190 protein-coding genes, 5 tRNA genes and 6 pseudogenes (2 of these 201 only partly in view) are annotated in these 230,686 nt (G+C 72.7%); 133 read left to right on the top strand and 68 right to left on the bottom strand.

The features are described 5' to 3' along the window. The 6 genes from GL259_RS14730 to GL259_RS14705 all read left to right on the top strand — a co-directional run. Positions 1-445: the 3' portion of a tyrosinase family oxidase copper chaperone gene (locus tag GL259_RS14730; protein ID WP_159532904.1), read on the top strand. Its footprint begins 50 nt before the window's first position; 445 of the gene's 495 nt are visible here — the last part of the coding sequence; its start codon lies beyond the left edge, outside the window; its stop codon occupies positions 443-445. Further along, positions 429-1,295 (top strand): tyrosinase family protein, encoded by an 867-nt coding sequence (locus GL259_RS14725; RefSeq protein ID WP_159532902.1) that lies wholly within the window; start codon positions 429-431, stop codon positions 1,293-1,295. The genes GL259_RS14730 and GL259_RS14725 overlap by 17 nt, the downstream gene beginning before the upstream one ends. Before the next feature lie 484 nt (positions 1,296-1,779). Continuing rightward, positions 1,780-2,049: a hypothetical protein gene (locus GL259_RS14720; RefSeq protein WP_159532900.1), complete on the top strand. Its 270-nt coding sequence runs from the start codon at positions 1,780-1,782 to the stop codon at positions 2,047-2,049. A gap of 108 nt (positions 2,050-2,157) precedes the next feature. Continuing rightward, positions 2,158-2,439: a hypothetical protein gene (locus GL259_RS14715; RefSeq protein WP_159532898.1), complete on the top strand. Its 282-nt coding sequence runs from the start codon at positions 2,158-2,160 to the stop codon at positions 2,437-2,439. Between the two features lie 210 nt (positions 2,440-2,649). Beyond that, positions 2,650-2,916, top strand: coding sequence for a hypothetical protein (locus GL259_RS14710; protein WP_159532896.1), 267 nt, complete (start codon positions 2,650-2,652; stop codon positions 2,914-2,916). Between the two features lie 109 nt (positions 2,917-3,025). Beyond that, entirely contained in the window at positions 3,026-3,304 is a 279-nt protein-coding gene (locus GL259_RS14705) for a hypothetical protein (protein ID WP_159532894.1), read from the top strand. Positions 3,305-3,428: 124 nt separating this feature from the next. On the opposite strand, the gene GL259_RS14700 is transcribed toward GL259_RS14705, so the two are convergent. Then, a complete protein-coding gene (locus GL259_RS14700; protein ID WP_159532891.1) occupies positions 3,429-4,400 on the bottom strand; it encodes an alpha/beta hydrolase in 972 nt (323 codons plus the stop codon). A gap of 242 nt (positions 4,401-4,642) precedes the next feature. Here GL259_RS14700 and GL259_RS37660 point away from each other — a divergent pair. After that, positions 4,643-4,764, top strand: a pseudogene (locus GL259_RS37660) (IS5/IS1182 family transposase); the annotation flags it as partial. Between the two features lie 142 nt (positions 4,765-4,906). On the opposite strand, the gene GL259_RS14695 reads toward GL259_RS37660, so the two are convergent. Together GL259_RS14695 and GL259_RS38710 are read right to left on the bottom strand one after the other, a co-directional pair. Further along, positions 4,907-5,686 (bottom strand): hypothetical protein, encoded by a 780-nt coding sequence (locus tag GL259_RS14695; RefSeq protein ID WP_159532889.1) that lies wholly within the window; start codon positions 5,684-5,686, stop codon positions 4,907-4,909. Between the two features lie 285 nt (positions 5,687-5,971). Further along, a pseudogene (locus GL259_RS38710) lies at positions 5,972-6,235 on the bottom strand (prevent-host-death protein); the annotation flags it as partial. 432 nt (positions 6,236-6,667) lie between these two features. Between GL259_RS38710 and GL259_RS14685 the strand changes: the two are divergent. Next, positions 6,668-7,018 carry a hypothetical protein gene (locus GL259_RS14685; protein WP_159532887.1) on the top strand — a complete coding sequence of 117 codons (351 nt, stop codon included), beginning with the start codon at positions 6,668-6,670 and terminating at the stop codon, positions 7,016-7,018. A 79-nt stretch (positions 7,019-7,097) separates the two neighbouring features. Here GL259_RS14685 and GL259_RS14680 read toward each other — a convergent pair whose 3' ends face one another. Beyond that, complete coding sequence (locus GL259_RS14680; protein WP_159532885.1) at positions 7,098-7,856, bottom strand: GntR family transcriptional regulator; 759 nt, start codon at positions 7,854-7,856, stop codon at positions 7,098-7,100. 78 nt (positions 7,857-7,934) lie between these two features. Here GL259_RS14680 and GL259_RS14675 point away from each other — a divergent pair, with 78 nt between their 5' ends. From GL259_RS14675 to GL259_RS14650, 6 genes and pseudogenes are all read left to right on the top strand, one after another. Further along, positions 7,935-8,213, top strand: a complete 279-nt coding sequence (locus GL259_RS14675; protein ID WP_159538645.1) for a hypothetical protein — start codon at positions 7,935-7,937, stop codon at positions 8,211-8,213. 523 nt (positions 8,214-8,736) lie between these two features. Then, a complete protein-coding gene (locus GL259_RS14670; protein WP_159532883.1) occupies positions 8,737-8,961 on the top strand; it encodes a hypothetical protein in 225 nt (74 codons plus the stop codon). A gap of 7 nt (positions 8,962-8,968) precedes the next feature. Then, positions 8,969-9,700, top strand: a complete 732-nt coding sequence (locus GL259_RS14665) for a GntR family transcriptional regulator (protein WP_159532881.1) — start codon at positions 8,969-8,971, stop codon at positions 9,698-9,700. Then, positions 9,697-9,999: a hypothetical protein gene (locus tag GL259_RS14660; RefSeq protein WP_159532879.1), complete on the top strand. Its 303-nt coding sequence runs from the start codon at positions 9,697-9,699 to the stop codon at positions 9,997-9,999. The genes GL259_RS14665 and GL259_RS14660 overlap by 4 nt, the downstream gene beginning before the upstream one ends. A gap of 1,056 nt (positions 10,000-11,055) precedes the next feature. Continuing rightward, positions 11,056-11,409, top strand: a complete 354-nt coding sequence (locus GL259_RS14655; RefSeq protein WP_159532877.1) for a hypothetical protein — start codon at positions 11,056-11,058, stop codon at positions 11,407-11,409. 384 nt (positions 11,410-11,793) lie between these two features. Next, positions 11,794-11,889 (top strand): annotated as a pseudogene (locus GL259_RS14650) (IS5/IS1182 family transposase); the annotation flags it as partial. A gap of 521 nt (positions 11,890-12,410) precedes the next feature. Here GL259_RS14650 and GL259_RS14645 read toward each other — a convergent pair. Next, positions 12,411-12,560, bottom strand: coding sequence for a hypothetical protein (locus tag GL259_RS14645; RefSeq protein WP_159532875.1), 150 nt, complete (start codon positions 12,558-12,560; stop codon positions 12,411-12,413). A gap of 180 nt (positions 12,561-12,740) precedes the next feature. Here GL259_RS14645 and GL259_RS14640 point away from each other — a divergent pair, with 180 nt between their 5' ends. Beyond that, positions 12,741-13,742: a hypothetical protein gene (locus GL259_RS14640; RefSeq protein ID WP_159532873.1), complete on the top strand. Its 1,002-nt coding sequence runs from the start codon at positions 12,741-12,743 to the stop codon at positions 13,740-13,742. A gap of 297 nt (positions 13,743-14,039) precedes the next feature. On the opposite strand, the gene GL259_RS14635 is transcribed toward GL259_RS14640, so the two are convergent. Then, a complete protein-coding gene (locus tag GL259_RS14635; RefSeq protein WP_159532871.1) occupies positions 14,040-14,615 on the bottom strand; it encodes a hypothetical protein in 576 nt (191 codons plus the stop codon). Between the two features lie 748 nt (positions 14,616-15,363). On the opposite strand from GL259_RS14635, the gene GL259_RS14630 reads away from it, so the two are divergent. Beyond that, a complete protein-coding gene (locus GL259_RS14630; RefSeq protein WP_159532869.1) occupies positions 15,364-17,397 on the top strand; it encodes a hypothetical protein in 2,034 nt (677 codons plus the stop codon). Between the two features lie 255 nt (positions 17,398-17,652). Here GL259_RS14630 and GL259_RS14625 read toward each other — a convergent pair whose 3' ends face one another. Then, positions 17,653-18,117, bottom strand: coding sequence for an NUDIX domain-containing protein (locus GL259_RS14625; protein ID WP_166461495.1), 465 nt, complete (start codon positions 18,115-18,117; stop codon positions 17,653-17,655). Positions 18,118-18,135: 18 nt separating this feature from the next. On the opposite strand from GL259_RS14625, the gene GL259_RS14620 reads away from it, so the two are divergent. From GL259_RS14620 to GL259_RS14570, 11 genes and pseudogenes are all read left to right on the top strand, one after another. After that, the gene (locus GL259_RS14620; RefSeq protein WP_159532867.1) at positions 18,136-18,915 is read left to right on the top strand and encodes a GntR family transcriptional regulator; all 780 of its coding nucleotides are present in this window, start codon (positions 18,136-18,138) and stop codon (positions 18,913-18,915) included. Between the two features lie 139 nt (positions 18,916-19,054). Continuing rightward, positions 19,055-19,411, top strand: a complete 357-nt coding sequence (locus tag GL259_RS14615) for a hypothetical protein (RefSeq protein WP_159532865.1) — start codon at positions 19,055-19,057, stop codon at positions 19,409-19,411. 3 nt (positions 19,412-19,414) lie between these two features. Continuing rightward, positions 19,415-20,770 carry an FtsK/SpoIIIE domain-containing protein gene (locus tag GL259_RS14610; protein WP_159532863.1) on the top strand — a complete coding sequence of 452 codons (1,356 nt, stop codon included), beginning with the start codon at positions 19,415-19,417 and terminating at the stop codon, positions 20,768-20,770. 83 nt (positions 20,771-20,853) lie between these two features. After that, entirely contained in the window at positions 20,854-21,531 is a 678-nt protein-coding gene (locus GL259_RS14605) for a DUF2637 domain-containing protein (RefSeq protein ID WP_159532861.1), read from the top strand. An 18-nt stretch (positions 21,532-21,549) separates the two neighbouring features. Further along, on the top strand, positions 21,550-21,744 hold the full coding sequence (locus GL259_RS14600; protein WP_159532859.1) for a hypothetical protein: 195 nt from the start codon (positions 21,550-21,552) through the stop codon (positions 21,742-21,744). Between the two features lies 1 nt (position 21,745). Continuing rightward, entirely contained in the window at positions 21,746-21,937 is a 192-nt protein-coding gene (locus GL259_RS14595) for a mobile element transfer protein (protein WP_159532857.1), read from the top strand. Between the two features lie 12 nt (positions 21,938-21,949). After that, complete coding sequence (locus tag GL259_RS14590) at positions 21,950-22,105, top strand: hypothetical protein (protein ID WP_159532855.1); 156 nt, start codon at positions 21,950-21,952, stop codon at positions 22,103-22,105. A gap of 12 nt (positions 22,106-22,117) precedes the next feature. Further along, complete coding sequence (locus GL259_RS14585; RefSeq protein WP_159532853.1) at positions 22,118-22,438, top strand: SpdD-like protein; 321 nt, start codon at positions 22,118-22,120, stop codon at positions 22,436-22,438. An 89-nt stretch (positions 22,439-22,527) separates the two neighbouring features. Beyond that, positions 22,528-23,915, top strand: a pseudogene (gene repSA, locus GL259_RS14580) (replication initiator protein RepSA). Further along, on the top strand, positions 23,912-24,109 hold the full coding sequence (locus GL259_RS14575; RefSeq protein ID WP_159532851.1) for a helix-turn-helix domain-containing protein: 198 nt from the start codon (positions 23,912-23,914) through the stop codon (positions 24,107-24,109). The pseudogene repSA and the gene GL259_RS14575 overlap by 4 nt, the downstream one beginning before the upstream one ends. Next, entirely contained in the window at positions 24,109-25,503 is a 1,395-nt protein-coding gene (locus GL259_RS14570; RefSeq protein ID WP_159532849.1) for a site-specific integrase, read from the top strand. The genes GL259_RS14575 and GL259_RS14570 overlap by 1 nt, the downstream gene beginning before the upstream one ends. A gap of 175 nt (positions 25,504-25,678) precedes the next feature. Here the strand turns inward: GL259_RS14570 and GL259_RS14565 are convergent. Further along, positions 25,679-25,754 (bottom strand) — tRNA-Arg (locus GL259_RS14565). 323 nt (positions 25,755-26,077) lie between these two features. Here GL259_RS14565 and GL259_RS14560 point away from each other — a divergent pair. The 4 genes from GL259_RS14560 (at position 26,078) to GL259_RS14545 (ending at position 32,115) form a co-directional block, all read left to right on the top strand. Then, positions 26,078-27,688, top strand: a complete 1,611-nt coding sequence (locus GL259_RS14560) for a dynamin family protein (protein ID WP_159532847.1) — start codon at positions 26,078-26,080, stop codon at positions 27,686-27,688. Between the two features lie 3 nt (positions 27,689-27,691). After that, on the top strand, positions 27,692-29,620 hold the full coding sequence (locus GL259_RS14555) for a YfjP family GTPase (RefSeq protein ID WP_159532845.1): 1,929 nt from the start codon (positions 27,692-27,694) through the stop codon (positions 29,618-29,620). Positions 29,621-29,925: 305 nt separating this feature from the next. After that, positions 29,926-30,405 (top strand): single-stranded DNA-binding protein, encoded by a 480-nt coding sequence (locus tag GL259_RS14550; protein WP_159532843.1) that lies wholly within the window; start codon positions 29,926-29,928, stop codon positions 30,403-30,405. Positions 30,406-30,705: 300 nt separating this feature from the next. After that, entirely contained in the window at positions 30,706-32,115 is a 1,410-nt protein-coding gene (locus GL259_RS14545) for a Cys-Gln thioester bond-forming surface protein (RefSeq protein WP_159532841.1), read from the top strand. Positions 32,116-32,166: 51 nt separating this feature from the next. Here the strand turns inward: GL259_RS14545 and GL259_RS14540 are convergent, their stop codons facing one another. Then, positions 32,167-32,304 (bottom strand): hypothetical protein, encoded by a 138-nt coding sequence (locus tag GL259_RS14540; protein WP_159532839.1) that lies wholly within the window; start codon positions 32,302-32,304, stop codon positions 32,167-32,169. Positions 32,305-32,628: 324 nt separating this feature from the next. Here GL259_RS14540 and ettA point away from each other — a divergent pair, with 324 nt between their 5' ends. The 3 genes from ettA to GL259_RS14525 are packed head-to-tail and all read left to right on the top strand — an operon-like array spanning position 32,629 to position 35,388. Then, positions 32,629-34,293, top strand: coding sequence for an energy-dependent translational throttle protein EttA (ettA, locus tag GL259_RS14535; RefSeq protein WP_159532837.1), 1,665 nt, complete (start codon positions 32,629-32,631; stop codon positions 34,291-34,293). Between the two features lie 4 nt (positions 34,294-34,297). Continuing rightward, a complete protein-coding gene (locus GL259_RS14530) occupies positions 34,298-34,720 on the top strand; it encodes a thioesterase family protein (protein WP_159532835.1) in 423 nt (140 codons plus the stop codon). Beyond that, positions 34,717-35,388, top strand: a complete 672-nt coding sequence (locus GL259_RS14525) for a hypothetical protein (protein WP_159532833.1) — start codon at positions 34,717-34,719, stop codon at positions 35,386-35,388. The genes GL259_RS14530 and GL259_RS14525 overlap by 4 nt, the downstream gene beginning before the upstream one ends. 210 nt (positions 35,389-35,598) lie before the next feature. Here GL259_RS14525 and GL259_RS14520 read toward each other — a convergent pair whose 3' ends face one another. The 4 genes from GL259_RS14520 to GL259_RS14505 all read right to left on the bottom strand — a co-directional run bounded on the left by GL259_RS14520 (position 35,599) and on the right by GL259_RS14505 (position 43,398). After that, positions 35,599-36,645 carry an ABC transporter ATP-binding protein gene (locus GL259_RS14520; protein WP_243762304.1) on the bottom strand — a complete coding sequence of 349 codons (1,047 nt, stop codon included), beginning with the start codon at positions 36,643-36,645 and terminating at the stop codon, positions 35,599-35,601. Positions 36,646-36,739: 94 nt separating this feature from the next. Further along, positions 36,740-39,553, bottom strand: coding sequence for an ABC transporter permease (locus GL259_RS14515; protein ID WP_159532829.1), 2,814 nt, complete (start codon positions 39,551-39,553; stop codon positions 36,740-36,742). A 1-nt stretch (position 39,554) separates the two neighbouring features. After that, positions 39,555-42,821, bottom strand: coding sequence for an FtsX-like permease family protein (locus GL259_RS14510; RefSeq protein WP_159532827.1), 3,267 nt, complete (start codon positions 42,819-42,821; stop codon positions 39,555-39,557). A 163-nt stretch (positions 42,822-42,984) separates the two neighbouring features. After that, complete coding sequence (locus GL259_RS14505) at positions 42,985-43,398, bottom strand: globin (RefSeq protein WP_159532825.1); 414 nt, start codon at positions 43,396-43,398, stop codon at positions 42,985-42,987. Positions 43,399-43,454: 56 nt separating this feature from the next. Between GL259_RS14505 and GL259_RS14500 the strand changes: the two genes are divergently transcribed. Next, on the top strand, positions 43,455-44,438 hold the full coding sequence (locus GL259_RS14500; RefSeq protein ID WP_159532823.1) for a methyltransferase domain-containing protein: 984 nt from the start codon (positions 43,455-43,457) through the stop codon (positions 44,436-44,438). Between the two features lie 6 nt (positions 44,439-44,444). Here the strand turns inward: GL259_RS14500 and GL259_RS14495 are convergent, their stop codons facing one another. The 11 genes and pseudogenes from GL259_RS14495 to GL259_RS14445 all read right to left on the bottom strand — a co-directional run bounded on the left by GL259_RS14495 (position 44,445) and on the right by GL259_RS14445 (position 60,245). Then, positions 44,445-45,743, bottom strand: a complete 1,299-nt coding sequence (locus GL259_RS14495; RefSeq protein WP_159532821.1) for an FHA domain-containing protein — start codon at positions 45,741-45,743, stop codon at positions 44,445-44,447. 84 nt (positions 45,744-45,827) lie between these two features. After that, positions 45,828-47,197, bottom strand: a pseudogene (locus GL259_RS14490) (VWA domain-containing protein). Positions 47,198-47,308: 111 nt separating this feature from the next. Beyond that, entirely contained in the window at positions 47,309-48,658 is a 1,350-nt protein-coding gene (locus GL259_RS14485) for a PP2C family serine/threonine-protein phosphatase (RefSeq protein WP_159532819.1), read from the bottom strand. A gap of 3 nt (positions 48,659-48,661) precedes the next feature. Further along, positions 48,662-51,292 carry a serine/threonine-protein kinase gene (locus GL259_RS14480; RefSeq protein WP_159532817.1) on the bottom strand — a complete coding sequence of 877 codons (2,631 nt, stop codon included), beginning with the start codon at positions 51,290-51,292 and terminating at the stop codon, positions 48,662-48,664. A gap of 22 nt (positions 51,293-51,314) precedes the next feature. Further along, positions 51,315-52,664, bottom strand: a complete 1,350-nt coding sequence (locus GL259_RS14475; protein WP_159532815.1) for a hypothetical protein — start codon at positions 52,662-52,664, stop codon at positions 51,315-51,317. Positions 52,665-52,726: 62 nt separating this feature from the next. Continuing rightward, complete coding sequence (locus tag GL259_RS14470; protein ID WP_166461494.1) at positions 52,727-53,758, bottom strand: glutamate ABC transporter substrate-binding protein; 1,032 nt, start codon at positions 53,756-53,758, stop codon at positions 52,727-52,729. A 14-nt stretch (positions 53,759-53,772) separates the two neighbouring features. Continuing rightward, on the bottom strand, positions 53,773-55,239 hold the full coding sequence (locus tag GL259_RS14465) for a hypothetical protein (RefSeq protein ID WP_159532813.1): 1,467 nt from the start codon (positions 55,237-55,239) through the stop codon (positions 53,773-53,775). A gap of 243 nt (positions 55,240-55,482) precedes the next feature. After that, positions 55,483-56,454: a BadF/BadG/BcrA/BcrD ATPase family protein gene (locus tag GL259_RS14460; RefSeq protein WP_159532811.1), complete on the bottom strand. Its 972-nt coding sequence runs from the start codon at positions 56,452-56,454 to the stop codon at positions 55,483-55,485. Beyond that, on the bottom strand, positions 56,445-57,710 hold the full coding sequence (locus GL259_RS14455) for a 6-phospho-beta-glucosidase (protein WP_159532809.1): 1,266 nt from the start codon (positions 57,708-57,710) through the stop codon (positions 56,445-56,447). Before GL259_RS14455 ends, GL259_RS14460 begins: the two co-directional genes overlap by 10 nt. 66 nt (positions 57,711-57,776) lie before the next feature. Then, a complete protein-coding gene (locus GL259_RS14450; protein WP_159532807.1) occupies positions 57,777-58,991 on the bottom strand; it encodes an ROK family transcriptional regulator in 1,215 nt (404 codons plus the stop codon). A 162-nt stretch (positions 58,992-59,153) separates the two neighbouring features. Then, positions 59,154-60,245 carry a mechanosensitive ion channel family protein gene (locus tag GL259_RS14445; protein WP_166461493.1) on the bottom strand — a complete coding sequence of 364 codons (1,092 nt, stop codon included), beginning with the start codon at positions 60,243-60,245 and terminating at the stop codon, positions 59,154-59,156. A gap of 306 nt (positions 60,246-60,551) precedes the next feature. On the opposite strand from GL259_RS14445, the gene GL259_RS14440 reads away from it, so the two are divergent. Beyond that, the gene (locus GL259_RS14440) at positions 60,552-61,088 is read left to right on the top strand and encodes an HNH endonuclease (RefSeq protein WP_159532803.1); all 537 of its coding nucleotides are present in this window, start codon (positions 60,552-60,554) and stop codon (positions 61,086-61,088) included. Positions 61,089-61,159: 71 nt separating this feature from the next. On the opposite strand, the gene GL259_RS14435 is transcribed toward GL259_RS14440, so the two are convergent. The 5 genes from GL259_RS14435 to GL259_RS14415 all read right to left on the bottom strand — a co-directional run bounded on the left by GL259_RS14435 (position 61,160) and on the right by GL259_RS14415 (position 67,422). Next, positions 61,160-61,903: an ATP-binding cassette domain-containing protein gene (locus GL259_RS14435; RefSeq protein ID WP_159532801.1), complete on the bottom strand. Its 744-nt coding sequence runs from the start codon at positions 61,901-61,903 to the stop codon at positions 61,160-61,162. After that, on the bottom strand, positions 61,900-62,481 hold the full coding sequence (locus GL259_RS14430) for a hypothetical protein (protein ID WP_159532799.1): 582 nt from the start codon (positions 62,479-62,481) through the stop codon (positions 61,900-61,902). The genes GL259_RS14435 and GL259_RS14430 overlap by 4 nt, the downstream gene beginning before the upstream one ends. After that, positions 62,478-63,404: a hypothetical protein gene (locus GL259_RS14425; protein ID WP_159532797.1), complete on the bottom strand. Its 927-nt coding sequence runs from the start codon at positions 63,402-63,404 to the stop codon at positions 62,478-62,480. Before GL259_RS14425 ends, GL259_RS14430 begins: the two co-directional genes overlap by 4 nt. A 426-nt stretch (positions 63,405-63,830) precedes the next feature. Next, positions 63,831-64,253, bottom strand: coding sequence for a hypothetical protein (locus GL259_RS14420; protein ID WP_159532795.1), 423 nt, complete (start codon positions 64,251-64,253; stop codon positions 63,831-63,833). A 292-nt stretch (positions 64,254-64,545) separates the two neighbouring features. Continuing rightward, complete coding sequence (locus GL259_RS14415; protein WP_159532793.1) at positions 64,546-67,422, bottom strand: beta-N-acetylglucosaminidase domain-containing protein; 2,877 nt, start codon at positions 67,420-67,422, stop codon at positions 64,546-64,548. A 325-nt stretch (positions 67,423-67,747) separates the two neighbouring features. On the opposite strand from GL259_RS14415, the gene GL259_RS14410 reads away from it, so the two are divergent. The 3 genes from GL259_RS14410 (at position 67,748) to GL259_RS14400 (ending at position 70,614) form a co-directional block, all read left to right on the top strand. After that, complete coding sequence (locus GL259_RS14410; RefSeq protein WP_159532791.1) at positions 67,748-68,032, top strand: hypothetical protein; 285 nt, start codon at positions 67,748-67,750, stop codon at positions 68,030-68,032. After that, the gene (gene malQ, locus GL259_RS14405) at positions 68,033-70,234 is read left to right on the top strand and encodes a 4-alpha-glucanotransferase (protein ID WP_243762303.1); all 2,202 of its coding nucleotides are present in this window, start codon (positions 68,033-68,035) and stop codon (positions 70,232-70,234) included. A 104-nt stretch (positions 70,235-70,338) separates the two neighbouring features. Beyond that, on the top strand, positions 70,339-70,614 hold the full coding sequence (locus GL259_RS14400; RefSeq protein ID WP_159532789.1) for a hypothetical protein: 276 nt from the start codon (positions 70,339-70,341) through the stop codon (positions 70,612-70,614). A 200-nt stretch (positions 70,615-70,814) separates the two neighbouring features. On the opposite strand, the gene GL259_RS14395 is transcribed toward GL259_RS14400, so the two are convergent. Beyond that, positions 70,815-71,471: a TetR family transcriptional regulator gene (locus tag GL259_RS14395; RefSeq protein WP_159532787.1), complete on the bottom strand. Its 657-nt coding sequence runs from the start codon at positions 71,469-71,471 to the stop codon at positions 70,815-70,817. 144 nt (positions 71,472-71,615) lie between these two features. Between GL259_RS14395 and GL259_RS14390 the strand changes: the two genes are divergently transcribed. Further along, positions 71,616-73,163 carry an FAD-dependent monooxygenase gene (locus GL259_RS14390; protein ID WP_159532785.1) on the top strand — a complete coding sequence of 516 codons (1,548 nt, stop codon included), beginning with the start codon at positions 71,616-71,618 and terminating at the stop codon, positions 73,161-73,163. A 29-nt stretch (positions 73,164-73,192) separates the two neighbouring features. On the opposite strand, the gene GL259_RS14385 is transcribed toward GL259_RS14390, so the two are convergent. After that, a complete protein-coding gene (locus tag GL259_RS14385) occupies positions 73,193-73,702 on the bottom strand; it encodes a MarR family transcriptional regulator (RefSeq protein WP_159532783.1) in 510 nt (169 codons plus the stop codon). A gap of 118 nt (positions 73,703-73,820) precedes the next feature. Between GL259_RS14385 and GL259_RS14380 the strand changes: the two genes are divergently transcribed. After that, positions 73,821-74,762, top strand: coding sequence for an EamA family transporter (locus GL259_RS14380; RefSeq protein WP_243762302.1), 942 nt, complete (start codon positions 73,821-73,823; stop codon positions 74,760-74,762). Between the two features lie 98 nt (positions 74,763-74,860). On the opposite strand, the gene GL259_RS14375 is transcribed toward GL259_RS14380, so the two are convergent. From GL259_RS14375 to GL259_RS14355, 5 genes are all read right to left on the bottom strand, one after another. Continuing rightward, a complete protein-coding gene (locus GL259_RS14375) occupies positions 74,861-75,226 on the bottom strand; it encodes a hypothetical protein (protein ID WP_159532781.1) in 366 nt (121 codons plus the stop codon). 1 nt (position 75,227) lies between these two features. Continuing rightward, positions 75,228-75,716 (bottom strand): TetR/AcrR family transcriptional regulator, encoded by a 489-nt coding sequence (locus tag GL259_RS14370; protein ID WP_159532779.1) that lies wholly within the window; start codon positions 75,714-75,716, stop codon positions 75,228-75,230. Between the two features lie 619 nt (positions 75,717-76,335). After that, positions 76,336-78,909 carry an aminopeptidase N gene (gene pepN / locus GL259_RS14365; protein WP_159532777.1) on the bottom strand — a complete coding sequence of 858 codons (2,574 nt, stop codon included), beginning with the start codon at positions 78,907-78,909 and terminating at the stop codon, positions 76,336-76,338. A gap of 149 nt (positions 78,910-79,058) precedes the next feature. Next, on the bottom strand, positions 79,059-80,288 hold the full coding sequence (locus GL259_RS14360) for a TerD family protein (protein ID WP_159532775.1): 1,230 nt from the start codon (positions 80,286-80,288) through the stop codon (positions 79,059-79,061). Between the two features lie 134 nt (positions 80,289-80,422). Beyond that, on the bottom strand, positions 80,423-81,442 hold the full coding sequence (locus GL259_RS14355; protein ID WP_159532773.1) for an aspartate-semialdehyde dehydrogenase: 1,020 nt from the start codon (positions 81,440-81,442) through the stop codon (positions 80,423-80,425). A 333-nt stretch (positions 81,443-81,775) separates the two neighbouring features. Between GL259_RS14355 and GL259_RS14350 the strand changes: the two genes are divergently transcribed. After that, positions 81,776-82,309: a sigma-70 family RNA polymerase sigma factor gene (locus GL259_RS14350; protein WP_159538639.1), complete on the top strand. Its 534-nt coding sequence runs from the start codon at positions 81,776-81,778 to the stop codon at positions 82,307-82,309. A gap of 1 nt (position 82,310) precedes the next feature. Then, positions 82,311-83,177 carry a hypothetical protein gene (locus GL259_RS14345; RefSeq protein ID WP_159532771.1) on the top strand — a complete coding sequence of 289 codons (867 nt, stop codon included), beginning with the start codon at positions 82,311-82,313 and terminating at the stop codon, positions 83,175-83,177. A 79-nt stretch (positions 83,178-83,256) separates the two neighbouring features. Here GL259_RS14345 and GL259_RS14340 read toward each other — a convergent pair whose 3' ends face one another. Then, entirely contained in the window at positions 83,257-86,568 is a 3,312-nt protein-coding gene (locus tag GL259_RS14340; RefSeq protein WP_159532769.1) for a S8 family serine peptidase, read from the bottom strand. A gap of 242 nt (positions 86,569-86,810) precedes the next feature. Then, positions 86,811-87,359, bottom strand: coding sequence for a CGNR zinc finger domain-containing protein (locus tag GL259_RS14335; protein WP_159532767.1), 549 nt, complete (start codon positions 87,357-87,359; stop codon positions 86,811-86,813). A 126-nt stretch (positions 87,360-87,485) separates the two neighbouring features. Here GL259_RS14335 and GL259_RS14330 point away from each other — a divergent pair, with 126 nt between their 5' ends. The 5 genes from GL259_RS14330 to GL259_RS14310 all read left to right on the top strand — a co-directional run bounded on the left by GL259_RS14330 (position 87,486) and on the right by GL259_RS14310 (position 92,571). Beyond that, a complete protein-coding gene (locus tag GL259_RS14330; protein ID WP_159532765.1) occupies positions 87,486-87,929 on the top strand; it encodes a VOC family protein in 444 nt (147 codons plus the stop codon). A gap of 2 nt (positions 87,930-87,931) precedes the next feature. Continuing rightward, positions 87,932-88,831 (top strand): pyridoxamine 5'-phosphate oxidase family protein, encoded by a 900-nt coding sequence (locus GL259_RS14325; RefSeq protein WP_159532763.1) that lies wholly within the window; start codon positions 87,932-87,934, stop codon positions 88,829-88,831. 9 nt (positions 88,832-88,840) lie between these two features. Then, the gene (locus GL259_RS14320) at positions 88,841-89,299 is read left to right on the top strand and encodes an NUDIX hydrolase (protein ID WP_243762301.1); all 459 of its coding nucleotides are present in this window, start codon (positions 88,841-88,843) and stop codon (positions 89,297-89,299) included. Between the two features lie 230 nt (positions 89,300-89,529). Then, positions 89,530-91,290 carry a TIGR03767 family metallophosphoesterase gene (locus GL259_RS14315; protein WP_159532761.1) on the top strand — a complete coding sequence of 587 codons (1,761 nt, stop codon included), beginning with the start codon at positions 89,530-89,532 and terminating at the stop codon, positions 91,288-91,290. Between the two features lie 93 nt (positions 91,291-91,383). After that, positions 91,384-92,571 (top strand): serine hydrolase domain-containing protein, encoded by a 1,188-nt coding sequence (locus GL259_RS14310; protein WP_159532759.1) that lies wholly within the window; start codon positions 91,384-91,386, stop codon positions 92,569-92,571. Positions 92,572-92,655: 84 nt separating this feature from the next. On the opposite strand, the gene GL259_RS14305 is transcribed toward GL259_RS14310, so the two are convergent. After that, positions 92,656-93,744, bottom strand: coding sequence for a hypothetical protein (locus GL259_RS14305; RefSeq protein WP_166461492.1), 1,089 nt, complete (start codon positions 93,742-93,744; stop codon positions 92,656-92,658). A gap of 300 nt (positions 93,745-94,044) precedes the next feature. Then, positions 94,045-96,621, bottom strand: a complete 2,577-nt coding sequence (gene pepN, locus GL259_RS14300; RefSeq protein ID WP_159532754.1) for an aminopeptidase N — start codon at positions 96,619-96,621, stop codon at positions 94,045-94,047. A 138-nt stretch (positions 96,622-96,759) separates the two neighbouring features. Here pepN (GL259_RS14300) and GL259_RS14295 point away from each other — a divergent pair, with 138 nt between their 5' ends. After that, positions 96,760-97,407, top strand: coding sequence for a DsbA family protein (locus tag GL259_RS14295; RefSeq protein WP_159532752.1), 648 nt, complete (start codon positions 96,760-96,762; stop codon positions 97,405-97,407). Positions 97,408-97,411: 4 nt separating this feature from the next. Here GL259_RS14295 and GL259_RS14290 read toward each other — a convergent pair whose 3' ends face one another. The 8 genes and pseudogenes from GL259_RS14290 to GL259_RS14255 all read right to left on the bottom strand — a co-directional run bounded on the left by GL259_RS14290 (position 97,412) and on the right by GL259_RS14255 (position 105,642). Then, a complete protein-coding gene (locus GL259_RS14290; RefSeq protein ID WP_159532750.1) occupies positions 97,412-97,654 on the bottom strand; it encodes a hypothetical protein in 243 nt (80 codons plus the stop codon). A gap of 184 nt (positions 97,655-97,838) precedes the next feature. After that, a complete protein-coding gene (locus GL259_RS14285; RefSeq protein WP_159532748.1) occupies positions 97,839-98,486 on the bottom strand; it encodes a superoxide dismutase in 648 nt (215 codons plus the stop codon). 140 nt (positions 98,487-98,626) lie between these two features. Continuing rightward, positions 98,627-100,021: an amino acid permease gene (locus GL259_RS14280; RefSeq protein WP_159532746.1), complete on the bottom strand. Its 1,395-nt coding sequence runs from the start codon at positions 100,019-100,021 to the stop codon at positions 98,627-98,629. Between the two features lie 221 nt (positions 100,022-100,242). After that, positions 100,243-101,595 (bottom strand): LLM class flavin-dependent oxidoreductase, encoded by a 1,353-nt coding sequence (locus tag GL259_RS14275; RefSeq protein ID WP_159532744.1) that lies wholly within the window; start codon positions 101,593-101,595, stop codon positions 100,243-100,245. Beyond that, on the bottom strand, positions 101,592-102,326 hold the full coding sequence (locus tag GL259_RS14270; protein ID WP_159532742.1) for an ABC transporter ATP-binding protein: 735 nt from the start codon (positions 102,324-102,326) through the stop codon (positions 101,592-101,594). The genes GL259_RS14275 and GL259_RS14270 overlap by 4 nt, the downstream gene beginning before the upstream one ends. Next, entirely contained in the window at positions 102,302-103,147 is an 846-nt protein-coding gene (locus GL259_RS14265) for an ABC transporter permease (RefSeq protein ID WP_159538635.1), read from the bottom strand. The genes GL259_RS14270 and GL259_RS14265 overlap by 25 nt, the downstream gene beginning before the upstream one ends. 5 nt (positions 103,148-103,152) lie before the next feature. Continuing rightward, positions 103,153-104,234, bottom strand: a pseudogene (locus GL259_RS14260) (ABC transporter substrate-binding protein). Positions 104,235-104,442: 208 nt separating this feature from the next. Further along, positions 104,443-105,642 (bottom strand): ROK family transcriptional regulator, encoded by a 1,200-nt coding sequence (locus GL259_RS14255; RefSeq protein WP_159532740.1) that lies wholly within the window; start codon positions 105,640-105,642, stop codon positions 104,443-104,445. Between the two features lie 476 nt (positions 105,643-106,118). Here GL259_RS14255 and GL259_RS14250 point away from each other — a divergent pair, with 476 nt between their 5' ends. Continuing rightward, positions 106,119-106,700 (top strand): biotin transporter BioY, encoded by a 582-nt coding sequence (locus tag GL259_RS14250; protein WP_159532738.1) that lies wholly within the window; start codon positions 106,119-106,121, stop codon positions 106,698-106,700. A 344-nt stretch (positions 106,701-107,044) separates the two neighbouring features. Here the strand turns inward: GL259_RS14250 and GL259_RS14245 are convergent, their stop codons facing one another. Continuing rightward, positions 107,045-108,529, bottom strand: a complete 1,485-nt coding sequence (locus tag GL259_RS14245; protein WP_159532736.1) for an amino acid permease — start codon at positions 108,527-108,529, stop codon at positions 107,045-107,047. A gap of 206 nt (positions 108,530-108,735) precedes the next feature. On the opposite strand from GL259_RS14245, the gene GL259_RS14240 reads away from it, so the two are divergent. Continuing rightward, positions 108,736-109,221, top strand: a complete 486-nt coding sequence (locus GL259_RS14240) for a ribose-5-phosphate isomerase (RefSeq protein ID WP_159532734.1) — start codon at positions 108,736-108,738, stop codon at positions 109,219-109,221. A gap of 55 nt (positions 109,222-109,276) precedes the next feature. Further along, a complete protein-coding gene (locus GL259_RS14235; RefSeq protein ID WP_159532732.1) occupies positions 109,277-110,104 on the top strand; it encodes a DNA-formamidopyrimidine glycosylase family protein in 828 nt (275 codons plus the stop codon). 21 nt (positions 110,105-110,125) lie between these two features. Here GL259_RS14235 and GL259_RS14230 read toward each other — a convergent pair whose 3' ends face one another. Continuing rightward, positions 110,126-111,412, bottom strand: a complete 1,287-nt coding sequence (locus tag GL259_RS14230) for a GNAT family N-acetyltransferase (protein WP_159532730.1) — start codon at positions 111,410-111,412, stop codon at positions 110,126-110,128. A 162-nt stretch (positions 111,413-111,574) separates the two neighbouring features. Between GL259_RS14230 and GL259_RS14225 the strand changes: the two genes are divergently transcribed. Continuing rightward, positions 111,575-112,753: a PP2C family protein-serine/threonine phosphatase gene (locus tag GL259_RS14225; protein WP_159532728.1), complete on the top strand. Its 1,179-nt coding sequence runs from the start codon at positions 111,575-111,577 to the stop codon at positions 112,751-112,753. Between the two features lie 94 nt (positions 112,754-112,847). Further along, positions 112,848-113,321, top strand: coding sequence for an HD domain-containing protein (locus GL259_RS14220; protein WP_159538633.1), 474 nt, complete (start codon positions 112,848-112,850; stop codon positions 113,319-113,321). Between the two features lie 37 nt (positions 113,322-113,358). On the opposite strand, the gene GL259_RS14215 is transcribed toward GL259_RS14220, so the two are convergent. Beyond that, the gene (locus tag GL259_RS14215) at positions 113,359-114,546 is read right to left on the bottom strand and encodes an acyltransferase family protein (RefSeq protein WP_159532725.1); all 1,188 of its coding nucleotides are present in this window, start codon (positions 114,544-114,546) and stop codon (positions 113,359-113,361) included. Between the two features lie 624 nt (positions 114,547-115,170). Here GL259_RS14215 and GL259_RS14210 point away from each other — a divergent pair. Further along, positions 115,171-115,365 (top strand): hypothetical protein, encoded by a 195-nt coding sequence (locus GL259_RS14210; RefSeq protein WP_159532723.1) that lies wholly within the window; start codon positions 115,171-115,173, stop codon positions 115,363-115,365. Positions 115,366-115,674: 309 nt separating this feature from the next. On the opposite strand, the gene GL259_RS14205 is transcribed toward GL259_RS14210, so the two are convergent. Beyond that, positions 115,675-115,745: transfer RNA gene (locus tag GL259_RS14205), tRNA-Gly, on the bottom strand. A 166-nt stretch (positions 115,746-115,911) separates the two neighbouring features. Here GL259_RS14205 and GL259_RS14200 point away from each other — a divergent pair. From GL259_RS14200 to clpX, 5 genes are all read left to right on the top strand, one after another. Beyond that, positions 115,912-115,988: transfer RNA gene (locus GL259_RS14200), tRNA-Pro, on the top strand. Positions 115,989-116,158: 170 nt separating this feature from the next. Beyond that, positions 116,159-117,547, top strand: a complete 1,389-nt coding sequence (tig, locus tag GL259_RS14195) for a trigger factor (protein ID WP_159532721.1) — start codon at positions 116,159-116,161, stop codon at positions 117,545-117,547. Between the two features lie 431 nt (positions 117,548-117,978). Beyond that, positions 117,979-118,584 (top strand): ATP-dependent Clp protease proteolytic subunit, encoded by a 606-nt coding sequence (locus GL259_RS14190; protein ID WP_030240055.1) that lies wholly within the window; start codon positions 117,979-117,981, stop codon positions 118,582-118,584. Between the two features lie 111 nt (positions 118,585-118,695). Next, on the top strand, positions 118,696-119,376 hold the full coding sequence (locus tag GL259_RS14185) for an ATP-dependent Clp protease proteolytic subunit (protein ID WP_004988122.1): 681 nt from the start codon (positions 118,696-118,698) through the stop codon (positions 119,374-119,376). A gap of 190 nt (positions 119,377-119,566) precedes the next feature. After that, the gene (gene clpX, locus GL259_RS14180; RefSeq protein WP_159532719.1) at positions 119,567-120,853 is read left to right on the top strand and encodes an ATP-dependent Clp protease ATP-binding subunit ClpX; all 1,287 of its coding nucleotides are present in this window, start codon (positions 119,567-119,569) and stop codon (positions 120,851-120,853) included. Positions 120,854-121,103: 250 nt separating this feature from the next. Here clpX and GL259_RS14175 read toward each other — a convergent pair whose 3' ends face one another. Beyond that, positions 121,104-122,060, bottom strand: a complete 957-nt coding sequence (locus tag GL259_RS14175) for a hypothetical protein (protein WP_159532717.1) — start codon at positions 122,058-122,060, stop codon at positions 121,104-121,106. Positions 122,061-122,196: 136 nt separating this feature from the next. Between GL259_RS14175 and GL259_RS14170 the strand changes: the two genes are divergently transcribed. The 12 genes from GL259_RS14170 to GL259_RS14115 all read left to right on the top strand — a co-directional run bounded on the left by GL259_RS14170 (position 122,197) and on the right by GL259_RS14115 (position 138,910). Further along, positions 122,197-124,821 (top strand): valine--tRNA ligase, encoded by a 2,625-nt coding sequence (locus tag GL259_RS14170; RefSeq protein ID WP_159532715.1) that lies wholly within the window; start codon positions 122,197-122,199, stop codon positions 124,819-124,821. A gap of 145 nt (positions 124,822-124,966) precedes the next feature. Continuing rightward, positions 124,967-126,016: an acyltransferase gene (locus GL259_RS14165; protein ID WP_159532713.1), complete on the top strand. Its 1,050-nt coding sequence runs from the start codon at positions 124,967-124,969 to the stop codon at positions 126,014-126,016. Positions 126,017-126,070: 54 nt separating this feature from the next. Further along, on the top strand, positions 126,071-127,591 hold the full coding sequence (locus GL259_RS14160; RefSeq protein WP_159532711.1) for a folylpolyglutamate synthase/dihydrofolate synthase family protein: 1,521 nt from the start codon (positions 126,071-126,073) through the stop codon (positions 127,589-127,591). Positions 127,592-127,598: 7 nt separating this feature from the next. Then, a complete protein-coding gene (locus GL259_RS14155) occupies positions 127,599-127,949 on the top strand; it encodes a DUF4233 domain-containing protein (protein WP_159532709.1) in 351 nt (116 codons plus the stop codon). A gap of 65 nt (positions 127,950-128,014) precedes the next feature. Further along, a complete protein-coding gene (gene ndk, locus GL259_RS14150; RefSeq protein ID WP_159532707.1) occupies positions 128,015-128,428 on the top strand; it encodes a nucleoside-diphosphate kinase in 414 nt (137 codons plus the stop codon). A 316-nt stretch (positions 128,429-128,744) separates the two neighbouring features. Beyond that, on the top strand, positions 128,745-129,764 hold the full coding sequence (locus tag GL259_RS14145) for a rod shape-determining protein (protein ID WP_030569938.1): 1,020 nt from the start codon (positions 128,745-128,747) through the stop codon (positions 129,762-129,764). 149 nt (positions 129,765-129,913) lie between these two features. After that, positions 129,914-130,855, top strand: a complete 942-nt coding sequence (gene mreC / locus GL259_RS14140) for a rod shape-determining protein MreC (protein WP_159532705.1) — start codon at positions 129,914-129,916, stop codon at positions 130,853-130,855. Between the two features lie 13 nt (positions 130,856-130,868). After that, positions 130,869-131,537, top strand: a complete 669-nt coding sequence (gene mreD, locus GL259_RS14135; RefSeq protein WP_159532703.1) for a rod shape-determining protein MreD — start codon at positions 130,869-130,871, stop codon at positions 131,535-131,537. Between the two features lie 115 nt (positions 131,538-131,652). Then, positions 131,653-133,992 (top strand): penicillin-binding protein 2, encoded by a 2,340-nt coding sequence (gene mrdA, locus GL259_RS14130; protein WP_159532701.1) that lies wholly within the window; start codon positions 131,653-131,655, stop codon positions 133,990-133,992. After that, positions 133,989-135,191: a rod shape-determining protein RodA gene (gene rodA / locus GL259_RS14125; RefSeq protein WP_159532699.1), complete on the top strand. Its 1,203-nt coding sequence runs from the start codon at positions 133,989-133,991 to the stop codon at positions 135,189-135,191. Before mrdA ends, rodA begins: the two co-directional genes overlap by 4 nt. Positions 135,192-135,256: 65 nt before the next feature. Then, positions 135,257-136,825 carry a CYTH and CHAD domain-containing protein gene (locus tag GL259_RS14120; protein ID WP_159532697.1) on the top strand — a complete coding sequence of 523 codons (1,569 nt, stop codon included), beginning with the start codon at positions 135,257-135,259 and terminating at the stop codon, positions 136,823-136,825. A 111-nt stretch (positions 136,826-136,936) separates the two neighbouring features. Then, positions 136,937-138,910 carry a TIGR03960 family B12-binding radical SAM protein gene (locus GL259_RS14115; RefSeq protein WP_159532695.1) on the top strand — a complete coding sequence of 658 codons (1,974 nt, stop codon included), beginning with the start codon at positions 136,937-136,939 and terminating at the stop codon, positions 138,908-138,910. A 238-nt stretch (positions 138,911-139,148) separates the two neighbouring features. On the opposite strand, the gene GL259_RS14110 is transcribed toward GL259_RS14115, so the two are convergent. Continuing rightward, the gene (locus GL259_RS14110; protein WP_159532693.1) at positions 139,149-140,030 is read right to left on the bottom strand and encodes a DUF2637 domain-containing protein; all 882 of its coding nucleotides are present in this window, start codon (positions 140,028-140,030) and stop codon (positions 139,149-139,151) included. 485 nt (positions 140,031-140,515) lie between these two features. Between GL259_RS14110 and GL259_RS14105 the strand changes: the two genes are divergently transcribed. The 11 genes from GL259_RS14105 to GL259_RS14055 all read left to right on the top strand — a co-directional run bounded on the left by GL259_RS14105 (position 140,516) and on the right by GL259_RS14055 (position 158,524). Beyond that, positions 140,516-141,631, top strand: coding sequence for a hypothetical protein (locus GL259_RS14105; protein ID WP_159532691.1), 1,116 nt, complete (start codon positions 140,516-140,518; stop codon positions 141,629-141,631). Between the two features lie 48 nt (positions 141,632-141,679). Continuing rightward, complete coding sequence (locus GL259_RS14100) at positions 141,680-142,501, top strand: TIGR03936 family radical SAM-associated protein (RefSeq protein ID WP_159532689.1); 822 nt, start codon at positions 141,680-141,682, stop codon at positions 142,499-142,501. A gap of 259 nt (positions 142,502-142,760) precedes the next feature. Then, entirely contained in the window at positions 142,761-146,954 is a 4,194-nt protein-coding gene (locus tag GL259_RS14095; RefSeq protein ID WP_159532687.1) for an Rne/Rng family ribonuclease, read from the top strand. A 300-nt stretch (positions 146,955-147,254) separates the two neighbouring features. Continuing rightward, positions 147,255-147,575 (top strand): 50S ribosomal protein L21, encoded by a 321-nt coding sequence (rplU, locus tag GL259_RS14090; protein ID WP_006132815.1) that lies wholly within the window; start codon positions 147,255-147,257, stop codon positions 147,573-147,575. 14 nt (positions 147,576-147,589) lie between these two features. Next, positions 147,590-147,844, top strand: a complete 255-nt coding sequence (gene rpmA, locus GL259_RS14085) for a 50S ribosomal protein L27 (protein WP_010041940.1) — start codon at positions 147,590-147,592, stop codon at positions 147,842-147,844. A 142-nt stretch (positions 147,845-147,986) separates the two neighbouring features. Then, on the top strand, positions 147,987-149,432 hold the full coding sequence (gene obgE / locus GL259_RS14080) for a GTPase ObgE (protein WP_159532685.1): 1,446 nt from the start codon (positions 147,987-147,989) through the stop codon (positions 149,430-149,432). Positions 149,433-149,588: 156 nt separating this feature from the next. After that, on the top strand, positions 149,589-151,106 hold the full coding sequence (locus GL259_RS14075) for an FG-GAP-like repeat-containing protein (RefSeq protein ID WP_159532683.1): 1,518 nt from the start codon (positions 149,589-149,591) through the stop codon (positions 151,104-151,106). A 190-nt stretch (positions 151,107-151,296) separates the two neighbouring features. Continuing rightward, complete coding sequence (locus GL259_RS14070; RefSeq protein ID WP_159532681.1) at positions 151,297-152,847, top strand: alkaline phosphatase D family protein; 1,551 nt, start codon at positions 151,297-151,299, stop codon at positions 152,845-152,847. 491 nt (positions 152,848-153,338) lie between these two features. Next, on the top strand, positions 153,339-154,835 hold the full coding sequence (locus GL259_RS14065; protein ID WP_159532679.1) for a bifunctional cytidylyltransferase/SDR family oxidoreductase: 1,497 nt from the start codon (positions 153,339-153,341) through the stop codon (positions 154,833-154,835). A 182-nt stretch (positions 154,836-155,017) separates the two neighbouring features. Then, entirely contained in the window at positions 155,018-157,093 is a 2,076-nt protein-coding gene (locus GL259_RS14060; RefSeq protein WP_159538631.1) for a hypothetical protein, read from the top strand. A 204-nt stretch (positions 157,094-157,297) separates the two neighbouring features. Then, positions 157,298-158,524 carry a glycosyltransferase family 2 protein gene (locus GL259_RS14055; protein ID WP_159532677.1) on the top strand — a complete coding sequence of 409 codons (1,227 nt, stop codon included), beginning with the start codon at positions 157,298-157,300 and terminating at the stop codon, positions 158,522-158,524. On the opposite strand, the gene GL259_RS14050 is transcribed toward GL259_RS14055, so the two are convergent. Both GL259_RS14050 and GL259_RS14045 read right to left on the bottom strand, forming a co-directional pair. After that, positions 158,493-160,535 carry a hypothetical protein gene (locus tag GL259_RS14050; protein ID WP_166461642.1) on the bottom strand — a complete coding sequence of 681 codons (2,043 nt, stop codon included), beginning with the start codon at positions 160,533-160,535 and terminating at the stop codon, positions 158,493-158,495. The two genes, GL259_RS14055 and GL259_RS14050, sit on opposite strands and share 32 nt — an antisense overlap. 232 nt (positions 160,536-160,767) lie before the next feature. Further along, the gene (locus tag GL259_RS14045) at positions 160,768-162,183 is read right to left on the bottom strand and encodes a polysaccharide pyruvyl transferase family protein (protein WP_159532673.1); all 1,416 of its coding nucleotides are present in this window, start codon (positions 162,181-162,183) and stop codon (positions 160,768-160,770) included. A gap of 211 nt (positions 162,184-162,394) precedes the next feature. On the opposite strand from GL259_RS14045, the gene proB reads away from it, so the two are divergent. The 5 genes from proB (at position 162,395) to GL259_RS14020 (ending at position 167,342) form a co-directional block, all read left to right on the top strand. Then, the gene (proB, locus tag GL259_RS14040) at positions 162,395-163,501 is read left to right on the top strand and encodes a glutamate 5-kinase (RefSeq protein ID WP_159538629.1); all 1,107 of its coding nucleotides are present in this window, start codon (positions 162,395-162,397) and stop codon (positions 163,499-163,501) included. Positions 163,502-163,642: 141 nt separating this feature from the next. Further along, positions 163,643-164,101, top strand: coding sequence for a hypothetical protein (locus tag GL259_RS14035; RefSeq protein ID WP_159538627.1), 459 nt, complete (start codon positions 163,643-163,645; stop codon positions 164,099-164,101). 80 nt (positions 164,102-164,181) lie between these two features. Continuing rightward, positions 164,182-165,468 (top strand): glutamate-5-semialdehyde dehydrogenase, encoded by a 1,287-nt coding sequence (locus tag GL259_RS14030; protein WP_159532671.1) that lies wholly within the window; start codon positions 164,182-164,184, stop codon positions 165,466-165,468. A gap of 94 nt (positions 165,469-165,562) precedes the next feature. Further along, on the top strand, positions 165,563-166,153 hold the full coding sequence (locus tag GL259_RS14025) for a hypothetical protein (RefSeq protein WP_159532669.1): 591 nt from the start codon (positions 165,563-165,565) through the stop codon (positions 166,151-166,153). 100 nt (positions 166,154-166,253) lie between these two features. Continuing rightward, positions 166,254-167,342, top strand: a complete 1,089-nt coding sequence (locus GL259_RS14020; RefSeq protein ID WP_159532667.1) for a hypothetical protein — start codon at positions 166,254-166,256, stop codon at positions 167,340-167,342. 166 nt (positions 167,343-167,508) lie between these two features. Here the strand turns inward: GL259_RS14020 and GL259_RS14015 are convergent, their stop codons facing one another. Further along, entirely contained in the window at positions 167,509-168,633 is a 1,125-nt protein-coding gene (locus tag GL259_RS14015) for a M48 family metallopeptidase (RefSeq protein WP_159532665.1), read from the bottom strand. Positions 168,634-168,918: 285 nt separating this feature from the next. Between GL259_RS14015 and GL259_RS37655 the strand changes: the two genes are divergently transcribed. The 9 genes from GL259_RS37655 (at position 168,919) to GL259_RS13975 (ending at position 173,878) form a co-directional block, all read left to right on the top strand. Beyond that, positions 168,919-169,083 (top strand): hypothetical protein, encoded by a 165-nt coding sequence (locus GL259_RS37655; RefSeq protein ID WP_166461490.1) that lies wholly within the window; start codon positions 168,919-168,921, stop codon positions 169,081-169,083. A 79-nt stretch (positions 169,084-169,162) separates the two neighbouring features. Beyond that, positions 169,163-169,876 carry a nicotinate-nucleotide adenylyltransferase gene (nadD, locus tag GL259_RS14010; protein ID WP_159532663.1) on the top strand — a complete coding sequence of 238 codons (714 nt, stop codon included), beginning with the start codon at positions 169,163-169,165 and terminating at the stop codon, positions 169,874-169,876. 16 nt (positions 169,877-169,892) lie between these two features. Beyond that, positions 169,893-171,647, top strand: coding sequence for an LCP family protein (locus GL259_RS14005; protein ID WP_159532661.1), 1,755 nt, complete (start codon positions 169,893-169,895; stop codon positions 171,645-171,647). A gap of 95 nt (positions 171,648-171,742) precedes the next feature. Then, positions 171,743-172,198 carry a ribosome silencing factor gene (rsfS, locus tag GL259_RS14000; protein ID WP_159532659.1) on the top strand — a complete coding sequence of 152 codons (456 nt, stop codon included), beginning with the start codon at positions 171,743-171,745 and terminating at the stop codon, positions 172,196-172,198. Beyond that, positions 172,189-172,863, top strand: coding sequence for a histidine phosphatase family protein (locus tag GL259_RS13995; RefSeq protein ID WP_166461489.1), 675 nt, complete (start codon positions 172,189-172,191; stop codon positions 172,861-172,863). Before rsfS ends, GL259_RS13995 begins: the two co-directional genes overlap by 10 nt. A 132-nt stretch (positions 172,864-172,995) precedes the next feature. Beyond that, positions 172,996-173,068 (top strand) — tRNA-Ala (locus GL259_RS13990). Positions 173,069-173,268: 200 nt separating this feature from the next. Continuing rightward, positions 173,269-173,442, top strand: a complete 174-nt coding sequence (locus GL259_RS13985) for a hypothetical protein (RefSeq protein ID WP_159532655.1) — start codon at positions 173,269-173,271, stop codon at positions 173,440-173,442. Positions 173,443-173,445: 3 nt separating this feature from the next. Further along, the gene (locus GL259_RS13980; RefSeq protein ID WP_006136074.1) at positions 173,446-173,679 is read left to right on the top strand and encodes a hypothetical protein; all 234 of its coding nucleotides are present in this window, start codon (positions 173,446-173,448) and stop codon (positions 173,677-173,679) included. A gap of 126 nt (positions 173,680-173,805) precedes the next feature. Further along, positions 173,806-173,878, top strand: a tRNA-Ala gene (locus GL259_RS13975). 73 nt (positions 173,879-173,951) lie between these two features. On the opposite strand, the gene GL259_RS13970 is transcribed toward GL259_RS13975, so the two are convergent. Further along, positions 173,952-175,562, bottom strand: coding sequence for an NADH-quinone oxidoreductase subunit NuoF family protein (locus GL259_RS13970; RefSeq protein ID WP_159532653.1), 1,611 nt, complete (start codon positions 175,560-175,562; stop codon positions 173,952-173,954). Beyond that, positions 175,559-176,809 (bottom strand): ferric reductase-like transmembrane domain-containing protein, encoded by a 1,251-nt coding sequence (locus GL259_RS13965; protein ID WP_159532651.1) that lies wholly within the window; start codon positions 176,807-176,809, stop codon positions 175,559-175,561. Before GL259_RS13965 ends, GL259_RS13970 begins: the two co-directional genes overlap by 4 nt. A gap of 518 nt (positions 176,810-177,327) precedes the next feature. On the opposite strand from GL259_RS13965, the gene leuS reads away from it, so the two are divergent. From leuS to GL259_RS13920, 9 genes are all read left to right on the top strand, one after another. Then, positions 177,328-180,213 carry a leucine--tRNA ligase gene (gene leuS / locus GL259_RS13960; protein WP_159532649.1) on the top strand — a complete coding sequence of 962 codons (2,886 nt, stop codon included), beginning with the start codon at positions 177,328-177,330 and terminating at the stop codon, positions 180,211-180,213. Between the two features lie 216 nt (positions 180,214-180,429). Continuing rightward, a complete protein-coding gene (locus GL259_RS13955; protein ID WP_159532647.1) occupies positions 180,430-181,182 on the top strand; it encodes a hypothetical protein in 753 nt (250 codons plus the stop codon). Positions 181,183-181,297: 115 nt separating this feature from the next. Continuing rightward, the gene (locus GL259_RS13950; protein ID WP_159532645.1) at positions 181,298-182,143 is read left to right on the top strand and encodes a DegV family protein; all 846 of its coding nucleotides are present in this window, start codon (positions 181,298-181,300) and stop codon (positions 182,141-182,143) included. A 130-nt stretch (positions 182,144-182,273) separates the two neighbouring features. After that, positions 182,274-183,449, top strand: coding sequence for a ComEA family DNA-binding protein (locus GL259_RS13945; RefSeq protein WP_159532643.1), 1,176 nt, complete (start codon positions 182,274-182,276; stop codon positions 183,447-183,449). Positions 183,450-183,763: 314 nt separating this feature from the next. Further along, the gene (locus GL259_RS13940) at positions 183,764-186,070 is read left to right on the top strand and encodes a ComEC/Rec2 family competence protein (protein WP_243762565.1); all 2,307 of its coding nucleotides are present in this window, start codon (positions 183,764-183,766) and stop codon (positions 186,068-186,070) included. Positions 186,071-186,166: 96 nt separating this feature from the next. Beyond that, positions 186,167-186,361, top strand: coding sequence for an arylamine N-acetyltransferase (locus GL259_RS13935; protein ID WP_347814618.1), 195 nt, complete (start codon positions 186,167-186,169; stop codon positions 186,359-186,361). A 31-nt stretch (positions 186,362-186,392) separates the two neighbouring features. Next, on the top strand, positions 186,393-186,638 hold the full coding sequence (locus tag GL259_RS13930) for a hypothetical protein (RefSeq protein ID WP_159532639.1): 246 nt from the start codon (positions 186,393-186,395) through the stop codon (positions 186,636-186,638). 136 nt (positions 186,639-186,774) lie between these two features. After that, entirely contained in the window at positions 186,775-187,764 is a 990-nt protein-coding gene (gene holA, locus GL259_RS13925; protein WP_208026470.1) for a DNA polymerase III subunit delta, read from the top strand. A 100-nt stretch (positions 187,765-187,864) separates the two neighbouring features. Beyond that, positions 187,865-188,260, top strand: a complete 396-nt coding sequence (locus GL259_RS13920) for a nuclear transport factor 2 family protein (protein ID WP_159532635.1) — start codon at positions 187,865-187,867, stop codon at positions 188,258-188,260. A gap of 187 nt (positions 188,261-188,447) precedes the next feature. Here the strand turns inward: GL259_RS13920 and rpsT are convergent, their stop codons facing one another. Continuing rightward, positions 188,448-188,714, bottom strand: a complete 267-nt coding sequence (gene rpsT / locus GL259_RS13915; protein WP_159532633.1) for a 30S ribosomal protein S20 — start codon at positions 188,712-188,714, stop codon at positions 188,448-188,450. Positions 188,715-188,966: 252 nt separating this feature from the next. Here rpsT and lepA point away from each other — a divergent pair, with 252 nt between their 5' ends. The 4 genes from lepA (at position 188,967) to hemW (ending at position 196,725) form a co-directional block, all read left to right on the top strand. Then, positions 188,967-190,835, top strand: coding sequence for a translation elongation factor 4 (gene lepA, locus GL259_RS13910; RefSeq protein ID WP_159532631.1), 1,869 nt, complete (start codon positions 188,967-188,969; stop codon positions 190,833-190,835). Positions 190,836-191,116: 281 nt separating this feature from the next. After that, on the top strand, positions 191,117-192,991 hold the full coding sequence (locus GL259_RS13905) for an AMP-dependent synthetase/ligase (RefSeq protein ID WP_159532629.1): 1,875 nt from the start codon (positions 191,117-191,119) through the stop codon (positions 192,989-192,991). Positions 192,992-193,301: 310 nt separating this feature from the next. Beyond that, complete coding sequence (locus tag GL259_RS13900; protein ID WP_159532627.1) at positions 193,302-195,443, top strand: ATP-binding SpoIIE family protein phosphatase; 2,142 nt, start codon at positions 193,302-193,304, stop codon at positions 195,441-195,443. Positions 195,444-195,492: 49 nt separating this feature from the next. Beyond that, positions 195,493-196,725, top strand: a complete 1,233-nt coding sequence (gene hemW / locus GL259_RS13895) for a radical SAM family heme chaperone HemW (protein WP_159532625.1) — start codon at positions 195,493-195,495, stop codon at positions 196,723-196,725. A 14-nt stretch (positions 196,726-196,739) separates the two neighbouring features. Here hemW and GL259_RS13890 read toward each other — a convergent pair whose 3' ends face one another. Next, positions 196,740-197,540, bottom strand: a complete 801-nt coding sequence (locus GL259_RS13890) for a DUF3097 domain-containing protein (protein WP_159532623.1) — start codon at positions 197,538-197,540, stop codon at positions 196,740-196,742. 34 nt (positions 197,541-197,574) lie between these two features. Beyond that, positions 197,575-198,309, bottom strand: coding sequence for an MBL fold metallo-hydrolase (locus GL259_RS13885; RefSeq protein WP_159532621.1), 735 nt, complete (start codon positions 198,307-198,309; stop codon positions 197,575-197,577). 161 nt (positions 198,310-198,470) lie between these two features. On the opposite strand from GL259_RS13885, the gene hrcA reads away from it, so the two are divergent. The 9 genes from hrcA to GL259_RS13840 all read left to right on the top strand — a co-directional run bounded on the left by hrcA (position 198,471) and on the right by GL259_RS13840 (position 208,814). Then, positions 198,471-199,487 carry a heat-inducible transcriptional repressor HrcA gene (hrcA, locus tag GL259_RS13880; protein WP_159532619.1) on the top strand — a complete coding sequence of 339 codons (1,017 nt, stop codon included), beginning with the start codon at positions 198,471-198,473 and terminating at the stop codon, positions 199,485-199,487. After that, positions 199,488-200,624, top strand: coding sequence for a molecular chaperone DnaJ (gene dnaJ, locus GL259_RS13875; protein ID WP_159532617.1), 1,137 nt, complete (start codon positions 199,488-199,490; stop codon positions 200,622-200,624). It begins immediately after the preceding gene. Positions 200,625-200,736: 112 nt separating this feature from the next. After that, entirely contained in the window at positions 200,737-201,810 is a 1,074-nt protein-coding gene (locus GL259_RS13870) for a nitronate monooxygenase (RefSeq protein WP_159532615.1), read from the top strand. Beyond that, positions 201,807-202,547, top strand: a complete 741-nt coding sequence (locus tag GL259_RS13865; RefSeq protein ID WP_159532613.1) for a 16S rRNA (uracil(1498)-N(3))-methyltransferase — start codon at positions 201,807-201,809, stop codon at positions 202,545-202,547. The genes GL259_RS13870 and GL259_RS13865 overlap by 4 nt, the downstream gene beginning before the upstream one ends. Positions 202,548-202,661: 114 nt before the next feature. After that, positions 202,662-203,216, top strand: a complete 555-nt coding sequence (locus GL259_RS13860; RefSeq protein ID WP_159532611.1) for a hypothetical protein — start codon at positions 202,662-202,664, stop codon at positions 203,214-203,216. A gap of 45 nt (positions 203,217-203,261) precedes the next feature. Next, a complete protein-coding gene (locus GL259_RS13855; RefSeq protein WP_159532609.1) occupies positions 203,262-206,483 on the top strand; it encodes a S41 family peptidase in 3,222 nt (1,073 codons plus the stop codon). 52 nt (positions 206,484-206,535) lie between these two features. Then, entirely contained in the window at positions 206,536-206,889 is a 354-nt protein-coding gene (locus GL259_RS13850) for a histidine triad nucleotide-binding protein (protein WP_159532607.1), read from the top strand. A 6-nt stretch (positions 206,890-206,895) separates the two neighbouring features. Next, positions 206,896-207,801: a ribonuclease Z gene (locus GL259_RS13845; protein ID WP_159532605.1), complete on the top strand. Its 906-nt coding sequence runs from the start codon at positions 206,896-206,898 to the stop codon at positions 207,799-207,801. Between the two features lie 20 nt (positions 207,802-207,821). Further along, positions 207,822-208,814, top strand: a complete 993-nt coding sequence (locus GL259_RS13840) for an adenosine deaminase (RefSeq protein ID WP_166461487.1) — start codon at positions 207,822-207,824, stop codon at positions 208,812-208,814. A gap of 67 nt (positions 208,815-208,881) precedes the next feature. Here the strand turns inward: GL259_RS13840 and GL259_RS13835 are convergent, their stop codons facing one another. Both GL259_RS13835 and GL259_RS13830 read right to left on the bottom strand, forming a co-directional pair. Continuing rightward, positions 208,882-210,264 (bottom strand): MFS transporter, encoded by a 1,383-nt coding sequence (locus tag GL259_RS13835; RefSeq protein WP_159532601.1) that lies wholly within the window; start codon positions 210,262-210,264, stop codon positions 208,882-208,884. Between the two features lie 177 nt (positions 210,265-210,441). After that, positions 210,442-211,248 (bottom strand): IclR family transcriptional regulator, encoded by an 807-nt coding sequence (locus GL259_RS13830; RefSeq protein ID WP_159532599.1) that lies wholly within the window; start codon positions 211,246-211,248, stop codon positions 210,442-210,444. A 177-nt stretch (positions 211,249-211,425) separates the two neighbouring features. On the opposite strand from GL259_RS13830, the gene GL259_RS13825 reads away from it, so the two are divergent. From GL259_RS13825 to era, 10 genes are all read left to right on the top strand, one after another. Next, positions 211,426-212,322: a 5-dehydro-4-deoxyglucarate dehydratase gene (locus GL259_RS13825; RefSeq protein ID WP_243762564.1), complete on the top strand. Its 897-nt coding sequence runs from the start codon at positions 211,426-211,428 to the stop codon at positions 212,320-212,322. Continuing rightward, complete coding sequence (locus tag GL259_RS13820; RefSeq protein WP_159532597.1) at positions 212,319-213,614, top strand: glucarate dehydratase family protein; 1,296 nt, start codon at positions 212,319-212,321, stop codon at positions 213,612-213,614. Before GL259_RS13825 ends, GL259_RS13820 begins: the two co-directional genes overlap by 4 nt. Before the next feature lie 178 nt (positions 213,615-213,792). Beyond that, positions 213,793-215,115 carry an MFS transporter gene (locus GL259_RS13815; RefSeq protein ID WP_243762563.1) on the top strand — a complete coding sequence of 441 codons (1,323 nt, stop codon included), beginning with the start codon at positions 213,793-213,795 and terminating at the stop codon, positions 215,113-215,115. A 117-nt stretch (positions 215,116-215,232) separates the two neighbouring features. Next, positions 215,233-216,381, top strand: a complete 1,149-nt coding sequence (locus GL259_RS13810) for a PfkB family carbohydrate kinase (RefSeq protein ID WP_159532595.1) — start codon at positions 215,233-215,235, stop codon at positions 216,379-216,381. Between the two features lie 250 nt (positions 216,382-216,631). Next, complete coding sequence (locus GL259_RS13805; RefSeq protein WP_159532593.1) at positions 216,632-217,702, top strand: PhoH family protein; 1,071 nt, start codon at positions 216,632-216,634, stop codon at positions 217,700-217,702. Positions 217,703-217,714: 12 nt separating this feature from the next. Continuing rightward, a complete protein-coding gene (ybeY, locus tag GL259_RS13800; RefSeq protein WP_159532591.1) occupies positions 217,715-218,212 on the top strand; it encodes an rRNA maturation RNase YbeY in 498 nt (165 codons plus the stop codon). Beyond that, positions 218,209-219,510, top strand: coding sequence for a hemolysin family protein (locus tag GL259_RS13795; protein WP_159532589.1), 1,302 nt, complete (start codon positions 218,209-218,211; stop codon positions 219,508-219,510). The genes ybeY and GL259_RS13795 overlap by 4 nt, the downstream gene beginning before the upstream one ends. After that, entirely contained in the window at positions 219,507-219,866 is a 360-nt protein-coding gene (locus GL259_RS13790) for an MmcQ/YjbR family DNA-binding protein (RefSeq protein WP_159532587.1), read from the top strand. Before GL259_RS13795 ends, GL259_RS13790 begins: the two co-directional genes overlap by 4 nt. Positions 219,867-219,936: 70 nt before the next feature. Further along, entirely contained in the window at positions 219,937-220,290 is a 354-nt protein-coding gene (locus tag GL259_RS13785; RefSeq protein ID WP_159532585.1) for a cytidine deaminase, read from the top strand. A 379-nt stretch (positions 220,291-220,669) separates the two neighbouring features. Beyond that, complete coding sequence (gene era, locus GL259_RS13780) at positions 220,670-221,623, top strand: GTPase Era (protein WP_166461486.1); 954 nt, start codon at positions 220,670-220,672, stop codon at positions 221,621-221,623. A gap of 1 nt (position 221,624) precedes the next feature. On the opposite strand, the gene GL259_RS13775 is transcribed toward era, so the two are convergent. Genes GL259_RS13775 through GL259_RS13765 form a run of 3 tightly spaced genes read right to left on the bottom strand, consistent with a single transcriptional unit; the run spans position 221,625 to position 224,353 of the window. Then, positions 221,625-222,935, bottom strand: a complete 1,311-nt coding sequence (locus tag GL259_RS13775) for a GH1 family beta-glucosidase (RefSeq protein ID WP_159532581.1) — start codon at positions 222,933-222,935, stop codon at positions 221,625-221,627. A gap of 57 nt (positions 222,936-222,992) precedes the next feature. Further along, positions 222,993-223,259, bottom strand: coding sequence for a protealysin inhibitor emfourin (locus GL259_RS13770; protein ID WP_159532579.1), 267 nt, complete (start codon positions 223,257-223,259; stop codon positions 222,993-222,995). 20 nt (positions 223,260-223,279) lie between these two features. Next, positions 223,280-224,353, bottom strand: a complete 1,074-nt coding sequence (locus GL259_RS13765) for a M4 family metallopeptidase (protein ID WP_159532577.1) — start codon at positions 224,351-224,353, stop codon at positions 223,280-223,282. A 331-nt stretch (positions 224,354-224,684) separates the two neighbouring features. Between GL259_RS13765 and leuA the strand changes: the two genes are divergently transcribed. Both leuA and GL259_RS13755 read left to right on the top strand, forming a co-directional pair. Continuing rightward, a complete protein-coding gene (leuA, locus tag GL259_RS13760; protein ID WP_159532575.1) occupies positions 224,685-226,406 on the top strand; it encodes a 2-isopropylmalate synthase in 1,722 nt (573 codons plus the stop codon). Positions 226,407-226,590: 184 nt separating this feature from the next. Beyond that, complete coding sequence (locus GL259_RS13755; protein ID WP_159532573.1) at positions 226,591-227,292, top strand: TerB family tellurite resistance protein; 702 nt, start codon at positions 226,591-226,593, stop codon at positions 227,290-227,292. Positions 227,293-227,349: 57 nt separating this feature from the next. Here GL259_RS13755 and GL259_RS13750 read toward each other — a convergent pair whose 3' ends face one another. Then, on the bottom strand, positions 227,350-227,898 hold the full coding sequence (locus tag GL259_RS13750) for a GNAT family N-acetyltransferase (protein ID WP_159532571.1): 549 nt from the start codon (positions 227,896-227,898) through the stop codon (positions 227,350-227,352). A gap of 336 nt (positions 227,899-228,234) precedes the next feature. Between GL259_RS13750 and GL259_RS13745 the strand changes: the two genes are divergently transcribed. After that, positions 228,235-228,987, top strand: a complete 753-nt coding sequence (locus GL259_RS13745; RefSeq protein ID WP_159532569.1) for an SCO2525 family SAM-dependent methyltransferase — start codon at positions 228,235-228,237, stop codon at positions 228,985-228,987. Positions 228,988-229,042: 55 nt separating this feature from the next. Continuing rightward, a protein-coding gene (locus tag GL259_RS13740; protein ID WP_159532567.1) for an SCO2524 family protein crosses the window boundary here: on the top strand, positions 229,043-230,686 show its 5' portion. 201 nt of this gene lie beyond the right edge of the window; 1,644 of the gene's 1,845 nt are visible here — the first part of the coding sequence; it begins with the start codon at positions 229,043-229,045; the stop codon falls past the right edge of the window.

Below are 230,686 nucleotides of genomic sequence, written 5' to 3'. Positions count from 1 at the left end.
GGACCCGGCGCCGCCCGGACCGGCGGGCAGGACGCGGCGGGACATGGCGCGCGGCCTGCGCGTCTGCGCGCTCGCCGCCGCGCTGGCCCCGGCGCTCACCGCCTTCCGGTCCCCGCGTCCCCGGCCGCCGGCCGGGGACGCCCCGCGCGACACCGGCTTCGACGTGACCCACCGCGGCCGCCGCGTCCGAGGCGTCCTGACCCCCGCCCGGAACCCGGCGGAGGAGGACCGGTGGCACGTCACCGTCGACGGCCGCCCCCTGCACCTGATGCGCCGCGCCGACGGCACCTGGCTGAGCACGGTCGACCACTACTGCTCGTACCGGACGCCGCTGGAGGCCGCCCGCGCCGCCGTCGACGCGCTCGGTCCCGGCGAGCGACTGCGCGAGGCGGACGCGGGACAGCCGCACGAGCACGCGGGAGGCCGGCATGGCGTACGTGCGTAAGGACGCCGCCACGCTCACGAGCGCCGAGAAGCGCCGGTTCGTCAACGCGCTGCTGGAGGTCAAACGGCGCGGCGAGTACGACGAGTTCGTGCGGATGCACGTCGCGTACTACGCCTCCGACGGCGAGCGCGGACTGCGCACCGCGCACATGGCGCCCTCCTTCCTGCCCTGGCACCGCCGGTTCCTGCTCGACCTGGAGAACGCCCTGCGCCGGGTGGACGACTCGGTGACCCTTCCGTACTGGGACTGGACCCGCGACCGCACGACCACCTCCGCCCCGTGGACGGCGGACCTCCTCGGCGGCAACGGGCGCCGCTCCGACCACCGGGTGACGACCGGCCCGTTCGCCCACCGGGAGGGCGACTGGACCATCCGGGTGGGCGTGACCGAAGGGGAGTTCCTCACCCGGGACCTCGGCCGCCGCAGCGCCCCGATCGACCTGCCCACCAAGAGGGACCTGGAGTGGGCGCTGAAGGACCCCGCCTACGACGTGGCGCCGTGGGACTCGACGGTCACGAAGGGCTTCCGCAACAAGCTGGAGGGCTGGGGCACCGGCCGGGGCAGCGCCTCCTGGCGCAACCACAACCGCGTCCACCGGTGGGTCGGCGGCGCCATGCTCGGCGCCGCCTCGGTCAACGACCCCGTCTTCTGGCTGCACCACGCCTTCGTCGACCTGCAGTGGCACCGCTGGCAGCGCCGGCACCGCGGGGCCCGCTACCTCCCCGCGACCCCGCCGGGCTCCGGCGACGCGCAGCACGGCCGGGTCGTGGCACGCCGGGAACAGCTGCCGCCGTGGGACGTGACACCGGCCGAGCTGGAGGACGTCGGCGGGATCTACCGGTACGCGTGAGGGAGGGCGGGCCCGGGCGGACACCGCCCCTGCCCGCCCTCCGCGCCGCCGCGCGCACCTCAGCCGCACCGCCGGGCCGTCGCCGTCCTGCCGTCCCAGCGGCAGGCCACGGACCCGGCGCCGGCACGGCAGGCGCGGGCCCCCGGGTCCCGCCGAGGTCCCCCGGCGCCCTGCCGCCGGCCGGGCACGGGCCCGCGGCCGGCCCGGTGGGCGCGGCGGCACGGAGTGCGGCGTACTTCCCGGGACCGCCTCTTCGAAGAGGGGGCCGCCGGGCGTCCGCGGCCGCCGGCTCCCGGGGACCCGCTGGACCACGCCCTCCTGTTCAGCCATTCGGCACATACACGAAACCGCCCTGACCTGCATCTTCACAAGAAAGATACGCATTGGGGTGTTTTGGCTTTCTCAAGCCGCGGATGTCGCTTAAGTTACCTACTGTCAGTGACCGACCCATCACGGGTTGTGTTTACTCGAGAACGGAGAGGTAATGCGCAAGTACCAGAAGGCCGCTGTCGTCGTGGCCATGCTCGGCAGTGTCGGCTTCCTCGGCGCCGGTGTCAGCCACGCCGGTGACGAGCCGTCGTTCAAGCTCAACAACGAGCAGAACCTGACCTGCGCCCAGGACAACTCGGTCCAGTCGCTCGTCGCCATCGACGACATCAACGCGGGCGTCGGCGCCCTCCTCGGCCTCGGTAACGCCGAGAACACCGAGACCAACGCCGTGGCGTGCACCAACGCCCTCGGCATCGGCGGCTGATGGCCACTGCCAGGTGATCCGGGCAGGTTCCGGGGTGCGGACCCGCGTGTCCGCCCCCCGGGCCTGCCCGGCTGGTCGGCCGGTCCAGGATTTTTGAGGAAAAGGTAGATGTTCCAGTCGAAGAAGATCGCGGCGGCGGCGGGAGTCCTGGGGAGCTTCGCCCTGATCGGCGTCGGTGCCGTCCAGGCCGTCGGGGCCGAGGGTCGTCCCGGCAACTGCACCGAGGACGAAAAGGGCAACGTTCGCTGCGTGCAGGTGAGCGAGCACCGGATCACGCGCGGCGAGGACGGAAAGGTCCGCATCGACGGGAAGTCGTCGCAGACCTGCTCCGGTTCGGGCGCCGAACTCTCCTGTGTGAGCAGCGTCGTGTTCGACGGCAAGAAGCCCTGACGGTACGGGAGGAGCGCGGTGGCGCTGTCGCCTGATCGCCGGATTGCCGGGCCGATTTTATGGATGAACGACAGCACTGCAAAGTGTCTTTTTCTCCATGTAAACGCGATTCGGCGTTTCACCTATCAATTGCCGCAAAGGCCACCTAGATTCGGTGGCTGTCAGTGACCGATCCGTAGTGGATCGTGTCTACTCGAGAATGGAGAGGTAATGCGCAAGTACCAGAAGGCTGCCGTCGTGATGGCCATGCTCGGCAGCGCCGGCTTCCTCGGTGCCGGTGTCAGCCACGCCGGTGACGGGCCGTCGGCGGAGCTGAACAACGAGCAGAACACCACCTGCGTGCAGGACAACTCGGTGCAGTCGCTCATCGCGATCGACGACGTCAACCTGGCGCTCGGTCTGCTGGGTGTCGGCAACGCCGAGAACACCGAGACCAACGTGGTGGCCTGCACCAACAGCCTGGGCATCGGCGGCTGACGATCACCATCAGGTGATCTGGACAGGTCCCGGGGTGAGGACTCGCGAGTCCCCACCCCGGGACCTGTCGGCTCGTCGGTCGGTTCGGGACCGCTCAAGGAAAAGGTAGATGTTCCAGTCGAAGAAGATCGCAGCGGTGGCGGGAGTCCTGGGAGGCTTCGCCCTGATCGGCGTCGGTGCCGTCCAGGCCGTCGGGGCCGAGGGTTCCGGCACGTGTGCCGAGAACGACAAGGGCAACGTTCGCTGCGCGGACGTGAACGAGTACCGGTTCACGTCCGACGAGTACGGTGAGGTCCGCGTCGACAACGACATGGCGCAGACCTGCTCCGGTTCGGGCGCGGAGGTCTCCTGCGCGAGCAGCGTCGTCGTCGGTGGCAAGAAGTCCTGACGCCCCGTCGGCCGAGGCGCCGTCGTTCACGACGGCACCTCCCGCGCCGGACCACCCGCACCACGGGGAAGGGCCGGGACCCGCCAGCGGGTCCCGGCCCTTCCCCGTGGTCACTTCCCCGTGGTCAACGGCGCGCCGCCGGGACGGGCCCGGCGCGCAGCGACTCGACGGCGTTGCAGTACGGCAGGTCGTCGATGGGGCGGTCGGTGCAGAAGCGGCCGATCAGGTCCGAGGACTCCTGCCTGCGTTCGACGGTGACCAGGTGGTCCGCCTCCTTGATGGTCGTGAACCGTGCCGACGGCATCGTCGCGGCGAGTTCACGACCCATCTGCGGGGTGCAGAGGGTGTCGTACTCCCCCGTGAACACCAGGGAGGGCACGTCGGGGACCGGCAGGGGCCGGTAACAGCCGTGCGTCGTCAGGCGCGTGTTGTGCTCGACCGCCTTCCTGACCTCCTCCGGCGTCTGGTCCAGGAACTGCTGCTGGAGGAGGCGTGCCACGGCCGCGTGCTTGCGGACCCGCCCGGCCCCCGGGTTGGACATGAACAGCCGCACCAGCCCGCCGGCGGCCTCGTCGATCTCGCCGCGTTCGAGTGCCCGGGACAGACGGGGCACGGCGTCGGTGTAGAGGTCGGGAAGGCGCTTCGCCGCGCCGCAGAAGACGATGCGCCGGACGAATTCGGGGTGGAGCTGCGCGAAGCGGAGACCGACGACCTCACCGAAGCAGCCCCCGAACAGGTTCACCTGCGGCATGCCGATGCTCACCAGCATGTGTCTGACCGCGGCGGCGAGGAAGTCCATGCCGTACCGGGCGGGCAGGAAGTCCGAGCTGCCGTAACCGGGGAGATCCACGGTGACCAGCGTGCACAGGGGTGACAGCCATTTCTCGTGGCCCTGCCAGGAGTACCTGTTCTGGGACGAGCCTCCGAGCAGTACCAGCGGGGCGGTCCGCGGAGCGCTCTGGTGGACGATGCGGCACGTGTACGCGAAGCCCTCGAAGGTGAGACTCCGCTCTTCGGCCTGCTCCGACGCGGGCGTGACGGAACCATGGCGGTGTGCGTTCGGTGCGTCCTGGGTGGCGGTGGCGGTAGTGCGCATGAACGGCTCCGGGACAGAGACAACAACGGTGACCCCGCCCATGATTGCCGACAATGCCGCCTTTAGGGCGTAACCACTCACTTGTGGGCGATCCTGGCGAAGTCGCCCATCGCACGGAACCCGATTCCCCGCGACGCACGAGGCCCCGCGCCGTGGAGGGAGGTGCTCGACGTCTCAACCCACCCGCGCGGGAGCCCCGTTGGCCGTCCGTCCTGTCCCGCGTGCTCGTCGAGCGGGCCACCATGCTCATCGTCACTCGTGAGAGTGGCCCCGCTGCAAGCTCCCGTCGCACCGGTGTGCCCCGGTCGGCCTGGTGTACCCGCGCCGGCACGACACCCTCGCGCCGATCGCGGCCGGTTCCGGGTGCAGGCTGCTGTGGATCTCGCCCGTGCTGCCCTCATGCCCCGTGCGCCCGCCTCTTGACGACGTGGAGGGTGCACGGGCCGGTTCGGTCCTGTCCGGCTCGCGCGCCTCTCACACGAGCACGCCGGCATTCACCGGGGCCGTCACGCTCCGCCTGCGGCTCGGGTCCGTAGGCGGTGGTGCATCAGCCCCGCCGCGCACACCACGACGGGGACTCCGACGGCGGGTACGGTCCACCACGTGATGCCGATCCACACGGCCGGGAGCCCCACCCCGAAGCAGACGGCGACGCTGGTGATGAGCAGCCGTCTGCCGTACGGATTCCAGGTGAACGGCTCGTAGGCGCGAGGTCTGGCAAGGCGTACCGCGCCGAACGCGAACGCCTGAGCCGCGACGAGCGCGGCGAGCATGCCGAAGGCGGCGTTCATCTGAAGCTCGTCACGGGGCGCGTCGGAGCTGTTCTGCCGCACCCCGTCCTTGCTGAGCGCCACGACGTCGCGGCGCCAGACGGTGGCGGTGACCCGGTCGCCCGGCTCCAGCCGCTCGAGGAGCGGTCCCGGGTCACCGAAGCCCACGACTCCCCGCCAGGAGTCCCCGTCCTTCAGGGTCGCCTCGTAGGTGGGGTTCTTCCCGGTCCTGACGACCGTCTTCACCACGGTGAGACGCCAGGTGCTCAGGCAGTCACTCCCCACCTGCACCGTCGCGTGAACGGGACACGGCCCGGCTGCCCGGTAGTCCCGGTGGCGCTCCCTGTCGGAGGGCAGCCACGCGGCGAACGCGGCGTAGCAGAGCGCCGCCGGTACCAGGGACATCAGGATCAGCAGCACGCCCATGAACCGCGCCCGACCCGGCGACCGTCGGCCGGCACCGCCCTTGCCCGGCAGTTCGTCCGCGCTGTGCGCCCTCGCCCGCGCTGTTGTCATCACCCACCCCCTCGGCCCCAGCTTCCATCAGCCGGAGACAGGAATGCACCGGGGTCGCACGGCAGTCTGTGAGGGGAGCCGGCTTCCGCGTCCCGGCAAACCCGGCACGACGGGCGGGGCGCGGGGTGGGGTCTGCCGCCGGTCGTGCGCATCTGGTGCGGATCGGACGGTGGGAGGAGCGGGGGTCACCCCGGCCGGGTGATGGACCGCAGGCCGAGGATCTCGGCGTCGCTCCACTGGCGCAGGATCCTGATGCGGGTGCCGAGCAGGCCCTGCTCGTGCCCGACGGGCGTACGGGTCGCCCAACTCCTGCCCGACGACGGCGTCCTGGTCTCCTCGGACGGCGGCCGGCGAGATGCCGGGCGCGGTGCGTGACACGGCCGCGAACTCGGCGCGGGCAACGAAGCGGCGGCGACGGAGCGGGATCGGCTCGCCGACGCGGTGCCCGTCGCGGGTGACGGTGAACGCCCGTCCTCCCTGGACGGCGGCCGTGATCTCCTCGGAACGGGTGCGCGGAGCGCGCTGGGTGATCTCCGGCTGCGCCGGCACGCCGTCCGCGACAGTGCGGGTGTGTCACCCGGTGCTGCAGCGTGTTTCGGGTGCGGATTCGCCGACGAGGGCCGTTGCCGCCACGGCGCGGGTTTGTCCGCGCCCGTGATCGCGGGCAGGCGAAGGCGCCTGCCCACAGGGCGATGCGCATCGGGTCCGGAAAAGGGAATGACCAGTGTTTCCACCGGTCAGAGGGTGTTTGCGCCCCCGGCAGGACTCGAACCTGCGGCCAAGCGCTTAGAAGGCGCTTGGTGGGTCGCGTGGTGTACGTCTGTTGACCTGCTCCTCTTCCCGTCCTGGGTGCCTCATGGACCGGTCTTCGACACGCATTCGGCAGGCGCAGAGCTGGGAGATCTCTACGGATCACCTGGCTGCCGGCTCGACTCCGGGCCTGCTCACTGCGGCCGAGGTGGCAGCTGCGACGATTCCCTTGTGAGCTATGACCTTGCTGTGTGGGATGGCGAGCGTCCGCTGGACGACGACCATGCGGGCTCCGTCTACGACGAGCTCTATGCGCGCTACCTCGAGTCGGATGAGGGCGTCGTGTCTCCGGCACCGCGCATCGCGGCCTACGTCGAGGCGCTCGTCGAGCGCTACCCCGACGACACCGACCGGAGTGCCGTATGGGCCTCGCCGCCGGTCATCGACGAGGCCTCGGGGCCGATCGTGTACCTGCTCATGTCCTTCAGCAAGGCTGAGGAAGTCTCTGAGTACGCCGCTTCGCTGGCTCGCGAGCACGGACTCGTCTGCTACGACCCGCAGGAAGAATGCCTGCGGTCTTGAGCCGGCCGCTTTTTGGATGCAGCGTGCGACAGGGTTGCGCCGCTTGCAGGTTTCCGGTTGAGGCCACGATGCCCTAGGACTAACCGCGGTTGATCGGGATCTCGTAGACGATCTCGCAGTGAGTGGCGGGAACCACGATGTCCGCCGTCTCTACGGGCCGCCCCTGGTCGCTGTAGTACGTCCGGCGGATGTGCGTGACGAGCGCGGACTTCTGGATGCCCAGGAGTGACGCCTCCTCGGCGGTCGCCTGCCGTGGCTCCGGCTGCTCTACGGCGTGGCCGACGGTGACGCCGATCGCGGCCATGCGGTTTACGACGCCTGCCCCGGCGTGCGGCCCTCCCTCGGGGAGGACGACGAGCGTGCCGCCGGTGAGGTCGTACGGCTCCCAGCTCGTCGACAACTGCATCGGCCTGCCGTCGGCCAGGAACTCGTACGTCGTCCGGACGCACAGGTCGCCCTCGGCGATGCCGAGCCGCGCCGCGATGTCCGCGGGCGCCGGCACCTTGGCGTCGGTCCGGCTCTCCCAGTCCCCTTGCCTGCCCAAGGCCTTCATGTCCGCCCGGAACGGCGACCCGTCGGGCTGCTCACGTGCGGACGACCGGACCATGCGCACGCGCTGCCGGGGCTCGGCGACGTACGTGCCCGAACCGGCGCGGCCCTCCAGCACGCCCTGGGAGATCAGCAACTCCTGGGCCCGACGGACCACGTTCTCGCCGACCCCGTACTCCTGGCCGATCTGGGCGCGGGACGGCAGGCGATCCCCCGGCTCCCATACGTGCTCCGCGATTCGCCGCCGGAGTTCGTCGGCGACGCGGAGATAGGGCGGCTGCTCAGACATATGGAAAATCTAGTCCACTAGCTCTAATCTAGTTAACTAGCTTCACTCAAAGTGATCGCCGGTGACGGAGGCTGCCCTGTGCCCGCTTCGGGAGTAAGCGCGGTGGCCATCGCCGCTCGGCTGTCCACCGTCGGGCTTTTCACTCGCGTGGAGGAGCACGACTGGTACACGACGGTCGAGGCGGAGGTGCCGGAATCGCTCTCCGCCGACTCATGGCGGGAGGTCCTTGAAGTGGTGGCGGAGGCCGATCGGTTCGGGCTCCTCGCCACCAGCCTGAACGGCCGCACCCTCTGGGCGGTCGTACGCAAAGCGGTCCCCGCGACGGGCGATGTCGGGGGACCGAGCCATCAGCGATAGGAGCCGATCAGCGTGCTCAACCGTATCCGCCGTGCCGCCTCGCTCACCAGAGTGCGGTACTTCCCCAAGGGCAGGCACCGCCGCCCCTTAACGCCCTACCGGCCGCCGGCCGCTCCCGCTTCCCCCGCGTCCCCCGACGAGCCGGCGGCCATCCTGGGCCAGGCCCTCGACAGCGTGAACCGCCGACACTTGCTTCCGGGCGAGGACGTCGCGCTCGTCCGTCCGTACGTACTGGCCTGGGAGAGGCGCGTACGGACGCGTTCAGTCGTCGTCGCTCCCCGTCTACCGGTTGAGGCCTGGTCGGCCCTCGTGGGGGTCCACGGATGACTTCTCGCCGACAGCCTCACACCACCGACGCCGCGGCCGCCCCCTACCGATCGACCGCATGCCGGATCGGCACGCATTTCACCTGCGCGGAATCCTCCACGGCCTCGGCGCCGGTCGGCCTCCCGGTGGTCTACGAGACGTGCGACTGCCCGTGCCACTCGATGCCCGACCGACCCACGGGTGCGGAGGTAGGGCAGTGATCGACCGGACCCCCAGGAGCGTGCTGGCCTCCAACATCGAGGTGACCGCGGCCACGGTGCAGCGCGGCGACATCATCCAACTCGGCGGCCGGGCCTGTCGGGTACAGGATCTCTTCCAACTTCCCCAAGGCGCCAAGCAACTGCTCTTCGAGTCGGGCGAGCTGCTGACCATGCACACGCGTACCCGGTTCATCGCCGTGCGAATGATGAGAAGGCGGTGACCGGTCCGTGTCCTCGCGCCATCACGAGATCGCCGACGACCTCCGGCACCAGATCACGACCGGTCGCATCAAGCCCGGCGAACGCCTGCCGTCCGAGGCCGGCCTGGCCGACCGCTACAAGGTCAGCACGGTGACACTGCGCAGCGCCCTCGCGGTCCTCCAGGGCGAAGGCCTCGTCGAGAAGATCCATGGCAAAGGCAACTTCGCCCGTCGTCCACTCCGCAAGATCGTGTACGTCGGCGGATGGGGGACGCTGGACCCGTGGACGGCGGCTGAGGCAGCCCTGCGGGTCACCGTGCGCAGCAGCACGGTTCAGGCGGATGGGCGTCTGACGACGTTGCTGAAGGTGCCGACGGGCAGCCCCCTCGCAGAGTTCGTCTGCGTCAGCCATGAGGGGGAGTCACCGCGCGGACTGGCACGCATCTACATCCCGCGGGACCTGGCACCGGCTGGAGTGCTCGACGACGAACCGTCGTGCCGAGAGGCAGTCACGAGATTCGCCGTCCTCAGCGTGCCGCCGGCTGCTGTCCGGGAGACGGTCTGTGCCCGCCCACCTACACCGGACGAAGCATCAACCCTCCGGACCAACTCCACCGCGCCCGTCCTCGCGATCACACGCGTTGCGACCGACACCACCGGGCGAGTCGTCGAGGTCGCGCTCCTGGTGTTTCCGGGGGACCGTGTCGACGCCGTCTTCACCACCCACCACATGACCGACGAGAGGCAGACGCAAGCATGACGGCACCGGACGAACTGCGACTCCTCCCGTGGTCGGGACCGGAGGGCAAGCCCTGTTACCTGAGCACCGACGACAGGGGCGGGTACATGTCCCGCCTGGCGGACAACATTGAGGCGGTACAACTGGGCACGGCAGAGGAGTTGTTGAACCAGGCCCCGGAAACCCTCGCTGACGAGGACGCCGACGCGGAAGACCTGCGCCGGCTGGCACAGGAGCTGACCAGGGCCCTGCGAGACGTGCTCCGCGTTGCGACCAGCCGGGGGCACCTCCTCGCGGTGAGTGAGCCCCAGAGGCACTGAGGGGCGAGCTGGCGGCGTACTTCCCGTTCCACCTCGACGGGGAGAGGGACCCGGACCGCGATTCCGGATTCCTCTCCCCGTTCTGTCATGGTGGCTCACATACTTTTGGTTAGGTGAGACCTGTCCACAGGCAGACCACGGTGGGCTGATCACCGCTTTAGGAGTTCGATGCGAACCCGCTTCAGCCGCCATCGGCGACTGGTGTGACCGCCGGACAGAGACACTGGTGTGCGCCCCCGTCCGGCGTCGTTGATGTCAGCCGTGGATGTCAGAAAGCCTTCTGATCCACAGCTCCAATCGGGATCAGTCGCGGAGAGGCATAGCCGTCTCGCTACGGCCCGGCGAGGGCGCTACTGGACGCGGCTTGGTTGCCGGGCTGCGGTAACGCGCTGCGGACTGCTGCCCATGGGCTGCCCGCTGTCACACCAGTAGGCCTCCTGCCCGAGAGTGACCCGAAGCAAGGAGCCGCAGCAACGGTCGTGTCGTGCGTGAGGTCCCTATGAGCGGTCCGCAACGAGCGGGGCGCCTTCCCTGGCGTGTTCGGTCTGGCCAACCGACTCGCAAGAAGCGACTGTCGCTTGTTGCGTTTCGATGCTGCATAGTCCGAGAACTGACCGATTCTGGCGCGACGGTCGACACGAGGACGCCGGGCGTAGAAGGATGCATGTTGACGATATCTAGAGGCTGGAAGATGAGTAGCGTTCCGGCGGCGCTGATTACAGGAAGTATCTAGACGGTTAGCATGACGACCTCTATCCTTCCTTGAGGCATACGTGCAAGCTGCGAGACCTGAACAACTGGCCTCCACACCCGCGGCATACGCTGCAACTTAGACATCCTTGACGGGCGAGTGAGCGCAATGGGTGGGGTGAGATGGAACCATTACCTCGTGGCGGTTGGGCAAAACCTGCACGCCTGGGCTACGGTCCCGCGACAGAATCTGTTCATTTTGTTTCTGCTCCACTTCTCGCCGGGGCGTGCGTCGCCACACTAGGAGTTGTCAGCGCAGATGGGGATAAATTCCGCTGGCCGGGCCCTGCGATTTTCCTCCTCTCGATGAGCTTAGTGCTCCTTTTGCTGAGCATTCAGATTGCTTTTAAGGCTCGCTCGTACCTCTATAGTGCTGCGGACGTCGAAGCATGGCATGGATCGCCGTCAGGGGTCCAGGTGGCGATTCTGATGCAACAGCAGCAATTGCACTTTCGCAATTGGCGTCGCACGGAAAAGGTGGCCATTAGATTGCACAATGGTGGCGTGATGTTCCTTGGGTTAGGTGCGGCTTTCTTTCTAGCCGCCCCCGAAGACGCCAGTACCGGACACGCGATATTCCGCTGGTCGGCTGCGGCAGTGGTCTCCATGGTTACCTTAGTCGGGGCCGTGATCGCTGTAGTTGACAGGAGAGGCAACTGACATGGGATATGCAGGCAACGGCTTTGACGAAGATCCCATTATTTGCCCTCTGTGTCACGGGTTGTATGTCGTAGAGGAGCGAAGGGGCCGTTGGAAGATCTTTGCGAGGAGGGAAGTCGAAGTTTGGTTCAATCATGAGGCTGACTGCAGGGCAAGAATAATCCCCGCACTGGAGCTTATCGATATTTACGACGACAGATCGGCGGTTGATGAGCTTGTCCGCTTGCGGACCACTGATATGACTGATGACGGGTAGCGGAGAGGTTGAGAGGATTGTGGCTCAAAGCTGGACCACGACCGCGGCGAGTTGATCGTTATAAGCACGCCGAAGGTGACGGTCCGCGGACCGCAACGGGTAAGGACCCCGGGCGTTGACCGAGATGTCTGACATCCTGGCGCATCTTCCGCAGATTCCGATGCAGTCCAAACCGCATGACGACAATCGCCAAAGCCGTCCTCACCCTGGAGCGGCAACGCTGAAGAAGCTCACTGATCACAGGTCTCACCCACCAGCGAGAATGACGAAGACCACGGCTCTGAGCAGCTCAAATGCCATGGGTTTCTGTCGTTGCTGGCTGGCATGAGGTGACCTCGTACGACCCAGGGACGGCCCGAGGCAGCACCGCTTCACAAGATGTCATCGGAACAGCTCCGGGACGGGGCTGGTCTCCAGCGGCTCGGCTGGCTGGGCCAGCACCCCTACAGGGTCCGGTAGCCCCGCCGGCCATCGTCCTCCCGCTTGGAGAGGACGAAGCCAACGGACTGCATGGGCTGGCAGCACTCGGGACATGCAGGTGGCTCGTCGGTCATGGGAAGCACACTCGCGAAGTGACTGCTTCGTCCCGAAGCAACTTGGGCGGGGGTGCTGCCTTGGGCTGGTGTGCTTCTCACCTGGGCTGATGGTCCGCCGCTGTTCGCTGGCGTCCGCCGCTGTTCGTCGGCGTTGTCACGCAGTTAGACACTCACCGCGTGGCCGCGATGCGGGCACAGTCAGCGCAAGGCTAGGCGAAGCCGGAGCGGGCGAGACTGGCTCGGAAGAACGGCAGTAGCGGCCTCGGGATCACCGCAGGGGATTCGAGCAGCTCCCACTGGCAGCCGGGCACCTTCTTGTCGAGACCGTGGAGCACCTGCCACATCATCAACAGACCCACGGAGGCCGACGCTTGATCCGCCAGGGGACAGTAGCGACTACTTACATCAGCCATCCTTACAGCCTCTGCATGATCCTTGGCGACGCCCTGGAGCTGTACGTCATCAGAACCTACGGCGGAAAGCAGTACAAGTGGAAGTAATCCATCGACCAGCGGGCGGGTCCGTGGCAGCATGCCGCTATGAACGACGAGCACGAGCCGGACGAGGGTTCCGGGGATGAGGACCTGGTCAAGGCACTCGAGCGCTTCCGGGGTTCTATGGACCCACTTATCAAGTGGCAGCAAAACTGGGCAAGGAACATGTTCCCGCCAATTAGCAGGATGCTTCAGGAGTCGGCCGCGTTCAGGCTGAACCTAACGAAGAACATCCCAACGATCGTGCCGCCGTTGGCTGCCCAGGTAACGCAGCTTCAGGAGCAGTTGCGGGGGATGCATGCCTTCAACAGCTCTCTACGCACGCTGATTGAGTCGGTCAACCGCTCGTATGCGCCGCAGTGGGAGCGCATTTTTGAGTCGATCAGAGACTTTCAGTCGCGCATCTTCCCGGAAAACTGGGAAGGCGTAAATCGTCCCGGCGTTGCCGAGTTCGAGTCTCTTTTGATTGATGAAGGCATCGCCTTGATGTGGGTTCCTGGCCCGAAGGCCATTCAGGCTCTCTTGGACGCCTCGACGGCCGCAGAGCGGCGGCGCATCATCAGTCGTCGCTGGAAGGGAATAGTCACTGACTGTGAAGTGGCGCTGAGCGACGTGACTCACCCCAGCTTGCAGGAACCCAAGAAGTTCGGGCTCGATTGCGTGCGGGCACTCCAGGAGGGGCACGCAGCACCGGCGCAGGCGCTTGCCGGAAACCTTCTCGACAGTGTCTTGCGCAGCAACTTCGACAACGCGGATCGACTTAAGGTAACGCGTAATAACTTCAAGAATAACGGTGTTCGTTTCAATCTGGACGACTACAAGATCCGAGCGGCCTTCACTTTCGCGCCAGTATGGTGTGCACACGCGAAGTACAAGACAGAAGACGGCGACCCGATCCCGCGCACCTTTGGAAGGCACCCAACCACGCATGCCGTCTCGCTTGCCCAGTACAGCCGGATCAACGCGGTGATGGGCCTAATGCTGGTTACGTCGGTCATTAAGTTCTTCGACACGGAGATGGAGTGGCCGATTAAGAGGGTGCCTTGAAACCGTCGTGGCAGCGATGTCACCGCGAATTTAAATCCCACACCCACCGCACGTGAACGGACCGTGACCATTAGATCAGTCAGGGGCCACTCCGCTGGGCTGTGCCTGCTCGTCGCTGTGATTCCCGCCAGTCCCGGTCGATCAGGCACGACAGGGGCACGGACATCTTCTATCCGTAGCTCTATGTGGCTCAGTCGTCTCGGGCGTGCATCGGCCAGGGGCGGTTGCCGTTGTACTGAAATGGTCGTTGCGGTTGCTGTACTTCTTTGCTGTACCGCGGCGAAGAGCCGAGGCGCATCATGCTGTCCGCCTTGAACGACCACTCCTCCGCCTTGGGCTCGGAGGGGTGTGGATCACCTGGCGAGCGGCAATAAAGAACTTTGTGCGTGCTGCATCGGCGCGGTCTCGCAGCTCGTCCAGTTCCTCAGTGGCTGCTTGGTCCAGCGGAAAACGCACCTGACGAACCTTTTGGGCTACCGTATCCGCGGTGCTGGCGAGGACGACACATGCGGCATCAACGATGTTGGGACCCAGCAGTTGTACTCGCTCAAGGGGCTGGTCGAGGTCCCCCTTGATCTTAAGGGAAGTGTTCCAGATGCTCTCTTCCGTCGCTTCGATTAGATCGCCCTCGTATGTGGCTTCCAGGTGAGCCCAGTGCTCGTCGTCTGAGGGCAGTAGATCGATAAGTTTCAAGATGCTTGCGTCCCAGGCAGCGAGAAGGGCTGTATACGCTTCCTGCCGTTGCCCTCGGAGCCATTGCTCGTGCTCCACTATTGCCTCGTCCCGAACCTGCCATCGCCCGATGCAGACGCCGGCAAGCCCGCCCACGACACCTATCAAGGCGGCGATCACGGTCGCCTGTTCTGTAGTCATGCCTGAAGTGTGCCGAGAGCTGGTCCCTGTGACATCCGCTTTAGGAGAGAGGCTGGGTGATCTGCGGGCTGAGCTGCGGCTTCGCCGGCCGAGGAAGCAAGCGGCTATTCGACCGCGGGGCACCGGTGTTGGCCGTGGCTGACCCCTGCATCTGGCACGGTTGTGGCACGAACCTCGGCCGACGACAGTCAGCCACGACGGCGGGTGCGTCGACCGACCAGGCGCGCGTATGCCTCGCTGCACCCCCACCGGCCTTCACCACGCTGCCAGTACCGTCGACTAGAGCAAGTCACGACGGCCGACACGTGCTAACGGTGCCTGAGTCCTCAGCTTGGGAAGCTGCGAGGATCGATCTTGAGATGATCGCTGGAAAATCATCCGTAGCCCGCCCTGACTCGGTATCGTGCAGTCTTACCACTCGTTGAACGCACCGCGATAAATGGAAACTGGGGGATCGACAATGGGAGATTTCAGCACTGGACGCGTTGTTGCTCCTGGATCCCCGCAGTTTGCTTTGCATACCTTGGGGTGGAGGGCCTTTCAAGATTTATGTGCTGCAGTCCTTCGTCAGTTGTGGGGACAAAGCGTCCAAGCATTCGCCGACTCAAATGATGCTGGACGTGACGGTGCATTCTATGGAGTTTGGGCTCCCCCGGCCTCCGGTGTCGGAGTGAATGACTTACCTTCAGGTCCGTTCGTGCTTCAATGCAAACACACGAAAAGCGTAGACTCGACTTTGTCGATCTCAATGCTCGTCGACGAATTTGGCAAGGTCAGAAAACTCGTGAAGCGGGGGCTTTGTAAGAGTTATTTACTTTTGACGAATGCGCGGGTTACCGGAAGTTCTGAGGAAGCGATCCGTGCGCAGCTTCTGGCGTGCGGTGTCAAACACCCCCTAGTTCTGGATGGGCAGTGGATCAGCGACACGATCGCCGCCAATCGAGAACTGCGCATGTTCGTGCCTAGAGTCTATGGACTTGGTGATTTGTCCCAGATCTTGGATGATCGAGCTTATGTGCAGGCGTCAGTGCTTGCTCTCTCGGCAAGAGATCAAATCTCAACCTTCGTTGTGACCGATGCTTACCGAAAGGCTGCGGAAGCTCTAAGCGATAAAGGCTTCGTTCTATTGTTGGGTGAACCTGCGGTTGGGAAGTCTTCCATCGCCCTTATGCTTGCTATCAGTGCAGCGGATAATTGGGGCTGTGTGAACGTAAAGCCGCGCACTTCCGAAGAGCTCGTACAGAGGTGGAACCCGCACGAAAAAGATCAATTCTTTTGGGTAGACGACGCTTTCGGTGCGGTGCGACATGAAAGGCACTTGACCGATGGGTGGGCCAGAGATCTACCGCACGTAATGAGTGCCGTTAAGAACGGGGCGCGAGTCGTTCTTACATCTCGCTCTTATATTTATAACGAAGCGCGCCCCTTTTTGAAGACTTACGCGTACCCACTGCTACATGAAAAAGAAGTAACTGTGGACGTTTCCAGTATTACTCGACAAGAGCGGCAACAGATACTCTACAATCACCTTTCTGCTGGGGATCAAGAGCCGCAGAAGCTGGCGCAGATGAGGCCGTACCTTGAAGGAGCGGCAGATGCAAACCCATTTCGACCTGAAGCCGCCCGCCGTCTAGGTCTGAAGGCATTCACGAGCAATTTGCGCATCAATGAGGCGGATATTGAAACTTTCATGTCTCGCCCTCATCGGTTCTTGTCGGATGTCTATAGCCAGCTGGATGTACATTCGCAGGCTGCTCTTGCGCTTGTCTATGTGAGTCCTGAAGGGCTACTGAGTCCCTTGCGCCTGGACAAACGTAAGCGCAACGTACTCGAACAAGTAGGGAGCACAGTAGCAGCAGCGGGGCGAGCTTTAGCTTCGTTGGTTGGCACATTCTTGCGGAGTGTGGTGGATGCCAATGGGGCGAGCGCCTGGGTGTTCCAGCATCCTACTCTGCGCGAAGGTTTCGCGGCATGGTTGATTGATCAGCCACACCTTCTTCCTGTGATTCTATCCGGGATGGATGATGAGACACTTCTTAATCAGACTCATTGCCTGACGTCGCAAGATGGGCAGGAGAACGGAATCCTTCTCGGACTGCCGGCCCCTCTTTATCCTGACGTGGCGAAGCGATTCGCGCGTATTTTTGACGAATGGCCAGAGGGGTCGTGCTGGACGGACGACACCATTGATTACTTGGGGCGAAGGTGTAGCGACGAAATGTTGATGACATTTTTGTCGGCTTACCCTAGTCTCCCCTCTCGATTGACGGACCTGATCCCATGCGTATCGGATGCGCCAGAGCCTGCCGTACTTGCTCGACTCCGCCAGAAGGGGGCCTTGCCAGAAGTTTATAGGCGGCGCGTTGTAGAAAACATGGGAGACTTAGCTATCAATTGCCTAGATACGTCCTGGATCACCGAACAGGCGTGGGATCAAATCCTTACGGATTCTGATCGGGCGGCCATCTTTAGGCGAGTGCGAACTTCTCTCGTGCCACGGTTGGAAGAAGCAATCCGCGAGGACTGGACGAGTGAATGGCTTCGCTCTGGGCGCGTAAGGAATCCTCTGGAACTGTCATTGCGCACGTATCGATTCGCCTTCGAGGGGATCGGGGATAACGTGACGGCTAGATTTTTCAGGGATGCATTGGAATCATTTCTGAGTGATCAACAAGTTGAGGTTTCCGATGGGCAGGGTGTCCTCTTCGCGGCACCTGTAGTTGATGCTTCGAATAAGGAACACTCTCGAAGCCTTTTTTCGGATCTCGGTGAAGGTGTATAGAAGGAAGGGTCCGCCAGGCCGGGTGGCTGTGTCGTTTGGCTCGTGGGGCGATGGAGCGGTCGGCTCCGTAAAGCCGTGGAGCCGACCGCTCTAGCTACGACGTACCTCTTTCTGGCAGTAAGCGGCTGACTGCCTTGAGCGCGGCACGGGTGCCGGTCGGGCTGGAGCGGGGCGGAGACAGGAGCGCAGGCCCGGCCGGGGGCCGGGCCGCGCGCGGTGAGCGGAGCGAGCCGCCTTGATGAAGTAGGGAAAGTTTTATCCCGCTGAGATGAGCTGCTTGCCGTCGTGGCTCCGTACGTGGGGGCCGTTGCCGTCCAAGGCGTCCAAGAGCCTGATCGCGTAGACCTCGGCCATGCGCTCGCTGACCTCGTCGGGTGTAAGCCAGGAGACGGCCGTCGACTCGCTCGATGTGCGCTCGGTTCCGCCGGAGGGCTTGCAGCGGAAGACCAGGGCGACGATGCCGCGGGTGGTGTTCTTGTAGACGCCGGTGAGTTTGTCCACCTCGACGTGGATGCCGGTCTCCTCCAGGACCTCGCGGGCTACGCCGGCCTCGGGGGTTTCGTCGAGTTCGAGTACGCCGCCGGGAAGTTCCCATGTGCCGTTGTCGGCTCGGCGGATGGCCAGGAGGCGGCCGTCCTCGCGCACCACTACTCCGGCGACGGATACGGAGTGCAGGGGTGAGGGCGGTGCTTCCTGTGATTGACTCATGTACAGGAGCATAGGAGGCGGGGAACGGCTATGGGAACTGCGGTAGAGGGGGGCAGGTCGGGGCCTCGGTACGTGCAGATCGCCGATGAGATCGTGCGGCAGATCCGGGCCGGTGTGCTCAAGCCCGGCGACATGGTGCCGAGTGAATCGGAGCTGGTGGAGCGCTACGGCGTGTCCGGCGGCACGATCCGTAAGGCCATGGTCGAGGTGCGGGCGAGCGGGCTCGTCGAGACCCGGCACGGCAAGGGCTCGATCGTGAAGGACCGTCCGCCGGTGCGGCACCGCTCCTCGGATCGCTTCCGGCGGTCCCATCGGCAGGGTGGCAAGGCCGCGTATCTCGCGGAGTCCGCGCAGTCCGGCGCCACGGCCAAGGTGAGCGTCCTCTACATCGGACCCATGGAGGCCCCCGAGGACGCTGCCCGGCGGCTGGGTGTCCCCGCCGGCACCCAGGTGCTCGCCCGACGGCGCCTCTACTTCCGCAACGGCACCCCGGTCGAGACCGCCACCTCGTATCTCCCGTGGGGTGTCGTGAAGGAGATCCCGGAACTGTTCGCCGAAAACCCCGGCGGCGGTGGCATCTACGCCCGACTCGAAGACCACGGACACGAGTTCGCCGAGTTCGTCGAGACGCTGCAAGCCCGGCCGGCCTCCAAGGCGGAGGCGGCCGAGCTGGCGCTCAGTCCCGGCGCGCCGGTGGTTCACCTGATCCGTGAGGCTCGCACGACGGCCGGTCTTGTAGTCGAGGTCTGCGACACGCTCATGGCCGCTGACCAGTTCGTTTTCGAGTACCGGATCCCTGCCGCCGACTGACGCCCGCTCAACTCACCGCAACCCGTCGTGACTTCGCAGCCGCGGCGGGTTGACTCATGTACAGGAGTCAGGCACTCTTCTTCCTGTCACTCATGTACATGAGTGGTGGAGTTCAACATCTATAGAGGAGTGATCTGCTGTGCGTCAGATTCCCGTGGAGACGTCCGGTGCCACCGTGATGGTCGCGAAGGCGCCTCAGCCCAAAGTCCGCGACCGCCGTACCGGTGAGATCGCCACCGATACCGAGACCGGCGTCAAGCTGATGACGGTCGACGTGATGTTCGCGGCCAACGACGAGGTGGAGATTTTGTCCATCACCGTCCCCGAGACCGGCTTCTCCGGTGAGCTGGCCATGGGTACCCCGGTCGCGCTCACCGGCCTGGTCGCGCGGCCGTGGGAGAACGAGTTCAACGGCCAGAAGCGGCACGGGATCGCCTTCCGCGCGGTCGCCGTCACCTCGCTGGTTGACGTCGACTCGGCCTCGAAGGCGGCCTGAGCCATGACGTGGCCCACGGTCTTACTGCTGGTGGTCGTCGCCGCTGCGGGTTTCCTGCGGTGGCGGCGCCCCGCCTGGTACTGGCTGACCTTCGGGGTCACCCTCGCCGTCCTGCGGGTCCTGGTCCGGTACGGCTCGGTCATGGACGCTTGCGGCCTGACGGTCCCGCCCTCGCGCTGGCGTCTGACGTTGGCCCGGATGACCAACCGTCCGGCCCCGGAGTCCCGCGCACCACGCATCCTGCGAGTACGGCCCACTCGCACCGGCATGGTCCTGCGGCTCAAGCTCCGGCCCGGACAGGACGCCTTCGACGTCGCCGCCGCCTCGGACCGGCTGCGCCACTCCTTCGGCATGTACGGCGTCACCTCCCGTGAGCTGCGCTCGGGCGTGGTCGAGATCCGGATGACCGGCTACGACGTGCTCAAGCGGGTGCAGATGCCTGCTAAGACCGAAACCCGCCCGATGCGGGTCCCGGTCGCACTACGGGAAGACGGCTCGGTCCACTACCGCGATTACCGTGCCGTCCCGCACGGTCTGACCCTCGGCGCGACGGAGTCCGGCAAGTCCGTCTATCAGCGCAACCTCGTCGCCGGCCTCGCCCCGCAGCACGTCGCCCTCGTCGGCATCGACTGCAAACAAGGGGTGGAGCTGTTCCCGCTGGCGCGCCGGTTCTCCGCGCTCGCCGACAACCCTGACACCGCGCTGGAGCTCCTGGAGGCGCTGGTCTCCCACATGGGGGACGTGTATCAGCTCATCCGGGCCGAGCAGCGTGTCAGCGTCGCTGTGCCGGATGCGGAGATCGCCGCCGACATCTGGGACCTGCCCGAAGACCTGCGGCCGGTGCCGGTCGTGGTCCTGGTCGACGAGGTCGCCGAACTCGCTCTCTTCGCGAGCAAGGAGGAGGAGAAGCGGCGGGACCGGATCATCACCGCCCTGGTCCGCCTCGCCCAGCTCGGCCGCGCGGCCGGCATCTATCTGGAGATCTGCGGGCAGCGCTTCGGCTCCGAACTCGGCAAGGGCATCACGATGCTCCGCGCCCAGCTCACCGGCCGCACCGCCCACCGCGTCAACGACGAGACCTCGGCGAACATGGCCTTCGGCGACATCGCCCCGGATGCTGTCCTGGCCGCCATCCAGATCCCCGCCGAGACCCGCGGGCTCGCCATCGCCGGGGACTCCACCGGCGGCTGGCACCGCATCCGCGCCCCGCACACCTCGCTACGGCAAGCCGTGAACACCTGCAACAGGTACGCCGACCGTACCCCGGATCTTCCCGCCCTGGCGGCCTTCCGGCCCTCGGTCGCCTCCGTGCCCTCGGCCCGTGTGCCGCTGTCCAAGACGGCCCCCGCCACCGCCTGACCTCTCCCGCACCCCACGGTCGGCGCGACCGTCCTTCGCGCCGTGTCCCTACCCCGCCATGCCTGATCACAGGAGGAGCCGTCATGATTCGCCCCGCCCTCCGCGTGGACGCCGTGCTCGTTCAGGCCGTCATCGCCGGGGCACTGTCCTTCGCCCACCTCCACGACCTCGCCGCCGCCGCTGGACAGGACGGCTGGAAGGCCTGGGCCTATCCGGTCTCCGTGGACCTGCTCCTGGTCGCTGCCTGGCGACGGCTGCGCACGGACGGGCCGTCCCGGCTGGCCTGGTGCTGGTTCCTCATCGCCCTGGTCGCCTCGCTCGGCGCGAACGTCGCCACCGCCGGACTCCTCGACCTGGACGACGTTCCGGCCTGGCTGCGCATCCTCGTCGCCGCATGGCCTGCCTTGGCCTTCATGGGTGGCACTCTCCTCGCCCACTCGTCAGCCGGTCACACCACGGCTTCGCCGGACCCTGCGCCGGTGCCGGACCCCGTGCCCGAGGTGGAACCCGAACCGGCCTGCGCTGCTGAGCCGGAACCGGCCCCGGTCGACTCCGCCGATGCTGCCCTGTCCCTCCCGCCCGTCCACTCCGCTCCGGCACCGCCGGCCGTTCCGGTCCCGGCCGCGCTGGTGGACCACGCCCGCAAGGTCGCCGCCGACCACGAGGAGCGGACCGGTGCCCGGATCGACATCGACACCCTGCGCGCCCGCCTCGGTGTCCCGCCGCACCTGGCCGACGCCATCGCCGCCCAGCTCGCCTGACCCGAAAGGAGACGCCTCGTGCTTGGTGACCCGGCCGACCTGACCGCCGCCGACCACCTCGACGCCGCCCGCGAGACGGCCGCCACCAACCGGCCCTTCCTCGCCCACCTGCTCGCCGAGGAGGCCGCCCGCCGCACTACTGACCTGGCCACCGCCGCCGGGATCCGCGCCGCCTTCCCCGACCCGAACCTGACCCGAACGGAGACCGACTGACATGCCTGCCCGCGACTTCTTCCACTCCGTGATGCGGATCGGCCCGGTGCAGATCGGCACCCACCGCGACCGCAACGGCACCACCAAACACGCCGCCGTGTGCAGCTCGGACGGCTGCGGCTGGTCCGCCGACTACTCCAGCCAGTCCGCCGCCCAGCTCGCCGCCCGTACCCACCGCTGCCGCGTCCGCTAGGAGGCCACCGCCATGGACGTCCCGCTCTGGCTCGCCCTGATCGTCGTCGGCTGGCTCGGCGTCAAGCTCGTCCGCCCGCCCGGGTGGCTGATCGCCGTGCTTCTCCTCGGCGGCTTTCTCCTCGCCGACAGCGTGCTTGCCCCGGTCATCGACAGCGCCGTCAAGTAAGGAGATCTGCTCATGTTCCGGCCCAAGCTCCCGACCATGCCCCAGCCCACCGGCCAGGTCACCCCGCCTGACGTCGTCGAGCCGACCACGATCATCCCGGGAACCTCGACCCCGCCGGCCCTCGTCGCCCCGGTCCCGGTTCCGTCCCGGCCCACGGTCCAGCTCGCCCCCGGCACCGCGCTCGCCCTCGTCGGCGGCGGCACGGCCGTCGTCCTGGTCGTCGGCGCCGTCCTGGTCTCCATGCTCCTCGCGGTCGCCATCACGGGCGCCTCGGTCGCCGTCTGCGCCCTGGTGATCCGCTCGCTCGTCAACGCCGACGCCAAGCGTCGCTGACCGGCCCCCGGGCGGCCTCGATACCGCCAAGCATCCGCCGCCCGGGAGCCGTCCCTGTCCGATCTCTCAACCGGAAGGAAGCACCCAGCATGGCGCATCGCGCCCTGTCCGCGCCTGAGTCTCTGCTCGACCCGGTCGTCCTCGGCGATTTGCTGCGGGTGGCCTCGGCCGACGACTACACCCGATGGGAAGAACAGATCCGCCGCACCGGCGGCTGCTCCGACCCCATCCACCTCACCGGCTGGACCCTCCACAAGGACAAGACCACCGGCGAGACCCTGCACCACTACACCACCGCCGACGAGCCCGGCGGACGCCTCCGCCTCGCCTGCGGCAACCGCCGCGCCTCCCGCTGCCCGGCCTGCGCCTGGACCTACGCGGGCGACACCTATCACCTCATCCGCGCCGGCCTCGCCGGTGACGACCGCCGCGACATCCCCGCCACTATCCGCGATCACCCGCGCGTCTTCGCCACGCTCACCGCGCCCTCGTTCGGCCCGGTCCACAACCGGCCCGATCACGGCGTCTGCCGCTGCGGCACCCGCCACGCGCCCGACGCACCCGAACTGGGCACCGCCCTCGACCCGGCGACGTACGACTACGCGGGCGCCGTCCTCTTCAACAACCACGCCGGGCAGCTCTGGCAGCGCTTCACCACCCGGCTCCGCCGTGAACTCGCCGCCCGCGGTGGCCTTCCCCGCCGTGAACTCGCCGATCACGTACGCCTCTCGTACGGCAAGGTCGCCGAATTCCAGAAGCGGGGTGCCCTGCACTTCCATGCAGTGATCCGCCTCGACGGACCCGACGGGCCCGGAACACCGCCGCCCGCGTGGGCCACGGTCGGCGTCCTCGCCGACGCGATCGGCGCGGCTGCGGCACACTCCTACACCTCGGTCTCCGTCCCGGCCGCCGAGGACCAGCCGGCCCGGTCGTTCCGTTGGGGCACACAGCTCGACGTCCGGCCGGTGAAGGCGTTCGGGGACGGCTCCGACATCACCGAACAGGCCGTCGCCTCGTACGTCGCCAAGTACTCCACCAAGCCGCGGAGAACACCGGCACCCTCGACCGCCGCATCGGGGAACTCTCCGAACTCGACCGTCACGGCGTCCCGGACCACACCCGCCGCCTCATCACCGCATGCCGCGACCTCGACCCGCTGTATCCGGAGCGGCGGCTGTGGGCCTGGGCGCACATGCTCGGCTTCCGTGGGCACTTCTCCTCGAAGTCCCGCCACTACTCCACCACCCTCGGTGCCCTGCGCCAGGCACGCGCCGACTACCGCGCAGCACAGGATGCCGGGGCCCTCGGCCTGGACGACCGCGAGCCGGACACCGTCCTCGTCCTGGCGGACTGGCAGTACGCCGGCCACGGCCACACCCCCGGTGAATCCGCCCTCGCCGCCACCATCGCCCGGGACATCCGGCTCAACCGTGAGACCGCTCGCGAAGCCCTCCTGAGCGAAGGGGGGACGGAATGACCACGGCCGTCCGGTCGCGCAGCATGCTCACCATCGCGGAGGTCTGCGAGGAACTGGCCATCTCGCGCTCGACCTTCTACGACTGGCGGGCCAAGCGTCGTGCGCCGCGCTGCATCAAGCTCCCGAACGGCGACCTCCGGATCCGACGGAGCGACCTCGAAGACTGGCTCTACGACCGTGAGGACGCCGCCTGATGGAGACGACGTACGACGTCAAGGTCTACAAGATCCTCGTGTACAAGGGCGCCCGGAAGAACACGTACACGGTGCGTTGGGTGGTCGCGGGGAAGCGCTGGCGGGAGCCCTTCGACACGGTCGCGCTCGCCGAGGGCTTCCGCTCGGAACTCATCCGGGCCACCGGTAAGGGGGAGGCATTCGTCGTCGCCACCGGTCTTCCGGTGTCCCATCGCTCCAAGTCGGCTGCCATGAGCTGGTACAGGTTCGCCGTCGAGTACGTGGACGCCCGTTGGCCTCAGCTCGGTGGCAACAGCCGCAAGAACATGGCCAAGACCCTGACCGCGACGACCATCGCGCTGTTGCGGGCCAAGCCTACGCAGTTCGCGCCTGCGGCCGTGCGTACCGCCCTGCGTGAGTGGGCGTTCAACACGAACCGACGACCTGACGCGCCGCGGGACGTGGCGGCCATCCTCAGATGGGTTGAGCGGAACTCCCTGCCCGTTTCGGTCTGGGAGGACCCGGAGAAGGTCGACCAGGTCCTGCAGGCCATCGACACCCGCCTCGACGGCAGGCAGGCGGCGGCCTGGTCCCGGAAGCGCAACCGCCGGATCCTCAACGTCGTCATGAAGCACGCGGTCCGGCGGCGCATCCTGCGGGTCAATCCTCTTCCCAAGGGCAAGGAGTCGACGGCCGTCACGAAGACCTCGAACGCCGTGGACAAGCGGTCCTTGCTGAACCCCGAGCAGGCGGCGGCGATCCTCGACTGGATACGGTGCCGGCCGCGCGGTGGCAGGCGGCTCCACGCCTTCTTCGCCACGCTGTACTACTGCGGCCCGCGCCCCGAAGAAGCCGTGGCCATGCGGGTGGAGGACGTCACGTTGCCCCGACCCGAGGCCGAGGACCAATGGTGTGAGCTGCTGATCCACACGGCGACTCCGGAGGTCGGGAAGCAGTGGACCGACACGGGTGAGATCCACGAACGGCGCGACCTGAAGGGGCGTGCGGAGGGCGAGACACGCACCGTGCCGGGGCATCCGGCCCTCACGCGCATCCTGCGGCAGCACATCCAGGACGAGCGGCTGAAGCCGGGCGATCTGCTGTTCCAGGGAGAGTCGGGCGGCATCCTCGCCGGGTCGGTCATCCGCCGGGCATGGCGCGGTGCGCGGAAAGCCGTGCTGCCTCTGCACGTCTTTGAGTCGCCGACCGGGCGGCGCGTGTACGACAACCGGCACACGCGCCTGACCAAGTGGCTCAACGACGGCATCCCGCCCGCCCAAGTGGCGGAGTGGGCCGGGAACAGTGTGGCTGTGCTGCTCGCCACATACGCCCGATGCGTCGACGGGCAGTTGCCGGACCTGAAACGGCGGCTCGAAGCCTCGGGCGACCTGCCGGAGGCGCCCGGCGCCGGCTGATTCTCCGGCCGGGAACTTCGACACGTATTCGACACGGCCACCCGCGAAAACCCGGTGACAGCCGGACAGCCCCGGAGCCCGCCCTTGATCATCAAGAGGGCGTCCGGGGCTTCGTCGTGTCGGCTGGCATGCGCTCTGACCAGCGAAAAGCCCTCCCGAGAGGGAGGGCGGAGACTGGCGCCCCCGGCAGGACTCGAACCTGCGGCCAAGCGCTTAGAAGGCGCCTGCTCTATCCACTGAGCTACGGGGGCCGGGTGTGGTGGCCTGTCGTCGTGGTGCCCGGTTCCGGGCCGTTCCGTGACGTCGCCGGAGACAAGGATAGGGCTCCCGCATCCTTGTCCCTGTTTGCCTCGCCTCCGTGGCTCGGTGTGGAGGTTCGGTGAAGCGGTCCTGATAATCGCAGGCAGGTACGAATCGTGCACCGCTTTTGGCGTCTCGCGCATCGGGTGTTGTGCACTCGTTATGCCTGGAGCGCGCCCATGTCCTGGTCGCCCCTTCCGTCCCTTGTGTCCTGTCGGCGCGCAGACGTGCTCATATGTTTCAGAAATCCCCTAAAATTGGGCATTCTTCGCATGTGGTGACCTTGGACGTACGGCCTCAGCTGCTCGACGCACTCTCCGCCCTGCGCGACCGTGTCGCCGCCGCACGCTTCCCGCTGCCCCTGGCGGGGGCCCCGCGTGCGCGTGCCAACCGCGCCGAACTGCTCGCGCAGCTCGACGACTATCTGGTGCCCCGGCTGAGAGACCCCGAAGCGCCCTTGCTGGCCGTCATCGGGGGGTCCACCGGGGCAGGGAAGTCCACCCTGGTGAACTCCCTGGTGGGGCGGCGGGTCAGCGAGGCGGGCGTGCTGCGGCCGACGACACGGACGCCGGTGCTCGTGTGCCATCCGGAGGACCATCACTGGTTCAGCGGAATGAGGGTGCTGCCCGATCTCACGCGCGTGTGGGTGCCCCGCCACCAGGACCCCTCGGAGGACATGCTGCTCCCCGGCGAGGACCCCGCGCGCGTGCTGCGCGTCGAGACCGCCGACACCCTGCCCCCCGGCCTGGCCCTCCTGGACGCGCCCGACGTCGACTCCCTGGTGTCCGACAACCGGGTCCTCGCCGCCGAACTCCTCTGCGCCGCCGACATCTGGGTCATGGTCACCACCGCCGCCCGCTACGCGGACGCCGTGCCCTGGTACATGCTGCGCACCGCCAAGGAGTACGACGTCACCCTGGTGACCGTCCTGGACCGGGTGCCCCACCAGGTCGTGGCCGAGGTGTCACGGCAGTACGGTGCCCTGCTCACCAAGGCCGGCCTCGGTCACGTACCGCGCTTCACCGTGCCCGAGCTGCCCGAGTCGGCCTGGGGCGGCGGGCTGCTGCCCGCCACCGCCGTGGCGTCGCTGCGGACCTGGCTCGTGCACCAGGCGCACGATCCCGCCGCCCGGCAGCACGCCGTGACCCGCACCGCGCACGGCGTCCTCGACTCCCTCAACACCCGCATGCCCGAACTGGCCGGTGCCGCCGCCGCGCAGTACGCGGCCGCGCTGCGGCTCACCGCGGCCGTCGAGGGGGCGTACGACAGCGAGCACGCGCGGGTACGGGGCCGGCTGCAGGCCGGAGCCGTGCTCTCCGGGGACGCGCTCAAGCGGTGGCGCGCCTTCCCGCTCGACTGCACTCCGGGCGAGCTCCTCGACGCCCTGGTGGAGAGCCTGAGCGCGCTGCTGCTGTGCGCCGTCGCCGCCGCCGACGAGCGCGTCGACGACGCCTGGCGGCGCGAACCCGCGGCGGTCGCCCCCGGGCTCGCCGACCGGGGATCCTCGCCGGAGAGCGCCGAACACCGGATCGGGCTGGCCGTACGGCGCTGGCGGCGCGAGCTCGAGGAGTACGCCGAGGACGAGGTGCGCGAGCTGGACCGCAGCGTCGCGCCCGACCCCGAGACGGTCGCCGCGCTGGTCGCCACGGTGCTGCTGGGCGGCCGCCGGACGCGCACCGCCGGGGAGGGGCTCGCCGAGCGGATCGGCGCACACGGGGCGCTGCGGCTGCGTGACCGGGGCGGACGGCTGCTCCTCGAGTGCATGGACCGGATCATGCACACCGAGCGGGAGCGCCGGCTCGCCCCGCTCGACGCGCTCGAGGTGCACGCGGAGCCCCAGGCCGAACTCATCGCCGCGCTGTCCGTACTGCAGAAGGAGAGGTGACCGGTGACCGCCGTCACTGACCAGGACCACACCGAGCACCCCGATCGCCGGGGGGACACTCCGCACGACGAGAACCGGCCGGCGCACGACGGCCGTGAGCACGGTCCCCCCGGGGAGGGCGGTCACGCCGCCGCCGACGGCCCCTCCCGCGGGGACCGCGCGGGCCCGGCGGCGGACCCCGCCGGCCGTACGGGAAGCGACGCGAGCCCCTGGGACGACGGGCTGATCGCGCGGCGGGCGGCCGAGGACGCCGGGGCGGAACAGCCCGCCGGGGCGGAGTCCCGCAGCCCCGGGTCGCGGTCCGTGCCGCCCCTGGCCTACGACACGCCGCTGCGGCTGCGGCTCGACGCGCTGCGCGAGCTGGTCGGGCTCTCCCGCACCCGGCTCGACAGCCGGACCCTCGCGGAGGCGGGCCGGATCCTGGAGGAGGCCGCCGCGCGGCGCAGGCTCTCCGGGCAGCACACCGTCGTCGCCATCGCGGGCGCGACCGGCAGCGGCAAGTCGCAGCTGTTCAACGCGCTGGCCGGGGTGGCCATCTCGGAGACCGGGGTACGGCGGCCGACCACCGCCGCGCCCATCGCGTGCAGCTGGAGCGACGGCGCGGCGAGCCTCGTCGAACGGCTGGGCATCCCGCCCCGGCTCCGACGGCGCCCGCTGCAGGCGACGGTGGACGCGGACGAACGGCTGCGCGGTCTCGTCCTGGTCGATCTGCCCGACCACGACTCGGCGGCCGTACAGCACCGCGAGCAGGTGGACCGCGTGCTGGCGCTGGTCGACGCGGTCATCTGGGTCGTCGACCCCGAGAAGTACGCCGACGCCATGCTGCACGAACGCTATCTGCGGCCCATGGCGGCCCACGCGGAGGTCATGTTCGTCGTCCTCAACCAGATCGACCGGCTGCCCGGGGAGGCCGCCGAGCAGGTCCTGGACGACCTGCGGCGCCTGCTCGACGAGGACGGCATCGCCCTCGGGGAGTACGGCGAACCCGGGACGACCGTGCTCGCGCTGTCCGCGCTCACCGGCGACGGGGTCGGCGAACTGCGGGAGGCGCTGGGCCGGTTCGTGGCCGAACGGGGGGCCCCGGCCCGCCGGATCTCCGCGGACGTCGACATCGCGGCCGCCCGGCTGTGGCCCGTGTACGCCGCCCGCCGGCGCGCCGGGCTGAGCGAGGAGGCGCGCGAGGAGTTCTCGTCCCGGCTCGCGGACGCCGTGGGCGCCACCGCGGCGGGCGAGGCCGCCGAGCGGGCGTGGCTGCGCAACGCCAACCGTGCGTGCGGCACGCCCTGGCTGCGGCTGTGGCGCTGGTGCCAGGACCGGCGTGACCCGGTCACGGGGCGGCACCTCCTGCGCGGACAGCCCGACGAGGAGGTCACGGCCCGGCAGCGCGTGGAACAGGCGGTGCGCACGGTGGCCGACCGGGCCTCGGACGGGCTGCCGGAGCCGTGGGCGCAGGCGGTGCGGGAGGCGGCGGTGCGCGGCTCCCAGGGGCTGCCGGAGGCGCTGGACGAACTGGCGGTGCGCGCGGGACTGCCGCCGGGCCGGCCGCCGCGGCCCGGGTGGTGGCCGGTGGCCGTGCTCGCCCAGGCGTCGATGACGCTCCTTCAGTTCGTGGGCGGGCTGTGGCTGCTGGGCCAGATCCTCGGGGTCGTGTCGCCCAACCTGGGGGTGCCGGTGCTGCTGATGGTGATCGGCATCGTCGGCGGACCGCTCATCGAGTGGGGCTGCCGCATGGCCGCCCGGGGACCGGCCCGCAGATACGGGCAGGAGGCGGAGAGACGGTTGCGGGAGGCGGCCTCCGGGTGCGGACGGGCCAGGGTCCTGGATCCGGTGGCGGCGGAGCTGCTGCGCTACCGGGAGGTGCGGGAGCAGTACGGGCGGGTCATGGGCGTCGGGGCCGGGACCGGGGCCACGGTCGGGGGCGGGGGCGGCTGAACGGAGACCCGGGGCCCCGGGGAAGGGGAGGCCGAACGAGGCCCGGGGCCCCGTGCCGGCCCTGGGTGACTCGTTCGGGTGGCGGAGATGTCCACAGGACGGCGGTGGTCCACAGCGCTCGGCGGGCCCGGTCCGGCGGAGGCAGTCTGGGTTCCGCGGCGACCGCGACACGGTCCGCGGTCGCCGCCGCGGCGGCGCACCTCGCGGTGACGCGGCCGTCGCGGCAGACGCAGCCGTACGGGGCGGGCCCGTACGCGGATCCGGCCGGCGCCGGTGGTGGCGCCCGGCCGCGGGAGGGAAGTGCGATGAACGAGACGATGGTCTGCGCGGTGGGCAACGTGGCGACGCAGCCGGTGTACCGGGAGACGGCGTCCGGTCCGTCGGCGAGGTTCCGGCTCGCGGTCACCTCGCGGTACTGGGACCGGGAGAAGGGCGCGTGGACGGACGGGCACACCAACTTCTTCACGGTGTGGGCCAACCGGCAGCTCGCCGCCAACGCCGCCGCGTCGCTGTCGGTGGGTGAACCGGTGCTCGTCCAGGGCCGTCTGAAGGTGCGTACGGAACCGCGCGAGGGTCAGCAGGGCCGGGTGTCGGCGGACATCGACGCGGTGGCGATCGGCCACGACCTCGCCCGCGGCACCTCCGCCTTCAAGCGCACGGGCCGGCCGGAGCAGGCGAGTCCGCCGGACCGGTCCGGGCCCGACTGGGAGACACCGCCCGGTGGAACCCCGGGGGAGGCCGGGAGCGCGCCCCAACGACGTCCGGAACCGGCCATGCTGACCTGATGTCAGCGATCCGCTCCGCCGGCGCCCGTGAGCGGCCGGCGCCGGCTCTCCGGCCGAAGTGCGGCTTATCGGCGCGTGCGTACCGAACGGTCCCGGGTGGTTTTGTCGACAGGCCCGGCTCGCAACGGTCCCGGCGATAACGATTCCGAGTCGGATCACTCATCCGAACGGATCATCGGCAAGCGCGATGACGCCGCGTCCTTAGGATGCCGGGCATGGCTTCCGGGGACTCTCGGGGCCGGTGATTGTGCTGGTGGGACCGCCCCCCACGACAACGGGTCCTGCTCGGAAGGGAATTCGGTGTTTGCTTCGTTCTCCGCGTTGTCCGCGTGCGGACGCGGGGCGGCCCGCCTCGCCGCCGGAGCGCTGGTGTCCGGGCTCGCCGCCACCGGTGTGCTGGCCTGTGCCGGGACGGCCGTCGCCGACGAGGCGGCGCCGGGGCAGAGCGGGGCGGTCGCGACCATAGGCGGGCTGAAGACGTACGGCGCGGCCGTGATACGCGACGCCGCCGGGGACCAGCAGGTGCCGGCGGGCCTGTTCGAGATGTCCGTCGAGGGCGGCGGCATGCTGCAGACGTACTGCGTCGACATCCACACGCCCACGCAGAAGGACGCCAGGTACCACGAGACCCCCTGGAGCGGGACCTCGCTGGGCACCAACGGGAACGCCGGCCGGATCCGCTGGATCCTGCAGAACTCCTACCCCCAGGTGAACGACCTCGCGGCACTCGCCGACCGGGCGGGCGTGCGCGGCCAGCTCACCGAGCAGGACGCGGCGGCCGGTACGCAGGTGGCCATCTGGCGCTACTCCGACGACGTGGACGTGGACGCCCTCGACCCGCAGGCCGAGCAGCTCGCGGACTACCTGCACGAGAACGCCCGGAACCAGCGGGAGCCGAGGGCGTCGCTGACCCTGGATCCGCCGGCGGTCTCCGGCCGCCCGGGCGAGCGGCTCGGGCCCGTGACGGTGCGCACGGACGCGCGCAGCGTGACGCTCTCCCCGCCGGCGGACGCCGCCACGAGCGGGGTGCGGATCGTCGACGGGAACGGCGAGCCCGTCACCACGGCCACCGACGGCAGCCAGGTGTTCTTCGACGTGCCCGAGGACACGGCGGCGGACACGGCCCAGCTGACCGCGCAGGCCTCCACCACGGTGCCGGTCGGCCGCGCGTTCGCCTCCGAGAGCCGGAGCCAGACCCAGATCCTGGCCGGGTCGAGCGAGTCGACGGTCTCGGCGACGGCGAGCGCCACCTGGGCGGAGAGGGGTCCGATACCGGCCCTGTCCGCCCGCGAGAACTGTGCGAAGGGCGGTGTGGACGTCACCGCCGCCAACCAGGGCGACGCGCCCTTCACCTTCGAGCTGGCGGGCCTGGAGCACACCGTCGCGCCGGGCGAGACCCGCACGGTGACGGTCGCGCTGAGCGAGGACCGGCCGTACGACTTCACGGTCGAGGGGTCGGGCGGCTTCGAGCAGCGGTTCACCGGCGTGCTCGACTGCCGGACCCGGGCCGCCGAGATCGGCACCACCACCCACACCCTCGGTGGACCGAGCCCCACCCCCCTCGCCGGCGCGCCCACCGACACCAACCTCGCCGAGACCGGAGCCTCCGGCGCCACCCCGTGGATCGCCGGCACCGCCATCGGCCTGGTCGTCCTCGGCGGAGCGGGCCTGGTCGTCACCCGCCGCAGGCGGACCCCGGCCGGAAGCTGAGCACCACCGCGACGGCCGCCCCCGGAGGAATCGCGGGGTGTGCTGAGCGCGTCAAACCTTCGGGGTGCGCGTCGCGGGGGTGCCGGTGCCGGCGAAGCGGGCGCCGAGCGCGGAGCGGGGCGCGTGCTGCCGCCTGGTGCACGCCGTCCCCGCCTCCCAGCGGCACCAGCTCACGGACGACGCCACCATCCTGCTCCTCGAGTGGCACCCCACGGACGCCACCGCCTTTCCCCAGGCTGTGAAAGGGGCGCGCGCCCTCCCTCCGCTCGGCAGCCGCCGGGAGGGAGGGGGCCTGCCGGGCCGCCCCCGGGTCCTCTCCGGGGCCTCCCCGGGCCGTCCGGGGTCCCGAGGCCGACCGGCGGCGGCCGGTCACGACGGTCGGGCGGCGGGATCCGGCGGTGAAACCCCATGTCAGGGGGCTCGCACCGAACGCGTTTCGTCCCTGGGGTGGCGGTGCGGCAAGATGGGGTGTATCTGCCCACTGCCAGATTTCAAGCTGCCGGACGGTTTCTCTTGGCTGAGTTCATTTACACCATGCGCAAGGCGCGCAAAGCGCACGGCGACAAGGTGATCCTCGACGACGTCACCCTGAGCTTCCTGCCGGGGGCGAAGATCGGTGTCGTCGGCCCGAACGGTGCCGGTAAGTCGACCGTTCTGAAGATCATGGCGGGACTGGAGCAGCCGTCGAACGGCGACGCCTTCCTCACGCCCGGTTACACCGTGGGCATCCTGCTGCAGGAGCCCCCGCTGAACGAGGAGAAGACCGTCCTGGAGAACGTCCAGGAGGGTGTCGCCGAGATCAAGGGCAAGCTCGACCGGTTCAACGAGATCGCCGAGCAGATGGCGACCGAGTACACCGACGAGCTCATGGACGAGATGGGCAAGCTGCAGGAGCAGCTCGACCACGCCAACGCCTGGGACCTCGACGCCCAGCTGGAGCAGGCCATGGACGCGCTGGGCTGCCCGCCCGGCGACTGGCCCGTCACCAACCTCTCCGGTGGCGAGAAGCGCCGCGTGGCGCTGTGCAAGCTGCTGCTGGAGGCGCCCGACCTGCTGCTGCTCGACGAGCCCACCAACCACCTCGACGCCGAGTCGGTGAACTGGCTGGAGCAGCACCTCGCCAAGTACGAGGGCACCGTCGTCGCCGTCACCCACGACCGGTACTTCCTGGACAACGTCGCCGGGTGGATCTGCGAGGTCGACCGCGGCCGCCTGCACGGCTACGAGGGCAACTACTCCAAGTACCTCGAGACCAAGGCCGCCCGCCTCAAGGTCGAGGGCCAGAAGGACGCCAAGCGGCAGAAGCGGCTCAAGGAAGAGCTCGAGTGGGTGCGGTCGAACGCCAAGGGGCGGCAGGCCAAGTCCAAGGCCCGTCTCGCGCGGTACGAGGAGATGGCCGCCGAGGCCGAGAAGATGCGGAAGCTGGACTTCGAGGAGATCCAGATCCCGCCGGGCCCGCGCCTGGGCAACGTCGTCGTCGAGGTGAACAACCTCAGCAAGGCCTTCGGCGAGAAGGTCCTCATCGACGACCTGAGCTTCACGCTGCCGCGCAACGGCATCGTCGGCGTCATCGGTCCGAACGGCGCGGGCAAGACCACGCTGTTCAAGATGATCCAGGGCTTCGAGCAGCCCGACTCCGGCACGATCAAGGTCGGCGAGACCGTCAAGATCTCCTACGTCGACCAGAGCCGCGAGCACATCGACCCCAAGAAGACGCTGTGGGCCGTCGTCTCCGACGAGCTGGACTACATCAACGTCGGCCAGGTCGAGATGCCGTCGCGGGCGTACGTCTCCGCCTTCGGGTTCAAGGGCCCGGACCAGCAGAAGCCGGCCGGCGTGCTCTCCGGCGGTGAGCGCAACCGCCTGAACCTCGCGCTCACCCTGAAGCAGGGCGGCAACCTGCTGCTCCTCGACGAGCCGACCAACGACCTGGACGTCGAGACCCTGTCCAGCCTGGAGAACGCGCTGCTGGAGTTCCCCGGCTGCGCCGTGGTCGTCTCCCACGACCGGTGGTTCCTGGACCGCGTCGCCACGCACATCCTCGCCTACGAGGGCGACTCCAAGTGGTTCTGGTTCGAGGGCAACTTCGAGTCGTACGAGAAGAACAAGATCGAGCGGCTCGGCCCGGACGCGGCGCGTCCGCACCGCGCCACCTACAAGAAGCTGACCCGGGGCTGATCTCTTGCGCCACATCTACCGCTGCCCGCTGCGCTGGGCGGACATGGACGCGTACGGTCACGTCAACAACGTGGTCTTCCTCCGCTACCTGGAGGAAGCCCGTATCGACTTCCTGTTCCGCCCGGAGAAGGACTTCAAGCAGGGGTCCGTGGTGGCGCGCCACGAGATCGACTACAAGCGGCAGCTCGTCCACCGGCACCACCCGGTCGACATCGAGCTGTGGGTCACCGAGATCAGGGCCGCCTCCTTCACCCTCGCCTACGAGGTGAAGGACGGCGACCAGGTCTACGTCACGGCGTCGACGGTGATCGTGCCGTTCGACTTCGAGGCACAGCGTCCGCGCCGGATCACCGCGGAGGAGCGGGAGTTCCTCCAGGAGTACGCGGACGACGCCGCGGACGAAGAGGAGGAGGCCGTCGCCGCATGACGGTCACGGTGCTCCACCTCGCCGACGAGGGGGAGGCGGCGGATCTCGCTGCCTTCCTCTCCCGGCTGCTGCACTACGACCGTGCGGCCGCGGTACGGCTGCAGGCGGCCGGCACCGCGCTGGCCGTCTTCGGGCGGCCGCCCTCCTTCGAGGTGCTCGCGATCCGCGCCGTGCGGCTCGCCAAGCCCTACGAGAACGGGCTCGACGTCACGCTGGACGTGACCGTGTCGGCCGGCGAGCTGCTGGACTCGGTGGACGAGGCCGCCGCCACGGCCGCCGTGCCGGACGCGGTGACCGGGCCGCCGTGGGCCGGGGTGCTGCCGCCGCGCGGCGGCTGGCGGGCCGAGCCCGGGCTGCCGGAGCCCCGGGCGCTGCGGGAGCTCGTCGCCGCCTCGGTCGCGGAGTTCCGCTCCCGCACCGAGGAACTGGAGCCGGAGCGGCGCACCCGTGCCGAACTCGACCGGATCGGGCGGGAGATCTGGTCCCGCACGATCGCGGGGACCGGCCTCCCGGTGCGGGCGGTGCACGCGGCCCAGTCGCTCGGCTTCCTGCGCGGGGGCGAGCTGGGGCTGTTCTCCTCGGGGCCCTGGCTCCGGCTGCGGACGCCCTACGGGTCGGTCGCCGTGCGCGGGGCCGGACTCGGTTCGCTGGGCCTCAGCGTGCGCTGAGGCCGCCGCGGGGCTCCCTCCCCGGGCCCGGTCCCGGGGTTCCAGGCCTCTGATACCGGCCCTCGGGTTCCGGTCCTTCGGTTCCGGAGCACCGGCCCGGTCCTCCGCGGTCGCGTTTTTGCCGCCCCCGTTTCCGCGGGTCCGTTCTCCGCGGCCCCGGTCGCCTCGGTCCTGGTCACTTCGGTCCTGGTCACTTCGGTCCCGGTCGCCTCAGTCCCGGTCGCCTCGGTCCCGTTCGCTGTCGTCCGGCCACACCCCGATGTGGTCCGGCTCCAGTTCCAGCGCCACGCGGTCGCGCATGCCGAGGGCCTGCGTGTACTCGGCGGGCAGCTGGAGGCGGCCGGCGCGGTCGAGCATGGCGTACTCGCGGGCGACCACGGTCTCGTGACCGGTGGCGGCGTCGACCTCGCTGCGGCGCAGCACCTCGGTGGAGGTGCGGCCGTCGCGGATGGCGACCGTGCGGCGGACCTCGCTCGCGACCGCCTGGTCGTGGGTGACGATCACGACGGTCGTGCCGAGCCGTTCGTTCGCGGTGCGGAACGCGGTGAAGATCTGCTCCGCCGTCCGGGAGTCGAGCTCGCCGGTGGGCTCGTCGGCGAGCAGCACCGACGGATGGTTGGCGAGGGCCACGGCGATGGCGACGCGCTGCTGCTGGCCGCCGGACATCTGGTGCGGGAGACGGTCGCGGCAGTCGGCGACCTCCAGCAGCTCCAGCAGCTCCAGGGCGCGTTCGGCCCGGGCGCGGCGCGCGCCGCGGGACCGGCCCCGGACGCCGGCGAGCTGCACCGGCAGGACGACGTTCTGGACCGACGTCAGGTAGGGCAGCAGGTTGCGGGAGGTCTGCTGCCAGACGAAGCCGACGACCTCGCGGCGGTAGGCGAGGCGGTCCCGGGCGTTCATCGCGAGCAGGTCGCGGCCGGCCACCCGGGCCGCGCCGGCCGTGGGGGTGTCCAGGCCGGCCAGGATGTTCATCAGGGTGGACTTGCCGCTGCCGGAGGCGCCCACCAGGGCCATCAGTTCGCCCTCGCGCACCAGGAGGTCCAGCCCCTGGAGGGCCTGCACCTCCACGCCGTCCGCGGTGAAGACGCGGACCAGGCGGTCGCAGGTGATGAGCGCGTCGTGGCCGAAGGCCGGGCGGCCGCGGTCGGCCGCGGCGCGGTCCGCCAGGTCGGCCAGCGTGGGGTGCGGGGTGTCCGAGAGCTTCAAGGTCTTCGAAGTATTCGATGTCTTCGAGGGGTTCGAGGGGTTCGAGGTCATCGGGGGCCTCCCGGGCGGGTGTCGGTCGGTCGGGGCCGGGGGCGTGCGGGAGGCGGGGGTGCCGCCGGGGGCCGCCCGTCGTCGTCCGGCCGTCTCATCGGGCATCGCCCGCCCTCAGTTCCCGCACCGACCCCCTGCGCCCCGTCCACCACGCCTGCGCCACCGCGATCCCGACGGTCAGCGCCACCGACGCCAGCGCCGGCACCAGCAGCGACACCGGGTCGGTGCGCAGCACCGCCCGTCCGGCCGGGGACGAGGAGGCGGACAGGGCGATGGTCGTCAGGTCGACACCGGGGGAGAGCAGCCGGACGGCGGCCCAGGCCGTGAGGATGCCGCCGACCGCCGCGAGCAGGGCCTGCGGAAGGGACTCCAGGACGAGCAGACGGCGGCCCTGGGCGCGGGTGAGGCCCATGGTGCGCAGGCGGGCCAGCAGCGCGGCGCGCTCGGGGGCGGCGCGCAGCAGGGTCAGCAGCAGGGCGAGGACGGCGTATCCGGCGCTCGCCGCCACCGCCGCGGTGTAGACGCGCTCGGCGCCCGACTGGAGGGGCAGGTCCACGTGGCGGGCGAGTTCCTCGGAGCGCACCCGGACCTGTGTCCCGCTGCCCGCGGCCTCGCGCAGCGCGGCCGCGTCCGGCTGGTCGCCGGTCACCAGCAGCGAGGTGGGGCGGGCGGAGCCGGCGGGGAGCCCGGACCGGTCCACGACCAGGAAGTCCTGGCCGGCGAGCGCCGGGGTCAGCTCCCGCACCAGCACGATCCGCACGGTGACGAAGGCGCCGTCGTCCAGGCGCACCGCGAACGGCCGGGTGCCGTAGTGGTCGGCGACCGCGGGGGAGGCCAGGGCGGGCAGGGGCTTCGCACCGGAGGCCCCGGCCGCCCCCAGCGCGTCCCGGTCGAAGGCGCCGAGGTCCGTGTGCCGGGCCAGGGCCGCGTAGCCGGCCGGGTCGACGCCGGCCACCGGGAAGGTCATCCGGCCGTCCTGGGGCTGGGCCTCGTAGGAGATCCCGACGGGGGTGACCCCGCGCACACCGGGCACGCGCCGGACCCGGTCGGCCAGGCCGGGCGGCAGCGGCCGCAGCGACGTGACACGGGCGTCCGCGCCGACGGCGAGCACGGCCGCGCGCTCCCGGGCCTCGGTCACGCCGCCGAGGACGGAGCCGCCGAAGGCCGCGGTGGTCAGCGCGGTCAGCAGCGCCAGCAGGGGAAGCACCGCGGAGCCGGACGCACGGCCCGCGCGGGCCAGCGACAGGTGGCCGACCACGCCCCGCAGCCGCCCGGCCGGACGGGCCAGCCCGCGCAGCGGCAACGGGTACAGGCGTACCAGCACCAGGGCGGCGATGACCCCCACCAGCACCGGGGCCAGGGACACCAGGTGGTCCCCCGAAACACCCGAGGCCCCCGAGGCTCCGGAGGCCCCCGAGGTGCCCGTCCCCTCCGGTCCGTCCGACACGCCGCGCGTGCGCAGTGCCACCACCGCGCCCGCCGCCAGCGTGAGCAGCGTGAGTTCGGCGACCGTGCGGCGCCTCGAGGGACGCGCCGAGGCGACGTCCCCGCGGGCGGTGTGCACGCGTACGGCACGGTGCGCGGCGACGGCCCGCAGCGGCAGGGCCGCGCAGGCGAGGAGGGCGACGGCGCCGGCGGCGGCCACGGAGTGCGCCGGCCGGGCCCCGCGGACCGTGAGGACCGCGGCGGCCAGTCCCAGCGCGGCCGCGGGCACGGCGACCACCGCCGTCTCGCCCAGCAGCCGGCCGGCGAGCCCGCGCAGGGAACCGCCGCGGGCGCGCAGCAGCGCGAGTTCGGCGTGGCGCCGCTCGGCGGTGAGACCGCCCGCCATGAGCAGCACCGCGGCGGCGACGGTGCCGGTGCCGAAGACGGCGACGGCGACCAGCGGGCCGATGGCGGAGCGCAGCCGCGCGTGGTCGGCGAGCACGTCGTCGAGCGAGGTCTCCGCCTCCACGGCCGGGGAGGCGGCCGTGCGCGCCTGCCGCAGGAGCGGGCCCGACACCAGGGAGGCGACGGCCGACGTCAGCCGGGGCAGGTCGTGGGCGTGCAGACCGGAGACGGACGGGGCCAGCCGCCAGTACCGCTCCGGCATCCCGGGCGTGCCCAGCATCGCCGGGGCGGCGCCGGGTGCCAGCAGCAGCGCGCCGACCCAGTACTGTCTGCGCTCCGGGTCGCCGAGGACGGTCGTCAGGTGCGGCTCGCGCAGCAGGGGATCGGTGGACCAGTACGCCTCCCGGGGCGCGCGCGGGTCGACGACGCCGGTGACGCGCACCGCGAGCGGGGCGCGTTCCGCGCCGGGGACGTGGACGACGGACCCCACCTCGATGCCCAGCTTCCGTGCCGTGCCGGTGCTGACGGCGGCCTCGACGGTCCCCGTCGCCGCGGTGACGGCGCCCTGGGCCCGGGGCAGGCGGCCCGCCCGCAGCCGGGCGTGGCCGGCGAGCCCGTTCTGCGCGACGAGCGAGAAGCGCGGGGGCAGGCCGTCCGGCCGGGACAGCCAGGGGTCCGGGACCACCAGTTCCTCGGTGGTGCGGACACCGCGGGAGGACTGGCCCGGATCGAGGGGAAGGGACCGGCCGGCCGCCGCGAGGATCGTGGCGTGGGAGTCGCGCAGCGCGTCCGGGCGCAGTTCCGCCTCCCGCCGGTCCGCCTCCGGCCCGCCCGGCTCCACGGCGAAGTCGTCCGGCGGGTCGAACAGCTCCACGGTGGTGCGGTCGGGCCCGGCCGTCTCCAGGGCCCGGCGCAGTCCCGCGTCGCCGTACCGGTCGACCGCGAGCGGCAGCGCGGCGGCCAGGAACGCGGTCACCGCCACCAGCAGCGCCAGGGCCGCCGCGGCGCCGGGCGCGGACCGCAGCCGGGTGCGCACCCAGGGCACGGCCACCCGCCGCCTCGGGGTCCGGGCGCTCACCTCACTCACCTCCCCGTTCCCGCAGCGACGCCACGGAGTCCGTCCGGCGCAGCGCCAGCACCGCCGTGACCAGCAGCGGCGTCACCGACACCGCGGCCAGCAGCGCGGCCACCCGCCCGGCCGGCAGCTCCACCAGCACCCGGGGCACCGGACGGGCGGCCTCGGCGGTCAGCATGATCAGCGGGATCACGGACCGGGCCAGCACCGCGCCGAGCAGCAGCCCCACCGCCAGCGCCAGACCGACCAGCACCCCGTGCTCGACGACCACCACCCGGGCCAGCCGCCGCCGCGAGGCGCCCAGGGCGCGCAGGACCGCGAACTCCGCGGACCGCTCCCGCAGCGACCCCGCCGCGCTCGCCGCGAACCCGACCGCCGTCAGCGCCGCCGCCGCGAGGGCCGCCGCGCCGAACACCGCCCCGGGCCCGGCGCCGAAGGGGTCGTCCCGCAGCTCTTCGGCGATCTCGTCCCGTACCACCACCTGGGACGGATCCACGTCGGGCCGGCCGCGCAGCGCCTCGGCCACCCGCGCCGACGCGCCCGGCGCGGTCGCGAGCCACCACTCGGTGGGCGCCACGCCCTCGCCGTGGCGCGCCCGGAGCACCCGGTTGACGGACCGCAGATCGACCAGCAGGGCCCCGCCGTCGTCCGCCCCGCCGCTCGGCACGGACGGCAGTTCCCGCACCGCCCGCACGATCCGCACCGGGACGGTGGAACCGCCGATCCGCACGTCCACGCGCTGCCCGGGGCGGGCGCCGGCCGAGGCGAGGTAGCGGTCGGTGGCCACGGCGGCGACCTCGGGCGCCGCACGCTGCGCAACCCGCAGGCGGACCGTGAGCGGCGAGGCCTGCCAGGACAGGTCCTCCGGGACGTGCCCCGTGCCGTAGGCGACGGTCAGCGGGTCGGCCGAGGTGACGCGGGGCCGGGCCGGGCCGGCGCTCCCGTCGGGCGGGGGCACCTCGCTGCCGTCGTGCGCGGACGGCCTCCAGCCGGCGGGCAGCGGCAGCCGCCGGTCCCGGCCGTCGGCTGCCGCGGCGGTCAGCGCGGTCACGGTGAAGCGGTGGTCCTCCGGACGCCCGGCCGGCTGGTACAGGTCCAGCCGGAGCCCGGTCAGGGTCAGCGCGCCCGGGGGCGCCTCGGCGAGCGCGCCGAGGTCGAGGGTGAGCGTGTGGGTCCGCCCGTCGGCCCGGAGCGGGCCCAGGGGCAGCTCGTACGGGGTTCCGTGGGAGTCCTCCAAGGTGGCCCCCACATCGACCGCCGGGCGGGTGTCCGCGCCCCGGATCCGCGCCGTCAGCGCCAGGCGCGCGGTGCCCGCCGGTACGCGCACGCCCGCCGTTCCGCCCTTCGGCGCCAGGTCCGCCGGCAGGGCGCGCACCGGCTCGGCGGCCAGGTCGGAGCGCATCAGCACGGTGTCCGCCGCGTGGGCGGTGTCCAGCGCGAGCACGGTTCCCGTCCGGCCGCCGGCCAGCGGCACGGTGGTCCGCACGGCGGGGGCGGCCCGGCGCACCCCGGGTACGGCCGCGTACGCCTGGGTGCGGCCGAACTCCACCTCCCCGGCGGCCGTGACGCGCACCCGGGCGCCGGCCCGGAAGTCCGCCTGGTCGTCCTGCGAGCGCTCCCAGGAGGAGCCCTGGCCGATCGCCAGCACGCCCAGCGCCACCGCGAGCACCAGCAGCAGCACCGGGCCCGCGCCGCGCATCGGCCGGCGGCTGAACCGCCAGCCCGCCATCGCCCCCGGCAGCCCGCGGCCGGCGGCCGCCCTGCGCTCGGCCAGCCGCGCCACCGGCGGCAGCAGCCGCAGCGTCAGCACCGTGCCGGCGAGCAGGGCCAGGGCCGGGGCCGCGACGAGCAGCGGATCGACGCCGAGGTCGCGGCCGACGACACCGGAGGGCCGGCGGCTCAGCTGCCAGTACGCGACGGCGGCCACCACCAGCAGTCCGATGTCCGCGCCCGCGCGCACCGCGCCGGGCAGGGGCCTGGCGCGGCCGGCCGCGAAGGAGGAGGTGAACGCGGGAACCGTGACGGCCAGCGCGCAGCCGAGGGCCACCCCCGCGGCCACCAGCCACACCGCGCCGCGTCCGGCGACCGAGCCGACGGAGGTGTCCGGGTCCAGCCCGATCCGGGCCAGCGGGCCCCGTCCGGCGAGCAGCCCGGCGAGCGGGCCCGCCAGCAGCGGGGCGCAGGCCGCCGCGGGCACGGCCAGCAGCAGTGCCTCCAGTGCGGCGAGCCGGGCCACCCGGGCGCGGGAACCGCCGCGCGCCCGCAGCAGCCGGGTCTCGGCCGCGCGTTCGGCGCCCAGCAGCCGGGCCACCAGGAGCAGGGCGCAGCCGGCGAGGAGGACCAGCTGGAGGGCGATGACCAGCAGGGTCGAGCGGGAGACGAGCAGGGAGCGCTCGACCCGGTCCAGCACGGCGGGCAGCGCGCTCGCCGCCGTCGCCGTGCCGCCCAGCGCCTCGTCCCCGGGCAGGGCGGCGGTGCCGCGCCGCACCGCCTCGCGCAGCGCGTCGATCCGCCCGGTGTCCACCGCCGAGAAGTCGGCCGACGCCAGCCAGCCGGACGCACCGGCGCTGACCCGGTCCCCGGCGAGCACGGAGGGGTGGGCGAACAGCGGGCCGTACGTGGTGAAGTGCAGCTCGACGACCCCGCGGCCCTTCAGGTCGTCCAGCCGCCAGTAGGGCGCGGCGGCGTCCACGGGCCGGTACAGGCCGGTGATCCGCACCTTCGCGGCCGGTCCGCCGAGCCGGTCGGCCAGGGGGAGGCGGGCGCCCGGCTCCAGGCCGAGGCGGCGGGCGGCGGCCTCGGGCAGCGCGGCCTCGATCGTCGCCCCGGAGGCCGCCCGGGGCATCCGTCCGCGGGTGATCCGCACCTGGGTGCGGTCCAGCGCCGCGAAGTGCGTGAGGTCGGGTTCGTCCGGCTCCGCGCGCCCGTCCGGCGGGCGGGGCAGGGCGTACGGGCCGGACCGGGTCAGGGTGCGCAGGGTCACCGGCAGCCCGTCGAAGGACTTCCGGGCGCCCTCCCGCACGGCGGCGCCGGCCGCGGCGCGGCGGCCGGCGGGCACGTCGGCCTCGACGGCGAGCGCGGTGTCGGCGGCGTTGCGGGGGTCCGCCAGGGCGTGGCGCAGGGCCGCGTCGCCGATCGACGCGGAGTAGGCGGTGAGGGTCGCCAGGACCGCCGTGGTCAGCAGGACCGTGAGCAGGGCGGCCACGAGGAGCGGCCGGTGAGCCCGTGCGCGGGCGAGGACGAACCTCGCCGACCCCCCTGCGGCAGCCACCCAACCCCCCGTGGTTGTCCGGACCTCCGGGTGATGCTGTCAGAGGCGGTCGCCGCGGGTAAGCGTTCGTGGCACGGGTTTGACCGGATTGTGATCGCTTTCCGAAAGGGGATCTCCGGAATCCGGTCGGAGCGCGCCGTCCGGCCGGACGGGGGCGCCGGTGTCAGTCCGGGGTGTTGACCATCGAGGCCGCGGCGTACGTCAGGTACTTCCACAGCGTCTGCTCGTGCTCCTCGGACAGGCCGAGCTCGTCGACGGCGTCCCGCATGTGCTTCAGCCACGCGTCGTGCGCCGCCCGGTCGACCTTGAACGGGACGTGCCGCATCCGCAGCCGCGGATGGCCGCGCTGCTCGCCGTACGTCGTCGGACCGCCCCAGTACTGGATCAGGAACAGCCGCAGCCGCTCCTCGGCCGGGCCCAGGTCCTCCTCGGGATACATGGGCCGCAGCAGCGGGTCCCCGGCGACCCCCTGGTAGAAACGGTGGACGAGCCGACGGAAGGTCTCCTCCCCGCCGACCTGCTCGTAGAAGGTCTGCTCCTGAAGCGTGCCGCGCCGAATCTCTGTCACGTCGTCCATGGTCTCAGACACCGCGGCATAGGACTCAAGGCCTAGGACCGCCCTACTGTGGAGTCGTGGACGGGCAGGACCGCGGGAACGGCGACGGCCTCGCCGTCTCGCTGCGGGCGGCCCTCGTGCGGGAGATCGACGCGAGCGGGGCGTTCGACGCCGACCCGGTGTGGCGGGAGGCGTTCGCCGCGGTGCCGCGTCACCTGTTCGTGCCGTCCTACTACGTGGGCGTCGTCGGCGGCTACGAGCGCCGGTGGGAGGAGGATCCCGACCCCCGGGCGCGGGAGCGGTGGCTGCGCGGCGCGTACGAGGACACGCCGCTGGCGATCCTGCTGCGCGACGGCGAACTGCTCTCCTCCAGCAGCCAGCCCTCCCTCATGGCGCTGATGCTGGCCGAGCTGGGCGTCCGGGAGGGCGGGGCGGTCCTGGAGATCGGCACCGGCAGCGGCTACAACGCCGCCCTGCTCGCCCACCGCCTGGGCACCGGCGACCTGGTCACCACGGTCGACCTCGATCCGGAGATCACCGGGCCGGCCCGCCGGCACCTGGACGCCGCCGGATACCACCCGGCCGTCGTCACCGGCGACGGCGCGCGCGGGGTGCCCGCCCGCGCCCCCTTCGACCGGATCATCGCGACCTGCGTCCTGCCCTCCGTCCCGCGCGCCTGGCTCGGGCAGTGCCGCCCGGGCGCCCGGATCCTCACCCCGTTCGCCACCGGGGTCGTCGCCCTCACCGTGCGCGACGCCGGGCACGCCGAGGGCCCCTTCCTGCACACGCCCGCCTACTTCGTCCCGCTGCGCGGCGCGAGCCGGTCGTGGCAGGACCCGCCCGACGTGGGCGGGCTGCCGGGCCCGGCCCGGGGAAGCGACCTGTTCCGGTTCCTGCTGGTGCTGACCGCCGGCGCCCTCGACGCGCGGGAGGCGTACGAGCTGTGGGAGCGCGAGGGGAGGCCGCAGCGCGAACGCTACGGCCTCACGGTCGGCGACGGGGGCGTCCGCGCGTGGCTGGACGACCCCCGAGGGCCGTACGTCTGGCCGCTGCCCCCCTGAGGGGGCTCAGCCCCGGCGGATCGTGATCGTCGTCCAGGCGCCCACGTGGACCCGGTCGCCGTCCTGGAGCGGGACCGGGACGAACGGCTGGATCGGCTCGTCCGAGCCGTTGACCGTCGTGCCGTTCGTCGAGTTCTGGTCGACGACCGCCCAGCTGCCGTCCGGCTGCTGCACCAGCACCGCGTGCTGGTGCGAGACGCCCGGGTCCTCCGGCGGCGTCGACAGGTCGATGTCGGGGGTGTCGCCGGTGGAGTGGCGGCGGCGGCCGATGGTGATCTGGTTGCCGGTGAGCGTGCGCTGCTGCTCGGGCGAGTACGCGGGCAGGTTCAGGCCCGCGGCCTCGGGGCCGGAGCGCTGCATCATCGCCATGAAGTACTCGCGGTCCGGACCGATGGTCGCGGTCCAGGTCGCCGGGCCCTGGGGCGGGTGGGGCTGGTGCGGGAAACCGCCGGGGCCGGGCGGCGCCTGGGTCGCGCCGGGCTGCGGGTAGCCGTACCCGCCGCGCTGACCCGCGCCGTTCGGGCCGCCGGGGCCGCCCATGCCTCCGGGACCGCCGGGCGCGCCCATGCCTCCGGGGCCGCCGGGACCGCCGGACGGAGGGGAGATCACCCAGTCGTCGTCCCCGCCCCCGAAGGACGGTCCGCCCTGCTGCGGACGGCCGGTCTCCTGCGGGAATCCGGGCGGCGCGGGCGGCCCGGGCTGGAACGCCTGCGGAGCACCGGGACCGCCGGGACCGCCGGGACCGCCGGGACCGCTGTGCCCACCGGGACGGCCGGGACCGCCGGGGCCGGGCGGCGGCGGCACCGGCCGCGAGGGGTCGCCGCCGAAGCCGGGCGGGCCCGGCGGGATCGGCTCGGCGGGCCGGTTCATCTGCGAGGGACGCGAGCCCTGGTAGTCGAAGGAGTCACCGCCGTACGACGGGCCGGGCGGCTGCTGGAACGGTCCGCCAGGACCAGGACCAGGACCAGGACCGGGGGCCGGCGGACGCGGGGCGGCCGGGGTGTACGAGGTCGCGGTGTTCGTCAGGAAGTTCCACCGGCACTCCTCGCAGAACGGCGCGGCGCCCTCCCGGGGCGTGCGGCACTGCGGGCACAGCTCGGCGGGGCGGCCGCCGGGGCCCCCCGGACCGCCGAAACCGCCGGGGCCGCCGGGACCACCGGGGCCGGCGGGCGGCGGGAACCCGTAGCCACCGCCGGCCGGGGGCGGCGGGGGAGGAGGTGGGGGCACGGCACCCGCCATGCGGTGACCGCACACCTCGCACCAGTCGTCGGAACCCGACTGGTGTCCGTTCGGGCAGGTCGGCATGTCGGCGCTTCCCCCTCTCCTTTGTCCGGCCGGTTCCGGCCGGATTTCTCCGACCCCGAGGGGCCGGGCTCGATCACTTCTTGGTCATTTCTTCACACGAACAGTCTTGGTGGACCGAGTCTCGAGCGTCATCTCGTCGGCCTCCTCGACCTTCGTCTTCAGTCGCACAGTACCGGTCGCGGCATCGACCACGTCCACCACCTTCGCAAGCAGTTTCGCAGTATCCGCGTTGCCGGAGGCACTCGCGAGCTGAACGGCGCGGCCCAGTTTGGCCGTTGCTCCGCCCATGTCTCCCGCTTTGCGCAGATCGAGCCCCTCCTGGATGACTTCCGCCAGTTCGGCCTGCCCGGTGTAGTGGGCGACCTGGGGGTTGATCGACGTCGAGGCGGCCATGTCGTCCGTCCACACGGCGCGCACCAGACCCTGCGCTCCGAGGCTCTGCACGCCGTCTCCCGCGCTCCCGGCCGCGCCCGAGCGGGAGTTGGCGATCACCAGGGAGATCCGGGCCGCGAGCATCTCCTGGCCGAGGCCCGCGGGCGGGACCTCGACGCAGACGTGGTAGTCGCGGGACTCGTCCCCCAGGAACCCAGGGGGTAGTCGCCCGCGCGCGGGCCGGCCTCGGTGCGCCGGCCGGTGAGCTCCTCGACCGTCGGCGCGACCTGTTTGACGAACCTCACAGTCGTGCCGACCGGCGTCCACAGCCGCAGGGAGACGTCCGCGACCTCCTTGCCCATCGCGGTCTCCATCATCCGCGTGAAGTCGGCGGCGAGTCCGGCCGGGTCGGCGACGATGTCGGCGGTGCCGAGGAGGGCCGAGGCTATCGCTGTGACTTCTTTCACTTCCCAGTCGGTGCCCACCCCGCGGGCGTCACAGGTGAACCGTCCGGCGCACGCGTCCAGGGCGGCCTTCAGGTCCTGCGGCGACTCGTGCTCGTTGCGGCCGTCGGTGAGCAGGATGCCGTGCCGGATCGCCACGTCCACCGACGCCAGCAGCCGGTCGGCCAGCCGCAGCCAGGTGCCGATGGCCGTGCCCCCGCCCGCGCTCAGCCTGCGCAGCGCCTGCTTGGCCTGGTCGCGGGTGGTGGCGTCGGCGACCGCGAGGCGGCCGGCGCCGGGGTAGACCTCCTTGGCCACGTGCGTGCCGCCGACCACCGCGAAGTGCACGCCGTCGCGCAGGGCGTCGATCGCGGCGGCCGTCGCGTCGCGGGCGTTGCGCATCTTGGTCGGCGGGTAGTCCATCGAGCCCGAGCAGTCGACCATCAGGACCACCGCCGCCGACGGTCCCTGGCCGGGCGGGTAGAGGTGGGGCGCCGCCACCGCGCTGCCGATGGTGCCGCCGCCGGTCGCGGTCACCGTGACGATGGCGTTGACCTCGCCGGCGCCCTCCGGCAGGTACTCGTTCTGGTAGACGTCCACCGAGAACTGCGGCACGTTCGATTTCGAGAAATTGGCCATGCCTGCTTCGATCCCCCTCAGGTGCCCCGGCGGCGCGGGGCGACGACGGATGACGGGCCGGTCCCCTCCGGTCCGTTGAGGCTCCCCGCGAGAGGCTTCCCGTACGCGGCCTCAGGCCGATCCTGCCCCCTGGGGGACGGCCGGGAACGGCACGAGGGCCACTGTTACGTTGTCGTGGCCCCCGCCGTCGAGGGCGTGGCCGACCAGCACCCGGGCGCCGTGCAGCGGGCGCGCGGCGGCGTCGGCGGGGACGACCGCGGCCATCTCCTCGGCCGACTCGGCGTAGTTCCACAGGCCGTCCGTGCAGACCACGACCACACCGGGGCGGTCCGGCTTGAAGGAAGCGGTGTGCGGCTCCAGTTCGTAGGCGTCCGCGCCGAGCCAGCCGGTGATCGCGTGGGCGCGCTGGTCGGCGTACGCCTCGGCCTCGCCCATCAGGCCCGCGGCGACCATCTGCGCGGCCCAGGAGTCGTCCTCGGTGAGCCGGGCCGACGGGGCGGAGCGGTCGACCGGCACCCAGTAGGCGCGGCTGTCGCCGACCCAGCCGACGACCAGCAGACCGTCGGTGACCACGGCGCCGACGATGGTGCAGGCCGGGGCGTTCTGGTGCGGGGCGTGCTCCCGGGCCCCCGCGGGCTCGTCGGCCAGCGCGTTGACCGCGCCGGCGGCGGCGACGATCGCGTCGTGCATCGCCTGCTGCGGGTGCGTACCGCGCGGCAGGGCGGCGAGCAGCGACTCGTTCGCCGCGCGGGAGGCGGCCAGTGACGCCTCGTCGGGGCGGGTCGCCGAGGAGACGCCGTCGCAGACGATCGCGACCGAGGCGGGGGAGCCGTCCGGCAGCGCGGTGGTGCCGACGGCGAAGGCGTCCTCGTTGCGGTGGTGGCGCAGGCCGCGGTCGCTGACCGCGGCGATCGGGCCGGATTCCTGTTCCATGTGGTCCCGTTCGCGCGGCTGGGCGTGGCCGCAGTTCTCGCAGTAGCCGTCGTCGTCCACCCGGCCCGCGCGGCAGGCCACGCAGACGGCGCCGCCGGTGGCCCGCACCGGCTCGGCGGCCACCCGCGGGTCCGGCGCCTGGAGCGGGTACTCGTCGGGCTGGGCCGGCCGGTCCACGCCGCCGGGCTGCCGGGGGGCCGGCGGGGTGTCCGGCTGCGCGGGGCGGTCGAAGCGCACGCCGGAGGAAGCGGCGGGCGGTGCCGCCGGCGGGGGCGGCGGTACGGGAGCCCCCTGGGCGGGGGGGTGGGGCGCGGCGGGGGCGGGGCGCGCGGTCCCGCCGGCCGGCGCCTGCGCCGGAGGCAGGGGCGGCACCGAGCCGTTCAGGGCGACCGTCGGCTCGTCCTTCGGCCGTGCGGGCACCGCGGACAGGTCGTATCCGCACGCACCGCAGAAACGATCACCCGACTCGAGGGGTTCCTCGCAGCTCGGGCACTTCGGCACAGCGGCCTGCTGGGGCATCTGCGACATCAACTACACCCACGTCCGGGGGCGGTAACGGTTGGCACGTTCCACCAGGTCGATCCTCTCCTCGCCGCTCGGCGCCAGCCGGGCCAGCGTGCGGTACGCGCGCTCCAGCCCGAAGCGCAGGCCCCGTTCGTCCAGGCCGCTGCCGAGCAGCGTCCGTCCCCCGGCGGGCGGGGCGGAACCCTGGCCCCCGGAGAGTACCCAGTCCAGCCCGCAGCCGAGGACTTCGGCCGACAGCCGCTCGCGGCGCGCCGGATCCAGACCGTACGCCCCCAGGGCCTCGACCTGCCCGGCGGCGGCGGTCAGGTCGTCCAGGAACGGTACGTCACCGGGGGCGGCGGTGCGTCCGCGCAGCCGTGCGCGGACGGCCGCCACGCGCGCGGCGGTGTAGTGGATGGACGACTCCGGCACCGACTCCAGCGTCCGCACGGCGCCGTGCCGGTCCCCGGTCGCGAACCGGACGCGGGCCAGCCCGAACGCGGCGCTCACATGGCTCGGATCGGTCGACCACACCAGACGGTAGTACTCGGCGGCGTTGTCCAGCTGGCCCAGCACCTCGGCGCACAGGCCGAGCGCCAGCTTGGGCGCGGTCTCGCCGGGGAAGGCGTCGTAGAGCGCGTCGAAGGCGAGCGCGGCCCCCTCGTGGTCGCCGGTGACGAGGGCCGCCACGCCCCGGTACCAGACCACCCGCCAGTCGTCGGGGTCCTGTTCCTCCAGTGCGCGCAGCGCCCGCAGCGCGGTGTCCGGCTCGCCCGTCTCCAGCCAGGCGCGGACCTGGCGCAGCCGGATCTCGGTCGACGGGGCGGGCGCGGCGGCGAGCGCGTGGACCAGCTCCCCGGGCGCCGACGTCAGCAGACCCGCGAGGAAACCGGCGTTGGGGTCGGCGGGGTCGACGTGCGGCACCGGCAGGGCGAGCGCGGCGGCGGGGCAGTCGACCGGCTTGAGCAGGCCGGACGGAGCGGCGGGGGGAGCTCCGGCGGGCGCGGGGAGGGACCGCCCGGGGGACCGCTCCCCGCGCGGGCGGACCGGCCGGGCCCCCAGGCGGGAGGCGTCCCCGTCCAGCGCGGGGAACAGCTCCGTGTCCGTCACCCGCAGCTCCGGGCCGAACAGCGTGGACAGGGCCGGCCGGGCGTGGCCCGACTGGAGGGAGACGACCTCGCGCAGGACGCCCGTCAGCTGCTCGGCCATCTCCTGCGCGGAGGCGAACCGGCGGGCCGGGTCCGGGTCGGTGGCGCGGACCAGGAGGCGGTAGAACGACTCGTACCGCCGGAAGACCTCGATGGTGTCGGGGTCGGGCAGGGAGTCCGCGTAGACGTTCGTGTAGCCCTGGAAGTCGAACGTGAGGACGGCGAGCGTCCGGGCGACCGTGTACAGGTCGGACGCCACCGACGGGCCGACCTCGGCGACCTCGGGCGCCTGGTAGCCGACCGTGCCGTAGATGGCCGACTCCTCGTCGTCCGCCCGGCGCACCGCGCCCATGTCGATCAGCTTCAGCTGGTCCTCGGTCTGGATCGCGTTGTCGACCTTGAAGTCGCAGTACAGCAGGTTGCGGCTGTGCAGGTGGCCGAGCGCCTCCAGCGCCTCGATGCCGTACGCGCACGCCTGCTCCACCGGCAGCGGGTCGCGCCGGCCCTCCGGCGTGCGGCGGGCGTTGGCGATCTCCTTCAGGGACTTGCCGCCCACGTACTCCATGACGATGTAGCCGTCGAGGGAGCCGGTGCGCTGGTCGAGGTGCTCCACGAAGTTGTAGATCCGCACGATGTTGGCGTGCTCGATCTCCGCGAGGAAGCGCCGCTCGGAGATCGCCGCCGCCATCGCGTCCTGGTCGCCCGTGTCCAGCAGGCCCTTGAGGACCACCCAGCGGTCGGAGACCGCCCGGTCCACGGCGAGGTAGATCCAGCCCAGACCGCCGTGCGCCAGACAGCCGACCACCTCGTACTGGCCGTGCACGACGTCGCCGGCCCGCAGCTTCGGGACGAACGAGTAGGGGTGGCCGCACTTGGTGCAGAAGCCCTCCGTGCGCCCCGGCCGGCCGCTGCGGGCCCGGCCCACCGGCGCCCCGCAGTCCGAGCGCGAGCAGAACCGCTTGCGCTCCGGCACCTCGGGGTTCTCCAGCACCATCGCGCGCGGGTCGGGGCGCGGGATCGGCGGCACCCGGACCAGTCCGGCGCCGAGCCGGCCCCGGTTCGAGGAGCCGGCCCCGGAGCCGGAGCTGCGCACCGACACCGAGCGGCCCGTGGCCCGGCCCGACAGCGAGCGGGACAGCCGGCCCGAGACCGAGCGGCGGGACCTCGACGACTGCGACGACCGCGACGACGCGCGCGAACCGCGGCTGCCGGAGCGGGGGCCGCCGCTGCCGGACGAGCCGCGCGAGTCCCGGCCGCCGCCCGTGACGCCGGTCGGGGACGAGCCGACCATGCCCTCCCCGGGCTCCCGGCCGCGCTCGGGCGGGGGAGACCCCGACGCCGACACGACCGGCGCGAGACCGCAGGTGTCGCAGTACAGCTCGCCGCCGCCGACGTCCTCGTACGTGCCGTCGCAGCCGGGGCGCTGACAGGTGCCCGGGGCCGCGGGCCGCGCCCGGTGCGGGTCCTGGCCGTGGGTCCGGCTCTCCGTCCCCTCCTCCGCCTGGCTCATGCGGCTGCCTCCCCCTCGTCGCTCATGCGCCCGGCCCCCTCCGGTCGTCGGGCGTGCCCTGATCCGGTACGCCCGGGCCGGGCACCCGCGGCGCGGTGCCGAGCAGTTCCGCGACCGCCTGCTGGTAGCGCAGCACCGCCTGCTCGGCGGCGCGCAGGTCGCAGGGCGCGCTCCACAGCATGCGGCGCGCCTTCTCGTACCGCTCCACCAGGACGGGGTCCTCCGCGAGGCCGTGCCGGGCCACCTTCGCCCTGTACGCGTCGAGCCGGCCGCGCAGCTCGGCGCGGACCGCCAGGGGCGCGGTGACCGCGGTCAGCGACTCGCGGGCGCGCAGCAGTTCGTCCTCCGCCTTCTGCTCCAGGGACTCCAGCAGGGGGGACAGGCGGTGCCACTGGGCGTGCCTGCGGTACTCGGCGGCCGTCGACAACTGCTCCTGCAGCGCGGTCGGCGGTCCGCTGACGACCGGCACCTCCGTCGCGGCGATCTTCGCGAGCACCTCGCCGCGGGCGGTACGGGCCTCGGCGAGGGTGCGGTCGGCGCGGGACAGCACGTCCCGCAGCCGGACGATGCGCTTCTCGGCGTCCTGGCGGACCGTCAGCACCGCCTCGATCTCGCGGCGCACGTCCTCCAGGGCGCGCGCCTCGCGGTCGTACACCGTGGTGTCCGGTCTGCCGCCGCCCGGCGCCGAACTGCCCCGGTCCGGCTGCCAGAACGCCAGCGGGTCGGAGATCACCTGCTCGCGCAGCCGGGTCAGGGTGCGGGTGATCCGCTCCAGGTCGTCGCCCGCCGGGTGCTCGCCGGGGCGCACCCCGACGGAGTGCGCGAGCTTGCGGGTGCGCTGGAGTTCGGCGGCCAGGAGGTCGATCCGGGCGGGCAGCGCCGACCACACCACGTCCGCGGCGACGACCACGTCGAGCGAGGACGCGTACAGCTCGTTCATCCGGTCGACGAGGGCCGCCAGGGAGTAGCGCTCGCTGAGGCGCCCCCGCGGGCCGTCCGGCGCCGGGGCGCCCGCGGCGGCGGCCGCCGAACCGGCCACCGTGACGCACTCGCCGCGCAGCAGCTCCGTCAGCTCCACCAGGTCCTCGCGGCTGGACCAGCGGCGGCGGGCCCGGGTCTCCCGGGCGGTGCGCAACGCGTCCGTGTAGGCGTCGAAGTACGTCCACAGCAGCGTGATCGCCGCCTCCGTGGCCGTCCAGCGCTCCTGGGTGAGCCCGGTGAGCCGCGCGCCCTCCAGGAGCCTCCGGCCCGCGTGGTCCTGGAGGGCGAGGAGCGAGGTCTCGATCGCCTCGTGCTCGGCGCCGAGCCGCGCCAGCGCACGGTCCACCTCGTCCCGGTCCATCACCGGCCCGGTGGGGTCCGTGTCGCCCATCGATCACCTCTCGCTGCGGGTGGTTGGTGGTGTTGCGGTGCGTCGCCGGTCCGTTCCGCGGGTCAGTTCCCGCGCGCGTACACGGGCGCCGGTGGCTCCGACTTCGACGAGTCCTCGCCCAGCGTGTCCGACAGCCACCTGTCGTAGGAGGCCTGCCAGCCGTCCTCGGGGTCCGCGCGGAACTCCACCAGGATCTGGTTGACCCGGCGGACCAGGTCGTCCGCGTCCTTCTTCATCGCCACGCCGTAGTACTCGGTCGTGAAGGCCTCGCCCTTGAGCCGGACCGTCGGGTCCTGCGCGGCCTGGCTCGCCGCGAGCGCGCCGTCGGTGACCACCGCGTCGACCTCGCCGAGCTGCAGACGCACCAGGCAGTCCAGCTGGTTGGGGACGGTGGTGCGGATGTCGGCGGACTCCGGGAGCCGTCCGGCCTTCTTGTCCTCCTCCAGCTTCGCGTACGCGGTGGAGCCGGCCGCCGTGCAGATCCTCCGGTCCGCGAGCGTCCCGTCGTACCCCTCGACCGGTGACGACCTCGGGGCCAGGACCTGCTGGCCCGTCCGGAAGTAGGGCGCGGAGAACGCCACCTCCTCCAGGCGCGTGCAGTTGATCGTCATGGTGCGGACCACCATGTCGACCCGGCCGGCCTGGATCGCCGGGATGCGCTGGTCGGTGGGGATCGCCTTGAACTGGACCGCGTCCGGGTCGCCGAGTATGTCCTCGGCGATGCGGTGCACCAGGTCGATGTCGAAGCCCTCGAGCCGTCCGCTCTCACCGCCGTTGGGGTCCCGGTAGCCCCAGTGGTAGCTGTTCTGGTCGACCCCGACGATCAGCTTGCGCTTCTCGCCCCGGCGGTTCTTGATCGCCTCGATGGTCGCGCCGTCCGCGCGGGAGGGGGACAGGGTCTGCTTCTCCGGGTCCGCGCACTCCTCGTCCACCCGGGCCGGGGCGGCGTGGGCCACGGACCGGCCGGCGTCGTCGGCCGGGGCTCCGGTGCGGGTGAGCACCAGCGCGAAGACCAGCGCGAGGGCGCAGGCGACGGCCATCGCGCCCACGCCGCCCCAGCCCCTCAGGCCGGCCCGTACGCGTCGTGCGTTCATCGTCACGCCCCCTCTCACCGGTACTCCGACAGCCTGCGGCCGATGCCCAGCACCGCGCCGGCCGCGCCCACGACCGCGAGGCCGGCCGCGCCGGCCGGCAGGCCCGTCAGCGCGTCCCGGCCGTCGCCGGCCGCCTGCTTGAACTCGCCCTGCTCGTGCTCGATCGCCGTGGCCAGGTTCTCGTCGACGTTGTCGAAGCACTCGCCGGTCGCGCCCTCGGCACCGATCACCATGGCCAGCGCCTGCCGGTAGTCGCCGTTCTCGTCCTGCTCGCGGGCGGCCTCGTGACGCCTGAGCCACTCGGTCATGTCGCCCACCGCCGAGGTGACCGGTCGCGCGCCGCTGTCGTCGTCCGCGAGCCGCTCCGCCCGGGCCAGGCCCTCGGCGAGGGCGTCCATGTCGCGCTCGAAGTCGTGGTCGTAGGCGTCGACGGTCTCGTCGCCGACCTTCTTCGTCTCGGCGCCGCGGGCCACCAGCGTGAGGTTCTCGTTGCCGCGGGCCTTCAGCGAGGCGATGCGGGCGTCGTACAGCACGTTGAGCGAGCGCACGCCGTGGTCGCGGGAGTCGTCGAGGCCCGAGCGGGCGACGCTGTGGCCGGCGGTCAGCCAGAGGAGGACCACCGTGGTCGCCGCGGTGGCCGCGACCAGGCCGTGGTTGAGCACGCGGTTGGTGCGCAGGTAGGTGCGGCGCTGGGCCCAGGCGAGCACGGCCAGCGCGAGGACGCCGAGGGCGATGGCGGCCCAGGGGTACGGGGTCGCGTCCGCGTAGTCGGCGCTCAGGCGCTGGTTCTCCCTCTCGTAGAGGTCCTCCGCCGCCGGGAGCATCTCCTCCTGCATCTTCTCGTTCGCGTACCGCAGGTAGGCGCCGCCCACGGGGAAGCCCTGGCGGTTGTAGGTGCGGGCCCGCTCCACCAGGCCCTTGTACTCGGGGAGCAGGCGGTTGAGCCGGGCGATCGTCGCCGTGGACGGGGAACCGGGGTCGGAGCCCGCCGCGGCCTTGACGAGTTTGGCGGCCGCGGTGCGGATGCCCTCCTCGTAGCGGTCCCGGGAGGCGGCGGTCTCCTGGCCGCCGGCGAGGAAGCCGCTGGAGGCCGCGGTGTTGGCGTCGGCGAGGGAGCGGTAGATGTCGGCGGCGTCCGAGGTGAGCGGCTGACTGCCGGTCAGGACGTCGTCCGCCGCGGCCGTCCGGTCGCTCGTCTGCCAGGCGGTGACGGCGCCGAAGGCGAGGACGAGGGCGGCGAGGACCGCGCCGATGATGCGGAGGCGGCCGGGCTCGGTGGTGGCGGCTCGGCGCAGGCGGTCCGCGCCCTCGGCGAAGGCGGTGCGGCGGGCCTCCGGCGGTTGGGGCGCGGGGTGCTGGGTGCCGGGCGCGGGCGCCGGAGCGGGGACGGGGGAGGGCTGCGGCGGTACCGCCGGCAGGACGGGCGGCGGTGGCAGGGCGGAACCCGGTGGCGCCGTGCTGCCGTCCGGCGTGTGTGTCACTTGACCTCCCCCATGGCCATCCGTCGCGGCAAGTATCGCTGCCGGGACCGGCATCCGCACCGGGTTGGCGCGATCTTGGACCGATCGCGTTGCGGTCGCCGGGAGTTCCGGCGTGGTTCTCCGTCCCGCACCACCCCCTGCCCACGAACACGCCCGGGGAATCCGTTCGGTTCCCGGTGCGGACGCCGACGCGCCGGCCGCCGCGGGCGGACGCCCCGTCACCTCCCGCCGCACGCCGCGCCGTCAGGTCTCGTAGTGCGCCCGCAGGCGGTGGTGGGACTCCGGTGGGGCCGCCAGGCGGTCGAGGCCCAGGAGGGCCGCGCCCAGGACCGGGGCGGCGGTGACGGTCCGGGGGACGGCCCTGGGGGCCCGGTCGGCGAGGAGGGCGCGGACGCGGTCGGTGAGCCGGGGGTGCCCGGCCGCCAGGACACCGCCGCCCAGGACGACGGGGGTCTCCTCGTCGAGGAGGCCGAGGCGGGCCAGGGCGACCGTGGCCATCGTGACGACCTCGTCGGCCTGGCGGTCGACGATCGCCCGGGCGACGGGGTCGCCGCCGGCCGCCGTGGCGAAGAGCACCGGGGTCAGTTCGTGGCGGCGGGCCGGGGGGACGTGGCGCAGGTGCAGGGCCTCGACGAGGGCCGGCACGTCGGGGAGGCCGAAGTGGGCCGGGAGGGTGCGGGCCAGGGCGGTGGGGGCGCCGCGGCCGTCCTGGGCGCGGGCCGCGTGCCAGAGGGCCTCCTCGGCCAGGGCCCAGCCGCCGCCCCAGTCACCGGAGATGCGGCCGAGGGCCGGGAAGCGGGCGGTGCGGCCGTCGGGGCGCATGCCGACGCAGTTGATGCCCGCGCCGCAGACCACGGCCACGCCGCGGGGTTCGGTGACCCCGGCGCGCAGGACGGCGAAGGTGTCGTTGCGGACCTCGACGGTGGTGCCCCAGCCGCGGGCCCGCAGGGCCGCGGCGAGCTGTCGTTCCTCGACCGGGAGGTCCGCGTTGGCCAGGCAGGCCGAGACATGGGCGACGGTGGGCGTGCGGGCGGCGGCGAGGGCCCGGGCGACGGTGGCGGACAGGGCGGCCATCGCCGTGTCCAGGCCCACGGCGGGCGGGCGGAAGCCCGCGCCCCGGGCCGTGGCGAGGACCGTGCCGTCGGGGGCGACCACGGCCACGTCCGTCTTGCTGTTGCCGGCGTCGACGGCGAGCACGCCCGCGGTCAGGCCCACGCGAGGTGCTCCCGGTTGTGTGCGATCAGGGTGTCGGCGAGGCGGTCGGCGTACTCGTACTGGCCGATCAGGGGGTGGGCGAGGAGGGCGCGGAACACGCGGGCGCGGGTGCCGTGCAGGGCGGCTTCCAGGGCGAGGTCCTCGTACGCGGTGACGTTCGCCATCAGTCCCGCGAAGAGGGGGTCGACGGGGGCCGCGGGCAGGGGGGCCGCGCCCTTCGGGCCGACGGCGGCCTGGACCTCGATCACCGCGTCGTCGGGCAGGAAGGGGAGGGTGCCGTCGTTGAGGGTGTTGACCACCTGGTGGGGGCTTCCGGCGCCGCGCAGGAGGGCGGCGGCGAGGTCCACCGCCGCCTCGGAGTAGTAGGCGCCGCCGCGTTGTGCCAGGAGGGCCGGCTTCTCGTCGAGGGCGGGGTCGGCGTAGAGGGCGAGCAGGCGGCGCTCCATGTCGGCGACCTCGGCGGCCCGGGAGGGCCTGGTGCGCAGCTCCCGCACGACCTCGTCGTGGGCGTAGTAGTAGCGCAGGTAGTAGGAGGGGACGGCCCCCAGGCGGTCCAGGAGGGCGCGGGGCAGCCGCAGGTCGGCGGCGATCGCGTCGCCGTGGCCGGCGAGGAGGCGGGGCAGGACGTCCTCGCCCCCGGGGCCGCCGAGGCGCACCGCCGTCTCCCAGGTGAGGTGGTTCAGGCCCACGTGGTCCAGGTGCAGGCCGGCGGGGTCGGTGCCGAGGCGGGCGGCGAACGTGCGCTGGAGGCCGATGGCCACGTTGCACAGGCCCACCGCCCGGTGGCCGGCCCGCAGCAGGGCGCGGGTGACGATGCCGACGGGGTTGGTGAAGTCGATGATCCAGGCGCCGGGGCTGGCGCGGCGGACCCGGTCGGCGATGTCCAGGACGACCGGGACCGTGCGCAGCGCCTTGGCCAGGCCGCCGGCGCCGGTGGTCTCCTGGCCCACGCAGCCGCACTCCAGGGGCCAGGTCTCGTCCTGCTGCCGGGCCGCCTGGCCGCCCACGCGCAGCTGGAGGAGGACCGCGTCGGCGCCGTCCACCGCCGCGTCCAGGTCGGTGGTGGTGGTGATCCTGCCGGGGTGGCCCCGGCGGGCGAAGATGCGGCGGGACAGGGGCGCGACGAGGTCCAGGCGGTCCGTCGCCGGGTCGGTGAGGACCAGTTCGGTGAGGGGGAGCGCGTCCCGCAGGCGGGCGAAGCCGTCGACGAGTTCGGGCGTGTAGGTCGAGCCTCCGCCCACGACGGTGAGTTTCATGGCCTTCCCTTCGCTCGGACGAGGGCGCCGTCCCCGCCGCGGCGCGGCCGGCACGGCGCGGGGCGGTCAGCGGGAGGTGTCGAAGACCTCGTCGCGGGTCGTCGCCAGCGCGCTCTCCAGCGCGCCGCGCAGCACGGGGTGTTCGCGGACGCCGCCCAGCACCAGGCGCGGGCGGGCCGCGGCCAGTTCCTCCAGTTCGGCCCGGATCAGGGCGCGCAGCACCTCGCCGCCGGAGGTGAGGCCGGTGCCGCTCAGGACGACGAGTTCGGGGTCGAGGACGCAGACCAGGGAGGCGAGGCCGGTGGCCAGGCGGGTGGCGTAGGCCCTCAGGAACCGGTGGTGGGCCTCGTCGTCCGGGTCGGCGGCGGCACGTTCGACGAGGGCGGCGGCCACCTCGGCGCACGGGCCCCGCGGGATGTCCTCGACGCCCAGTTCGCGGGCCAGCCCCAGGACGGCCCGGGGACCGGCCAGCTCCTGGTAGCCGCCGCTGCCCGCCCTGGTGACCCGGCGGACCAGGGGGGTGCCCGGCACCGGCAGGAAGCCGACCTCGCCCGCGCCGCCGGTGAAGCCCCGGTGCAGCCGCCCGCCGAGCACCAGGGCGGCGCCCAGGCCCTCCTGGTTCCAGAGCAGGACGAAGTCGGTGTGGTTCCGGGCCGCCCCCAGGCGCTGTTCGGCGAGGGCGACCAGGTTGACGTCGTTCTCGTAGGCGAAGGGCACGGGCAGCGCGGCGGCGAGTTCGTCGAGCAGCGCGGGGGAGTGCCAGCCGGGCAGGTGGGAGGCGTAGCGCAGGCGGCCGGTGTTCGGGTCGAAGGCGCCCGGGGTGCCGATGACCAGGCGGTGGAGGTCGGCGCGGGACAGTCCCGCCGCCTTCACGGCGCCGTCCAGGGCGTCGGTGACCCGGCGGACGACGGGGGTGCCGGAGCGGCGGCCGGAGGTGGGCAGTTCGTGCCGGCCGACCGTGCGGCCGGTGATGTCGGCGACGGCGGCGCGGATCCGCTCCGGGGTGACGTCCAGCCCGGCGACGTGTGCGGTGGCCGGGTTGACCTCGTACAGCCGGGCGCCGGGGCCGGGGCGGCCCTCGGTGGTGCCGGCGGCCAGGACCAGCCCGGCCGCTTCCAGGCGGGCCAGGAGCTGGGAGGCGGTCGGCTTGGACAGGCCGGTGAGCCTGCCGATCCGGGTGCGCGACAGCGGCCCGTGCTCCAGCAGGAGGTCCAGGGCGGCGCGGTCGTTCATGGCGCGCAGCACGCGCGGGGTGCCCGGTGTGCCGGCGGTTCCTGCCACGGGGTGCGCCACCTGCCCTTCCGCGCGCCGACGACGGTTAGGAAAGTTTCCTTTCGGTGGGGGGAACGTAGGCCCGTGACGGGGAGGCGTCAAGAGGGGGCGGACACGGGAGAGGGGCGGCGTCCGGAAGCGTTTCCGGACGCCGCCCCTCCCACGGGGTGGTCACTTGGTGGTGCTCGGCGGGGGCAGCGGGGACGCGGCGGCCGACTGCGGGGAGGCCGTGCTCGCGTAGGCGGAGGGAGGGGCGACGCCCGCCGTCGGGTCGGGGGCGGCGGCCTCCACGTCCTCCGCGGCCGTGGCGCCGCCAACGATGCGGATGCCGGCCGCGTCGAAGGCGCGCTTGACGCGCCAGCGCAGCTCGCGCTCCACGGTCAGGGACTTGCCGGGCATCGTCTTGCCCGAGACGCGCATCACCATCGAGTCCAGCAGCACCGAGTCCAGGCCGAGCACCTCGATCGGGCCCCACAGGAGCTCGTTCCAGGGCTCCTCCTTGCCCATCTTCTCGGCGACCTCGCCCAGCGTGGCCCGCACCCGGTCCAGGTCCTCGTCCGCGCGGACCGTGACGTCCACGTTGGCGGTCGCCCAGCCCTGGGAGAGGTTGCCGATGCGCTTGACCTCGCCGTTGCGGACGTACCAGATCTCGCCGCCCTCGCCGCGCAGCTTGGTCACTCGCAGCCCGACCTCGATGACCTCGCCGGCGGCCACCCCGGCGTCGATCGTGTCGCCGACGCCGTACTGGTCCTCCAGGATCATGAAGACGCCGGAGAGGAAGTCCGTCACCAGGTTGCGCGCGCCGAAGCCGATCGCCACACCGGCGACGCCGGCCGAGGCCAGCAGCGGGGCCAGGTTGATCTGGAAGGTGCCGAGGACCATCAGCGCGGCCGTGCCCAGGATCAGGAACGACGCCACCGAGCGCAGCACCGAGCCGATCGCCTGCGAGCGCTGGCGCCGCCGTTCGGCGTTGACCAGCAGCCCGCCGAGCGCGCTGCCGTCCACCGCCTGCCCGGTGCGGGACATGCGGTCGATCAGCTTGGTGATCGCCCGCCGCACCACCACGCGCAGCACCGCAGCTATCACCACGATCAGCAGGACCCGGAGCCCGATCGCGAGCCACGTCGACCAGTTCTCCTCCACCCAGCCGGCGGCGTTGCCGGCGGTCTCCTGGGCGTCCTGGAGCGAGGGCACGCGTGGCGCCTGGGACTCCGAGGGCACGGGCGACGGGCTGTCGGCCGACAGCACGGCGGACAAGGACACGGCAGGTACCTCCAGGTGCACGTCTGCCCCCGGTGCGGCGGTCAAGGTCACGGAAAGGTCACCGGCGCGGGCAGAACCACCACACTAACGGGGCATTGTGGGGGGATCGGCCCGATGTGTGAAGAAGAGACAGGCCTCACCCGTGCTTGAACAGGCCATGATCCTGGGGAGGAATCAGGATGTGGTCGAAAACACTCCCAGCCCGTTACCGGGACATGGTGGCGCGCCCACCAGGCATGAGGGGAGACTGACTACGAAATCGTCCCGGCGCGAGCCACGCGCCGCCGGCGTACAAGGAGGCCCTCCGTGCCGCATGTCCTGGTCCTCAACGCGTCGTACGAGCCGCTCGGCGTCGTACCGCTCCGCCGCGCGCTCGTGCTCGTCCTCGAGAACAAGGCAGTCTGCCTCGAGGAGTCCGGCGCCTATCTGCACAGCGCGACCGTCACCGTCCCCGCACCCAGCGTGGTCCGGCTCAAGCGTTTCGTGCGGGTCCCCTACCGGGGGCCCGTCCCACTGACCCGCCGGGCGCTGTTCGCCCGCGACGGGGGCCGGTGCATGTACTGCGGTGGTGTCGCGACCAGCGTCGACCACGTCATCCCGCGCAGCCGCGGGGGCAAGCACGTCTGGGACAACGTGGTGGCCTCCTGCCGCCGCTGCAACCACGTGAAGGCCGACCGCCACCTGTTCGAACTGGGCTGGCGGCTGCGCCACAAACCCGCCCCGCCCACCGGTCTGGCCTGGCGCATCATCGGCACCGGCCACAGGGACCCGCGCTGGCTGCCCTACCTGCAGCCGTACGGCGCGGACGACGCGATGGCCCGGATCGACGGCATCTCCGCCTGACGACGACCCGGGCCTTCGCGTTCGTGGTGCCGGTGCACCCGCAGCGCGCGGTTCCGGCACCACGGTCGGGGTCAGCCGGCGACGCCGCTGTTCCTGAGCAGGGCGGTGTACGCCGCTTCGGCCGCGCGTCCCTCGAGGGTCCCGGGCGGCGTGTGGCTCAGGAACGCGCGGGTGTCGCCCTGGTGGAGGATCCTGCCCCCGTACATGACGGTGACGTGGTCCGCCTCCTCCGCGAGGTCGGCGACGTCGTGCGTGGACAGCAGGACCCGCACGTCACCGGTGAGTCCCCGCAGGATGTCGCGGAACACACGGCGCTGGTAGGGGTCCATTCCCGCGGTGGGCTCGTCCAGCAGGAGGACACGCGCCCCGTGCACGAGCGCACCGGCGACGCCCACTCGCCGCAGCTGGCCGCCGGAGAGCTGGCTGGTGCGGGCGTCGATCTTGTCGGTCAGGTCCACGCGCACCAACGCCTTGCGCGCCTGCTTCCAGGCATCCGTACGGTTCATGCCCTTCAGCCAGCCGACGTAGGCCACGTACTCACGCGCCGTGAGCGTCGGCATGGGCACGATGTCCTGCGGCATCCACGCCACGGCCCGCCGGTACGCCGAGGTGCCCGCCGGGGCGCCGTCCAGAGCCACGCGGCCCTTGTTCGGTCTGGTCACCGAGGCCGCGAGCTTCAGCAGGGTGGACTTGCCGGCGCCGTTGGGACCGAGCAGGACGGTGAGGCCGTCCGGCAGGGCGTGGGAGAAGTCCTGCAGGACCGGCGGCTTCCAGCGACGGTAGCTGTAGGTGATGTTGCTGAGTTCGAGTGTCACGCTGTTTTCCTCGACGAGCGGACCTGGGCGGCGAGGCCGATGGCGAACACCACCAGGGAGGCGGCTGCCGCGAACACGTCGTCCGCGGGAAGTGCGATGACGGTCCAGGGGCGCGGGGTGTTGTTCGCGTGGAACCCCACGAGTACGACGGTGACGAGCCAGCCCACGGGGAGCATCACCGCCGCCTGACCGGCCCACGCGCGTCCGATCAGCATCAGGCCTGTCAGGAACACGGCGTTGCGGCCACCAGTCGTGGCCGCGGCCGTCCCCTGCACGGAGGCGATGAGAACGCTGCACAGCACCGCCGCGGCCACGATCGCGGTGACGAGCCCGTTGTCGAGCCGCGTCATGGACCGGACTCCGGATGCCTCAGCCGCGGGAAGCCGCGATTCCAGAACTGCCATCAGGAAAGCGAGCAGAGGGACGGGAACGAAGAGCGAGAGCGCGACCCGGGGCCGGCCGAGGATGGCCGGCAGCAGCACCGTGGTGTCCTGCATCGCGTACAGGGCGACGGCGAAGACGGCCAGGCCGAGCGGCAGCAGCGTGTGACCCTTGCGGGCCTTGAACCACCACCTCACGAGGTCTTCGCTTCACATGTGTCGAGCGTCTTCCTGATCCACTCGGTCTGCTCCGCCTGCGGCTGGGCCAGCACCTGGGTGACGTCGGCCCGGACCTGCTTCTCCACCTGCAGGGCCGTAGGATCCAGACCCTCCTGCTCCCGGCGCATCTGGTACGCCTTCTCCTGGCCGGTCCTCATGGCGGCCCACAGCCAGGCCGAGTGGGCGGTACGGACGTCGACCTGCTTGCACCGGAAATGCAGGGACTGCACCACGACCTGGTACACGGCGTCACCCCTCGGGACCTGACGGGTCAGCATCATGCGCCACACCGTATCCGTGGAGGGCTTCTGGAGGCGCCCGTCGACGTAGCCGTCGGTGATGAGACGGGGCTGTGCCGAGGTCGCTCCGGCGTCACGCAGCACGCGCAGGGCCTTGGCGGTGTCGCGCTGGACCTGCGGCAGATGGCGCGCGTTGAACTCCGGTACACACATGCGCGGTGCGCTGCCCGCGCACTTCATCGCCACGTTCCCGGCGGTCAGCGGCGGGGTGGCCGGCCAGTCGGCGGCCGTGCGATAAGCCCCGAAGACCCCGCCCACGGCGACGGCAGCCGCGACGGCGACCCGCAGCGCGCGCCACCCGTAGGGCAGCCACAGGATCATCAGCCCCGCGGCGACGCCGCCGGCCAGCAGCACGGGCACCCCCGCCGCCACAAGGCTGGGCACCTCCCCGAAACCTATGCTCCCGAACTGTCCGGAGACATGGCGAGGCCAGTAGGGCAGGACCGCGCTGGTGAAGGCGACAGCGACCCAGTCGACCACGGCCACGATCGGCGTGGCGATGACGCGCGGGACCCGGCAACCGACGGCGAATCCGAGGACGGCGTGCGCAACGCACAGCACCATCGCGGCGAGCGGCAGCCGCAGGCTGTCGAGGCTGGGCATCGTTGCCGACCGCACAAGTGAGATCGCCGGTGGAGCGAGGAGAACGAGCCACGAAAGCAGGATCACCGGGGCCAGGACATTCGCCGCGATCAGATAGCGAGAGCGGGCCGGGGCCAGCGACCATATCCGGGCACTCCGCAGGCGCCCGCTCTCCCAGCAGGCAAGTGCCGCTGCCACCGCATAAGCCAACGCATAAAGGCTCGTGAGCGGCTCTGCGACAATAGTCGGCGCATAATGGTAGTAACTGGAGAGAGGAGCGGTCTCTCCCGCCATGTAATAGAAGAGTGTCAGCAGGAGAACGACGGGGGCGGCCCATCGCACACTTCCACTGCGCAGACTTGTCGTGAATTTCATTGAGCCTCACTGAATGCTCGACGGCCGGACGGGGGGGTGCTCCAGAAGAGCACCCCCCGGTCGCTGGATACGTCAGCCGTCGGCCTTGGTGGTGTCCACCGTGACCGTGCTCACGCTCAGCTGCGGGCCGAACGTGGAGCCACCGATCTTCATGATCTTGAAGTAGTAGTCGTTCATGCCGGCCGGCAGGTCGGTCCACTCGCCGTTGCTGGTGCCGCCGCTGAAGCAGGCGGTGAACGTCTTGTTGTCGTAGGACAGGTCCGGCAGTGCGGTCCTGTCCCGCCACATCTGCACGTCGGTGCTCTTGGAGCCGTCCGTCCTGCAGTCCGTGAACTGGACCTGCGAGTACAGCTCGTCCGACCAGCGCCGGGATTCGAAGCCCACGCTGGCGGCCGTTATGGAGCTGCTCCAGTTGGCCTCGGCGAGGGGGGCCAGTGCGAGGGTGATCACCGCTGCCGTACCGGCGATCGTGGAAATTCGTGCGCTGTTCTTCATTTTCCCCTGTGTTTCGTGTGAAAGGCACGGGGCAGGCGCTGTGAAGATACGAATCCCCTCACATTTTCCATCCCCCGTAAGGCCGTGGTGTGCTGGCCTGTCTCGGGAAGGTACCAGCGCGTTTAACGAAGCGTCAACTTTTATTCATGTGGCCATTGTTGAACTTTTATCACCCATGCACCCAATGCGGACTTGTTTACTGTCGTTCGTTTGCCGAGACAGTCCCTTCGGGCCCCTGACGGCGGGGCGTCCGATCGCCCGCGAGCTGGGCGGTGCGGTGCCGTCCGCGGGGTCAGTCCGCGACCGAGTACGCCTCCACCGACCACAGCGAGTAGCCGTAGGGCGTGGCCCGCCTCTCGCCCTGGACGCGGACGTGGCGCACGTCGCGCTCGTCCATGCGGACGGTCTCCCGGCCGCCGTGCCCGTCCCGCACCGTCGCCGCGGTGCGCCAGGTGCGGCCGTCCGCCGAGACCTCGACGCGGTACGCCGACGGGTACGCGTCCTGCCAGTGCAGCGCGACCTTCCCGAGCCGCACCGGGCGCTCCAGCTCGACCTGCCACCAGGCGTCGTCGTCGACCGGGGACGACCAGCGGGTGGCCGGGTCGCCGTCGTTCGCCGCCGGGGCGGGGAAGTCGGGGGTCTCGTCGGCCGAGGAGCTCGCCCGGCCGGTGCGGGCCAGGTCGGGGCCGGCGGTGCGCGGGACGGCGTGGACGGTCAGCGTGCGGCTCGCCCCGCCGAAGCCGAGCCGGACCTCGTACGACCGGGCCGGCGTGCCCGGCTCCACGGTCACCTCGACCGGCACCTCCAGCGGCGTGCCGCGCGGCACGGTCAGCGCGCCCTCGGGGACCCGGACCCGCAGGCCCTCGGGGGCCTCGGCGGTCAGCCTGCCGCGCACCTCGTCGGGGCGCAGCGAGCCGAGGACGGCCGTCAGCCGCAGGGTGCCGCCGATGTCGGCGTCCGCCCGGTCGCCGGGCAGCTCCAGGGAGGCGGCGGACGCGTCCGCGTACCAGGGGATCAGGTGCCGGACCCGGTCGGGGCCGGCGCCGGTGACCCGGACGGCGTCGGCCGGTCCGCCGGTCCGCAGCTCGGTGGCGCCCGTGCCGGACAGCGCGCCGAGGCGGCGCCAGCCCTCGCCCGGCACGCGGATCTCCACCGTCCCGTGCGTGCCGGGCTCGGTGAGCACCGTCACGGCGCTCAGGGAGCGGGCCCGCGCGAGGAGCAGGGTGCGCCCGTCGTCCTGGCCGCCGGAGCGCGCGGGCGGCTCGTGGTCGATGCCGGCCCAGCTCTCGTACGCCTTCTGCGCCCGGCTCAGGAACGGGTCCAGGACGCCCTTGCCGACCGTCACCCGCGTGGACTCCAGCCGCGCCCGCTGCTCGCCCAGCCTCCGGTACGCCGTCCAGGCGGCGCCCGCGTCCCCGGCGCGCTGGGCGTCCAGCATGTCCAGGGCCGTGAGGCCGGCGTCGCCGTAGCGGGCCAGCTGCCCGGTCCAGGGGGCCACCTCGACCGCGAGCGCGGTGCCGGACAGCCGCCGCGGCGTCTCGCGCAGCACCGTGAAGGCGGCCCGCAGGCGGCGGGCGGCCCCGGGCTCGTCCTCGCCGCGGGCGGCGGTCCGGCCCCGGGCCCGCCAGAAGTCCTCCAGCAGCGGACGCAGGTACGCCGACTCCTCGCCGCCCAGGACCGAGGACGCGGTGTTCCCCGCGAGCGCGGCCAGGGCCTCCCGGCGGCCGTCGTCGCCGCCCGCGAGGTCGGCGATCGCGGCCCGCCAGGACTCCCGGGGGCGGTAGTCGCGCGGGTTCCAGGCGAAGTCGGCGGCGGTGAACAGCGGGATGCGGGACGCCTCGGGCTGCTCCATCGCGTTGGCGAGCAGGGCGGCCGAGCCCGCGGCGACGGCCGGTTCGCGGCCCTGGTAGGGGCCGAGGAAGATCCGGCCGGGGGCGTAGTCGTTCACCGGGTAGTTGTCCATGGTCACCAGCGGGTGCGCGAACACCTCGCGCGCCTCGGCCAGTTCGCGGCCCGTGATGGTGCGCGGCACCACCCCGACCCCGGTCCACGCCACCTCGACGCCCGGGTCCAGGGCCCTCGCGAGGGCGCGCCGGTAGGCGGTCGAGCCCTCCTCGTAGTACTCGGTGGGCATCAGGGACAGCGCGGCCGAGCCCGGGTGGCGGTCCGCCAGGTGACGGGCCACCGCGTTCGCCACGCGGGCCTGGGCGCGGGCGGCGGCCCCGGGGCCGGAGCCGAACCGGTCGGCGTCCGCCCCGCAGTGCCACTCGCTGTAGCTGACGTCCTGGAACTGGAGCTGGAAGGTGCGGAACCCCAGGGCCCACATCGCGTCGAGCTTGCGGTTCAGCGCGCGCAGGTCGGCGTCCGAGGCGAAGCACATCGCCTGGCCCGGCGCCACCGCCCAGCCGAGCGTGACGTGGTTGCGCCGGGCCCGCTCGGCCAGCTCCCGGAACTCCGCGCGCCGTTCGGCCGGGTACGGCTCACGCCAGCGGGCCTGCCGGTGCAGGTCGTCACCGGGCGCGTAGAGGTACCGGTTCTGCTTGGTGCGGCCCATGAAGTCCAGCTGCTCCAGCCGCTGCCGGTGCGTCCACGGGGTGCCGTAGAAGCCCTCGGTGACGCCGCGCACGGCGGTGCCCGGCCAGTCCCGGACGACCGCCGCGGCGAGGCGGCCGTCCGGGCGCAGGAGCTGGCGCAGCGTCTGCACGGCGTGGAACAGGCCGTCGCCGTCCGCCCCGGTGAGGGAGACGGCGCCCCGGCCGGTGGTGAGCGTGTAGCCGCCCGCGGGAAGGGCGTGCCGGGGGTCGCCCGTGGGACGTTCCATGCTCACGCGCACCACGAGCGCCCCCTCGGGCACCGGTGCGCCGGGGGCGGTGAACCGGCGCGCTCCGGCCTGCCGCAGCAGCGCGCGCAGCGCGTCGAGGGCGTACGCGTCGGCCGTCGCGTCCGCGAGCAGGGCGACCTCGCCGGTCACCGCGACCGGGGCGCCGTTCGCGCGCAGGGAGTGCGGGCGCGGCCACACGGACAGTTCCGCCCCGGCCGTCTCGGGAACGGGCGCCGTGGTCGTCCCGGGCGCGGGCGGGGCCGCCACGGAGGCGGGCGCGGCGCCCAGGGTCCCGGCGACGACGGCGAACGCGAGGGCGGCCGCCCTTCTCCCACGCCCCAACTGCACAGCCCCTCCTCGTCGCCCGACCCCGGTCGCCCGACGGCCGTCCGAATCCCCGTGGCCGACGACCGTGTCCGATCCGTTACCGAGCAGCCCGAGCCCACCATTCCTGCGGTGAACGTGTCAATGAGAGTGGCCGTTGTGGCGTGTTTGTCCCACTGTGGAGTGAGGGAACGCGGAGAGAGTGTGAGCAGAAGCACGTTGTGCGAGTTCGCGCGTCTGGCCTCGCGCCCGCTGGGTAGGGCTGCGAGGTAACCCGCACGAACGACCCGCACCGCTGCTCGCGTGATCCGCCGAGCGGCGCGAGCAGTGCCCGACGAGGAGGCCACCTGTGGCTGCACCGGCGTACGTACCGTCCCCGGCCCTGTCCAAACCCACGGCGGAGCCGTCCGCCGCACCGCCCGCCGGCCCCGAGGGCCTGCACCTGTGCGTCTTCAGCGCCGAAGGGCCCTGCACCGAGGTCCCGCTCACCAGCGAACCCCCGCTGCCCGACGCCGAACCCCTCACCAGCGAGCCCCCGCTCGCCGACACCGCCCCCCTGACCAGCGAGTCCGACGCCGCCACGGACGCCTCGGGACTCGACTCCTTCCCGGCCCAGTACCGCCCGGAGCCCTAGGTGACCGCGTCCCGGCCGGCCGAGCCCCCTTCCGAGGACCTGTCCCGGCTCGCCGCCCTGCACGGCGTCGCCACCTCCTACCGCCCCTCCCCGGACCGCACGGTCACCGCCTCGGCCACCGCCGTCACGCGCGCGCTGGCCGCCCTCGGCGTGGACGCGGGCACCCCCGACGCCGTCCGCGCCGCGCTCACCGCCGGGGAACGGGAACGGGACGAGCGGCTGCTGCCGCCCACCGTGGTCGGCTGGGGCACGGACGTCCCGCCCGCGCTCGCCGCGCTCCCCGAGGGCACCCGGCTGCGCGTGCGCACCGAACAGGGCGAGACCCGCGCGTCGGCCGGACACCTCCCGCCCGGCGTGCACGAGGTGACCGCCACCGCCCCCGACGGCCGCGCCGCCCGTGCCCACCTGATCGTCGCCCCGCCCCGCCTGCCCGCGCCCCCGGGCCGCTCGTACGGCCTCCTCGTCCAGCTCTACTCCCTCCTCTCCCGCCGCTCCTGGGGCATGGGCGACCTGGGGGACCTCGGTGAACTCGCCGGCTGGGCGGGACGCACCCTCGGCGCCGGGTTCGTCCAGGTCAACCCCCTGCACGCGGCCGTCCCCGGCGCCCCGACCGATCCCTCCCCGTACCGCCCCTCCTCGCGCCGCTTCCCCGACCCGGTGCACCTGCGGATCGAGGCCGTCCCCGAGTTCGCCCACGTCGAGGACCGCGAGCGCGTGCGCGCCCTGCTGGAGCGGGCGGGACGGCTGCGCGAGGCGGTGCTGGAGCGGGGCGCGCTGATCGACCGGGACGCCGTGTGGGAGGCCAAGCGCGAGGCGCTGGAGCTGGCGCACGCGGTCCCGCTCGGACCCGGGCGGCACGCCGCCTACCGCGACTTCCTCGCCGGCCAGGGCCGGGCCCTGGAGGACCACGCCACCTGGTGCGCGCTCGCCGAGGTGCACGGCGCCGACTGGCACCGGTGGCCCGCCGGCCTGCGCGACCCGCGCTCGTCCGAGACCGCCCGCGCCCGGCGCGAGCTGGCGGACCGCGTCGACTTCCACTCCCGCCTCGCCTGGCTCACCGACGCCCAGCTCACCGACGCCCAGCGCACCGCGCGCGAGGCCGGGATGCCGGTCGGGATCGTGCACGACCTCGCCGTCGGCGTGCACCCCGGCGGCGCCGACGCCTGGGCGCAACAGGAGTACTTCGCGCCCGGCACGTCCGTCGGCGCGCCCCCGGACGCCTTCAACGCGCGCGGTCAGGACTGGGGCCTGCCGCCCTGGCGCCCGGACCGGCTCGCCGAGTCCGGCTACGCCCCCTTCCGCGCCCTGCTCCGGGCCCTCTTCCGGTACGCGGGCGCGCTGCGCATCGACCACGTCATGGGCCTGTTCCGGCTCTGGTGGGTGCCCGAGGGCCACCCGCCCACCGAGGGCACCTACGTCCGCTACGACGCCGAGGCCATGCTCGCCGTCCTCGTCCTGGAGGCGTCCCGGGCCGGGGCGGTGGTGATCGGCGAGGACCTGGGCACGGTCGAGCCCGGCGTGCGCGAGGCGCTGCGCGAGCGCGGGGTGTACGGCACCTCGGTGCTCTGGTTCGAACGGGACTGGGAGGGCGACGGCCGCCCGCTGCCGCCGGAGCGCTGGCGCGCCGACTGCCTGGCCACCGCCACCACCCACGACCTGCCGCCCACCGCCGCCCGCCTCACCGGCGAACACGTCGACCTCCGCGCCGGCCTGGGCCTGCTCACCCGCCCTCCGGCCGAGGAGCGCGCCGAGGCCGCCGCCGACACGGCGGAGTGGCTGGAGCTGCTGGCCGGACTCGGTCTGCTGCGGGGCGGCACCGGCGGAACCGGAACCTCCGCGGAGGAGGACGGGATCCGGGCCGTGCACCGCTACCTGCTGCGCACCCCGGCCCGCCTGGTAGGCGTCTGGCTCCCCGACGGCGTGGGCGACCGGCGCCCGCAGAACCTCCCCGGGACCTGGGACCAGTACCCGAACTGGCGTCTGCCGATCGCCGACGCGCAGGGCCGCCCGGTGACGCTGGAGGAACTGGCGGCGTCGCCGAGGCTGCGGGCGCTGCTCGAGGTGCTCCGGACGGACATCGGCCGTGGGAGCGGCCCGCACGGGCCCGTGCGGGCCGCCCCCACGGGTCCGGAGGAGCAGCGGGGCGATGAGCGGAACGGGGAGCGGGAGGGCGAGCGGAACGGGGAGCGGGAGGGCGGGTGAGACGAGGGCGGGAGGGCGAGCGGGGTGACGCGGGCGTGCGGCGAGAAGGCGCGTACGGCACCCCGGACGCGCACTCCCCACCCGCGTTCGCTACCTTGTGCAGCGTGGACAAGAAGAACGCCCTGCGCGCCGGCGCCCTGGCAGCCGGTACGACGCTGATGATGCTGCTCATGTCGTCCCCCGCGCTCGCGCTCAACCGCGACGACGGCGACGACCCCGGCACGGGCCTGAGCGTCGTCGAGACGCTGGGCCTCTACGTCGTGGCTCCGATCGCGCTGTTCGTCGTCATCGCCGCCCTGGTGATGATCGGCGACAAGTCGCACAAGAAGAAGGACACGACCAGCTCCAACCTCCGGACCAAGGCCGACGCCAAGGCCTGACCGGCCCGGGCTCCGACGAGCCGGCCCCGCGCACCTTCCCGAGGGCGCCGCCCCCGCCGTACGCGCACACGTGCCGCACGACGACGGGGACGGCGCCCTCGGTGCTGCCCGGCGTCCCCGCCGCTCCGGGAGGGACGCCGCGGGCCGGCGGGGTCGGGCCGGACGGCCCGGTCGGTGCGGACGGCCCGGACGCGGTGCCGTCAGATTCCCGGATGCGGTGCCGTCAGGTACCGCTGCAGCGTCGGCCCCAGCCACGCCACGATCTCCTCCCGGCTCAGACCGGCCGCCGGAGGGAAGCGCAGGACGTACCGGGTGAGTGCCAGCCCCAGCAGCTGCGAGGCGACGAGCGCCGCGCGCGCCGGGACCTGCTCGGGGTCGGGGCAGACCTGCCGGGTGACCGGGAGGACCTGGTCCCGGAAGACGCCCTGGGTGCGCTCGGCCCCGGCCCTGCTGGTGGCGGCGACCCGGAGCAGGGCGGTGAGGACCTCGTTCCCCTCCCACATCGCCAGGAAGTGCCGCGCCAGCGCCCGCCCGACCTCGGGCCGGGGCAGCGCGCCCAGGTCGGGCAGCTCGAGGTCGACGGCGACGGCCGCCGCGAACAGGCCCTCCTTGTTGCCGTAGTAGCGCATCACCATCGACGGGTCGATCTTCGCGTCCCGGGCGATGGCGCGGATGGTCGCCCGGTCGTACCCGTCGGAGGCGAACCGCTCGCGTGCGGCGTGCAGGATGGCGACGCGGGTGGAGTCCGACCGCCGGGCGGACGCCGGCTCACCGCCGCTGCCGCCGCTCTCCCTCTCCCTGTCCTTGCCCTTGTCCCTGCGCGTGTCCGTGTGGCTGGTGCTGTCGCTGTCGTACATGTCCGCAACCGTAGGCCAACGTGCGTAGGCCAACAACTGTTGACTGCCTGGTGATGTCGTCCTACGGTGGTCCACAAGTGTTGGTCAACACATGTTGGCAAACAGGTGTTGACGCCTGCACGGCCTGCGCCCAGGGAGGCCCCGATGAGCGACACCCGCGACACCCGTGACGCCCGCGACACCCGTGACGCCCGCGACATCCGCGAGGACCGCGGTTCCCGCGATGACCACCGCAGCCGCGACCCCCGCGACCCCCGCGACGATCGTGCCGTGATCGTCGTCGGCTCCGGTCCCACCGGGCTGCTGCTGGCCGGTGACCTGGCCGCCGCCGGTGTCCCCGTCACCGTCGTCGAGAAGCGCCCGCACGGGATCAGCAACCTCTCCCGCGCCTTCGTCCTGCACGCCCGCACCCTCGAACAGTTCGACGTCCGTGGCCTCGCCGACGAACTGGAGGCGGTCGGCCGCCCGCTGGACCGGCTGCGCCTCTTCGGCCGGCTCACCCTCGACCTCGGCACGCTCCCCTCCCGCTTCGGCCACCTCCTCGTCGTCCCGCAGTACGAGGTCGAGAAGGTCCTGCTGCGGCGGGCCCGCGAGGCCGGCGCCGGCTTCCGGTACGAGACCGAGGTGACCGCCCTCGGGCAGGACGCCGACGGCGTGACCGTCGACGTCACCGGGCCCGGCGGGGAGCGCGGGCGGCTGCGGGCCGCGTACGTCGTCGGGGCCGACGGGATGCGCAGTGCCGTGCGGACCGCGGTCGGACTGCCGTTCCCCGGGCGCCCGGTGATCCGGTCGGTCGTCCTCGCGGACGTGCGGCTCGCCGAACAGCCCGAAACGCTGCTCACCGTGAACGCCGTCGGCGACGCCTTCGCCTTCCTCGCCCCCTTCGGCGACGGCTACCACCGCGTCGTCGGCTGGCACCGGGGGCGGAACGTCCCCGACGACGCCCCCCTCGGCCTCGACGAGATCAGGGAGATCACCCGCCTCGCCCTCGGCCGGGACTTCGGCATGCACGACGCCCGCTGGATGTCCCGCTTCCACAGCGACGAGCGCCAGGTGCCCGCCTACCGCGTGGGCCGCGTCTTCCTCGCCGGGGACGCCGCGCACGTCCACACCCCGGCCGGCGGGCAGGGCATGAACACCGGTCTGCAGGACGCGTCCAACCTGAGCTGGAAGCTCGCCCAGGTGCTGGGCGGTCACGCCCCCGGGTCACTGCTCGACACCTACCAGGCCGAGCGGCACCCCGTCGGCAGGGCGGTGCTGCGCAGCAGCGGCGGCATCGTCCGGCTCGCCATGGCCCGACGCCCCTGGACGCTGGCGCTGCGCGCGGTCCTGACGACGGTGCTCGACCGTGTCGGCCCGGTCCGCCGCAGGGCGGTCGGTCAGATCACCGGGGTCGGCGTCCGGTACCCCGCGCCCTTCGGCGCCCACCGGATGACCGGCGCCCGCGTCCCCGACGTCGCGCTCGCCGGCGGACGCCGCCTGCACCAGGCGCTGCGCGGCGGCCGGTTCGTGCTGATCACGCCCGGGCCGTACGACGGCGGGGGCGCGCGCGGGGAACGGCTGGCGGTGGAGCGCTGGGCCACGGACCGGCGGACGAGCGTGCTGGTGCGGCCCGACGGGTACGTGGCGTGGGCGTCGGACTCCGCCGGGCCGGCCGGGATCGAGGCCGCGCTCGCCGCTCACGTCGGCTGAGCGGGCGCCCCGCCCCCGGCCGGCCCCGGTCACCTCTCGGTCGCGAGCAGCAACTCGCGCAGCAGGTCGGCCAGGTGCGCCGCCCGTTCCTCGCCCAGGGCGGACAGGGCCTCCGTCTGGAGGGCGAGGCCCGCGCCGACCGCCTCGTCGGTCAGGCGCAGTCCCCGCTCGGTGAGCGTGACCTGGAGCCCCCGGCGGTCGTGCGGGTGGGGGGAGCGGCGCAGCAGTTCCGCCCGCTCCAGTTTGTCGAGGCGGCCCGTCATCCCGCCGGTGGTGAGCATCAGCGTGGCCGAGAGCTGGCGCGGGGAGAGGGTGTAGGGCTCGCCGGAGCGGCGCAGGGTCGCGAGGACGTCGAACTCCCCGCGCGAGATCCCGTACGTGGCGTACGCCCTGTCGATCCGGTCGCCCATGGCGCGCGAGAGCCGGTGGATGCGGCCGAACACCTCCATGGCGGCCGTGTCGAGGTCCGGCCGGACCCGGGCCCACTGCTCGATGATCGCGTCGACGGGATCCCTGCGCTGCTCGGGGCGTGCACTCATGCGCAGGAGTATCCGTCCCCTTCCCGGTCGCCCGCAAGAAAGTAGCTTGCGGGAAAGTTGCTTAGCGCTAAGCTAATTACTGCCGACCCAAGCCGACCCCGGGAAGAGGTGCGTCCCCATGGCCGCGAACCGCGCCACCCTGATCACGCTCACCGCCCTCGCTCCCGCCTCCTGGGGCACCACCTACGCGGTCACCACCGAGTTCCTCCCGGCCGACCGCCCCCTGTTCACCGGCCTGGTGCGCGCCCTGCCCGCCGGACTGCTGCTGCTCGCGCTCGCCCGGGTGCCGCCGCGCGGCGCCTGGTGGGGGAAGGCGGCAGTGCTCGGCGCGCTCAACATCGGTGCCTTCTTCCCGCTGCTGTTCCTGTCCGCGTACCGGCTGCCCGGAGGCCTGGCCGCGGTGGTCGGCTCGGTCGGACCGCTGTTCGTGGTCGGCCTCTCGGCGCTGCTGCTGGGACGGCGGCCGACCGCGCGCGCCCTCCTCACCGGAACCGTGGCCGCCTTCGGCGTCAGCCTCGTCGTCCTGAGGGCGGCCGGGGCGCTGGACCCGCTCGGTGTGCTCGCGGCGCTCGCCTCCACGGCCTCCATGTCCACCGGCACGGTGCTCGCCGAGCGGTGGGGCCGGCCCGAGGGGGTCGGCCCGCTCGCCCTGACCGGCTGGCAGCTCACCGCGGGAGGCCTGCTCATCGCCCCGCTCGCCTTCCTGGTCGAGGGCGCGCCGCCCGCGCTGGACGGCCCGGCGGTCGGCGGCTACCTCTACCTGGCCGTGGCGAACACGGCGGTCGCGTACTGGCTCTGGTTCCGCGGCATCGGCCGCCTCACCGCCACGCAGGTCACCTTCCTCGGCCCGCTGTCCCCGCTCACCGCGGCCGCCGTCGGCTGGGCGGCGCTCGGCGAGGCGCTGACGCCGGTGCAACTGGCGGGCACGGCGCTGGCCTTCGGGGCGACGGTGGCCGGCCAGATCGCTCCGCGTACCCGGACGGTCCCCGCGCTTCGCGCCGCCGGGCCCCGGAGGAGTGCGGAAGCCCCCGGCGGCCGCACGCCGGTCCGCGTCGAGTGACCAGCGGTCCGCGCCGAGGAACCGGCGGTCCGTGCCGGGGAGTCGTCCGGGAGGCCCGGGCGGGACGGTCGCGCCGCCGGGCCCGGAGGCCGGGCGGGTCAGCCGCGGACGACGGACCGCTCGACGAGGGCGACGGTGGCGCGGGGGTCGTCGACCTCGACGACGAGACGGTCGTAGGTCTCGGCGTCGGCGAGCTCGATGACGACGGCCTTGTCCGGGTTCTTCACGTCCCGGAAGAGGCGTTCGCCGTCGCGGCGGAAGCGGCCGGCGGTGATGACGCCGGGGAAGTGGGTGCCGCCGACGCGGAGGCCCTTCGGTTCGCGGGCGATACCGGGGTCGTGGGTGGCGCCCCGCACGTGGGCGAGGGGGATCTCCAGGCGGCTCTTGAGGGTCCAGAGCTTGTCGAGACCCTGGAACTCGACGGTCAGCAGGCTGCGTTCGCGGTCGATGGAGACCAGGGCCATGTCAGTGCTCCTTGCGGGTGATCGGGCGGCCGGCGCGCAGGCGCAGGCGGGCGCCGAGGACGGTCGAGGCGAGTTGGGGGGCGGCGTCGCCGTGGGAGGGCCGCAGGGCCTCTTCCAGCGCGGTGATGCCTTCCGCGACGAGCGCGGCGACCTCCGGGTCGTGCGGGGCGCGTTCGGCGGCGGCGAGGAGGAGGAGTCCGGCGGCCGGGCCGTTGTCGTACGAGGCGATGGCCGTCGTCAGTGCCTGCTCGGGGTCGGTGAGGGTGGCGATGGCGGCGGCGGTCGGGTGGATCTCGTGGTCGAGGTGGTGGCGCAGGGCGGTCAGGTGCAGGCTCCGCTTGGAGCCGAAGACCTTGTAGAGGCTGCCCCGGTGGACACCGGTGGCGGCGACCAGGTCGTCCACCGAGGTGCCCTCGTAGCCGTGGGTGGCGAAGAGGGCGGCCGCGGCTCCGATGGCCCGGTCGGTGTCGAAGGCGCGCGGTCGTCCCATGTCCATGACCGTATGGGATTAGAGAACGATCGGTCAAGAACGATCGTTCTTATACGGGCGCTGGGGGGCGCCGGACGAATTCCTCGGTGCTCCCGGCCCGCTGGCGGGGGCGTGCGCGCGGCCGGTGTGCACGAGTGGCCGTGGGGCCGCCCGCTTCCCGGCCAGGGTCGTGCTTCCGCGACCCGCGTCGAGGGCGCTGCGCTGTCGCTCCGCGTCGCCTGCGGCGATGGCCCTCCGGGCCACCCTTGACCCGGCCCGCTCCAGCACGGGGGAGAAGCGAGCGGGCGGCCGGGGGAGGACCGGGCGGCCGAGGCGTGCTGACGGTCTGCCGTCGGCTGCGCGGGTCGGCCGGGGCCGGCGGTGCGCGGTCGCGTCTCGCCTGCACGCCGGGTCGTCTCGGCGGCTGTCGGCGGGTGGGGGTGGCGTGGTGCGCGCGGCGGGTGGGTGGTGGTGCGCCGGGCTGTCCCGGCGGTTTGCGGTCGGTGGGGGAGTGCGCCAGACGGATCCGGCGGCGGACCCCCCTCCCCTCACCGCCTCCGTCGACGTCCTCGGGGAACGAGAAGGGCGCCCGGCGTGGTGCCGGGCGCCCCTTGGGCCGTACGGGTGGTACGGGGGTCGGTTACTCGGACGCCGCCGCGTCGGCCGCCTGGGCGCGCAGGGCGCGTTCCACGCCCGCGCGGGACTCGGAGACCAGGCGGCGCAGGGCCGCGTTCGGCTCGGCGGAGGCCAGCCAGGCGTCCGTCTTGTCCAGGGTCTCGCCGGAGACCTGGACCGTCGGGTAGAGGCCGACCGCGATCTGCTGGGCGATCTCGTGCGAGCGGGACTCCCAGACGTCCTTGAGCACCTCGAAGTACCGGTCCGTGTACGGCGCCAGCAGCTCGCGCTGGTCGGTCTGGACGAAGCCGGCGATGACCGCCTCCTGGACGGCGTTCGGCAGCTTGTCGGACTCGACGACCGACGCCCACGCCTCCGCCTTGGCCTCCGGCGTCGGGCGGGCGGCACGGGCGGTGGCGGCGTGGCGCTCGCCGGCCGCGGTCTTGTCCCGCTCGTACTCGCCCGCGATCTCGGCCTCGTCGAACCGGCCCACCGCCGCCAGCCGCTGCACGAACGTCCAGCGCAGCTCCGTGTCCACGGCCAGGCCCTCGACGGTCTGCGTACCGGCCAGCAGGCCCTCCAGCAGGTCCAGCTGCTCCGGCGTGCGGGCCGTCGCCGCGAACGCACGCGCCCACGCCAGCTGGTGGTCGCTGCCCGGCTCGGCGGACCGCAGGTGGGCCAGCGTGGCCTCGGTCCAGCGGGCCAGCAGGGTCTCGCGGGCGGCGGGGTCGGCGTACAGGTCGATCGCCAGCTTCACCTGGCGGTGCAGGGACTGCACGACGCCGATGTCGGACTCCTTGCCGATGCCCGACAGGACGAGGGAGAGGTAGTCGCGGGTGGCGAGTTCCGCGTCCCGGGTCATGTCCCAGGCCGAGGCCCAGCACAGGGCGCGGGGCAGGGACTCCGCGAAGTCGCCGAGGTGCTCGGTGACGACGGCGAGCGACCGCTCGTCCAGGCGGACCTTGGCGTACGACAGGTCGTCGTCGTTGAGGAGCACCACCGCCGGGCGGCGCTTGCCGACCAGCTGCGGTACGGCGGTCAGCTCGCCGTCCACGTCCAGCTCGACGCGCTCGCCGCGCACCAGCTTGCCGTCCGCGTCGAGGTCGTAGGCGCCGACCGCGATCCGGTGCGGGCGCAGCGTCGGCTCGCCCTTGGCGCCCGCGGGGAGCGCCGGGGCCTCCTGGCGGATGGCGAAGGAGGTGATGACGCCCTCGGCGTCCGTCTCGATCTCGGGGCGCAGGACGTTGATGCCGGCCGTCTCCAGCCACTTCTTCGACCACGTCCTCAGGTCGCGGCCGGAGGTCTCCTCCAGGGCGCCCAGCAGGTCGGACAGGCGGGTGTTGCCGAACGCGTGGCGCTTGAAGTAGGCCTGCACGCCCCGGAAGAACGCGTCCTCGCCGACGTAGGCGACGAGCTGCTTGAGCACGGACGCGCCCTTGGCGTACGTGATGCCGTCGAAGTTGACCAGCACGTCGTCCAGGTCACGGATGTCGGCCATGATCGGGTGGGTGGACGGCAGCTGGTCCTGGCGGTAGGCCCAGGTCTTCATCGAGTTCGCGAAGGTGGTCCACGAGTGCGGCCAGCGCGAGCCGGGGGCGGCGGCCTGGCAGGCGATCGAGGTGTACGTGGCGAACGACTCGTTCAGCCACAGGTCGTTCCACCACTCCATGGTGACCAGGTCGCCGAACCACATGTGGGCCAGCTCGTGCAGGATGGTCTCCGCCCGCACCTCGTACGCCGCGTCCGTCACCTTGGAGCGGAAGACGTACTGGTCGCGGATGGTCACCGCGCCCGCGTTCTCCATCGCGCCCGCGTTGAACTCCGGCACGAACAGCTGGTCGTACTTCGCGAACGGGTACGCGTAGTCGAACTTCTCCTGGAACCAGTCGAAGCCCTGGCGGGTGACCTCGAAGATCGCGTCCGAGTCCAGGTACTCGGCCAGCGAGGGGCGGCAGTAGATGCCGAGCGGGACGGACCGGCCGTCCTTCTCGTACACGCTGTGGACGCTGTGGTACGGGCCGACGATCAGCGCCGTGATGTACGTCGAGATGCGCGGCGTCGGCTCGAACACCCAGACGTTCTCCTGGGGCTCGGGCGTCGGCGAGTTGGAGATGACGGTCCAGCCCTGCGGCGCCTTCACGGTGAACTGGAACGTAGCCTTCAGGTCCGGCTGCTCGAAGCTCGCGAAGACGCGGCGGGCGTCCGGCACCTCGAACTGGGTGTACAGGTACGCCTGGTCGTCGACCGGGTCGACGAACCTGTGCAGGCCTTCACCCGTATTGGTGTACGCGCACTCGGCGTTCACCCTCAGGACGTTGCGGCCCTTCAGCAGGCCGGGCAGGGCGATGCGGGAGTCCGCGAAGACCTCGGCGGGGTCGAGGGCGTCCCCGTTGAGGGTCACCTCGTGCACGGTGGGGGCCACCAGGTCGATGAAGGACTCCGCGCCGTCCTCGGCGACGTCGAAGCGCACCGTGGTCACGGACCGGTAGGTGCCGCCCTCCTGCGCGCCGGAGAGATCGAGCTCGATCTCGTACGAGTCAACAGCCAGCAGCTTCGCCCGCTGCTGCGCCTCTTCGCGGGTCAGGTTTGTGCCAGGCACGCGGTCATCTCCTCGATATGTGTGGGTTGCGTCATCCTTCCACGGGACATCGGGATCGGGCGACGACGACGGCGAGTCATGGGGATACCCCTGTGTCGGCCGACCCGGGGCGGCCCGGACCCCGTGCGGGCCCGAGGGGGCCCGCCTCCTCAGCCGCCCACCCCGGCGCGCCACGGGCCGTCGGCCTCGATCCGCAGCACGCCGGGTGCCTGGACGGGGGCCAGCAGGTCGAGGCGGCCGATCTCGTTGACGAGGAGGTCCTCGTCCTCCTCCTGCCACTCGGGGTCGGGCGAGGTGAAGTAGTGCCAGACGGCGAAGTTGCTCTCGCCCTGGTGCGCGAAGGACAGCACGCCCGCGGGGCCCTCGTACACCAGCAGGTCCGGCCCCCTGCCGTCGAGGCCGTGCACCAGGCGCCGGGCGTGGGAGAGCGGCAGCACCCGCAGCGTCCAGGGCGTGTCGGCGCGCACCAGCAGGGACAGCGGGCGGTCCCCCGGGACGGTGGCGAACGTACGGGCGTGGACCTCGTCCGTGTACGCCGACAGCAGGTTCTGGTCGGAGCGGCCGTACGCGTCGCAGGAGTCGATGTGCACCGAGATGCTGTCCCGGCACTCGATCTCGACGACCACCCGGACGCCGGACGGCAGGTGCGGCGGACAGGTGACGCGCTGCTTGCCCGAGGCCTGGTGCACGAACGGCGGGAAGGAGAGCGCCAGCTCGGACGCCAGCCGGCCGGCGGGCGGGGCCGGGGAGGCGGGAGGAACGGGAGAGGTGTGAGGGGCCGGAGCGGCACCGGGGGGCGGCGGGGCGGCGGGGAAGGGCGCGGGCGCGGCGACGGGCACCGGCTGCGGGTCCTCGGCGACCGTGATCCCGAAGTCCGTCGCGAGCCCGGCCAGCCCCGAGGCGTAGCCCTGACCCACCGCGCGGAACTTCCAGCCGCCGTTCCTGCGGTAGAACTCGCCGAAGACGAAGGCGGTCTCCGCCGAGGCGTCCCCGATCGCGAAGGACGCGACCGGCTGCCCGTCCGGCAGACCGACCCGGACGTCCAGCAGCGGCACCTGCCCGAACGTTCCGGCGTCGGCGGAGGCGGCCACCACGACCCGGTCCACGCCGGGTTCCACGGCCGCGAGGTCCAGCCACAGCCAGTCGGCGCTCGCGCCGCCGGCCCCCTGGCCCTTGCCCAGGTGGCGCACGGTCCCCGACGGGTGGGCCGGCTGGTTGTAGAAGACGAGGTCGGCGTCCGAGCGGACCCGGCCCGTCGCGTCGAGCAGCAGGGCCGAGACGTCCACGTCCGGCACTCCGGGGCCCTGCTGCCAGGTCACCGCCACCTGGAGGGCGGCTGCGGGAACGGGCAGGTTGCCGCCCTTCACCATCTGCGTCATGGCGCGATCTTCACACGGGCGGCACGGACGGCGGGGCGGATTGCCGCACTCCACAACGAGGGGGCACCAAGCGGGACGGGGCGGTCACCCGGCACCGGGTGACCGCCCCGCGGAAGGGTCCTGCGCGCGGTGTCCTAGGCGGCGGTGAGCTCCGCCGCCACCAGCTCCGCGATCTGCACGGCGTTCAGCGCCGCGCCCTTGCGGAGGTTGTCGTTGGAGATGAACAGCGCGAGGCCGTTGTCCACGGTCTCGTCGCGGCGGATGCGGCCCACGTAGGACGGGTCCTTGCCGGCGGCCTGCAGCGGGGTCGGGATGTCGGTGAGGACGACGCCGGGGGCGTGCGCCAGCAGCTCGGTCGCGCGCTCGGCGCTGATCGGGCGGGCGAAGCGGGCGTTGACCTGGAGGGAGTGGCCGGAGAAGACCGGGACGCGCACGCAGGTGCCGGAGACCTTGAGGTCGGGGATCTCCAGGATCTTGCGGGACTCGTTGCGGAGCTTCTGCTCCTCGTCGGTCTCGTTCAGGCCGTCGTCGACGAGGTTGCCGGCGAAGGGCAGCACGTTGAAGGCGATGGGGCGCTTGTAGACGCCGGGCTCGGGGAAGTCCACGGCCTCACCGTCGTGGGTGAGCTTGTCGGCGTCGGCGACGACCTTCTGGGTCTGGCCGTGCAGCTCCGCGACGCCCGCGAGGCCGGAGCCCGACACCGCCTGGTACGTGGCGACGACCAGGGCCTCCAGGCCCGCCTCCGCGTGCAGCGGGCGCAGGACCGGCATCGCGGCCATCGTCGTGCAGTTCGGGTTGGCGATGATGCCCTTGGGGCGGTTCGCGATCGCGTGCGGGTTCACCTCGGAGACGACGAGGGGGACCTCGGGGTCCTTGCGCCAGGCGGAGGAGTTGTCGATCACGACCGCGCCCTGCGCGGCGACCTTCTCGGCCAGCGCCCGGGAGGTGGCGCCGCCCGCGGAGAACAGCACGATGTCCAGGCCGGTGTAGTCGGCGGTGGACGCGTCCTCCACCGTCACGCCGTCCAGCTCCGTGCCCGCCGAGCGGGCCGAGGCGAACAGGCGCAGCTCGGTGACCGGGAAGTTCCGCTCCTTGAGGATCCTGCGCATGACCGTGCCCACCTGACCGGTGGCTCCGACGATTCCGACCCTCACGGCGACTCCCTACTGCGTCCTGATACGTGTCCGATTGCCTGGCGGAGGCTCTTCCATCATGCGGCCGACCACGGCCCGCCTGTCCAATTCTTTGCCGGCTCCGCCCGCGAAGTGGGACGGACCGGGAGCGACCGCCGGTTGCGGACCTTCGGCCTTCACCCCCCTGAACTGCAGGAATTCAGTCTCCGGGGGTCGTGGACCGCAAGGTCACCTGCCCGGCCCGCCCCCGGTCACACGACGATGTGACATACGCCTCGGCGGACTCCGCGGAACCCGGGTGAACGTTCCGGGCGGCAGCGGCGTCGTAGGGGAAACAGCGTGAGGGGGTGGCGGGTGCTGCGCGGAAGGACCCGGCGCGGCCGGGGGGCGTACGTCGCCGACGACGACCCGCTGGACGCGGCGCAGGAGCGCCGGGTGCGGGCGGTGCTCGCACTGGGCGGCGTACCGCAGGCGGACCTGCCGGACGGGGTGCAGCAGGTCCGCCTGCGGCTGCTGGAACGCGCCGCGAGCGGCCGTGAGGCGCCGCGGGACGTCTCGGCGTGGGCGGCGGTGGTCGCCTCCAACCTCGCCATGGACTGGCACCGGGCCAAGCGCCGCCAGGAGCGGCTGGGCGAGCGCCTCGCCTCGCTGCGCCCGGCGGAGTCCCCCTCCGGTGAGGAGACCAGCCTGCTCTCCCTCGCCGTCGCCCGCGGCCTGGACGAGCTGCCCGACGCCCAGCGCCAGGTCGTCGTGCTGCGCTTCTACGCCGATCTGCCGGTGCGCTCCATAGCCGAGCAGCTCGGCGTTCCGGAGGGCACGGTCAAGAGCAGGCTGCACACGGCGGTACGGGCCCTGCGCGTCCGCCTGCACGAGGACGAGGTGGTGTGACGTGGCCGCCCACGACGACGACCGGGAACCCGAGTACGACGGCATGGACGCCCTGATGGCCGCCCTCCTCGACGAGCCGCCGCCCGCGCGGGCCCGGCGGGACCCGGCGTTCCTGGCCGCGCACGGTGCCGCCGTCGCCGACCTGGAGGTGCTGCGGGAGCGGCTGGCGCTGATCGGGGACGCGCTCGCCGCCCCGGCCGGGGACGCCCCCGCCGGGGCCGGGGACGCCGCCCCGGCGGCCCCGACGGGGACGGAGGGACGCTCCCCGGAGGGCGCGGACCCCGGGAGCGGTGCGGCGGCCGGCCGCCCGCCGCTGCGGTCCCGCTCCGCGCCTCCCGGCGGCCCGCGCGGTCCTCGTGGTCCGCACCGCGCCCGCCGCCCCCTGCGGACGGCCCTCGGCGCGCTCGCCGCGGCGGCCGCCGCCACCCTGGTCGTGGGCATGGGCGGCTGGCTCGTGGCGCAGGGCGGGGGAGCGTCCGGCGCGGCGGACAGCAAGGCGGCGTCGGACGCCGCGGCCGGCGAACGGGCGGACGGTGCCGCGTTCGGCAGCCCCGGCCACCTCGCCTGCACCCGCCTCGTCGCCGAGGGCGTCGTCCTGGCGGTGGAGCCGGTGCCGGGCGCCGGCCGGGAACGGATCACGCTCCGGGTGTCCCGCGCCTACAAGGGCACGCAGGACGACCGCCGGGTCGCCTTCGTGCTGGACCCGGCCGGACAGCCCCGCCTGGGCGAGGGCGACCGGGTGATGGTCGGCCTGCCCCTCGAGGGCGACCGCCCGGACACGGTGATCGTCGGGGAGGAGGACATCGCCCCCGAGCGGTCCCGGATCACCGCCGCGCTCCCCGAGTCGCGCACCCTGACCTGCGGCTGAGCGGCGGCGGCCGACGGCGGCGAACGGCGGAGGGGGCGGGCGCCCGTACGGACGCCCGCCCCCTCGTGCCGGCCGCTCCTTACGGAACGACCTTCTCGATCGCCACGCTGCCGACGCCCGCGACCGTGCCGCGCGCGTTGACCAGCTGGACCCGCCCGAAGAACGCACGGCCCTCGGGAGCCGCCGCGGCGGCGGTGACCCGGCCGGAGACGGTGGCCGAGTCGCCCGTGCCGAGCTTCACCGGCGCGGAGCCGTCGACGGTGACCTCGCCGAGGGAGGCGGCGAAGAACACGTCCCGGTAGTCGTAGTCCGTGGAACCGGCCGGGACGGAGTAGCCCACGACCTCCACCGTGTACGTGCCGGCGGCCGGGGAGGCGAGGGAGACCGACTCCTCCGAGTCGCCGTCGGCGGCCTGGGCGACCTGGTTGCCGTCCTGGTCGTAGACCGTCAGGTCCAGGTCGGCGGAGGCGTCGGAGACGTTGCCGATGGCCACGTCGAGCGACTCGGCGCCCTCGGGCACCTCCACCGTGGTGGTGTGCGTCTCACCCGTCGCGATCGCCGGCCGGTCGGTCTTGGCCGAGCCGAGCGGGCCGCCCACCAGCTTGCCGTCCAGGGCGGCGAACCGGTTCGTCACCTTCCAGGAGGCGGTGGCCGGGGTGCCGACCTTCGCCTCGGGCACGGTCACGGTCTCCGGGTCGAAGGCCGCGCCGAGGACGGCGACGTCGAGCTTGTACGGGTTGTCGAGCAGCGGCGAGGTGCGGCGCGACTCGACCTCGATCTCCCAGACGCCCGGCTGCGGGTTGTCGTACGCGCGCAGGTCGGGGCGGCAGGTGTTGGCGGGGTTGTTGTAGTTCGGGTAGCAGTTGACCGTCGACGTCGGGTCGGCCGGGACGCCGTACGGGTGGATGGAGACGAACCGGGTCTGGCTCTTGTCCTTCAGCCCGCTCATCGCCACCTCCAGCGTCTTCGCGCCCTCGGGCACGGTGACGAAGTAGGAGGTGTGGCTGTTGCGCTGCACCGACCCCGAGGCGGAGAAGGTGTGCTTCAGCGGGGCGGAGACGACCACGGTGCTCAGGACCTGCCGGTCCACGCCCTCGGTGCGCGGGTCGTCGACCTCGAGGATCGCGCTCTTGATGCCGGCCGAGCCGGGCGCGGCCTGGACCTTGACGGTGACCGGCTTGTTCAGCGGCAGCGAGACGTCGTCGTCGCCGACGATGCGGAAGGTGCGGCCGGCGTTGTTCTCGATGTCGAGCTCGTGCCGGACCGCGCGGTCGGGACCGGACGTACGGGTGATCGTGACGTCGTACGTCTTCTTCTGGCCGGCCTTCAGGCCGCCCTCGCGGTCGTAGAGGCCGGTGCCGAAGCCGGGCGTCTTCAGGAACTGGTCGATCGCGGTGTCGACCGGCGCCTTCACCGTGTACGTGTGCGCGGTGGCGCCGTCGCGGATCTCGTCCCAGGCGTCCTCGATGTCGATGAGGCCGGCGCCCTCCTCGTAGGCCTGCACGCCGCCGATGTGCTCGGCGGTGGAGGTGAGGGCGGTGCGCAGCGTCGCGGGCGGGAGGTCGATGCCCCTCTGCTTCGCGGCCGACAGCAGCAGCGCGGCGGCGCCGGCGGCCTGCGGGGAGGCCATCGAGGTGCCCTGGAGCATGCCGTAACCGGCCGGGAGGGCGTAGCCCGCCTCGGCGACCGGGGCGCCCGGGATCCAGGTCTGGATGGTGTTGATCGCGGCGCCGGGCGCGACCAGCGTCGGCGCGAAGCCGCCGTCCTCGCGCGGACCGCGCGAGGAGAACGGCATCATGGCGTAGTCCTTCTCCACCACGGAGCCGTAGTTGGCGGCCCAGGTCTCCTTGGAGACGGACGCGCCGACCGAGATGACCTTGTCGGCCAGCGCCGGGTCGCCGATGGTGTTGGCGCCGGGGCCGGAGTTGCCCGCGGAGATCACCAGCTGGACGCCGTAGGTGTCGATCAGGCGGGTGTAGAGCTCGGCGCGGGCGTTGTTGCCGTCGTTCAGCGCCGGCAGACCGCCGATGGACATGTTGACGATGTCGACGCCGCGGTTGGCGACGAGGTCGATCATGCCCTCGGTGAGCGCGACGTTGGTGCAGCCGCCGGTCCAGGTGCAGGCGCGGGAGGAGACGATCTTCGCGCCGGGGGCGGCGCCGTTCATCTTCCCGCCGAACAGGCCGTGGGCGGCGGTGATGCCGGCGACGTGCGAGCCGTGCGAGCCCTCGATGACGCCGATGTTGACGAAGTCGGCCGTCTTGCCGGCCCAGTCGCCGCCGTAGGGGTCCATCGGGACGTCCTCGCGGATCTCCACGACGAACGGCTGGCGCTCGGCGACGTCGGTGGCCGGGTCGTCGGTGCCGAAGTACCCGATCTGGAAGCCGTCCTTGTACGGCTTCATCGGGGTGTCGTCGCCGAAGTCCTGGTTGTTGTTCAGGTCGACGCGGACCGTGCCGGCCGCCGCGTCGTAGAGCACGCCCCAGGAGTCGGTGGTGTCGCCGTCGCGGTTGGCGTCACCGGCCGCGTCGCCGCCGGCGGTGTAGGACTCCAGGAAGGTGCTGATCCGGTAGTCGCCCGCCGGGGCCCGCCAGGTCCTGCCGTTGTAGGTGAAGGCGGGACCGGAGACGGAGGAGACCATCGGGCGCCAGGTCCGGTCGCTGTCCACGATCGGGTCGGTCGCCGTCACCCAGTCGACGATCTTGCGCTCGCCGGTGGTGGTCCTCTGCAGCGCCGGGTGGCCGAGGTCCACGCCCGAGTCGAGGATGCCGATGGTGACGCCGCGGCCGTCCGCCTTCGGGTTGTCCTCGACGAACTCGACGGCGCCGGTCTCGAAGGACGGGTTGTACGGGTTCTCCGCGGGGGTCCGCTTCCCGGGGGCAGGGTAGGCGGCGGTGCCCTCGCTCCCCGCCCGCTTCGCGGTGTCCGCGCCCGGCGTCGGGTCGTCCAGCGGGATCTCCTCGCGCAGGTCGATGCCGTGCACGGAGGAGAGCGCGGCGGCGGCGGCGATGGCCGAGTCCGCCTTGGCGGTGGGGACGGTGGCGCGGACGTAGCCGAGCTCGTCGTGCGTCCGGCCGACCGAACCGCCCTTGACCGCGTCCAGCTGCCCGGCGACCTGCTCGGTCTTCCCGGGCGCGGTGGCGATCATCATCGTGACGTGCTTGGCGCCGTCGGCCTTGGCCTCGGCGAGCAGGTCGGCGTCGTCCGGACCGAGCTTCCGGTGCGCGGACTTGACGTCACCGTCGACGGGCGCGGCGGACGGCGCGTCGGCGGCGAGGGCCAGGGGTATCGGCCCGGCCGCGGAGAGCGCGGCGACGAGACCGGCGGCCACGGCGATGCGGGCCACGCGTCTCGTACCCGATATCGGGTCGCGCTGGGGGGTGTGGGTCATCGGCATCCCTTGGAGGTAAGGAACGATCGTGGAGCGACCGGAACCGATCGGCCCTGGCCGCTACGGTCCGGAACGCGATCCCGGACGAGCGCCGAGCCTTACGCAAGGGACTGGTGTTTGGGGAAGGTTGACCGAATCGAAATGGATGCATGGGGAAAACCCCCGATGCCCTTTTGGGGAGATGACCCCCCGAAGGGGGCAAGTCGCCCAGGGCGGCGCCGGGGTGGCGGGCGGTCCGCCCGTCAGGCGTCCTTCGTGCGCGCGTAGTGGCGCGAGGCCTTCGCGCGGTTGCCGCAGGCCGCCATGGAGCACCAGCGGCGCGTGCCGTTGCGCGAGGTGTCGAAGAAGTGCAGGACGCACGCCTCGTGGGCGCAGCCGCGGATCCGGTCGGGCGCGAGGGCGAGCAGCCGGAGGTAGTCGCGGGCGGCGAGCCAGGCCGGCCCCCAGGAGGCGTCGTCGAACTCGGGCCGCTCGCCCGGTCCGTCCGCGGTGAGCGTGGCCCGGATCCGCCCGTGCGCGAGGACGGCGTCGACGGCCCGCGCGCCCCGCTCCGGCTCCCCGTCCACCGCCTCCTTCAGGGCGTCCCGGGCCTGCAGGACGTGGCGCAGGGTCGCCGCGTCCGCGGCGAAGCGCCCGTCCAGCTCGTTGGCGCGCAGCCACACCGCGAGCCCGTCGGTGCCGGTGAGCAGGTCCTGCGGGGCCCCGTCGCTCACCCAGCGCGTGTTGAGCAGGTCGAGCGCGAGCGGCTCCCCGGTGAGCGGGCGCGGGTCGACGTGGTCCGGGTCGGACATGGGGGCTCCCTTCCGTACTAACCGGTCAAGGGTACGTGACCGGTTGACGCGCGCCATCTCTAACCTCTAAAGTCCATTTCAACGGTTAGCCCCGCTCCTTCCGCGGGGCCCGACGAAGGGACACCCATGACCCTGCGCACCGGCCACACCGGCCTGAACGTCACCGACCTCGACCGCTCGCTCGCCTTCTACCGCGACGTCCTCGGCTTCGTCACGATCGGCGAGGGCAAGGAGGACGGCCGGCGCTTCGCGCTCCTGGGCGACGGCGAGAGGCTCGTGCTCGCGCTCTGGCAGCAGGCGCGGAGCCCGTACGACGGCACCCGTGCCGGACTGCACCACCTCGCCTTCGAGGTGGACTCGATCGAACGGGTCAGGGAGTACGAGGAGGCCCTGCGGGCCCACGGCACCGACTTCGCCCACGAGGGCGTGGTCGCCCACGCCGAGGGCGCGGCGTCCGGCGGCATCTTCTTCCACGACCCGGACGGAATTCGCCTGGAGATCTCGGCGCCGACCGGCGCCGAAGGCGCCCCGGCGCCCTACGGCTCCGTCCCGACCTGCGGTTTCTTCTAGCCGTGGAGACGACCACGGAGGTGTACCACGCGGGGTCGCGCGCCGTGCAGGACCGCGTGGGCGTGCGCGGGAGCGCCGACCACGTCGGGCGGTCCATCGGGCACGGCATCAAACCGGTCGCGGCGGCCTTCCTGGAGCTCCAGCCGCTGCTGGTGGTCGGCGCCGCCGCCCCGGAGACCGGCGGGGTCTGGGCCTCCCCGCTCACCGGGACCCCCGGCTTCGTGCGGGCCACGGGCCCGCGGCGGATGTCGGTCACCGGCGGACCGCACCCGGACGACCCGCTGGCGACGGCACTCGCCACCGAGGGGACCGCCGTCGGCACCCTCGCCCTGGACCCGCGCACCCGCCGCCGCATGCGTCTGGACGGCCGGCTCCGCCCGACCTCCCGGGGCTTCGCCGTCGAGGCGGACCGGGTGTTCGCCAACTGCCCCAAGTACCTGCAGAAACGGGACTCCTACGAGGTGGTCGCCGGCCGTGAGCCGGGCGCCCCCCGGCGCGGGCGCGCACTGACGGACGACCAGCGGGCGTTCGTGGAGGCGGCCGACACCTTCTTCATCGCCACCGTCCACGAGGACGGCGCCGACGCCAGCCACCGGGGCGGCAACCCCGGCTTCGTCCGCGCCCCCTCACCGACCGAGCTGACCTGGCGCGACTACCCGGGCAACGCCATGTTCCTGACGCTCGGCAACCTGGCCGCGGACCCGCGGGCGGGCCTGCTCTTCCTGGACTGGACGACGGGGGCGGCCCTCCGGCTCACCGGCGAGGCGCGCACCGAGTTCGCGCCCGACGGGGAGCGCCGGGTCCGCTTCACCGTCACGCAGGTCCTGGACACCCCGCGCGCCGTGCCGCTGCGCTGGTCCGCCCCCGCCTACTCGCCTGCCAATCCGTCGCCACCGGGTTAACGTCCCCGCGTGAGGAAGAAGTTGAGGGTGGCGGCCTACGCCGTGGTGGTGCGCGACGGACAGCTCCTGCTCGCCCGGTCACCGGGCCCCGGAGGCATCCCCGAGTGGGTGCTGCCGGGCGGGGGCATGGAGCACGGCGAGGATCCCTACGACACCGTGCGGCGGGAGGTCGAGGAGGAGACCGGGTACCGCATCGAGGTCACCGGACTGCTCGGCGTCGACTCCACCCGCCGCGCCTTCCCCGCCCGCCTCGGGCGCGCCGTCGACCACCACGGCGTACGGCTGGTCTACGAGGGCCGGATCACCGGCGGGGAGCTGCGCAACGAGGTCGGCGGCTCCACCGACCTGGCCGCCTGGCAGCCCCTGGACGCCGTCCCGGGGCTGGTCCGGGTCCGCATGGTCGACATCGCGCTGCGCCTGTGGCGGGAGCGGCCCGCGGCGGGGCGGGTGGAGCTCGCGGAGGGATGACCCCCTACCCCGCGAGATGAACGCAGAGCGACCGCCTCCGGACCGGCACGGGAGCGGCCGGGGACACGCGGGGTGGTCGAAGATCCACGTACGGCGATCGGCGTTGCGCGTTGCCGCCTCGTTCACACACAGGTCACTCCCGGTGCCAAGCATCCAGTACGAGCGGTGCGCCCGCCCGACGGGCGCGCCGCGACCACTGTCGACGCGTTCGCACCCGGGGAGACACGCGCATGCCGCGCCTACGCCCAGTCGCCGGCCCCACTGGACTCCACCGCCGCTCCCTCCTCGCCGCCACCGGAGCGGTGGCCCTCTCCGCCGGCGCCGGCTACGCCCTGCGGCCCGGGGACGGCCGGGCCGCCGCCGCGACCTCCGGCACCGGCGCCGGGGAGGCCGTGCTCGCCTCCTCGCGGCAGGCGCCGGCCGCCCCGCTCGCCCCCTACACGCGCGGCACCACCCTCGCCGGCACGGCCGTCCCGCGCGGCGCCGGAGGCTACCGCCGCCTCGGGGACGGGCCGGGCTGGGGGCGGGTGGTGCGCGGTGAGCTCGCCGGGCCCCGCTCCGGCCGCGCCGACCGCCGCACGGCGCTCACCGCGTTCGTGCAACTCACCGACCTGCACATCATCGACGCCCAGCACCCGCTGCGGCTGGAGTACCTGCGCTCGGCCGACCCGCACGCCTGGCGGCCCCAGGAGGCGCTGACCGTGCACGGGGCGATCTCCCTGGTGGAGCGGGTCAACGCGCTGCGCGGCGCCCCCGCCACCGGCTCCCCGCTGCACTTCGCGATGACCACCGGCGACAACACCGACAACAACGCCCGCTCCGAACTGGAGTGGTTCCTGACGGTGATGAGCGGGGGCCGCGTCACCCCCAACACCGGGGACCCGCGCCACTACGAGGGCGTCCAGAACAGCGGCCTGAAGCAGTACTGGCAGCCCGACACCGCCGTCCGCGACACCGACAAGCAGCTCGGCTTCCCGCGCCTGGACGGCTTCCTCGAGGCGGCCGTCCGCCAGGTCGACAGCCCCGGCCTCAACCTGCCCTGGTACTCCACCGTCGGCAACCACGACTCGATGCCGCTCGGCTGCTACGCCTCCCACGGCGACTCCCGCCTCACCGACCTGGCGGTCGGCGGGAGGAAGCTGATGGACGTGCCGGCGGCCGAGGCGCACCGGCTCCAGCAGGCCATCAAGAAGGCCACCGATCCCCGGGGCGTGCGCTACGGCGAGTTCCTGCGGGCCCACTCCCGCGCCATGCGCCCGGTCACCCCCGACGAGAAGCGGGCCACGTTCACCCCCGCCGACTACCTCCGGGCCCACCTGGACCCCCGCTTCCGGGGCCTCGGCCCGGTGGGCCACGGCTACTCCGCCGCCAACCTCGACGAGGGCACCCAGTACTACGCCTTCCGCATCGCCGACGGCGTCATCGGCGTCAGCCTCGACACCACCGACCCGGGCGGCCACTACGCGGGCTCCCTCGGCACGGCCCAGCTGCGCTGGCTGGAGCGCACGCTGCGGACCCACGAGGACTCCTACGCGATCGTCTTCAGTCACCACACCAGCACGACGATGACCAACACCCATCCCGACCCCGCCCGCCCCGGCGAACGGCGCCACACCGGCGAGGAGGTCGCCGCCCTCCTCGGCCGCCACCGCAACGTGGTGGCCTGGGTCAACGGCCACATCCACCGCAACGCCGTCACCCCGCACACCGGGCCCGGCGGCTCCTTCTGGGAGATATCCACCGCCTCCCACGTCGACTTCCCGCAACTGGCCCGGGTCGTCGAACTGGTGGACAACAACGACGGCACGCTCTCCCTCTTCACCACCCTCGTCGAGTCCGCCGCCCCCTCCCGCACCGACTTCACCGACCTCTCCCGGACCGGACTCGCCTCCCTCTACCGCGAGCTCTCCCTCAACGCCCCCGGGGCCCGTACGGACCTGGCCGGCGACCCCGAGGACCGCAACACGGAGCTGCTGCTGAGGAAGGGCTGAAACCGGGCCAACCGCGGCGGCCGGCGGCAACCCCGCCGGCCCCCGTGCGGTCCCTCCCCGCGACCACGCCCGACGAGCAGGGGAGACACGATCATGCGGATGCGCACACGGACGGCGGCGGTGGCGACGGCGGCGGTGGCGGTGGTCCTCTCGGCGGCCCTGGCGGCCCCCGCCGCGGCGGCGCCCGCGGGACCCGGAGCCGGAACGGGGAACACCACCGCCGGCGCCACCGGCACCGGCGACCACCGGGCGACCCGCCGGGCGATGGAGGCCGCGGTCGCCGCCGGCGTGCCCGGGGTGACGGCGACGGCGCGGGACGGGCGGGGCACCTGGTCGGCGACCGCCGGAGTGGGCGACCTGCGCACGCAGCGGGAGCGCTCCCCGCGCGACCGCTACCGGGTCGGCAGCATCACCAAGACCTTCGTGGCGACAGTGCTGCTGCAACTGGAGGCGGAGGGCAGGCTGTCCCTGGACGACACCGTCGACACCTGGCTGCCCGGCCTGATCACCGGCAACGGCCACGACGGCACCCGGATCACCCTGAGGCAGCTGCTGAACCACACCAGCGGCGTCTTCAGCTACACGGAGGACGAGGACTTCGGCCGCACGTACTTCCTGAGGGACGGCTTCCTCGAGCACCGCTACGACACCCTGACCCCGGAGCGGCTGGTGCGGATCGCCCTGGCCCACGAGCCGTACTTCGAGCCCGGCACCTCCTGGAACTACTCCAACACCAACTACGTCCTGGCCGGCATGGTGATCGAGAAGGCCACCGGCCGCCCCTACGGCCAGGAGGTCCGCCGGCGCATCATCGACCCCCTGCGCCTGACCGCCACCTCGGTGCCCGGCACCCGCGTCCTCGTGCCCGGCCCCAGCAGCCGCGCCTACTCCAAGCTGGCGCGGACCGCGACGGGCCCCACGTACGACGTCACGCGCCTCAACCCCTCCCTCGCCCACTCGGCGGGCGAGATGATCTCCGACTCCAAGGACCTCGACCGCTTCTACCGGGCCCTGCTGACGGGCCGGCTGCTCCCCGCGGAGCAGCTGGAGGAGATGACCACCACGGTGCCCACGGACGCCACCCACGCCTACGGGCTGGGCCTGGCGAGCACCACGCTGAGCTGCGGCGTGACCGTCTGGGGCCACGGCGGCGGCATCCACGGCTCGCTGTCCGAGGCCGCCGTCACGAAGGACGGCCGGCGCGGGCTGGCGTTCAACTTCAACGGAGACTGGTCGGGGGACACCGAGGCGGTCGTCGACGCCGAGTTCTGCGGCGGCTGACACCCGTGCCCGCGCGCACGGGGCAGGGGCCGCCGGCCACCGGCGGCCCCTGCGCCCCCCCCCGGCTGCCGCCGCGGCGCCGCACTACCGGGGCAGCACCACGACGTACGCCGCCGGATCGCGGTCGGCCGAGGCCATCAGGGCCGTGCGGACCACCGTCGCCTGCTGCTCCATCGCGTCCCGGAGCCCCCGCGGAGTGATGTGGACGACCGTGATGCCGAGGTGCTCCAGGAGCTCGCGCTTGCGGGCGTACTCCGACCACTGGGCGTCGTCGGCGGGCCGCCCGCCCGGGCGCGGCGCCCGGGTGTCCAGTTCCAGCGCCACCGCCTGCTCCGGCCAGTACGCGTCCAGACCCCCGAGGTGGGGACCGCCCGGCAGGCGCAGGTCGACGTTCCACACCGGGTCCGGCAGGCCGTGGTCGCGCACCATCCGGTACAGCCGGGACTCCGCCATCGCCCGGCCCTCGGCCAGCAGCGAGTCCACCGCGTCCACCACGTGCGGCCGGTTCAGCAGCCGCGCCCGGGTCAGCTCCCGCACCACCGCGGCCGGCTCGCAGTGGCCGCCGCGCACCGCCTCCGTCAGCAGCAGGCGCACCGTGTCCGCGTCCTTCAGGCCCGCCACCGCGTCGGCCAGCGCGCGCGTGACCGGCGCCACCGGGACGGTGGCGTCCTCCGCGTGAACGGGGTCGAGGGCCCGGGGGACCGGGACCCGCACCGGCGTGGGCAGGTCGGGGGCGCGCACGATGCGGGCGCACCCCGCCGAGCGCAGCCGGCGCAGGCGCGGGACCAGGACGTCGAGGGTGTCCAGCGAGGACAGTGGGGGAGCGCAGGAGAAGCCGTGCAGGGCCAGCGCGGCCAGCCCGGTGATCATCGCCTCCCCGTAGGGCGGTGCGGGTGGCGCGTCCGCGCCGGGCTGGACGGGGACGCCCACGGTCCGCTCCCGCGCCGCGTACATCAGCACCGCGTGCAGTCGCTCCTCGCCGGTCGGCGGGCCGGGGTGGAGCAGGACGACCCCGGGCAGGAGCTGCTGCCAGGGGCCGCCGGGGCGGCACTGCTCGGTGGCCTGCGCGGCCGACACGCCGTGCGTGCGGAGCTGGGCGGTGGTCAGCACGCGGCGGCCGCCGTCGGCGAGGTGGTGCAGGGGGCGGGGGGAGAGCGGGGTGTTGTGGTTCATGCCCGGCAATTTCCCGCGTCCGGAGCCCCTTTGAACCCTTGTTACACGTCCGTCGACAAACGGGGACAAGGCCGTACTAAAGGACATGTGTTCGGGTACCGAAAACCCCTGGTCCGTGCAGGTGGGGACCAGGGGTCACGGCCGTCGTGCCCGGGTTCGGCAACGGCTGCGGGCGTCCCGTCGCGGAAACGCCCCGGGGCCGCGTCCGTCACGGGGAGGTCCCGGGGGCGGGCCCGTCACGGGCAGACCCCGGGGAGGGCCCGTCGCGGGTGCGGCCTCAGGGGCGGGCCGGGGGCCGGCTCAGCCCGCCGCAGCGTCGCACGCCTGCCCGCGCAGCGCCCGCGCCAGGTCGTCCCGGGCCTCCAGGACCAGCCGGCGCAGCGCCGGGGCCGCGTCCTCGTGGGCCGCGAGCCACGCGTCCGTCGCGTCCAGCGTCGCCTGCGAGTCCTGCAGCGCGGGGAACAGGCCCCGCACCACGTCCATGCCGATCTGGATCGACCGCTCGGTCCACACCCGCTCGATCGCCGCGAAGTACTTCTGCGCGTACGGCGCGAGCAGCTCCCGCTGCGAGGACTGGGCGAAGCCCGAGATGGTCGCCTCCACCAGCGCGTTGGACAGCGCGTCCGACTCCACGACCTGCGCCCAGCACTGCGCCTTGACCTCCGCCGACGGGCGGGCGGCCAGACAGCGGACCTGGTGCCGCTTGCCGGAGGCGGTGTCGTCCCGGGCCAGCTCCTCGGCCAGGGCCTTCTCGTCCGCGATCCCGTGCGCGGCCAGCGGCTCCAGGAACGCCCAGCGCAGCTCCTGGTCGACCACCAGTCCCTCGACGGCCGACGTGCCGTCCAGCAGACCCGTCAGCAGACCGAGACCCGCCGGTTCCCCGGCCGTCCGGGCGAAGAAGCGCGCCCACGCCAGCTGGTGCTCGCTGCCCGGCTCGGCGTCGTACAGCTCGCGCTCCGCGCACTCGGCGAGCAGCGCACCGCCCCGCTCCCGCCACCCGGGCGCCGCGTAGTGGACGAGCGCCGACTCGGCCCAGGCGTGCAGCATCTGGAGCACCCCGATGTCCGACTCGCGCCCGGCGAACCGCACCACCAGGTCGATGAAGTCCCGCGCGGGCAGCAGCGCGTCCCGGGTCAGGTTCCACAGCGCCGACCAGCACAGGGCGCGCGCGAGGGGGTCGGTCAGCGCGCCCAGGTGCTCGCGCAGCGTGGCCAGCGAGGTCTCGTCGAAGCGGATCTTGCAGTAGGTCAGGTCGTCGTCGTTGACCAGCACCAGCTCGGGCGCCTCGGCCCCGGTCAGTTCCGTCACGACCGTGCGGGCGCCGTCGACGTCCGCCTCGGCGCGCGCGTACCGCTCCAGGGCGCCGGTGTCCGTGCGCCGGTACAGGCCCACCGCCACCCGGTGCGGTCGCAGCTCGGGGTGCGACTCGGCGGCCTCCTGCACGATCGCCAGCTCGTCGATCCGGCCGCCGGCGGTCAGCAGCACCTGCGGGGTGAGGGAGTTGACGCCGGCCGTCTGCAGCCAGGAGCGCGACCAGGCGGTCATGTCCCGTCCGCTGGTCTCCTCCAGCGCCGACAGCAGGTCGCCGAGGCGGGTGTTGCCGTACGCGTGGCGCTTGAAGTAGCGCCGGGCGCCCTCCAGGAACGCGTCCTGGCCGACGTACGCCACCAGCTGCTTGAGCACCGAGGCGCCCTTGGCGTAGGTGATGCCGTCGAAGTTCAGCTTGGCGTCCTGCAGGTCGCGGATGTCCGCGGTGATCGGGTGCGTGGAGGGCAGCTGGTCCGCGCGGTAGGCCCACGCCTTGCGGCGGTTGGCGAAGGTGATCCAGCCGTCGGTGAAGCGGGTCGCGCCGACCAGCGAGAACGCGCCCATGAAGTCGGCGAAGGACTCCTTCAGCCACAGGTCGTCCCACCACTCCATGGTGACCAGGTCGCCGAACCACATGTGCGCCATCTCGTGCAGGATCACGTTGGCGCGGCCCTCGTAGGACGCCCGCGTCACCTTGCCCCGGAAGATGAACTCCTCGCGGAAGGTCACCATCCCCGGGTTCTCCATCGCGCCCAGGTTGTACTCGGGCACGAACGCCTGGTCGTACTTCCCGAACGGGTACGGGTAGTCGAAGTGGTCGTGGAAGAAGTCCAGGCCCTGCTTGGTCACCAGGAAGACGTCGTCGGCGTCGAAGTGCGGCGCGAGGCCCTTGCGGCACATCGCGCCGAGCGGGATCCGCAGGCGGGTGCCGTCCTCGAGGACCCGCTCGTAGGCGTCCGTCACGTAGTGGTACGGGCCCGCCACCACGCACGTGATGTACGTCGAGATCGGCTTGGTCTCCGCAAACCGCCAGACGCCGTCGGTGAGTTCGCCCGCGCCGTTGCTCCACACCGTCCAGCCCTCGGGCGCCCGCACCTCGAAGCGGAACGGGGCCTTGAGGTCGGGCTGCTCGAAGCCCGCGAAGACCCGGCGGGAGTCGGCCGGCTCGTACTGGGTGTACAGGTACACCTCGCCGTCCTCGGGGTCGACGAAGCGGTGCATGCCCTCGCCGGTGCGGGAGTAGGCGCACTGGGCGTCGACGACGAGTTCGTTGTCGGCGGCCAGGTCCTCCAGCAGGATCCGGGTGCCGTCGAAGACCTCACCGGGGTCGAGGTCCCGCCCGTTGAGGGAGACGGCCGTCACGCTCGGCGCGATCAGGTCCGCGAAGCTGCCCGCCCCCGGCTCGGCGCAGCGGAACCGGATCGTGGTGACGGAGCGGAAGGTGCGGGGACCGTCACCGTGGGCCTCGCCGACCGCCGAACGCAGGTCGAGGGACACCTCGTACCCGTCGACGGACAGCAGGGCGGCCCGCTCCCGGGCCTCGTCGCGGGTCAGATTCTCACCGGGCACGGGCGGCACTCCTCAGGCGTCGTCGACAGGAATGATCAGGACCGATCCTGCCATGCGCACCTGACACGGGGCAGCCGGGAATGGCAGGAAGGAGACGCGGCGTTCCCACGGAGAAACCCTTCCCTCATGAGGAGCGACATGTCGGACAAGTCTCCCGCCACGCCCGTCGACTTCTGGTTCGACCCGCTGTGCCCCTGGGCCTGGATGACCTCCCGCTGGATGCTGGAGGTGGAGAAGGTGCGGAACGTCGAGGTCCGCTGGCACGTGATGAGCCTCGCCGTCCTCAACGAGGACAAGCTCGACGAGCTTCCCGAGGAGTACCGCGACATGCTCGAGACCAAGGCCTGGGGGCCGGTCCGGGTGGTCATCGCGGCCCGGCAGGAGCACGGCGCCGAGGTGCTCGGCGACCTCTACACCGCGCTCGGCACCCGCATCCACAACCAGGGCGAGGGGCCGGGGAAGGAGACGGTCGCCGCCGCGCTGAAGGACGTCGGTCTGCCCGAGTCCCTCATGGAGCACTGGGACTCCACCCCGTACGAGGCCGAGCTGCGCGCCTCCCACCAGGAGGGCATCGACAAGGTCGGCCAGGACGTCGGCACCCCGGTCATCGCGGTTCCCGGCGCCGACGGCGAGCAGATCGCCTTCTTCGGCCCGGTCGTCACCCCGGCCCCCAAGGGCGAGGAGGCCGCCCGCCTGTGGGACGGCACCCTCGCGGTGGCCTCCGTGCCCGGCTTCTACGAGATCAAGCGCACCCGGACGAAGGGCCCGGACTTCAGCAACCTGTGACGGGTCAGTCCAGGACGGGGACCTTGATGGGCTCGGCGAAGGGCTTCTTGTTGAACCCCGTGCGCAGGTTGCGGCACTGCTTGCCGGTGTCCGGGTCCAGCACGTTCACGCAGAGCCAGAACTCGCCCACGCCGGCCCGGCCCAGCCGTTCCTTCAGCCAGTCCTCCTCCTTCTTGTTCAGCTGGCGGTGCTGCTGGTCCGCGCCGCAGGTCCAGCAGTAGTCCTTCATCGTCCTCTGTGTCGCCATTGCGACACTCTGCCCCGGACCGCCGCATACCGGAAGCCCCCGCGAGTCACGTCCTCGCGGGGGCTTCCCATTTTCCGCCTGCCGGGTGAACGGTGAGAAGACGATCACGGGGCAGGGCGCTTCACGGCGCTCCGGGTGCTCCGGGCGCTTCCGGTGGTCCGGGAGCTCAGGGCGCTCCGGGTGCTCAGGGGGCGAGCAGCAGCACGTTCGTGCGGGACCTGGCGGCCTCGTGGCGCCTCGCCACGTCCTGCCAGTTCACGACCTGCCACATCGCCTCGACGAAGTCCGCCTTCTGGTTCCTGTACTGCAGGTAGAAGGCGTGCTCCCAGGCGTCGAAGACCAGGATCGGGGTCGCGCCCTGGCCGACGTTGCCCTGGTGGTCGTATACCTGCTCGACGATCAGCCGCCCGCTCAGCGGCTCGTACGCCAGCACGCCCCAGCCCGAGCCCTGGGTGGTCGCGGCGGCCTTGGACAGCTGCGCCCTGAAGCCGGCGAAGGAGCCGAACGACTCCGTGATGGCGTCCGCCAGCTCGCCCGCGCCGTCCTGGGCCAGCGGCTCCCCGCCGCCCTCCTTCGGGCCCGTCATGTTCTGCCAGTAGATCGAGTGCAGGATGTGCCCGGAGAGGTGGAACGCGAGGTTCTTCTCCAGCCCGTTGACCGAGCCCCACGCCTCCGTCTCCCGCGCCTCGGCCAGCTGCTCCAGCGTGTCGTTGGCGCCCTTCACGTAGGCCGCGTGGTGCTTGTCGTGGTGCAGCTCGACGATCTCGGGGCTGATCACGGGGGCGAGTGCGGAGTAGTCGTACGGCAGGTCGGGCAGCGTGTAGACGGGCATGGCGGGGTCCCCTCCGAACCTCTTATTGCAATTGACTTGCAACTGCACGCTAACAGCAGAAGAGGTCCGGCGCAGGCCCGGCGCACGCAAAACGGCCCCCGCGTGTCCACGCGAGGGCCGTCGCCGCGACGGAGGAGGGGTCAGCTCCGGGCGCGCGCCCGCTGCCAGGCGTATCCCACCGCCGCCAGGACCAGCGTCATCCCGCCCGTCGAGTACAGCTGCACGCGCGTGTCCGGCTCCCGGGCCATGAGGACGAAGACCGCCACCATGCCGGCCAGCGCCACCCACGTCAGCCACGGGAACGCCCACATCCGCACGACCAGCCTCTCGGGGGCCTCGCGCTCCAGCCGGCGGCGCAGCCGCAGCTGCGAGACGGCGATGAAGATCCAGACGACCAGGATCACCGCGCCGATCATGTTCAGCAGCCAGGAGAAGACGTCGTCGGGCCGCCAGTAGCTCAGCAGCACGCACAGGAAGCCGAAGACGGAGGAGGCCAGCACGGCGGTCCGCGGCACCCCGCCCGAGACCCGGCCGAGGGCCTTCGGTCCTTGGCCCCGCTCCACCAGCGAGTAGCCGATGCGCGAGGCGCCGTAGATGTTGGCGTTCATCGCGGACAGCAGCGCCACCAGCACCACGACGTTCATGAGCTGGCCGGCGCCCGGGATGCCGAGGCGGTCCAGGGCGGCGACGTAGGGGCCGTCCTCGACCACCGCCGGGGAGTCCCACGGCACCAGGGTGACGATGACCGCCATCGAGCCGACGTAGAACAGCGCGATCCGCCACATCGCCGTGCGGACCGCGCTCGCCACGCCCTTGACCGGATCCTCCGACTCGGCCGCCGCGATGGTCACCGTCTCCAGGCCGCCGTAAGCGAAGACGGACGCGAGCAGGCCGATCACCAGGCCCTCGCCGCCGTTGGGGAGGAAGTCGGTGAGGTGGGAGGCGCCCGGGGAGTCCGTGCCGGGCAGCAGGCCCGCGACGGCCAGCGCGCCGAGGACGAGGAAGAGGGTGATCGCGCCGACCTTCAGGGCCGCGAACCAGAACTCGAACTCGCCGAAGTTCTTCACCGCCGCGAGGTTCGTCCCGCAGAACACGACCATGAACAGGGCCACCCACGCCCACTCGGGGGTGCCCGGCAGCCAGCCGGTGACGATCTTCGCGGCGCCGATGCCCTCCAGGCCGACCGCCGTGCACAGCAGCACCCAGAACGACCAGCCGGCGGTGAAGCCGGCCCAGGGGCCGATCGCCCGCTCGGCGTGCGCCGAGAAGGAACCCGACGAGGGGTACGCGGCCGACATCTCGCCCAGCATCCGCATCACCAGCATCACCAGGAGGCCGGAGAGGGCGTAGGCGAGGACGATCGAGGGACCGGCGGCGGCGATCCCCGCGCCGGAGCCCACGAACAGGCCCGCACCGATCACGCCGCCGAGGGCGATCATCGACAGGTGGCGCTGCTTCAGGCCGTGGGAGAGGGAGACGCCGTCCGCCTCGGGGGCGTCTGGACGGAGGTCGTGGGCATGGGCGCGCTCGTCCAATGCGGGAGACGACAAAAACGTCACCCAGTCTGGGCGGCCCCCGCGCCCCCGCGGAGGGGCCGCCCAGCATGTGGACGTCCGCCATTCGGAGCGTGACACTCCGGTTACCCGGCGCCGGTCCCGCCGTCCGGCGGCCGGAAGACGCCGGTCGCCGGGGACCCGGACGCCGGTGCGCGCGGTGTCCCCGGCGGTCCGGGGACCGGCCCCGGCGCGGGTTCCCCTCAGACGGGGGCGGAGGACGCGGCGGGCACGGCGGCCGCGTGCCGGTTGGCGGGGCGCGGGAGGCCGTAGCGCTCCCGCAGGGTCTGCCGCGGTCCGTACTCCGTGCGGAACAGCCCGCGGGCGCGCAGGATCGGGACGACCTGGTCGACGAAGGTGTCGAGGCCGGACGGCAGGACGGCCGGCATGACGTTGAAGCCGTCGGCGGCGCCGAGGGAGAACCACTGCTCGATGGTGTCCGCGACCTGCTCGGGCGTCCCCGCGAAGGTCAGGTGACCGCGTCCGCCGCCGAGCCGGCCGATCAGCCGGCGCACGGTGAGCCGCTCGCGCCGGGCCAGCTCCACCACGAGCGCGTAGCGGCTCCTGGCGCCCTCGATGGCGTCCTCCGGCGGCAGGTCGGCGAGCAGCTCGGCGTCCAGGTCCAGCGAGCCGGGCGCCAGGCGCAGCAGGAGCTCCAGCCGGCGCACCCCGTGCTCGTGCACGATGTGGTCCTCCAGCACCTGCTCCTGCCGCCGCGCCTCCGCCTCGGTGGAGCCGACCACGGGCACGATGCCGGGCAGCACCTTGACGTGGCCGGGGTCGCGTCCGGCCGCCGCCGTGCGGGCCTTGAGGTCGGCGTAGAAGGCCTGCGCGCCGGCGAGCGTCTGCTGCGCGGTGAACACCGCCTCCGCGTACCGGGCCGCGAACCGCTTCCCGTCCTCGGAGGAGCCGGCCTGCACCAGCAGCGGATGACCCTGCGGCGTGCGCGGGACGTCGAGGGCGCCCTCCACGCGGAAGTACGTCCCCCGGTGGAGCGGCGGGTGGATCCTGGCGTCGTCGCCCCAGACCCCGGCCGCCTTGTCGGCGACGACCGCGTCGTCCTCCCAGCTGTCCCAGAGCTTGCGGGCCACCTCGACGAACTCGGCGGCCCGGGCGTACCGCTCGGCGTGCGCGGGCTCGGCGTCCAGGCCGAAGTTGCGGGCCGCCTCGGCGCCGGCCGTGGTCACGATGTTCCAGCCGGCCCGGCCGCCGCTGACGATGTCCAGCGAGGCGAACTTCCGGGCCAGGTTGTAGGGCGAGTTGTACGACGTCGACGCCGTCGCGATCAGCCCGATGTGCTCGGTGGCCGTCGCCAGGGCGGTGAGCAGGGTGAGCGGTTCCAGGGTCCCGGCGGGACGCTGGGCCACGCTGTTCCACAGCTGGGGGCCGTCGGCGAGGAACAGCGAGTCGAAGGTGCCGCGTTCGGCGGTCCGCGCCAGGCGCACGTGGTGGCCGAGGTCGACGTGCGCGTACGGGTCGCTCTCCGGCAGCCGCCACGAGGCCTCGTGATGACCGGTGTTCATCAGGAACGCGTTGAGGTGCAGGCGGCGGGTCATGCGTGGTCCTCCGTGACGCCGAGGGCGGTCAGCAGCCGTTCGCGGTACTCCCCGAGGAGCGGGTCCCGGTAGGAGCGCGGATGCGGCCGGTCGATGGTGAGGTCGAGGCCGATGCGGCCCCGGTCGAGGACGAGGACGCGGTCGGCGAGCACGATCGCCTCGTCCACGTCGTGCGTGACGAGCAGGACGGAGGGCCGGTGCCGCTCCCACAGCTCCCTGAGCAGGCCGTGCATCCGGATCCGGGTGAGCGCGTCCAGCGCCCCGAACGGCTCGTCGGCGAGCAGCAGTTCCGGTTCCCGCACCAGGGAGCGGGCCAGGGCGGCGCGCTGCGCCTCGCCGCCGGACAGCTCGCTCGGCCAGGCGCGCTCGCGGCCGCCGAGGCCGACCTCGGCGAGGGCGGCACGGCCCCGCTCCCCGGCGTCGCCGCCGTCCAGGCCGAGCAGCACGTTGGGCAGGACGCGGCGCCAGGGCAGCAGCCGGGAGTCCTGGAAGACCACCGACACCCGCTCGGGGGCGGTGAGCGTCCCGCTGCCGGTGACACCGTGGTCGATCCCCGCGACGGCGCGCAGCAGGGTGCTCTTGCCGGAGCCGCTGTGCCCGAGCAGGGCCGTGAACTGCCCGGCGGGCAGGTCGAGGTCGATGCCGTCGAGGACCGTGCGTCCCCCGAAGGAGCGGGTCAGACCGCGCAGCCGCACGGCGGGCCGGGTCAGCTGCTGAGCGTGCGGCGCCATGACAGCACCCTCCGTTCGATCAGGCGGACGAGGGTGTCCGAGGTGAGGCCGAAGACGCCGTAGACGACGAGGCCGACGAGGATGACGTCCGTCTGGCCGTAGTTCTGCGCCTGGAACATCATGTAGCCGAGTCCGCTGGTGGCGTTGATCTGCTCGAGGACGACCAGGCCCAGCCAGGAGCCGGTCACCCCGAGCCGCAGGCCGACGAAGAAGCCGGGCAGGGCGCCCGGGACGACGACCTGCCGGATGAAGGCGGACCGGGACAGTCCCTGCACCTCGGCCAGTTCCACGAACCGGTGGTCGATGCCGGAGAGCGCGGCGTGGGTGTTGAGGTAGATCGGGATGTAGACGACGATGGCGATGATCGCGATCTTGAACGTCTCGCCGATGCCCAGCCACAGGATGAACAGCGGGATCAGGCCGAGCGTGGGAATCGCCCGGTTCAGCTGCACGCTCCCGTCGATCAGCGCCTCGCCGGTCCGGCTGAGCCCGGAGACCAGCGCGAGGACGACGCCCACGGTCAGTCCGATCGTGAAGCCGGAGGCGGCCCGCCGCAGCGAGGTGAGGACGTCGTCCGGCAGCGTGCCCTCCGTCCACAGCCGGGCGCCGGTCTCCACCACCGTCCAGGGGGCGGGGACCGCACCGGGGTCCAGCCGCCCGGCGGCGGACGCGGCGGACCACAGGAGGAGGACGAGCACGGGGCCGAGCAGCCGGCCGGCGGGCAGCCGCCTGCCGGGGGACAGGCGCCGGCGCCGGCGTACCTGCTGCTCCTCCCCGGCGGTGGCGGCCGGTGCGGGGGCGGTCGTGGCGGTCGGGGTCACGGCGGTCACCTCCGGTACTCCTCGGGGACGGCCTGCGCGGCGATGGCCTCGAAGCGCCGGTCGAAGAGCGGGCCGACGTCGAACCCCTTCACGTAGCCGCCCTCCGCCAGCAGGTCGGCGGTCTCCTGCTCCCACGCGATCGCCTCGTCCCAACTCGGAGGGAACAGAGGCTTGTTGGCCAGCGCGGTGATCGACCGGGCCTGCGCGGGGGTCAGGTTCTGGGTCTTGACGTAGAACTCCTCGTTCCACTCGTCCGGGTGCTCGTACTGCCACACCGCGCCCTTGGCCCAGTACGGGATGTACGCGGCGACGGCGGCGGCCTTCGCCCGGTCGGCCAGCACGGAGGTCGGCGCCCACAGCAGGCTGAGCAGGTCCACCACGTCGGTGGGGATGGTGCGGGCCCCCTCGGACGCGTACTGCTCGAGGTAGGACGGCGCCTGGCTGATGCCGAGCGGGGCGATGTCGACCTGGCCCGACTGCAGGGCGGTGAGGAACTGGTTGCTGGTCAGCGGGACCAGCTCGGCGTCGTCGTACTCCAGCCCAGCCTCCTTCAGCGCGCGCAGCAGCACGACCCCTGGGCCTGGCCCTGGGAGAACGCCAGCCGCCTGCCCCGGAAGTCCTCGACCGCGCGGATGTCGCTGCCGGGGCTGGTGGCGAAGAGGTAGTTGGGCTTGCGGGTGATGTTGATCGCGACGATCTTCGCGTCGAACCCCTGGTAGTACGCCTGGATCGGCGGGATCCCGGCGTTGTTGGCGAGTTCCAGGGACTTCGCGCGGAAGGCGTTGATGACGTCCGGGCCGGCCCCGATGTTCACCCAGTCACTGACTTCGAAGGGCAGGTCGCCGAGGCCGGCGAGCTTCAGCTGCAGCTGCTGGACGTTCTGGTACGAGGAGATCTTCAGGCTCGTGCCGGCCGGGACCTTCCTGGCCGGCGGCTCCTTCAGGGACGCCTCGTCGGCCGCGGCGCTCGCCCCGGCGCAGCCGCTCAGCCCGGCGGCAGCGGCGGTGACGCCGAGCAGGGAGGAGAGGAAGAGGCGCCGGTCGACACCGGAACGCCGGCCGGTACCGGACACGGGAGGTGCGGGCATGGAGTTGCTCCCAGAGTTCATGGAAACGCACAGGGCGGAAAAGGAGGGGGAATTCCGGGCAGGGAAAGGCCGCGGAGGAAAACACGCAGAGGGAGGTGGACGCTTCGGGTGCTCGCGCGTCGACGTGTCAGCAACAGAGGGTGCGACAGCTCATGACCAGGATGTTCCTGTCCCCGGAGGAGGCCTGTCAACATTCCGATTTTTTGAATTAATTCAGCTCAGGTGAGGCGCCCAGCGGATCCCGGTAGAGGACGTCGAGAGCCACCGAACCGCCCGCCACGGCCAGCACGGAATCCGGGAAACTCGTCGGCGCGACCGTGGCCGCCCGTGCGTCACCGACCTCGGCGCGCAGCGCGGCGAGGCAGTCCGGCCGGTGGACGACGCCCAGCTCCGTGACGACGACGTTCTCCGGATTGAGCACGTCGGTCAGCAGCCCCACCGCGCGCCCCACCCTGCGGGCCCGTTCCACCAGCAGCCGCACGGCCACCGGGTGCCCGTCCGCCGCCGCGTCGAGCACCCGCACCGGATCCGTCCCGTCGGTGACGCCGGCCTCCCTCGCCCGCCGGCACAGGGTGCGTTCGCCCAACTCGGCCTGGAGGCAGCCGACACGGCCGCACTCGCAGGGCTCGGTGCCGCCCGCGAGCGGCAGATGGGCGATGGCCCCGGCCTGGGAGCGGGGGCCGTGGTGCACCTCGTCGTGCGTGGCGAACGCCGCGTCGACCAGGTTGCCGACGAACAGGTGCAGCGCGCTGCGGCCGCCGCCCGCGCGCCCGAACAGCCGCTCCGCGTTGGCCAACGCCCGCGCGTGCCCGTCCACGTGGACCGGCAGCCCGGTGTGCGCGCGCAGCACCGTGCGCACCGGCACCTCGCGCCAGCCGAGCGGCGCGTGCTCGACGACGGTCCCCGCCTCCCGGTCCACCCAGCCGCCGGCCGCGAAGCCCACGCCCAGCGGCCGGCTGTCCGCCGCCCGGTCCAGCAGCGCCGCCAGGCCGCCGGCGGCCCGCTCCAGCACCCGTGACGGTTCGGTCGCCTCGTGCCGCAGCCGCCGCTCGGCCAGCACCCGCCCGCGCAGGTCGAGCAACGCCACCGTGGTGTACGGCACCGCCACGTGCACGCCGCCCACCACCAGCCGCGTCCGGTCCACGTCCACCGGCACGTGCGGCCGCCCGACACCTCCCGAACGCAGGGGCGCCGCGGCCTCCCGGATGAGCCCGAGCCGGGCCAGGCGGGCGCAGTGGTCGGTCACCGAGGCCGGGGACAGCCCGGTCAGCCGGGCGATGGTGCTGCGTGCCACCGGCCCGTGCGCCAGCACGGACCGCAGCACCACACTGGCACTGGTCCGGCGCCGGTCGCTGTCGGCGACGCGCGGTACGGGAGGGACGAGCGGGGCTGCCGCGGTACGAAGCATGGGGAACTTCCTCGGGAACGGGTCCGGCACTGCGCCGTCGTACGGGAGGCGTACGGGGATCGAGGCGCGCCGGATCGTTCCGCCCGCCTCGTCAGCGGAGGCGACAGGCGGCAGCGCCCACGCGTCGCAGGTCGACGTGGCGACGCGAGGTGAGGTTCCGGGCCTGGGAGACCATGCGCTCGAAGCTAGCAAAACGGCCGCACGCTGCCCAGACGGCGACCGACGGGCGAGACGGTCCCCGTGAGGCCTGACGGCCCGTTTGGCGGGACCCCACAGACGCCCCTCCGGCACTTCTGTAGGCGAAACCACCTCACCTCAGTGACCGGTGTCACGCCGTACCGGTGGTCACCGCTTCCCTTTGTCCGGAGCCCACCAAGTCCGCGTTCGACCCTTTGTCGAGCGTTGACGGTGATCAGTTCGAGGGCGCCGGTATAGCGTCACCGTGTCCCCGACTGCCCTCACCCCGCGGAGTCCCCATGAGCACCGCTGCCGCCTCCTCCACCCGCACCGGCCTGGTCCTCGCCGACCTGCTTCCGGCCTCCCGCGTCCGCGACGCCGCGCTCGTGCTCGGCGGCGCCGCCCTCACCGGCCTCGCCGCCCAGATCGCCGTGCCCGTCCCCGGCTCGCCGGTGCCGGTGACCGGCCAGACCTTCGCCGCGCTGCTCGTCGGCACCGCCCTCGGCGCGGGCCGCGGCTTCGCCTCCCTCGCGGTGTACGCGCTGGCGGGCCTCGCCGGGGTGCCGTGGTTCGCGAACGGCTCCCACGGGATCGCCCCGTCCTTCGGCTACATCCTCGGCATGCTGCTGGCCGCCGCCGCCGTGGGCGCCCTGGCCCGCCGCGGTGCCGACCGCTCCGTCTGGCGGACGGCGGGCACCATGGTGCTCGGCTCGGCGGTCATCTACGCCGTCGGCGTGCCCTACCTGGCCCTGTCCACCGGCATGTCCGCCTCCGCCGCGATCGCGGCCGGCCTCACCCCCTTCCTCATCGGTGACGCCCTGAAGGCGGCCCTGGCCATGGGAGTGCTGCCGACCGCCTGGAAGTTCGTCGGCAAGCGGTGACCGACCTGGTCCTGTGAGAAGAGGCCCGCCGGACGCGCACAGCGCTCCGGCGGGCCTCTTCCGTGTGGCTCCGGGCCGTCCCCCCGCCCCGCCGCCCGGCACGGAGGAAGCCCCCCGGCTCCTGCGGCGACGCGTCGTCCCGGGGACGTGGATGCGCAGGAGGCCACGGACGCGGCCACGGAGCGACCACGGACGGCGGCCGCCCGGCCCTGGCCGGGCGCACCCGGTCACGGCCGAGGACGTGCGGGGAGGCCGGGAACGGCTTCCCGGTGCTCCGACGCGGACGGGGCCGGGGCCCGCGGCGCGTGCGCCTGCGGGCCCCGGCCCCGTCGTCGGGGGCGGCCTCAGCCGGCCGGGACCTCGTCCCGGTCCTCGGTGCGCGCGGCACCGCCCTCACCGCGCCCGGCCAGGCGCTGCTTCACGAAGGCGATGGCGAGCACGACCGCGGCGACCAGCAGCGACAGCAGCACCGTGGTCCGCCCGTTGTGCTCGGTGTCGGTCAGCATGTACCCGAGCACGAACACGATCAGCGCCGCGCTCGCCCAGGTCAGGTACGGGTACAGCCACATCCGCACGACCAGCTTCTCCGGCGCCTCGGCCTGGATGATCTTCCGCATGCGCAGCTGCGAGAAGCAGATCACCAGCCAGACGAACAGCGCGACCGCGCCGGAGGAGTTGACCAGGAAGAGGAAGACCGAGTCCGGGAACTTGTAGTTGAAGAAGACGGCGACGAAGCCGAACACGACCGACGCGATGATCGCGGTCCGCGGCACGCCCCGGTCGGTGGTCCGGGCGAACGCCTTCGGCGCGTCCCCGCGCTGACCGAGCGAGAAGGCCATGCGGGAGGCCGTGTAGAGCCCGGAGTTGAGGCAGGACAGCACGGACGTCAGCACGATGAAGTTCATGATCTGACCGGCGTGCGCGATGCCGAGGGAGTCCAGGGCGGCGACGTAGGAGCCGTCCTCGGTGATCGACTTGCTGTCCCACGGCAGCAGGCAGATCACGACGAAGATCGAGCCGAGGTAGAAGACGCCGATCCGCCAGATGATGCTGTTGGTCGCCTTGGTGACGGCCCGCTGCGGGTCCTCCGACTCGCCGGCGGCCAGGGTCGCGATCTCGCTGCCCATGAAGGAGAAGACGACGAGCAGGATGCCGGTGAGGATCGCGCCGGCGCCGTTGGGCAGGAAGCCGCCGTGCTCGGTGAGGTTGGCGAGACCCGCCTGGTCGCTGTCGACGCCGGGCAGCACGCCGAAGACGGCCAGCCCGCCGACGACGATGAACGCGGCGATGGCGACGACCTTGATCCCGGCGAACCAGAACTCGAACTCGCCGTAGGACCCGACGGACACGAGGTTGGTGGCGGTCAGCACCACCATCACGATGAGCGCCCAGCCCCACTGGGGAACGGCCGGTATCCACCCTTCGAGGATCGCGGCACCGGCGGTCGCCTCGACCGCCAGGACGACGACCCAGAAGAACCAGTACAGCCAGCCGATGGAGAACCCGGCCCAGGGACCGAGTGCGCGGTCGGCGTGCGCGGAGAAGGACCCGGACGTCGGGTTGGCCGCGGACATCTCACCGAGCATCCGCATCACCAGCACCACGAGCGTGCCGACGAGGGCGTAGGAGAGGAGGATGCCGGGCCCCGCGGTGGCGATGCCGGAGCTGGAACCGACGAACAGGCCGGCGCCGATGACACCGCCGATGGCGATCATCGACAGATGACGGTTCTTGAGTCCGGCCTGGAGTCCGGAAGAGGCCGGGGCTCCGGGGTCGCCGGGCTCTCCGGGGCCGCTTCCGGCCTTGATCAGGGGCGGCTGCGAAGTCATGGGGGTGGTCTTCCTTTGCGCCGGTTGAACAGGTCCCGTACGAGCGGTGTACGAGTCGGACCAGTGAAACGGAGGCAAAGGAATTCGGAAACCTTTGATTCCGGATTGTTACTTGAGGTTTCCTTGAGGTTCTGTGGTTTTGCTCACGCTTTTCGAGTGCGGCACCCGGCGCCGACGCCCGGCGGCGCACGTGTCACACTCGGACCATGCGCGTGTACCTCGGTTCCGACCATGCCGGCTACGAACTCAAGAACCACCTCGTCGAGTGGCTCAAGAGCGCGGGCCACGAGCCCGTCGACTGCGGGCCCCACGTCTACGACGCCCAGGACGACTACCCGCCCTTCTGCCTGCGCGCCGCGGAGCGGACCGCCGCCGACCCCGACGCCCTCGGCATCGTGATCGGCGGTTCCGGCAACGGCGAGCAGATCGCCGCGAACAAGGTCAAGGGCGTGCGGGCGGCCCTGGCGTGGAGCGAGGAGACGGCGGCCCTGGGCCGTCAGCACAACAACGCCAACGTGGTCGCGGTGGGTGCGCGCATGCACACGCAGGACGAGGCGACGAAGTTCGTGGAGACCTTCCTGGGCACCCCGTTCTCGGGTGACGAGCGTCACGTCCGCCGCATCGACATGCTCGTCGGCTACGAGACCACCGGCGACCTCCCCCCGATCCCGCCCCACCACCCCCAGCAGTAGGGACCGGGGCGAAGCGGACGGCGGGGGAGAGCGAGAGAGCGGAAGAGGGGGGCGCGTGCCCGAGGGCCACACCATCCACCGGCTGGCCGAGGACTACGCCGCGGCCTTCGCGGCCGGCGCCCCCCTCCGCGTCACCAGCCCCCAGGGCAAGTTCGCCGACGCCGCCGCCCTCCTGGACCGCACGCCCCTGCACACCACCGACGCCCACGGCAAGCACCTCTTCCTCGGCTTTCGCGACCCGGCTCCCGGGCACACCGAGTGGGTCCACATCCACCTCGGCCTCTTCGGCAAGGTCACCTTCGGCCCGGCCCCCGCGCCGCCGCCCACGGACACCGTCCGGCTCCGCCTCGCCGACGACACGTCGTACGTCGACCTGCGCGGTCCCACCACCTGCGCCCTGATCACGGACGCCGAGAAGCGGGCGATACACGACCGCCTGGGCCCCGACCCCCTGCGCCCGGACGCGGATCCGGCCCTCGCCCACCGCAGGATCAGCCGCAGCCGCACGACGATCGCCGCCCTCCTCATGGACCAGAAGGTCATCGCCGGAGTGGGGAACGTCTACCGCGCCGAGGTCCTCTTCCGGCACCGGATCGACCCGTACCGCGCGGGCCGGGACATCACCCCGGCCGAGTGGGACGCGATCTGGACCGACCTGGTCGAGCTCATGCGCGAGGGCGTCCGCAACAACCGCATCGACACCGTCCGCCCGGAACACACCCCCGAGGCGATGGGCCGCCCGCCGCGCGTCGACGACCACGGCGGCGAGGTGTACGTCTACCGCAGGGCCCACCTGGCCTGCCACGTCTGCGGCGGCGAGATCCGCACCGCCGGCCTCGCCGCCCGCAACCTCTTCTGGTGCCCCACCTGCCAGCGCGCCTGAGGCCGGGTCACCGCCCGGTTCTCAGAACCCGTGCGGCAACCACGGCGCCGCACCGTCGCTGCCGAACGCCAGGGACGCCTCCGCCAGCGCCCCCTGCCGCACCTCGCGCACCCGGCCGGCCGCGGCCAGCGCCCCCAGGCCCACCCCGCCGAGATACGCGGCGCCCAACTCCCGTACGGACACGGTGAGGTCCGCCGCGTCCCCGGTGCGCTCGCAGGACGCCCCCTTGGCGTCCCCGCTGAGCCGCCAGCGCCCCGCGTTCCACGGGCAGAACGCGTCCTCCACCTCGAACACCACGTCCACCGGCGCCTGGTACGTCCGCGCCCGCAGCGCCGCCCCGACGTCGACCAGCCGCACGTACAGCGCGTCCCGCAGGACCGGCCGGCACCGCCGGACGTCCGACACCATGTACTGCCAGCCCTCGTCGACCGGCCGCCCCCGCGCCACCAGCGTCGACGTCAGGTCGATGTCGAACAGGAACCGCCACAGCGCCGCGTGCGCCGCCGGATCCAGCGCCTCCAGGGCGCTCAGGACCACCGTGCCGTCCGGACCGGCCGGCCCCCAGTCCGGCTTCACGCGGAACCGCGCGTACCCGACCGTCTCGCCGTCCCGCTCGGCGACGACGCACTGCAGCGGCGACGCCCCGTCCCGGCCGCTCTCCGGGTCGAGCACCCCCAGCCGCTCCCAGCCGGGTCGCCGCGCGAGCATCCCCGGCCGCCGCGGCACCAGCCGGGCGTAGACCGCCTCACAGGCGTCGAGCACGTCGGCGGGCGCCGCGTACCGCAGCCGTACGCCGTCGGTGCCGGCCGGGACGGACAGCCCCACCCGGCTCGTGTCCATCTCGGCGTTCACCTGGAACGAGGCGGCCCCGTACCCGAACCGGCCGTAGATCGCCGGCTCGGACGCCGTGAGCACCGCCAGCGGCTCGCCCCAGGACCGCACGTCGTCCAGCTGCCGCCGCATCATCGACGTCAGCACCCCGCGCCGCCGGTGCGTGGCGGCCACGCTCACCATGGTGACGCCCGCGGCCGGCACGGACGCGCCCCCGGGCACGGTCAGCCGGAACGAGAACGCCCCCGCCGTCCCCACGCACGCGTCGCCGTCCCAGGCGCCCAGGAAACGGCCGAACTCGGTCAGCGCGTTCCACAGCTCCCGCTCCTCGGGCGCCTCCTGGACCCCGCCGAAGGCACGGAGCAGTGTGTCGTACGCCTCGTCCCACTCGTCCGGTTCCAGGGTCCGGAGCACGGCCCCGGAGTCCACCGAGCCGTCGGTCACGTCGTTCGCCCCACTCGCGCGCTCGTTCGCCATGGGCCATGCCTACCAGGGCGGAGCGGGACGGGCGAAGGAATTTCTCCCCGGCGGCCACACGGCGGCGTCCGGTGAAGTTCACTGGGAAGTCGATCCCCGGACGGGGGACAACCAGGACCTCCCGTGCCGAGCGGCCGGTCCGATGGATAGGGTCCCGAACTGATGGCAGCAGGACGACAGCGGCGCGCGGAGGCCGACACGTTCACGGCCCGGTGGAAGAAGCAGTGGCACCGGGCCCGCGTCGGCGTGCGCCGGGCCGCCGTCGACTACTTCCGCGGGGACGGCTCGGACTGGATCGCGCTCGCCGGACTGCTCCTGACCGTCCCGCTGATCGCGGCCGGGACGCTCGCCAACTCCGTGTGGTGCGCGCCGTCCGCGCTGGTCGTCCCGATCGTCGCGGGCGGCCTGCTGCTGCGCCCGGCGAGCCTGCTCGGCCTGTACGCGGCGGCGGCGACCGCGCTGATCGTGGAGTCGGTGCAGCTCGGTCCCTACACCGAGGGCGCGGCCCGGGTCACACCGGGCGTGGTCCTCACCGTCGCGGCCTGCGGGCTGTTCGGGCTGCTCGTCGCCCAGTTCCGCAGCCGGGTGGGCGTGCCCTGGCGGCGCGGCGGCACCATGCTGTTCGACCTGCGCGAACGCATCCGGGTGCAGAGCAAGCTGCCCAAGCTGCCGGACGGCTGGCACCGGGAGATGGCGCTGCGCCCGGCGGGCGGGCAGTCGTTCTCGGGCGACTTCGTGGTCGCGGCCCGGACGAACGGCGGGCGCACGCTGGAGGTCGTGCTGACGGACGTGTCCGGCAAGGGCATGGACGCCGGTTCGCGCGCCCTGCTGCTGTCGGGCGCCTTCGGCGGCCTCCTCGGCAGCCTGCCGCCGCACGGCTTCCTGCCGGCCGCCAACGGCTACCTGCTCCGCCAGGAGTGGGAGGAGGGCTTCGCCACCTCCATCCACCTGGTCCTCGACCTCGACTCCGGTGACTACGAGCTGTACTCCGCGGGCCATCCGCCGGGCCTCCAGCTCAGCGCGGGCACCGGCCGCTGGGAGGAGAAGGCCGCCGACGGCCCGCTGCTGGGCGTGTACGACGGCGCCCAGTTCGACCCGGTGAAGGGCACGCTGCGTCCCGGGGACGTGCTGATGCTGTTCACGGACGGTCTGGTGGAGACCTCCGACCGGGACATCGTCGAGGGCATCGACCGGCTCACCGGCGAGGCCGACCGCTACGTGGCCGGCGGCTTCCACGGAGCCGCCTGGCACCTCATCGAGGCGGTGGCCAAGGACGTCAACGACGACCGTGCCCTGCTGCTGATCTGCCGCGAGGGCCCCACGGCCGCCGCGTCCCGCTGACCCGCGCCCGGCGCCGCCTCCCGCCCCGCCCCTCCCCTTCCCCTCCCGGGCGGGGGACACTGGGCGCGTGACGACCCGGACACCGCACACCCCGATGACCCCGGCCGAGGTCGAGGCCGTCGCCCGCGCCGCGCACGCCGGCCAGACCGACAAGGCGGGCCGGCCGTACACCGAGCACCTGCGCGCCGTCGCCGAGGGCGTACGGCGGCGCGGCGGCGACGGGGAACAGATCGCGGCCGCCTGGCTGCACGACGCCGTCGAGGACGACCGGCTGTCGGAGCGGTGGCTCGAGGAGGCCGCGCTGACCCGGCGGACCAAGGACATCGTCCTCGCGGTCACCAGACGGTCCGGGGAGCCGCCCGAGGCGTACGCGGCCCGCATCCTCGCCACCCCCGGCGCGCTGCTGGTGAAGGAGGCGGACCTGGCCCACAACGCCGACCCGGCGCGCCTCGCCGTGCTGGACGGGGCGACCCGCACACGACTGACCGAGAAGTACGCGCGGATGCGCGCACTCCTCGGTCTCGTGGCGGGGGAGCGGCGGGGTGAGGGGACACCCCGCGAGCGGTAGAGGGGACCAGGAGGACCGGCGGGCACCGGAGCGAGTGCTAGACGGACACCTTCTCGCGGGTCTCCCGCTTCTCGCGCCGCTCGCGCTCGCGGGCCAGCTCGGCGGCGTCCCGCTTGAACGCCCACTCCATCCTCGGCTCCATCACGCACCGGAAGACCCGCTGCACCGGCTTGGTGCACAGCAGCGTCACCAGGACGGCCGCGAGGACGCTCACGGCGGTCCAGCCGAGCGGGCCGTGCAGCGGGGAGTGCTCGAACCAGCCCTGGTAGTCGCCGGCCTTCACCACGAAGCCGTGCAGCAGGTAGCCGTAGAGCGTGCCCGCGCCGAGCGCGGTGAACCACATGTGGCGGCGCGGCACCCAGGCGAAGAAGCAGGCGGTCAGCAGCAGCGAGCAGCCGAACAGGGCGAGCACCATGACCGGGCCGACCCACCACGGCGCGCCCAGCTCCTGCGCGGCGTCGCGGTGGTAGAACCACGCGGTGTTCATCCGCGGCACCGCCCACCAGCCGACGGCCAGCGCCACCGCGAACACCGGCACCGACGCGATCCGCACCGAGCGGCGGCGCACCAGGTGGAAGTGCTCGGGCCGCATGCACAGACCGAGCACGAAGTACGGCAGGAACTGCAGCACGCGCTGCAGGTCCAGGTCGTCACCGATCTCCGGGGTGACGCTGGCCAGCATGGCGATGCCGAGCGCCAGCGGCAGCGGGTGGCGCACCACGTTCCAGATCGGCGTGGTCAGCCGCCACACGAACAGCGCGACCAGGAACCAGGTGAGGTACCAGGGGTCGAGGAGGCTGATCTCCTGGTGCGGGTCGTCGTCGACGAACCGCTTGAAGAGGGGGTAGGCCGTCTCGAAGACGACGTAGGGGACGGCGACGCCGGTGATCAGCCGCCGCAGCCGGTCGGGACGCATGTCGAAACTGCGCGAGAAGAAGCCGGAGATGATGATGAAGGCCGGCATGTGGAACGCGTAGACGACCGTGTACGCGGCCTCGAGCATCCGGCTGTCGCCCTTGAGGGGCTCCCAGGCGTGGCCGACGGCCACCAGCACGATCGCCAGGTACTTGGCGTTGTCGAAGAACGCGTCGCGCTGCTTGCCGGAGGGGGCCGGCCGGTCGTTCCGCTGTGTCTTCGTGCGCGGACCGGGCACTCCGGACGCGGGCGTCCGTGCCGGTGGGAGCGGCGTTCTGCGGTTGCCGTACGGTCGCAGCGAGTTCGTCACTGGCCCTCCCGGCAGGAACTCGGGGAGAGGATCGGTGAGCTCGCTGCGCTTGCGGGGGACGAGGCAGCGTGGAACATCTGAGGCACCCTAGCGTTCTCCGTGGCTATTCGTAAAACGCCCGACGTCTTTCCTGGTTATTCACCTCGGATGCCCCGGAATCGGGAAAGCGGGCGACGCCGTCGACGTGACGGCCAACACACCGCTCCGGCAAGGGAACCGCCCGCCGCACGGGCCCCGCTTGTCATGATTGTTCCTGACTAAATCCCGCATAAGACCAGCAGGCGACTCCGGCGTGATGCCCTGATTGACCCCTCTTGTCCACCGTGCCCGCGCGCCCGTCGGGACGCCTGCGGCGGCAATTCGAATTAGTGGCGAACGCGTTGTGTGGAGATGGAAACGATCTAGTCGAATTCCCTGTGCGGGTGGGCCGTCGAATTGCCGTGCGACGCCGCGCCGTTGGTCCGCGGGGGCGGGTGCGGGCGGGGATCGCGGCCACCGCCGGCCGGACGTTGCGTCAGCCGCCGCATAGGGGAGCCCGGTTGGTGGCACGATGGTTCTGGCGGGGTGCGCGGGGTCGCGTCGCCCAGGCCGGGGAAGCGGAACCGACCGAGGGTGTGATCAGTTGTGGCCATTTCACTGTCCGTGGTGCTGCTGTTGGCGATCATCCTGGTGGTGCTGCTGAGAGGCGGGTCCATCAAGCCCGGGCCGGCGATCGTCGCCATCCTCTTCGGCTTCTTCCTCGCCTCGACCGGCATGGCCGACGACATCCAGCGGTTCCTGAACTCGATAGCCGAGACGATCAACTCCATCCAGTTCTAGCCCGCCCCGCCCCGCCGCCGAGGTCGTCCGCGGCCGGTGTGCCGCCGACGACGACTTCCGCCTCCCCGCGGCGCCCGCTCCGTCCGCGCGGTGGACACCCGTGACCTCCGGGCGACGGCCCCGGCAGCGGTCCGAGGGGGGCTCCGGGGCGGCGTTCCCGCCCCGGGCGCGGGCGGGCCGGGCGCCGCGGTGACCCGTCCTCGCGGGAAAGGCGCCGGCGCGGTCGCGGGCGGCACCCCGGACGAGGGCCCGCACAGCGATCAGGGCCGGGCGGAGGGAAAATCCTCCGCCCGGCCCTGATCCGTCCGGAGCGGGCGACGGGAATCGAACCCGCGTAGCCAGTTTGGAAGACTGGGGCTCTACCATTGAGCTACGCCCGCACAGCACGCGCCGCAGGTCGGGGGACCCCGGCACTGACAGGCATCGTAGCGGGTAGTGCCCCCTCGCCGCACACCCCGTTCCCGCCGCACCGCCGGAGCCGCACCGCGCCCGGGAAATGCGGGGTGAGGACCGCCCGGCGGCATGTACCCTACGTCTCGCACCAGACGGGGTGTGGCGCAGCTTGGTAGCGCGTCCGCTTTGGGAGCGGAAGGCCGTGGGTTCAAATCCCGCCACCCCGACCAGTCACCCGATCACCCCCGGTGATCGCCTTTGGGCGCCGTAGTCGCTGCCGTTACTATCAAACTGCACGCCCGTGTCTCTCAGCGTCTGATGAAGTCCTCCGGGCGGCGCACCAGCCGGACCGTTCTGGTCCCGGCGGAAACCGAGAAGTCAGCCACAAGGAGACCGAACCGTGAAGAGCGCCGTGGAGACCCTGAACCCGACTCGGGTTCGGCTCACTGTCGAGGTGCCCTTCGAGGAGCTCAAGGACAGCCTCGACGCGGCGTACAAGAAGATCAACCAGCAGGTCACGGTGAAGGGCTTCCGCAAGGGCAAGGTCCCGGCCCGGGTCATCGACCAGCGGTTCGGTCGTGGTGCGGTGCTGGAGGAGGCCGTCAACGACGCTCTCCCGAAGTTCTACACCGACGCCGTCAACGAGGCCGAGCTGAGCCCGCTGGGCCAGCCCGAGGTCGACATCACGGAGCTGAAGGACGGCGAGACGCTGAACTTCACCGCCGAGGTCGACATCCGCCCCGCCATCGAGATCCCGGACTACTCCGGCATCGAGGTCGAGGTCGACGCCGTCGAGGTCACCGACGAGGACGTCGAGAAGTCGGTCGAGCAGCTCCGCGAGCGCTTCGCCTCCACCTCCCCGGTGGAGCGCGCCGCCGAGGACGGCGACGTCGTCACCATCGACCTGGAGGCCAAGGTCGAGGGCGAGGTCCTCGAGGACGGCATCGCCAACGGCGTCTCCTACACCATCGGCTCCGGCGAGCTGCTGGACGGCATCGACGACGCCGTCAAGGGCCTGGAGGCCGGTGGCGAGGCCACCTTCACCTCCGAGCTGAAGGGCGGCTCCGCGGCCGGCAAGGAGGCCGAGGTCACCGTCAAGGTCACCCAGGTCGCCAAGCGGGAACTGCCCGAGCTGGACGACGAGTTCGCGCAGCTCGCCTCCGAGTTCGACACCCTCGAGGAGCTGAGGGCGGACAGCCGCAAGCGCCTGGAGAACATGAAGCAGTACGACCAGGCCACGCAGGCCCAGGAGCGCGTCCTGGAGAAGCTGCTCGAGCTGGTCGAGGTCCCGGTCCCCGAGAAGCTGCTCGAGGACGAGATCAACACCCGCAGGCACAACCTCGAGCACCACCAGCTCGGCCAGATGGGCCTCACCCTCGACAAGTACCTGGAGATCCAGGGCAAGACCGCCGAGGAGTTCGAGACCGAGACCCGCGAGGCCGCGATCAAGGGCATCAAGACCCAGTTCGTGCTCGACGAGCTCGTCAAGCAGGAGAAGCTCAACGTCAACCAGGAGGAGCTCACCGAGCACCTCATGCGGCGCGCGGCCTCCTCCGGCATGTCCCCCGACCAGTTCGCCCAGGCCGTCGTCGAGCAGGGCCAGGTCCCGCTCCTCGTCGGTGAGGTCGCCCGCGGCAAGGCCCTGGCCCTCGTGGTCGAGAAGGCCGTGGTCAAGGACACCAACGGCGAGATCATCGACCTCGAGGACGAGGACGAGGCCACGGACGCCGCCGAGACGGACGCCGCCGAGGCCGCCGAGGCCCCCGCCGAGGAGAAGACCGAGGGCTGATCCCCCCGGCACCTCAGACGTGCGGACGACGGGCCCCGGGTGCGCTGCGCCCGGGGCCCGTCGTCGTCGCGCGGGCACGGACCCGTGCCGCCGTGCGGATCCGCCGCGTGGGCGCGCACGGCCGGGGGTACCCGGCCGCCACGGGGATCCGGCCGCCACGGACGGCCGGCTCCCCGTACCCCCGGCGGCCGCCCCGCTCACCGGCGCGACCGCGGCGCGGACGGGCGGCGGCCGGCCTGCGGGGCGCACCGCGCTACGCCCCGGCGAACACCCCCCGCTGCGGGATTCCCCGAAGGGACCCGCGCGTTAGGGTCCATGAATACGAGGGCAGGGGAGTCCCCGAGCACCGCCGGACGGCCCCAGCCCCGGCAGAACACGTGAGACGGCCCGGCGCCGTCGTAAGACGAGCAGGTGGATACGTGACGAATCTGATGCCCTCCGCCGCCGGCGAGCCTTCCATCGGTGGTGGCCTCGGCGACCAGGTCTACAACCGGCTGCTCAACGAGCGGATCATCTTCCTCGGCCAGCCGGTCGACGACGACATCGCGAACAAGATCACCGCACAGCTGCTGCTCCTTGCCGCCGACCCGGACAAGGACATCTACCTGTACATCAACAGCCCCGGCGGTTCCATCACGGCCGGCATGGCGATCTACGACACCATGCAGTTCATCAAGAACGACGTGGTGACCATCGCCATGGGCCTGGCGGCCTCCATGGGTCAGTTCCTGCTGAGCGCCGGCACCCCCGGCAAGCGCTTCGCGCTGCCCAACGCCGAGATCCTGATCCACCAGCCCTCCGCCGGCCTGGCCGGCTCGGCCTCGGACATCAAGATCCACGCCGAGCGGCTGCTGCACACCAAGAAGCGCATGGCCGAGCTCACGGCCCAGCACACCGGCCAGACGGTCGAGCAGATCACCCGCGACTCCGACCGCGACCGCTGGTTCGACGCCTTCGAGGCCAAGGAGTACGGCCTCATCGACGACGTGATCCCCACGGCCGCCGGCATGCCGGGCGGCGGCGGCACCGGGGCCTGAGCGGTCCCACGGGGCCCTCGTGGCCCCGTGGACCCCACCGGACCCCGCCAGGGGCCCGGCACAGCCCCAGCAGCCCCGGCCGACCGCCTCAGCCCCTTTCCAGGAGACACCGTGAACGACTTCCCCGGCAGCGGCCTGTACGACCGCACGCGCGCCGAGTACACCGGCCCCGCGGCCGAGTCCCGCTACGTCATCCCGCGCTTCGTCGAGCGCACCTCCCAGGGCATCCGCGAGTACGACCCGTACGCGAAGCTCTTCGAGGAGCGCGTGATCTTCCTCGGCGTCCAGATCGACGACGCCTCCGCCAACGACGTCATGGCGCAGCTGCTGTGCCTGGAGTCGATGGACCCCGACCGGGACATCTCGGTCTACATCAACAGCCCCGGCGGCTCCTTCACGGCGCTCACCGCGATCTACGACACGATGCAGTACGTGAAGCCGGACATCCAGACGGTCTGCATGGGCCAGGCGGCCTCCGCCGCCGCCGTCCTGCTGGCCGCCGGCACGCCCGGCAAGCGCATGGCGCTGCCCAACGCGCGCGTGCTGATCCACCAGCCCTACAGCGAGACCGGCCGCGGCCAGGTCTCCGACCTGGAGATCGCCGCGAACGAGATCCTGCGGATGCGGACGCAGCTGGAGGAGATGCTGGCCAAGCACTCCACCCGGCCGATCGACAAGATCCGCGAGGACATCGAGCGTGACAAGATCCTCACGGCCGAGGACGCGCTCCAGTACGGCCTGATCGACCAGATCATCACCACCCGGAAGATGGACAACGCCAGCCTGCGCTGACGCGGGAGTCTTCGGGAGGCTGTATCGTCTGCCGCCCCTTGGCACGGTTTGGCACGGTTCACGTCAAAGCGAACCGTGCCAAGGGGGGCCCGAACGGGGGGCTCGGCAAGGTACCGTCGGACATAAGGCAGCACCAGGAGTCGTCGGACGTTGACGTCCAGGCGTCTCCCAGGCGAAGGGGAAGCACACCGTGGCACGCATCGGTGACGGCGGCGATCTGCTCAAGTGCTCGTTCTGCGGAAAGAGCCAGAAGCAGGTCAAGAAGCTCATCGCAGGGCCCGGTGTGTACATCTGCGACGAGTGCATCGATCTCTGCAACGAGATCATCGAGGAGGAGCTCGCCGAGACCAGCGAGGTCCGCTGGGAGGAGCTGCCCAAGCCCCGCGAGATCTACGAGTTCCTCGAGGGGTACGTGGTCGGCCAGGAGGCGGCCAAGAAGGCGCTCTCCGTCGCGGTGTACAACCACTACAAGCGTGTCCAGGCCGGCGAGAACGGCGGCGCCCAGGGCCGCGAGGACGCCATCGAGCTGGCGAAGTCCAACATCCTCCTGCTGGGCCCCACGGGCTCCGGCAAGACGCTGCTGGCCCAGACCCTGGCCCGCATGCTGAACGTCCCCTTCGCGATCGCCGACGCGACGGCGCTCACGGAGGCGGGGTACGTCGGCGAGGACGTCGAGAACATCCTGCTGAAGCTGATCCAGGCGGCCGACTACGACGTCAAGAAGGCCGAGACCGGGATCATCTACATCGACGAGATCGACAAGGTCGCCCGCAAGAGTGAAAACCCGTCGATCACGCGCGACGTCAGCGGCGAGGGCGTCCAGCAGGCCCTGCTGAAGATCCTCGAGGGCACCACGGCCTCGGTGCCGCCGCAGGGCGGCCGCAAGCACCCGCACCAGGAGTTCATCCAGATCGACACGACGAACGTGCTGTTCATCGTGGGCGGTGCCTTCGCGGGCCTGGAGAAGATCATCGAGGGCCGGGCCGGCGCCAAGGGCATCGGCTTCGGCGCGCAGATCCGCTCCAAGCGGGAGCTGGAGTCCAAGGACCAGTTCGAGGAGGTCATGCCGGAGGACCTGGTCAAGTTCGGCATGATCCCCGAGTTCATCGGCCGTCTCCCGGTCATCACCTCGGTCCACAACCTCGACCGCGAGGCCCTGCTCAAGATCCTCGTCGAGCCGCGCAACGCGCTCGTCAAGCAGTACCAGCGCCTCTTCGAACTCGACGGCGTGGAGCTGGACTTCGAGCGCGAGGCGCTGGAGGCCATCGCCGACCAGGCCATCCTCCGCCAGACCGGTGCGCGGGGCCTGCGCGCCATCATGGAGGAAGTCCTCCAGGGCGTGATGTACGAGGTCCCGTCCCGCAAGGACGTCGCCCGCGTGGTCATCACGGCCGACGTGGTCCTGTCCAACGTCAACCCGACCCTCATCCCGCGCGACGCGCGCGGCCGGGGCCCGGGCGAGCAGAAGACGGCGTAGGCCCTCCCGCACACACGGAGAAGGCGCCCGGCGAAGTCGCCGGGCGCCTTTCGTGTCGCGGGGGCGGCCACGCCGGACACCCCGCGACACGGCCGTCTGCTGCCGCGGCCTTCTCGCCGTCCGCGCGCGGGAGGCACACGCGGCCGAGGCGCGCGAAGTCTTCCGGCCGCCGCGGGTCCGCGGGTCCTCGTCCGAACCACGCGGAGGGGCCCCGGTCGCCCGACCGGGGCCCCTCCGGCCGCCACCGGCGTCAGATCTTGACGCGGACGTCCTTGCGGAACTTGGCGGTGAGCTCGGCGGCCTTCTCCAGGTCGGCGGGCTTGCCGGCCATGGCGTCGGCCAGATCCGTGTTGATGACGACGGCCAGCGTGCTGTGGTCGCCCCAGATGCACACCGGCATGCTGATCTCCGAGGGCCCGGAGGCCGGGTCGCCCGACGCGGCGCCGGTGTTCTTGCTCTTGATCTCCTGGCACTTCAGGACGGCGCCGTCCAGGGCGCTCGGCTCGAAGCCCTTCGGGCTGCCGACGAGCTCGGCCTCCTCGTCCCCGGAGGCCTCCTTCTTCATCTCCCCGAACATGGCGTCGACGACCTTCTCCGGGTCGTCGATCTCACCGTAGACACCCATGAACTGGACCATCTTCATGGCGAACGGGTTGCTCTCGTCCCCGGACTGGTAGGCCGCGCTGACGTCCTTGGCGTTCTTGACGCCGTGCTTCTCGGCTTCCTTGATGTCGTCCTGGTTGAACCCGCCGCTGTCCGAGCCCTCGCCCTTCTTGTACGCGCCGCCGAGCACGGTCGCCGGGGTCGTCAGCTTGTGCGGGCCGTCGTCGGCGACGTCCGAGCCGCTGCCGCCGCTCCCGCCGAGGACGAAGTACGCGCCCACGCCGATCGCCACCACGGCGGCCACCGCGCCGATGATGATGCCGGTCTTCTTGCCGCCGCCCGACGCCGGGGGCTGGGGCGGCATGCCGTACGGGGCCTGGCCGTAGGGCGGCTGCTGGCCGTACGGGGGCTGCTGGGGCGGGACGCCGGGCTGGCCGGGCTGCTGGGGGTAGCCGTAGCCGGGCTGGCCGGGCGGGGGAGCCTGCTGGGGGTAGCCGTAGCCGGGCTGCGGAGCCTGCGGCTGCTGGCCGTAAGGACCCGGCTGGCCGTACGGTCCGGGCTGCTGGGGCTGCCCGCCGTACGGGCCCGGCTGGTTGTAGCTCATTACTGGGTTCCCCTCCAGATGCTGGTGTGTCGCTGACATCCTGACTCAGGAGTCATGCGTTCAGACCAGCGGGGGGCGCACCGTTACAAAGGAATCGCGTTTCGGGACCGGGTGGTGACACCTCTAAACTGACCCCGTGACCGAGAACACTCAGCAGCCGCAATCAGCGCCCACGACCGAACTGCCGACCCAGTACGCGCCGGCCGACGTGGAGGGGCCGCTGTACGAGCGCTGGGTAGAGCGGGGTTACTTCGAGGCGGACGAGAAGAGCGACAAGCCGCCCTACACCGTCGTCATCCCGCCGCCGAACGTCACGGGCAGCCTGCACCTCGGGCACGCCTTCGAGCACACGCTCATCGACGCCCTGACCCGCCGCAAGCGGATGCAGGGCTTCGAGACGCTGTGGCAGCCCGGCATGGACCACGCCGGCATCGCCACGCAGAACGTCGTCGAGCGGGAGCTCGCCAAGGAGGGCAAGTCCCGCCACGACCTCGGCCGCGAGGCGTTCGTCGAGCGGGTCTGGCAGTGGAAGGGCGAGTCCGGCGGGCAGATCAGCGGGCAGATGCGCCGCCTCGGCGACGGCGTCGCCTGGTCGCGCGAGCGCTTCACCATGGACGAGGGCCTGTCGAAGGCCGTCCAGACCATCTTCAAGCGGCTCTACGACGACGAGCTGATCTACCGCGCCGAGCGCATCATCAACTGGTGCCCGCGGTGCCTGACCGCGATCTCCGACATCGAGGTCGAGTACCAGGACGACGACGGCGAGCTCGTCTCCATGAAGTACGGCGACGGGGACGACACCATCGTCGTCGCCACCACCCGCGCCGAGACGATGCTCGGCGACACGGCCGTCGCCGTCCACCCCGAGGACGAGCGCTACAGGCACCTGGTCGGCAAGCTGATCAAGCTGCCGCTGACCGACCGCTCCATCCCGGTCGTCGCCGACGAGCACGTCGACCCCGAGTTCGGCACGGGCGCCGTCAAGGTGACCCCGGCGCACGACCCGAACGACTTCGAGATCGGGCAGCGTCACAACCTGCCGTCCCTCACCGTGATGGACGAGCACGCCGTCATCACCGTGCACGGTCCCTTCCAGGGGCTGGACCGCCTCGAAGCCCGCTCCGCCATCGTCGCCGCGCTGCGCGCCGAGGGCCGGATCGTCGCCGAGAAGCGGCCCTACGTCCACTCGGTCGGCCACTGCTCGCGCTGCAAGACCACCATCGAGCCGCGGCTGTCCATGCAGTGGTGGGTCAAGGTCGGCCCGCTGGCGAAGGCCGCCGGTGACGCCGTCCGCGAGGGCAAGGTCAAGATCCATCCGCAGGAGATGGAGAAGCGGTACTTCGACTGGGTCGACAACCTCCACGACTGGTGCATCTCGCGGCAGTTGTGGTGGGGCCACCGCATCCCGGTCTGGTACGGGCCGAACGGCGAGGTCGTCTGCGTCGGCCCCGACGAGGAGCCGCCGGGCGGCGAGGGCTGGCACCAGGACACCGACGTCCTGGACACCTGGTTCTCCTCCGGCCTGTGGCCGTTCTCCACGCTCGGCTGGCCCGAGCAGACCGAGTCGCTCGCGAAGTTCTACCCGAACTCCGTCCTGGTCACCGGCTACGACATCCTCTTCTTCTGGGTCGCCCGGATGATGATGTTCGGCCTGTACGCGATGGACGGCACCCCGCCGTTCCACACCATCGCCCTGCACGGCATGGTCCGCGACCAGTTCGGCAAGAAGATGTCGAAGTCCTTCGGCAACGCGGTCAACCCGCTGGACTGGATGGACAAGTACGGCAGCGACGCCCTGCGCTTCACGCTCGCGCGCGGCGCCAACCCGGGCGTCGACGTGCCGATCGGCGAGGACTGGGTCCAGGGCTCGCGCAACTTCGCCAACAAGATCTGGAACGCCACGCGCTTCGCGCTGATGAACGGCGCGACGGTCGAGGGCCCGCTGCCGGACGCGTCGAGGATGTCGCCGACCGACCGCTGGATCCTGTCCCGGCTGAACTCGGTGGTCGCCGAAGTCGACGCGTACTACGACGACTTCCAGTTCGCCAAGCTGTCGGACGCGCTGTTCCACTTCGCCTGGGACGAGGTCTTCGACTGGTACGTCGAGCTGTCCAAGACGACGTTCCAGGCGGGCGGCGAGCCGGCCGAGGTCAGCAAGCGCGTCCTCGGCGAGGTCCTCGACGTCACGCTCAAGCTGCTGCACCCGGTGGTCCCGTTCGTCACCGAGACGCTGTGGACCACGCTCACGGGCGGCGAGTCGGTCGTCATCGCGCAGTGGCCGCAGGACAGCGGCTTCCGGGACGCCGACGCCGAGCGGGAGATCGGGACGCTCCAGTCGGTCATCACCGAGGTGCGGCGGTTCCGCGCGGATCAGGGCCTCCAGCCCGGCCAGCGGGTCCCGGCCCGGCTGACCCTCGACGGCACGGCGCTGGCGCCGCACGAGCCGGCCATCCGCCAGCTGCTGCGCCTGCAGCCGGAGGGCGACTCCTTCACCGCGACGGCGACCCTGCCGGTCGCCGGTGTCGAGGTCGCGCTGGACCTGTCCGGCGTGATCGACGTGGCCGCCGAGCGCAAGCGGCTCGCCAAGGACCTCGCCGCCGCCGAGAAGGAGAAGGCCCAGGCCACGGCCAAGCTCGGCAACGAGGCGTTCCTGGCGAAGGCCCCGGACCACGTGGTGGAGAAGATCCGCACGCGGCTGGCCAAGGCGGAGGAGGACATCACCCGCATCCAGGTCCAGCTGGACCGCCTGCCCGGCGCCTGACCGCCGACGCGGACGACTCACGGCCCCCGACCGGTTTCCCCCCGGCCGGGGGCCGTTCACGTCGTGGTGGGTGTCGCGTAACCCGCCGGCGAAAGCCTGCGGCTTCGCCCATCACCAGGCCGACGCCGTCAGGAGCACCCCCACGATGCCCCGAACCGCGACCCCCGTCGCCGCGCTGCCCGCCGAACCGACCGCGCAGGGCAGACCCGGCCGGGACCGGCGGTACGACATCGACCTCCTGCGCGTCGTCTGCACCGCCGCCGTCGTGCTGGTGCACGCCTCCGCCGCGTTCATCGACGCCGGCCACCGCACGACCGGCGTCCTCGGCGACTCGGCCGGCCGGTTCGCCGTGCCCGCGTTCTTCGCGATGGCCGGCTGGGCCGCCCTCGTCGGCTCGCCGGTGCGCGACGACGCCCGGCTCCTCACCCGGCTCGGCCGGATCCTGCGCCCGATGGCGGTGTGGACGGCGGTCTACCTGCTCTGGCAGTACGTGTCCGGGCCGCCCCCGAACGGTGGCGCCAAGGAGGCGCTGCGGGCTCTCTTCGGCTCCGTGGAGGCCGCCTTCCACCTCTGGTACCTCTACACCTACGTACCGCTCCTGCTGCTCCTCGGCGTCGCCGTGCTCGTTGTCGGGCAGCGCGCCACGCCGCGCCGGTCGCTGCTGCTGCTCGCCGCGTTCGCCGTCGCCCCGGCGGTCGTCGAGGACGCGCGGACCCTCACCGGGCTGCCGCTGCCCGGGTGGGACTGGAGCGTGTCGCTGTACTCGCTGGGGTACGCGGTGGCGGGCGCCGCCCTGCTGGCCGCCCGGCGGCGCGGCCCGCGCCCGCTGTGGCTCGCGGGCGCGGCGGTCGCGCTCGTCGCCCTCGCCCTGTACCAGTTCACCGTGCGGCACCCCGCCGCGTACGGGAGCCTCGCGGTGGCCGCGCTGACCTTCGCCGTGCTCGGCGCGGTGGGCGGGGTGCGGGTGCCGGAGGGGGCGCGGGCGCTGCTGGGGCGGCTGTCGGACGCGTCGTTCGGGACGTACCTGGTGCATCTGCTGTTCGTGGTGCTGCTGGTCGAGCCCGTCGCGCAGGAGGTGCCGCACGGGTTCGCGGCGCCCGTGGCGCTCGCCGTGACGGCGACGGCGGCCGCCGCGCTGTCCTTCGCCGCGAGCGTCCTGTGGGGCCGGCTGGGGATGCGCAGGTGGCTCGGCTGAGGCGGGACCCGGGGCCTGCCGGGGGCCGCCCGGCGGGTCCGTAGACTGGGTACCGTGAGCGAGCGCCCAGAATCAGCAGGTTCCGACCCGGACGGCACCCTCGACGAGTTCGCGGAACTCGTCGAGGAGGAGACCCGCCGAGACCCCGACCTCGCGGCGATCGAGGCCGGCAGCCGCACCCTGCGCACCCAGGGCGGCCCGCCGCAGGCGGACGTGCCCGCCCGCCCCGAGGACCCCGAGGTCGACAAGGCGCTGCGCGAGGTCGAGGCGGAGCTCGCCACCCGCTGGGGCGAGACCAAGCTGGAGCCGTCGGTCAGCCGGATCTCCGCGCTGATGGACGTGCTGGGCGAGCCGCAGCGCTCGTACCCCTCGATCCACATCACCGGCACCAACGGCAAGACCTCGACCGCCCGCATGATCGAGGCCCTGCTCGGCGCCTTCGAGCTGCGCACCGGCCGGTACACCTCGCCGCACGTCCAGTCGATCACCGAGCGGATCAGCCTCGACGGGGCGCCGGTCTCCGCCGAGCGGTTCATCGAGACGTACCGGGACGTCAAGCCGTACGTCGAGATGGTCGACGCGCAGCAGGAGTACCGGCTGTCCTTCTTCGAGGTGCTCACCGGCATGGCGTACGCGGCCTTCGCCGACGCGCCCGTGGACGTGGCGGTCGTCGAGGTCGGCATGGGCGGCAGCTGGGACGCGACCAACGTGATCGACGGGAGCGTCGCCGTGGTGACGCCCATCTCCCTCGACCACACCGACCGGCTCGGCACCACGCCCGCCGAGATCGCCGGCGAGAAGGCCGGCATCATCAAGCGCGACGCGACGGTGATCATGGCCCAGCAGCCGGTGGACGCGGCGCAGGTGCTGCTGAAGAAGGCCGTCGAGGCGGACGCCACCGTGGCCCGGGAGGGGCTGGAGTACGGCGTCGTCGCCCGGCAGGTCGCCGTCGGCGGCCAGCTGGTCACCCTGCGCGGACTCGGCGGCGAGTACCCCGAGGTGTACCTGCCGCTGCACGGCGCCCACCAGGCGCACAACGCGGCCGTGGCGCTCGCCGCGGTGGAGGCGTTCTTCGGCGTCGGCGCCCAGCGCGCCGAACCGCTCGACGTCGACACCGTGCGCAAGGCCTTCGCCGCCGTCGCCTCACCGGGCCGGCTCGAGGTCGTGCGCCGGTCGCCGACCGTCGTCCTGGACGCCGCCCACAACCCGGCGGGCGCGCAGGCGGCGGCCGAGGCGATCGGGGAGGCGTTCCAGTTCAGCCGGCTCATCGGCGTGGTCGGCGCGAGCGGCGACAAGAACGTGCGCGGGCTGCTCGAGGCGTTCGAGCCGGTCTTCGCCGAGGTCGTCGTCACGCAGAACTCCAGCCACCGCGCGATGGACGCCGACGAACTGGCGGGGATCGCCGTCGAGGTGTTCGGCGAGGACCGCGTCCAGGTCGAGCCCCGGCTGCCCGACGCCCTGGAGGCCGCGATCACGCTGGCCGAGGAGGAGGGCGAGTTCGCGGGCGGCGGTGTGCTCGTCACCGGTTCCGTCATCACGGTCGGCGAGGCCCGACTGCTTCTGGGAAGGGGCTGAGGAAACCGTGCGTACGCTCTGTGCTTCGACGCTGATCGGCGAGTTCTTCATCGTCGGCTTCGCCGGACTGGTCGCGATGAAGGACCCGGACCTGTCCATGGGCACCGTGTGGACCGTGTGCGGCATCGCCATGTTCCTGAGCGTGGCCCTGTGCGGGACGATCACCCGGCCCGGCGGCGTGGCGCTCGGCTGGGTGCTGCAGGTCGCCCTGGTCGCCTCCGGCTTCGTCGTCCCGACGATGTTCTTCCTCGGTGTGGTGTTCGCGGTGCTGTGGTGGGCGTCGGTGCATTTCGGGCGGAAGGTGGACGAGGTGAAGGCCCGGTTCGCCGCCCAGGCCGACCAGCCTGACGCTGTGTGACGGACGCCCCGACACGCCCGGTAACCTCATCACCCCGCACCACTTGACGCACAAGGAGTTCCGCCGTGAGCCAGCGCACCCTCGTCCTCCTCAAGCCCGACGCCGTCCGTCGCGGCCTGACCGGCGAGATCATCAGCCGCATCGAGCGCAAGGCCGGCTGGCGGATCACCGCGCTGGAGCTGCGCACCCTGGACCAGGACACGCTGGAGCAGCACTACGGCGAGCACAAGGGCAAGCCGTTCTACGAGCCGCTGGTGGAGTTCATGGCCTCCGGGCCGGTCGTGGCGATGATCGTCGAGGGTGAGCGGGTCATCGAGGGACTGCGCCAACTGGCCGGTCCCACCGACCCGATCGCCGCGGCCCCGGGTTCGATCCGCGGGGACTTCGGCGTGATCGTCCGGGAGAACCTGATCCACGCCTCCGACTCCGAGGAGTCCGCCGAGCGCGAGGTGAAGATCTTCTTCCCGGGGCGGGCGTAACGGCGGCTCATAACGATCACGTCGCGGCCGCGCACGGCGTCTTTGTCCGCCTTGGCCGCCCGTCGGAGGGTCCGGGGGTTTTGCCCCCGGACCCTTTTTTGGCATATGCACGGCGTTCGGGGGAACGGATGCCCCCGATGGCCCGTCTCCACAAGCAGCGGGGCGCGCCATCGGATGACAATGGCGAAGACCCTCGCGCAGTGTTCGCGAAGGCGCGTCTACCATGGAAGCCTTCACGTCACAGCACCCACCTCGCCGACCTGAAAAGCCCTCAAAAGCTCGTGGGGAGGCCAGACGAATCCTGATGGGGAACTCAATGTCGTTCATCGGCCGTGACATGGCTGTCGACCTCGGGACCGCCAACACGCTGGTGTACGTCAGGGGTCGCGGGATCGTACTCAACGAGCCGTCCGTCGTCGCGATCAACACCAACACCGGTGGGATCCTCGCGGTCGGTGCCGAAGCGAAGAAGATGATCGGGCGCACGCCCGGCAACATCGTTGCCGTACGTCCGCTGAAGGACGGCGTCATCGCCGACTTCGAGATCACCGAGCGGATGCTCCGCTACTTCATCCTGAAGATCCACAAGCGGAGGTACCTGGCTCGTCCGCGGGTCGTCGTCTGTGTGCCCTCGGGCATCACCGGCGTCGAGCGCCGCGCCGTCATCGAGGCGTCGTCCCAGGCCGGCGCCCGTCAGGTGCACATCATCGAGGAGCCCATGGCCGCCGCCATCGGCTCCGGGCTGCCGGTCCACGAGGCCACCGGCAACATGGTGGTGGACATCGGCGGCGGCACCACGGAGGTCGCGGTCATCTCCCTCGGCGGCATCGTCACCGCCCAGTCCATCCGCGTCGCGGGCGACGAGCTGGACAACGCGATCATCCAGCACATCAAGAAGGAGTACTCCCTCCTGCTGGGCGAGCGGACGGCCGAACAGATCAAGATCACGATCGGTTCGGCGTACGACCTGGACACCGACGAGCACACCGAAATCCGCGGCCGGGACCTCGTCTCCGGGCTGCCCAAGACGGTGGTCGTCTCCGCCGCGGAAGTGCGCAAGGCGATCGAGGAACCCGTCAACGCCATCGTCGACGCCGTCAAGACGACCCTCGACAAGTGCCCGCCGGAGCTGTCCGGCGACATCATGGACCGGGGCATCGTCCTGACCGGCGGCGGAGCGCTGCTGCGGGGGCTGGACGAGCGGCTGCGCCGGGAGACGGGCATGCCGATCCACATCGCGGAGGATCCGCTGGACAGCGTGGCGCTCGGCTCCGGCAAGTGCGTCGAGGAGTTCGAGGCGCTCCAGCAGGTGCTGGACGCCCAGCCGCGCAGATGACACGACTCCTCGATTCCGCCGTACGGGACGATCGGCTTCCGTACGGCGGATCGTTGATATAGAGGCATGAACTCCCCCGACGCCTCCGCGCGTCCGAACAAACCGATATCCCATACCCGTTCTCGACGAGGAAGGCACGGCCGCCGCACGTGAGGGACACACGAGAGAGCCGGCTGCTCCTGGTGCTGCTGATCGCCATCGCGTTCGCACTGATCACGGTGGACATCCGCGGCGGAGAGGATTCACCGGTCGACGGCGCCCGGCAGGCCGCGGCGACGGTCTTCGGTCCCATCGAGAACGGGGTGTCGGGCGCGGTCGACCCGATCGGCAACGCGGTCTCCGCGATCCGCGAGTCCGGCGACCGCCACGACCGGCTCGCCGTGCTGGAGCGGGAGAACGCCGCGCTCAAGGCCGAACTCGGCAGCGACGACCGCGACCGCAGCCGGCTGAGGCAGCTCGACAAGATGCTGAAGACCGCCGGGCAGGGCCAGTACGGCATCAAGGGCGCCCAGGTCATCGCCATAGGAGCCGCCCAGGGCTTCTCCTGGACCATCACCATCGACGTCGGCGCCGAGGACGGCATCAAGCGCGACATGACCGTCCTCAACGGCGACGGACTCGTCGGCCGCGTCACCACCGTGGGCCCGAGCACCGCCACCGTGCTGCTCGCCAGCGACCCCGACTTCACCGTCGGCACCCGCATGGAGGCCACCGACGAACTCGGCTTCGCCTCCGGCCAGGGCGACCGCCCGCTGCGCGTCGAACTCCTCAACGGCAAGGCCGAGGTCAAGAAGGGCGACCGCCTGGTCACCTTCGGCTCGCAGGCCGACAAGCCGTTCGTGCCCGGCGTCCCCGTCGGCGTCGTCTCCCGCGTCGACCCCTCCGGCGGCGACCTCACCCGCACCCTCTACGTCACCCCGTTCGTCAGCTTCAGCAAGCTCGACATCGTCGGCGTCGTCGTGCAGGCCCCCGGGAAGGACCCGCGCGACACCGTGCTGCCCGAGAAGGCCGAGCCGAAGCCCACGCCGACCGTGACGGTGACCGTCACGCCCTCCGCCCCCGCCGACGGCCAGACCCAGCCAGAGCAGTAGGAGCTGTCACCCCATGCGCGTCAACCGGATCCTGCTCTCCAGCTCGCTGATCGTCGTCGCCCTGGTGGTCCAGGTGAGCGTCCTCGCCCGCCTCCACCTCCCGGGCGCCGTCCCCGACCTGCTGCTGCTCACCGTCCTCGGCCTCGCGCTGGTCTACGGCCACGTCGGGGGCGCCCTCGTCGGCTTCGCCGCCGGACTCCTCGCCGACCTCGCCCCGCCCGCCGACCACGCCGCCGGCCGCTACGCCCTCGTGCTGTGCGTCATCGGCTACCTCGCCGGACTCGTCAAACCCGAGAGCGGCCAGGTGAAGTCGGCCACCGGCCCCATGGTCGTGGTCGTCGCCGCCGCGCTCGGCTCCACCCTGCTCTACGCCGGCGTCGGCGCCCTCGTCGGCGACACCGCCGCCCGCCATGTCGGCCTCGGCGGGCTGCTGTTCACCGCCGCGCTGTACGACCTGCTGCTCGCGCCGTTCGTCGTCCCCGGCGTGATGGCCCTGGCCCGGCGCGCCGAGAACGACCCGCTCGCCGAGACGAACTCCGCCAAGGCCGGCGACATCTCCTCCGGCTGGCTCTCCGGCGGCACCGGGCTGCGCATCGGCGCGCAGCGGAGCGGCCTGCGGGTGAAGGCGGCCCGGGCGCGGGTGGCCCGCGCCGGACGCATCAAGGGGGTCAAGCGCCTGTGACCTCACCGGACTTCACCCGAACGGGCGTGCGGCGACGGAACCCCGCCGCACGGGACGGCCGTTCATCACTCGTACCCGCACACATGTGCGCGCCCGGAGAGGAGGAGCAGACCGCGTGACCAACATCCCCGAGACCGGTCGCAGTCCACGGGTCCAGATCCGGCTCGTCGTCATCCAGGTCCTCGTCCTCTCCCTCCTCGGCACCCTCGGCGGACGCCTGTGGTACCTCCAGATCCGCGAGGGCGACCAGTACGCCAAGGAGGCCTCCGGCAACCACGTCCAGCAGGTCGTCCAGCCCGCGGTCCGCGGCTCCATCCTGGACGCGCGCGGCGTCCCCCTCGCCGACAACGAGACCCGCCTGGTCGTCTCCGCCTCCCGCACCGACCTGCTGAAGATGAAGGACGACGGCGAGGCGGTCCTCACCAAACTCGCCGGCGTCCTCGGCATGGCCCCCAAGGAGGTCATGGAGAAGGTCCGGCTCTGCGACGCCGAAACCCCCCAGCCCTGCTGGAACGGCTCGCCGTACCAGCCCATCCCCATCACCGACGAGGCCACCCCCAAGCAGGCCCTGCAGATCCGCGAACGCGCCGAGGACTTCCCCGGCATCACCGCCGAACCGCAGGCCCTGCGCCGCTACCCGAGCCCCGGCAAGGCCAACACCGCCCAGGTGCTCGGCTACCTCTCGCCCGTCACCGACGAGGAGATCCAGAAGGCGCAGGACACCAGCTCGCCCTACCTGCGCTCCGACATGGTCGGCCGCTCCGGCCTGGAGCGCCAGTACGACAGACAGCTGCGCGGCAAGGCCGGCGTCACCCGCTACGAGGTCGACAAGCTCGGCCGCGTCATCGGCCAGGCCCAGTCCGATCCCGCCCAGCCCGGCGCCAACCTCGTCACCAGCGTCGACGCCCGCGTCCAGCGGATCGCCGAGTACGAGCTGAACGAGGCGATGAAGGCCGCCCGCAAGGTGATGGACCGCAACACCAACCGCCTCTACGAGGCCGACTCCGGAGCCGTCGTCGTCATGGAGGCCAAGACCGGGCGCGTCGTCGCCATGGCCTCCAACCCGACGTACGACCCCAACGCCTGGGTCGGCGGCATCTCCGCCAAGGACTACGCCGCCCTCACCGGAAAGAAGTCCAACTACCCGCTGCTCAACCGCGCCATCCAGGGCCAGTCGGCACCCGGCTCCATCTTCAAGGTCATCCCGACGGCCGCCGCGGTGAACGCCGGCTACTCCTTCGACGGCCCCTACGACTGCTCCAGCTCGTACTCCATCGGCGGCCAGGTCTTCAAGAACTTCGAATCCCAGAACCACGGCCCGATCAGCCTCGGCCGCGCCCTCGAGGTCTCCTGCGACACCGTCTTCTACCGCCTCTCCCACGAGGAGTGGAAGCGCGACGGCGGCAACAAGCCGAAGAAGAACCCCGACGACTGGTTCTACAAGACCGCCCACCAGTTCGGCCTCGGCGAGGAGACCGGCATCGACCTGCCCAACGAGGTCACCGGCCGCGTCCCCGACCGCCAGTGGAAGCTGGACTACTGGAAGGCCAACAAGGACGCCTGGTGCAAGACCGGCAAGAAGGACGGCAGCTACGCCGAGCGCATCGCCTACGAGAACTGCCTCGAAGGCAACCGGCTGCGCGCCGGTGACTCCGTCAACTACTCCATCGGCCAGGGCGACACCCTCGTCACCCCCATCCAGATGGCCACCATCTACGCGGCCCTCGCCAACGGCGGCACCCTCTACGCCCCCACCGTCGGCAAGGCCGTCATCAGCCCCGACGGGAAGACGGTCACCGAGATCGAGCCCCAGGCGCACGGCAAGCTGCCGCTGACGAAGAAGACCCTCAAGGAGATAGACGCAGCCCTCGAGGGAGTCGCCACCCGCGGTACGGCCGCCTGGCGGTTCGGGGGCTGGCCGCAGGACGAGATCCCGATGCACGCCAAGACCGGTACCGCCGAGGTCTACGGCAAGCAGACCACCTCCTGGTTCGCCACCTACACCGAGGACTACTCGATCGTCATGACGATCTCCCAGGGTGGCACCGGCTCCGGCGCCTCGGGCCCCGCCGTGCGCAACATCTACAACGCGCTGTACGGCGTCTCCGCGGACGGCGAGATCGACGAGAAGAAGGCGCTCCTGCCCACCCCGCAGAAGAACCTCCCCGAGGTCAGGACGGACGGCACCATCAAGTCCCCGAAGCTCTCCAAGGACCCCGCCAAGGACCGCGCGACCCCCTCGCCCGACGCGCGGGCCACCGCCCCGCAGGACGGCCAGGAGGACCCCGCCGACCAGCAGCAGGCGGCCACCGTCCCCTCACCGGAGATCGGGAACCGCGACACCCGGCGCCGCGACCGGCGCCGGGACGGCGGACCACGCCGGGGCGACGGGCGCCCCCGCTGCCGCACGCGCCACGGACGAGGCGGCACCGGAGCGCGGAGGACAGCGGCATGACCGGCGGCGTGAACAGCTTCCAGGTCTCCGGATACGGACCGGAGCGGGCCGGCTGGACACGGGTCTTCGCCCGTGACTCCCTCGCCCGGCGCCTCGACTGGCCGATACTGCTGTCGGCGCTCGCCCTGTCCCTGCTCGGCTCGCTCCTGGTCTACTCGGCCACCCGCAACCGCACCGAGCTCAACCAGGGCGACCCTTACTACTTCCTGGTCCGCCACTGGCTCAACACCGGCATCGGGCTGGCCCTGATGATCGGCACGGTCTGGCTCGGCCACCGCACCCTGCGCACGGCCGTGCCCCTCCTGTACGGGGCCTCGGTCTTCCTGATCCTGCTGGTGCTCACCCCCCTGGGCTCCACCGTCAACGGCGCCCACTCCTGGATCAAGCTCGGCGGCGGCTTCTCGCTCCAGCCCTCGGAGTTCGTGAAGGTCACGATCATCCTGGGCATGGCGATGCTGCTCGCCGCCCGGGTCGACGCGGGCGACAAGCCCTACCCCGACCACCGCACGGTCCTCCAGGCGCTCGGCCTGGCCGTCGTCCCCATGCTGATCGTGATGCTCATGCCCGACCTCGGCTCGGTCATGGTCATGGTCATCATCGTGCTCGGCGTGCTCCTCGCCTCCGGCGCCTCCAACCGGTGGGTCTTCGGCCTCCTCGGCGCAGGCGCGGCCGGCGCGATCACCGTCTGGCAGCTCGGCGTGCTCGACGAGTACCAGATCAACCGCTTCGCCGCCTTCGCCAACCCCGAACTCGACCCCGCCGGCGTCGGCTACAACACCAACCAGGCCCGCATCGCCATCGGCTCCGGCGGCCTCACCGGCTCCGGGCTCTTCCAGGGCTCGCAGACCACCGGCCAGTTCGTCCCCGAACAGCAGACCGACTTCGTCTTCACCGTCGCCGGCGAGGAACTCGGCTTCGTCGGCGGCGCACTGATCATCGGCCTGCTCGGCGTCATCCTCTGGCGCGCCTGCCGCATCGCCCGCGACACCACCGACCTCTACGGCACCGTCGTCGCCGCCGGCATCGTGGCCTGGTTCGCCTTCCAGTCCTTCGAGAACATCGGCATGACCCTCGGCATCATGCCCGTCACCGGCCTGCCCCTGCCGTTCGTCTCCTACGGCGGCTCGTCGATGTTCGCCGTATGGCTGGCGGTCGGCCTGCTGCAGTCCATCCGGGTGCAGCGCCCCATGTCCGCGTGACCCCCCGTGCCCCCGGTGCGGAGCGGCCCCTGCCGCCCCGCACCCGGGCCGACTAGATTCGGGTCATGGCGGACACCAAGCGAGAGATCGAGCGGAAGTACGAGTGCGGGGACACCGCACTGCCCGACCTGACCGGCGTCCCCGGCGTCGCGTCCGTCCGGGACAAGGGCGTCTCCCACCTCGACGCCACCTACTACGACACCGCCGACGAACGCCTGGCGGCGGCCTCCCTCACCCTGCGCCGCCGCACCGGCGGCTCCGACGCCGGCTGGCACCTCAAGTTCCCCGTCGCCCCCGGAGTACGGGACGAGATCCGCGCCCCGCTCTCCGACGAGCTCCCGGAGAGCCTCGCCCGCCTCGTCCGCTCCCGCGTCCGCGAGCACGCACTGCGCCCCGTCGTCCGGCTGCGCTCCGACCGCGACGTACGCCACCTCCTCGACCCCGACGGCCGGCTCCTCGCCGAGGTCAGCGTCGACGCCGTGCACGCCGAACGCCTCACCGGCGACGGCGGCACGGCCCGGTGGACCGAGATCGAGGTCGAGCTCGCCGACGGCGGCGACCCCGCCTTCCTCGACCGGGTGGAGAAGAAGCTCCGCAAGGCGGGCGCGCGTCCCTCGAAGTCCGCGTCGAAGCTGGCCAGGGCCCTGGCCGAGACCGCACCGCGGGCGGCGGCCGCCCGGCCCGAGGGGAAGCAGCCCGCACCGGCCACGGCACCGGAGGCGGCAGCCCGGCGGAAACGCGCGACCCGGGCGGTGGGCACGCCCGCCACCGCGGGCGACCACGTCCTCGCCTACGTCCGCGCCCAGCGCGACGCACTCGTCGAGCTCGACCCCGCCGTACGCCAGGACGTGCCCGACTCCGTGCACCGCATGAGGGTCGCCACCCGCCGCCTGCGCAGCACCTTCCGCTCCTACCGCGCCGTCCTCGACCGCGAGGTCACCGACCCGATCGCCGCCGACCTGAAACGGCTCGCCGGCGAGCTGGGCCTGGACCGCGACCAGGAGGTGCTCGCCGAGCGCCTGCGGACGGCCCTGGACGACCTGCCCGCCGCCCTCGTCACCGGCCCGGTCGCCGACCGGCTGACCGCCTGGTCCGAGGCCCGCCACAGCGGAGCCCGCGGCCGCCTCACCGGCATCCTCGACTCCCGCCGCCACCTCGCCCTGCTCGACGCCCTGGACGCCCTGCTCGCCGACCCGCCGCTGCGCGAGAAGGCCGCCGCCCGGCCGGACAAGGTGCTCGCCAAGGCCGTGCGCAAGGACATCGACAAGCTGTCCGGCCTCGTCACCCGGGCCCTCGACCTCCCGCCCGGCGACGACCGCGACGTCGCCCTGCACGAGGCCCGCAAGAAGGCCAAGCGCACCCGGTACGCGGCCGAGGCCGCCGCACCCGCGCTCGGCGCACCGGCGGAGAACCTGGTGAAGTCCGTGAAGTCGCTCCAGAGCCTGCTCGGCGACCACCAGGACAGCGTCATGGCCCGCCGGACCCTGCGCGAGCTGTCCGCCGTCGCCCACGCGGCGGGCGAGAACACCTTCACCTACGGCGTCCTCTACGGCCGCGAGGAACACCGCGCGCAGCTCGCCGAGGCGGCCCTGCCCGAAGCCTGGGCCTCGGTCAGGAAGGACGTCCCCCTCTGACCGCCCTCCGGACGACGTACGGGGAAACCGCCCGGCCGCGTTAGTCTGGATGGTCACCCGCCCCCAGCCATCGGCCGGGGGGACCCCAGTCAGCACACGAAGGTTCGCGAGATGCCTGCCGAAGCCGCCGAGTCTGTGAAGTCTGTGTTTCCGCAGCTCGAAGCTCTGCTCCCGCATGTGCAGAAGCCGATCCAGTACGTCGGCGGAGAGCTCAACTCCACGGTCAAGCCGTGGGACAGCTGCGACGTCCGCTGGGCGCTCATGTACCCCGACGCCTACGAGGTCGGACTGCCCAACCAGGGCGTCATGATCCTCTACGAGGTGCTCAACGAGCAGGACGGCGTCCTGGCCGAGCGCACCTACAGCGTCTGGCCGGACCTCGAGGCGCTGATGCGGGAGCACCGCGTCCCGCAGTTCACGGTCGACAGCCACCGCCCGGTGAAGGCCTTCGACGTGTTCGGCCTGAGCTTCTCCACCGAGCTCGGCTACACCAACATGCTCACCGCCCTGGACCTGGCCGGCATCCCGCTGGAGTCCAGGGACCGCGGCCTCGACGACCCGATCGTCATGGCCGGCGGCCACGCCGCCTTCAACCCCGAGCCGATCGCCGACTTCATCGACTGCGCGGTCATCGGCGACGGCGAGCAGGCCGTCCTGGAGGTCACCCGGATCATCCGCGCCTGGAAGGAGGAGGGCCGCCCCGGCGGCCGCGAGGAACTCCTCTTCCGCCTGGCGAGGACCGGCGGGGTCTACGTCCCCGGCTTCTACGACGTCGAGTACCTCCCCGACGGCCGCATCGCCCGGGTCGTGCCGAACAAGTCGGGCGTGCCGTGGCGCGTGTCCAAGCACACGGTGATGGACCTCGACGAGTGGCCCTACCCCAAGCAGCCCCTCGTCCCGCTCGCCGAGACCGTCCACGAGCGCATGTCCGTGGAGATCTTCCGCGGCTGCACCCGCGGCTGCCGCTTCTGCCAGGCCGGCATGATCACCCGCCCGGTCCGCGAGCGCTCGATCACCGGCATCGGCGAGATGGTCGACAAGGGCCTGAAGGCGACCGGCTTCGAGGAGGTCGGCCTCCTCTCCCTCTCCTCCGCCGACCACTCGGAGATCGGCGACATCGCCAAGGGCCTCGCCGACCGCTACGAGGACGACAAGATCGGCCTCTCGCTCCCCTCGACCCGCGTCGACGCCTTCAACATCGACCTGGCGAACGAGCTGACCCGCAACGGCCGCCGCTCGGGCCTCACCTTCGCCCCCGAGGGCGGCTCGGAGCGCATCCGCAAGGTCATCAACAAGATGGTCTCCGAGGACGACCTCATCCGGACCGTCGCCACGGCCTACGGCAACGGCTGGCGCCAGGTGAAGCTGTACTTCATGTGCGGCCTGCCCACCGAGACCGACGACGACGTCCTGCAGATCGCCGACATGGCCACCCGCGTGATCGCCAAGGGCCGCGAGGTCTCCGGCTCCAACGACATTCGCTGCACGGTCTCCATCGGCGGCTTCGTCCCCAAGCCGCACACCCCCTTCCAGTGGGCCCCGCAGCTGTCGGCCGAGGAGACGGACGAGCGCCTCGCCAAGCTCCGCGACAGGATCCGCGGCGACAAGAAGTACGGCCGCTCCATCGGCTTCCGCTACCACGACGGCAAGCCCGGCATCGTCGAGGGCCTGCTCTCCCGCGGCGACCGCCGCATCGGCGCGGTCATCCGCGCGGTCTACGAGGACGGCGGCCGCTTCGACGGCTGGCGCGAGCACTTCTCCTACGACCGCTGGATGAACTGCGCGGAGAAGGCGCTGGCACCCTTCGGCGTGGACGTCGACTGGTACACCACCCGCGAGCGCACCTACGAGGAGGTCCTGCCCTGGGACCACCTCGACTCGGGCCTGGACAAGGACTGGCTCTGGGAGGACTGGCAGGACGCCCTCGACGAGACGGAGGTCGACGACTGCCGCTGGACGCCGTGCTTCGACTGCGGGGTGTGCCCGCAGATGGACACGGCCATCCAGATCGGCCCGACCGGCAAGAAGCTGCTGCCGCTGACCGTCAAGAACTCCGCGCCGGCGCCGAGCGGCCACGCCCACTGAGGTGAGGGGCGCGCCCCACCCGGAGGCGGAGTGGGGCCGAGCCCGCGCGGGGGTTCACGCGACCCCCTGAGAACCACGGGAGCCCCCTCCGGTCCGGAGGGGGCTCGGTCGTCTCCGCGCCGCCGGACGTCTTCGCGGGGTTCGGCGGAGGCCGTGGGAGGGCGTTCCCTTCGTTCCCCCGCTCCCCTTGCCGCCGGCGGTGCGTCGGGTCGTCGGCCGCCGGCGGCAGGGGCGGGGTCTACAGGGTGCGCTGCCCGGGGCGCCGGTCGGGCGGGACGTCGTGCCGGCAGGAGGGGGCAGGGGTCCGGAAACGCTCGTGGTCGCCGGGGGCGGTGAGCGGCGCGGGGTGATCCGTGGCGGACCGCAGCCGGTGGCGGGGGACGGCCCGGCGGGGCGGCCGGGTCAGGGTGATCTGGCGGACGAGTTGCTGGAAGCACGCCAGTGCGGCGACTCCCGGCAGCGCGGCGGCGGCGGTGTCGGTGATCGTGCGAGGTGCCTGGGCGACGCAGAGCATGACCGCGACGGACGAGAACAGCAGGACGACGAACCACGAGTGCAGGGCGCGCCGTTGGTGCAGTGCCGCGCGGAGGACGGACAGCGAGCCCGCCAGCCAGGGGCCGTACACGAGCACGGGCCACCAGGCCGACGAACTGCCGTTGCTGTGCGCCGTGGTGACGAGGAGCAGGGGTTCGTAGGTGACCACCCCGCTGAAGACGCTCACCATCGACACGGTGATCGCGGCCAGTGCGGCGATGACGTAGCTGGCGATGCGTACGGCGTCGGGGCGTCTGCGCGGGGTGAGCCTCCGGTGGCCGCGTGGGGTGGTGCGCAGGGGCGGCAGTTCGGCGGTGATCTCCTGGAGGTCGCCCAGGGGGCTTCCGGTGGGGGGATCGGTGGCCGACGCCTCCTCGTGGGGGTGCGGCACGGTCCTGCCGTGTTCGTCGCTGCGGGCTTCCTGGAGCAGGTAGGCGAGCTCTTCGGCCGGGTCCCAGGGCGGGACCGGTGGTTCCATGGGCTCCGTGTAGACGGCCGAGGCCCGGTGCCGGCCGGTGCCCGATCCCTCGTTCTGGGCCGGGAAGCCGGGGGTGTACCAGAGCTGGTCGAAGTGTTCGTCATTCATGTGGTGGTGGATTCATCGGGCCGGCGTGCGGTGGGGGCGTCGGCCGGTGCGACCCGGCGTCCGGCCAGGTCGGACGCCAGCTGCTGGAACACGGTGAGGAAATTCGTCAGGATCGGTTCGGTGACGTGCAATGCGACGGGAACGCCGTTTTCGTCGAACGTGTCCCCGGGCGGGGGAGGGGGCGGGACCGGGATGTGGAGATAAGGTCCCACGGACGGCTCGTGGGCGGCAGTCGGGCCGCTCGGCCCCCCGTCGGGCGCGAGTGGCCCGGGCGTGCTTGCCTTCGTCATATAGCGACTAACGGCGGGTCTTTTCACTTGGATGCGCGGCAAATGAGTGAACAGCCGTAAGGAAATTATTTTATATATGCCCGGTTGTCCTCGGTGGTTCCGCGCAATTCGCCGGGCCGGCCGGTGATCGGCATATGAGGCGCTTGATTCCGGGGTGGGGGGATCCGGACGGGCCGCTCCGGCGTCTACGCCGGTATGGATCTGGAGAAGTCGGCTCCCGCGGTACGGGGGGACGCGTCCCGGGGCGAGGGGTGTCTGGCGGTGGCGATCCGCGTGCCGGTGCGGATCGTGGCGCTCGTCCTGGTCGTGCCGGTGCGGATGGCGTGGGACGCGCTCGTCGTCGCCGGGAGGTTCCTGGGCGACGCCGTGTTCCGGCCGCTCGGGCGGGCGTCGCTGTGGGTCGTGCGGGCGGTGTTCGTGTGGCCGTTCGCGGGTCTGTGGCGGTATGTCCTCGTGCCGCTCGGCAAGGTGCTGGCCTGGCTCGGGAAGGCGCTGGTGGTCCTTCCCGCCGCGGTGCTGTACCGCCATGTGCTGACTCCCCTCGGCCACGCCCTCCTGTGGGTGTACGCGCGGGTCCTGACGCCGGCCGGGCACGCGGTCGTGCGGGCGCTCCGGGTGGGGGGTGCCGTGCTCGCCGCGCTCGGGGCCGGGGCGTACGCGGGACTGGCCTGGCTGACGCGGTACCTCGTCGTGGTGCCCTCGGTGCGGCTGTACACCTGGGTCCTCGCGCCGGCCGGGCATGCCGTCGCCTGGTGCGTGAAGGGGCTCGTGCGGCTGGTGACCATGATCGTCACCGGTGTCGGCGCGGGGCTGTACTGGATCACCCGGATCCTCTTCGTGCTGCCCGCGCTCGCCGTGTGGCGCTGGGTCCTCGTCCCCGTCGGCGGTGTCCTCGCCGTCGTCGCGCGGGAGGTCGGGAACGCCCTCGGGCACGCCTGGCGCGTGGCCGGGCGCGTCTCGCTCGCCGTCGGGCGGTTCCTGGGGGCCCTCTTCCGGTGGGTCTTCGTGGAGCCGGTGCGGTGGGTGTACCGGAGTGTGCTGACGCCGGTGGGGTACATGGTGCGTGACGCCGTGCTGCGGCCCGTCGCCGAGGCCGTGCGCGGTGCGGGGCGTGCCGCACGGCAGGCCCTCGCCGCGGCCCGTGCCTCGGTCCGGCGGGCGCGCGCCGACGTCCGCCGGGTGCTGCTCGGGGAGCCCGCGGGGTCCCGGCCCGGGAAGCCCGCCGCACCACGGCCCGTGGACCGGCGGGAACCTACCGGGCGGGAGACACGTACTCTTGGTAGCAGGACGACCTCTCTCACGAAGGACTGAACGACACTGGGCAAGCGACAGCCCGAAGGCCCGCCGCCCGCACCCGCGGTGCAGCGCATTCGACTGCGCTACACCAAGCGCGGCCGCCTCCGGTTCACCAGCCACCGTGACTTCCAGCGCGCCTTCGAGCGTGCGCTGCGCCGTGCCGAGGTGCCGATGGCGTACTCGGCGGGGTTCACGCCGCACCCGAAGGTGTCGTACGCCAATGCCGCACCCACCGGCACGGGCAGCGAGGCGGAGTACCTGGAGATCGCGCTCACCGAGCCGCGTGATCCCGAGCGGCTCCGGGTCCTCCTCGACGAGTCGTTGCCCGACGGGCTCGACGTCGTCGAGGCGGTCGAGGCCCGCACGTCGGGGCTCGCCGACCGGCTCACGGCCTCCGTGTGGGAGCTGCGACTGGACGGTGTCGCCCCCGAGGACGCCCGCCGCGCGGTGGACGCCTTCAACGCGGCCGGGACCGTCGAGGTGCAGCGACTCACCAAGAACGGCGTCCGCACCTTCGACGCCCGCTCCGCGGTCGTGGGCCTGGAGAGCGCGGAAACGCCCTCTTCGCGGCCCGACGCGAGCGTCGGCTCCACCGCAGCGACAGACGTCGCGCTCCATGCTGGGCCGACCGACCGGCCCTGTGCGATACTGCGGCTGGTTGTTCGGCACGTGACGCCTGCCGTACGACCCGACGACGTCCTGTCCGGTCTCCGCGCCGTGGCCGACCTGGCGCCGCCGGTCCCCGCAGCGGTGACCAGGCTGGCGCAGGGGCTGCTCGATGAAGAGACCGGCACGGTGACCGACCCGCTCGCGCCCGACCGCGAGGCAGCAGCGACCGAGCCGCATCCGGCCGCCGCCACTGCCGCCGCGACGGCGCCGGCGTAAGGAAGGTCCCGCGTAGGGACGGACGTCGTAGCGCCGCCCTCGAACTCGGGAGCCACCTGGGTCGGGCAGCGCACCGACCAGAAGACTTTCGCCAGGCCGTACGCAGTCGGCGTACGGAACCGGCGAGACAGGACAAGAGAGCTCCCGAGCGGCGCCCGCGCCCCGGACGGCGGCAACCGCGCACCGCGCGAGCCGCGGACGTCACCGGCATCGCCGGACCAGGTGCGGCGCCCGGGAGCCTGACGGGAGAAACGCCCGCATGCTCGAACCGATCGAGCCCACCAAGGGCTCCGAACCGAACACCCCCAGCGACACCCTGCCGCCGCGCCGGCGCCGCCGTGCCGCGTCCCGCCCGGCCGGCCCGCCCGCCGCGACGACCGAGGCGACGGCCGAGACCGTCGCGCCGGCCATACCGGCCGCGGAGCCCGCCGGGGCTTCCGGGCCCTCGCTGTCTTCCGGACCCGCGGGGCAGGAGAGCGCCGGGACCGAGGCCGGGGAGACCCGGGAAGCGGCCGAGGCCGCGCCCGCCGCCCCGCGCCGCCGCCGTGTCGTCCGCCGTGCGGCCGCGCCCGCCGGGGCACCGGCGGAGGTGGCCGAGACCGTCGTACCGGCGACCGCGACGACGACGGCTCCGGAGGCACCCGAGGCCACCGAGACCCCCGGGCGGACCGCGGTCTCCTCCGGCACCTCCGAGGACGCCGCTCCCCGGCGCACCCGCCGTCGTGCCACGCGCAGCGTGACCTCGCCGACGGCGACCGCCGCCGGGGAGGCGGAGGGCGCCGAGACGCCGGAGCCGCAGGTGCCCGCGCAGGCCGCCGAGGCCGTCGAGACCGCCGGGGACGAGACCTCCGAGGCCCCTGCGGCTGCTGAGACCACCGAGGCCGTCGAGCCCGCCGAGGAAACGGCTCCGCGCCGTACCCGGCGCCGCGCCTCGCGCCGTGCCTCCGCGCCCGCCGGGGCGCCGGAGACGGCGGAGGGCGACGCGGGCGAGCCCGCGCGGACCGCCGTCTCCTCCGGCACCTCCGAGGCGGTCGAAGCGGCCCCGGAGACCGAAGCCCCCGCGAAGGCCGCCAAGGCCGCCAAGGCCGCCAAGGCCGCGAAGGCCGCCGAGCCCGTGCAGGCCGCTCCCGAGACCGCCGCGGAGGACGCCGCTCCGCGACGTCGCCGCCGGGTGGTCCGCAAGGCCGCTGCCGGGTTCGCCGAGCCGGCGCGCCCCGCCGAGGGCGAGGCGGAGACCTCGCCGCGGCGTCCCGCGCGTCCGGCCGTCGCCGTGTTCCAGCCGCCCGTGTTCACCGAGCCCCGGTTCCAGACCCCGGAGCGGGCCGCCGCCGAGGCGGCCGCCGAGGCGGCCGAGCCGGTGGAGCCGGTGGAGCCGGAGGAGACCGAGGAGTGGCCCGAGCAGCAGCCCGCCGCCTCGCGCCGCCGGCGCCGGCGCCGGGGTGCGGGCGACGAGCCCGAGGCCGCGCCGGCCGCCGAGGCCGCTCCCGCGGTCCGCGCCGAGGACGAGGCGGAGGAGACCGAGGACGAGGCCGACGAGGCGGAGGAGACCGACGAGTCGGCCGAGGACCACGTCGAGGGCGAGGACGAGAGCGAGGCCTCCGGCTCGCGCCGGCGCCGCCGCCGCGGTGGTCGCCGCCGCAGGCGCGGCGAGTCCGCCGAGGGCGAGGCCGAGGGCGGCGAGTCCGCGGAGGCCGAGACCGACCGGGTCTCCGCCGAGCAGGCCGCCCAGGACGCCGAGGACACCGCGGAGCAGATCGAGGAGGACGCCGAGGAGGCCGAGGACCGCGAGGACTCCGCCGCCGGCGGCTCCAGCAGCAGCCGTCGCCGTCGCCGGCGCCGCCGCCGGGCCGGTGACAGCGGGGGCGAGGCCGAGCCGGCCGCCGACGACCCCGAGCGCACCGTCGTCAAGGTCCGCGAACCGCGCAAGGCGGCCGAGCCGTCGGACGAGGTGCAGTCCATCAAGGGCTCCACGCGCCTGGAGGCGAAGAAGCAGCGCCGCCGCGAGGGCCGTGAGCAGGGCCGCCGCCGGGTGCCGATCATCACCGAGGCCGAGTTCCTGGCCCGCCGCGAGGCGGTCGAGCGCGTGATGGTGGTCCGCCAGCACGGCGACCGTACGCAGATCGGCGTCCTGGAGGACGGCGTGCTCGTCGAGCACTACGTCAACAAGGAGCAGGCGACCTCGTACGTCGGCAACGTCTACCTCGGCAAGGTGCAGAACGTGCTGCCGTCGATGGAGGCCGCCTTCATCGACATCGGCAAGGGCCGCAACGCCGTGCTCTACGCCGGTGAGGTCAACTTCGAGGCGCTGGGCATGGCGAACGGCCCGCGCCGCATCGAGTCCGCGCTGAAGTCGGGCCAGTCGGTCCTGGTCCAGGTCACCAAGGACCCGATCGGGCACAAGGGCGCCCGCCTCACCAGCCAGGTCTCCCTCCCGGGCCGCTACCTCGTGTACGTCCCCGAGGGTTCGATGACCGGCATCAGCCGCAAGCTGCCCGACACCGAGCGGGCCCGGCTGAAGACCATCCTCAAGAAGATCGTCCCCGAGGACGCGGGCGTCATCGTGCGCACCGCCGCCGAGGGCGCGAGCGAGGACGAGCTGCGCCGGGACGTCGAGCGGCTGCAGGCGCAGTGGGAGGAGATCCAGAAGAAGTCCAAGAACGGCAACGCCCCGACGCTGCTGTACGGCGAGCCGGACATGACCGTCCGGGTCGTGCGGGACATCTTCAACGAGGACTTCTCCAAGGTCATCGTCAGCGGTGGCGACGCCTGGGAGACCATCCACGGCTACGTCTCGCACGTCGCGCCCGACCTGGCCGACCGGCTGCAGAAGTGGACCAGCGAGGTCGACGTCTTCGCCACGTACCGGATCGACGAGCAGCTCGCCAAGGCGCTGGACCGCAAGGTCTGGCTGCCCAGCGGCGGTTCGCTGGTGATCGACCGGACCGAGGCGATGGTCGTCATCGACGTCAACACCGGCAAGTTCACCGGTCAGGGCGGCAACCTCGAGGAGACGGTCACCAGGAACAACCTGGAGGCGGCCGAGGAGATCGTGCGCCAGCTGCGGCTGCGCGACCTCGGCGGCATCATCGTGATCGACTTCATCGACATGGTCCTGGAGTCCAACCGGGACCTGGTGCTGCGGCGCCTCCTCGAGTGCCTGGGCCGGGACCGTACGAAGCACCAGGTCGCCGAGGTGACCTCGCTGGGCCTGGTCCAGATGACCCGCAAGCGGGTCGGTCAGGGCCTGCTGGAGTCGTTCTCGGAGACCTGCGTCCACTGCAACGGGCGCGGTGTCATCGTCCACCTGGACCAGCCCGCCGCCGTCGGTGGCGGCGGCAAGCGCCGCAAGCGGGCGCGGGCCGGTGCGGCCGACCAGCCGCACGAGCACGAGCACGAGGTCGTCGTGGGCGTCGAGACGGCGGAGCAGGAGGCGGAGGCGGAGACGGCCGCCGAGGTCGCCGCCGAGACCGCCGAACCGGTCGCGCTGCCGGCGCCCGAGTTCGAGCCGGACGAGGAGCTGTACAGCAGCGCCGCCGAGGCGGAGGCCGCGGCCACCCGCGGACGCACGCGCCGCCGGGCGAGCCGGCGGGTGTCGGCACCGGCGGGCGCGCCGAAGCGCGAGACGGCCAGGGCGGGCCGGTCCCGGGGCGAGGAGACCGCCGCCGAGGTGCCGACGGCTCAGGACGTCACGGCGGAGGAGGAGGCCGTGCGCCCGGTGCAGCCGGAGTCGGCCGCCGAGGCGCTGGCCGAGCCCACGGCCGTCGAGGACGCGGTGGTCCCCGAGCCGGCGACCGAGGCCCCGGCCGTGACCGAGGAGGCCGCGCCCAAGGGCCGTACGCGTCGCCGCGCGACCCGCAAGGCGACCGCGCCGGCCGGTTCGCCGGCGGGAGCGGAGGCCGCGGTGGTGACGGTGGCCGAGTCCGTGTCCACGGCCGTCGAGGCGCCCGCTCCGCAGCCCGAGGAGGAGGCCCCGGCCGCCCCGGCCGAGGCTCCCGCCGAGACCGCGGCCCCGGCCCGTCCGCGCCGCCGCGCGGTGCGCAAGCCCACCACGCCCACCGCGTCCGAGGAGGCGGCCGTCGTGGTCGTCCCGTCGGCCCCGGCGGACAAGGCGGCCCCGGCGGAGGAGCCGGTCCAGGCGGAGGAGACGGCTCCGGAGTCCGGGGCGGCGCCCGCCGAGGAGTCCGCGCAGGAAGCCGCCGACGAGGCCGCTCCGGCCAAGAAGACCGCCCGCAAGGCGGTCAAGAAGACCACGGCGAAGAAGGCCGCCACCAAGAAGACGGCGGCCAAGAAGACCGCCGCCAAGAAGACGACGGCCAAGAAGGCGGCGAAGACCACCAAGGCGGCCGCCGCCAAGACGACCGCCGCCAAGACGACCGCGAAGAAGACGGCGTCGAAGAAGACCGCGGCGGCCCGGCAGCCGTCGTCCTCGGTCACGGCCGTGACGGAGGACTGACCGGGTCCCGCTCCCGGAGCGGGCGGCGATCAGGAGCGCGGGGCACCGGCGGAACACCGGTGCCCCGCGTTCGCCGTCCGGTGTCCCGCGCGTGGTCCGCCGGTCACCGTGGACCCGGTTTGACCCGCGCAGGGGCGCCCCGTAACCTTGACCGTCGGCGTGTCCATCGGGACCGCCACATCCCCGTAAACCTCTTCCTCCCGGGGCGTGCCCGCACGGGCCGCGACCGGGAGAGGTCGCCCGCTGTGCCGGGCGGCTGGCCTGCGGGGGTGCCGTTCTTCGAGCGAAAGAGAGATCCGCGTGTACGCCATCGTGCGCAGCGGTGGTCGCCAGCACAAGGTTGCTGTCGGCGACATCGTTGAGGTTGACAAGATTTCCACCGCCAAGGTGGGCGACACGGTCGAGCTCTCGACCCTGCTCGTCGTCGACGGCGACTCCGTGACCAGCGACCCGTGGGTGCTGGCCGGCATCAAGGTCCAGGCCGAGGTCGTGGACCACCACAAGGGCCAGAAGATCGACATCCTGCGCTACAAGAACAAGACCGGCTACCGCCGTCGTCAGGGCCACCGCCAGCAGTACACGGCGATCAAGGTCACTGAGATCCCCGCGGCTGCGAAGTAAGGGACTGAGGAGAGATGGCACACAAGAAGGGCGCATCGTCCACCCGGAACGGCCGCGACTCGAACGCCCAGCGGCTCGGCGTGAAGCGCTTCGGCGGTCAGGTCGTCAACGCGGGTGAGATCCTCGTCCGCCAGCGCGGCACCCACTTCCACCCGGGCGCCGGCGTCGGCCGTGGCGGCGACGACACGCTGTTCGCGCTGCAGGCCGGTTCGGTGCAGTTCGGCACCCACCGTGGCCGCAAGGTCGTGAACATCGTTCCGGTCGCCTGATCCAGGCCGACCAGCGAACCTTTTCGCGAGGCGGACCTCACTTCCCGGGCGGGAAGGCGGGTCCGCCTTTCGCGTGTTAGACCAGTAACCGATCCGTACTCCTCCGGCCGCCGGCCGGGGGATCCCCAGGAGGCACCCCACCATGACCACCTTCGTGGACCGCGTCGAGCTGCACGTCGCCGCGGGTAACGGAGGCCACGGCTGTGCCTCCGTCCACCGTGAGAAGTTCAAGCCGCTGGGCGGGCCCGACGGCGGGAACGGCGGCCGCGGCGGCGACGTCATCCTCACCGTCGACCAGTCCGTCACCACCCTGCTCGACTACCACCACTCCCCGCACCGCAAGGCCACCAACGGCAAGCCCGGCGAGGGCGGCAACCGCAGCGGCAAGGACGGACAGGACCTCGTCCTGCCCGTGCCGGACGGGACCGTCGTCCTCGACAAGGCGGGGAACGTGCTCGCGGACCTGGTCGGGCACGGGACCTCCTACGTCGCCGCCCAGGGCGGACGCGGCGGGCTCGGGAACGCCGCCCTCGCCTCCGCGCGGCGCAAGGCGCCCGGGTTCGCGCTGCTCGGTGAGCCGGGGGACCTGCGGGACGTCGTCCTGGAGCTGAAGACCGTCGCCGACGTGGCGCTGGTGGGGTACCCGAGCGCGGGCAAGTCGTCCCTCATCTCCGTGCTCAGCGCGGCCAAGCCCAAGATCGCCGACTACCCGTTCACCACGCTGGTGCCGAACCTCGGTGTCGTCACCGCCGGGTCCACCGTCTACACCATCGCCGACGTGCCCGGCCTGATCCCCGGTGCCAGCCAGGGCAAGGGGCTCGGGCTGGAGTTCCTGCGGCACGTGGAGCGGTGCAGCGTGCTGGTGCACGTGCTGGACACCGCCACGCTGGAGTCCGACCGCGACCCCGTCTCCGACCTCGACGTCATCGAGGAGGAGCTGCGGCAGTACGGCGGTCTCGGCAACCGGCCGCGGCTCGTCGTCCTCAACAAGATCGACGTGCCGGACGGCAAGGACCTCGCCGAGATGGTGCGGCCCGATCTGGAGGCGCGCGGGTACCGCGTCTTCGAGGTGTCGGCCGTCGCCCACCTCGGGCTGCGGGAACTGTCCTTCGCCCTGGCCGAGCTGGTGGCGCGGGCACGGGCCGCCAAGCCGAAGGAGGAGGCGACGCGGATCGTCATCCGGCCCAAGGCCGTGGACGACGCGGGCTTCACCGTCACCCGCGAGGAGGTCGGCGGGGAGCCGCTGTTCCGCGTGCGCGGCGAGAAGCCCGAGCGCTGGGTCCGCCAGACGGACTTCAACAACGACGAGGCCGTCGGCTACCTCGCCGACCGGCTCAACCGCCTCGGTGTCGAGGACGAGTTGCTGAAGGCCGGTGCCCGCTCCGGCGACGGCGTCGCCATCGGCCCCGAGGAGAACGCGGTCGTCTTCGACTGGGAGCCGTCCGTGACGGCCGGTGCGGAGATGCTCGGCCGGCGCGGCGAGGACCACCGGTTCGAGGCGCCCCGCCCGGCCGCCCAGCGGCGGCGCGACCGGCAGGCCGAGCGGGACGACGTCGACCGCGAGTACGACGACTTCGAGCCCTTCTAGGCGAAGTCCGAGCGCGGGCCCCGGGGCTGAGGCGGCCCCGGGGCCCGCGTCGTGTGCTGACTCCGGGTGAGGTCGTGGTGAACGCCCGGACAACCAACCGGTGTTCCGGTGAGTCGTAGTGATCGGAAGTCGGCCCGTTCTACGACAGGACCCCTCATGGCAGCCCGTTTCCCACGCCGCACCGCCCCCTCCCGTCCGGTGCGGATCGCCCTCGCGGCCGGTGTCGTGCTCGTCGCGGGCGCCCTCGCGGCGCCCGGCGCGTCCGCCGCTCCCGCCCAGGCGCCGGCCGCCGGTACCGCGCGGCCCCACGACGACTTCAACGGCGACGGCTACGCCGACCTCGCGGTGGCGGCGCCCACCGCCACCGTCGGCGGCAAGAGGGGAGCCGGGTACGTCGCCGTGCTGTACGGATCGGAGAACGGTCTGCGCACGGCGACCCGGCAGGTGTTCAGCCAGAACACCGCCGGGGTGCCGGGCAGCGCCGAGACGGACGACGAGTTCGGCAGCGCCCTGGCCACCGCCGACCTCGACCGGGACGGGTACGCGGACCTGGTCGTCGGCGTGGCGCGCGAGGACACCGCCGACGGCGGCGCCGACTCGGGGCTGGTGGAGGTGGTGTGGGGCGGCCCCCGGGGGCTGTCCGGCGGTGCCGCGCTCGCGTCCGGAGGGAACGCCCACGAAGGTCTCGGAGCCCATGGCCACCTGACCGCAGGCGACGTCGACGGCGACGGCGACCCGGACGTCGTGACGGTCGAGAACCTGCACGACCTGCGGGTTCTGCGCGGACCCTTCGGCCGGGACGGTGCCGGCGCGGGCGGCGAGCAGACGGTCAGGGACGACTTCGACAGCCGCGTCCTCGACCTCGCCGCCGGCGACGTGAACGGCGACGGCGTCACGGACGTCGCCGCCACCGAGAACGACGGCGACGAGTACGACGCCCGCCGGATCGTCTACTGGCAGGGCACCCGGGACGGGCTGACCCCGTACCGCCTCGTGGACGAGGCCGACGGGACCCGGCTGCAGGGCGGGGAGAACCTCGACGTCGGGGACGTGAACGCCGACGGGTACGACGACATCGTGGTCGGGCGCGCCGTGGACGGGTACGACAGCGACCTCGACAACCCGCGCGTCAAGGGCGGCCGGGTCACCTGGATCCCCGGCGCACCGCAGGGCCCCGACGGGGCGCGGGCCGTTCACCTCAACCAGGACAGCCCCGGCGTGCCCGGCACCGCCGAGGACGGTGACGCCTTCGGCACCGGCGTACGGATCGGCGACGTCGACGGCGACGGCCACCCGGACGTCGTCACCGGGCTGCCCGGCGAGGACCTCGGCCGCGTGAGCGGCGCGGGCTCGGTCGTCGTGCTGCGCGGCACCGCGGACGGGCTCACCGGGGCCGGCGCCCGGGCGGTCACGCAGGACACCGCGGACGTGCCGGGCACCGCCGAGAAGGACGACCGCTTCGGCCGGGCCGCGTACCTCGGTGACGCGAACGGCGACGGGCGCGCCGACCTCGCCGTCGGCGCGCCGGGGGAGAACGCGGGCGCCGGGTCGGTGTGGTGCCTGCGCTCCTCCGCGACGACCGTGGTGAGCCCCGGCGGCACGACCGTCTTCGGCGCGGGCACCCTCGGCACCGTCGCGCAGGACGCGGGGCTGGGCACCGCGTTCGCCCGCTGACCGCGAAGAGCCGTCGCCCGCCGCTCATCTGACGGACCCGTCGCGGCAACGGGACGTTCCCGTGCCGCGGCGGGTTTTCCGTTGTCCCCCTTCTTGTCATGCACGCGAACCCCGGTGTTCAGCGGGCGGACCGTCCCGAAGGCGAGCTTCCCAGTGTCCACGAGGCATATGAGGCAGGGGAGTTCGCCCGATGACCGGAGCAGTGTCGCCCGACCGCCGCCGCGTCCTGACCGCCGGAGCCGCCGTGCTCGGTGCCGCGGCCTCCAGCCAGCTGTGGCTGCCGGCCACCGCCCGGGCGGCCGGGAAGCCGCTGCCCGACGGGGTGTTCAGCCTCGGCGTGGCCTCCGGCGACCCGCTGCCGGACGGGGTCGTGCTGTGGACCCGGCTCGCCCCGGACCCGCTGAACGGCGGCGGCATGCCCGGCCACCCCGTGCCCGTGGAGTGGCAGCTCGCCACCGACGCCCGCTTCAAGAAGGTCGTCCGCCGCGGCACCGCCCTGGCCCGCCCCGCCTACGGGCACAGCGTCCACGTGGACGCGCGCGGGCTGCGGCCGGACACCACGTACTGGTTCCGCTTCCGTGCCGGCGGGCAGCTCTCGCGCACCGGCCGCACCCGCACCGCGCCCGCCCCGCACAGCTCCGGCGGCCGGCTGCGGGTCGCGCTCGCCTCCTGCCAGAACTGGCAGCACGGCTACTTCACCCCGTACGCCGACATGCTGGACCAGGACCCGGACGTCGTGGTGTTCGTCGGCGACTACATCTACGAGTCCACCCCGTCGGCGACCGGCGTACGGCGTCACGAGGGCACGGGGGAGCCGTACAGCCTGACCCAGTACCGCAACCGGTACGCGCAGTACCGTTCCGACCCCGACCTCGCGGCGATGCACGCGAACGCCCCCTTCGTGGTCACCTTCGACGACCACGAGGTCGACAACGACTTCGCCGGCGAGATCCCGCAGGACCCCGCCAAGCAGGCGCACGACGCGTTCGTCGCCCGGCTGACGGCGGCCTACCAGGCGTACTACGAGCACATGCCGGTGCGCGCGACCGCCGTCCCCACGGGCCCGCACATCCGCATGTACCGCCGGCTGGAGTTCGGCCGGCTCGCCCGGCTCAACGTGCTGGACACCCGGCAGTACCGCAGCGACCAGGCCACCAGCCAGGAAGGCGCCCAGGACCCGTCGCTGACGATGCTCGGCGCCGAGCAGAAGCGGTGGCTGGTCGACGGGCTGCGCCACTCGCCGGCCCGCTGGAACCTGATCGCCTCCCAGATCATGATGGCCGAGACGGACCTCCAGGCGGGCCCCGGCAAGCTCTGGTTCTACGACGCCTGGGACGGCTACCAGGCCGAACGCAACGCACTGCTCCAGGAGTTCCGGCGGGTGCGCAACCCCGTCGTGCTCACCGGCGACCGCCACCTGACGATGATCAGCGACCTCAAGGCGGACTTCGCCGACCCGAGGTCCGCGGTCGTGGGCGCCGAGTTCGTCGGCACGTCCATCTCCAGCAACGGCGACCAGGACCAGGCCGCCTTCCGCGCGCAGTGGGACCCGCGGCGCGCGGACAACCCGCACTGGAAGCTGCTCGACGCCCATCGCGGCTACCACCTGTTCGACATCCACCGCGACCGCGTGGACGCGCGCGTGCGGGTCGTCGACACCGTGGTCCGGCCGCGGGCCACGGCGCGCACGCTGGCCGCGCTGCGGGTCGAGGACGGCCGGCCCGGCGTCCACCTCGTCTGACCACTCCCCGACGGCAGGAGCCCGGGACCGACCCACCACGGTCCCGGGCTCCTGCCGTGACGTCCTCGGCGCGTCCGGGCGCAGTGCCCTCGCCGAGACCGGAACGCTGCGGAATCTTCACAGGGGATCCCCCGGCGAAGAGCCGCTCGGGGAGCGGTGTTCCGGGCCCGCCCGACAGGGCCCGCCCTCCCGTCGTGGAGAATGCGTGCGGTCGCGTGCCGCCGCCGTGAAGGACCGTGCCGCACCGGAGGCCGCCGCGACGTCCGCGTCGGCGCCGTGCCGCACCGGCGTGACGCAGAGTGATCTTTCCGCTCCTGTGGAGTTACTCACAGCGATGCGCGGGGTGTTCCGGGAACCACCGCCAAGCACCAGGAGTCATAGGTGAATGACAGGTTGCGCGCACATTTGCTGCCGAGGTCGCTCACCTTGCACTGCGGTAACCACAAGTGGGACCATTTCGAAGTTCCCTGACGCCCCAAGGTAGGTCACCTGTGTCCCAGCACATAGCCAAGCCCCGTACCACCGCAGTGATCCTGGCCGGCGGTACCGGTCAGCGGGTGGGTCTGTCGATCCCCAAGCAGCTGCTGAAGATCGCCGGCAAGGCAGTCATCGAGCACACCCTGACCACCTTCGAGAAGGCCGACTCGATCGACGAGATCATCGTGCTGATGGCGCAGGGCTACGTGCCCGACGTCGAGAAGATCGTCGCCAAGGCCGGGCTCACGAAGGTCACCAAGGTCATCGAGGGCGGCTCGACCCGGAACGAGACCACCGAGCGGGCCATCGCCGCGCTCGGCGAGGGCCTGGCCGAGGGCGAGGACCTCAACGTCCTCTTCCACGACGCCGTCCGCCCGCTGCTGTCGCAGCGCGTCATCGACGACTGCGTGACCGCGCTGGAGCGCTACCAGGCCGTCGACGTGGCCATCCCGTCCGCGGACACCATCATCGTCACGCGCACCCACGGCGAGGACGGCGAGTTCATCACCGAGATCCCGGACCGCTCCCGGCTGCGCCGCGGCCAGACGCCGCAGGCCTTCAAGCTGTCCACCATCCGCCGCGCCTACGAGGTCGCCGCCGGCGACCCGAACTTCCAGGCCACGGACGACTGCTCGGTCGTGCTCAAATACCTGCCGGACGTGCCGATCCACGTCGTCGCGGGTGACGAGTACAACATGAAGGTCACCCAGCCCGTCGACGTCTTCATCGCCGACAAGCTCTTCCAGCTCGCCTCCACCGCCGCGCCCGAGCAGAACGGCGAGGAGGCCTACCGCGAGCTGCTGACCGGCAAGACCCTGGTCGTCTTCGGCGGTTCGTACGGCATCGGCAAGGACATCGCCGAGCTCGCCGAGTCCTACGGCGCCACCGTCTACGCGCTGGGCCGCTCCACCACCGGCACCCACGTGGAGAACCCGGAGGAGGTCGACGACGCGCTGTCCAAGGCGTACGCCGAGACCGGCCGCATCGACTACGTCGTCAACACCGCGGGCGTCCTGCGCATAGGCAAGCTCGCCGAGACCGACAACGCCACCATCGAGGAGGCGCTGAAGGTCAACTACCTGGCCCCCGTGCAGATCGCCCGCTCCGCCTACAAGTACCTGGCCGAGACCAGCGGGCAGCTGCTGCTGTACACCTCCAGCAGCTACACCCGCGGGCGCGCCGAGTACAGCCTGTACTCCTCGACCAAGGCCGCGATGGTGAACCTCACCCAGGCCCTGTCCGACGAGTGGGCCGGCGACGGCGTCCGCGTCAACTGCATCAACCCGGAGCGCACCGCCACGCCGATGCGCACCAAGGCCTTCGGCCAGGAGCCCGCGGGCAGCCTGCTCTCCTCCGAGGCGGTGGCCCGGACCTCGCTGGACGTGCTGCTGTCGGAGCTCACCGGCCACGTCATCGACGTGCGCCAGCAGGACCCGACCGCGGGCGCGGCGCGGGCCTCCGGCTTCGAGGGGGCGCTGGCCTCGGTGCTGGACCGTCAGGACGGCGTGTAATAATCAAGGGTAAATAGACTCCGGTAATTCAGGCCTCTGCGGTCGCCCGTTAACGAAGTTCGTGAACGGGTCTTCGCGGGGGCCTGAATCCGTACCTCCTGAAATAACCACAGGCACAGACCGGCACTCCCCCTCCCAGAGCAGGTTCTTCCGTGATATCCACCGCTATTCGCGTCGCCCGGGTGGGCAGCGCGGCCGAACTGGCCGCGGCGGTCCTCATGATGCTGGGCTTCCCCTGCCTCATGCTGGCCGCGCTCGTCCCGAGCATTCCCGCCTTCGCGGCCGCGGCCGCCGTGACGTACCTGGCGGACCACTATCTGCACCGCAAGGGCAGCTATCTGATCAACCGCCTCAGCAAGGTGCGGGCGGGTCTGTCGATCCGCTTCCTGATCCGTCAGCTGCTGCTGGTCCTGCTGCTGGCCCGCCTCTCCCTCGCGGACAACCTGATCTACTACGGGGCGATCGGCTGCTTCATCGCCTTCTACGGCCTCCAGGCCCCGCACGGCGCGCTGACCACCCTGATCCGCAACCGCCGCCGCATGCCGGTCGCCACCCGCAACGTCGACCTGGCCTCCCGCATCCGCATCCCGGACGCCCCGCCGCGCGTGCTGCTGCACCGCGCCGCGGAGAAGATGCTCCACCTCGACCTCGCGGCGGTCGTCGGCGTGCTGGCCGGCGCCGCCCTGGAGTCGGCCGCCGTCGGCTACGCCGGCATCGGCGTCACCCTGGTCCTGGGTACCCTCTACGTCCTCACCCTGGTGCGCTACGTCCGCGGCCGGAAGATCCCGCCGAACGCCGAGAAGGTGCTGGAGGCCGTCGACGACTGGCTGCGCGAGTACCGCCCGGAGACCGTGCTGTACTTCTCCGGCTCCAAGGACTCCGCCTACCAGGTCAACATGTGGCTGGAGACGATGGAGCAGCTGGACACCCGGCCGCTGATCATCCTGCGCGAGCGGGCCATCCTCAACAACCTGGCCCCCACCACGGTCCCGGTCGTCTGCGTGCCCGGAGGGGTGCACCTGATGAACATGGACCTGTCCACGGTGCGGGTCGCGCTGTACGCGGCGAACGTCGGCAAGAACATCCACCTGCTGCGCGTGCCCACCATGAAGCACGTCTTCATCGGCCACGGCGACAGCGACAAGCTCGCCAGCGTCAACCCGTTCAGCAAGGTCTACGACGAGGTGTGGACCGCCGGCCGCGCGGGCCGCGACCGCTACGCCATCGCCGACGTCGGCGTCCGCGACGACGACATCGTCGAGGTGGGCCGCCCGCAGCTGGCCCCGATCCGGACCTGGCAGGGCGTGCCCGGCGACCGCATGCCCACGGTCCTGTACGCCCCCACCTGGGAGGGCTGGGACGACAACCCCGGCAACACCTCGATCCTGCTGGCCGGCGAGAACATCGTGAGGAAGCTGGTCGAGGCCGACCCCGCGGTCCGCGTCCTGTACAAGCCGCACCCCTTCACCGGCACCCGCAGCCCGCTGGCCAAGGCCGCCCACCAGCGGATCACCGCGCTGGTCGAGAAGGCCGCCGCCGCGCGCGCCGCCGACCCGCGCTTCACCGCCGACACCGCCGCCCAGGCGCAGGCCCGGGCCGAGCTGGCCCGCATCGAGGCCCGGCTGGCCGAGCTGGCCGGCGGCACCGAGAAGGGCGACGAGGCCGAGGCCACCCGCGACGGGCTGATCGACGTGGCCCGGCACGAGGAGATCGCCCGGCTGCGCACCGAGTGGAACACCGCCTACTGGCGCTCCTTCCCCGACTGGGAGCACCGCGTCATCACGGGCTCCCAGCCGCGGCTGTACGACTGCTTCAACGTCTCCGACGCGATGGTCTCCGACATCTCCAGCGTGGTGTCCGACTTCATCGCCAGCGGCAAGCCGTACGCGGTCACGGACTCCGCCGAGCTGGGCGTGGAGGAGTTCAAGCGGCAGAACACGGCGGTGCGCGCCGCGGTGGTCCTGTCCAACGGCGCGGCCGAGCTGGACGCGCTGCTCGACGCGGTCCGCGACCCGGCCGCCGACCCGCTGGCCGAGGACCGGCGGGAGCTCAAGCGCTACCTGCTGGGCCCCGACGAGCCGAAGTCGATCGACCAGTTCAACACCGCGGTCGCGCAGCTCGCGCTGAAGGCCGAGACGCGCAACCTCGGCCAGGAGTCCCGGATCACGGTCGGCGGTCCGGACGTGGAACTGGCGGACGCGCTGCCCGGCCAGCGCACGTCGACGACCGGCGACGCGGACGGCGTCACCGCGGGCTGACCGCCCCGCGTCCCGACAGGGCCCGGCCCCCGAGGAGTTGATCCCCGGGGGCCGGGCCCTTCCGCGTCCCCGGCGGTGCGCGGCGGCGCCCTGTGACGTGGACCACCAAAGCGACGGGGTGAGGCAACCATCCCTCTCGAACACCCGTCTAGCAGGTAGCGAATGAGGCGATACGGGGGAAATGTTTCATGACGAGGGGGAGACGTGACCGTGACGCAGCCTGATGTCACCGTGGTCATCGGGGCGTACGAGGCGATGCCGTACCTGGTCGAGTGCCTCGCCTCCGTGGAGGCGCAGACCATCGGCCCGGAGCGCGTCGAGGTCATCGCGGTCGACGACGGCTCGACCGACGGCACGGGGGAGTACCTGGAGGAGTTCGCGGACCGCGCGCCCATGCCGGTCACCGTGATCCGGCAGGAGAACTCGGGCGGCCCCAGCGGCCCGCGCAACGTGGGCCTGGACAAGGCCACCGGGCGCTACGTCTTCTTCCTGGACGCCGACGACCGGCTGGGCCCCGAGGCCCTCGAGCGGATGGTCGCCATGGCCGACCGCGCCGGCACCGATGTCGTCCTGGGCCGGGTCGAGGGCGTCAACCGCGGTGCGCCGAAGTCCATGTGGGGCAGGACGCTGGAGCGCACCGACGTCTTCTCCTCCAACATCAAGTTCACGCTCAGCGCGCAGAAGCTGTTCCGCCGCGCCTTACTGGACCGGCACGGCATGCGGTTCGACGAGTCCCTGTTCACCGGCGAGGACGCGCTGTTCACCATGGAGGCGTACCTGCGGGCGGACGGCGTCTCCGTGATCGCCGACCACACCTGCTACTACCTGGTGGGCCGCGACGACGGCAAGCACGTGACCAAGAGCGGCGACTACACCATGCGGTTCGACTCCGCCCGCGCCCTGATGAACCTGATCGCCGACCTCGTCCCCGAGGGCCCCCGGCGCGACCAGCTCATGGTGCGGCCCTTCACCGTCACGCTGCTGCCGCAGTTCGGCCCCCGGTTCCTCAAGGACTCCGACCGGGTGCGGCGGCACAAGCTGGAGCTGGCGCAGCCGCTGATGGACGTCCACTGGACCGAGGGCGTGGCCGGGCGGCTGAAGGTCGAGGAGCGGCTGCGGCTGCACCTGGTGGCCGAACGGCGACTCGAACTCCTCGTGGACGTCCTGGAGTTCCTGCGGGCGAAGAAGCAGGCGCCGGCCCTGCTGGAGAAGCGGGGCCGGCGCGTCTACCTCGCCTACCCGCACTTCCGCGACCGCGCGGCGGGCATCCCCGACTCCGTCTACCTCGCCTCTCCCCGCGAGGCCCGCGCCTACCCCGGCTACCGCGAGGGCGGCGCCGGCTCCCTGCTGCGCCGCGCGGTCCGCAGGGCCCGGCGGATGCTGGCCCCCTCCGACGAGGTCACACCGGGCGGGACGGCCGCGGCGGCATGAGCGGGGCGGACTCCGGGCCGGCCCCGGCCGGAGCCTTGCTGCGCTGACCGGGCAGCTCCGCGGTGAGCCGCCGCGCCGCACGCGCCCTGTGTTCCAGCGCCGCCGCGCACAGGGCGCGCACGGCCGCGCCGAAGCGCTCCTGGGACGGCGGCTCGGCCGGGCCCAGCAACCGCAGCTTCAGCTCCGCCCGCGCCCCGGCCAGTGCGTCCTTCTCCGGATGCCGCACCGACTCCAGCAGGGCCGGCACCCCGGCCGCGTCCGGCGTCAGCACGGTCGCCGCCGCGACCGTCGGGAACGCCGCGCGGAACTCCTCCTCGGGCAGGCCGCCGGTGTTCACCACCGCGTACGGCTTCCCGCTCGCCAGGAAGTCGCTGACCACGCTCGACACGTCGCTGATCAGCAGGTCGGCCACGTTGAAGCAGGCGTACAGCGCGGGACGGACGCCCTCGACGACCTGGTGCTCCCCCTCCGGCAGCGACGCCCAGTACGCCTCCTCCCAGGCCGCCGTCGTCCGCGCCACCGCCTCGGCCCGGCCCGGCTCCGGGGCGGACTGCACGAGCATCCGCTCGACCTGGTCGGCGCCCGGCCGGAACGCGGCCGCGGTGAGCCGGTCCAGCTCCGCGGTGAGCCGGGCGAGTTCCGCCGACGGCGCGGGGCGCGGCCCGGACCGCTCACGGCCGGCCGCCCGGATCAGCTCCCGGATGCGCCGGTCGGCGGCGCCCGCCCGCGGGTCCACCGAGCCGGTCAGCGGGTGCGGCTTGTACAGCAGCCGCACCCCGGGGTCGGCGAGCAGCGCCCGCACGAGGTTCTCGCCGGCCGCGACCACCGACGTGTTGCCCGGGTTGCCGTCCCAGCCCTCCCAGGTCGGCGCGTACAGCACGGTGGTGCGGTGCCCGCCGCGGGCACCGGCCGGCGGGCCCGCGCACGGCCGCACGGCGTCCAGCTGCGGGCGGCCGATCTCCACCACGTCCTTGTCCTCGACCCCGACCTCGGCCAGCGCGTACCGCTCACGCGCCGCCGGGCCGGCCACCCACACCTCGTCGTACGCCTTCGCGTACGGATTGCAGGACGACAGCTTGTCGCTCTCGCCGTGGTTGACGAAGGCGTGCTTGATCGTGGGGATGCGCAGCACCTGGGAGGTCCTGCCGGAGTTCGACGGGTGGATGAGGACCTGGAGCGTGGACCGCTCGAGCCGCATCAGCGTGGACACCTTCGGCAGGCACACGACCGGGATGTCGGTCGCCGCGATCTTCGGCACCATGAACCTCTCGCGCAGGACGACGACCGGCCGGCCCTCGAGCCCGGCCAGCGGTTCCAGCCACATGTTGGCCTGGTAGGCGGAGGAAGGCCCGCCGGAGAAGTACAGGCCGACCGTCGGCCGGTAGTCGGCCAGCCACGCGTCGAACCAGTCGAGCACCTCCTGCTCGCCCGCCGGACGCCGGCCGGGCAGCAGCCGCAGCAGCAGCGCGCCCAGTCCCGCCAGCGCCAGCAGCAGCGACAGTCCGACGCCGGCCGCCGCGCACCGGGGGTCGCCGGCCGCCGCCGTCGCCGCCAGCCCGGCCGTCGCGGGCAGGCCGAACACCAGCAGCCGTTGGCCGGGGCGGCGCAGCAGCGCGGCCGGGGCGGGGGACAGGCGCAGCGCGGAGGCGTCGATGTTCCGGGTCAGCACGGGCAGCGTGCGGGTGCGGCGCACCAGCACGGACACCGCCTGGACCGCGCAGTGCAGGGCGTAGAAGGCGAGCAGACCGGCGACGAGCGGCGCGTACTGCGTCTCCCGGTCCTGCTCCCCGAGCCGCAGCAGGGCCACCACCAGCAGCAGGTCCCGCAGCACGTGGCGGACGGTGACGTCCGCGTGCGCCTTGGCGAACAGCGACAGCATGCCGGGCTGCCACCGGTGCAGCGCCGCCTCGACCGCCAGGGACACGGCGGTCGCGGCGAGCAGCAGCGGCACGTGCGGACGCAGCGCAGCGGCGGCCTGCGCCACGAGGGCGGCGGCCAGAACGGCCGTCACGAGCGCCCTGGCCGGGGTGGTGCGGCCGGCCGGAGGGGGCGAGGGGCGGCGTCGGCGGATCCCCGCCGTGAGCCGTCGGCGGGACAGGGGTGCGGGCACTGCGGTCACTCCAGGTTCGTCGTGGGACGGGCGCCCGGGTTAACGCGCGCCGACCTCCGGACGACACGCGCGTGTCCTGGACGTGTGGAGTGACCGCGGGTGCTATGGCGCCGCGGGCCCCGCCCGGCGGGCCCTAGTGGGGTCCTCCCCGCAGGGCCCGGCGCAGGGGGGCGCCCACCACGCGGCGGGCGCGGCGGTACACCGAGGTGGTCACCGGGGCGGCGACGGTCCCGCGCGCGCCGGCCTTGGCGCGTGCCAGTTCGCGCTTCAGCCTGGCGTTGTCCGCGGTCAGTTCGCTGACCCGGGTGTGCAGCCAGCCGAAGCGCGCGATGAGCGAGGCGGGGTCGGTGTCGATCCAGGGGCGGACGCCCTCGGGGAAGTCCAGCGAGTTCAGCCGCTTCTCGTGGGCCGCGCCGCCGTCACCGTGGGTGAAGGTGTTCTCCAGGCCGTTCTTGTCCAGGAACGCGGTGAACCGCTGGTACCTCTGGTGGTGGTTGCCGGTCAGGGCGCCGAAGTCGGCCTCCTCGTACAGCCGCGCCGGGTCGACGTCCTCGGGCAGCTCGTCGAGCGTCCGGTACGGGATCTCGAAGTAGCGGCACAGTTCCAGCGTGCGCGAGTCCGAGCACAGCACGGTCGCGGGCGTGCCGGCCAGCAGCGCGGCGATGTTGCCGTGGATGCGGGAGCCGAAGGAGAAGTCGAAGTCCCGCAGGTCGTCGATCCAGGTCACCGGGTCGATGTAGACGCGGGCCTTGTCCTCCCGGTACATCGGGTGGTCGGGATGCGTCGGCATCTCCTTGACCTTCCCGTTCGGGTGGGACAGGTCCCGCCAGTGCAGCTGCTGCGCGTCGCTGAGGTTCTGGCCTATGAACCGCAGGTTCGGGTAGCGCGCGTGCGTCCGCCTGATGATCCGGTCCAGGCCCAGCTTCCGCACGGCGTCGTGCGAGCCGTTGATCGCGATCCGGGAGTCGGCCGTCAGCTCCGGCACCCGCTTGCGCACCGGGAGCTCCTCGCCGTACATGAACAGCGACGGGCACCCGATGACCTCGACGTCCCGGAAGCCGAGGTCCTTCAGGTACTTCTCGGTGAACTCGCCGCGCACACCGATCGAGGCGCTGCGGTCCAGGACCGCGGAGACGAAGTCGCGCACCGACCGCTCCATCGGCTTCAGGCGCGCGGGGTCGTAGTTCAGCCCGGTCTGCGCGCCGACGCCCAGGACGACCACCGGGATCCTCAGCCTGCCGATCAGCCGCGTCAGCCGCTTCAGCTGGGGCTCGAAGGAGGGCCGGAAGGCGTTGGCCAGGGGGACGACGAAGGCGTCGTACTCCTCGTTGATCCGGCCCGCCGCGTTCACGTCCGTCTTGATGCCGTTGGAGACCACCTCGGTGTGCGGCGTCTCCAGGATCTTGTGCGCGGCGTCGCTGAAGATCAGGTTGCCGGAGTTGGTGGCGATGACGTCGCGGTGCAGGGCCTCCTCCACGGGCACGACGTCGTAGGGGCTTTTCCCTGATCTCAGGAGGATGCGCTTCGTGCGGCGAACGTTGTGTGACACAGCGTTCAAAATACGTTTGCGGAACCTTTAATTTCTATAGGCAACCAACGCAACCTTTTCGCCGTGTGCAAGGCGTGAGCGAACCGTTACCCACCGGATGTCCGGAGGCTGGACCGGCGCGCGCCGCGCGCCCCGCTTCGCGTAGATTGCCTGACGGGCGACCGATCGACGTGAGGGGACGGGCGGCAGGGTGGCAGGGGCAAGGCAGGTCGTGGGCGAGGCCCGCAGGATCGTCGTCAAGGTCGGCTCCTCGTCGCTGACCACCGCGGCGGGCGGTCTGGACGCCGACCGCGTCGACGCGCTCGTCGACGTGCTCGCCAAGGTCCGCAGCGGCGGGGAGCGGGAGATCGTCCTGGTCTCCTCCGGTGCCATCGCCGCCGGTCTCGCCCCGCTGGGCCTGCGCCGCCGGCCCGAGGACCTCGCCCGCCAGCAGGCCGCCGCCAGCGTCGGCCAGGGCCTGCTGGTCGCCCGCTACACCGCCTCCTTCGCCCGTTACGGCGTCCGGGTCGGCCAGGTGCTGCTGACCTCCGACGACATGAGCCGCCGCGCCCACCACCGCAACGCCTCCCGCACCCTCGACAAGCTGCTGGCGATGGGCGCCTTCCCGGTCGTCAACGAGAACGACACCGTCGCCACCGACGAGATCCGCTTCGGCGACAACGACCGCCTCGCCGCCCTCGTCGCCCATCTGGTCCACGCCGACCTGCTGGTGCTGCTGTCGGACGTGGACGGCGTGTACGACGGCGACCCCGCCAGGCCCGGCACCTCCCGGATCTCGGAGGTGCGCGGCCCCGGGGACCTCGCCCACGTCGAGATCGGCAGCGCCGGCAAGGCCGGCGTCGGCACCGGCGGCATGGTCACCAAGGTCGAGGCCGCCCGGATCGCCGCCGCCGCCGGCATCCCGGTGGTGCTGACCAGCGCGGTCCACGCCGCCGACGCGCTCGCCGGCGGCGACACCGGCACCTACTTCCACCCCACCGGCAAGCGCTCCGCCGACCGGCTGCTGTGGCTCCAGCACGCGTCCACCCCGCAGGGCTCGCTCACCCTGGACGACGGGGCGGTGCGCGCGGTCGTGCAGCGCCGCAAGTCGCTGCTGCCGGCCGGCATCGCCGGCGTCGAGGGCGAGTTCAGCGCGGGCGACCCGGTCGAGCTGCGGGACGGCGAGGGGCGGGCGGTGGCGCGCGGACTCGTCAACTTCGACGCCAAGGAGATCCCCCTCCTGATCGGCCGTTCGACCCGCGAACTCGCCCGGGACCTCGGGCCGGAGTACGAGCGCGAGGTCGTGCACAGGGACGACCTGGTGGTCCTGCACCCGTAATGCGCCGAATCGTCCGCCCCCGGTGGTGGACGTTCCGTAAAACCGCCCCACGATCTCCGGCGGCCTGCTCAACTTTGTCCCAGGGACACATCCGCCCGGCCCACGGCCGGTCCGCGCGTGAAGGAGGCCGTCGTGAGACGAGTGCGCCCTGGGACGACGTCGTCTCGCGGCGGTGCCGGCTCCCGCGCGGCCGGTGACGAGCGCCCCCTGACCAGCGTCGCGGCCGGGAGCCGGTTCCCGGGCGGCGAACCCCGCGACCTCCCGCGCCTGTGGCACGTCACCCTCACCGTCTCCGGCGAACCGATCCCGGTCGCCGAGGTCCGGCGGGCCCTGGAACAGCTCGCCCACGACCACCCCTTCCTGCTGACCAGCCGCTACGCCGACGACCACGCGGAGATCCGCTACTGGGAGGAGGCCCGCGACCTGCACGACGCGGCCGCCGTGGCGCTGCGCCTGTGGGGCGAGCACCGGCAGACCGCGGGGCTGCCGCCCTGGGAGATCGTCGGCCTGGAGGTCATCGACCGGGCCACCTACCACCAGCGCGTCGCCGCGGGGTACGGACCGGTCCCGGCGACGCCCGTCGGGGTGCATCCGTTCTGACGTCCGTCCCGTCGCGGACACGTGTCTCGGGGTTCGGGACGACCGCCGACGGGGCCCGCCGGCCGCACTACCCTTCCCTCATGACCACGCTCTCGCCGTACGACTCGATGTCCCCGGTCAACCAGGCCGCCTACCGGGCCAAGGCCGCCGCCGCCACCCTCGGGCCGCTGCCGCGCGCGGCGAAGGACGACGCGCTGCTCGCCATCGCGGACGCGCTGGAGGTCCGGACGAGCGAGATCGTCGAGGCCAACGCCCAGGACGTGGCCAAGGCCCGCGAGACCGGCGTCGGCGAGGGCATGATCGACCGGCTCACGCTCACCCCGGAGCGGGTGCGCGCGATCGCGGCCGACGTGCGGGACGTGGCCGCGCTGCCCGACCCGGTCGGCGAGGTCGTCCGCGGCTCCACGCTGCCCAACGGCATCGACCTGCGCCAGGTCCGGGTGCCGCTCGGCGTCGTCGGGATCATCTACGAGGGCCGGCCCAACGTCACGGTCGACGCCGCCGCCCTCTGCCTGAAGTCCGGCAACGCGGTGCTGCTGCGCGGATCGTCCTCCGCCTACCGGTCGAACACCGCTCTGGTGCGCGTGCTGCGGGACGCCGTGGGAGGGTCCGGGCTGCCCGCCGACGCCGTGCAGCTGGTGCCCGGCGAGAGCCGGGACAGCGTGCGCGAGCTGATGCGCGCCCGCGGCCTGGTCGACGTGCTCATCCCGCGCGGCGGCGCCTCCCTGATCAACACGGTCGTCCAGGAGTCGGTCGTCCCGGTCATCGAGACCGGCACCGGCAACTGCCACGTCTACGTCGACGCGGCGGCCGACCTCGACATGGCGGTGGAGATCCTGGTCAACTCCAAGGCCCAGCGGGTCGGCGTCTGCAACGCCGCCGAGACCCTGCTGGTCCACCAGGACATCGCGCCCGAGTTCCTGCCGCGCGCCCTGGACGCCCTGGCCGACGCCGGGGTCACCGTGCACGCCGACGAACGCGTGATGGCGTACGCCAAGGACTCCCGCGCCACCGTCGTGGAGGCCACCGCGGAGGACTGGGAGACCGAGTACCTCTCCCACGACATCGCCGCCGCCGTCGTCGACTCCCTCGACCGGGCGGTGGAGCACATCCGGCTGTGGACCTCCGGCCACACCGAGGCCATCGTCACCACCTCGCAGGCGGCCGCCCGCCGCTTCACCCAGTTGGTGGACTCCACCACGGTCGCCGTGAACGCCTCCACCCGGTTCACCGACGGCGGCCAGTTCGGCTTCGGCGCGGAGATCGGCATCTCGACGCAGAAGCTGCACGCCCGGGGACCGATGGGCCTGCCCGAGCTGACCAGCACGAAGTACATCGTCACCGGCGACGGCCACGTGCGGCGCTGATCCGCGCCGGTCCGCGTGCGGTGCGAAGGCCGCGGTACGGGCGGCGACGGGGCCGTCTCGACAGACGGATGAATTTCCATACCGTCTGCCCAAATTGACCCCCCAGGTCTACTCTGGATCCGTGCCGGAGGACGTGGGGGGCACGCCGTTCCCTGACGGCTGGGAGCCCGACGACGACCACGACCGCGGAGTGTCGGACGAAGAGTTCGCCTCCGTGGTCTTCGACGAGGCCTTCGTACGCGCGGCCGAGGTGCACGAGCCGACCGCCGTCGAACGCCTCCTGGCCGCCGCGCAGGCCAGAGCCGAGGCCTCCGAGGCCGAGGCCCGCCGGACCCGTGCGCGCGGCGAGCGGTACGACGACGGGTACGGCGGCTACCGGGGCGCCCCCGGCTTCGACGACCCGGACGACGACCCCGACGTCCCGGAGGACGACTACGGCTCCCCGGGCCCGTACGCCAGGCAGGTCCGCTGGCACCGTCCCATCGCCTGGATGCTCGCCCTGGTGATGGGCGTCGGCATGGTCGCGCTCGCCTTCTCGGCCGTCTACCGGGGCGCCTCCTCCAACCGCCAGGACCAGGTCCCGCCACCCGCCTCCACCGGCCCGGAGCAGGGCGGCGGGGCGGCCCCGTCCGCCTCGGCCGACTACTCCCGGCCGACCGTCCCGGTGATCCCGAGCAGCCCCTGAGACCGGCCCCGGGAGCGGGCGGCCACCTCGGTGGGAACCTGCCGGAACTTGGCGCGCGGCAGGGCGTTTACCCGCTCTCCCCGGGACCTACCCTGAAAACATGGGAGGGCCTTCGGACCCACCCGAGGGGACGCCCGAGGGAACCCCCGGAGGTGGAGAGGACGAGTACGGGTCCGTCGTCTTCGACGAGTCCTTCGTCCGTGCTGCCCGGCTCCAGGAGTACTCCGCACAGGAGCGCATCACCGACCACGCGCCCGCCGTGCGCCGCCGCCCGCCCCTGCGCCGCCGCCCGCCCCTGCGCCGGGGCCTGTCCCGGCAGGCGCTGGTCCTGTTCCTCCTGATCGCCGTGGCCTTCGGCACCGCGGTCTACATGGGCGTGCGCCACCCCTACCAGACGCCCGCCGTCAGGGAGCCGGCCGAGGCCCTGCGGATGACCGTCGTCCCGCTCGCCCCCCGGGGCGAGGTGCCCGGCGCCACCGACCCCGACCAGCTGTACGCGAGCAGTCCGGCGGCGCAGTTCCGCGTCGGCGGGGACGGGGTGACGCTCCCGGCGTCCCGGCGCACCGCGCACTTCTCGGAGGGCCAGGTCGTGAACGCGCTGCTCACCGCGAAGGACTACCTCGTGCGGTCCTCCCTCGACCCCGAGGTGCTCACCGGCGGCGAGCGGCGCTCCGTGCGGGTGCTGCTCGCCCCCGACCAGCTGGACCAGTTCGACCGGAGCTTCGCCCGGCCCGCCGCCGACGGACGGCACGCGCCCACCGGATGGCTGGTCCGCTTCGACCCCTCCCGGGTGGAGCTGGCCGACCGCGGCATCCGGGTCCAGGGCACGATGCAGGCCGCCGAGACCGACTCCACCACCCTGGAGGTCACCACGGACCACACGTTCGTGTACGCGGTGCGGCCGGCCGGCGCGGACCGGGACGCCGAGGCCTCCCTGTTCACGGTCCGGCGCGAGCTGCTGTTCCGCTTCGACCGCGACGACCTGCGTCTGCACCAGACCCGGCTGGTCCTCTCCGGCGTCCAGGCGGGCCCCCTGTCCTGCGCCGAGGACTCCGCCGCCCGGCTGCGCCCCCTCCTCGCCGGCCGCACGGCCGAGGAGGGCGGCCCCGCCGGCACCGACCCCTACGCCACGGGCAGTACGCAGGCGCTGTGCGGTTCCCTGGCGGCGGAGGCGCAACCGAAGCCGTGAGCCGGCCGGCGCCGGCGAGGAACACCGGACCGCCGGGCGGACGCACCCGCCCGCCGGATGCCGCGGCGACCCGGCGGCGGGCCGCCCGGAGGACGCCAGGGCCCCGGAGGACGCCAGAGCAGCCCGGAGGACGTCCGGGGGCCGGAGCACGCGCCGGGCCGGTGCCTCAGGCGCCGTCGCGCGGCGGGCCGTCGTCCTCCGTGCCCGACGGCGTGCCCGGCTCCCGCGGGCCCCGCGGCGGCCTGGGCCCCGGGGACGTGAAGCCGCCGAAGCCGCGGCGGACCCGGTCGCCCAGGTCCCCGGCGCCGCCCGCGATGTCGCTGACCAGCTTCATCAGCGGATCCCTGGAGGTCCGCACCTCGTCGGCGTAGCTGCTCGCCGACTCCCGCCACGAGTCCCGCACCGAGGTCTCCCGGTCCTCGTCGCGGCGCGGGTAGTGGCCGTCCATGATCCGCTGGTGGTCCCGCGTGGCCGCCCACTTCTTCAGCTCGGCCGCCCGCACGGTGGCGAAGGGGTGGGAGCGGGGCAGCACGTTGAGGATCTTCAGCACCGAGTCGCGCAGGTCGCCCCCGGCCTCGTACTCGTCGGCCTGCTCCAGGAACGCGTCCACGTTCATCTCGTGCAGGTGGTTGCCGCCCGCGATCTTCATCAGACCGCGCATCGAGGCCTGGAGGTCCTGGCCGACCAGCAGTCCCGCACGGTCCGCGGACAGCTCCGACTTGCGGAACCACTCGCGCAGCGCGGTCACGATCGCCATGATCGCGACGTTGCCGAGCGGGATCCAGGCGACCCGGACCGCGAGGGAGGTCAGGAACAGCAGGATCGTCCGGTACACCGAGTGCCCGGACAGCGCGTGCCCGACCTCGTGCCCGACGACCGCCCGCATCTCCTCCTCGTCGAGCAGCTCCACCAGTCCCGTGGTCACCACGATGATCGGCTCGTCCAGGCCGATGCACATGGCGTTCGGGTTCGGGTCCTGGTGGACGTACATCGGCGGGACCTTCTCCAGGTCCAGGATGTAGCAGGCGTCCCGCAGCATGTCGTTGAGGTGGGCGAACTGCCGGTCCGAGACCCGCACCGAGTCGGACAGGAACAGCAGCCTGAGGCTGCGCTCGGGCAGCAGGCCGCTCAGGGCCTTGAAGACCGTGTCGAAGCCGCTCAGCCTGCGCAGCGCCACCAGCGCGGAGCGGTCGGCCGGGTGCTCGTACGCGCGCGAGGAGATTCCGGGGAAGCGCCTGCGCTGCCTGCTCGGCACGCTCTCGTGCCCGTTGTGCTGATGGCCGTCGGACATGTTTCCCCCATGTGCGTCTGAGTGACTCCTGCGGCCCCTTGCGCGGCCCTTCGTTCCTCCGAGGCGAAGCCCAGCCTAGGCGCAGGGGCCGTGCACGGGCAGTGCGGAGGGGCACGGCACCGCGTGGTCCGCCGCGGCACGGCTCCGGACGGAAGGACGACCGGGGGCACCGGGAAGGTTGCCCGCCGCCCCGCAACGGCGGAGTCGGCGTGATCGGCGCGAAGGCGCCCGCTTACGATGAGCCGACGTCCTTGTCCCGCCCACACGCGATAGGTCCTGCCGAAGATGAGCTTCCCCAGCACCGCTGCCCAGTTGGTCACCCTCGCCGCCGAGGGCGGAGAGCACGGCGGCAACCACGAGAGCCTCAACCCCTACGTCACCGGTGGCGCCGCCCTGCTCATCCTGCTGCTCCTGCTGTGGATCACGACCCGCTTCAACCGCGACCGCTGAGCCCGCCGCGGGCCGTCCGGGCATCCGGGGCCCATCCGGCGGCCGGGGTCCACAGGCCGGGCCGGTAGGGTCTGCACGCATGGGAGAGCAGGACATGCCTACCGGTCCGGCGAAGGACACGACCGAGGAGACGGCGAGCGGCACCGAGCGCCGCCCGGTGCCCCGCCGGACGGCCGGCGGACCCGGTGGCGGACCGCAGGAGCCGGGCAAGCGCCGCCTCGGCGTCATGGGCGGCACCTTCGACCCGATCCACCACGGGCACCTGGTGGCGGCCAGCGAGGTCGCCGCGCAGTTCCACCTCGACGAGGTGGTCTTCGTCCCCACCGGCCAGCCGTGGCAGAAGAGCCACCGCACGGTCTCCGCGGCCGAGGACCGCTACCTGATGACGGTCATCGCGACCGTCGAGAACCCGCAGTTCTCGGTGAGCCGCATCGACATCGACCGCGGCGGCCCCACCTACACCGTGGACACCCTGCGCGACCTGCGCGCGCTGAACCCCGACACGGACCTGTTCTTCATCACCGGCGCCGACGCCCTCGCCCAGATCCTCACCTGGCGCGACAGCGAGGAGCTGTTCTCCCTGGCCCACTTCATCGGCGTGACCCGGCCCGGCCACCACCTGACCGACCCCGGCCTCCCCGAGGGCGGCGTCTCGCTCGTCGAGGTTCCGGCCCTCGCCATCTCCTCGACGGACTGCCGTGCGAGAGTCGCCAAGGGAGAACCCGTCTGGTACCTGGTGCCGGACGGAGTCGTGCGCTACATCGACAAGCGCGAGCTGTACCGCGGCGAGTGAGCCGAGAGGGGCACCGGTGAACGACCGATACGACGCGGGACACGGGACCGACGGGGCCACCCCGTACGAGCTCGTCGGCTACGACGAGTACGGCCGGCCCGTCTACCGCCAGGCCACGGACCAGCAGCAGCCGTACGACCCGTACCGGCAGCAGGGACAGCAGGGTTACGGCTACGACCCGTACGCCGCGGGCGGGCCGCAGCAGCCCGCGCCGTCGTACGACCCCTACGGGACCGCCCAGCAGCCGCAGGCGCCCTCCTACGGCTCCTACGACTCCTACGGCTCCCACGACCCCTACGCGACCGGCGCCCACCAGGGCGGCCCGGCGACGGCCCCGTACGACCCCTACGGCCAGACCGCGCACGACCGGGCCGCGCACGACCGGGCCGCGCACACCGTCACCGGCCGGCAGCCCCGGGCCGCCGAGCAGACCGCCCACATCCCGCAGCAGGCCGGCCCGGTCGACGACGGGACGGCCCCCGACGAGCCCGCGCCGGAGTACCGCACCGAGCAGTTCGCGTTCGTCGAGGAGCCGGACGGCGACTCCGAGGACGTCATCGACTGGCTGAAGTTCACCGAGAACCGCACCGAGCGCCGCGAGGAGGCCCGGCGCCGCGCGCGCAGCCGGGTCGTCGCCCTGGTCGTGGTCCTCGCCCTGGTCGCCGTCGGCGGCGTCGGCTACCTCTGGTACGCCGGGAAGCTGCCCGGCCTGTCCGACTCCGGCCCCGGCACGGGCACCACCACGGCCGCCGGCGCCCAGAAGCGCGACGTGATCGTGGTCCACCTGCACGACACCACGAACGGCGGCACCGCCACCGCGCTGCTCGTCGACAACACCACCACCAAGCAGGGCACCACCGTCCTGCTGCCCAACTCCCTCGCCCTCACCGCCGACGACGGCACCACCACCACGCTCGCCAAGTCGGTCGAGGACGACGGCTCCGAGGGCACCAGGACCGCGCTCGACTCGGTCCTCGGCACCGACATCGAGGGCACCTGGCGGCTGGACACCCCGTTCCTGCTCACCCTCGTCGACCTCGTCGGCAACATCGAGATCGACACCGACACCGACGTGCCCGACCCGGACGCCAAGAAGAAGGGCGAGGCCCCCCTGGTCCGCAAGGGGGAGGGCCAGACCCTCAGCGGCAAGATGGCCGTCGCCTACGCCACCCACCGCGCCCCCGGCGAGTCCCCGAACGCCCAGCTGGAGCGGTTCGGGCAGGTCATGCACGGTGTCCTGCGCAAGATGACCTCCGACCCGGACGCCGCGACGACCACCATCCAGACCCTCGGCCAGATCATCGAGCCGCCGCTGACCGACAAGGACCTCGGCTCCTTCCTCGCCCGGCTCTCCGACCTCGCCAAGGGCGGCGACCACAGGACCGCGCTGCTGCCCGTGCAGGACGACGGCACGCTCACCGCCCAGGCGAGCGACAGCGTGGTCAAGGACGTCCTCGGCGGCACCGCGAAGAGCCCCGACAAGGACGCCGCCGTCAGCGTCTCCGTGCGCAACGCCACCGGGGTGAAGGACCGCACCGAGCAGGCCCGCGTGGTCCTCCTCAACGGCGGTTTCACCTTCATGGAGGCCGGCACCGCCGCCACCGTGGAGACGGCCTCGAAGGTCGTCTACGCGAACGCCGCCGACAAGGAGAACGCCACCGAGGTCGCCAAGACCCTGGGGCTGCCCACCGGCTCCGTCACCAAGGGCGAGACCTCCGCGAACGCCCGCGTCTCGGTCGTCCTCGGCCAGGACTACGAGCCCGGGTCGTAGCGGCGCGGTGAGGGCGTGCCCCGTAATCGCGTGGGGCGCGCCCGGCGGTCCGTGAGACCCTGGAGAGCAAGTGACCGCCGACCGAAAGCCTTGTAGTGACCGCAACCGACCGTTCCCTCGAGCTCGTCACCACCGCCGCCCAGGCGGCCGCCGACAAGCTCGCGCACGACATCGTCGCCTACGACGTCAGTGACGTGCTGTCCATCACCGACGCCTTCCTGCTGGCCTCCGCGCCCAACGACCGCCAGGTCAAGTCCATCGTCGACGAGATCGAGGAGCGGCTGAACAAGGAGCTCGGCGCCAAGCCGGTCCGCCGCGAGGGCGACCGCGAGGCCCGCTGGGTGCTCCTCGACTACGTCGACATCGTCGTCCACGTCCAGCACAGCGAGGAGCGCGTCTTCTACGCCCTGGAGCGGCTGTGGAAGGACTGCCCCGAGCTGGAGCTGCCCGCCGACGCCCGGGCCACCCGCGGCAAGGCCGCGGAGCACGCCAGGCTGCAGCAGGCCGAGGAGGCCGAGGAGGCGACCGGGCCGGGCGGTGAGTGGCGGTGAGCGCCACCGGTGAGGCGGGCGGGTCCGCGCGCCGGGGCCGCCGCGTCATCCTGTGGCGGCACGGCCAGACCTCCTGGAACGTGGAGCGCCGCTTCCAGGGCTCCACGGACGTGGAGCTCACCGAGACCGGTGTCTCGCAGGCCCGCCGGGCCGCCCGGCTGCTCGCGGGACTCCGGCCGGACGCGATCGTCGCCTCCGACCTGAAGCGGGCGGCGGACACCGCCGCGGAACTCGCCGCGCTCACCGGTCTGGAGGTCGCCCTCGACGAGGGCCTGCGCGAGACCTACGCGGGCGTCTGGCAGGGCCTGACGCACGACGAGATCATCGCCCGGTACGGCGAGGAGTACGCCGCGTGGAAGCGCGGCGAGCCGGTGCGCCGGGGCGGTGGCGAACTGGAGACCGAGGTCGCCGACCGCGCCGCCCCCGTCGTGCTGAGGCACGTCGAGAAGCTCCCCGAGGACGGCACGCTCGTCGTGGTCAGCCACGGCGGCACCATCCGCACCACCATCGGCCGGCTGCTCGGCCTGGAGCCGCACAACTGGGAGAGCCTGGGCGGCCTCACCAACTGCTGCTGGTCCGTCCTCGGCGAGGGCGTCCGCGGCTGGCGGCTGCTCGAGCACAACGCCGGCACCCTGCCGGAGCCGGTGCTCGGCGACGACGACTGAGGCTCCCGGGACCGGCTCCGGACCGGCCCCGGGACCCGGATTTCACTTTCCGGCAGGTCGCAGGCTAAAGTTCTTCTTGTTCGCCCCGCCGAGCGGAGCGAAACACCAGGCGGCTTCGCCGCGTGGAGGCAAGGGGCTATAGCTCAGTTGGTAGAGCGCCTGCATGGCATGCAGGAGGTCAGGAGTTCAATTCTCCTTAGCTCCACACCGTGAAGATCCCGCCCCCCACAGGGGGGCGGGATTTTTTCGTCGTTCCCTTGAGCGGTACGGCTCCCACAGGCGTATACCTCGACGAGGCGCCGGGTCGTGTCCCGACCGGTACCCCGGCGTCGCTGACCGTGTCGGCCCGGTCGTGGCAGAATCAAACGGCCGGAAGGGGGCGCGGCCCGACGGGAGGGAGTTGTGATGCCTGCGAGCATCCTCGAGGAGGTCGATCGCCTCCTCGGAGCGGTGTCGACGCGACGGACCTCCACCCGCCTCGGCTGTCCCTCCTGCGGCTCCGCGCGCGTCGCCCAGGTGCTCGGCGACAACGGCGGGGTCTCCTACGTGTGCACGGCCTGCGGCCACAGCTGGAGCTGATCGATGGGTGCACACAGGCGGAAGTGCGACTGGTGCGGCAGCGGGACGCCGATCGTCCGCGACATGGAGCCGATCAACCCCGACTACCAGTACTGGTGCGAGGAGTGCGCGCGGGCGCTGATCATAAAAGGCGACCCCATCGAGACGTACCGCGAACTCGAGGGGGAGCCGATCTACGGCCGGCTCCTGGAGGAGCACTGCACGCTCAAGCGTTTCTATTCGTTCGTCACGGCGTGACGGCCGTCGGACACCTGTACGGGCATTTCGGACAAAGAGCCGTGAAGCGAAACCGATTTGGTGTTGGCCCGGGGTGACCGTGTAATGTTGGCGTCGCCGCCGGGGAAACCGGGCGGAACAAAGCAAGGGGCTATAGCTCAGTTGGTAGAGCGCCTGCATGGCATGCAGGAGGTCAGGAGTTCAATTCTCCTTAGCTCCACAGAAGTCGAGGGCGGATCATCCGGATGGATGATCCGCCCTCGCTCGTCGTGCCCGCGTGCCCGCCGGCCGCGTCAGCGGCCCAGGGCGCGCCGGCCGCGGCCCTGCGAGAGCACCGGCAGGTTCCGGGACGGGCCCTTGGCCTGGGGCGCCTCGTCCTCGATGCGCAGGGCCAGCGCCGGGCAGCGGCGCACCGCGCGCAGCGCCTTGGCCTCGGCGTAGCGCGGCACCTGGGCCTGGGCCACCGTCGGGAAGCCGTCCGCGCCGAGCTGGAAGACCTCCGGGAGGATGTCCGCGCACAGGCCGTGGCCCCGGCACAGCGTCCAGTCGACGTAGATCTTCTGGCGGCTGGGGCCGTTCTCCTCGGACTGGCCGCCCGGGATGCCGGTCGGGGCCCTGCCCCCCTCGAAGAGCGGCAGGACGCCCGCCACGGGCCGTCCGCAGCCGTTGCCGAGGACGTGCGCGGCGAGGTCGTCGGTGAACGCCTTGACGGTCGACTCCAGGAACATCGCGGAGCCGTCCGGATGCGAACAGGCGCCGCGCCGCTTGACGTTCCTGGCGACCTGCTTGAGCGCCTCCAGGGCGGCCGGGCCGCCTCCGTTGAGGATGTCCTCCATGCCGCGCGCGGCGGCCGGCAGGCCCAGGTAGCAGGGGCCGCACTGGCCGGCGCTCTCCTCCGCCAGCCACTGCGCCACCCGCAGCGACTCGCCCAGCGGGCAGGTGTCCTGACTGATCGGCAGGATGGCTCCCGCGCCCAGCGAACCACCCACCGCGTCCAGGGAGTTGCGGGAGACGATCGCCTCGTTGACGCTCGCCGCGTCGATCCACTTGCCGTGGTAGCCGCCCGTCAGCACGCCCTGCGGCACCGGCGGCGCGCCGGCGAGCTGGAGCACGTAGCGCAGCGGCACCCCGGTCGGCACCTCGATCACCATGGGGCGGGCCACCGCCCCGGACACCGTGAGCATCACCGTGCCCGGCTCGTCGTACAGGCCGGTGTTGCCGTAGCGCTCCGGGCCGATGCGGGCGGCGATGGCGAGCTGGGCGAAGGTCTCGGCGTTGGACAGCAGCGTGGGCGCGCCGCCGACGCCGCTCCTGGAGGCGCTGACCTTGCGGCCCGGCGGGATCGCCGGGCCGCCGTCGATGGAGCGGATCAGGGAGGCCGCCGCACCCGTGACCATGCGGACCGGGTTGCGCTGCACCCGGGCGCGCAGCGCGGAGCGGCGCCCGTTGCTCAGGCCGCGTTCGGCGAGCGCGGCCTCCATGGAGCGCTGGGTGGACTCCCGGGTGACCCCCACCACGAGCGTGCGGGCGCCCATGGCCTCGGCGCACAGCAGCGCGCCGTCCAGGATGAGGTGCGGGGCACGGTTGATCAGCACCGTGTCCTTGCGGCAGGCCGGTTCGTCCTCACTGCCGTTGACGACGACGACCGGCCGGACGCCGCGCTTGATCGCCGCTTCGGCGACCGAGCGCAGCTTCTTGTGGAAGGGGAAACCCGCGCCGCCGCGGCCCCTGAGGTTGATGCGTTCGGCGAGCTGCGCGAGCTGCTCGCCGCCCAGGGGCTCGAGCGGCCCGTGCACCTTCAGGTGCATGGGCAGGTCGAGCCGGTCGACAAGGTCGAAACCCGACGTGAGCTGGGGAAGGCCGACCACGCGGACTTCGGGTACGTCGGGCAGAGCCTCGTTCACTTGTAGCCTCCGGACGGCGTGTTCCAAGGTTCGCCCGAACCCGGTGCGCCGAAGTCGTAGGACGACGAGGGCGACGCACCGGGGAGTGTTTCAGTGGCGGGACCGCTGTTGTACGTGTCATCCGGGTTGTACGTGCCGTAGAGGGTGTTCGTCTCACCGGTGTCGTACACATCACTCGAGCCGTACCCGGAGCCGACCGGATTGCCCTGGACCGGGACGGTGTGTCCGGTGTCGTTGAGCGGGTCGTACGCCGACGGCGGGGCCTCGCCGACCGGCGGCGGGGACGGGATCGGCCAGTTGCCCGAGGTGCTGGACGGGCCGTCCACGCGCGGCACGGTCTGCGTGGGCTGCAGGTCCAGCGGCAGGTCCATGGGGGCGGTCCGGTCCGCGAAGAGGGGCTGCCGGCGCGGTTCGGAGGGCGCCGAGACCGCGCGGTAGGCGGCCGCGAAGCCGTTCGCCGGCTCCGCGGCGGCCGGCCGTTCGGCGGTCTCGTACAGCGGTCCGCTCCCGCCCGGCCGGTCGCCGCGTCCCCGGCCGCCGCGCGACCGGGAGCCGCGCCGTTCCCCGAAGCCGGGCAGGGGCGCCCCCGGGCCGCCCTCCTGCGGGTCCTCGCGGCCCGGCTGCCCGGTGGTGCCGAGCAGGGCGGTGATCCGGTCGGCGACCTTGCGCTTGACCGGGCGCGGGGCGGCCCGCAGGACGAGGGCCGCCATGACGCCGACCACGGACAGGCCGTAGAGGACGACGAAGACCGGCTTCGCGGCTCGACCCGCGTAGAGCCCGTGCACCAGCGCGGCGCACCAGGCCGGATAGGCCAGCATGTGCATGGCCCGCCAGCGGGCCGCGACGGGGGCCGGCGAGGCGAAGCGGTTGCGCAGCACGCCGGTGACGCCGACGAAGAACATCAGCAGGCCGGCGGTGGTGCCCAGGCCGATCAGGAAGGCCCTGCCGGTGACGGTCTCGTCGTCGGTGAGGACCAGTCCGAAGGGGATCACCGCGGCGATCCAGGTGGTGTGGTCCAGCGCCAGCTTGATGACGACGTGCACCAGCAGGAAGGCGATCGAGGCGACCGCGGTCGTCCGGTGCACCGCCTGCGCCAGGATCCGCTGGCGCGGGCCGAGCAGGATCCGGTCCTGGGCGACGAGCCCCCAGATCACCGAGCAGCTGAGGCAGACGAGCGACAGGACGCCCACGCCGAAGTTGAGGAACTCGGCGAACCAGTCGTCCGCCGTGCTGTCGTCCGGCCTCACGACCCACCTCCCCGCGTCACGACTCGGAGCGGGCACGACGGAGCCGCAGCCGACCGGCCCCGTGCGGGGGGTGGGCTGCTGTCTGGACGACGGTTCATGGGGCAACTCCGAGGGTTCGGTAAAGCGGTCCCGCGCCGCACTCTAAGCCCGGTCATACCGATGAGTACGAGGTTTGAGTTATTACGCTGTTATCAAAAGACAATGTGGTCGTTGCGGCGTCCTTTAGCGTCTGTTACGCGAAGTAACATTCGGTCGCGGTGCGGGTGCACCGGCCGGGCGGGGACGACCCGCCGGTCCCGCGCGTCCCGGGGAAGAGCGTCGCGGCGCGCTCGGGCCCTGCGGTACCCTTGCGCCATGCGTGCCGTACGCCTCCTGCTTAGCGAGCCGCGCTGATCAGTCCCGACCGCCGGTGACCGGCCGGTCGGAATCGGCGCGGCGTCCCCTCCTGTGCGAGGGGATTTTTCATTTCCAGGAAGTCGCAGCAGCAGGCAGAGACGATCGATGGAGCATTGAGGATCATGAGCGAGACGAACCCCGCTGCCACCGCAGCCGCGGAGGCCGCGCCGCACCGCTACACGGCCGCCCTGGCGGCCGAGATCGAGGCACGCTGGCAGGACTTCTGGGACGCCGAGGGCACCTACGCCGCTCCCAACCCCGAGGGCGACCTGGCGGGCGACCCGGAGACGGTCGCCCGGCCCAAGAAGTTCATCATGGACATGTTCCCGTACCCCTCCGGTGCGGGACTGCACGTCGGCCACCCGCTGGGCTACATCGCCACCGACGTCTACGCCCGCTTCCAGCGCATGACCGGGCACAACGTCCTGCACACCCTGGGCTTCGACGCCTTCGGCCTGCCCGCCGAGCAGTACGCCGTGCAGACCGGCACGCACCCGCGCGTGTCCACCGAAGCCAACATGGAGAACATGAAGTCCCAGCTGCGCCGGCTGGGCCTGGGCCACGACAAGCGCCGGTCGTTCGCCACGATCGACCCGGACTACTACAAGTGGACCCAGTGGATCTTCCTGCAGATCTTCGACTCCTGGTACGACGAGGAGGCGGGGAAGGCCCGCCCGATCGCCGAGCTGATCGAGCAGTTCGCGTCCGGTGAGCGCCCCGTACCGGGCCACGCGCGCGCGTGGAGCGAGCTGAGCGAGGCCGAGCGCGCCGACGTCCTGGGCGGGTTCCGCCTGGCCTACGCCTCCGACGCGCCCGTCAACTGGTGCCCCGGCCTGGGCACCGTGCTGGCCAACGAGGAGGTCACCGCCGAGGGCCGCTCCGAGCGCGGCAACTTCCCCGTCTTCAAGGCCAAGCTGCGCCAGTGGAACATGCGGATCACGGCGTACGCCGACCGGCTGCTGGAGGACCTGGACGCGCTGGACTGGCCCGAGGCCATCAAGCTGCAGCAGCGCAACTGGATCGGCCGCTCCGAGGGCGCCCGCGTCGACTTCCCCATCGACGGCGAGCGCATCACCGTGTTCACCACCCGCCCCGACACCCTGTTCGGCGCGACCTACATGGTGCTGGCCCCCGAGCACCCGCTGGTGGAGAAGTTCACCCCGGCCGCCTGGCCCGAGGGCACCCACGAGGTGTGGACCGGCGGCCACGCGACCCCGGCCGAGGCCGTCGCCGCCTACCGCGCGCAGGCCGCCTCGAAGTCCGACGTCGAGCGGCAGGCCGAGGCCAAGGACAAGACCGGCGTCTTCATCGGCGCGTACGCCACCAACCCGGTCAACGGCGAGCAGGTGCCCGTCTTCATCGCCGACTACGTCCTGATGGGCTACGGCACCGGCGCGATCATGGCCGTCCCCGGCCACGACTCGCGCGACTTCGCGTTCGCGCGCGCCTTCGAGCTGCCCGTCCGCTGCGTGGTGGAGCCGACCGACGGCCGCGGCACCGACCCGGCCGCGTGGGACGACGCCTTCGCGTCGTACGACGCGAAGATCATGAACTCCAGCGGCGCCGGCGTCTCCCTGGACGGCCTGGGCGTCGTCGAGGCCAAGGCCCGCATCACCGAGTGGCTGGAGAGCGAGGGCTTCGGCGAGGGCACCGTCAACTTCCGCCTGCGCGACTGGCTGTTCAGCCGCCAGCGCTACTGGGGCGAGCCCTTCCCGATCGTCTACGACGAGGACGGCGTCGCCCACGCCCTGCCCGAGTCGATGCTGCCGCTGGAGCTGCCCGAGGTCGAGGACTACAGCCCGCGCACCTTCGACCCGGACGACGCGGACACCCAGCCCGAGACGCCGCTGTCGCGCAACGAGGACTGGGTCAACGTCACCCTGGACCTGGGCGACGGACCGAAGAAGTACCGCCGCGAGACCAACACCATGCCCAACTGGGCCGGTTCCTGCTGGTACGAGCTGCGCTACCTGGACCCGCACAACTCCGAGAAGCTGGTCGACCCGGCCGTCGAGCAGTACTGGATGGGCCCGCGCGAGGGCATGCCGCACGGCGGCGTCGACCTGTACGTCGGCGGCGCCGAACACGCCGTGCTGCACCTGCTGTACGCCCGCTTCTGGTCCAAGGTGCTGTACGACCTGGGCCACGTGTCGTCGGCCGAGCCGTTCCACAAGCTGTTCAACCAGGGCATGATCCAGGCCTACGTCTACCGCGACAGCCGGGGCATCGCGGTGCCGGCCGCCGAGGTGGAGGAGCGCGACGGCGCCTACTGGTACCAGGGCGAGAAGGTCTCCCGGCTGCTGGGCAAGATGGGCAAGTCCCTGAAGAACGCGGTCACCCCGGACGAGATCTGCGCCGAGTACGGCGCCGACACGCTGCGCCTGTACGAGATGGCGATGGGCCCGCTGGACGTGTCGCGCCCCTGGGACACCCGCGCGGTGGTCGGTCAGTTCCGGCTGCTGCAGCGGCTGTGGCGCAACATCGTCGACGAGGCGACCGGCGAGGTCACCGTCGTCGACGTCGAGGACGCCGACATCGACGAGGACACCCTGCGCGCCCTGCACAAGGCGATCGACGGTGTGCGCGGCGACCTGGAGAACATGCGCTTCAACACCGCCATCGCCAAGGTCACCGAGCTGAACAACCACCTGACCAAGGCCGGTGGCGCCGTGCCGCGCTCCGTGGCCGAGCCGCTGGTGCTGATGGTCGCGCCGCTGGCCCCGCACATCGCCGAGGAGCTGTGGCGCAGGCTGGGGCACACCGACTCGGTCGTCCACCAGGACTTCCCGGTGGCCGACCCGGCGTACGTGGTCGACGAGACCGTGACCTGCGTCGTGCAGATCAAGGGCAAGGTCAAGGCGCGGCTGGAGGTCTCGCCGTCGATCTCCGAGGACGAGCTGGAGAAGGCCGCGCTGGCCGACGAGAAGGTCGTCGCCGCGCTGGACGGGGCCGGCATCCGCAAGGTGATCGTGCGGGCGCCCAAGCTGGTGAACATCGTCCCGGCGTGACGCACGCCGGCCGGCCGGGCACCCGGGGTGATCTCCGCCGGGCGTGACGTCCCGGGGCGGGGTGGTCCCCGCCGGGCGTGACGTCCCGGGGCAGGGTGATCCCCTACGGGCAGGTTCGGGGTTTTTCGGGAACTCCGGGCCTGCCCTTTGCGTTTACCGTTGAAGAGCGGCGCGGAGCGTGCCGGGACAGGCCGAAGGGCCCGGAGGAGGAGCCTCGTGGAAGCAGTGATCGCAGTGTTCGCCCTGCTCTTCGTGCTCTCTCTCGTACTCGGCGCCTACGCCACGGTGAAGGTCGTCGGCGCGGCCAAGCGCAGTGCCGACCGCCACATCACCCAGGCCCGCCGCACGGTCGAGGACCACACGCTGAAGGCCAAGGCCCTCGGCAGGCCCGGCCCGGCCGGCGAGATCGCCCAGCTCCGGCTCGAGCTGCGCACCTCCATGCGCGCGACCCAGGAAGCGCTGGAGGCGGTCGTCGCCGAGGACGAGTCCCTCAAGGAGTCCCTCGGCCTCTTCCAGCGTCTCAGCGCGCACGGACACGAACTGGACGGCGAGCTCAGGCGCCTGGAGTCCGAACCGGACCGTGCCGCGCTCGTCGAGCGGCTGCCCGAGCTGCGCGAGCGCACCGGGCGCATCACACAGTCGGCGGACTCCCTGCGCTGGGCGGCCCGCGACCGCGCCCGCCGCTTCGCGGACGACGAACTCGACTCGCTGAGCGCGCAGATCGACGTGGAGGCCGGTGCCCTGCGGCACTGGACGACCACGGACCAGCGGTCCGAGCCCCGGTCCGCACCCTGGCCCGAGGCACCCGCCACCGGCACTCCGGCGGCGGGCCCCACCCGGGCGGAAGCGCCGCGGTCGGCCACGGCCCGGGAGCCGGAGCCCGAGCCGGTGCGGCCCGCCATCACCCCGCCCGGGCCGCGCCCCACCTACCCCTGGGAGAAGAAGCCCCGCCCCGAGAGCACCACTTGAGCACCGTCTGAACGCCGACTGGACACCGCGTGAACACCGCCTGATCCGGCCACGGCCGAACCGGCCCGCGAGGCCGGGCTGCCACGCGGGCACTACGGCAGGTAACCTCCAGCTCATGTCCCGCCATGTCGCGATCGTCACCGATTCAACGGCCTACCTGCCGGCCCGGACGATGGAGCGGCACGGCATCACGGCGGTGCCGCTGATCGTGGTCCTCGGCAACCGCGCGCTCGAAGAGGGCACCGAGATCTCCACCCGCTCCCTCGCCCAGGCCCTGCAGAAGCGGCGCCCCGTCACGACCTCGCGGCCCGGTCCCGAGGTCTTCGCCGAGACCTACCGCAGGGCCGCCGAGTCCGGCGCCACCGGCATCGTCTCCCTCCACCTCTCCGCCGAACTCTCCGGCACCTACGACGCGGCGGTCGTCGCGGCGCGTCAGGCGCCGGTGCCGGTGCGGGTGGTGGACACCGGCATGATCGCGATGGCCCTCGGGTTCTGCGCACTGGCGGCGGCCGAGACCGCTCAGGCGGGCGGCACGGTGGACGAGGCGGTCACCGCCGCCGAGAAACGCGCGGCGGGCACCTCCGCCTACTTCTACGTCGACACCCTGGACTACCTGCGCCGCGGTGGCCGCATCGGCGCCGCGCAGGCCCTGCTGGGCTCGGCGCTCGCGGTGAAGCCGCTGCTGCAGCTGGCGGGCGGCCGCATCGAACCCCTGGAGAAGGTCCGCACCGCGTCCAGGGCGATCGCCCGTCTGGAGGAGATCGCGGCCGAACGGGCGGGCGGCGCCGACGTCGACGTCGCCGTCCACCACCTCGCCGCCCCGGACCGCGCGTCGGCCCTCGCGGACCGGCTGCGGGCCCGGCTGCCGGCCCTGGCCGACCTGCACGTCAGCGAGGTGGGAGCGGTGATCGGGGCGCACACGGGACCCGGCCTGCTGGGGGTCGTGGTCTCGCAGCGGTGAGGCGGGACGGGACCGCCGGCCGCGTGGCGGCGGGCGCGCGCGGGTGACGGAGTTGTCCACAACCGGGCGGTGGTCCACGGAGATCGAGCAAGATCGACGGGGATGCGGCGGGTTGCCCGATCCTCCTCGCATGGCACTTCGATCACGTTCACGCACAGCGACGGCGACCAGCGGCCCGGGCCGTGACCCCGCGTCCGACGGGCGCGCACGTCATCGCCGGCCGCCCTCGCCCCGAGGACGGGTACGGCAGGGCCACCGGCACGGGCACCGGGACCGCCACGCGCCGGCGGAGGAACTCCGGCGGCGGGCGCAGGCCCTGTTCGGTGAGGACGGCGACAGCGACGGCGCCGGCGACGGGGCCGGGGGAAGCGGGAGGGCCGGGCGCGTCCCGAGCTGGGCCGTGGACCGTGCGACGGCGGTGGATCTCCCGCCGGTGCGTTCCCGCGGGGGCGCGGCCGCGGGAGGGGACGCGGCGGACGCCGCGAACCGGGGTTCTCCCGGGGGAGTGCCCGATCCGGTGGATCCGGGGGATCAGGTGAGCCCGGTGAGCGGGGAGGGCCGGTACCGGGAGCGGTTCGGGCTCGCGCTGCGGGAGCGCCTGCCGCTGTGGGTGCAGACGCGGTGCGGACTGGAACGACGGAGCGTGGTCGCGCTGTCGGTGCTGCTCGTGGTCGCCGTGGGGTTCGCCGTGCAGCACTTCTGGTCCGGGCGGACCCAGCCGGTGCGGGCGCCGGAGGTGGTGCGGGCGGCCGCTCCCCACGGGGAGCGGGGGGAGGGCGAAGCCGGCCGGGAGGAGGGCGGACCGGGCGCACCGGCCGGGGCGGTCGAGGCCGGCGGCCCGGCGGGGCCCGGGATCGTGGTCGACGTCAGCGGCAAGGTGCGTGACCCGGGGATCCACCGTCTGCCGGCCGGTTCGCGGGTCGAGGACGCGCTGCGGGCGGCGGGCGGGGTGCGGCCCGGGACGAAGACGGACGGCCTCAACCGCGCCCGGTTCCTGGTGGACGGGGAGCAGGTGGTCGTCGGAGGCCCGGCACCGGTCGCGGGGCCGGACACGGGAGGGGGCACCGCGGCCTCCGGCGGTGCGGCCGGTGCGCCCGCGGGCACCGGACCCGCTGCACCGGTGTCCCTCAGCACCGCCACACCGGACCAGCTCGACGCCCTGCCGGGGGTCGGTCCCGTGCTGGCCCGGCACATCGTCGACTACCGCACCCGGCACGGCGGTTTCCGCTCCGTGGACGAACTGCGCGAGGTCGACGGCATCGGCGACCGCCGCTTCGAGGACCTGCGCGATCTGGTGCGGCCGTGACGAACCGCACGGACCCGGTGCCGCCGGCGGACCCCCGGCCCGCGGGGACCGCCACCAGGCAGCCCGTCCACGCCGCGTCCGGGAAGCGACTCGGAACCGCGCACCCGCGTCAGGAGGCACCGACGGACCTCCGGCTCGTGCCGCCCGCGCTGGCGGCCTGGGCCACGGCGGCGGTGATGCTGCACGCCCCGCCCGGCAGGGTGGTGGGCGTGGTGACCGTCTCCCTGGCGGCGGCCGGCGTCCTCCTCGTGGTGGGGCGCGGCCGGCGCCGGCGGGCGGGGCGGCGAAGGACCGGCGCACCCCCCTCGTCCCTGGTGTCCGGGGCCGCCGTGCTGCTCTGTGTCGCCGCTGCCGCCGGCTCCGCGGGCCTGCACGGTGCGGATCCGCGGCGCGGCCCCGTGCCGGAGCTGGCCCGGGAGCACGCCCCGGTGACCGCCGAGCTCGAGATCACCTCCGACCCCCGGCTCACCCGGCCCAGGGCCGGCGGCCCTCACACGGCACCGGCGGCCGTGCTGATCGAGGCCGACGTGCGGCGGGTGGAGAGGCCCGGCGCGGTGGCGGCGGTGACCCGGGCGCCGGTGCTGGTGATCGTCGACGTGCGCCGGGCCCCGCGCGCCTCCCCGGGCGGACGCGGTGCCGGGCGTTCCCCCTGGCTCGGGCTCCTGCCCTCCACCCGGCTGCGGGTCGAGGCGCGGCTCGCTCCCGCGACGACGGGCGGCGACCGGTTCGCGGCCGTGCTGCGCGTGAAGGGCCGGGACGGACCGGAGACCGTGGGGCGGCCGTCGGGACCGCAGCGGCTGGCGGGGAGACTGCGGGCCGGACTGCGGGAGGCGACCGACGGGCTGCCGGCGGACGCGCGGGCGCTGCTGCCGGGACTGGTCGTGGGCGACACCTCCCGGGTCACCCCGGAACTGGACGAGGCGTTCAGGGAGACCGACCTCACGCACACGCTCGCCGTCTCCGGCGCCAACTTCACCATCCTCCTGGCCCTGCTCCTCGGCCCGCCCGGTCTGGCGCAGCGGGCGGAGCGACGCGGTCTCGCGCCCCGGCTCGGCATCTCCCTGCGGACGACGGCGCTGCTGGGCGGGGCGCTGTCCCTCGGCTTCGTCGTCGTGTGCCGGCCGGACCCCAGCGTGCTGCGGGCCGCCGCCTGCGGGTCCGTCGCGCTGCTCGCGCTCGCCACCGGCCGCCGCAGATCGCTGATCCCGGCCCTGGCGACGGCCGTCCTGCTCCTGGTGCTCCACGACCCCTGGCTGGCCCGCGGTTACGGCTTCCTGCTGTCCGTGCTGGCCACCGGCGCCCTGCTCACGCTCGCGCCGCGCTGGAGCGCGGGACTGCGGCGGCGCGGCGTCCCGCCCGGGCTCGCGGAGGCGCTGGCCGCCGCGGGGGCCGCCCAGGCGGTGTGCGCGCCGGTGGTCACCGTGCTCGCGGCGCGGGTGAGCCTGGTGGCGGTGCCGTGCAATCTGCTCGCGGAGTTCGCGCTCGCGCCGGCCACGGTACTGGGCTTCGCGGCGCTGGCCACGGCGCCGTTCGCGATGCCGGTCGCGAAGGCACTGGCGTGGTGCGCGAGCTGGCCGGTGGAGTGGATCGCGGGGGTCGCCCGGACCGGGGCGGCGCTGCCCGGCGCCGGAGTGGACTGGCCCGGCGGCTGGGCCGGGGCGGCGGCGCTCGGCGCGGTCACCCTGGCCGTGCTGCCCGTCGGGCGGCGGCTGCTGGGACACCCCTGGTGGTGCGGTGTCTGCGCGCTGCTGCTGGTCGTGGTCGTGGTGCAGCCGCCGCCGCTGACCCGGGCGATCACGGGCTGGCCGCCGCCGGGCTGGCGGATGGTGATGTGCGACGTGGGGCAGGGCGACGCGTTGGTGCTGGCGGCGGGCGGGGGCACCGGTGTGGTGGTGGACGCCGGACCCGACCCGGCCCTCGTGGACCGCTGCCTGCGCTCCCTGGGCGTCACCAGGATCCCCCTCGTGGTCCTGACCCACTTCCACGCCGACCACGTGGCGGGCCTGCCCGGTGTGCTGCGCGGACGCTCGGTGGGCGCGATCGGGACGACGGGCCTCGAGGACCCCGCCGACCAGGCCGCGTTCGTACGCAGACTCGCGGCGGCCGAGCGGATCGCGGTGACCCGTGCCGTCGCCGGGGAGCGGCGGCGCACGGGGGAGCTGTCCTGGGAGGTGGTGTGGCCGCCGCCGGTGACGCCACCGACGGCGCCGGGCACGCGCCCGCCCCCGTCGCCGCCCGCGCCGGAGAGCCCGAACGACGCCAGTGTGGCCATGCTCGTGCGGACCGGGGGCCTGCGCCTGCTGCTGCTCGGGGACCTGGAACCCCCGGCCCAGCGGGCCCTGGCGAGGTCACCGGCCGGCCGGGCCCTGGCGGACGTGGACGTGCTGAAAGTCGCCCACCACGGCTCGGCGTACCAGGACCCGGGGCTGATGCGGCGGGTGGCGCCGCGGCTGGCGTTGGTCTCGGCCGGGGAGGACAACCCGTACGGACATCCCGCCCCGAGCACACTCGCCGCGCTGCGGGCCCGGGGAGCGACGGTGCTGCGGACGGACCGGGACGGGGCGCTGGCGGTGGTCGGCGGGGAGGAGGGGAGCGGGGAGCTGTCGGTGGCACGGCACTGACCCGGCAGCGGGCAGTCGGCAGCGGGCGCCGGCGGCTTCGCGGTCGGCGCGTGGGGGCACGGCACGCCACCGGCCCCGCACTTCACGCGGTCGCTGGTGTGCTCGCGGACCACCGAGGACGGCGGGAGGACCACGCTCAGCGGCCGGCGGCTCACCTCCACGGCGCCGGACGGGACGCGTGAGGAGCGGGAGCCGGGACCGGACCAGGAGGTGTCCGCGGTGTACCGGGACCGGTTCGGGACCGGGCCGGACGCGGTGCCGGCCGTGCGGGGCACCGGGCGCGAGGACTGAGCCCTGAGCCCGGTGCCGGACAATGGCGCACGTGAGTGATGTGCGACATGTGCTGGTGCTGCCCGACCGTGATGCCGCCGAGGAGGTGGCCCAGGCCCTCGGGGAGCGGTTCGGCGTGGCGGAGGAGCCGCGGTTGGTGCGGGACGCGCTGGCCGGTGAGGACGACGCGGAGGACGCGCAGTGGCTCGTCGTCCTGCGGGACGAGGAGGGGCGGCTGGACGCCGGGGAGCTGGACGAGTTCGCGGCGGAGTGGGAGGGCTGGCGGGAGGAACCGTGACGGCGCGGGAAGCGGAGCCGGACCGGACCCGGCCCCGGCTCTGATCCCGGTCCCGGTTTCGGTTCTCAACCCCGCTCCCGGCCCCGGACCGGAGCCGTCCGGGGCGTTGTCGGTGGCGCGTGGGATGCTTGTCGCGATGGCCAGGAAGACCGCATCCGACGACCCTCTCGCCCCCGTGACGCTCGCCGTGGGCCAGGAGGACCTGCTGCTCGACCGTGCCGTGCGGGAGGTGGTGGCCGCCGCGAAGGCCGCCGACGCCGACACGGACGTCCGGGACCTGACCCCGGACCAGCTCCAGCCCGGCACCCTCGCCGAGCTGACCAGCCCGTCGCTCTTCGCGGAGCGCAAGGTCGTCGTCGTACGCAATGCGCAGGACCTGTCGGCCGACACCGTCAAGGACGTGAAGGCGTACCTCGGGGCGCCCGCCGAGGAGATCACGCTGGTGCTGCTGCACGCGGGCGGCGCCAAGGGCAAGGGACTGCTCGACGCGGCGCGCAAGGCGGGGGCGCGGGAGGTGGCGTGCCCGAAGATGACCAAGCCGGCGGACCGGCTGGCCTTCGTACGGAGCGAGTTCCGGACCGCCGGGAGATCGGCCGCACCGGAGGCGTGCCAGGCGCTGGTCGACGCCCTCGGCAGTGATCTGCGGGAGCTGGCCTCGGCGGTGTCCCAGCTGGTCGCGGACGTCGAGGGGACGATCGACGAGGCGGTCGTCGGGCGGTACTACACCGGGCGGGCCGAGGCGTCGAGCTTCACGGTCGCCGACCGGGCGGTCGAGGGACGCGCGGCGGAGGCGCTGGAGGCCCTGCGCTGGTCCCTGGCGACCGGGGTGGCGCCGGTGCTGATCACCAGCGCGCTGGCCCAGGGCGTACGGGCCATCGGGAAGCTGCAGTCGGCGCGCGGCGGCCGGCCGGCCGACCTGGCCCGCGAGCTGGGCATGCCGCCGTGGAAGATCGACCGGGTGCGGCAGCAGATGCGCGGCTGGACCCCGGACGGCGTGGCCGTGGCGCTGCGCGCGGTCGCCGACGCCGACGCGGGCGTGAAGGGCGGCGGGGACGACCCCGAGTACGCCCTGGAGAAAGCCGTCGTGACCATCGCGCGCGCGGCGCGGTCGAGAGGGCGGGCATAGCACCCGGCGTGCGTTCCGTGATCGAGTCGACCTTCGCTCCCCGGAGAGGAGAATCGGACGTATCAGCCGGTCGTCCAGACCCGGAGAGGTGGCGAGCGACATGGCCGAACATCCGAATGCGCAGCTCGTCCGCAAGGGCTACGAGGCCTTCACACGTGGGGACATGGACACCCTGCGCGGACTGATGGCGGCGGACGCCACGCATCACGTGCCCGGGACCGGAACCCTTTCGGGCGACTACAAGGGACAGGACGCGATCCTCGACATGTACCGGCGGCTCGGTGAGGAGACCGACGGGACGTTCGGGGTCGAGTTGCGTCAGGTCCTCGTCGACGGCCGGGGCCACGCGGTGTCCCTGCACCGCATCACGGGAGACCGGCGGGGCAGGCACCTGGACCAGGAGGGAGGCATCGTCTTCCGCATCCTCGGGGACAGGATCACCGACCTCGACGAGTGCGTCGCGGACCTCGACGCGATGAACGACTTCTGGTCGTAGCGCCGGGGATGCGAGGACCCCGCCTCCACCCGGGGGAAGGGCGTCGGACGGGGTCCTCGGACAAGCTGCTGAGCCCGTACCCGCGTGGCGAACGCAGGCCGCGTACGAGCTCGGGGTGCCGGCCGGGGGCGGATGAGAGAGGGCCCGCCCGGGTCCTTCCGGCGATCAGGTCAGATCAGGGAAGTGATCAGCCCTTGAGGGTCGCGACCTTCTGAGCCAGCGCCGACTTCTTGTTGGCGGCCTGGTTCTTGTGGATGACGCCCTTGGAGACGGCCTTGTCGAGCTGACGCGCGGCAGCGCGCTGGTACTCGGCGGCCTTCTCGACGTCACCCGCGGCAACGGCCTCACGAGCCTTGCGGATCGCGGTCTTCAGAGAGGACTTGACGGCCTTGTTGCGCAGCCGGGCCTTCTCGTTGGTCTTGTTCCGCTTGATCTGGGACTTGATGTTCGCCACGAATGAGCCTTCTCAGGTTCTGGCCCGGGCCGCACGATGCCGCGCGGATCCCGCGCCGGGTGATTTCTTGGGGTGTGCCTCGCGCTGAGAGGGCATGAGACACAGCCCCCCACACTACCAGCGGGCCGTTCGGTGGCCCAAACCCGTCCCAGGTCCCCACCCGTGGGACCATGGAAGCTACGTATCGATCCGACCCGAGACCGCAGACGGACATGCACACGTATGCGGACGCCTCAAGAATCAGGACCCTGCGTGCCCGCGATCCCTAGCCATGTGCCCGAGCCGAGCCGTACCGACCCGGCTCTGATCCGCAATTTCTGCATCATCGCGCACATCGACCACGGCAAGTCCACGCTCGCCGACCGGATGCTCCAGCTGACCGGTGTGGTCGAGCAGCGGCAGATGCGCGCTCAGTACCTCGACCGCATGGACATCGAGCGCGAGCGCGGCATCACGATCAAGTCCCAGGCGGTGCGTCTGCCGTGGGCCCCGACCCACGACCAGGGCAACACGCACATCCTCAACATGATCGACACCCCCGGGCACGTCGACTTCACCTACGAGGTCTCGCGGTCGCTCGCCGCGTGCGAGGGCACGATCCTGCTGGTCGACGCCGCCCAGGGCATCGAGGCGCAGACCCTCGCCAACCTGTACCTGGCGATGGAGAACGACCTCACGATCATCCCGGTGCTCAACAAGATCGACCTGCCGGCCGCGCAGCCGGAGAAGTTCGCCGAGGAGCTGGCGAACCTGGTCGGCTGCGACCCCGACGACGTGCTCAAGGTGTCCGCGAAGACCGGTCTCGGCGTCGAGGCGCTGCTGGACAAGGTGGTCGCCGAGATCCCGGCCCCGGTCGGCGTCAAGGACGCCCCGGCCCGCGCGATGATCTTCGACTCGGTGTACGACTCCTACCGCGGTGTCGTGACGTACGTCCGTGTCATCGACGGTCAGCTCAACAAGCGCGAGCGGATCCGGATGATGTCCACCGGGGCGACCCACGAGCTGCTGGAGATCGGCACCAACTCGCCGGAGATGCTCCCCGCCGACGGCCTCGGCGTCGGCGAGGTGGGCTACCTGATCACCGGTGTGAAGGACGTCCGCCAGTCCAAGGTCGGTGACACGGTCACCAGCCAGCACAAGGGCGCCGAGGAGGCGCTGGGCGGCTACAAGGACCCCAAGCCCATGGTGTTCTCGGGCCTGTACCCGCTGGACGGCTCCGACTACCCCGAGCTGCGCGAGGCGCTGGACAAGCTCCAGCTCAACGACGCCGCCCTGGTCTACGAGCCGGAGACCTCCGCCGCCCTCGGCTTCGGTTTCCGCGTCGGCTTCCTCGGCCTGCTGCACCTCGACGTGATCCGCGAGCGGCTCGAGCGCGAGTTCGGGCTCGACCTGATCGCCACCGCGCCGAACGTGGTCTACCGCGTGGTCATGGAGGACGGCAGCGAGCACACCGTCACCAACCCGAGCGAATTCCCCGAGGGGAAGATCGGCGAGGTGTACGAGCCGGTCGTGCGCGCCACCATCCTGGCGCCCAGCGAGTTCATCGGCTCGATCATGGAGCTGTGCCAGACCCGGCGCGGCGTCCTGCTCGGCATGGACTACCTCTCCGAGGACCGGGTGGAGATCCGCTACACCCTGCCGCTCGCGGAGATCGTCTTCGACTTCTTCGACCAGCTGAAGTCCAAGACCCGCGGGTACGCCTCCCTCGACTACGAGCCCACCGGCGAGCAGACCTCCAGCCTGGTCAAGGTGGACATCCTGCTGCACGGCGACAAGGTGGACGCGTTCTCCGCGATCACCCACAAGGACCAGGCGTACGCGTACGGCGTGCGGCTCGTCGCCAAGCTCAAGGAGCTGATCCCGCGGCAGGCCTTCGAGGTGCCGGTGCAGGCCGCCATCGGCTCCCGGGTCATCGCCCGCGAGACCATCCGCGCCATCCGCAAGGACGTCCTCGCCAAGTGCTACGGCGGCGACATCTCCCGCAAGCGCAAGCTGCTGGAGAAGCAGAAGGAAGGCAAGAAGCGGATGAAGATGGTGGGTTCCGTGGAGGTCCCCCAGGAGGCCTTCATCGCCGTCCTCTCCAGCGACGACAGCGCGGGATCGGGCAAGGGCAAGAAGTAGGGGCGAGGAGTGGCCGAAAGGTAGCGGACGGTAATCAACGTTACTGCGGGTTACTCCGCAAACCGGGCGGAAAAGGGGCCCGTCGCGCGAGAGCGCGGCGGGCCCCTGCGCGTCCGGCGGGTAGCTCTCTGTGCGAAATGGCAGGCCGCACCCCCTTACGCGGTGGCCGGTCGCGCCTTACTCTGTCCGTGCTCGATAGTTACTCGCGAGTTAAACAACGACTCGCGAGTGTAACCAGCCCCACTGAGCCAGCCGCACCGTCGCGGGCCCCGGAGGATGTCGTGAGCGACACACAGACACTGATCGAGAACCGTCCGCCGAGCGTGGCGACCCTCTTCCTGGAGCGCGTGGCGGCCACGCCGGACGCCGAGGCCTACCGCTACCCGATCCCCTCCGCCTCCGGGGAGGGCCCGGACGAGTGGAAGTCGCTCACCTGGGCGCAGACCGCGGAGCGCGTCAACGCCATCGCGGCCGGCCTGATCGAGCTGGGCGTGCGCCCCGAGGAGCGGGTGGCGCTGGCGTCCTCGACCCGCGTCGAGTGGATCCTCGCCGACCTCGGCATCCTGTGCGCGGGCGCCGCCACCACCACGATCTACCCGCAGACCAACGCCGAGGAGTCCGCCTACATCCTGTCGGACTCGCAGAGCAGGGTGCTCATCGCGGAGAACGCCGAGCAGGTGGCCAAGGCCGTCGAGAAGCGCGCCGAGCTGCCCGAGCTCACCCACGTCGTGGTCGTCGACGCGGCCGGCGTGGAGACCGACGACTTCGTGATCGGCCTCGCCGAGCTGGAGAGCCGCGGCGCGGCCCGGCTGGAGAAGGACCCGGAGCTGATCAAGGAGCGGGTCGCCGCGCTCACCAAGGACCAGCTCGCCACCCTCATCTACACCTCCGGCACCACCGGCCGCCCCAAGGGCGTGCGCCTGCCGCACGACAACTGGTCGTACATGGCCAAGGCGATCGCCGCGACCGGGCTGGTGAGCGGTGACGACGTGCAGTACCTGTGGCTGCCGCTCGCGCACGTCTTCGGCAAGGTGCTCACCTCCGGCCAGATCGAGGTCGGGCACGTCACCGCCGTCGACGGCCGCGTCGACAAGATCATCGAGAACCTCCCGGTGGTCCAGCCGACCTACATGGCGGCCGTGCCCCGCATCTTCGAGAAGGTCTACAACGGCGTCGCCGCCAAGGCGAGGGCCGGCGGCGGGGCCAAGTACAAGATCTTCCAGTGGGCCGCCGGCGTCGCCCGCGAGTACGCCAAGGTCACCCAGGACAACTTCCGCCGCACCGGCACCGCGAGCGCGCCCTTCGGCCTCGGCGTCAAGCACGCGGTCGCCGACAAGCTCGTCTACGCGAAGATCCGCGAGGCCTTCGGCGGCAACCTGCGCGCCTGCGTCTCCGGCTCCGCGGCCCTCGCCCCCGAGATCGGCTACTTCTTCTCCGGCGCCGGCATCCACATCCTCGAGGGCTACGGCCTCACCGAGTCCTCCGCCGCCTCCTTCGTCAACCCCGGCGAGGCCTACCGCACCGGCACCGTCGGCAAGCCGCTGCCCGGCACCGAGGTGCGCATCGCCGACGACGGCGAGATCCTGCTGCGCGGCCCCGGCATCATGCAGGGCTACCACAACCTGCCCGAGAAGACCGCCGAGGTGCTGGAGGCCGACGGCTGGTTCCACACCGGCGACATCGGCGAGCTCTCGCCCGACGGCTACCTGCGCATCACCGACCGCAAGAAGGACCTGATCAAGACCTCCGGCGGCAAGTACATCGCGCCCGCCGAGGTCGAGGGCCAGTTCAAGGCGGTCTGCCCGTACGTGTCGAACATCCTGGTGCACGGCGCCGACCGCAACTACTGCACCGCCCTCATCGCCCTCGACGAGGCCGCGCTCACGGCGTGGGCGGCCGAGAACGGCCTGGAGGGCAAGCCGTACGCGGACATCGTGGCCGCGCCCGCCACGGTCGAGATGGTCGACGGCTACGTCAAGCAGCTCAACGAGGGCCTGCAGCGCTGGCAGACCATCAAGAAGTTCCGCCTCCTGCCGCGCGACCTCGACGTCGAGCACGGCGAGATCACCCCGAGCCTGAAGCTGAAGCGGCCGGTGGTGGAGCGCGAGTACAAGCACCTCATCGACGAGATGTACGAGGGCACGCGCGAGGACTGACCGCGGCTGCGCGACGAGACGGGGGCGGGGCCCCGGGCCGGACCGGCCCGGGGCCCCGCCCCCGTCGTCATCCCTGTCGTCCCCCTGTCGTCCCCCTGTCGTCACTCCCGCCATCCGCGTGCCTTCCGCTCCCCGGTTTCCCCGCTGTTCGGAACGGGCCGGCTTTCTGTCCGTTCCTGACCGCGCGCGGGGCGGTGTTCTCACCCCTGGCGGCCCACTTCGGTAACTCGGCGCTTATGGACGGGCTCCGTCTGTCACCCTGTCGGCATCGATCGAGGAGTATTCGTACGAACTGCCCGGGGAGCTGCCCATGGGGGCCATTCCGACGCAACGGGAGACCGCCTCCCTTGCCTCCGAGGCGCGGGAGTGCGCGCGGGCGGAGACGGCCCTGCCCGGGAGCCCCCTCGCGCCGGGCTCCGCGCGCGCCCTGCTGCGCAAGACGCTCACCGAGTGGGCGGGACTCGCGCTGCCCGGCGCCGAGCACCTCACCGGCCGCGTCGGTGACGACGCCACGCTGGTCGTCAGCGAACTCGTCACCAACGCCGTCGTGCACGCCGGGACGGACGTGCACCTGACGTGCCGGCTGGAGGAGACCGGCGCGCTCGTCGTCGAGGTCGCCGACCGGCACCCCTCCCGCGCGCCGGGCGGCACCGAGCCGGAGGCGTCGCCGCACGACGCCCCGGAGTACGGGCGCGGCCTGCCGCTCGTCGCCGCGCTCTGCGAGGCCTGGGGGGTCACCTACCGCCCGGGCACCAAGACGGTGTGGGCACGGCTGCCCGCCGGGGGGTGCGCGGCGGGCGATCGGACCGAGGCGTACGGCGGGGAGCACGCGCCGGCGCGGGAGCCGGGAGTGGCGGAGATCCTCGCACCCGAGCCGCCGCACACCCAGGCGCAGCCCCAGACACAGCCCCAGAGGCAGACGGCACAGCCCCGGACCCACACCCCCGCCCGGACGCGGCCCCGGACCCAACCGCAGACGCACACACCGGCCCAGCCCCGGGCGGAGCACGGCGCGTACGCGCGCAGCACCTGGCGAGGCGGCTCGTACGGGGACGACTGGCTCGCCCGCCGTCACGGGCGGGACGGGGCCTGGCTGGGGCGCGGGGCCCTGTCCTTCCTCGCCGAGGCTTCCGACCTGCTCGCCGGGCAGCTCGACGAGGACCTGGTGACCGCGCTCACCGGGCAGCTGATCGTGCCCCGGCTGGCGGACTGGTGCGCGGTGTGGCTGGAGGACGGGACAGGCGGCCACGGCGACCGGGGCGGCGGCGGGACGTGGGCCGGCGGAGCCCGCCTCGCCCGGGTCTGGCACGCCGGCGAGGACCGCATCGAGGAGCTGCGCCGGGTCCTGGACCGCACCCCCCCGCCGCCCGGTGACCCGTCGTACCCGGGCCCCGTCCCCTACCCCTGGCCGGACACGGTGCTCGACGCCCCGGACGTCCCCGGCGCCCCCGACCCGGCCCCGGACGCCCACGACCCGTCCGCCGCCCCGCCCGGCACCGCCCTCGCCTACCGTCTCGTCGCCGGCGGCCGGCCGCTGGGCACCCTGGTGATCGGGCGGGCCGGCATCGACCGGTTCCCCGACGAGATCACCGGACTCGTGGAGGACCTCGGCCGGCGCGTCGCCCTGGCCATCGGCGCCGCCCGGCAGTACGCCCGTCAGGCCACCATCAGCGCCGTGCTCCAGCGCGGGCTGCTGCCCGGTGCCGTCGCCGAGATCCCGGGCGTGCGCAGCGCCCTCGTCTACGAGCCGTGCGACAAGGGCGGACCGAGCGGCGACTTCTACGACCTCTTCCCGGCCGGCCGGGACCGCTGGTGCTTCGCCGTGGGCGACGTCCAGGGCAAGGGCCCGGAGGCCGCCGTCGTCATCGGGCTGGCCCGGCCCTGGCTGCGGCTGCTCGCCCGCGAGGGCTACCGCGTCGCCGACGTCCTCGACCGCCTCAACCAGCTCCTCCTCGACGACGCCACGGAGGCCGCCGACGCCGCCGCCCGCGCGCTGGTGGCCGCGGGCGCCCGCCCCACCGCCCCCGGTGACGGCCCGCAGACCCGCTTCCTCTCCCTCCTCTACGGCGAGCTCGTCCCCTTCGACGGGGGCGTCCGCTGCACCCTCGCCTCCGCCGGACACCCCCTGCCCCTGCTGCTCGCCCCCGACGGAACGGTTCGCTCCGTCGCCCAGCCGCAGACCCTGCTCGGGGTCGTCGAGGACGCCGCCTACACCAGCGAGACCTTCGAGCTGCGCTCCGGCGACAGCCTGCTCTGCGTCACCGACGGCGTCACCGAGCGGCGCTCCGGCTCCCGCCAGTTCGACGACGGTGACGGGCTGGCCACGGCCCTGGCGGGCTGCGCGGGCCTGGACGCCGAGCTGATAGCGGAACGCATCCAGCGCCTGGTCCACGAGTTCGGTGCCCGCCCGCCGGCGGACGATCTCGCCCTGCTGGTGCTCCAGGCGGAGTGATGCCGGGGGACGCCGGGAGGAAGCGGGCGGGTGCGGGACAATGGAGCACATGCCTTCCGCACTCCCCGACGGCGAGCCCGTCCCCGCCGACGGCGCGCTGCCCGCGTCCGCGCTCGCCGGGGCCGCCGGCCGACCCCTCGGGTTCTACCTGCACGTCCCGTACTGCGCGACCCGCTGCGGCTACTGCGACTTCAACACCTACACCGCGACCGAACTGCGCGGCACAGGGGGAGTGCTGGCCTCCCGCGACAACTACGCCGAGACGCTGACCGACGAGGTCCGCCTGGCCCGCAAGGTCCTCGGCGACGACCCGCGCGAGGTCCGCACGGTGTTCGTCGGCGGCGGCACGCCCACCCTGCTGGCCGCCGGCGACCTGGTGCGGATGCTGGACGCGATCCGCGAGGAGTTCGGGCTGGCGGCGGACGCGGAGGTCACCACGGAGGCGAACCCGGAGTCGGTCGACCCGGCCTACCTGGCGACCCTGCGGGCCGGCGGCTTCAACCGGATCTCCTTCGGCATGCAGAGCGCCCGGCAGCACGTGCTGAGGGTCCTGGACCGCACGCACACCCCCGGCCGCCCCGAGGCGTGCGTCGCCGAGGCCCGCGCGGCGGGCTTCGAGCACGTCAACCTCGACCTGATCTACGGCACCCCCGGCGAGTCCGACGACGACTGGCGGGCCTCGCTGGACGCGGCCCTCGGCGCCGGGCCCGACCACGTCAGCGCGTACGCCCTGATCGTCGAGGAGGGCACGCAGCTCGCCCGCCGCATCCGCCGCGGCGAGGTCCCGATGACGGACGACGACGTCCACGCGGACCGCTACCTGATCGCCGAGGAGACCCTGTCGGCGGCGGGCTTCGCCTGGTACGAGGTGTCGAACTGGGCCACCTCCGAGGCGGCCCGCTGCCTGCACAACGAGCTGTACTGGCGCGGCGCCGACTGGTGGGGCGCGGGCCCCGGCGCCCACAGCCACGTCGGCGGCGTGCGCTGGTGGAACGTGAAGCATCCCGGCGCGTACGCGGCGGCGCTGGCGGCGGGGCGGTCGCCGGGGGCGGGGCGTGAGGTGCTGTCGCAGGAGGACCGGCGGGTGGAGCGGATCCTGCTGGAACTGCGGCTGGAGGAAGGGGTCCCGCTCTCGCTCCTCCACGAGCGGGGACTGGCGGCCGCCCGGCGCGCCCTGGCGGACGGCCTGCTCCGGCAGGGGGAGTACGAGCGGGGCCGCGCGGCCCTCACCCTGCGGGGGCGGCTGCTGGCGGACGCGGTGGTGCGGGACCTGGTCGACTGACCCGCCGGCCGCCGCTACGGCGCCGTGACGAAGTCGATCAGTTCCTCCACCCGGCCCAGCAGCTCCGGCTCCAGGTCCTTGTAGGACCGCACCCGGGACAGGATGTGCCGCCAGGCCGCCCCCGTGTTCTCCGGCCAGCCCAGGGCCCGGCACACCCCCGTCTTCCAGTCCTGCCCCCGAGGCACCCGCGGCCACCCCGGAATGCCCAGCGCGGCCGGCTTCACCGCCTCCCAGACGTCGATGTACGGGTGGCCCACCACCAGGGCGTGCTCGCTCGTCACCGACTCGGCGATGTGCCACTCCTTGCTGCCCGGGACCAGGTGGTCCACCAGGACGCCGAGGCGGGCGTCCGGGCCGGGGGAGAAGTCCGCGACGACGGACGGCAGGTCGTCGACGCCCTCCAGGTACTCCACGACCACGCCCTCGACGCGCAGGTCGTCGCCCCACACCTTCTCGACCAGCTCGGCGTCGTGCCGGCCCTCGACGTAGATGCGGCCCGCACGGGCCACCCGTGCGCGGGCGCCGGGGACGGCCACCGAACCGGATGCCGTGCGGGTGGGCCGCACCGGGCCGGCGGCGGGCCTCACCAGGGTCACCACGCGGCCCTCCAGCAGGAAGCCCCTCGGCTCCAGCGGGAACACGCGGTGCTTGCCGAAGCGGTCCTCCAGGGTCACCGTGCCGGCCTCGCAGCGGACCACCGCGCCGCAGAAGCCGGTGCCGGGGTCCTCCACCACCAGCCCGGGTTCGGCCGGGACCTCCGGTACCGGCTGCGGCTTCTTCCACGGAGGGGTCAGGTCGGCGGAGTACTGGCGCATTCCGACGACGATAGGAGGAACCGGCCCGCCGCGATCAGCGCGACACGCCGAAGCGGGCCGCCAGGGCGTCGCGTTGGGCCCGGACGAACGCCGCGTCCACCACCGCCCCGTGCCCGGGGACGTACCGCGCGTCCTCGCCGCCCAGTTCCAGCAGCCGGTCCAGCGCGGCCGGCCAGTGGGACGGCACGGCGTCGGGGCCCGCCTGCGGTTCGCCCGACTCCTCCACCAGGTCGCCGCAGAAGACCACCTCCGGGTCGCCGGGCACCAGCACCGCGAGGTCGTGGGCGGTGTGCCCCGGGCCCACGTTCGCCAGCAGCACCTGCCGTCCGCCGCCCAGGCCGAGGTCGAGCGTCCACTCGCCGCACACCGCGTGGCGCGGGCGGACCAGCGCGTCCGCTGCCTCCTCCGCCGCCCGCGCGTCCAGCCCGTTGCGCACCGCGTCCGCGCGCAGCTCCTCACGCCCGCGGCCCGCCAGCGCCGTGTCCACGCCCACCGCGCCGAACACCTCCGCGCCCGCGAACGCCGCCGCCCCGAAGACGTGGTCGAAGTGGGGGTGGGTGAGCGCGAGATGCGTCACACGGCGACCGGTGAGCGCCTGCGCCCCGGCCCGCAGCCGTGCGCCCTCGCCCAGGCTCGAGCCCGCGTCGACGAGCAGCACGGCGCCCGACCCGACGACGAGCCCCGCCGTGCAGTCCCACACCGGCAGCCGGCGCCGCCCCACCCCGGGCGCCACTTGCTCCCATCCCGCCTCTTCCCAAGTCACGGTCATACCGGGACGCTATCCGGGACGACGCCCCGCAGCGCGACAGGACGGGACCGGCCTTGCCGGGTGCGTACCCCCCGGCCGTACACTGGGCCGGGGAAGTCTGGCACTCGCGTGCGAAGAGTGCCAGAGACGTTACCGGGCGGAAGCTACTGGAGGTGTGCGCGATGCTCAGTGAACGCAGGCTCCAGGTGTTGCGCGCCATCGTCCAGGACTACGTCGGCACCGAGGAGCCGGTCGGCTCCAAGGCCCTCACCGAGCGGCACAACCTCGGCGTCTCCCCGGCGACCGTCCGCAACGACATGGCGGCCCTGGAGGACGAGGGCTACATCGCCCAGCCGCACACCAGCGCCGGGCGCATCCCCACCGACAAGGGCTACCGGCTGTTCGTCGACAAGCTCGCCGGCGTCAAGCCGATGAGCCCGCCGGAGCGGCGCGCCATCCAGAACTTCCTCGAGGGCGCCGTCGACCTCGACGACGTGGTGGCCCGTACGGTGCGGCTGCTCGCGCAGCTGACCCGGCAGGTCGCCGTCGTGCAGTACCCGTCGCTGACCCGTTCGACGGTGCGCCACGTGGAACTGCTGTCCCTCGCGCCCGCGCGCCTGATGCTGGTGCTGATCACGGACACCGGCCGGGTCGAGCAGCGCATGGTCGACTGCCCGGCGCCGTTCGGCGAGTCGTCCCTGGCGGACCTGCGCGCGCGGCTGAACAGCCGGGTCGCGGGCCGCCGGTTCACCGACGTGCCGAGCCTGGTGGAGGACCTCCCGGAGGCCTTCGAGGCCGAGGACCGCGGTACCGTCTCGACGGTGCTCTCCACCCTCCTGGAGACGCTCGTCGAGGAGAACGAGGAGCGGCTGATGATCGGCGGCACCGCCAATCTCACCCGCTTCGGACACGACTTCCCCCTCACGATCCGGCCCGTCCTGGAGGCGCTCGAGGAGCAGGTCGTGCTCCTCAAGCTGCTCGGCGAGGCGAAGGATCCGGGCGTGACCGTCCGTATCGGTCACGAGAACGCCCACGAAGGACTCAACTCCACGTCCGTCGTGTCGGTCGGCTACGGTTCGGGCGGCGAGGCGGTTGCCAAGCTCGGCGTGGTCGGACCGACCCGCATGGACTACCCGGGAACGATGGGAGCGGTACGCGCAGTGGCACGGTACGTCGGACAAATCCTGGCGGAGTCATAGGTGGCCACGGACTACTACGCCGTACTCGGCGTGCGCCGCGACGCGTCGCAGGAAGAGATCAAGAAGGCCTTCCGGCGACTCGCCCGCGAGCTGCATCCGGACGTCAATCCGGATCCGAAGACCCAGGAGCGGTTCAAGGAGATCAACGCCGCCTACGAGGTGCTGTCGGACCCGCAGAAGAAGCAGGTCTACGACCTCGGCGGCGATCCGCTCTCGCAGTCCGGCGGCGGCGGCGCGGGCGGCTTCGGGGCCGGCGGCTTCGGGAACTTCTCCGACATCATGGACGCGTTCTTCGGCACGGCGTCGCAGCGCGGGCCGCGCTCGCGCACCCGCCGGGGCCAGGACGCGATGATCCGCATCGAGGTCGAGCTCGACGAGGCCGCGTTCGGCACGACCAAGGACATCCAGGTCGACACGGCGATCGTCTGCACCACCTGCAGCGGCGAGGGCGCCGCGCCCGGCACCAGCGCGCAGACCTGCGACATGTGCCGCGGCCGCGGTGAGGTCTCGCAGGTCACGCGGTCCTTCCTGGGCCAGGTCATGACCTCGCGCCCGTGCCCGCAGTGCCAGGGCTTCGGCACCGTGGTCCCGACCCCGTGCCCGGAGTGCGCGGGCGACGGCCGCATCCGCTCCCGGCGCACGCTCACCGTCAAGATCCCGGCCGGTGTCGACAACGGCACCCGGATCCAGCTCGCCGGCGAGGGCGAGGTCGGGCCCGGCGGCGGTCCCGCCGGCGACCTGTACGTCGAGATCCACGAGCTGCCGCACCCCACCTTCCAGCGGCGCGGCGACGACCTGCACTGCACGGTCACCATCCCGATGACCGCGGCGGCCCTCGGCACCAAGGTGCCGCTGGAGACGCTGGACGGCATGGAGGAGGTCGACATCCGGCCCGGCACCCAGTCCGGCCAGTCGATCCCGCTGCACGGCCGGGGCGTCACGCACCTGCGCGGCGGGGGCCGGGGCGACCTCGTCGTCCACGTCGAGGTCCAGACCCCGACCAAGCTCGACCCCGAGCAGGAGCGCCTGCTCCGGGAACTGGCCAAGCTCCGCGGCGAGGAGCGCCCGCAGGGCCAGTTCCAGCCCGGTCAGCAGGGCCTGTTCTCCCGGCTGAAGGACGCGTTCAACGGACGCTGAGCGGAGCCTTCCGCGGGGGCCGGGACAGGCTCCCGCGGTGTTCCGGAAAGCGGCCCGGGCCAAGGGGACGGGCCGATTCGGGTTTGTGCGGGGGACGTGAAAACATGCGGTCATGTCCTCCGTACCGACCGATCTCCTCCCGCACCCGATCGTGCAGGCCCCCATGGCGGGCGGTGTCTCCGTGCCGCAGCTGGCCGCCGCCGTGTCCGAGGCGGGCGGGCTCGGTTTCCTCGCCGCCGGGTACAAGACCGCGGACGGGATGTACCAGGAGATCAAACAGCTGCGGGGACTGACCGCCAGGCCCTTCGGCGTCAACCTCTTCCTGCCCCAGCCGGAGACGGCCGACCCCGCCGCCGTCGGCGTCTACGCCCACCAGCTGGCCGGGGAGGCCGCCTGGTACGAGACCGAGCTCGGCGACCCCGACAGCGGCCGCGACGACGGCTTCGACGCCAAGCTCGCCGTCCTCCTGGACGATCCGGTGCCGGTGGTGTCGTTCCACTTCGGCGTGCCGGCCCGCGAGGTCCTGGAATCCCTCCGCCGCGTCGGCACGTTCACCCTGGTCACCGCCACCACAGCGGACGAGGCCCGGGCCGTCGAGCGGGCCGGCGCGGACGCGGTGATCGCGCAGGGCGTCGAGGCCGGCGGCCACCAGGGCACCCACCGGGACGCCGCGGAGGCGGACGGCTCCGGCATCGGACTGCTGTCCCTGATCGCCCAGGTCCGGGAGTCCGTCGGCATCCCGGTCGTCGCCGCCGGCGGCATCATGCGCGGCGGCCAGATCGCCGCGGCGCTCGCGGCCGGCGCCGCCGCGGCCCAGCTCGGCACCGCCTTCCTCGCCACCCACGAGTCCGGCGCACACGCCCTGCACAAGCAGGCGCTGACCGACCCCCTGTACGTCCGCACCGAGCTGACCCGCGCCTTCTCCGGCCGCCCGGCCCGCGGCCTGGTCAACCGCTTCCTGCGCGAGCACGGCCCGTACGCGCCCGCCGCCTACCCGGACGTCCACCACCTCACCGCCCCCCTGCGCAGGGCCGCCGCCAGGGCCGGGGACGCGCAGGGCATGGCGCTGTGGGCGGGACAGGGCCACCGGATGGCCCGGGAGCTGCCCGCCGGGCGGCTGGTGGAGGTGCTGGTCGCCGAACTCGCCTCCGCCCGCACGGCGTTGTCGGCGGGAGGTGCCCGATGACCGCGCCGGTGTTCGTCGTCGACCACTTCGACACGGACGGCGCGGGCCGTTACGTGCTCGACGGCCCCGAGGGCCGGCACGCCGTCTCCGTGAAGCGGCTGCGGGCCGGGGAGGCCGTCGTCCTCACCGACGGCGCGGGCCGCTGGGCCGAGGGCGAGGTGGACGGCACGGAGGGCAAGGACCGCCTGGTCGTGACCCTCGGCGAGGTCGCCGAGGAGCCCGCCCGGTCCCCCCGCCTGACCGTCGTGCAGGCGCTGCCCAAGGGCGACCGGGGAGAACTGGCCGTGGAGACGATGACCGAGGTCGGTGTCGACGCGATCGTGCCGTGGGCGGCGGCGCGCTGCATCACGCAGTGGAAGGGCGAGCGGGGGCTGAAGTCCCTCACCAAGTGGCGGGCGACGGCCCGCGAGGCCGGCAAGCAGTCCCGCCGGGTGCGCTTCCCCGAGGTCGCGGACGCGGCGACGACCCGGCAGGTTGCCTCACTTCTGGCCGACGCCGACTTCGCCGCCGTCCTCCACGAGAGCGGCACCGAACCCCTCGCGACCGCCGAACTCCCCGCCTCCGGCGAGATCGTGCTGGTCGTCGGGCCCGAAGGAGGCATCTCCCCCGAGGAGTTGGCCCTCTTCGAGGAGGCCGGCGCCCGCGCCCACCGGCTGGGCCCCAGCGTGCTGCGCACCTCCACCGCCGGAACGGCGGCCGCGGCCCTGCTCCTGGGCCGCACCGGCCGCTGGTCCTGACCGCCGCGGCGCGGACCCGCCCGCCGGCACACCGGCGCCCGGGGGCTCCGGGAGTGCCGGGAGTGGCCGTATGCGCCCTACCGTCCCGGCCGCGGTGGTGGCAGGCTGCCGTCCATGGGGGCGTTGGCGAACGGAGTTCGGCGTGGGGCGCGGTGGCGGCGGCCGGTGGTGGTCGCCGGGTTCGTCGCGGCCGCCGTGGGCGGGGTCGTGGCGTGCGAGCCGGGCGGGCTGAGTTCCGCGGCGGTCGCGTACACGACCGACCAGACCGTGACCGAGGAGCTCAACCGGCGCAAGGCCGGGGTGCGGTGGCTCAGCTGCACCGCGTCCTTCGGCGACAAGGAGGGCTCGTCGTCCTCGTCCTCCTCCGGGGGCGAGGACACCGTCGCCTCCGTCGACTGCCAGGGGGAGACCGAGGACGGCAAGGAGATCACCGTCACCGGGAAGGTCACGCACGCCGTGAACGGCGCCTGCGTGCGCGGGAACATCACGGTGAAGGTGGACGGCAGGCAGCGGTTGCGGGTCGACGGCCTCGGCGACTGCGACGCCACCAGTGCGCCACCGGTGGGCGAGCCCACGAAGGGCGGGCCGAACCCCACCGTCACCGTGACCGTCACGACGACGGTGTGGTGCGACCGGTACCCCTCGTGTCGCCCGGTCGAGGGCAAGTGATCCAAACCCCTGTCCAGGCCGCGGGCGCCCCCGTAGGGTGATCGGGTGACACAGCCTGCATCGGTCGCATCCACCGCATACCTCCGATTCCCGCACCTGCACGGTGAGTTGATCGCCTTCACCGCCGAGGACGACGTGTGGCTCGCGCCGCTCGACGGCGGCCGGGCCTGGCGGGTCAGCGCCGACAACGTGCCGGTGAACCAGCCCCGCATCTCGCCCGACGGCACCACCGTCGCCTGGACCTCCACCCGTGACGGCGCCCCCGAGGTGCACATCGCGCCGGTCGCCGGCGGCCCCGCCAAGCGGCTGACGTACTGGGGGAGTTGGAAGACGCAGGTGCGCGGCTGGACCCCGGACGGGCAGGTGCTGGCGCTCAGCACCCACGGCCAGCCCAGCCTGCGCCGGACCTGGGCCCGTGCCGTCCCCCTCGACGGGGGTCCGGCCGCCACCCTGCCCTACGGCCCGGTCGGCGACGTCGCGCACGGACCGCACACCGTGCTGCTGTCCGCGCCGATGGGCCGCGAGGCCGCCTGGTGGAAGCGCTACCGGGGCGGCACGGCGGGCAAGCTGTGGATCGACGGGGGCGGGCGCGACGGGGAGGACGCGGGCGAGTTCGTCCGCCTGCACGAGGACCTCGACGGGAACGTCGAGTACCCGCTGTGGGTGGGGGACAGGATCGCGTTCCTGTCCGACCACGAGGGCACCGGCGCCCTGTACTCCTCCCTCGCCGACGGATCCGACCTGCGCCGGCACACCCCCCTCGGGGGCTTCTACGCCCGGCACGCCGCCACCGACGGCACCCGCGTCGTCTACTCCAGCGCCGGCGAGCTGTGGCTGCTGGACGACCTCGACGGGGCCGAGCCGCGCCGGCTCGACGTCCGGCTCGGCGGGCAGCGCGTCGACCTCCAGCCGTTCCCGGTGAACGCCGCCCGCTGGTTCGGCTCCGCGTCCCCCGACCACACCGCGCGCGGCAGCGCCGTCTGCGTCCGCGGCGCCGTCCACTGGGTCACCCACCGCTCCGGCCCCGCCCGCGCGCTCGCCGCGACCCCGGGCGTCCGGGCCCGCCGCCCGCGCACCTTCCGCGCGGACGGCGAGGAGTGGGTGGTGTGGGTGACGGACGCCGAGGGCGACGACGCCCTGGAGTTCGCCCCCGCCACCGGCCTCGCCCCGGGCGCCACCCCGCGCCGCATCGCCGCCGGCCGGCTCGGCCGCGTCGTGGGGCTCGCCATGGCGCCCGACGGCAGCCGCGCCGCCGTCGCCTCGCACGACGGCCGCGTCCTGCTCGTCGAGCGCGAGACCGGCGAGGTCCGCGAGGTCGACCGCAGCGAGGACGGCGACGTCTCCGGGCTGGTCTTCTCGCCCGACTCCGCCTGGCTCGCCTGGTCCCACCCCGGCCCGCGCCCGCTCAGCCAGCTCCGCCTCGCCAACACCACCGACCTGTCGGTCACCGAGGCCACCCCGCTGCGCTTCCAGGACTACGCGCCCGCCTTCACCCTCGACGGCAAGCACCTCGCCTTCCTGTCGACCCGCTCCTTCGACCCGGTCTACGACGAGCACGTCTTCGACCTGGCCTTCGTCGAGGGCGTCCGCCCGTACCTGATCACCCTCGCGGCGACGACCCCGTCCCCGTTCGGCCCGCAGCGGCACGGCCGCCCCTTCGAGACGCCGGACCGGGAGGAGACCCCCGACAGCGAGGGCACCCCCGCCACCCGGATCGACCTCGAGGGCCTCGCCGACCGCATCGTGCCGTTCCCGGTCGAGGCCGCCCGCTACAGCAACCTGCGCGCCGCCAAGGACGGGGTGCTGTGGCTGCGCCACCCGGTGCGCGGGGTGCTCGGCGCCTCCCGCGCCACCCCCGACGACCCCGACCCCAAGACCGACCTGGAGCGCTACGACCTCGCCCAGCAGCGCCTCGAGCACCTGGCCGTGGACGCCGACCACTTCGAGGTCAGCGGCGACGGCAAACGGGTGCTGCTGTGGACCGACCGGCGGCTGAAGGTCGTCCCCAGCGACCGGCGCGCCTCCGGCGACGACGACAGCGACACCAACGTCACCGTCGACCTCGGCCGGGTCCGCCAGTTCGTCGACCCGGCCGCCGAGTGGCGGCAGATGTTCGACGAGGCCGGCCGCATCATGCGGGACAACTTCTGGCGGGCGGACATGAGCGGCGTCGACTGGGACGGCGTCCTCGACCGCTACCGCCCCGTCCTCGACCGCCTCGCCACCCACGACGACCTCGTCGACCTGCTCTGGGAGGTGCAGGGCGAGCTCGGCACCTCGCACGCCTACGTCACCCCGCGCGGCGGGTACGGCGACGGCGCCCGGCAGGGCCTGCTCGGCGCGGACATCTCCCGCCACGAGGACGGCACCTGGCGCGTCGACCGCGTCCTGCCCTCCGAGACCTCCGACCCCGACGCCCGCTCCCCGCTCGCCGCGCCCGGCGTCGCCGTCCGTCCCGGCGACGCGATCGTCGCGGTCGCCGGACAGCCCGTCGACCCGGTGACCGGGCCCGCCCCGCTGCTGGTCGGCACCGCGGGCAGACCGGTCGAGCTGACCGTCTCCCCGGCCGGCGGCGGCGACCCGCGCCACGCGGTCGTCGTCCCCCTCGCCGACGAGGAACCGCTGCGCTACCACGCCTGGGTCACCGACCGGCGCGCCTACGTCCACGAGAAGTCCGGCGGCCGCCTCGGCTACATCCACGTCCCCGACATGCAGGCGCCCGGCTGGGCGCAGATCCACCGCGACCTGCGCGTCGAGGTGCTCCGCGAGGGCCTGGTCGTGGACGTGCGGGAGAACCGCGGCGGGCACACCTCCCAGCTCGTCGTGGAGAAGCTGGCCCGGCGGATCGTCGGCTGGGACCTGCCGCGCGGCATGCGGGCGGAGAGCTACCCGCGCGACGCGCCCCGCGGTCCCGTCGTCGCCGTCGCCAACGAGTTCTCCGGCTCCGACGGCGACATCGTCAACGCGGCGATCCGGGCCCTCGGCATCGGCCCGGTGGTCGGCACCCGCACCTGGGGCGGTGTGATCGGCATCGACAGCCGCTACCACCTGGTCGACGGCACGCTCGTCACCCAGCCCAAGTACGCCTTCTGGCTGGAGGGGTACGGCTGGGGGGTCGAGAACCACGGGGTGGACCCGGACGTGGAGGTGGTGCAGCGGCCGCAGGACCACGCGGCGGGCAGGGACGTACAGCTGGACGAGGCGGTCCGGCTGGCGCTGGCCGCGCTCGAGGAGACGCCGGCGAAGACGCCGCCCGCGCTGGACTGACCGTCCCGCTACGATGCCGGGTGAGAGATCATCCGCGTGAGGAGGCACACGCATGGCAGGGGAAGCGCAGGACGACTGCCTGTTCTGCAAGATCGTCGCGGGGACCATTCCGGCGACGATCGTCCGCGAGACGGAGACCACCGTCGCGTTCCGCGACATAAACCCCCAGGCGCCCACCCACGTCCTGGTGATCCCGAAGGCGCACCACAAGGACGCGGCGGCCCTCGCCGCCGCCGCGCCCGAGCTCGCCGCGGACGTGCTGCGCGAGACGCAGGCCGTCGCGGACGAGGAGAAGCTGGAGAGCTACCGCATCGTCTTCAACACCGGCAGCGGCGCCGGCCAGACCGTCTGGCACGCGCACGCCCACGTCCTGGGCGGCCGCGGCCTCCAGTGGCCCCCCGGGTAAGCCGCCTTGTCCGTACGCGAACTGGTGGTGCTCGGCACCGCGAGCCAGGTCCCCACCCGGCACCGCAACCACAACGGCTACCTGCTGCGCTGGGACGGCGAGGGCATCCTGTTCGACCCCGGCGAGGGCACCCAGCGCCAGATGCTGCGCGCCGGGGTCGCCGCGCACGACCTGAACCGCATCTGCGTCACCCACTTCCACGGCGACCACTCGCTCGGCCTCGCCGGGGTGATCCAGCGCATCAACCTCGACCGGGTCCCGCACGAGGTCACCGCCCACTACCCGCGCTCCGGGCAGCGCTTCTTCGACCGGCTGCGGTACGCCACCGCCTACCGCGAGACCGTGGCCCTCACCGAGGCCCCGGTCGACGCGGACGGCCCGCTGGCCGTCACCCCCGGCTACACGCTGGAGGCGCGCAGGCTGTCGCACCCCGTCGAGTCGTTCGGCTACCGCCTGCTCGAACCCGACGGGCGGCGCATGCTGCCCGACCGGCTCGCCGCGCACGGCGTCAGGGGCCCGGACGTCGGCCGCATCCAGCGCGAGGGCGCGCTCGGCGGCGTCTCGCTGGAGGACGTCAGCGAGGTGCGGCGCGGGCAGCGGTTCGCGTTCGTCATGGACACCCGGCTCTGCGAGGGGGTGTACGCGCTCGCCGAGGGCTGCGACATGCTGGTCGTCGAGTCGACCTTCCTCGACGAGGACGAGGAACTCGCCGTCGAGTACGGCCACCTGACCGCCGGCCAGGCCGCCCGGGTGGCGCGCGACGCGGACGTGCGGCACCTCGTCCTCACCCACTTCAGCCAGCGCTACACCGACCCGGCGGAGTTCGAGCGGCAGGCACGGGCCGCCGGATACGACGGGGACCTGACCGTGGCGCACGACCTGCTGAGGGTGCCGCTTCCGAAGCGTCGGTGAAACGGCCGTACGATATTTCGATGCCCGTACCGAAAGCCGAACTGCACCTTCATATCGAAGGCACCCTCGAACCCGAGCTGGCCTTCTCGCTGGCCGCCCGCAACGGCCTCGAGCTGCCCTACGCCGACACCGACGCGCTCCGCGAGGCCTACCGGTTCCAGGACCTGCAGTCCTTCCTGGACCTGTACTACGAGCTGATGGCGGTGCTGCGCACCGAGCGGGACTTCGAGGACCTCGCCGACGCCTACCTCGCCCGCGCCGCCGCGCAGGGCGTGCGGCACGCGGAGATCTTCTTCGACCCGCAGGCGCACCTGGCGCGCGGGGTCGGCATGGGCACGGTCGTCGAGGGACTGTGGCGCGCGCTGGGCAGGAGCGAGGAGACGCACGGCGTCTCCACCCGGCTGATCATGTGCTTCCTGCGCGACGAGTCCGCCGGGTCGGCGATGGCCACCCTGGACGCCGCCAGGCCCTACCTGGACCGCATCACCGGCGTCGGCCTCGACTCCGCCGAGGTCGGGCACCCGCCGGTGAAGTTCCGCGAGGTGTACGAGGCCGCCGCCGCGCTCGGGCTGCGGCGCGTGGCGCACGCCGGTGAGGAGGGGCCGCCGGAGTACATCACCGAGGCCCTGGACGTCCTCGGTGTCGAGCGGGTCGACCACGGGCTGCGCTGCGTGGAGGACCCGGCGCTGGTGGAGCGGCTGGTGCGCGAACGCGTCCCGCTGACCCTGTGCCCCCTGTCGAACGTCCGGCTGCGCACGGTGGACACCCTCGCCGACCACCCGCTGCCCGCGATGCTCGACGCCGGCCTGATGTGCACGGTCAACTCCGATGACCCGGCCTACTTCGGCGGGTACGCCGGCGACAACTTCGACGCGGTGCGCGGGACGCTGGGCCTCGGCCCGGAGCGCCTGCGCGAACTGGCCCGCAACTCCTTCCTCGCCTCCTTCCTGGACGACGACGAGGAGCGGCGGGCCCGCTACCTGGCCGAGGTGGAGGCGTACGACTTCGGCTAGCCGCCGGAACCCGGGCACTCGGACGTCCAGGGGCGGCGACCGGCCGGGAGCCGTCGCCCGCGCGGGCTCAGCGGCCCCCTGGTGCCCGCGTCGCCGCCGCCGTGTCGTAGGCGCGCCGGGCGGGCGCGGGGGTGCCGTCCACCGGGATCTCCACCACCGGCTGCTCCGGGGCGCCGACCTCGGGCACCGCGCCCGTCGGCGTGCCGGTGGAGGCGGCGACCACGGCGGCCGGGTGCCCGCCCCGGCGCCGGACCGCGCCCGGCAGCAGCGGGCGCCCGCCGGTGTGCAGGGCGACGGCGGTCATCGGCAGCGCGACCAGCAGCAGACCGGCGCCGAGCACCGCGCCCATGACGGGGAACCCGGCCTGCGCGGACAGCACGCTGCCGGTCAGCGGTCCGGCGGCGGTGCCCAGCGAGGACGCCGACCCGACCAGCACGGCCCAGCGCCCGCGCGGGTCCAGCGAGGCCGCGAGCCCGATCAGGTACGACAGCACCACCGGGTAGACGGTGTTCCAGGCGATCTCCCCGGCCGCGAAGCTGCCCAGCCCGGTCGCGGAGGCGCTGAGCACGATGCAGCCGGCGATCAGGACGGTGCCGCCGCCGATGGGCAGCGCCCGCCCCAGCCGCGACCCCAGCGCGCCCGCCGCCACCACGCCCAGCAGTCCGGCGCCCAGCGCCACGGCGAAGACGACCCCGACGACCGGCTCGGTGAGGTGCGCCTGGGTGACGCCGATCCGGCCGCTCACGCCCCACAGCGCGTTCTGGGCGAGCGACCAGAACACCATGGCGCCGGCCAGGACGAGCCCCGAACGCCGGTGCGGGAGGCGGGCAGAGCCGGTCCGGGGGGCCGTGCCGGCGCCCGCGCGCCGCGGTCCGCGGGTGCCGGCGGGCAGACGGGAGGTCAGCGGCCACACGGCCAGCGCGGTGAGGGCGACGGCGGCCAGGGTGAGGCCGTGTCCCGGCAGGCGGGGGACCGTCAGGTACACCACGCCCGCGAGCGCGGAGACGCCGAGCAGCCCGAGGGTGGAGGCGCTGTGCGGATCGCTCCCCCGAGCTCTCGGCTCCGCTCGGGCAGGGGACGCCCCCAGCGCGGCGATCAGGGTGGCGGCGACGGTGGTGGCCGTGCCGGAGCCGAACCCGCCCACGACCGCGCCGGCGACGACGGCCGGCACGGCGGTGGTGAGCGCGGCGGTGCCGTAGCCGAGGGCGGCCAGCAGGAGCCCGAGCCGGGCCAGGGTGCGCGCCCCGGCCCGCTCCACCCGGGAGGCCAGCAGGAACCCGGCGGTCGCCGAGCTCAGCAGCAGCGCGCTGCCGACGGCTCCCGCCTGCGTGGCGGACAGGCCGAGGCCGCTTTCCAGCCGGCCGACGGTGGTCGGCAGCAGGTACGGGGCGAGGTACCCGGCCGTGAAGAGGGCGACGGGCGGCCAGGGAGTGGTGCGGGGGGCGAACACGGGCGTTCCCGGGGCATGCGGAAGGGACGGTGCGGGGAGGGGTGGGGGCGACGACCGTCGACGGACAGGAACGCGCGGGCAATTTGTATCAAGCCGGGGGAGGGCGGAGGGAGTGAGCCGGATGTGATCTGACTCACTCTTGCGTTTGGGGCTCGCGGATCCGGGCAGTAGCTTCCGCTACCTCCACTGAACCGACCCGCCACCTGCGGGAACCGTCGCCTCCGCCTTCGTCCGGATCTCCCGCATCACGGCCACGATCCGCTCCTCGCGCTCCGGCGTCAGCCGGGCCACCGGCACCGAGCAGCTGACGGCGTCCTGCGCGGGGGAGTCGTACCGCAGGGCGAACCCGAAACCGACGATCCCGGGCACGCCCTCCTCCCGGTCCACGGAGTAGCCGCGCTCGCGCACCCGGGCCAGATCGGCCGCCAGCGACTCCCGCGAGGTGTGGGTGTTGGGCGTCGCCGCCTCGTAGGGGCCCTCGGGCAGTTCCTCGTCCGGCCGCTCGGCCAGCAGCGCCTTGCCGAGCGCGCCCACGTGCGCCGGCAGCCGCCGCCCCACCCGGCTGATGGTCCGCAGGTACTCGTGCGACTCGCGGGTCGCCAGGTACGCCACGTCGTACCCGTCCAGCCGCCCCATGTGGATCGTCTCGCCCAGCGCCTCGGACGCCTCGTCGAGGTACGGGCGCACCAGCCTCACCCGCGGATCGGAGTCCAGGTAGCTGGTGCCGGTGAGCAGGGCGTGGATGCCGATGCCGTACAGCGAGCCGGTGACGTCGGTGCGGACCCAGCCGCGGGAGACCAGGGTCTGCAGCAGCGCGTACATCGAACTGCGCGGCACGCCGAGCTCGTCCGCCAGCTCCTGGAGGCGGGCCGGGCGGTCACCGCGCGCGGCGAGCAGTTCCAGCAGCTCCACCGTCCGCGCGGCGGACTTCACCTCGCGCACGCCCCCTGTCGCGCCCCCTGTCGCGCCCCCTGTTTCCGGCATGTGCCGATCGTAGACCGGTGGGAGGAGGTACGCGCCGACCCATTGACGGGCTCTCGTTCGCGTATCTAATCTTCATCTCCATACGTGGATGACGTCTACATAGGGAGATGAGTGAGGGTGAACCCCGACACGGATCCGAGCGGCACGGCCGCCGTGGCGCGACGCCTGGCGGACGGGATGGCCGGCGGCGTGCTGTCCTTCCCGCTCACCGCCTTCCACGACGACGGCTCCCTCGACCCGGACGGCTTCCGCGCCCATGTCGCGGCCCAGATCGCCACCGGTCCCGGCGCCGTCTTCCCCGCCTGCGGCACCGGCGAGTTCTTCTCGCTGGACGAGGACGAGTACCGGCGGGTCGTCGCCCTCACCGTCGAGGAGAGCGCGGGACGGGTGCCGGTCGTCGCCGGAGTCGGCTACGGCTGGGCGCAGGCCGCCCGGTTCGCCCGCGTCGCCGAGGACGCCGGCGCCGACGCCCTGCTCGTCCTGCCGCACTACCTCGTCGCCGCCCCGCAGGACGGCCTCGTCGCCCAGCTGGAGGCGATCGCCGCCCGCACCCGGCTGCCGCTCGTCGCCTACCAGCGCGGCCAGGTCGCCTACAGTGCCGACTCGCTCCGGCGCATCGCCGCCCTCCCGAACGTCATCGGCCTCAAGGACGGCCACAGCGACCTCGACCGCCTGCAACGCCTCACCCTCGCCGCCCCCGAGGGCTTCCTCTTCTTCAACGGCGCCGCCACCGCCGAGATCCAGGCCCGCGCCTACGCCGCCGTCGGCGTCCCCGCCTACTCCTCCGCCGTCCACGCCTTCGCCCCCGAGATCGCGAACGCCTTCTTCGCCGCCCTGCGCGACGGCGACGCGGGCACCGTCGACAAGCTGCTGCGCGGCTTCTACGTCCCGTTCGTCGAACTGCGCGACCGCGTCCCCGGATACGCGGTGTCGCTGGTGAAGGCGGCGGCCCGGCTGCGCGGACGCCCCGTGGGCCCCGTGCGCGCCCCCCTCACCGACCCCTCGGCCGGCGACCTGGCCGACCTCCGGGCCCTGCTCACCACCGGACTCGACCTCGTAGGAGCCGCCCTGTGACCCGCGACCTGACCGTGACGGAGGTCCGGCTGACGCCGGTCCTCGTCGCCGACCCGCCCCTCCTCAACACGCAGGGCGTCCACCAGCCGTACACCCCCCGGCTGATCGTCGAGGTGGTGACCGCCGACGGGACCACCGGACTGGGCGAGACCTACGGCGACACCAAGTACCTGGAACTGGCCGAGCCCCTCGCGGACAAGCTCGTCGGCCGCCCGGCCGGCCACCTGAACGCGCTGTTCGCCGAGGCCGGCGAGGTGGCCGTCGACGCCTCCCGCGTCTCGGGGCAGGTCGACGTCGGGGGACTGCGCGGCGTGCAGACCGCCGACAAGCTGCGCCTGTCCGTGCTCTCCGCCTTCGAGGTCGCCTGCCTCGACGCCCTCGGCAAGAGCCTCGGCCTGCCCGTGCACGCCCTGCTCGGCGGCAAGGTGCGCGACGCCGTCGAGTACAGCGCGTACCTCTTCTACAAGTGGGCCGGCCACCCGGACGGCGTGGCGGCCGAGAAGGACGACTGGGGCGCCGCCCTCGACCCGGCCGGCGTCGTCGAGCAGGCCCGCCTCTTCAAGGAGCGGTACGGCTTCACCTCCTTCAAGCTCAAGGGCGGCGTCTTCCCGCCGGACGAGGAGATCGCGGCCGTCCGCGCCCTCGCCGCCGCGTTCCCCGGGCACCCCCTGCGCCTCGACCCCAACGGCGCCTGGTCGGTGGAGACCTCGCTGAGGGTCGCCGAGGAGCTCGGGGACGTCCTCGAGTACCTGGAGGACCCCGCGCTCGGCACCCCCGCCATGGCCGAGGTCGCCGCCCGGACCGGCGTTCCGCTCGCCACCAACATGTGCGTGACGACCTTCGCCGAGATCAAGGAGGCCTTCACCCGGAACGCCGTCCAGGTCGTCCTCTCCGACCACCACTACTGGGGCGGGCTGCGCAACACCCAGCAGCTCGCCGCCGTCTGCCGCACCTTCGGCGTGGACGTCTCCATGCACTCCAACACCCACCTCGGGATCAGCCTCGCCGCCATGACCCACGTGGCGGCCACCGTCCCCGGCCTCCACCACGCCTGCGACTCGCACTACCCCTGGCAGTCGGAGGACGTCCTCACCGAACGCCTCACCTTCGAGGGCGGCACCGTGCGGGTCCCCGACGCGCCCGGCCTCGGCGTCGAACTCGACCGCGACCGGCTGGCCCTCCTCCACCGGCGCTGGCTCGACGACGACGGCTCGCTCAGGGACCGCGACGACGCGGCGGCCATGCGGGCCGCCGACCCGGACTGGGTCACGCCGGCCGTGCCGCGCTGGTGATCCGCCCGGCGGGGGCGGGGGCCGGCGCCGCCCGCCCCCGCCGCACCCCTCCTCCCCCCTGCCACGATCGGAGCCGCTCGTGTCCGCAGTGCCCCCGACCCCCGAAGCGCCCCACCCGCCCGCCGTCCGGTCGGCGATCCGCAAGATCTTCCGCCGCGTGGTCCCCCTGTTCTTCGTCATGTTCGTCGCGAACTACATGGACCGCGTCAACCTCGGCTTCGCCCAGGACGAACTCCGCGCCGACGTCGGCCTGTCCGCCGCCGCGTTCGGCCTCGGCGCCGGCATCTTCTTCATCGCGTACGCCCTCTTCGAGGTCCCCTCCAACATCCTGATGGAGCGGTACGGGCCCAAGGTCTGGCTCACCCGCATCATGATCAGCTGGGGCGTCGTCGCCACCGCGATGGCCTTCGTCGACAGCGTCGAGATGTTCTACGCCCTGCGCTTCCTGCTCGGCGTCGCGGAGGCCGGCTTCTTCCCGGCCGTCATCTACTACTTCAGCCGCTGGCTGCCCGACTCCCACCGGGGCCGGGCCACCTCGGTCTTCCTCATGGGCTCGGGCACCGCGACGGTCATCGTCGGCCCCGTCTCCGGCGCCCTGATGGAGATGCACGGCATCTGGGGCCACGCCGGCTGGCAGTGGATGTTCTTCATCGAGGGCGTCTTCTCCGTCGTCCTCGGCTTCGTGGTCTACCGCTTCCTGGACTCCGGCATCGAGAGGGCGGACTGGCTCACCGACGAGGAGAAGACCGGCCTCGTCGCCGTCATCGACGCCGAGCAGGAGGCGCGGGAGGCGCGGCGCGGCACCGCGGGCCGCGTCTCCCGCTGGAGGCTGCTCGCCGACCCCCAGATGCTGCTCTTCCTGTGGATCTACTTCGCGATCAACGTCGCCCTGTACGCGGTCACGTTCTGGCTGCCGTCGATCGTGGACGACATCGGCGGGCTGAGCGACTTCCAGGTGGGGCTGCTCACGTCCGTGCCCTGGCTGTGCGCGATCGCCGCCGTGTACGTCAGCGGGCGGATCTCGGACCGCATCGGCAAGCGGCGCCCGGTGCTGGTCACCCTGCTCGTCCTCGGCGGCTGCGGCACCCTGCTGGCCGTGTTCGTCTCGCCCTGGGCGGGGCTGGGCGCGCTGTGCCTGGCCGCGATGGGCTTCAAGCCCGCCTCCCCGGTCTTCTGGACCATCCCGCAGAGCTACCTCGACGCCCGCGCGGCGGCCCCGGGCATCGCGCTGATCAACTCCATCGGCAACCTCGGCGGCTTCGTCGCCCCCACCGCCTTCGGGATCATCGAGGACACCACGGGCTCGACCAAGGGCGGGCTGGTCGGACTCACCGTCGTCGGCTTCCTGGCCGCGCTGAGCGTGCTCCTGGTGCGGGGCGGCGGACGCAACGACCGGATCCGGACGCGTCCCGTCAGGCCGCCGGCGGCCGCGGCGCCCGAGGCACCCGGGACGGCGCCCGGGGCGGCCCGCACCGCGCGTCCGGGGCCCGCGACGGCCTGACCCCGCCGGGGCGGGGCGGCGGGACCCGGGCGGCCGGTTCCGGAGTGACGACGGTCACATTGTCGGTGGCGTGGTGCACACTGGCCTGATCCGCACCATGTCAGGGAGCGCACCGTGATGGCGTCCACCGCGTCCACCGCCCCCGCCGCGGCCGGCGGGAAGGAGTTCACCGAAGGATCGCACCACTCGGCCCAGGTCGATCCCCTCGCCGGGCTGCGCACACCGGACGATCCGCCCTGGGACGTCTACCTCACCGGGACGGTCTTCCTCGACATCGTCTTCACCGGGCTCGACTCCGCCCCGGTGCGCGGGACCGAGTCCTGGGCACGGGGGATGGGGTCGAGCCCCGGCGGCGTCGCCAACATGGCCACCGCCCTGGCCCGCCTCGGCCTGCGCACCTCCCTCGCGGCGGCCTTCGGCGACGACCACTACGGCGAGTACTGCTGGGACACCCTGGAGCAGGGCGAGGGCATCGACCTCTCCCCGTCGCGCACCGTGCCCGGCTGGCACTCGCCGGTCACCGTCTCCATGGCCTACGACGGCGAGCGGACGATGGTCTCCCACGGCCACGAACCGCCCCCCGAGGAACCCGCGCCCGACTGCCCCCCGCGCGCCCGTGCCGCCGTCGCCTCCCTCACGCCGGGCCGCAGCGCCCCCTGGATCGCCCAGGCCGCGCGCAGCGGCACCCGCGTCTTCGGCGACGTCGGCTGGGACGACAGCGGCGCGTGGGACCTGGCCGCGCTGCCCGACCTGCGCCACTGCGAGGCGTTCCTGCCGAACGCCGAGGAGGCCAAGCGCTACACCGGCACCGACTGCCCCCGCGCCGCCGCGCACGCCCTCACCGAGCACGTCCCGGTCGCGGTCGTCACCCTCGGCGCGGAGGGCGCGTATGCGGTGGACCGGCGCACCGGTGAGACCGCCGAGGTCCCGGCCATCGCCGTCGAAGCGCTCGACCCGACCGGGGCCGGGGACGTGTTCGTCGCCGGCTTCGTCACCGGGAGCCTGGCCGGCTGGCCGCTGGCCGACCGCCTCGCCTTCGCCGGCCTCACCGCCGCGCTCTCCGTCCAGGAGTTCGGCGGCTCGCTGTCGGCCCCGGGGTGGACCGAGGTGGCGGCGTGGTGGCGCAGGGTGCAGTCGGTCGAGGGCCAGGACCAGGAGGCCCTGCGGCGGTACGCGTTCCTGGCCGGCCTGGTCCCCGAGGAGCTGGTGCGGCCCTGGCCGCTGCGGCGGGCGGTCCCGACGATCGGCTTCCGCCGGTCGGCGTGAGGACCCGGCCCCGCGCCCCCGCCGTGGGCTGTGCCTCCGCGCCCCGCTGCGGGGGCCCCGCCCCGCCCTCCCACCGCCCCGTCCGCCCGGCCGGAGAGCGGGCCGCCGCCCCGGCCCGGGCGGACGGGAAGCGGCGGCCGGGAAAAGTCCTACGGTCTTGCCACCGCCGCGTCGTACCCTGGGAATCGCGAGGCCGCCCTCAGCTGCGCGGCCGTGACGAGGAGGAACCGCAGGCCTTAAGCGCCGGCCCATGACTCAGACACCCACAGCTCACACCCCCGCGCAGGGGCAGGCGAGAGTGCAGCTCACCGTCCCCGCCCAGCACCCCATGGTGACCGTGCTGGGTTCAGGGGACTCCCTCCTGCGCGTGATCGAGAAGGCCTTCCCGGGGGCAGACATCCACGTCCGGGGCAATGAGATCAGCGCGGTCGGCGACGCCACGGAGGTCGCCCTCATTTCGCGCGTGTTCGACGAGATGATGCTGGTGCTCCGCACCGGGCAGCCGATGACGGAGGACGCAGTGGAACGCTCGATCGCCATGCTCAAGGCGAGCGAGAACGGGGAGAGCGACGGCCAGGAGACCCCGGCCCAGGTGCTCACGCAGAACATCCTGTCCTCGCGCGGCCGCACGATCCGTCCCAAGACGCTCAACCAGAAGCGCTACGTGGACGCGATCGACAAGCACACCGTCGTCTTCGGCATCGGCCCGGCGGGCACCGGCAAGACGTACCTCGCCATGGCCAAGGCGGTGCAGGCCCTGCAGTCCAAGCAGGTCAACCGCATCATCCTGACCCGCCCCGCCGTCGAGGCGGGCGAGCGGCTCGGGTTCCTCCCGGGCACGCTCTACGAGAAGATCGACCCCTACCTGCGCCCGCTCTACGACGCGCTGCACGACATGCTCGACCCCGACTCCATCCCCCGCCTGATGGCGGCGGGCACGATCGAGGTCGCCCCGCTCGCGTACATGCGCGGACGCACGCTGAACGACGCCTTCATCATCCTGGACGAGGCCCAGAACACCAGCCCCGAACAGATGAAGATGTTCCTCACCCGCCTCGGCTTCGACTCGAAGATCGTCATCACCGGTGACGTGACCCAGGTCGACCTCCCCGAGGGCACGAAGAGCGGCCTGCGGCAGGTGCAGGACATCCTCGAGGGGGTCGAGGACGTCCACTTCTCCCGGCTATCGTCCCACGACGTCGTCCGGCACAAGCTGGTGGGCCGTATCGTCGACGCGTACGAGCAGTACGACAGCAAGCACGGCACCCAGAACGGCGCCCACAAGGGCGGCCGGGGCAAGTCCGGGCACAAGGGGAAGTAGACCGAGCACCAGATGTCGATCGACGTCAACAACGAGTCCGGCACCGAGGTCGACGAGCAGGCGATCCTCGACATCGCCCGCTACGCGCTCGCGCGGATGCGCATCCACCCGCTCTCCGAGCTCTCGGTGATCGTCGTGGACGCCGGCGCCATGGAGCAGCTGCACATCCAGTGGATGGACCTGCCCGGGCCGACGGACGTCATGTCGTTCCCGATGGACGAGCTGCGGCCGCCGTCCAAGGACGACGACGAGCCGCCGCAGGGGCTGCTCGGCGACATCGTGCTCTGCCCCGAGGTCGCCGCCAAGCAGGGCAGCGAGGCACCGACGCAGCACACCATGGACGAGGAGCTCCAGCTGCTCACCGTCCACGGCGTGCTGCACCTGCTCGGCTACGACCACGAGGAACCGGACGAGAAGGCCGAGATGTTCGGCCTGCAGGCCGCGATCGTGGACGGCTGGCGCGCGGAGAGGGGCCTGACCGGCCCGTCCCCGGCCCCGACCGTCTCATGAGTGCGCAACTCGTCCTCGGCGCGATCGCACTGGTCGTCGTGGCCTGGCTGGCCGCCTGCGCGGAGGCGGGCATCGCCCGCGTCTCCAGCTTCCGCGCCGAGGAGGCCGTGCGCTCCGGCCGCCGGGGCAGCGCCCGGCTCGCGCAGATCTCCGCCGACCCCACCCGCTACCTCAACGTGGCGCTGCTGGTCCGCGTCGCCTGCGAGATGGCCGCCGCCGCGCTGATCACGTACGGCTGTCTCCGGGAGTTCGACGGGACGGCCGAGGCGCTGCTGATCGCCATCGCGGTCATGGTCCTCGTCTCGTACGTCGCCGTCGGCGTCTCGCCGCGCACCATCGGCCGCCAGCACCCGCTGAACACGGCCACGGCCGCCGCGTACGTCCTGGTCCCGCTGGCGAGGGTCATGGGCCCGATCCCGTCGCTCCTCATCCTCATCGGCAACGCGCTCACCCCCGGCAAGGGCTTCCGGCACGGCCCCTTCGCCTCCGAGGCGGAGCTGCGCGCGCTGGTCGACCTCGCGGAGGCGGAGTCGCTGATCGAGGACGAGGAGCGCCGCATGGTGCACTCGGTCTTCGAGCTGGGCGACACCCTGGTGCGCGAGGTCATGGTCCCGCGCACCGACCTGGTGGTGATCGAGCGGTACAAGACCATCCGCCAGGCCCTCACCCTCGCCCTGCGCTCCGGTTTCTCCCGCATCCCGGTGACCGGCGAGAGCGAGGACGACATCGTCGGGATCGTCTACCTCAAGGACCTGGCCCGCAAGACGCACATCAGCCGGGACGCCGAGAGCGAGCTGGTGTCGACGGCGATGCGCCCGGCGTTCTTCGTGCCCGACACCAAGAACGCGGGCGACCTGCTGCGCGAGATGCAGAAGGAGCGCAACCACGTCGCCGTCGCCGTCGACGAGTACGGCGGCACCGCGGGCATCGTCACCATCGAGGACATCCTCGAGGAGATCGTCGGCGAGATCACCGACGAGTACGACCGTGAGCTCCCGCCGGTCGAGGGCCTGGGCGAGGACCGCTACCGGGTCACCGCCCGCCTCGACATCGGCGACCTCGGCGAGCTGTACGGCCTGGAGGCGTTCGACGACGAGGACGTGGAGACCGTCGGCGGACTGCTCGCCAAGCAGCTCGGCCGGGTGCCGATCGCGGGCGCCTCGTCCGTGGTCGAGCTCCCCGACGCCCGCGCCCTGCGCCTGACCGCGGAGGCCGCGGCCGGACGCCGGAACAAGATCGTGACGGTCCTGGTGGAGCCGGTGGACCCGCCCGAGCACCAGGAGGAGAAGCCGGAGTGACCCCCCGGGAGCTGCGTGCCCTGTGCCTCTCCTTCAACGCGGCCGTGGAGGACTTCCCCTTCGGCGCGGAGACCTCGGTCTTCAAGGTCGGGGGCCGGCTCTTCGCGCTGGCGGACCTGGACGCGCGGCCCCTGAGGGTCAACCTCAAGTGCGACCCGGAGGACGCGATCCGGCTCCGCACCGCCCATCCGGGCCTGATCGTCCCCGGCTGGCACATGAACAAGCGCCACTGGAACACGGTGACGGCGGACGGCGGACTCCCGGACCGCCTGGTCCGGGAACTGGTCGAGGACTCCTACGACCTGGTCGTGGCCGGCCTGCCGCGAGCCGACCGCCTCCGCCTCGACCGCCCCTGAACCACCCGAGGGGCGGCCCCGGGGCGGGGTGACCGGGCCGGTCGCCCGGTCCGGTCCGTATGCTCGGATCATGACCGACAGCAGCACGCTCGACCCCGAGGACCGCAAGATCGTCACCCTGGCCCGCTCCGCGCGCGCCCGCAACGGCGTGCCCGAGGGTGCCGCCGTACGGGACGAGACCGGCCGCACGTACGTCGCCGGGACCGTGGCCCTGGCCTCCCTGAAGCTGAGCGCCCTGCAGACGGCGGTGGCGATGGCGGTGGCGTCCGGGGCGAAGTCGCTGGAGGCGGCGGCGGTGGTGACGGAGGCGGAGTCGGCGTCGGCCGAGGACCGCGCGGCCGTGCGGGACCTCGGCGGGCCCGGGACCCCGGTACTGGTGGCCGGCCCCGACGGAACGGTCCGGGAGACGGTCACCGCGGGCTGACGCCCCGGCACCCCCCGCTTGTTACCGGCGGTGAAGAGGCCGGATCCCCCCTACCGCGCCCTGCCCCCCGCGCATCAGCGGAGAACGCCGGTCCTGAGGGCACGTCAGCCGGTGTGGTGCGATGGGTCCGGACCCCTCTGCCGAGCAGTTCCCCCACGGAATTCCCCGCCACACGGAGTTCCCCACGGAAAGGGAGCCGGAATCCCAACCCTCACCCGCACGGCGACCGGGCCGCAGTCACCGGGCCCGTTCGTCTTCGACTGATCCTCCCGGGACGACGGCCGCCCGGGCCGACGCCGCCCCCGCGCGTCCGGCCCGGGCGGCCCCCGTTCCGGGCGGTGGTACGGCGGGGCTCCGGGGATCAGGGAGAATGGGCGCCATGAGTGTTCGTACCCAGTCATCCGAGCAGCCGGCCGACGCTGTCCACAGGGCCGGTTTCGCCTGCTTCGTGGGCCGTCCCAACGCGGGCAAGTCCACCCTCACGAACGCTCTGGTCGGGCAGAAGGTGGCGATCACCTCCAACCGGCCGCAGACCACCCGGCACACCGTGCGCGGGATCGTGCACCGCCCGGACGCGCAGCTGATCCTGGTGGACACCCCCGGCCTGCACAAGCCGCGCACCCTGCTCGGCGAACGGCTGAACGACGTGGTCCGCACCACCTGGGCGGAGGTCGACGCGATCGGCTTCTGCCTCCCCGCGGACCAGAAGATCGGCCCCGGCGACCGTTTCATCGCCAAGGAGCTGGCCGGGATCAAGAAGACCCCGAAGGTCGCGATCGTCACCAAGACCGACCTGGTGGACTCCAAGGCGCTGGCCGAGCAGCTGATCGCCGTCGACCAGCTCGGCAAGGAGCTGGGCATCACCTGGGCGGAGATCATCCCGGTGTCGGCGACCGCGAACAAGCAGGTGGGCCTGCTGGCGGACCTGCTGATCCCGCTGCTGCCCGAGGGCCCGGCCCTCTACCCCGAGGGCGACCTCACCGACGAGCCCGAGCAGGTCATGGTCGCGGAGCTGATCCGCGAGGCGGCCCTGGAGGGCGTCCGCGACGAGCTCCCGCACTCCATCGCGGTGGTCGTCGAGGAGATGCTCCCGCGCGAGGACCGCCCGGCCGACAAGCCCCTCCTCGACATCCACGCCAACCTGTTCATCGAGCGCCCCAGCCAGAAGGGCATCATCATCGGCCCCAAGGGCAAGCGCCTGAAGGACGTCGGCATCAAGTCCCGCAAGCAGATCGAGGCGCTGCTCGGCACGCCCGTGTTCCTGGACCTCCACGTGAAGGTCGCCAAGGACTGGCAGCGGGACCCGAAGCAGCTGCGGCGCCTGGGCTTCTGAATCACGCGCGCTGCGCGCGCAGCACCTCCCGGAACCAGCCGTACGACGCCTTCGGGGTCCGCCTCAGCGTCTCGAAGTCCACGTGGACCAGGCCGAAGCGGCGGGTGTAGCCCTCGGCCCACTCGAAGTTGTCCATCAGGGACCACACGAAGTAGCCGCGCACGTCCACGCCCGCCTCCAGCGCCCGGTGCAGGGCGCGGATGTGGCCGTCGAGGTAGGCGATGCGGTCCTGGTCGTCCAGGCCCCCGTAGGAGCAGCCGTTCTCGGTGATGACGACCGGGGGGAGGCGGTCGCCGTAGCGGGCGCGAAGACCCGTGAGGAGTTCCGTCAGGGCCTCGGGGACCACCGGCCAGCCGAAGTCCGTCACCGGGTGGCCCTCGACCTCCCGCACCGAGAAGGGGAGTCCGGCCGGCATCCGCACCCCGCCGAAGTCGGTCTCCGTGCCCTGCGGGGCGCCCACGCGCGTCGGCGCGTAGTAGTTGACCCCGTACCAGTCCAGCGGCTCGGCGATGACCCTCAGGTCCGCCTCGACGTCGCCCGGCAGCAGCTCGCCGATGCCCTCCGGGTAGCGGCCGAGCAGCAGGGGGTCGGCGAAGAGGCGGTTCAGGAGGAGGTCGTAGAAGTCGGCGGCCTCCACGTCCGCCCGGTCCGGTGAGGCCGGCCAGGTCGGGCCGTGGCTGTTCGCGATGCCGATGTCACGCGCCCCGGACGCCCGCAGGGCGCGCACCGCCAGCCCGTGCGCGAGGAGCTGGTGGTGGGCCACCGGCAGCGCGTCGAGGAGGAGCCTGCGGCCGGGCGCGTGCACGCCCAGCGCGTGGCCGAGCAGCGTGTGCTCGGCGGGCTCGTTGAGGGTGATCCACTTGGGCACGCGGTCGCCCAGCCGGCCGGCGACCTCGGACACGTACTGGGCGAACCGCTCCGCCGTGCTCCGCTCCAGCCAGTCCAGACCGGCCGGCAGGTCCCAGTGGAACAGCGTCGGCACCGGGCGCACACCGGCCGCGCACAGGTCGTCGACCAGACGGTCGTAGAAGTCCAGGCCGCCCGGCGTCCGCACCCTCGGCCAGGAGACCGAGAAGCGGTACGCGTCCACGCCCAGGCCGGACAGGAGCGCCACGTCCTCGCGGTGGCGGTGGACGTGGTCGCAGGCCACCGCCGCCGTCGAACCGTCCCGCACCCGCCCGGACCCGGCCTCGAACACGTCCCACACGGACGGCTCCCGTTCGTCGGCCGCCCCCTCGATCTGGTGCGCCGAGGTCGACACGCCCCACAGGAAGCCGGCCGGGAAACGCGGGATCGGGTTCGTCGTCGCCATGGGCCGGATCATCGGCACCCGGGCCGGGCGAGTCAACGCCCCTGCCGCAAAGGAGGGTTACGCGCCCTCCTTCAGCACCCTCCTGATCAGCTCCCGCTGCTCCTGGGTCAGCCGGGGGTCCGCGCAGTACACGGACGTCCCGTCGACCGTGATCCGGTAGCCGAACCCGTCCGGGACCCCGGCCGGCGGGGTGCTCCGGCCGGCGGCCAGGGCCCGCTCGGCCAGGGCGTGCCACTCGTGCGCGTCGGCCCGGCCCGAGGTGTCCACCTCGGCCCGCCGCTCGATCCCCGCGAACCCGCCGGTGCGTCTCACCTGAATGCGCATGGTCCGTGTCTAGTACGGAACTACGACGTGCGCACCCCCACCCGTTCCCACGCCTTGGTCACCGCCAGCAGTTCCTCGCCCTCCCCGTACCGGGCGCGGGCCGCCTCCACCGTGAGCGTCGCGAAGTCGGTGAACTGCGCGTCCTGCTCCAGCTCGCCGCCCGTGAGGACGTCGTACCAGACCTGTCCCGCCCGCTCCCAGGCGTGCCCGCCGAGGGTGGTGGCCGCCAGGTAGAAGGCGTGGTTGGGGATGCCCGAGTTGATGTGGACGCCGCCGTTGTCACGTCCGGTGCGGACGTAGTCGTCCATGGTCGCGGGCTGCGGGTCCTTGCCGAGGACGTCGTCGTCGTACGCCGTGCCCGGCTCCTTCATGGAGCGCAGCGCCTTGCCCGTGACGCGCGGGGCGAGCAGGCCCGCGCCGATCAGCCAGTCGGCCTCGTCGGCGGTCTGGCCGAGCGCGTACTGCTTGACGAGGGCGCCGAAGACGTCCGACACGGACTCGTTGAGCGCGCCGGGCTGGCCGAAGTACGTCAGGTTCGCGGTGTACTGCGTGACCCCGTGGGCGAGTTCGTGGCCGATGACGTCGATGGGGAGGGTGAAGTCGAGGAAGATCTCCCCGTCCCCGTCGCCGAAGACCATCTGCTCGCCGTTCCAGAAGGCGTTGTTGTACTCGCGGTCGTAGTGCACGGTGGCGTCCAGCGGCAGCCCCTTGCCGTCGATCGAGTCGCGGGCGTAGGCCTTGAGGAACAGCTCGAACGTGGCGCCCAGACCGGCGTACGCGCGGTTGACGGTGGCGTCCCGGCCGGGCTCCTCGCCCTCGCCGCGCGCCTTCTCGCCCGGCAGGTCGGTGCCGTGCCCGGCGTCGTACACGGTGCGCCGCGGCTTGCCGGGCTCGGCCTCGGCGGCGTGCGGGGCGGCGGCGGGGGCGCCGACGACCGTGGTCAGGCGGCGCCGGGTGCGCTCGTAGGCGTCGCGCTGGAGGGTCCGGCGCGCCGGCCCGGCGAGGACGGGGTCGTCGGCCTGCGCGAGCCGGTCGAGGACGTGCGGCGGGACGATGGTGCAGAAGACGGGCTCGAAGCCCCCGTGGCTGGTCATGTCCGGCACCATCGCATTGTGTGACGCGCATGTCACCGGGTGCAATCATGATTGGTGAAATCTCCGGTCACCGCGCCTCCGGCTCCCTCTCCCAGTGGTATACGGCACTTTTTGTCCCGTTCCTCCCGCCGGTCCCGCATACTGATACGGACCCTCGCACGGTGGACGTCTCGGTTAAGCTGCGGAGCATCATGCGTTTCGGGCTGCTTCTCCTTAGCTGCCGCGGTGAGGGTCTGCAGTAGAGGCCGACCCCCTCCCCGCGGAGTCTGGCGTTGCGCCGTCGGCCGTCCCGTCCAGGACATCCCGCGGACCCTCGAGGAGCCCACGCACCATGGCCAACCGCCAGCAGCCCAGTTCCATGCCGATCCACAAGTACGGCCGCTACGAGCAGGTCGACATCCCCGACCGCACCTGGCCGGACAACCGGATCACCACCGCCCCCCGCTGGCTCTCCACCGACCTGCGCGACGGCAACCAGGCCCTGATCGACCCCATGTCGCCCGTCCGCAAACGGGCGATGTTCGACCTGCTGGTCAAGATGGGCTACAAGGAGATCGAGGTCGGCTTCCCGGCCTCCGGCCAGACCGACTTCGACTTCGTCCGCTCGATCATCGAGGACCCGGACGCCGTCCCGGACGACGTCACGATCTCCGTCCTGACCCAGGCCCGCGAGGACCTGATCGAGCGGACGGTCGAGTCCCTGAAGGGCGCCAGGCGCGCCACCGTCCACCTGTACAACGCCACCGCGCCGGTCTTCCGCCGGGTCGTCTTCCGCGGCTCCAAGGACGACATCAAGCAGATCGCCGTCGACGGCACCCGCCTGGTGATGGAGTACGCGGAGAAACTGCTGGGCCCCGAGACCGAGTTCGGCTACCAGTACAGCCCCGAGATCTTCACCGACACCGAGCTGGACTTCGCGCTGGAGGTCTGCGAGGCGGTGATGGACGTCTACCAGCCCGGCCCGGGCCGCGAGATCATCCTCAACCTGCCCGCCACCGTCGAGCGCTCCACGCCGTCCACGCACGCCGACCGCTTCGAGTGGATGGGCCGCAACCTGTCCCGCCGCGAGTACGTCTGCCTGTCGGTCCACCCGCACAACGACCGCGGCACGGCCGTCGCCGCCGCCGAGCTGGCCCTGATGGCCGGCGCCGACCGCGTCGAGGGCTGCCTGTTCGGACAGGGCGAGCGCACCGGCAACGTCGACCTGGTCACCCTGGGCATGAACCTGTTCTCCCAGGGCGTCGACCCGCAGATCGACTTCTCCGACATCGACGAGATCCGCCGCACGTGGGAGTACTGCAACCAGATGGAGGTCCACCCGCGCCACCCGTACGTGGGCGACCTGGTCTACACGTCCTTCTCCGGCTCCCACCAGGACGCCATCAAGAAGGGCTTCGACGCCATGGAGGCCGACGCGAGGGCCAAGGGCGTCACCGTCGACGACCTCGAGTGGGCGGTCCCGTACCTGCCCATCGACCCCAAGGACGTCGGCCGCTCCTACGAGGCCGTCATCCGCGTCAACTCGCAGTCCGGCAAGGGCGGCATCGCCTACGTCCTGAAGAACGACCACAAGCTGGACCTGCCGCGCCGGATGCAGATCGAGTTCTCGAAGATCATCCAGGCGAAGACCGACGCCGAGGGCGGCGAGGTCACCCCGGCCGACATCTGGGTGACCTTCCAGGACGAGTACCTGCCCAACCCGGACAACCCCTGGGGCCGCATCCAGGTCAGGAACGGCCAGAGCACGACCGACCGCGACGGCGTGGACACCCTGACGGTGGAGGCCGAGGTCGACGGCGTGGAGACCACCCTGGTCGGCACCGGCAACGGTCCGATCTCGGCGTTCTTCCACGCGCTGCAGGGCATCGGCATCGACGTGCGCCTGCTGGACTACCAGGAGCACACGATGAGCGAGGGCGCCTCCGCGCAGGCCGCCTCCTACATCGAGTGCGCCATCGGCGACAAGGTTCTGTGGGGCATCGGAATCGACGCGAACACCACCCGCGCCTCGCTGAAGGCGGTCGTCTCGGCCGTCAACCGCGCAACGCGCTGAGCAGCCTTTTCGTGGGGTTTGAGGGCTCCGTCCGCCTTTTCGGGCGGGCGGGGCCCCGTCGCATACCGGCCAAATGCTGTGCAGGTCACGGAGAGGTCTCGTCCCGGGTACTGACTCCGCCTCGTGGATGTGGCTAACATCACGCGTGCGCGGCGATGGTGCTGCGGCGTTATGGAGGTGCGACGTGCTGCCAGGACGGGGAACCAACGGCCGTGCCGCTGCCACCAGACTGTCGCGCCTGATGGGCACCCGGACGACCTGGACGTCCGTCGGGGACGGCGAGTTCTTCTGCCCCGGCTGCGGCGGCGACCGCAACTACCAGCGGCTGACCGGGCAGCGCCGCTTCGCCCTCCTCGGCGTCCCCGTGCTGCCGCGCGGAGGGACCGGGCCGGTCGTCGAATGCGCGGCCTGCCGCCACCACTTCGGCACCGACGTCCTGGACCACCCCACCACCACCCGCTTCTCCGCGATGCTCCGTGACGCCGTGCACACCGTCGCCCTCGCGGTGCTGGCCGCGGGCGGCGCCTGCTCGCGCGCGTCGCTGGAGACGGCCGTGGCCGCCGTGCGCGCGGCCGGCTTCGACGACTGCACGGAGGAACAGCTGGCCGCGCTCGTCGAGGCGCTGGAGGCGGACACCGGCCGGTTCACCGGAGGACCCTGCGCGGCCGGCCTCGCCATCGAGCTGCACGAGGCGCTGGACCCGCTGGCCCCGCACCTCGCCGCCCCCGGCCGCGAGTCGATCCTCCTCCAGGGCGCCCGCATCGCCCTCGCCGACGGCCCCTACACCCCCGCCGAGCGCGACACCCTGGCCACCGTGGGCGCGGCCCTCACCATCTGCTCCGACGACGTGACCCGCCTGCTGGCGGCGGCACGGACGCCGTCCTGACCGCCCGGCCCCCCGGCCCCCCCGGCCCCCTGCCGTCCTGCCGGACGGGGGAGCGGTTCAGTGCGGCCGGGGCAGTTCCAGGTGCATGACCTGGCGGTCCTCGCCGGGGCCGAAGTAGTCCCGGCGCAGGCCCGCGTCCGGCTGCTCGGGACGGAAGCCCAGGGAGCGGTACAGCAGGATCGCGGCACGGTTGGCGGGTTCCACGGTCAGCCGGACCTGTTCGATCCCGCTGCGGTGCAGCCGCGCCAGGACCTCCACCATCAGCTCCCGGCCCAGTCCGTGCCGGCGGCGGTCCTCGGTCACGCACAGGCCGAGGATCCAGCTGTCGCGGTTGAGCGCCGTGGTGGCGGCCAGGACGTAGCCGCGCAGGCGGCCCTCGCCCTCGTCGAGGACCAGGAAGTGCTCGGCGTACATGTCGTAGAGCTGGCGCAGCAGGAACGCCGGATAGGCGACCTCCTGGAAGACCTCCACGTCGAGCCGCCGCAGTTCGGGCAGATCGGACTCCCGTGCCGCCCGTAGGACCAGGTGCCGCGGGCCCGGGAACGGTGCCGTTCCCGGCAGGTGCTCGTGGCGGTCCAGGGCGCGCTCCAGCGGTTCGGCGGTCATGCCACCCCCCAGTCGGGACGTGCGGACGTCAACACGACAGGCACCGGCCCGTTCACCCGGAGGAATGAGACGTCCGGTGGCGGCCGGTGACTGCTCCTGGCTAGAGTGAGCGCCCAACTCTCCCCTCGCAAGGGCGAGTTCGCGTGTGCGGGGATATGCTGACGTGCGCCTGGCGTGCGCCCGCTCCATGAGGACTGGCGTGTTCCTGGCTGTCTCCGCGTGCCGTGTCCGCCTACGGTGCGAGCACCGGAGATGCCGCTTCACCTGCCGCGTCCACGACGGCGCGCAGACAGGGCACACGGTCTTGTCCGATGCGCGAGGGAATACGGCAGGGTGATGATGGATCGCAACGCCGACGCACCGTGGTCGAAGTTCGATCCAGAGGTGTACGTCGACCTCAACTACCGGACCCCGCTCGAGGTCGACCTGCTGATCGTGCGGTTGATGCGCGACTACTTCACCCGCTGCTTCGCCCGGGGCGTCCCGGACTCGGTGCGCGGTGTCGACGTCGGCGCCGGGGCGAACCTCTATCCCGCCCTGTCCATGCTCCCCTGGTGCGAGAAGATCCTGCTGCTCGAGTACGCGCGTCCGAACATCGAGTACCTGGAGCGGCAGGCGTCCCCCGAGGGCTACGACCCGGCCTGGGACGCCTTCTGGGAGGTGCTGCGCGAGGCCCCCGCCTACCGCGACGTCGAACCGAGGGGCCGGTTCGGCGAGATCGTCCGCGTGGAGCGGGCCAACCTGCTCGACCTCGACGGGCAGCGGCGCTGGGACATCGGGACGATGTTCTTCGTCGCCGACTCCATGTCCGAGTGCCCCGAGGAGTTCCGGCGGGGCGTGCGGTGCTTCATGGACGTGCTGAACGAAGGGGCCCCGTTCGCCGCCGCGTTCATGAAGGAGTCGGTCGGATACCAGGTCGGCGACCACCGGTATCCGGCCTACCGGGTGAACGAGGACCGGGTCCGTGAGAATCTGGAGCACTTCACCGCCGAGCTGGAGATCCACGATCTGCACCACATGGTGCGGCCGGGACACGAGGGGATGATCCTCGCGCTGGGGCGGCGCAACGCGGCGATTGCGGCCCCGTAGGAACGGGGACCATGACGGAACACAGGGCAACCGGATCTGTACGAGGGGTACGGGGATGCAGATCAAGCCACGCCAGCACCTGCTGGACGTCTGGCGGGCCGCGGCCCGCCAGATGTTCGACGACGGGAAACTCGTCTGGGGGGACACCGACGGGTTGAGCAGCGTCGCGGACGCCGAGCGGCTGCTCTGTCTGCTGTACCCCGCCACCGAGGTCCCCGCGTTCCGCCTCGACCAGCCGGACACCACCGAGCGGGACGTGCTGCGCGCGCTGGAGCGGGTCGGCAGCCGGCTGGAGATCCCCCCCAACCTGATCACCGCGCTGACCCAGTTCATGCGCACCTACACCGGGCCGGACGACAGCCCCACCTTCGCCGGCGGACCGTACTTCAAGCCGGTCGACCCCGGCCAGGAACTCACCTACGAGCAGGGCAAGCTGGGAGTGGTCGACTCCTACTCCATGTCCGTCACGCTCTGCCTGGCGACCCTCGGGTTCCTCAAGGTCTACGAGAGCAGCACCACCCGCCCCGAGGTGCGCAAGGCGCTCGGCGAGCTGAGGGAGGCCACCAACACGCGCCTGACCTCCGCGATGGTCAGCCTGCTGCGCTCCTTCACCGTCAACGTCTTCGACGCCGAGTCCGAGCAGGGCCGGCGGCTGATCCAGGTCATCGGGCAGAACAGACAGTCCGACCGGGCGGTGCTCCAGCAGTTCTCCCGCCGGTTCCGCCCGCTGCGCGCCACGATCATCGAGAGCCTCAGCCGCGGCATCCAGGTCGACGAGAGCATCCGGGACGAGAGCCAGCTCTTCGAGTGCGGCTGGGCCTGGGGCGTGGTGAAGGACGCGCCGAAGATCACCGACCTGGACGTCCCGGTCCCCGGCCAGCCCGACGGCATCGCCGACCGGCTGCCCTACGTGTACTTCACCGTGGTCGCCCTGGACGGCATCCAGGACCTCTTCTCCGACCGCACCCTCACCCTCGGCCTGCTGGACGCCGACCAGCAGAAACTCGCCGAGGCGTTACGCCTCCGCTGGGAACTCAGCCAGCAGTACTGGTCGGCCGTCGCCCGTTTCGGCAGCGAGCGCTGGCCCCTGGAGGACCTCCCCTGGCAGACCACCGGCCTGCGGCTGGAGTCGGAGTACTTCTCCCTGACCGTCGCGGCCATCCTCGTGCACGACCTGGTCCGCCGGAAGGCCACCGACGACGACCTCACCCGCACCGTCGCCATCATGGAGCGCCTCGCCGACCGCGGCCGGGTCACCAGCCGGATGACGCGGAACGACCCCGCCGTCGGACTGCACGACCCGGGCGTCCTCATGCCGCTCGCCGGTTCCGAGCGCTCCGGGACGCTGCTGCAGTGGCGGATGACCGACTTCTCGGCCCAGCTGCTCAAGCGGAGCATCCAACTCGCCGAACTCTCCCGGAACATCGAGGCCCAGGACCGCCTGCTGCGCCTCGCCGAGCAGACGTTCGAGCACCTGTGGGAGCGGCGGATCGAGGAGGGCGTGGGCGCCGGCCTCTGGGACAACGCGCGCGCCGTCTACCCGGACGCGCGCGGCCTCAACCCGCGCCTGTCCTGGAGCATCACCGAACGCGTCACCGAGTGCCTGGTCGCCGCCCGCAACCTGTACGAGCAGCAGCCGATCCGCAGTCCCGAACTCGCCCAGCTGGCCCGGGAACTGCTCAGCGAGGCCACCCACCTG

It is taken from the genome of Streptomyces sp. Tu 3180 (assembly GCF_009852415.1).
GTDB lineage: Bacteria > Actinomycetota > Actinomycetes > Streptomycetales > Streptomycetaceae > Streptomyces.
Note: the sequence above shows the minus strand (reverse complement) of the source record. Positions and strands in the feature narration are given on the sequence as shown.

Excerpts from the sequence above, each read along its gene's own strand:
- GL259_RS14725 (WP_159532902.1), top strand. The coding sequence starts at position 429 with ATGGCGTACGTGCGTAAGGACGCCGCCACGCTCACGAGCGCCGAGAAG.
- GL259_RS14720 (WP_159532900.1), top strand. The coding sequence starts at position 1,780 with ATGCGCAAGTACCAGAAGGCCGCTGTCGTCGTGGCCATGCTCGGCAGT.
- GL259_RS14715 (WP_159532898.1), top strand. The coding sequence starts at position 2,158 with ATGTTCCAGTCGAAGAAGATCGCGGCGGCGGCGGGAGTCCTGGGGAGC.
- GL259_RS14710 (WP_159532896.1), top strand. The coding sequence starts at position 2,650 with ATGCGCAAGTACCAGAAGGCTGCCGTCGTGATGGCCATGCTCGGCAGC.
- GL259_RS14705 (WP_159532894.1), top strand. The coding sequence starts at position 3,026 with ATGTTCCAGTCGAAGAAGATCGCAGCGGTGGCGGGAGTCCTGGGAGGC.
- GL259_RS14700 (WP_159532891.1), bottom strand. The coding sequence starts at position 4,400 with ATGCGCACTACCGCCACCGCCACCCAGGACGCACCGAACGCACACCGC.
- GL259_RS14695 (WP_159532889.1), bottom strand. The coding sequence starts at position 5,686 with ATGACAACAGCGCGGGCGAGGGCGCACAGCGCGGACGAACTGCCGGGC.
- GL259_RS14680 (WP_159532885.1), bottom strand. The coding sequence starts at position 7,856 with ATGTCTGAGCAGCCGCCCTATCTCCGCGTCGCCGACGAACTCCGGCGG.
- GL259_RS14660 (WP_159532879.1), top strand. The coding sequence starts at position 9,697 with ATGACGGCACCGGACGAACTGCGACTCCTCCCGTGGTCGGGACCGGAG.
- GL259_RS14655 (WP_159532877.1), top strand. The coding sequence starts at position 11,056 with ATGAGCTTAGTGCTCCTTTTGCTGAGCATTCAGATTGCTTTTAAGGCT.
- GL259_RS14640 (WP_159532873.1), top strand. The coding sequence starts at position 12,741 with ATGAACGACGAGCACGAGCCGGACGAGGGTTCCGGGGATGAGGACCTG.
- GL259_RS14635 (WP_159532871.1), bottom strand. The coding sequence starts at position 14,615 with ATGACTACAGAACAGGCGACCGTGATCGCCGCCTTGATAGGTGTCGTG.
- GL259_RS14630 (WP_159532869.1), top strand. The coding sequence starts at position 15,364 with ATGCTCGTCGACGAATTTGGCAAGGTCAGAAAACTCGTGAAGCGGGGG.
- GL259_RS14625 (WP_166461495.1), bottom strand. The coding sequence starts at position 18,117 with ATGCTCCTGTACATGAGTCAATCACAGGAAGCACCGCCCTCACCCCTG.
- GL259_RS14620 (WP_159532867.1), top strand. The coding sequence starts at position 18,136 with ATGGGAACTGCGGTAGAGGGGGGCAGGTCGGGGCCTCGGTACGTGCAG.
- GL259_RS14610 (WP_159532863.1), top strand. The coding sequence starts at position 19,415 with ATGACGTGGCCCACGGTCTTACTGCTGGTGGTCGTCGCCGCTGCGGGT.
- GL259_RS14605 (WP_159532861.1), top strand. The coding sequence starts at position 20,854 with ATGATTCGCCCCGCCCTCCGCGTGGACGCCGTGCTCGTTCAGGCCGTC.
- GL259_RS14595 (WP_159532857.1), top strand. The coding sequence starts at position 21,746 with ATGCCTGCCCGCGACTTCTTCCACTCCGTGATGCGGATCGGCCCGGTG.
- GL259_RS14590 (WP_159532855.1), top strand. The coding sequence starts at position 21,950 with ATGGACGTCCCGCTCTGGCTCGCCCTGATCGTCGTCGGCTGGCTCGGC.
- GL259_RS14585 (WP_159532853.1), top strand. The coding sequence starts at position 22,118 with ATGTTCCGGCCCAAGCTCCCGACCATGCCCCAGCCCACCGGCCAGGTC.
- GL259_RS14575 (WP_159532851.1), top strand. The coding sequence starts at position 23,912 with ATGACCACGGCCGTCCGGTCGCGCAGCATGCTCACCATCGCGGAGGTC.
- GL259_RS14570 (WP_159532849.1), top strand. The coding sequence starts at position 24,109 with ATGGAGACGACGTACGACGTCAAGGTCTACAAGATCCTCGTGTACAAG.
- GL259_RS14550 (WP_159532843.1), top strand. The coding sequence starts at position 29,926 with ATGAACGAGACGATGGTCTGCGCGGTGGGCAACGTGGCGACGCAGCCG.
- GL259_RS14540 (WP_159532839.1), bottom strand. The coding sequence starts at position 32,304 with ATGGTGGCGTCGTCCGTGAGCTGGTGCCGCTGGGAGGCGGGGACGGCG.
- GL259_RS14525 (WP_159532833.1), top strand. The coding sequence starts at position 34,717 with ATGACGGTCACGGTGCTCCACCTCGCCGACGAGGGGGAGGCGGCGGAT.
- GL259_RS14520 (WP_243762304.1), bottom strand. The coding sequence starts at position 36,645 with ATGACCTCGAACCCCTCGAACCCCTCGAAGACATCGAATACTTCGAAG.
- GL259_RS14505 (WP_159532825.1), bottom strand. The coding sequence starts at position 43,398 with ATGGACGACGTGACAGAGATTCGGCGCGGCACGCTTCAGGAGCAGACC.
- GL259_RS14495 (WP_159532821.1), bottom strand. The coding sequence starts at position 45,743 with ATGCCGACCTGCCCGAACGGACACCAGTCGGGTTCCGACGACTGGTGC.
- GL259_RS14485 (WP_159532819.1), bottom strand. The coding sequence starts at position 48,658 with ATGTCGCAGATGCCCCAGCAGGCCGCTGTGCCGAAGTGCCCGAGCTGC.
- GL259_RS14480 (WP_159532817.1), bottom strand. The coding sequence starts at position 51,292 with ATGAGCCAGGCGGAGGAGGGGACGGAGAGCCGGACCCACGGCCAGGAC.
- GL259_RS14475 (WP_159532815.1), bottom strand. The coding sequence starts at position 52,664 with ATGGGCGACACGGACCCCACCGGGCCGGTGATGGACCGGGACGAGGTG.
- GL259_RS14470 (WP_166461494.1), bottom strand. The coding sequence starts at position 53,758 with ATGAACGCACGACGCGTACGGGCCGGCCTGAGGGGCTGGGGCGGCGTG.
- GL259_RS14455 (WP_159532809.1), bottom strand. The coding sequence starts at position 57,710 with ATGAAACTCACCGTCGTGGGCGGAGGCTCGACCTACACGCCCGAACTC.
- GL259_RS14425 (WP_159532797.1), bottom strand. The coding sequence starts at position 63,404 with ATGCCCAGCCTCGACAGCCTGCGGCTGCCGCTCGCCGCGATGGTGCTG.
- GL259_RS14420 (WP_159532795.1), bottom strand. The coding sequence starts at position 64,253 with ATGAAGAACAGCGCACGAATTTCCACGATCGCCGGTACGGCAGCGGTG.
- GL259_RS14395 (WP_159532787.1), bottom strand. The coding sequence starts at position 71,471 with ATGTACGACAGCGACAGCACCAGCCACACGGACACGCGCAGGGACAAG.
- GL259_RS14390 (WP_159532785.1), top strand. The coding sequence starts at position 71,616 with ATGAGCGACACCCGCGACACCCGTGACGCCCGCGACACCCGTGACGCC.
- GL259_RS14385 (WP_159532783.1), bottom strand. The coding sequence starts at position 73,702 with ATGAGTGCACGCCCCGAGCAGCGCAGGGATCCCGTCGACGCGATCATC.
- GL259_RS14380 (WP_243762302.1), top strand. The coding sequence starts at position 73,821 with ATGGCCGCGAACCGCGCCACCCTGATCACGCTCACCGCCCTCGCTCCC.
- GL259_RS14375 (WP_159532781.1), bottom strand. The coding sequence starts at position 75,226 with ATGGCCCTGGTCTCCATCGACCGCGAACGCAGCCTGCTGACCGTCGAG.
- GL259_RS14370 (WP_159532779.1), bottom strand. The coding sequence starts at position 75,716 with ATGGGACGACCGCGCGCCTTCGACACCGACCGGGCCATCGGAGCCGCG.
- GL259_RS14360 (WP_159532775.1), bottom strand. The coding sequence starts at position 80,288 with ATGACGCAGATGGTGAAGGGCGGCAACCTGCCCGTTCCCGCAGCCGCC.
- GL259_RS14340 (WP_159532769.1), bottom strand. The coding sequence starts at position 86,568 with ATGACCCACACCCCCCAGCGCGACCCGATATCGGGTACGAGACGCGTG.
- GL259_RS14335 (WP_159532767.1), bottom strand. The coding sequence starts at position 87,359 with ATGTCCGACCCGGACCACGTCGACCCGCGCCCGCTCACCGGGGAGCCG.
- GL259_RS14330 (WP_159532765.1), top strand. The coding sequence starts at position 87,486 with ATGACCCTGCGCACCGGCCACACCGGCCTGAACGTCACCGACCTCGAC.
- GL259_RS14315 (WP_159532761.1), top strand. The coding sequence starts at position 89,530 with ATGCCGCGCCTACGCCCAGTCGCCGGCCCCACTGGACTCCACCGCCGC.
- GL259_RS14310 (WP_159532759.1), top strand. The coding sequence starts at position 91,384 with ATGCGGATGCGCACACGGACGGCGGCGGTGGCGACGGCGGCGGTGGCG.
- GL259_RS14305 (WP_166461492.1), bottom strand. The coding sequence starts at position 93,744 with ATGAACCACAACACCCCGCTCTCCCCCCGCCCCCTGCACCACCTCGCC.
- GL259_RS14295 (WP_159532752.1), top strand. The coding sequence starts at position 96,760 with ATGTCGGACAAGTCTCCCGCCACGCCCGTCGACTTCTGGTTCGACCCG.
- GL259_RS14290 (WP_159532750.1), bottom strand. The coding sequence starts at position 97,654 with ATGGCGACACAGAGGACGATGAAGGACTACTGCTGGACCTGCGGCGCG.
- GL259_RS14285 (WP_159532748.1), bottom strand. The coding sequence starts at position 98,486 with ATGCCCGTCTACACGCTGCCCGACCTGCCGTACGACTACTCCGCACTC.
- GL259_RS14275 (WP_159532744.1), bottom strand. The coding sequence starts at position 101,595 with ATGACCCGCCGCCTGCACCTCAACGCGTTCCTGATGAACACCGGTCAT.
- GL259_RS14270 (WP_159532742.1), bottom strand. The coding sequence starts at position 102,326 with ATGGCGCCGCACGCTCAGCAGCTGACCCGGCCCGCCGTGCGGCTGCGC.
- GL259_RS14255 (WP_159532740.1), bottom strand. The coding sequence starts at position 105,642 with ATGCTTCGTACCGCGGCAGCCCCGCTCGTCCCTCCCGTACCGCGCGTC.
- GL259_RS14250 (WP_159532738.1), top strand. The coding sequence starts at position 106,119 with ATGAGCACCGCTGCCGCCTCCTCCACCCGCACCGGCCTGGTCCTCGCC.
- GL259_RS14245 (WP_159532736.1), bottom strand. The coding sequence starts at position 108,529 with ATGACTTCGCAGCCGCCCCTGATCAAGGCCGGAAGCGGCCCCGGAGAG.
- GL259_RS14240 (WP_159532734.1), top strand. The coding sequence starts at position 108,736 with ATGCGCGTGTACCTCGGTTCCGACCATGCCGGCTACGAACTCAAGAAC.
- GL259_RS14230 (WP_159532730.1), bottom strand. The coding sequence starts at position 111,412 with ATGGCGAACGAGCGCGCGAGTGGGGCGAACGACGTGACCGACGGCTCG.
- GL259_RS14225 (WP_159532728.1), top strand. The coding sequence starts at position 111,575 with ATGGCAGCAGGACGACAGCGGCGCGCGGAGGCCGACACGTTCACGGCC.
- GL259_RS14220 (WP_159538633.1), top strand. The coding sequence starts at position 112,848 with ATGACCCCGGCCGAGGTCGAGGCCGTCGCCCGCGCCGCGCACGCCGGC.
- GL259_RS14190 (WP_030240055.1), top strand. The coding sequence starts at position 117,979 with ATGCCCTCCGCCGCCGGCGAGCCTTCCATCGGTGGTGGCCTCGGCGAC.
- GL259_RS14175 (WP_159532717.1), bottom strand. The coding sequence starts at position 122,060 with ATGAGCTACAACCAGCCGGGCCCGTACGGCGGGCAGCCCCAGCAGCCC.
- GL259_RS14165 (WP_159532713.1), top strand. The coding sequence starts at position 124,967 with ATGCCCCGAACCGCGACCCCCGTCGCCGCGCTGCCCGCCGAACCGACC.
- GL259_RS14145 (WP_030569938.1), top strand. The coding sequence starts at position 128,745 with ATGTCGTTCATCGGCCGTGACATGGCTGTCGACCTCGGGACCGCCAAC.
- mreD (WP_159532703.1), top strand. The coding sequence starts at position 130,869 with ATGCGCGTCAACCGGATCCTGCTCTCCAGCTCGCTGATCGTCGTCGCC.
- rodA (WP_159532699.1), top strand. The coding sequence starts at position 133,989 with ATGACCGGCGGCGTGAACAGCTTCCAGGTCTCCGGATACGGACCGGAG.
- GL259_RS14120 (WP_159532697.1), top strand. The coding sequence starts at position 135,257 with ATGGCGGACACCAAGCGAGAGATCGAGCGGAAGTACGAGTGCGGGGAC.
- GL259_RS14115 (WP_159532695.1), top strand. The coding sequence starts at position 136,937 with ATGCCTGCCGAAGCCGCCGAGTCTGTGAAGTCTGTGTTTCCGCAGCTC.
- GL259_RS14110 (WP_159532693.1), bottom strand. The coding sequence starts at position 140,030 with ATGAATGACGAACACTTCGACCAGCTCTGGTACACCCCCGGCTTCCCG.
- GL259_RS14105 (WP_159532691.1), top strand. The coding sequence starts at position 140,516 with ATGGATCTGGAGAAGTCGGCTCCCGCGGTACGGGGGGACGCGTCCCGG.
- GL259_RS14095 (WP_159532687.1), top strand. The coding sequence starts at position 142,761 with ATGCTCGAACCGATCGAGCCCACCAAGGGCTCCGAACCGAACACCCCC.
- rpmA (WP_010041940.1), top strand. The coding sequence starts at position 147,590 with ATGGCACACAAGAAGGGCGCATCGTCCACCCGGAACGGCCGCGACTCG.
- obgE (WP_159532685.1), top strand. The coding sequence starts at position 147,987 with ATGACCACCTTCGTGGACCGCGTCGAGCTGCACGTCGCCGCGGGTAAC.
- GL259_RS14075 (WP_159532683.1), top strand. The coding sequence starts at position 149,589 with ATGGCAGCCCGTTTCCCACGCCGCACCGCCCCCTCCCGTCCGGTGCGG.
- GL259_RS14070 (WP_159532681.1), top strand. The coding sequence starts at position 151,297 with ATGACCGGAGCAGTGTCGCCCGACCGCCGCCGCGTCCTGACCGCCGGA.
- GL259_RS14030 (WP_159532671.1), top strand. The coding sequence starts at position 164,182 with ATGACCACGCTCTCGCCGTACGACTCGATGTCCCCGGTCAACCAGGCC.
- GL259_RS14020 (WP_159532667.1), top strand. The coding sequence starts at position 166,254 with ATGGGAGGGCCTTCGGACCCACCCGAGGGGACGCCCGAGGGAACCCCC.
- GL259_RS14015 (WP_159532665.1), bottom strand. The coding sequence starts at position 168,633 with ATGTCCGACGGCCATCAGCACAACGGGCACGAGAGCGTGCCGAGCAGG.
- GL259_RS37655 (WP_166461490.1), top strand. The coding sequence starts at position 168,919 with ATGAGCTTCCCCAGCACCGCTGCCCAGTTGGTCACCCTCGCCGCCGAG.
- nadD (WP_159532663.1), top strand. The coding sequence starts at position 169,163 with ATGGGAGAGCAGGACATGCCTACCGGTCCGGCGAAGGACACGACCGAG.
- GL259_RS13985 (WP_159532655.1), top strand. The coding sequence starts at position 173,269 with ATGCCTGCGAGCATCCTCGAGGAGGTCGATCGCCTCCTCGGAGCGGTG.
- GL259_RS13980 (WP_006136074.1), top strand. The coding sequence starts at position 173,446 with ATGGGTGCACACAGGCGGAAGTGCGACTGGTGCGGCAGCGGGACGCCG.
- leuS (WP_159532649.1), top strand. The coding sequence starts at position 177,328 with ATGAGCGAGACGAACCCCGCTGCCACCGCAGCCGCGGAGGCCGCGCCG.
- GL259_RS13950 (WP_159532645.1), top strand. The coding sequence starts at position 181,298 with ATGTCCCGCCATGTCGCGATCGTCACCGATTCAACGGCCTACCTGCCG.
- GL259_RS13945 (WP_159532643.1), top strand. The coding sequence starts at position 182,274 with ATGGCACTTCGATCACGTTCACGCACAGCGACGGCGACCAGCGGCCCG.
- holA (WP_208026470.1), top strand. The coding sequence starts at position 186,775 with ATGGCCAGGAAGACCGCATCCGACGACCCTCTCGCCCCCGTGACGCTC.
- GL259_RS13920 (WP_159532635.1), top strand. The coding sequence starts at position 187,865 with ATGGCCGAACATCCGAATGCGCAGCTCGTCCGCAAGGGCTACGAGGCC.
- GL259_RS13900 (WP_159532627.1), top strand. The coding sequence starts at position 193,302 with ATGGGGGCCATTCCGACGCAACGGGAGACCGCCTCCCTTGCCTCCGAG.
- hemW (WP_159532625.1), top strand. The coding sequence starts at position 195,493 with ATGCCTTCCGCACTCCCCGACGGCGAGCCCGTCCCCGCCGACGGCGCG.
- GL259_RS13890 (WP_159532623.1), bottom strand. The coding sequence starts at position 197,540 with ATGCGCCAGTACTCCGCCGACCTGACCCCTCCGTGGAAGAAGCCGCAG.
- GL259_RS13885 (WP_159532621.1), bottom strand. The coding sequence starts at position 198,309 with ATGACCGTGACTTGGGAAGAGGCGGGATGGGAGCAAGTGGCGCCCGGG.
- hrcA (WP_159532619.1), top strand. The coding sequence starts at position 198,471 with ATGCTCAGTGAACGCAGGCTCCAGGTGTTGCGCGCCATCGTCCAGGAC.
- GL259_RS13870 (WP_159532615.1), top strand. The coding sequence starts at position 200,737 with ATGTCCTCCGTACCGACCGATCTCCTCCCGCACCCGATCGTGCAGGCC.
- GL259_RS13865 (WP_159532613.1), top strand. The coding sequence starts at position 201,807 with ATGACCGCGCCGGTGTTCGTCGTCGACCACTTCGACACGGACGGCGCG.
- GL259_RS13860 (WP_159532611.1), top strand. The coding sequence starts at position 202,662 with ATGGGGGCGTTGGCGAACGGAGTTCGGCGTGGGGCGCGGTGGCGGCGG.
- GL259_RS13850 (WP_159532607.1), top strand. The coding sequence starts at position 206,536 with ATGGCAGGGGAAGCGCAGGACGACTGCCTGTTCTGCAAGATCGTCGCG.
- GL259_RS13840 (WP_166461487.1), top strand. The coding sequence starts at position 207,822 with ATGCCCGTACCGAAAGCCGAACTGCACCTTCATATCGAAGGCACCCTC.
- GL259_RS13830 (WP_159532599.1), bottom strand. The coding sequence starts at position 211,248 with ATGCCGGAAACAGGGGGCGCGACAGGGGGCGCGACAGGGGGCGTGCGC.
- GL259_RS13825 (WP_243762564.1), top strand. The coding sequence starts at position 211,426 with ATGGCCGGCGGCGTGCTGTCCTTCCCGCTCACCGCCTTCCACGACGAC.
- GL259_RS13815 (WP_243762563.1), top strand. The coding sequence starts at position 213,793 with ATGTTCGTCGCGAACTACATGGACCGCGTCAACCTCGGCTTCGCCCAG.
- GL259_RS13810 (WP_159532595.1), top strand. The coding sequence starts at position 215,233 with ATGGCGTCCACCGCGTCCACCGCCCCCGCCGCGGCCGGCGGGAAGGAG.
- GL259_RS13805 (WP_159532593.1), top strand. The coding sequence starts at position 216,632 with ATGACTCAGACACCCACAGCTCACACCCCCGCGCAGGGGCAGGCGAGA.
- ybeY (WP_159532591.1), top strand. The coding sequence starts at position 217,715 with ATGTCGATCGACGTCAACAACGAGTCCGGCACCGAGGTCGACGAGCAG.
- GL259_RS13795 (WP_159532589.1), top strand. The coding sequence starts at position 218,209 with ATGAGTGCGCAACTCGTCCTCGGCGCGATCGCACTGGTCGTCGTGGCC.
- GL259_RS13785 (WP_159532585.1), top strand. The coding sequence starts at position 219,937 with ATGACCGACAGCAGCACGCTCGACCCCGAGGACCGCAAGATCGTCACC.
- era (WP_166461486.1), top strand. The coding sequence starts at position 220,670 with ATGAGTGTTCGTACCCAGTCATCCGAGCAGCCGGCCGACGCTGTCCAC.
- GL259_RS13775 (WP_159532581.1), bottom strand. The coding sequence starts at position 222,935 with ATGGCGACGACGAACCCGATCCCGCGTTTCCCGGCCGGCTTCCTGTGG.
- GL259_RS13770 (WP_159532579.1), bottom strand. The coding sequence starts at position 223,259 with ATGCGCATTCAGGTGAGACGCACCGGCGGGTTCGCGGGGATCGAGCGG.
- GL259_RS13765 (WP_159532577.1), bottom strand. The coding sequence starts at position 224,353 with ATGACCAGCCACGGGGGCTTCGAGCCCGTCTTCTGCACCATCGTCCCG.
- leuA (WP_159532575.1), top strand. The coding sequence starts at position 224,685 with ATGGCCAACCGCCAGCAGCCCAGTTCCATGCCGATCCACAAGTACGGC.
- GL259_RS13750 (WP_159532571.1), bottom strand. The coding sequence starts at position 227,898 with ATGACCGCCGAACCGCTGGAGCGCGCCCTGGACCGCCACGAGCACCTG.
- GL259_RS13745 (WP_159532569.1), top strand. The coding sequence starts at position 228,235 with ATGATGGATCGCAACGCCGACGCACCGTGGTCGAAGTTCGATCCAGAG.